General features: G+C 55.6%; 224 protein-coding genes, 2 tRNA genes, 2 pseudogenes and 1 riboswitch (2 of these 229 running past the window's edge). Of the genes and pseudogenes, 101 read left to right on the plus strand and 127 right to left on the minus strand.

Features of this window, described 5'->3' with window-relative positions:
- Window positions 1–15: the 5' portion of a low temperature requirement protein A gene (locus tag QVZ43_RS10420; RefSeq protein ID WP_302909883.1), read on the minus strand. It extends 1,176 nt beyond the left edge of the window; 15 of the gene's 1,191 nt are visible here — the first part of the coding sequence; its start codon is at window positions 13–15; the stop codon falls past the left edge of the window.
- Between the two features lie 164 nt (window positions 16–179).
- On the opposite strand from QVZ43_RS10420, the gene QVZ43_RS10425 reads away from it, so the two are divergent.
- Together QVZ43_RS10425 and QVZ43_RS10430 are read left to right on the plus strand one after the other, a co-directional pair.
- Window positions 180–1,721, plus strand: coding sequence for a glutamate synthase-related protein (locus QVZ43_RS10425; RefSeq protein ID WP_302909884.1), 1,542 nt, complete (start codon window positions 180–182; stop codon window positions 1,719–1,721).
- A 198-nt stretch (window positions 1,722–1,919) separates the two neighbouring features.
- Window positions 1,920–2,219: a helix-turn-helix domain-containing protein gene (locus QVZ43_RS10430; RefSeq protein WP_302909885.1), complete on the plus strand. Its 300-nt coding sequence runs from the start codon at window positions 1,920–1,922 to the stop codon at window positions 2,217–2,219.
- Window positions 2,220–2,573: 354 nt separating this feature from the next.
- On the opposite strand, the gene QVZ43_RS10435 is transcribed toward QVZ43_RS10430, so the two are convergent.
- Complete coding sequence (locus QVZ43_RS10435; protein WP_302909886.1) at window positions 2,574–3,473, minus strand: LysR family transcriptional regulator; 900 nt, start codon at window positions 3,471–3,473, stop codon at window positions 2,574–2,576.
- A gap of 170 nt (window positions 3,474–3,643) precedes the next feature.
- Between QVZ43_RS10435 and QVZ43_RS10440 the strand changes: the two genes are divergently transcribed.
- The 7 genes from QVZ43_RS10440 to QVZ43_RS10470 all read left to right on the plus strand — a co-directional run bounded on the left by QVZ43_RS10440 (window position 3,644) and on the right by QVZ43_RS10470 (window position 10,085).
- Window positions 3,644–4,120, plus strand: coding sequence for a DoxX family protein (locus QVZ43_RS10440; RefSeq protein WP_302909887.1), 477 nt, complete (start codon window positions 3,644–3,646; stop codon window positions 4,118–4,120).
- Window positions 4,121–4,213: 93 nt separating this feature from the next.
- Complete coding sequence (locus QVZ43_RS10445; RefSeq protein ID WP_302909888.1) at window positions 4,214–5,071, plus strand: DODA-type extradiol aromatic ring-opening family dioxygenase; 858 nt, start codon at window positions 4,214–4,216, stop codon at window positions 5,069–5,071.
- Between the two features lie 433 nt (window positions 5,072–5,504).
- Window positions 5,505–7,442 carry a PA domain-containing protein gene (locus QVZ43_RS10450; RefSeq protein WP_302909889.1) on the plus strand — a complete coding sequence of 646 codons (1,938 nt, stop codon included), beginning with the start codon at window positions 5,505–5,507 and terminating at the stop codon, window positions 7,440–7,442.
- Window positions 7,443–7,600: 158 nt separating this feature from the next.
- Window positions 7,601–8,281, plus strand: coding sequence for a prolyl hydroxylase family protein (locus QVZ43_RS10455; protein WP_302909890.1), 681 nt, complete (start codon window positions 7,601–7,603; stop codon window positions 8,279–8,281).
- Between the two features lie 507 nt (window positions 8,282–8,788).
- Entirely contained in the window at window positions 8,789–9,073 is a 285-nt protein-coding gene (locus QVZ43_RS10460; protein WP_302909891.1) for a hypothetical protein, read from the plus strand.
- Window positions 9,074–9,191: 118 nt separating this feature from the next.
- On the plus strand, window positions 9,192–9,647 hold the full coding sequence (locus tag QVZ43_RS10465; protein ID WP_302909892.1) for a PaaI family thioesterase: 456 nt from the start codon (window positions 9,192–9,194) through the stop codon (window positions 9,645–9,647).
- Window positions 9,648–9,758: 111 nt separating this feature from the next.
- A complete protein-coding gene (locus tag QVZ43_RS10470; RefSeq protein ID WP_302909893.1) occupies window positions 9,759–10,085 on the plus strand; it encodes a hypothetical protein in 327 nt (108 codons plus the stop codon).
- 614 nt (window positions 10,086–10,699) lie between these two features.
- On the opposite strand, the gene QVZ43_RS10475 is transcribed toward QVZ43_RS10470, so the two are convergent.
- From QVZ43_RS10475 to QVZ43_RS10525, 11 genes and pseudogenes are all read right to left on the minus strand, one after another.
- A complete protein-coding gene (locus QVZ43_RS10475; RefSeq protein WP_302909894.1) occupies window positions 10,700–11,932 on the minus strand; it encodes a sensor histidine kinase in 1,233 nt (410 codons plus the stop codon).
- Window positions 11,932–12,609 (minus strand): response regulator transcription factor, encoded by a 678-nt coding sequence (locus QVZ43_RS10480; RefSeq protein ID WP_302910649.1) that lies wholly within the window; start codon window positions 12,607–12,609, stop codon window positions 11,932–11,934. The genes QVZ43_RS10475 and QVZ43_RS10480 overlap by 1 nt, the downstream gene beginning before the upstream one ends.
- A 54-nt stretch (window positions 12,610–12,663) precedes the next feature.
- Window positions 12,664–13,941, minus strand: coding sequence for a tetratricopeptide repeat protein (locus tag QVZ43_RS10485; RefSeq protein ID WP_302909895.1), 1,278 nt, complete (start codon window positions 13,939–13,941; stop codon window positions 12,664–12,666).
- Window positions 13,942–13,976: 35 nt separating this feature from the next.
- Window positions 13,977–14,591 carry an energy transducer TonB gene (locus QVZ43_RS10490; protein ID WP_302909896.1) on the minus strand — a complete coding sequence of 205 codons (615 nt, stop codon included), beginning with the start codon at window positions 14,589–14,591 and terminating at the stop codon, window positions 13,977–13,979.
- A 15-nt stretch (window positions 14,592–14,606) separates the two neighbouring features.
- Window positions 14,607–15,017 carry an ExbD/TolR family protein gene (locus tag QVZ43_RS10495; protein WP_302909897.1) on the minus strand — a complete coding sequence of 137 codons (411 nt, stop codon included), beginning with the start codon at window positions 15,015–15,017 and terminating at the stop codon, window positions 14,607–14,609.
- Window positions 15,018–15,039: 22 nt separating this feature from the next.
- Window positions 15,040–15,564: a MotA/TolQ/ExbB proton channel family protein gene (locus QVZ43_RS10500; protein WP_302909898.1), complete on the minus strand. Its 525-nt coding sequence runs from the start codon at window positions 15,562–15,564 to the stop codon at window positions 15,040–15,042.
- The gene (locus QVZ43_RS10505) at window positions 15,548–16,930 is read right to left on the minus strand and encodes a MotA/TolQ/ExbB proton channel family protein (protein WP_302909899.1); all 1,383 of its coding nucleotides are present in this window, start codon (window positions 16,928–16,930) and stop codon (window positions 15,548–15,550) included. The genes QVZ43_RS10500 and QVZ43_RS10505 overlap by 17 nt, the downstream gene beginning before the upstream one ends.
- Window positions 16,927–17,718, minus strand: coding sequence for a DUF3450 domain-containing protein (locus QVZ43_RS10510; RefSeq protein ID WP_302909900.1), 792 nt, complete (start codon window positions 17,716–17,718; stop codon window positions 16,927–16,929). Before QVZ43_RS10510 ends, QVZ43_RS10505 begins: the two co-directional genes overlap by 4 nt.
- Before the next feature lie 12 nt (window positions 17,719–17,730).
- On the minus strand, window positions 17,731–20,115 hold the full coding sequence (locus tag QVZ43_RS10515) for a TonB-dependent receptor (RefSeq protein ID WP_302909901.1): 2,385 nt from the start codon (window positions 20,113–20,115) through the stop codon (window positions 17,731–17,733).
- 190 nt (window positions 20,116–20,305) lie between these two features.
- Window positions 20,306–20,554: pseudogene (locus QVZ43_RS10520) on the minus strand (IS30 family transposase); the annotation flags it as partial.
- 953 nt (window positions 20,555–21,507) lie between these two features.
- The gene (locus QVZ43_RS10525) at window positions 21,508–22,116 is read right to left on the minus strand and encodes a hypothetical protein (protein WP_302909902.1); all 609 of its coding nucleotides are present in this window, start codon (window positions 22,114–22,116) and stop codon (window positions 21,508–21,510) included.
- A gap of 617 nt (window positions 22,117–22,733) precedes the next feature.
- Here QVZ43_RS10525 and QVZ43_RS10530 point away from each other — a divergent pair.
- Complete coding sequence (locus tag QVZ43_RS10530; RefSeq protein WP_302909903.1) at window positions 22,734–23,396, plus strand: PEP-CTERM sorting domain-containing protein; 663 nt, start codon at window positions 22,734–22,736, stop codon at window positions 23,394–23,396.
- Between the two features lie 64 nt (window positions 23,397–23,460).
- Here the strand turns inward: QVZ43_RS10530 and QVZ43_RS10535 are convergent, their stop codons facing one another.
- The 4 genes from QVZ43_RS10535 to QVZ43_RS10550 all read right to left on the minus strand — a co-directional run bounded on the left by QVZ43_RS10535 (window position 23,461) and on the right by QVZ43_RS10550 (window position 27,965).
- Window positions 23,461–23,610: a hypothetical protein gene (locus tag QVZ43_RS10535; RefSeq protein WP_302909904.1), complete on the minus strand. Its 150-nt coding sequence runs from the start codon at window positions 23,608–23,610 to the stop codon at window positions 23,461–23,463.
- Window positions 23,611–24,293: 683 nt separating this feature from the next.
- Window positions 24,294–26,120 (minus strand): IS1/IS1595 family N-terminal zinc-binding domain-containing protein, encoded by a 1,827-nt coding sequence (locus QVZ43_RS10540; protein WP_302909905.1) that lies wholly within the window; start codon window positions 26,118–26,120, stop codon window positions 24,294–24,296.
- A gap of 161 nt (window positions 26,121–26,281) precedes the next feature.
- Window positions 26,282–26,806 carry a hypothetical protein gene (locus tag QVZ43_RS10545; RefSeq protein ID WP_302909906.1) on the minus strand — a complete coding sequence of 175 codons (525 nt, stop codon included), beginning with the start codon at window positions 26,804–26,806 and terminating at the stop codon, window positions 26,282–26,284.
- Between the two features lie 310 nt (window positions 26,807–27,116).
- Complete coding sequence (locus QVZ43_RS10550; RefSeq protein ID WP_420890926.1) at window positions 27,117–27,965, minus strand: choice-of-anchor L domain-containing protein; 849 nt, start codon at window positions 27,963–27,965, stop codon at window positions 27,117–27,119.
- A gap of 326 nt (window positions 27,966–28,291) precedes the next feature.
- On the opposite strand from QVZ43_RS10550, the gene QVZ43_RS10555 reads away from it, so the two are divergent.
- On the plus strand, window positions 28,292–29,521 hold the full coding sequence (locus QVZ43_RS10555) for a helix-turn-helix transcriptional regulator (RefSeq protein WP_302909908.1): 1,230 nt from the start codon (window positions 28,292–28,294) through the stop codon (window positions 29,519–29,521).
- A gap of 51 nt (window positions 29,522–29,572) precedes the next feature.
- Here QVZ43_RS10555 and QVZ43_RS10560 read toward each other — a convergent pair whose 3' ends face one another.
- The 3 genes from QVZ43_RS10560 to QVZ43_RS10570 are packed head-to-tail and all read right to left on the minus strand — an operon-like array spanning window position 29,573 to window position 32,592.
- A complete protein-coding gene (locus tag QVZ43_RS10560; RefSeq protein ID WP_302909909.1) occupies window positions 29,573–30,322 on the minus strand; it encodes a copper resistance protein B in 750 nt (249 codons plus the stop codon).
- Entirely contained in the window at window positions 30,319–32,013 is a 1,695-nt protein-coding gene (locus QVZ43_RS10565; RefSeq protein WP_302909910.1) for a copper resistance system multicopper oxidase, read from the minus strand. The genes QVZ43_RS10560 and QVZ43_RS10565 overlap by 4 nt, the downstream gene beginning before the upstream one ends.
- A gap of 33 nt (window positions 32,014–32,046) precedes the next feature.
- On the minus strand, window positions 32,047–32,592 hold the full coding sequence (locus QVZ43_RS10570; protein WP_302909911.1) for a cupredoxin domain-containing protein: 546 nt from the start codon (window positions 32,590–32,592) through the stop codon (window positions 32,047–32,049).
- Between the two features lie 199 nt (window positions 32,593–32,791).
- Here QVZ43_RS10570 and QVZ43_RS10575 point away from each other — a divergent pair, with 199 nt between their 5' ends.
- The 3 genes from QVZ43_RS10575 (at window position 32,792) to hutC (ending at window position 35,641) form a co-directional block, all read left to right on the plus strand.
- Window positions 32,792–33,457: a response regulator transcription factor gene (locus tag QVZ43_RS10575; RefSeq protein WP_223793586.1), complete on the plus strand. Its 666-nt coding sequence runs from the start codon at window positions 32,792–32,794 to the stop codon at window positions 33,455–33,457.
- On the plus strand, window positions 33,444–34,778 hold the full coding sequence (locus tag QVZ43_RS10580; RefSeq protein ID WP_223793585.1) for an ATP-binding protein: 1,335 nt from the start codon (window positions 33,444–33,446) through the stop codon (window positions 34,776–34,778). Before QVZ43_RS10575 ends, QVZ43_RS10580 begins: the two co-directional genes overlap by 14 nt.
- A gap of 152 nt (window positions 34,779–34,930) precedes the next feature.
- Window positions 34,931–35,641: a histidine utilization repressor gene (gene hutC / locus QVZ43_RS10585; RefSeq protein WP_302909912.1), complete on the plus strand. Its 711-nt coding sequence runs from the start codon at window positions 34,931–34,933 to the stop codon at window positions 35,639–35,641.
- A gap of 156 nt (window positions 35,642–35,797) precedes the next feature.
- Here hutC and QVZ43_RS10590 read toward each other — a convergent pair whose 3' ends face one another.
- The 10 genes from QVZ43_RS10590 to QVZ43_RS10635 form a co-directional block, all read right to left on the minus strand.
- A complete protein-coding gene (locus tag QVZ43_RS10590; protein WP_223793732.1) occupies window positions 35,798–37,120 on the minus strand; it encodes a Na+/H+ antiporter family protein in 1,323 nt (440 codons plus the stop codon).
- Window positions 37,121–37,390: 270 nt separating this feature from the next.
- Window positions 37,391–38,929 (minus strand): histidine ammonia-lyase, encoded by a 1,539-nt coding sequence (gene hutH, locus QVZ43_RS10595; RefSeq protein WP_302909913.1) that lies wholly within the window; start codon window positions 38,927–38,929, stop codon window positions 37,391–37,393.
- A gap of 83 nt (window positions 38,930–39,012) precedes the next feature.
- Entirely contained in the window at window positions 39,013–40,686 is a 1,674-nt protein-coding gene (hutU, locus tag QVZ43_RS10600; protein ID WP_302909914.1) for a urocanate hydratase, read from the minus strand.
- 11 nt (window positions 40,687–40,697) lie between these two features.
- Window positions 40,698–41,639 (minus strand): formimidoylglutamase, encoded by a 942-nt coding sequence (hutG, locus tag QVZ43_RS10605; RefSeq protein WP_302909915.1) that lies wholly within the window; start codon window positions 41,637–41,639, stop codon window positions 40,698–40,700.
- A complete protein-coding gene (gene hutI / locus QVZ43_RS10610) occupies window positions 41,632–42,861 on the minus strand; it encodes an imidazolonepropionase (RefSeq protein WP_302909916.1) in 1,230 nt (409 codons plus the stop codon). Before hutI ends, hutG begins: the two co-directional genes overlap by 8 nt.
- A 154-nt stretch (window positions 42,862–43,015) precedes the next feature.
- Window positions 43,016–43,744, minus strand: a complete 729-nt coding sequence (locus QVZ43_RS10615) for a DNA/RNA non-specific endonuclease (RefSeq protein WP_302909917.1) — start codon at window positions 43,742–43,744, stop codon at window positions 43,016–43,018.
- A 226-nt stretch (window positions 43,745–43,970) separates the two neighbouring features.
- The gene (locus QVZ43_RS10620) at window positions 43,971–44,276 is read right to left on the minus strand and encodes a hypothetical protein (RefSeq protein WP_302909918.1); all 306 of its coding nucleotides are present in this window, start codon (window positions 44,274–44,276) and stop codon (window positions 43,971–43,973) included.
- A gap of 229 nt (window positions 44,277–44,505) precedes the next feature.
- The gene (locus tag QVZ43_RS10625) at window positions 44,506–44,925 is read right to left on the minus strand and encodes a type 2 periplasmic-binding domain-containing protein (RefSeq protein WP_302909919.1); all 420 of its coding nucleotides are present in this window, start codon (window positions 44,923–44,925) and stop codon (window positions 44,506–44,508) included.
- A 10-nt stretch (window positions 44,926–44,935) separates the two neighbouring features.
- Window positions 44,936–46,207 (minus strand): porin, encoded by a 1,272-nt coding sequence (locus QVZ43_RS10630; protein WP_302909920.1) that lies wholly within the window; start codon window positions 46,205–46,207, stop codon window positions 44,936–44,938.
- A gap of 13 nt (window positions 46,208–46,220) precedes the next feature.
- Window positions 46,221–47,810, minus strand: coding sequence for a sensor domain-containing diguanylate cyclase (locus QVZ43_RS10635; protein WP_302909921.1), 1,590 nt, complete (start codon window positions 47,808–47,810; stop codon window positions 46,221–46,223).
- 243 nt (window positions 47,811–48,053) lie between these two features.
- Here QVZ43_RS10635 and QVZ43_RS10640 point away from each other — a divergent pair, with 243 nt between their 5' ends.
- Window positions 48,054–48,968, plus strand: a complete 915-nt coding sequence (locus QVZ43_RS10640; RefSeq protein ID WP_302909922.1) for a DUF2914 domain-containing protein — start codon at window positions 48,054–48,056, stop codon at window positions 48,966–48,968.
- 64 nt (window positions 48,969–49,032) lie between these two features.
- On the opposite strand, the gene QVZ43_RS10645 is transcribed toward QVZ43_RS10640, so the two are convergent.
- The 12 genes from QVZ43_RS10645 to soxC form a co-directional block, all read right to left on the minus strand.
- Window positions 49,033–49,971 carry an MBL fold metallo-hydrolase gene (locus QVZ43_RS10645; protein WP_302909923.1) on the minus strand — a complete coding sequence of 313 codons (939 nt, stop codon included), beginning with the start codon at window positions 49,969–49,971 and terminating at the stop codon, window positions 49,033–49,035.
- A 2-nt stretch (window positions 49,972–49,973) separates the two neighbouring features.
- Complete coding sequence (gene dsbG, locus QVZ43_RS10650; RefSeq protein ID WP_302909924.1) at window positions 49,974–50,756, minus strand: thiol:disulfide interchange protein DsbG; 783 nt, start codon at window positions 50,754–50,756, stop codon at window positions 49,974–49,976.
- Between the two features lie 17 nt (window positions 50,757–50,773).
- Window positions 50,774–51,289: a GlcG/HbpS family heme-binding protein gene (locus tag QVZ43_RS10655; RefSeq protein ID WP_302909925.1), complete on the minus strand. Its 516-nt coding sequence runs from the start codon at window positions 51,287–51,289 to the stop codon at window positions 50,774–50,776.
- Window positions 51,290–51,316: 27 nt separating this feature from the next.
- Complete coding sequence (locus tag QVZ43_RS10660) at window positions 51,317–51,778, minus strand: DsrE family protein (protein WP_302909926.1); 462 nt, start codon at window positions 51,776–51,778, stop codon at window positions 51,317–51,319.
- The gene (soxB, locus tag QVZ43_RS10665; protein ID WP_302909927.1) at window positions 51,768–53,525 is read right to left on the minus strand and encodes a thiosulfohydrolase SoxB; all 1,758 of its coding nucleotides are present in this window, start codon (window positions 53,523–53,525) and stop codon (window positions 51,768–51,770) included. The genes QVZ43_RS10660 and soxB overlap by 11 nt, the downstream gene beginning before the upstream one ends.
- Before the next feature lie 70 nt (window positions 53,526–53,595).
- Window positions 53,596–53,901, minus strand: a complete 306-nt coding sequence (locus tag QVZ43_RS10670) for a hypothetical protein (RefSeq protein WP_223793567.1) — start codon at window positions 53,899–53,901, stop codon at window positions 53,596–53,598.
- Between the two features lie 26 nt (window positions 53,902–53,927).
- Complete coding sequence (gene soxA, locus QVZ43_RS10675) at window positions 53,928–54,764, minus strand: sulfur oxidation c-type cytochrome SoxA (protein WP_223793566.1); 837 nt, start codon at window positions 54,762–54,764, stop codon at window positions 53,928–53,930.
- Window positions 54,765–54,812: 48 nt separating this feature from the next.
- Entirely contained in the window at window positions 54,813–55,124 is a 312-nt protein-coding gene (soxZ, locus tag QVZ43_RS10680) for a thiosulfate oxidation carrier complex protein SoxZ (RefSeq protein ID WP_223793565.1), read from the minus strand.
- 25 nt (window positions 55,125–55,149) lie between these two features.
- On the minus strand, window positions 55,150–55,632 hold the full coding sequence (gene soxY / locus QVZ43_RS10685) for a thiosulfate oxidation carrier protein SoxY (RefSeq protein WP_223793564.1): 483 nt from the start codon (window positions 55,630–55,632) through the stop codon (window positions 55,150–55,152).
- Window positions 55,633–55,652: 20 nt separating this feature from the next.
- Complete coding sequence (gene soxX, locus QVZ43_RS10690; protein ID WP_302909928.1) at window positions 55,653–56,006, minus strand: sulfur oxidation c-type cytochrome SoxX; 354 nt, start codon at window positions 56,004–56,006, stop codon at window positions 55,653–55,655.
- 57 nt (window positions 56,007–56,063) lie between these two features.
- Window positions 56,064–56,684, minus strand: coding sequence for a c-type cytochrome (locus tag QVZ43_RS10695; RefSeq protein WP_223793562.1), 621 nt, complete (start codon window positions 56,682–56,684; stop codon window positions 56,064–56,066).
- A 40-nt stretch (window positions 56,685–56,724) separates the two neighbouring features.
- The gene (soxC, locus tag QVZ43_RS10700; protein WP_302909929.1) at window positions 56,725–58,056 is read right to left on the minus strand and encodes a sulfite dehydrogenase; all 1,332 of its coding nucleotides are present in this window, start codon (window positions 58,054–58,056) and stop codon (window positions 56,725–56,727) included.
- Between the two features lie 215 nt (window positions 58,057–58,271).
- Between soxC and QVZ43_RS10705 the strand changes: the two genes are divergently transcribed.
- The 3 genes from QVZ43_RS10705 to QVZ43_RS10715 all read left to right on the plus strand — a co-directional run bounded on the left by QVZ43_RS10705 (window position 58,272) and on the right by QVZ43_RS10715 (window position 63,883).
- Window positions 58,272–59,276, plus strand: a complete 1,005-nt coding sequence (locus QVZ43_RS10705) for an MBL fold metallo-hydrolase (RefSeq protein WP_302909930.1) — start codon at window positions 58,272–58,274, stop codon at window positions 59,274–59,276.
- 172 nt (window positions 59,277–59,448) lie between these two features.
- Window positions 59,449–62,196 (plus strand): mechanosensitive ion channel domain-containing protein, encoded by a 2,748-nt coding sequence (locus QVZ43_RS10710; RefSeq protein WP_302909931.1) that lies wholly within the window; start codon window positions 59,449–59,451, stop codon window positions 62,194–62,196.
- 172 nt (window positions 62,197–62,368) lie between these two features.
- Window positions 62,369–63,883, plus strand: a complete 1,515-nt coding sequence (locus tag QVZ43_RS10715) for a DUF3336 domain-containing protein (protein WP_302909932.1) — start codon at window positions 62,369–62,371, stop codon at window positions 63,881–63,883.
- Between the two features lie 4 nt (window positions 63,884–63,887).
- On the opposite strand, the gene QVZ43_RS10720 is transcribed toward QVZ43_RS10715, so the two are convergent.
- Genes QVZ43_RS10720 through QVZ43_RS10730 form a run of 3 tightly spaced genes read right to left on the minus strand, consistent with a single transcriptional unit; the run spans window position 63,888 to window position 65,640 of the window.
- Entirely contained in the window at window positions 63,888–64,454 is a 567-nt protein-coding gene (locus tag QVZ43_RS10720) for an ATP-dependent zinc protease family protein (RefSeq protein WP_411722656.1), read from the minus strand.
- A gap of 44 nt (window positions 64,455–64,498) precedes the next feature.
- Window positions 64,499–65,074: an acyl carrier protein phosphodiesterase gene (locus QVZ43_RS10725; RefSeq protein ID WP_302909933.1), complete on the minus strand. Its 576-nt coding sequence runs from the start codon at window positions 65,072–65,074 to the stop codon at window positions 64,499–64,501.
- Window positions 65,075–65,100: 26 nt separating this feature from the next.
- Window positions 65,101–65,640 (minus strand): outer membrane beta-barrel protein, encoded by a 540-nt coding sequence (locus QVZ43_RS10730; protein ID WP_302909934.1) that lies wholly within the window; start codon window positions 65,638–65,640, stop codon window positions 65,101–65,103.
- 249 nt (window positions 65,641–65,889) lie between these two features.
- Here QVZ43_RS10730 and QVZ43_RS10735 point away from each other — a divergent pair, with 249 nt between their 5' ends.
- Entirely contained in the window at window positions 65,890–67,302 is a 1,413-nt protein-coding gene (locus tag QVZ43_RS10735) for a TrkH family potassium uptake protein (protein ID WP_223793731.1), read from the plus strand.
- 38 nt (window positions 67,303–67,340) lie between these two features.
- Here the strand turns inward: QVZ43_RS10735 and QVZ43_RS10740 are convergent, their stop codons facing one another.
- From QVZ43_RS10740 to QVZ43_RS10750, 3 genes are all read right to left on the minus strand, one after another.
- The gene (locus QVZ43_RS10740; RefSeq protein WP_302909935.1) at window positions 67,341–67,703 is read right to left on the minus strand and encodes a PilZ domain-containing protein; all 363 of its coding nucleotides are present in this window, start codon (window positions 67,701–67,703) and stop codon (window positions 67,341–67,343) included.
- Between the two features lie 198 nt (window positions 67,704–67,901).
- Entirely contained in the window at window positions 67,902–68,567 is a 666-nt protein-coding gene (locus QVZ43_RS10745) for an alpha/beta hydrolase (RefSeq protein ID WP_223793553.1), read from the minus strand.
- Between the two features lie 32 nt (window positions 68,568–68,599).
- On the minus strand, window positions 68,600–69,793 hold the full coding sequence (locus QVZ43_RS10750; RefSeq protein WP_302909936.1) for a lysophospholipid acyltransferase family protein: 1,194 nt from the start codon (window positions 69,791–69,793) through the stop codon (window positions 68,600–68,602).
- Window positions 69,794–70,024: 231 nt separating this feature from the next.
- Between QVZ43_RS10750 and recQ the strand changes: the two genes are divergently transcribed.
- Entirely contained in the window at window positions 70,025–71,890 is a 1,866-nt protein-coding gene (recQ, locus tag QVZ43_RS10755; RefSeq protein WP_302910650.1) for a DNA helicase RecQ, read from the plus strand.
- An 18-nt stretch (window positions 71,891–71,908) separates the two neighbouring features.
- Here recQ and QVZ43_RS10760 read toward each other — a convergent pair whose 3' ends face one another.
- Window positions 71,909–72,463 carry a PaaI family thioesterase gene (locus QVZ43_RS10760; RefSeq protein WP_223793550.1) on the minus strand — a complete coding sequence of 185 codons (555 nt, stop codon included), beginning with the start codon at window positions 72,461–72,463 and terminating at the stop codon, window positions 71,909–71,911.
- A gap of 267 nt (window positions 72,464–72,730) precedes the next feature.
- Between QVZ43_RS10760 and QVZ43_RS10765 the strand changes: the two genes are divergently transcribed.
- The 4 genes from QVZ43_RS10765 (at window position 72,731) to selD (ending at window position 77,783) form a co-directional block, all read left to right on the plus strand.
- A complete protein-coding gene (locus QVZ43_RS10765) occupies window positions 72,731–74,251 on the plus strand; it encodes a bifunctional GNAT family N-acetyltransferase/carbon-nitrogen hydrolase family protein (RefSeq protein ID WP_223793549.1) in 1,521 nt (506 codons plus the stop codon).
- A 172-nt stretch (window positions 74,252–74,423) separates the two neighbouring features.
- A complete protein-coding gene (locus QVZ43_RS10770; RefSeq protein WP_223793548.1) occupies window positions 74,424–74,822 on the plus strand; it encodes a hypothetical protein in 399 nt (132 codons plus the stop codon).
- Window positions 74,823–74,865: 43 nt separating this feature from the next.
- Window positions 74,866–75,507, plus strand: coding sequence for a helix-hairpin-helix domain-containing protein (locus QVZ43_RS10775; protein WP_302909937.1), 642 nt, complete (start codon window positions 74,866–74,868; stop codon window positions 75,505–75,507).
- On the plus strand, window positions 75,507–77,783 hold the full coding sequence (gene selD / locus QVZ43_RS10780) for a selenide, water dikinase SelD (protein ID WP_302909938.1): 2,277 nt from the start codon (window positions 75,507–75,509) through the stop codon (window positions 77,781–77,783). The genes QVZ43_RS10775 and selD overlap by 1 nt, the downstream gene beginning before the upstream one ends.
- Window positions 77,784–77,800: 17 nt before the next feature.
- Here the strand turns inward: selD and senB are convergent, their stop codons facing one another.
- Window positions 77,801–78,781 carry a selenoneine biosynthesis selenosugar synthase SenB gene (gene senB, locus QVZ43_RS10785; RefSeq protein WP_302909939.1) on the minus strand — a complete coding sequence of 327 codons (981 nt, stop codon included), beginning with the start codon at window positions 78,779–78,781 and terminating at the stop codon, window positions 77,801–77,803.
- 176 nt (window positions 78,782–78,957) lie between these two features.
- Between senB and QVZ43_RS10790 the strand changes: the two genes are divergently transcribed.
- From QVZ43_RS10790 to QVZ43_RS10800, 3 genes are read left to right on the plus strand one after another with little or no spacing between them, the layout of a single operon-like run.
- The gene (locus QVZ43_RS10790) at window positions 78,958–79,824 is read left to right on the plus strand and encodes a putative selenate ABC transporter substrate-binding protein (RefSeq protein ID WP_302909940.1); all 867 of its coding nucleotides are present in this window, start codon (window positions 78,958–78,960) and stop codon (window positions 79,822–79,824) included.
- Entirely contained in the window at window positions 79,824–80,474 is a 651-nt protein-coding gene (locus QVZ43_RS10795; protein ID WP_302909941.1) for an ATP-binding cassette domain-containing protein, read from the plus strand. The genes QVZ43_RS10790 and QVZ43_RS10795 overlap by 1 nt, the downstream gene beginning before the upstream one ends.
- A gap of 13 nt (window positions 80,475–80,487) precedes the next feature.
- The gene (locus QVZ43_RS10800; RefSeq protein ID WP_302909942.1) at window positions 80,488–81,954 is read left to right on the plus strand and encodes a PhnE/PtxC family ABC transporter permease; all 1,467 of its coding nucleotides are present in this window, start codon (window positions 80,488–80,490) and stop codon (window positions 81,952–81,954) included.
- Between the two features lie 54 nt (window positions 81,955–82,008).
- On the opposite strand, the gene QVZ43_RS10805 is transcribed toward QVZ43_RS10800, so the two are convergent.
- Window positions 82,009–82,677 (minus strand): PEP-CTERM sorting domain-containing protein, encoded by a 669-nt coding sequence (locus QVZ43_RS10805; protein ID WP_302909943.1) that lies wholly within the window; start codon window positions 82,675–82,677, stop codon window positions 82,009–82,011.
- 31 nt (window positions 82,678–82,708) lie between these two features.
- A riboswitch (cyclic di-GMP riboswitch) is annotated at window positions 82,709–82,783 on the minus strand.
- Between the two features lie 315 nt (window positions 82,784–83,098).
- Here QVZ43_RS10805 and QVZ43_RS10810 point away from each other — a divergent pair.
- Window positions 83,099–83,692: a hypothetical protein gene (locus QVZ43_RS10810; RefSeq protein ID WP_302909944.1), complete on the plus strand. Its 594-nt coding sequence runs from the start codon at window positions 83,099–83,101 to the stop codon at window positions 83,690–83,692.
- Here the strand turns inward: QVZ43_RS10810 and QVZ43_RS10815 are convergent.
- Both QVZ43_RS10815 and QVZ43_RS10820 read right to left on the minus strand, forming a co-directional pair.
- The gene (locus QVZ43_RS10815) at window positions 83,689–83,997 is read right to left on the minus strand and encodes a hypothetical protein (protein ID WP_302909945.1); all 309 of its coding nucleotides are present in this window, start codon (window positions 83,995–83,997) and stop codon (window positions 83,689–83,691) included. The genes QVZ43_RS10810 and QVZ43_RS10815 overlap by 4 nt on opposite strands.
- 86 nt (window positions 83,998–84,083) lie before the next feature.
- Window positions 84,084–84,491 carry a hypothetical protein gene (locus tag QVZ43_RS10820; protein ID WP_302909946.1) on the minus strand — a complete coding sequence of 136 codons (408 nt, stop codon included), beginning with the start codon at window positions 84,489–84,491 and terminating at the stop codon, window positions 84,084–84,086.
- Between the two features lie 183 nt (window positions 84,492–84,674).
- Between QVZ43_RS10820 and QVZ43_RS10825 the strand changes: the two genes are divergently transcribed.
- The 6 genes from QVZ43_RS10825 to QVZ43_RS10850 all read left to right on the plus strand — a co-directional run bounded on the left by QVZ43_RS10825 (window position 84,675) and on the right by QVZ43_RS10850 (window position 88,931).
- Entirely contained in the window at window positions 84,675–85,595 is a 921-nt protein-coding gene (locus QVZ43_RS10825; RefSeq protein ID WP_302909947.1) for an ABC transporter ATP-binding protein, read from the plus strand.
- Between the two features lie 35 nt (window positions 85,596–85,630).
- Window positions 85,631–86,392 (plus strand): ABC transporter permease, encoded by a 762-nt coding sequence (locus tag QVZ43_RS10830; protein ID WP_223793537.1) that lies wholly within the window; start codon window positions 85,631–85,633, stop codon window positions 86,390–86,392.
- The gene (locus tag QVZ43_RS10835; RefSeq protein ID WP_302909948.1) at window positions 86,389–86,901 is read left to right on the plus strand and encodes a DUF192 domain-containing protein; all 513 of its coding nucleotides are present in this window, start codon (window positions 86,389–86,391) and stop codon (window positions 86,899–86,901) included. The genes QVZ43_RS10830 and QVZ43_RS10835 overlap by 4 nt, the downstream gene beginning before the upstream one ends.
- Window positions 86,902–86,917: 16 nt before the next feature.
- Window positions 86,918–87,469 (plus strand): nucleoside 2-deoxyribosyltransferase, encoded by a 552-nt coding sequence (locus QVZ43_RS10840; protein WP_302909949.1) that lies wholly within the window; start codon window positions 86,918–86,920, stop codon window positions 87,467–87,469.
- Window positions 87,470–87,510: 41 nt separating this feature from the next.
- Complete coding sequence (locus QVZ43_RS10845) at window positions 87,511–88,383, plus strand: DMT family transporter (RefSeq protein WP_302909950.1); 873 nt, start codon at window positions 87,511–87,513, stop codon at window positions 88,381–88,383.
- A gap of 272 nt (window positions 88,384–88,655) precedes the next feature.
- A complete protein-coding gene (locus tag QVZ43_RS10850) occupies window positions 88,656–88,931 on the plus strand; it encodes a hypothetical protein (RefSeq protein ID WP_223793533.1) in 276 nt (91 codons plus the stop codon).
- Between the two features lie 113 nt (window positions 88,932–89,044).
- On the opposite strand, the gene QVZ43_RS10855 is transcribed toward QVZ43_RS10850, so the two are convergent.
- A complete protein-coding gene (locus tag QVZ43_RS10855; protein ID WP_223793532.1) occupies window positions 89,045–89,452 on the minus strand; it encodes a GFA family protein in 408 nt (135 codons plus the stop codon).
- 141 nt (window positions 89,453–89,593) lie between these two features.
- The gene (locus QVZ43_RS10860; protein WP_302909951.1) at window positions 89,594–90,130 is read right to left on the minus strand and encodes a GNAT family N-acetyltransferase; all 537 of its coding nucleotides are present in this window, start codon (window positions 90,128–90,130) and stop codon (window positions 89,594–89,596) included.
- A gap of 327 nt (window positions 90,131–90,457) precedes the next feature.
- Between QVZ43_RS10860 and QVZ43_RS10865 the strand changes: the two genes are divergently transcribed.
- The 3 genes from QVZ43_RS10865 to QVZ43_RS10875 are packed head-to-tail and all read left to right on the plus strand — an operon-like array spanning window position 90,458 to window position 92,975.
- Complete coding sequence (locus QVZ43_RS10865; protein ID WP_302909952.1) at window positions 90,458–91,717, plus strand: tyrosine-type recombinase/integrase; 1,260 nt, start codon at window positions 90,458–90,460, stop codon at window positions 91,715–91,717.
- Window positions 91,714–92,085 (plus strand): hypothetical protein, encoded by a 372-nt coding sequence (locus tag QVZ43_RS10870; RefSeq protein WP_302909953.1) that lies wholly within the window; start codon window positions 91,714–91,716, stop codon window positions 92,083–92,085. The genes QVZ43_RS10865 and QVZ43_RS10870 overlap by 4 nt, the downstream gene beginning before the upstream one ends.
- A 17-nt stretch (window positions 92,086–92,102) precedes the next feature.
- Window positions 92,103–92,975 (plus strand): DNA-methyltransferase, encoded by an 873-nt coding sequence (locus QVZ43_RS10875; protein ID WP_478219526.1) that lies wholly within the window; start codon window positions 92,103–92,105, stop codon window positions 92,973–92,975.
- On the opposite strand, the gene QVZ43_RS10880 is transcribed toward QVZ43_RS10875, so the two are convergent.
- The 3 genes from QVZ43_RS10880 to QVZ43_RS10890 form a co-directional block, all read right to left on the minus strand.
- Window positions 92,962–93,717: a hypothetical protein gene (locus tag QVZ43_RS10880; RefSeq protein WP_302909954.1), complete on the minus strand. Its 756-nt coding sequence runs from the start codon at window positions 93,715–93,717 to the stop codon at window positions 92,962–92,964. The genes QVZ43_RS10875 and QVZ43_RS10880 overlap by 14 nt on opposite strands.
- A 549-nt stretch (window positions 93,718–94,266) precedes the next feature.
- Window positions 94,267–96,720 (minus strand): DUF5906 domain-containing protein, encoded by a 2,454-nt coding sequence (locus tag QVZ43_RS10885; protein WP_302909955.1) that lies wholly within the window; start codon window positions 96,718–96,720, stop codon window positions 94,267–94,269.
- A 191-nt stretch (window positions 96,721–96,911) separates the two neighbouring features.
- Window positions 96,912–97,196 carry a helix-turn-helix transcriptional regulator gene (locus QVZ43_RS10890; RefSeq protein WP_302909956.1) on the minus strand — a complete coding sequence of 95 codons (285 nt, stop codon included), beginning with the start codon at window positions 97,194–97,196 and terminating at the stop codon, window positions 96,912–96,914.
- A gap of 385 nt (window positions 97,197–97,581) precedes the next feature.
- On the opposite strand from QVZ43_RS10890, the gene QVZ43_RS10895 reads away from it, so the two are divergent.
- The 8 genes from QVZ43_RS10895 (at window position 97,582) to QVZ43_RS10930 (ending at window position 104,074) form a co-directional block, all read left to right on the plus strand.
- Window positions 97,582–98,130: a hypothetical protein gene (locus tag QVZ43_RS10895; protein ID WP_302909957.1), complete on the plus strand. Its 549-nt coding sequence runs from the start codon at window positions 97,582–97,584 to the stop codon at window positions 98,128–98,130.
- 162 nt (window positions 98,131–98,292) lie between these two features.
- Window positions 98,293–98,916, plus strand: a complete 624-nt coding sequence (locus tag QVZ43_RS10900; protein ID WP_302909958.1) for a thioredoxin domain-containing protein — start codon at window positions 98,293–98,295, stop codon at window positions 98,914–98,916.
- Window positions 98,917–99,277: 361 nt separating this feature from the next.
- On the plus strand, window positions 99,278–100,081 hold the full coding sequence (locus tag QVZ43_RS10905; RefSeq protein ID WP_302909959.1) for a hypothetical protein: 804 nt from the start codon (window positions 99,278–99,280) through the stop codon (window positions 100,079–100,081).
- The gene (locus tag QVZ43_RS10910) at window positions 100,068–100,421 is read left to right on the plus strand and encodes a hypothetical protein (RefSeq protein WP_302909960.1); all 354 of its coding nucleotides are present in this window, start codon (window positions 100,068–100,070) and stop codon (window positions 100,419–100,421) included. The genes QVZ43_RS10905 and QVZ43_RS10910 overlap by 14 nt, the downstream gene beginning before the upstream one ends.
- A gap of 12 nt (window positions 100,422–100,433) precedes the next feature.
- Entirely contained in the window at window positions 100,434–100,718 is a 285-nt protein-coding gene (locus tag QVZ43_RS10915; RefSeq protein WP_302909961.1) for a hypothetical protein, read from the plus strand.
- Between the two features lie 327 nt (window positions 100,719–101,045).
- On the plus strand, window positions 101,046–102,059 hold the full coding sequence (locus tag QVZ43_RS10920; RefSeq protein ID WP_302909962.1) for an HIT domain-containing protein: 1,014 nt from the start codon (window positions 101,046–101,048) through the stop codon (window positions 102,057–102,059).
- Window positions 102,060–102,069: 10 nt separating this feature from the next.
- Entirely contained in the window at window positions 102,070–103,278 is a 1,209-nt protein-coding gene (locus QVZ43_RS10925) for a tyrosine-type recombinase/integrase (protein ID WP_302909963.1), read from the plus strand.
- Window positions 103,265–104,074 (plus strand): carbohydrate kinase family protein, encoded by an 810-nt coding sequence (locus QVZ43_RS10930; RefSeq protein ID WP_302909964.1) that lies wholly within the window; start codon window positions 103,265–103,267, stop codon window positions 104,072–104,074. Before QVZ43_RS10925 ends, QVZ43_RS10930 begins: the two co-directional genes overlap by 14 nt.
- Before the next feature lie 57 nt (window positions 104,075–104,131).
- On the opposite strand, the gene QVZ43_RS10935 is transcribed toward QVZ43_RS10930, so the two are convergent.
- Both QVZ43_RS10935 and QVZ43_RS10940 read right to left on the minus strand, forming a co-directional pair.
- Window positions 104,132–104,596, minus strand: a complete 465-nt coding sequence (locus tag QVZ43_RS10935) for a DUF4124 domain-containing protein (RefSeq protein ID WP_302909965.1) — start codon at window positions 104,594–104,596, stop codon at window positions 104,132–104,134.
- A 24-nt stretch (window positions 104,597–104,620) separates the two neighbouring features.
- On the minus strand, window positions 104,621–104,992 hold the full coding sequence (locus QVZ43_RS10940; RefSeq protein WP_302909966.1) for a hypothetical protein: 372 nt from the start codon (window positions 104,990–104,992) through the stop codon (window positions 104,621–104,623).
- A gap of 275 nt (window positions 104,993–105,267) precedes the next feature.
- Here QVZ43_RS10940 and QVZ43_RS10945 point away from each other — a divergent pair, with 275 nt between their 5' ends.
- Window positions 105,268–105,465 carry a helix-turn-helix transcriptional regulator gene (locus QVZ43_RS10945; protein ID WP_302909967.1) on the plus strand — a complete coding sequence of 66 codons (198 nt, stop codon included), beginning with the start codon at window positions 105,268–105,270 and terminating at the stop codon, window positions 105,463–105,465.
- 337 nt (window positions 105,466–105,802) lie between these two features.
- Complete coding sequence (locus tag QVZ43_RS10950; protein ID WP_302909968.1) at window positions 105,803–107,488, plus strand: replication endonuclease; 1,686 nt, start codon at window positions 105,803–105,805, stop codon at window positions 107,486–107,488.
- 1,232 nt (window positions 107,489–108,720) lie between these two features.
- Here QVZ43_RS10950 and QVZ43_RS10955 read toward each other — a convergent pair.
- The 6 genes from QVZ43_RS10955 to QVZ43_RS10980 all read right to left on the minus strand — a co-directional run bounded on the left by QVZ43_RS10955 (window position 108,721) and on the right by QVZ43_RS10980 (window position 114,128).
- Window positions 108,721–109,536 carry a TIR domain-containing protein gene (locus tag QVZ43_RS10955; RefSeq protein WP_302909969.1) on the minus strand — a complete coding sequence of 272 codons (816 nt, stop codon included), beginning with the start codon at window positions 109,534–109,536 and terminating at the stop codon, window positions 108,721–108,723.
- Window positions 109,537–109,795: 259 nt separating this feature from the next.
- Window positions 109,796–110,923, minus strand: coding sequence for a PIN domain-containing protein (locus tag QVZ43_RS10960; protein ID WP_302909970.1), 1,128 nt, complete (start codon window positions 110,921–110,923; stop codon window positions 109,796–109,798).
- A 696-nt stretch (window positions 110,924–111,619) separates the two neighbouring features.
- Window positions 111,620–111,706: transfer RNA gene (locus QVZ43_RS10965), tRNA-Leu, on the minus strand.
- A 77-nt stretch (window positions 111,707–111,783) separates the two neighbouring features.
- On the minus strand, window positions 111,784–112,404 hold the full coding sequence (locus QVZ43_RS10970) for a class I SAM-dependent methyltransferase (RefSeq protein WP_223793524.1): 621 nt from the start codon (window positions 112,402–112,404) through the stop codon (window positions 111,784–111,786).
- Window positions 112,405–112,434: 30 nt separating this feature from the next.
- The gene (locus tag QVZ43_RS10975) at window positions 112,435–113,676 is read right to left on the minus strand and encodes a saccharopine dehydrogenase family protein (protein ID WP_302909971.1); all 1,242 of its coding nucleotides are present in this window, start codon (window positions 113,674–113,676) and stop codon (window positions 112,435–112,437) included.
- 32 nt (window positions 113,677–113,708) lie between these two features.
- Window positions 113,709–114,128: a hypothetical protein gene (locus QVZ43_RS10980; protein ID WP_223793522.1), complete on the minus strand. Its 420-nt coding sequence runs from the start codon at window positions 114,126–114,128 to the stop codon at window positions 113,709–113,711.
- 201 nt (window positions 114,129–114,329) lie between these two features.
- On the opposite strand from QVZ43_RS10980, the gene QVZ43_RS10985 reads away from it, so the two are divergent.
- From QVZ43_RS10985 to QVZ43_RS11020, 8 genes are all read left to right on the plus strand, one after another.
- Window positions 114,330–114,659: a hypothetical protein gene (locus QVZ43_RS10985; protein WP_302909972.1), complete on the plus strand. Its 330-nt coding sequence runs from the start codon at window positions 114,330–114,332 to the stop codon at window positions 114,657–114,659.
- Window positions 114,660–114,670: 11 nt separating this feature from the next.
- Window positions 114,671–115,159 carry a hypothetical protein gene (locus tag QVZ43_RS10990; protein ID WP_302909973.1) on the plus strand — a complete coding sequence of 163 codons (489 nt, stop codon included), beginning with the start codon at window positions 114,671–114,673 and terminating at the stop codon, window positions 115,157–115,159.
- A 223-nt stretch (window positions 115,160–115,382) separates the two neighbouring features.
- Complete coding sequence (napE, locus tag QVZ43_RS10995; protein WP_223793519.1) at window positions 115,383–115,547, plus strand: periplasmic nitrate reductase, NapE protein; 165 nt, start codon at window positions 115,383–115,385, stop codon at window positions 115,545–115,547.
- 24 nt (window positions 115,548–115,571) lie between these two features.
- On the plus strand, window positions 115,572–116,069 hold the full coding sequence (napF, locus tag QVZ43_RS11000; RefSeq protein ID WP_302909974.1) for a ferredoxin-type protein NapF: 498 nt from the start codon (window positions 115,572–115,574) through the stop codon (window positions 116,067–116,069).
- Window positions 116,059–116,310 (plus strand): chaperone NapD, encoded by a 252-nt coding sequence (locus QVZ43_RS11005; protein WP_302909975.1) that lies wholly within the window; start codon window positions 116,059–116,061, stop codon window positions 116,308–116,310. Before napF ends, QVZ43_RS11005 begins: the two co-directional genes overlap by 11 nt.
- Before the next feature lie 9 nt (window positions 116,311–116,319).
- On the plus strand, window positions 116,320–118,815 hold the full coding sequence (gene napA / locus QVZ43_RS11010; RefSeq protein WP_302909976.1) for a periplasmic nitrate reductase subunit alpha: 2,496 nt from the start codon (window positions 116,320–116,322) through the stop codon (window positions 118,813–118,815).
- An 8-nt stretch (window positions 118,816–118,823) separates the two neighbouring features.
- The gene (locus QVZ43_RS11015) at window positions 118,824–119,315 is read left to right on the plus strand and encodes a nitrate reductase cytochrome c-type subunit (protein ID WP_302909977.1); all 492 of its coding nucleotides are present in this window, start codon (window positions 118,824–118,826) and stop codon (window positions 119,313–119,315) included.
- A 9-nt stretch (window positions 119,316–119,324) separates the two neighbouring features.
- The gene (locus tag QVZ43_RS11020; RefSeq protein ID WP_223793514.1) at window positions 119,325–119,912 is read left to right on the plus strand and encodes a cytochrome c3 family protein; all 588 of its coding nucleotides are present in this window, start codon (window positions 119,325–119,327) and stop codon (window positions 119,910–119,912) included.
- 74 nt (window positions 119,913–119,986) lie between these two features.
- Here the strand turns inward: QVZ43_RS11020 and QVZ43_RS11025 are convergent, their stop codons facing one another.
- From QVZ43_RS11025 to QVZ43_RS11035, 3 genes are all read right to left on the minus strand, one after another.
- Window positions 119,987–120,853 (minus strand): putative RNA methyltransferase, encoded by an 867-nt coding sequence (locus QVZ43_RS11025; RefSeq protein ID WP_302909978.1) that lies wholly within the window; start codon window positions 120,851–120,853, stop codon window positions 119,987–119,989.
- 108 nt (window positions 120,854–120,961) lie between these two features.
- Entirely contained in the window at window positions 120,962–121,903 is a 942-nt protein-coding gene (locus tag QVZ43_RS11030; RefSeq protein WP_302909979.1) for an electron transfer flavoprotein subunit alpha/FixB family protein, read from the minus strand.
- Window positions 121,904–122,653: an electron transfer flavoprotein subunit beta/FixA family protein gene (locus tag QVZ43_RS11035; protein ID WP_223793511.1), complete on the minus strand. Its 750-nt coding sequence runs from the start codon at window positions 122,651–122,653 to the stop codon at window positions 121,904–121,906.
- 517 nt (window positions 122,654–123,170) lie between these two features.
- Here QVZ43_RS11035 and QVZ43_RS11040 point away from each other — a divergent pair.
- Window positions 123,171–124,823: an electron transfer flavoprotein-ubiquinone oxidoreductase gene (locus QVZ43_RS11040; protein ID WP_302909980.1), complete on the plus strand. Its 1,653-nt coding sequence runs from the start codon at window positions 123,171–123,173 to the stop codon at window positions 124,821–124,823.
- Window positions 124,824–124,964: 141 nt separating this feature from the next.
- Here QVZ43_RS11040 and QVZ43_RS11045 read toward each other — a convergent pair whose 3' ends face one another.
- From QVZ43_RS11045 to QVZ43_RS11075, 7 genes are all read right to left on the minus strand, one after another.
- Window positions 124,965–125,426 (minus strand): FKBP-type peptidyl-prolyl cis-trans isomerase, encoded by a 462-nt coding sequence (locus tag QVZ43_RS11045; protein WP_223793509.1) that lies wholly within the window; start codon window positions 125,424–125,426, stop codon window positions 124,965–124,967.
- 196 nt (window positions 125,427–125,622) lie between these two features.
- The gene (locus tag QVZ43_RS11050) at window positions 125,623–126,189 is read right to left on the minus strand and encodes a DUF1285 domain-containing protein (protein WP_302909981.1); all 567 of its coding nucleotides are present in this window, start codon (window positions 126,187–126,189) and stop codon (window positions 125,623–125,625) included.
- Between the two features lie 21 nt (window positions 126,190–126,210).
- Window positions 126,211–127,107, minus strand: a complete 897-nt coding sequence (locus QVZ43_RS11055) for a radical SAM protein (protein WP_302909982.1) — start codon at window positions 127,105–127,107, stop codon at window positions 126,211–126,213.
- Between the two features lie 40 nt (window positions 127,108–127,147).
- On the minus strand, window positions 127,148–127,597 hold the full coding sequence (gene sixA / locus QVZ43_RS11060; protein ID WP_223793506.1) for a phosphohistidine phosphatase SixA: 450 nt from the start codon (window positions 127,595–127,597) through the stop codon (window positions 127,148–127,150).
- A gap of 18 nt (window positions 127,598–127,615) precedes the next feature.
- Complete coding sequence (locus tag QVZ43_RS11065; protein ID WP_302909983.1) at window positions 127,616–128,686, minus strand: NAD(P)H-dependent glycerol-3-phosphate dehydrogenase; 1,071 nt, start codon at window positions 128,684–128,686, stop codon at window positions 127,616–127,618.
- Between the two features lie 66 nt (window positions 128,687–128,752).
- A complete protein-coding gene (locus QVZ43_RS11070) occupies window positions 128,753–129,244 on the minus strand; it encodes an STAS domain-containing protein (RefSeq protein ID WP_223793504.1) in 492 nt (163 codons plus the stop codon).
- A gap of 22 nt (window positions 129,245–129,266) precedes the next feature.
- The gene (locus QVZ43_RS11075) at window positions 129,267–130,469 is read right to left on the minus strand and encodes a PP2C family protein-serine/threonine phosphatase (protein ID WP_302909984.1); all 1,203 of its coding nucleotides are present in this window, start codon (window positions 130,467–130,469) and stop codon (window positions 129,267–129,269) included.
- Window positions 130,470–130,583: 114 nt separating this feature from the next.
- Here QVZ43_RS11075 and QVZ43_RS11080 point away from each other — a divergent pair, with 114 nt between their 5' ends.
- The gene (locus QVZ43_RS11080) at window positions 130,584–132,071 is read left to right on the plus strand and encodes an HD domain-containing protein (RefSeq protein ID WP_302909985.1); all 1,488 of its coding nucleotides are present in this window, start codon (window positions 130,584–130,586) and stop codon (window positions 132,069–132,071) included.
- 11 nt (window positions 132,072–132,082) lie between these two features.
- Here QVZ43_RS11080 and QVZ43_RS11085 read toward each other — a convergent pair whose 3' ends face one another.
- A complete protein-coding gene (locus tag QVZ43_RS11085) occupies window positions 132,083–133,102 on the minus strand; it encodes an NAD(P)/FAD-dependent oxidoreductase (protein WP_302909986.1) in 1,020 nt (339 codons plus the stop codon).
- A 118-nt stretch (window positions 133,103–133,220) separates the two neighbouring features.
- Between QVZ43_RS11085 and QVZ43_RS11090 the strand changes: the two genes are divergently transcribed.
- The 10 genes from QVZ43_RS11090 (at window position 133,221) to QVZ43_RS11135 (ending at window position 141,658) form a co-directional block, all read left to right on the plus strand.
- Complete coding sequence (locus QVZ43_RS11090) at window positions 133,221–134,177, plus strand: acyl-CoA desaturase (RefSeq protein WP_302909987.1); 957 nt, start codon at window positions 133,221–133,223, stop codon at window positions 134,175–134,177.
- Complete coding sequence (locus QVZ43_RS11095; RefSeq protein ID WP_223793499.1) at window positions 134,174–134,641, plus strand: nuclear transport factor 2 family protein; 468 nt, start codon at window positions 134,174–134,176, stop codon at window positions 134,639–134,641. Before QVZ43_RS11090 ends, QVZ43_RS11095 begins: the two co-directional genes overlap by 4 nt.
- Window positions 134,638–135,417 (plus strand): SDR family NAD(P)-dependent oxidoreductase, encoded by a 780-nt coding sequence (locus tag QVZ43_RS11100; RefSeq protein ID WP_302909988.1) that lies wholly within the window; start codon window positions 134,638–134,640, stop codon window positions 135,415–135,417. The genes QVZ43_RS11095 and QVZ43_RS11100 overlap by 4 nt, the downstream gene beginning before the upstream one ends.
- Window positions 135,418–135,434: 17 nt before the next feature.
- On the plus strand, window positions 135,435–136,709 hold the full coding sequence (locus tag QVZ43_RS11105) for an NAD(P)/FAD-dependent oxidoreductase (RefSeq protein ID WP_302909989.1): 1,275 nt from the start codon (window positions 135,435–135,437) through the stop codon (window positions 136,707–136,709).
- Window positions 136,706–137,590, plus strand: coding sequence for a DUF1365 domain-containing protein (locus QVZ43_RS11110; protein ID WP_302909990.1), 885 nt, complete (start codon window positions 136,706–136,708; stop codon window positions 137,588–137,590). Before QVZ43_RS11105 ends, QVZ43_RS11110 begins: the two co-directional genes overlap by 4 nt.
- Window positions 137,578–138,852 (plus strand): class I SAM-dependent methyltransferase, encoded by a 1,275-nt coding sequence (locus tag QVZ43_RS11115; RefSeq protein ID WP_420890911.1) that lies wholly within the window; start codon window positions 137,578–137,580, stop codon window positions 138,850–138,852. Before QVZ43_RS11110 ends, QVZ43_RS11115 begins: the two co-directional genes overlap by 13 nt.
- The gene (locus tag QVZ43_RS11120; protein ID WP_302909991.1) at window positions 138,849–139,370 is read left to right on the plus strand and encodes a DUF2878 domain-containing protein; all 522 of its coding nucleotides are present in this window, start codon (window positions 138,849–138,851) and stop codon (window positions 139,368–139,370) included. The genes QVZ43_RS11115 and QVZ43_RS11120 overlap by 4 nt, the downstream gene beginning before the upstream one ends.
- A complete protein-coding gene (locus tag QVZ43_RS11125) occupies window positions 139,367–140,110 on the plus strand; it encodes a hypothetical protein (RefSeq protein WP_302909992.1) in 744 nt (247 codons plus the stop codon). The genes QVZ43_RS11120 and QVZ43_RS11125 overlap by 4 nt, the downstream gene beginning before the upstream one ends.
- A gap of 87 nt (window positions 140,111–140,197) precedes the next feature.
- Entirely contained in the window at window positions 140,198–141,010 is an 813-nt protein-coding gene (gene xthA / locus QVZ43_RS11130; RefSeq protein WP_302909993.1) for an exodeoxyribonuclease III, read from the plus strand.
- Between the two features lie 18 nt (window positions 141,011–141,028).
- Window positions 141,029–141,658, plus strand: a complete 630-nt coding sequence (locus tag QVZ43_RS11135; RefSeq protein WP_302909994.1) for a TetR/AcrR family transcriptional regulator — start codon at window positions 141,029–141,031, stop codon at window positions 141,656–141,658.
- A 4-nt stretch (window positions 141,659–141,662) separates the two neighbouring features.
- On the opposite strand, the gene QVZ43_RS11140 is transcribed toward QVZ43_RS11135, so the two are convergent.
- Window positions 141,663–142,079: a phasin family protein gene (locus QVZ43_RS11140; protein WP_302909995.1), complete on the minus strand. Its 417-nt coding sequence runs from the start codon at window positions 142,077–142,079 to the stop codon at window positions 141,663–141,665.
- Between the two features lie 681 nt (window positions 142,080–142,760).
- Here QVZ43_RS11140 and QVZ43_RS11145 point away from each other — a divergent pair.
- From QVZ43_RS11145 to QVZ43_RS11190, 10 genes are all read left to right on the plus strand, one after another.
- On the plus strand, window positions 142,761–145,064 hold the full coding sequence (locus tag QVZ43_RS11145) for a hypothetical protein (protein ID WP_302909996.1): 2,304 nt from the start codon (window positions 142,761–142,763) through the stop codon (window positions 145,062–145,064).
- On the plus strand, window positions 145,042–146,334 hold the full coding sequence (locus QVZ43_RS11150; protein WP_302909997.1) for a glycosyltransferase: 1,293 nt from the start codon (window positions 145,042–145,044) through the stop codon (window positions 146,332–146,334). The genes QVZ43_RS11145 and QVZ43_RS11150 overlap by 23 nt, the downstream gene beginning before the upstream one ends.
- Entirely contained in the window at window positions 146,334–147,023 is a 690-nt protein-coding gene (locus QVZ43_RS11155) for a TVP38/TMEM64 family protein (RefSeq protein WP_302909998.1), read from the plus strand. The genes QVZ43_RS11150 and QVZ43_RS11155 overlap by 1 nt, the downstream gene beginning before the upstream one ends.
- Before the next feature lie 115 nt (window positions 147,024–147,138).
- Window positions 147,139–147,573, plus strand: coding sequence for a YeeE/YedE family protein (locus tag QVZ43_RS11160; protein WP_223793486.1), 435 nt, complete (start codon window positions 147,139–147,141; stop codon window positions 147,571–147,573).
- Between the two features lie 4 nt (window positions 147,574–147,577).
- Entirely contained in the window at window positions 147,578–148,003 is a 426-nt protein-coding gene (locus QVZ43_RS11165) for a YeeE/YedE family protein (RefSeq protein WP_302909999.1), read from the plus strand.
- A gap of 93 nt (window positions 148,004–148,096) precedes the next feature.
- Window positions 148,097–148,528, plus strand: a complete 432-nt coding sequence (locus tag QVZ43_RS11170) for a protein tyrosine phosphatase family protein (RefSeq protein ID WP_302910000.1) — start codon at window positions 148,097–148,099, stop codon at window positions 148,526–148,528.
- A gap of 34 nt (window positions 148,529–148,562) precedes the next feature.
- Window positions 148,563–149,672 (plus strand): ferrochelatase, encoded by a 1,110-nt coding sequence (hemH, locus tag QVZ43_RS11175; protein ID WP_302910001.1) that lies wholly within the window; start codon window positions 148,563–148,565, stop codon window positions 149,670–149,672.
- A 2-nt stretch (window positions 149,673–149,674) separates the two neighbouring features.
- Entirely contained in the window at window positions 149,675–150,415 is a 741-nt protein-coding gene (locus QVZ43_RS11180) for a 5-oxoprolinase subunit PxpA (protein WP_302910002.1), read from the plus strand.
- Window positions 150,412–151,098: a 5-oxoprolinase subunit PxpB gene (pxpB, locus tag QVZ43_RS11185; RefSeq protein WP_302910003.1), complete on the plus strand. Its 687-nt coding sequence runs from the start codon at window positions 150,412–150,414 to the stop codon at window positions 151,096–151,098. Before QVZ43_RS11180 ends, pxpB begins: the two co-directional genes overlap by 4 nt.
- A complete protein-coding gene (locus tag QVZ43_RS11190; protein WP_302910004.1) occupies window positions 151,095–152,042 on the plus strand; it encodes a 5-oxoprolinase subunit C family protein in 948 nt (315 codons plus the stop codon). The genes pxpB and QVZ43_RS11190 overlap by 4 nt, the downstream gene beginning before the upstream one ends.
- A 15-nt stretch (window positions 152,043–152,057) precedes the next feature.
- Here QVZ43_RS11190 and QVZ43_RS11195 read toward each other — a convergent pair whose 3' ends face one another.
- The 3 genes from QVZ43_RS11195 to QVZ43_RS11200 form a co-directional block, all read right to left on the minus strand.
- Complete coding sequence (locus QVZ43_RS11195) at window positions 152,058–152,252, minus strand: hypothetical protein (RefSeq protein ID WP_302910005.1); 195 nt, start codon at window positions 152,250–152,252, stop codon at window positions 152,058–152,060.
- Between the two features lie 219 nt (window positions 152,253–152,471).
- On the minus strand, window positions 152,472–152,933 hold the full coding sequence (locus tag QVZ43_RS16490) for a GFA family protein (RefSeq protein ID WP_420890912.1): 462 nt from the start codon (window positions 152,931–152,933) through the stop codon (window positions 152,472–152,474).
- Window positions 152,934–153,151: 218 nt separating this feature from the next.
- Window positions 153,152–153,242 (minus strand) — tRNA-Ser (locus tag QVZ43_RS11200).
- Between the two features lie 213 nt (window positions 153,243–153,455).
- Between QVZ43_RS11200 and QVZ43_RS11205 the strand changes: the two genes are divergently transcribed.
- The 5 genes from QVZ43_RS11205 (at window position 153,456) to QVZ43_RS11225 (ending at window position 155,659) form a co-directional block, all read left to right on the plus strand.
- On the plus strand, window positions 153,456–154,169 hold the full coding sequence (locus tag QVZ43_RS11205) for a Bax inhibitor-1/YccA family protein (RefSeq protein ID WP_223793477.1): 714 nt from the start codon (window positions 153,456–153,458) through the stop codon (window positions 154,167–154,169).
- A gap of 83 nt (window positions 154,170–154,252) precedes the next feature.
- Window positions 154,253–154,669: a sulfurtransferase complex subunit TusD gene (tusD, locus tag QVZ43_RS11210; protein WP_302910006.1), complete on the plus strand. Its 417-nt coding sequence runs from the start codon at window positions 154,253–154,255 to the stop codon at window positions 154,667–154,669.
- A gap of 3 nt (window positions 154,670–154,672) precedes the next feature.
- Window positions 154,673–155,023, plus strand: a complete 351-nt coding sequence (locus tag QVZ43_RS11215) for a DsrE family protein (protein ID WP_302910007.1) — start codon at window positions 154,673–154,675, stop codon at window positions 155,021–155,023.
- Between the two features lie 20 nt (window positions 155,024–155,043).
- Window positions 155,044–155,325 carry a sulfurtransferase complex subunit TusB gene (gene tusB, locus QVZ43_RS11220; protein WP_302910008.1) on the plus strand — a complete coding sequence of 94 codons (282 nt, stop codon included), beginning with the start codon at window positions 155,044–155,046 and terminating at the stop codon, window positions 155,323–155,325.
- A gap of 7 nt (window positions 155,326–155,332) precedes the next feature.
- Window positions 155,333–155,659: a TusE/DsrC/DsvC family sulfur relay protein gene (locus QVZ43_RS11225; protein WP_302910009.1), complete on the plus strand. Its 327-nt coding sequence runs from the start codon at window positions 155,333–155,335 to the stop codon at window positions 155,657–155,659.
- Here the strand turns inward: QVZ43_RS11225 and QVZ43_RS11230 are convergent.
- From QVZ43_RS11230 to nfuA, 3 genes are all read right to left on the minus strand, one after another.
- A complete protein-coding gene (locus QVZ43_RS11230; RefSeq protein ID WP_302910010.1) occupies window positions 155,656–156,015 on the minus strand; it encodes a hypothetical protein in 360 nt (119 codons plus the stop codon). The two genes, QVZ43_RS11225 and QVZ43_RS11230, sit on opposite strands and share 4 nt — an antisense overlap.
- 24 nt (window positions 156,016–156,039) lie before the next feature.
- Window positions 156,040–157,161, minus strand: a complete 1,122-nt coding sequence (locus tag QVZ43_RS11235) for a DUF445 domain-containing protein (protein ID WP_223793471.1) — start codon at window positions 157,159–157,161, stop codon at window positions 156,040–156,042.
- Window positions 157,162–157,464: 303 nt separating this feature from the next.
- Complete coding sequence (gene nfuA, locus QVZ43_RS11240) at window positions 157,465–158,052, minus strand: Fe-S biogenesis protein NfuA (RefSeq protein WP_223793470.1); 588 nt, start codon at window positions 158,050–158,052, stop codon at window positions 157,465–157,467.
- A gap of 242 nt (window positions 158,053–158,294) precedes the next feature.
- Between nfuA and metH the strand changes: the two genes are divergently transcribed.
- The 4 genes from metH (at window position 158,295) to QVZ43_RS11260 (ending at window position 164,806) form a co-directional block, all read left to right on the plus strand.
- A complete protein-coding gene (gene metH, locus QVZ43_RS11245) occupies window positions 158,295–161,993 on the plus strand; it encodes a methionine synthase (protein ID WP_302910011.1) in 3,699 nt (1,232 codons plus the stop codon).
- 42 nt (window positions 161,994–162,035) lie between these two features.
- Window positions 162,036–162,272, plus strand: coding sequence for a DUF2970 domain-containing protein (locus tag QVZ43_RS11250; protein ID WP_302910012.1), 237 nt, complete (start codon window positions 162,036–162,038; stop codon window positions 162,270–162,272).
- A 385-nt stretch (window positions 162,273–162,657) separates the two neighbouring features.
- Complete coding sequence (locus QVZ43_RS11255) at window positions 162,658–164,310, plus strand: nitrite/sulfite reductase (RefSeq protein WP_223793467.1); 1,653 nt, start codon at window positions 162,658–162,660, stop codon at window positions 164,308–164,310.
- Entirely contained in the window at window positions 164,303–164,806 is a 504-nt protein-coding gene (locus QVZ43_RS11260; protein ID WP_302910013.1) for a DUF934 domain-containing protein, read from the plus strand. The genes QVZ43_RS11255 and QVZ43_RS11260 overlap by 8 nt, the downstream gene beginning before the upstream one ends.
- 62 nt (window positions 164,807–164,868) lie before the next feature.
- Here QVZ43_RS11260 and QVZ43_RS11265 read toward each other — a convergent pair whose 3' ends face one another.
- On the minus strand, window positions 164,869–165,861 hold the full coding sequence (locus QVZ43_RS11265) for a YhdH/YhfP family quinone oxidoreductase (protein WP_302910014.1): 993 nt from the start codon (window positions 165,859–165,861) through the stop codon (window positions 164,869–164,871).
- 28 nt (window positions 165,862–165,889) lie between these two features.
- Window positions 165,890–166,954: a protease SohB gene (gene sohB / locus QVZ43_RS11270; protein ID WP_302910015.1), complete on the minus strand. Its 1,065-nt coding sequence runs from the start codon at window positions 166,952–166,954 to the stop codon at window positions 165,890–165,892.
- A 230-nt stretch (window positions 166,955–167,184) separates the two neighbouring features.
- Here sohB and QVZ43_RS11275 point away from each other — a divergent pair, with 230 nt between their 5' ends.
- Entirely contained in the window at window positions 167,185–167,499 is a 315-nt protein-coding gene (locus tag QVZ43_RS11275) for an SCP2 sterol-binding domain-containing protein (RefSeq protein WP_223793463.1), read from the plus strand.
- Window positions 167,500–167,571: 72 nt separating this feature from the next.
- Here QVZ43_RS11275 and QVZ43_RS11280 read toward each other — a convergent pair whose 3' ends face one another.
- From QVZ43_RS11280 to QVZ43_RS11300, 5 genes are all read right to left on the minus strand, one after another.
- Window positions 167,572–168,213 carry a multidrug transporter gene (locus tag QVZ43_RS11280; RefSeq protein ID WP_302910016.1) on the minus strand — a complete coding sequence of 214 codons (642 nt, stop codon included), beginning with the start codon at window positions 168,211–168,213 and terminating at the stop codon, window positions 167,572–167,574.
- Window positions 168,214–168,218: 5 nt separating this feature from the next.
- Window positions 168,219–169,925 carry a FimL-related protein gene (locus QVZ43_RS11285; protein ID WP_302910017.1) on the minus strand — a complete coding sequence of 569 codons (1,707 nt, stop codon included), beginning with the start codon at window positions 169,923–169,925 and terminating at the stop codon, window positions 168,219–168,221.
- 229 nt (window positions 169,926–170,154) lie between these two features.
- Entirely contained in the window at window positions 170,155–170,856 is a 702-nt protein-coding gene (dnaQ, locus tag QVZ43_RS11290) for a DNA polymerase III subunit epsilon (RefSeq protein ID WP_223793460.1), read from the minus strand.
- 29 nt (window positions 170,857–170,885) lie between these two features.
- Window positions 170,886–171,329 carry a ribonuclease HI gene (rnhA, locus tag QVZ43_RS11295; protein ID WP_223793459.1) on the minus strand — a complete coding sequence of 148 codons (444 nt, stop codon included), beginning with the start codon at window positions 171,327–171,329 and terminating at the stop codon, window positions 170,886–170,888.
- Window positions 171,330–171,344: 15 nt separating this feature from the next.
- Window positions 171,345–172,148, minus strand: coding sequence for a class I SAM-dependent methyltransferase (locus QVZ43_RS11300; RefSeq protein WP_302910018.1), 804 nt, complete (start codon window positions 172,146–172,148; stop codon window positions 171,345–171,347).
- An 89-nt stretch (window positions 172,149–172,237) separates the two neighbouring features.
- Between QVZ43_RS11300 and gloB the strand changes: the two genes are divergently transcribed.
- The 8 genes from gloB (at window position 172,238) to QVZ43_RS11340 (ending at window position 183,108) form a co-directional block, all read left to right on the plus strand.
- Window positions 172,238–173,032, plus strand: coding sequence for a hydroxyacylglutathione hydrolase (gene gloB / locus QVZ43_RS11305; protein WP_302910019.1), 795 nt, complete (start codon window positions 172,238–172,240; stop codon window positions 173,030–173,032).
- 154 nt (window positions 173,033–173,186) lie between these two features.
- A complete protein-coding gene (locus tag QVZ43_RS11310; RefSeq protein WP_302910020.1) occupies window positions 173,187–174,896 on the plus strand; it encodes a LysM peptidoglycan-binding domain-containing protein in 1,710 nt (569 codons plus the stop codon).
- 135 nt (window positions 174,897–175,031) lie between these two features.
- On the plus strand, window positions 175,032–176,855 hold the full coding sequence (locus tag QVZ43_RS11315) for an extracellular solute-binding protein (protein WP_302910021.1): 1,824 nt from the start codon (window positions 175,032–175,034) through the stop codon (window positions 176,853–176,855).
- Window positions 176,856–176,901: 46 nt separating this feature from the next.
- The gene (locus QVZ43_RS11320) at window positions 176,902–177,987 is read left to right on the plus strand and encodes a microcin C ABC transporter permease YejB (protein ID WP_302910022.1); all 1,086 of its coding nucleotides are present in this window, start codon (window positions 176,902–176,904) and stop codon (window positions 177,985–177,987) included.
- Between the two features lie 2 nt (window positions 177,988–177,989).
- Window positions 177,990–179,012: an ABC transporter permease gene (locus QVZ43_RS11325; RefSeq protein WP_302910023.1), complete on the plus strand. Its 1,023-nt coding sequence runs from the start codon at window positions 177,990–177,992 to the stop codon at window positions 179,010–179,012.
- Between the two features lies 1 nt (window position 179,013).
- Window positions 179,014–180,618, plus strand: coding sequence for an ABC transporter ATP-binding protein (locus QVZ43_RS11330; RefSeq protein WP_302910024.1), 1,605 nt, complete (start codon window positions 179,014–179,016; stop codon window positions 180,616–180,618).
- Window positions 180,619–180,684: 66 nt separating this feature from the next.
- Window positions 180,685–181,470 carry an enoyl-ACP reductase FabI gene (locus tag QVZ43_RS11335; protein ID WP_302910025.1) on the plus strand — a complete coding sequence of 262 codons (786 nt, stop codon included), beginning with the start codon at window positions 180,685–180,687 and terminating at the stop codon, window positions 181,468–181,470.
- Between the two features lie 561 nt (window positions 181,471–182,031).
- Window positions 182,032–183,108, plus strand: coding sequence for a 3-deoxy-7-phosphoheptulonate synthase (locus QVZ43_RS11340; protein WP_223793450.1), 1,077 nt, complete (start codon window positions 182,032–182,034; stop codon window positions 183,106–183,108).
- Window positions 183,109–183,216: 108 nt separating this feature from the next.
- Here the strand turns inward: QVZ43_RS11340 and cobA are convergent, their stop codons facing one another.
- The 21 genes and pseudogenes from cobA to leuC form a co-directional block, all read right to left on the minus strand.
- Window positions 183,217–184,050: a uroporphyrinogen-III C-methyltransferase gene (cobA, locus tag QVZ43_RS11345; RefSeq protein ID WP_302910026.1), complete on the minus strand. Its 834-nt coding sequence runs from the start codon at window positions 184,048–184,050 to the stop codon at window positions 183,217–183,219.
- Window positions 184,051–184,082: 32 nt separating this feature from the next.
- On the minus strand, window positions 184,083–185,357 hold the full coding sequence (serS, locus tag QVZ43_RS11350) for a serine--tRNA ligase (protein WP_302910027.1): 1,275 nt from the start codon (window positions 185,355–185,357) through the stop codon (window positions 184,083–184,085).
- An 83-nt stretch (window positions 185,358–185,440) separates the two neighbouring features.
- Window positions 185,441–186,778 carry a replication-associated recombination protein A gene (locus QVZ43_RS11355; protein WP_302910028.1) on the minus strand — a complete coding sequence of 446 codons (1,338 nt, stop codon included), beginning with the start codon at window positions 186,776–186,778 and terminating at the stop codon, window positions 185,441–185,443.
- Window positions 186,778–187,437 (minus strand): outer membrane lipoprotein periplasmic chaperone LolA, encoded by a 660-nt coding sequence (gene lolA / locus QVZ43_RS11360; protein WP_478219527.1) that lies wholly within the window; start codon window positions 187,435–187,437, stop codon window positions 186,778–186,780. The genes QVZ43_RS11355 and lolA overlap by 1 nt, the downstream gene beginning before the upstream one ends.
- A gap of 11 nt (window positions 187,438–187,448) precedes the next feature.
- Window positions 187,449–187,727, minus strand: a complete 279-nt coding sequence (locus tag QVZ43_RS16495) for a DNA translocase FtsK (protein WP_411722654.1) — start codon at window positions 187,725–187,727, stop codon at window positions 187,449–187,451.
- Window positions 187,727–190,118 (minus strand): annotated as a pseudogene (locus tag QVZ43_RS11365) (DNA translocase FtsK); the annotation flags it as partial. The gene QVZ43_RS16495 and the pseudogene QVZ43_RS11365, both read right to left, overlap by 1 nt.
- 19 nt (window positions 190,119–190,137) lie before the next feature.
- Window positions 190,138–191,364, minus strand: a complete 1,227-nt coding sequence (locus QVZ43_RS11370) for an O-succinylhomoserine sulfhydrylase (protein WP_302910030.1) — start codon at window positions 191,362–191,364, stop codon at window positions 190,138–190,140.
- Window positions 191,365–191,400: 36 nt separating this feature from the next.
- Complete coding sequence (purF, locus tag QVZ43_RS11375) at window positions 191,401–192,927, minus strand: amidophosphoribosyltransferase (protein WP_223793444.1); 1,527 nt, start codon at window positions 192,925–192,927, stop codon at window positions 191,401–191,403.
- Window positions 192,928–192,962: 35 nt separating this feature from the next.
- On the minus strand, window positions 192,963–193,532 hold the full coding sequence (locus QVZ43_RS11380; protein ID WP_302910031.1) for a CvpA family protein: 570 nt from the start codon (window positions 193,530–193,532) through the stop codon (window positions 192,963–192,965).
- Window positions 193,533–193,618: 86 nt separating this feature from the next.
- Window positions 193,619–194,293 (minus strand): SPOR domain-containing protein, encoded by a 675-nt coding sequence (locus tag QVZ43_RS11385; RefSeq protein ID WP_223793442.1) that lies wholly within the window; start codon window positions 194,291–194,293, stop codon window positions 193,619–193,621.
- Window positions 194,294–194,428: 135 nt separating this feature from the next.
- A complete protein-coding gene (folC, locus tag QVZ43_RS16440; RefSeq protein WP_338140894.1) occupies window positions 194,429–196,474 on the minus strand; it encodes a bifunctional tetrahydrofolate synthase/dihydrofolate synthase in 2,046 nt (681 codons plus the stop codon).
- Window positions 196,425–197,351 carry an acetyl-CoA carboxylase, carboxyltransferase subunit beta gene (accD, locus tag QVZ43_RS11400; protein WP_302910032.1) on the minus strand — a complete coding sequence of 309 codons (927 nt, stop codon included), beginning with the start codon at window positions 197,349–197,351 and terminating at the stop codon, window positions 196,425–196,427. Before accD ends, folC begins: the two co-directional genes overlap by 50 nt.
- Window positions 197,352–197,397: 46 nt before the next feature.
- Window positions 197,398–198,210, minus strand: a complete 813-nt coding sequence (gene trpA, locus QVZ43_RS11405; protein ID WP_223793440.1) for a tryptophan synthase subunit alpha — start codon at window positions 198,208–198,210, stop codon at window positions 197,398–197,400.
- Window positions 198,211–198,234: 24 nt separating this feature from the next.
- Window positions 198,235–199,443, minus strand: a complete 1,209-nt coding sequence (gene trpB, locus QVZ43_RS11410; protein ID WP_411722653.1) for a tryptophan synthase subunit beta — start codon at window positions 199,441–199,443, stop codon at window positions 198,235–198,237.
- Window positions 199,436–200,065 carry a phosphoribosylanthranilate isomerase gene (locus QVZ43_RS11415; protein WP_302910033.1) on the minus strand — a complete coding sequence of 210 codons (630 nt, stop codon included), beginning with the start codon at window positions 200,063–200,065 and terminating at the stop codon, window positions 199,436–199,438. The genes trpB and QVZ43_RS11415 overlap by 8 nt, the downstream gene beginning before the upstream one ends.
- Window positions 200,062–200,967 carry a tRNA pseudouridine(38-40) synthase TruA gene (gene truA, locus QVZ43_RS11420; RefSeq protein ID WP_302910034.1) on the minus strand — a complete coding sequence of 302 codons (906 nt, stop codon included), beginning with the start codon at window positions 200,965–200,967 and terminating at the stop codon, window positions 200,062–200,064. Before truA ends, QVZ43_RS11415 begins: the two co-directional genes overlap by 4 nt.
- A gap of 102 nt (window positions 200,968–201,069) precedes the next feature.
- Window positions 201,070–204,384, minus strand: a complete 3,315-nt coding sequence (locus QVZ43_RS11425) for a motility hub landmark protein FimV (RefSeq protein ID WP_302910035.1) — start codon at window positions 204,382–204,384, stop codon at window positions 201,070–201,072.
- A 312-nt stretch (window positions 204,385–204,696) separates the two neighbouring features.
- Window positions 204,697–205,812, minus strand: a complete 1,116-nt coding sequence (asd, locus tag QVZ43_RS11430; RefSeq protein WP_302910036.1) for an aspartate-semialdehyde dehydrogenase — start codon at window positions 205,810–205,812, stop codon at window positions 204,697–204,699.
- Between the two features lie 122 nt (window positions 205,813–205,934).
- Window positions 205,935–207,008 carry a 3-isopropylmalate dehydrogenase gene (gene leuB / locus QVZ43_RS11435; RefSeq protein WP_302910037.1) on the minus strand — a complete coding sequence of 358 codons (1,074 nt, stop codon included), beginning with the start codon at window positions 207,006–207,008 and terminating at the stop codon, window positions 205,935–205,937.
- Window positions 207,009–207,047: 39 nt separating this feature from the next.
- The gene (gene leuD / locus QVZ43_RS11440; RefSeq protein WP_302910038.1) at window positions 207,048–207,695 is read right to left on the minus strand and encodes a 3-isopropylmalate dehydratase small subunit; all 648 of its coding nucleotides are present in this window, start codon (window positions 207,693–207,695) and stop codon (window positions 207,048–207,050) included.
- A 15-nt stretch (window positions 207,696–207,710) separates the two neighbouring features.
- Complete coding sequence (leuC, locus tag QVZ43_RS11445) at window positions 207,711–209,129, minus strand: 3-isopropylmalate dehydratase large subunit (protein ID WP_302910039.1); 1,419 nt, start codon at window positions 209,127–209,129, stop codon at window positions 207,711–207,713.
- Window positions 209,130–209,299: 170 nt separating this feature from the next.
- Between leuC and QVZ43_RS11450 the strand changes: the two genes are divergently transcribed.
- Together QVZ43_RS11450 and QVZ43_RS11455 are read left to right on the plus strand one after the other, a co-directional pair.
- Window positions 209,300–210,175 carry a LysR family transcriptional regulator gene (locus QVZ43_RS11450; protein ID WP_302910040.1) on the plus strand — a complete coding sequence of 292 codons (876 nt, stop codon included), beginning with the start codon at window positions 209,300–209,302 and terminating at the stop codon, window positions 210,173–210,175.
- A 29-nt stretch (window positions 210,176–210,204) separates the two neighbouring features.
- The gene (locus QVZ43_RS11455; RefSeq protein ID WP_302910041.1) at window positions 210,205–211,362 is read left to right on the plus strand and encodes a PilT/PilU family type 4a pilus ATPase; all 1,158 of its coding nucleotides are present in this window, start codon (window positions 210,205–210,207) and stop codon (window positions 211,360–211,362) included.
- Here QVZ43_RS11455 and QVZ43_RS11460 read toward each other — a convergent pair whose 3' ends face one another.
- The 10 genes from QVZ43_RS11460 to QVZ43_RS11505 all read right to left on the minus strand — a co-directional run bounded on the left by QVZ43_RS11460 (window position 211,363) and on the right by QVZ43_RS11505 (window position 222,381).
- A complete protein-coding gene (locus tag QVZ43_RS11460) occupies window positions 211,363–212,520 on the minus strand; it encodes an MFS transporter (RefSeq protein ID WP_302910042.1) in 1,158 nt (385 codons plus the stop codon).
- 83 nt (window positions 212,521–212,603) lie between these two features.
- A complete protein-coding gene (aroC, locus tag QVZ43_RS11465; RefSeq protein ID WP_302910043.1) occupies window positions 212,604–213,698 on the minus strand; it encodes a chorismate synthase in 1,095 nt (364 codons plus the stop codon).
- A gap of 35 nt (window positions 213,699–213,733) precedes the next feature.
- Window positions 213,734–214,636: a 50S ribosomal protein L3 N(5)-glutamine methyltransferase gene (prmB, locus tag QVZ43_RS11470; protein WP_223793427.1), complete on the minus strand. Its 903-nt coding sequence runs from the start codon at window positions 214,634–214,636 to the stop codon at window positions 213,734–213,736.
- Window positions 214,637–214,732: 96 nt separating this feature from the next.
- A complete protein-coding gene (locus tag QVZ43_RS11475) occupies window positions 214,733–215,842 on the minus strand; it encodes a patatin-like phospholipase family protein (RefSeq protein ID WP_302910653.1) in 1,110 nt (369 codons plus the stop codon).
- A gap of 112 nt (window positions 215,843–215,954) precedes the next feature.
- Window positions 215,955–216,791: a DUF4892 domain-containing protein gene (locus tag QVZ43_RS11480; protein WP_302910044.1), complete on the minus strand. Its 837-nt coding sequence runs from the start codon at window positions 216,789–216,791 to the stop codon at window positions 215,955–215,957.
- Window positions 216,792–216,858: 67 nt separating this feature from the next.
- Complete coding sequence (locus QVZ43_RS11485; RefSeq protein ID WP_302910045.1) at window positions 216,859–217,782, minus strand: alpha/beta fold hydrolase; 924 nt, start codon at window positions 217,780–217,782, stop codon at window positions 216,859–216,861.
- Between the two features lie 13 nt (window positions 217,783–217,795).
- The gene (locus QVZ43_RS11490; protein ID WP_206642959.1) at window positions 217,796–218,146 is read right to left on the minus strand and encodes a PilZ domain-containing protein; all 351 of its coding nucleotides are present in this window, start codon (window positions 218,144–218,146) and stop codon (window positions 217,796–217,798) included.
- Between the two features lie 115 nt (window positions 218,147–218,261).
- A complete protein-coding gene (holB, locus tag QVZ43_RS11495) occupies window positions 218,262–219,272 on the minus strand; it encodes a DNA polymerase III subunit delta' (RefSeq protein WP_420890927.1) in 1,011 nt (336 codons plus the stop codon).
- Window positions 219,273–219,289: 17 nt separating this feature from the next.
- Window positions 219,290–221,359, minus strand: a complete 2,070-nt coding sequence (locus tag QVZ43_RS11500) for a transglutaminase TgpA family protein (protein ID WP_302910047.1) — start codon at window positions 221,357–221,359, stop codon at window positions 219,290–219,292.
- Window positions 221,356–222,381, minus strand: coding sequence for a DUF58 domain-containing protein (locus QVZ43_RS11505; protein ID WP_302910048.1), 1,026 nt, complete (start codon window positions 222,379–222,381; stop codon window positions 221,356–221,358). Before QVZ43_RS11505 ends, QVZ43_RS11500 begins: the two co-directional genes overlap by 4 nt.
- Window positions 222,382–222,625: 244 nt before the next feature.
- Between QVZ43_RS11505 and QVZ43_RS11510 the strand changes: the two genes are divergently transcribed.
- On the plus strand, window positions 222,626–223,252 hold the full coding sequence (locus tag QVZ43_RS11510; RefSeq protein WP_302910049.1) for a hypothetical protein: 627 nt from the start codon (window positions 222,626–222,628) through the stop codon (window positions 223,250–223,252).
- Window positions 223,253–223,389: 137 nt separating this feature from the next.
- On the opposite strand, the gene QVZ43_RS11515 is transcribed toward QVZ43_RS11510, so the two are convergent.
- The 3 genes from QVZ43_RS11515 to QVZ43_RS11525 form a co-directional block, all read right to left on the minus strand.
- Window positions 223,390–224,283 (minus strand): DUF6160 family protein, encoded by an 894-nt coding sequence (locus QVZ43_RS11515; protein WP_302910050.1) that lies wholly within the window; start codon window positions 224,281–224,283, stop codon window positions 223,390–223,392.
- Window positions 224,284–224,376: 93 nt separating this feature from the next.
- Entirely contained in the window at window positions 224,377–225,381 is a 1,005-nt protein-coding gene (locus QVZ43_RS11520; protein ID WP_302910051.1) for a DUF6160 family protein, read from the minus strand.
- A 189-nt stretch (window positions 225,382–225,570) separates the two neighbouring features.
- Window positions 225,571–226,128, minus strand: coding sequence for a hypothetical protein (locus QVZ43_RS11525; protein ID WP_302910052.1), 558 nt, complete (start codon window positions 226,126–226,128; stop codon window positions 225,571–225,573).
- 518 nt (window positions 226,129–226,646) lie between these two features.
- Between QVZ43_RS11525 and pabB the strand changes: the two genes are divergently transcribed.
- Complete coding sequence (gene pabB / locus QVZ43_RS11530; RefSeq protein WP_302910654.1) at window positions 226,647–227,717, plus strand: aminodeoxychorismate synthase component I; 1,071 nt, start codon at window positions 226,647–226,649, stop codon at window positions 227,715–227,717.
- A gap of 80 nt (window positions 227,718–227,797) precedes the next feature.
- Here pabB and thrH read toward each other — a convergent pair whose 3' ends face one another.
- On the minus strand, window positions 227,798–228,412 hold the full coding sequence (thrH, locus tag QVZ43_RS11535) for a bifunctional phosphoserine phosphatase/homoserine phosphotransferase ThrH (RefSeq protein WP_302910053.1): 615 nt from the start codon (window positions 228,410–228,412) through the stop codon (window positions 227,798–227,800).
- A 236-nt stretch (window positions 228,413–228,648) separates the two neighbouring features.
- On the opposite strand from thrH, the gene QVZ43_RS11540 reads away from it, so the two are divergent.
- Window positions 228,649–229,380 carry a phosphoadenylyl-sulfate reductase gene (locus QVZ43_RS11540; protein ID WP_302910054.1) on the plus strand — a complete coding sequence of 244 codons (732 nt, stop codon included), beginning with the start codon at window positions 228,649–228,651 and terminating at the stop codon, window positions 229,378–229,380.
- A 38-nt stretch (window positions 229,381–229,418) separates the two neighbouring features.
- Here the strand turns inward: QVZ43_RS11540 and cysB are convergent, their stop codons facing one another.
- Window positions 229,419–230,396 carry an HTH-type transcriptional regulator CysB gene (gene cysB, locus QVZ43_RS11545; protein ID WP_302910055.1) on the minus strand — a complete coding sequence of 326 codons (978 nt, stop codon included), beginning with the start codon at window positions 230,394–230,396 and terminating at the stop codon, window positions 229,419–229,421.
- 244 nt (window positions 230,397–230,640) lie between these two features.
- Between cysB and QVZ43_RS11550 the strand changes: the two genes are divergently transcribed.
- A protein-coding gene (locus tag QVZ43_RS11550; protein WP_302910056.1) for a winged helix-turn-helix domain-containing protein crosses the window boundary here: on the plus strand, window positions 230,641–230,686 show its beginning. 2,690 nt of this gene lie beyond the right edge of the window; 46 of the gene's 2,736 nt are visible here — the first part of the coding sequence; the start codon lies at window positions 230,641–230,643; the stop codon falls past the right edge of the window.

Below are 230,686 nucleotides of genomic sequence, written 5' to 3' on the forward strand. Positions count from 1 at the left end.
GTCATGCAATGCCATAAAGCCGCTCATTTTCAGGTCGTTGTATTAAGGTTTGGGAGCCCGAAATCAATTACTCAGGTGACTTAAAGTTAAACCCGGTAGCGGGTCGGGGCTAGTCTAAGCTGAGAACAACCATTAAAGATGGACTCGTTTTCGCGAAGCATGGGGGAGGCTTTTTACCAATGAAACCGGTCATTGCCGACATCAAACCGGCGAAAGTCAGCTTAAAGAAAGGTGAAGATTACTATTTCTGCGCCTGCGGTCGGTCGTCAAACCAGCCTTTTTGCGACGGTTCGCACGCAGGCACTGACTTCAAGCCTCAGAAGTTCTCGCCGGACGACGACGGAGATGCGTTCCTGTGTCAGTGCAAACACTCCTCTTCAACACCCTATTGCGATGGCACTCACAAGAAATTCAGCGAATCTGAAAAGGGACAGCAGGGCCCCGGGATTGAAGAACCAAAATCTGGAGCGCCTTCCGCAAAGGCCACACAGGAGGAGCCCACGGTAGAGTTTATTCATGAACTGGCGCGGGAAGGGTTGTCGAAGATGGGGCACCACGGTCCAATGACAGCCATGGGCGTTCCACGTCATGAATTACCACACTGGGACGACCTTCAGCTCCTGACCGCCCAGATGGCAACCAAACCGCTAATGGAGGATGTTGAGGTCGCAACGGAAGTAGTGATTGGTCCCAATGCCCGAAAACCACTCAAGCTCAAAATCCCTCTGTTCGTTTCCGACATGAGCTTTGGCGCACTGAGCGAAGAAGCCAAGCTGGCCCTTGCCAAGGGGGCTGAAATGGCCGGAACCGGGATCTGCTCCGGCGAAGGCGGCATGCTGCCTGATGAGCAGCAGGCAAATTCACGGTATTTCTATGAATTAGCCAGCGCCCGGTTCGGTTACGACGAGTCACAGATTTGCAAGGTGCAGGCCTTTCATTTCAAAGGCGGGCAGGGTGCCAAAACCGGCACCGGGGGACACTTGCCAGGCAATAAAAACGTCGGCCGGATATCGGAAGTTCGAGGTATTCCGGAGGGTGAGCCGGCCATTTCACCCCCGACCTTTACAGAGCTCCGCACCACCACGGATTTCAAGGAGTTCGCTGACCGAGTTCGGGAGTTAACCGACGGAATACCCATCGGATTCAAGCTGAGCGCGAACCATATTGAGGAGGACATCCAGTTTGCGCTGGATGCGAGCGCCGATTACATCATCCTGGATGGCCGAGGCGGTGGCACCGGTGCTGCACCAGAAATATTCCGCGACCACATCAGCGTGCCAACCATTCCCGCGCTGGCCAGAGCACGAAAGTATCTGGACGAGAACGATCCCACCGGCAAGGTATCACTTATTATCACCGGTGGCCTCCGGGTGCCCACCGATTTCGTGAAGGCGCTTGCCCTCGGGGCTGATGCGGTAGCCATAGCAAACAGTGCGATGCAGTCCATTGGCTGCGTTGCTGCAAGAATCTGCAACACCAATAACTGTCCCGCAGGCATAGCGACGCAGAAAGCCGATTTGCGACAGCGCCTGAACGTCGATCGTTCCTCTGTACAGCTCAGAAATTTCCTGGAGGCCTCGACTGCATTGATGAAAGTTCTTGCCAGAGCCTGCGGCCACGATTCGCTGGAGAAGTTCACGAGATCCGACCTGACCACATGGAAACGGGATATGGCATTTTTATCCGGTGTCCGTTTCGCGGGGGTGGTAGCACCAGATTAATCCAGAGCTTTTAAGAAAGAGGGGGCCTGTATTGCGTGTTAATCTGGCACCCGGCAGTTTGATGGCGAATGTTGGCGGATATGTGCGACCGTAGCCACCCGGCGCCATTGCTATTGTGCAGGCGTTCTGGTGAAACTCATTACCGGGCAGCCCACAAACGTGCCCCAAACAAATTTCAAAAGGACAGGACGCTCGACCGTGAATGAAAGCCCCTCAAAAACCAAAACCAGTTTTTACAGGCGCCTGTATATTTCCTGGTTGATCAGCTCGGGAACCAACAGCGTTCCTGCGATTATTGAGGCCACGGGCATGCCTCGCCGAACGGCACAGGACACGATTAACGCGCTTCATGAAATCGATGTCCATATAGAGCACGTGGGGTCCACGAAGGCCGGGCACTATGAAGTGAAAGATTGGGGGGCCATAAATCCGGAGTGGCTCGCGACCAACGTCGAGCGCCTGCGGGAAACGCTGGGTTATCCGCCGCTGGCCAGCTAACTCTGCCAGAATGGCATTACCGACGAACAGTGTCCGCCTATACCCCCGGATTTATGGTAATAGGATCGTGCGAAGTTACTCGTACGTCGCTCTGAATCTTACTTATCGGCGAGCTTGCCAAAGGCGAAACGCAGCGCGAGCGCTAAAGCAAAAAATCCAGTCAGACCACCGAACAAGGTAACAACCGGAATCAGGTTTGCCATGAGTTTGTAAGCCTCCATTGATTAAGTGTGAGCAGCATCCACTCAAGTGATTAGCGTGCAACATGTGAATAACCTAATTTTACTGAAAAATGCACAAAAATGAGTATGAGATAACCAGTACGCGCCGAACTAACTCTTCATCTCCGCCTATCTAAAATTCATCCCAATACGGCGGATCGCCAAAATAACCATCGATGAAATCTATAAAACTCCGAACCTTGCTGGCCAGCAGCTGACGGTGCGCATAAATCGCGTAGAGCGCCATGGGTTCGGGCTCATAGTCTGGCAGAACCACCTGTAGCTGTGCTTTTCGTATGGCAGCACCCGCGATAAACGTTGGCTGCAGAGCAATGCCTGCGCCAGAGATGGCTGCAGCCACGAGCACATCACCGTTATTACTGACCATGCTCAAAGGCTGCCGGTTACGCTGCAAGCACTTGAGGGCAGAGCCGCCAAGACCGGGATCCATGTAGCTGTAGTGAAGATAATGATGGTCGATCAGATCCATGGGTTGCTCCGGCGAGCCATGACGTTGCAGGTAGTCCGGAGAGGCGCACAACACGACTCGCACAGGTGCAATGCGTTTGGCGATGAGCGACGAGCTTCTCAAGTGCCCTATGCGCAGAGCAATGTCGAACCCTTCCTCAACGATATCCACTTTTCGATCGTTTAATTGCAGATCTACCTTAACCCCGGGATGGGCTTGCTGAAACGCACTCAACAGGGGAGCCATATGGTGAATGGCAAAGGAAACCGGCGCGCTGATCCTGAGGGTGCCCCGGGCATCTGCCTGCAGGTCACCGAGCTGGCTCTCCATATCCTCAATATCGGCGAGCACCTGCTGGGCGCTCTGGTAATAGCCTTCGCCAGCTTCAGTGAGGTTGACGCGGCGGGTCGTGCGGTTCAGCAACCGAACACCCAGTCGCTGCTCCAACTGGGAAACGTATTTGCTAACCAGCTGAGGCGAAGTGTCCAGCCGGTTCGCCGCCTGGGTAAAGCTGCCTTCCTGCACAACCTGCACGAACGCCCGCATGGCGTCGATCCGATCCATAACGGCTTACTCCTTGGTGAACTCGACTGCACCATTAACATCGTTATGTTGATAATAACTCAACAGAGGAGATCTTATTCTTTGTTTTTAATGACAGTAAAGTGGGTACATCAATCGGGAACAAGTCCCGGCGACAAGAAACTGGAATAACCTGATACGAGGTGACCACGATGAACGCAACATTTTTTAAAGCACTCCTTCAATCCAATGCGGGGCTTGCGGGCCTTATCCTTCGAGTACCGGTCGGTGTCATTCTGGCCGCGCACGGGGCACAGAAACTGTTCGGATGGTTCGGCGGTTATGGCCTGGAGGGCACTGGCCAGTGGATGGCCAGTATTGGCCTGGAACCCGGCTACCTGATGGCGCTGCTCGCCGGCGGCGCGGAATTCTTTGGCGGACTCGCTCTTGCCCTGGGCTTCCTGACTCGGCCAGCGGCCCTTGCGAATGCCGTCGCGATGCTCGTCGCCATCTTCGCGGTACACATCGATAACGGCCTGTTCATGTCGAACAACGGCTATGAGTACGCTCTGACGCTGTTTGTTGTCAGTGTTGCCGTACTGATTCAGGGCGGGGGTCGCTTTGCCATCGACAACACCTTGCTCACCAGCCTTGGCGGAGGCAGCGGGCGCCGGACAGCACTTGCCTGAGCCCCATCGTTATCGGCACTGATCACATCCGCGCACAGCCACTCCATGCATTGCGGGGTGGCTGTTTCCTCGTCAGATTGACAGGGAGCATCCATGCCAAGACACATCGACACTCTGTTTATTTCCCACGGGGGAGGGCCGTTGCCACTTCTGGGCGACCCGGAACACCATGAGCTGGTCGAGCAGCTCACAGCTCTTGGCAAGTCGCTAAACCCACCTTCAGCGATACTGGTGCTCAGCGCTCATTGGGAAGCACCCGTTGCAACCATCACTGCGGGCGCCAATCCCTCATTGATCTACGATTATTACGGTTTTCCAGCGGAATCCTACGCCATTGAATACCCGTGCCCCGGTGCACCGAACCTTGCACGACAGGTGCATGACGCGCTCAAAAAGGCAGGTTTGCCGACGTCGCTGGACGAAGAAAGAGGGTTTGATCACGGACTTTTTGTACCTCTGAAACTGATGTTTCCGCAGGCAGACATCCCGTGCATTCAGCTGTCTCTCATGAATCCCCTGGATGCCGGCACTCACATAGAGATTGGACGAGCTCTACAGACCCTCGACGTTGACCGCCTCCTCGTGATTGGCTCAGGCTTTTCGTTCCACAACATGCGGGAGTTCTTCAACCACTCTGACCCGGAATCAAATATCCGCAATGAGGCCTTCGAAAAATGGCTGGAGGATACCGTCTGCAACCCGGACCTGACCGAGGCTGACCGCACGAAGCGTCTGATTTATTGGGACCAGGCACCCAGCGCGAGATTCTGCCATCCGAGAGAGGAACATCTGGTGCCACTGTTCGTGTGCTACGGACTCAATGAGCGACCGGGCACTCAACACCTGTCGGCAAGGATTCTGGGCAAGAAAACGGGAACGTTCATCTGGAGCGGCAGCAAAGGAATGCTGAATCTCAACGCCCACACCTCCCGGTGTCGCATGCCGGAATAAACCTTTTGCTCAGATGCAGTGATCAATCGGCGCCATGCTTTCCGGATCGCTTGCAATGCTCTGGCCCATTTCTCGAATGCCTCAAGCAGTGACTTGCCAAATTGTTCGTGATGCTCATTGAGCACAAAGGTCCTGCTGCCATTCAACGAACTCCACGACATAGGGAAATGACGGTGGCGAACAAATGAACGGGAACTTGTCGCTGTTGCATGCCCGGCACAGTAGGACACGTCAATGCGTCAGAATCCTTTACATATAGCGCCACCGACCACATCACCGGCTTTTGCAACCCCATAAAGTTAATCCGTTATTTTTTCATGGCATGCATATGGCTTATTTTTACGCTGGTCAAAAAGGCCACGCAACTCAGGTCCGAGGGAATTATGTAGTCGTCGAGACAATGATAAAAAAATAAAGAAAGGGAAGACGCACTATGAAGCAACCAAAAGCGTTCACGCCTGGTTTGGCAATCATTTCAACCTTTATGGCATTCTCGGTTTTAGCAACACCACCACCGCTGGTTAGCGACGACCCCCACGAAGAAACCCACGACGAATCTCAACCTCTACTCGGCATTTCTGACGGCCACGTTCGTTCCGATCCGAGCGCCCCTCTCATGGAACACGATGCCGCAGTAGCCGGCATCATCAGTGATGCGCCGTTCGCCAAGGTTACCAAGAACCTGGCCGAAGCCGGTCGCGGCGAACGGCTTTCTCCAAACTCTACAACCGACGTTTGGGCGCTGGGCAACTATGCGTACACCGGAACTTTTAATAGTCCGTGTGGCGGCGACCCGGAGGCGGGCATCTGGATATGGGATGTGCGCAACAAAACCAATCCAGAACGTGTCGGGATCATTCAGTCTCCAACCGGCAGCCGCACTAACGATGTCAGGGTCGCATCGATGGGTTCCGGGGACATCCTGGTGCATTCGAACGAATCGTGCGCTGGAGGACCTGGCGGCTACGAGATTTATAACGTCGACGACCCCTCAAATCCCGTCCACTTGGCGAGCGTACAGACCGACGACGTCAACCTGTTTCTGCGTGACAACTTTGGCTTTACCGATTTCGGCGTGCACAACCTGTGGCTTTTTACCCAGGGCGCCAAGGACTATGTCGCCGCAACGGTTGAGTCCGAGATAGGCAACTTCCAGATATTCGACATTACCGATCCGACTAACCCCACCCTGGTGGGTTTCTGGGGCGCAGAGCAACTGCATCTTCCCGACATAACTGATTGGGTTAATTTAAGTGACTTTGGCGTCATTCTAGATGCGGATGCTTATCTGTTCAGTGGCTTCGGCGCTTCGCAAAACCGTTTTCTACATGACGTCACCATCACCGCCGACGGCACCAGAGCTTATCTTGCCAATTGGGATGCGGGCCTGGTTTTGCTGGACATCAGCGATCCGGCTAATCCCCAGGTCGTTTCGGTCGCCCTGGATCCAGCCAATGGCTCACTCGATGGCGAGGTCAACAGCCACTCAGTCTGGCCTAGTGAGGACGGCACGATCGTGGTCGAAGGTGAGGAGGACTTCAGCGCCTGGGAGGCCACGATTGCCCCTGGCAATGTGACGTTCGGCAACGGCAACCCCATTCCGGGTGTAATCGCGGCAACCTCGACAGGTGATGCATTTGAAGCAAGCCAGACAGGTAACGCCGGATTCATAACGGCATCCAGCGTGGAAGTCACAAGTGGGCCGCTGACCGACTCGGTCTTCGGGGCCAATGAATTCAGCGGAAACAACTTCCCGCTTGGTGCAGGCTCGTACTCAGGTAACTTCGTTTGGATAGGCCAGGCTTGTAATGGCGACCCGATTCTCAATCCGCTCGGGGCCGGTGATATTGCTGTCGTTCGCCGCGGTGCCTGCACATTTTCGGAGAAGTCTGTGAACGCGTCAAACGCAGGAGCTGGCGCAATCGTCGTGACCAACAACAATTCAAACTCGACACCTTGGAGCGGACTTCGTATCTGGAACTATTCTGACCCTGCCAATCCCATACTGGCCTCGATTTTCGACACCGAGTGTTCAGCCTCGACTGCACCTGGTGGCAATTGCGACGCCCGGGGAACCTATTCGAGCCACAATGTCCTGGTTGAGACCAGTGATGGAAGGGTGAAAGCGTATATTTCCTGGTATAGCGATGGCGTAGTGGTATTGGATGTCACCAATCCGTACGATCCTGTTGAAGTTGCTCGATACCATCGCGCCGGCACTGAGTTCGAAGCTGAAAACGGCGGCATCCAGGATATCTGGGGAATTTACAAGGTTCCCAATGAGCCATGGATTTATGCATCTGACCGTAACGGAGGACTTTATATTCTGAAGGAGTACGGCTCGGGCTCTGCCAAGAACGGCAGAGACTAACCAACCAACAGGTGACATTCGGTAACGGAGGCGGTGCCAGGCACCGCCTCTTTCTTTAGTACTTCCCGTGGGTGTCCATCTCAGGAGCCGGTTTTTCCCAAATCTGGCTGGGACTAATGCGAGGGGAAGGCTTTGAATCAGGGAGGCTCGTTTCTACCATGGATATTCGCCTTGGAGATTTCTACGAAACCGGAAAGCGGGTGAACGAAGACCCCCTGATTGTGGTCTTCGAGGACTTTCTCAAGCCCAGGGAAGTCGAACAGCTGGTCAGCGCCGCACAATCCAAAATGAAGCAGGCCCTGGTCAGTGCTGCAGAATCCGGAGTTGAAAGCTCTGGACGGACCGGCAGTAATTGCTGGATACCCCATGGCTACAACGCAATTGTCGAGAGTCTGGCCCAGCGTGTTGCCGATGTCGTTGGCTTGCCGCTTCAGCACGCTGAATCCCTGCAAGTCGTTCACTATGATGAAGGTCAGCAGTACGCGCCTCATTATGATGCATGGGATGCAGGCACTGAACGTGGCCAGCGTTGCATGGCCCGGGGTGGCCAACGCCTGATTACCTGCCTGATGTACCTCAATAATCCGCAGCAGGGTGGTGGTACTTCCTTTCCCAATCTGGACATGGAAATCAGGGCCCGAAAAGGCCGCATGGTCCTGTTTCACAATTGTCAGCGGGGCAGCAATGTCCGCCATCCCGACAGTCTGCATGGCGGCATGCCGGTACTGAGCGGGGAAAAATGGGCCTGTAATTTCTGGTTTCGTGAGCGGCCTTATCAAACAGCACCGAGCATGTCGCGCAAATCCACACCAACTCCGAAATTCAAGCGTGTTATCTAGGAGCGTATGGCAGCAGGCGTGCGCGGGAAATTTAGTACTTTGTGGTCTCGTTTTTTGGTCCGTTTTCGCTCACTCCGGGGTACCTCATGAGTCCTGTTTTGATCGTAGGCTGCCAGCCAAAAACCACCCAAAAATGGTGTTTTGACACTGCCACCGACACCCTCCAAAAAGCTGTTCATTAACACAGCTATAATGAAAAACACTCGAATTAAGCTCGATTCCTGCCGCTTTATTTTCAGGCCGTGCAAGCTTTTTCCCAGAGCGCTTTCTGTATCCCTATGTTTTTACCTGATGAAAATTCCGAGTGCTCGATTTGAACTTGCACGAGCTTGCACGATTAGCTCGATGCACATTTTTCGCAGGAAAGAGCGCCGAAAATTCCGTGTTGATGCCCCCCTGTCTGTATGAATTAGATTGGGAATTGGTGGTGTGATCTCGGTTTGGACGGGAGGCTGCGATTGAGGTTTAATGCGAATTCAAACTAATAAGCTGTTATGTGGTAGTGCTATGAATCGTCGTTACGATGTCTTCGATTTTATTATGGTGGTCGGTTTTGTTCTGATCGTCGTGGCGATCGGAATAGCTTTGCTAATTCAGGCTGCTGATAACTCTGAAGCTTTGGCCATCGCGGGAGTGTGGGTTATTGCCTCGTTTTGTTTATCGGTTTATTTGCACGGCATCCTGCAAGGAGTTTCGAGGCTTGAGATCAAGGTACCCAAAAGGCTTGCGGTGCTGGCCTTCGGCATCAGTGGGATCCTATTCGTTTCGGCCTGGATGGTTAACGGCACATAACCAGGCGCTTAAATACGTTACGGCCACAAAGGGCGTGGCCTCCACCGGACAGCCACTGCTTCGCAGTGCCTGCCGTTTAGCTTGGCGTTATGCGCACAGTTAGTTTGGAGTTTTGGCCGTGAGTAAAGTGAAGATATCACAAACATTGTCTCAGTCTATTGAAGCTGGTGATTGGCAGGAAATAGAAAGGTATTTTAACGACTCAGATTTTGCCAAGGCTCTAGGAATCATTGTCAATTTGGATGATCCGGCCAATCCTCGATGTGAAGTGAATGAGATAAAAGATTTACATATTGGAGGTGTTGGTCAGTCGTATATAAACGGTGCTGTAATTTCAGCGATATTTGATCTGGTGATTGGTTTGTCAGCCCTCGGATATGCATCTGAGGGAAATTTCGCTACATCAAATGTGAATATACGGTTTGTAAAGCCGGTTGAAAGAAATAGGTTTTATGCAACTTCAAAAGTCCTAAGAAAGATCGGCAATATTATATTTTCCGAGGCTACACTGTTCAATTTTCATGGAGAACCCTGTGGGCAAGCGCATGGTGAAATACGTGTTGGCATTAAGTGAAACGCATAGCAAGGCGCATCACCATCGCCCACTGTGTGGGCTGGACCTCGCTACGCGAGGCCGGTGTGCTTGGCGTTTGGTTCTTGTTCCACAATACGCGGACCTTTCCAAATGAAAAAAGAAGCGCTTATTGTCAGGCTGTTTTTTGCCAAAATGAAGCCAGCGTTTTTCCAGCTTTCTGAGGAAGAACAAAGACAGTTTATGGCCAGGGATAGAGCTAATCTTGACGCATTGGGTATGAAGGCAATTTCCATGATCGATTGCACCCAAAGCGATGACGAATGGGAATATATCGGCGTAGAAAGCTGGCCCTCAATGGAGGCTGTGAAGGAAAGGGAAAAATTTGAAAATGAGGAGCTAAAGATCTCCCGGTATGTTGAATATAAAGTTCATCTGGGTGTTGAGAAGTCCTTCGAGGAATACGGCCAACCCCAGTGAACATAACAAGTGAATCTAGCAGACCGTTTTGCGCTGGCGCGGTAAACGGAGGCTTATTCAGGGGGTTAAGGGTTTTTATATTACCTGCTCTAATAGCGCGTTCGGCGGCCCTGGAGCCCGACCATCAGGATCGCCACAGGCATATAACAGGTGAGTCCTTCGATAAATTCAGGCTTATGGTGCAGGTTTTAAGCCTGCAAAGGTGTACCCGGCCGAAAGCGGAAAGGGACAACTAAACAGCACGCCACTCGTTACCTGGCGCTCCGAATGCCTTACCGGTCGGAGCGCCAAACAAACCTTGCCCCTCCCAGCTCCACACCTTCAAATTTCAGTCAAATTACTAAACAAACTTAAAGTAGATCCTAGAATAGGGCGCTCATTCCGATTTCCACACAAAGTACCAAATCTGTCGTCCGATTACGGGATCGATACTTCCACGCTCAGAACGAGGAAGTCATAGGATGCGGGGGGCTCAATTTGCAGGGCACCTATCTAAACAAAAGCGAACATTCAGTTCATTGGCTCAGCGCCATCTAAAGAGCCCATTCAGACGTGGCGGCACGACCGACAAACTGAATGAGAAAGGGAAAGAGCTCAACTTGGTTCCCCTGCTATCACCAGGAAAGACGAGCGACTACATGTTTCTCATCGGCGAGTAGAGAAAACGACCAGCCGTTGCGCTCACACAGACGCTGCACAATGCCCAAACCTAAACCATACCCATGAGACTGCGATTCCATAGCCGGTGTTTGCCGCTCATGAGCATCACCATTCACCTGATTGGTGACCAAGAGCTCATGCTCTTTGATGCGAATTGTGATCGATCCCTGCGCGTTGAGCGTGTGTTCAAATGCATTGCGCACCAGGTTATTCACCGCAATGAAAAAGGCCTGCGGATGTCCTTTGACGTTTGGTTTCGCGAGTTCTTCGATCTCGACGTCGAGGGATTTTCGGCTCAGAAGATAGCGCTGCTGATCAATAGCCTTGCTCACCAGTGGCATCACTGAAAACTCTTCGTCATACAATCCATCGTCGGTTTCGCGAGCGAGGCACAGGAACATTTCAATCGTGGTTCTCATATCGAGGGTCGCGCGCTTCACTCGATTAAGCGCCTTCACATCGGTTGCTGGCAGATCGCTTTGTTCCAGCAGCTCAAGTGCGCCTGTTATCACGGTGATTGGTGTCCGCAACTCATGACTGGCAGAACTGGTAAAGTAACGTTCCCTCTCAACAAATGCGCTGATACGCTCAAAGGTCTTCTCGATGGTCCGGGCAAGCACGCCAACCTCATCATCGCCAAACCGTTTGGCCTCAATGCGCTTATGATCTTCGGCTGTAAGTTGTTCTGGGTTGATGTCAGCGACGGCGCTGGCGAGTTGCACCACGGGGGCGACAGCTTTGCGCATAACAATAATGCCCAACCCGAAACCAAGAGCAGCGAGCGCCGCTACAGCACCGGCGATAAAGAGTAGCCACCACCAGTCCTCTGACGACGCAGCTTCAATCCCGGCCACATCGAAAACCACAAAGCCACGTCGCTGCTCATTGTCGGTAGGTACCACCGCCACATGCAGTTCTTTTTCCTCGAATTCGTACAATCCTTCACTCGGGTTTGTTTGGGCCAATCCCCTCAGTGATTCAGGCAAGCTACCGATATCATCGTATCCACGAAGGTCCATCGGCATAGAGGGATAGCTCTTTGCCGCACGCTGGAGCTGCTGCTGCAGCACACGGTCTTCAGTTAACTTGATCGCACCGAAGAAGGCGAATCCCCAGGCCACGCTGAGCACCGCAACGCACATTGCAAAGGCAATCGCGACACGCGTGCGTAAACTGTGCCGATACATTACTGAGCATCCTCTGCAATTCGGTATCCAATGCGATGTACGGTATGAATCAGCGGTCTATCGAACGGCCGATCGATAGCCTGACGTAGCTTGTACAAATGCGAACGGAGGGCATCCCCATCGGGCCGCTCGTCAGCCCATAACAGGGTTTCGAGGTCATCCCGAGAGACAACGGATGGCGCCGCCTCCATTAGTCGTTGTAGCAGTTTCATGCAAGCGGGGGTGAGATCGACACGCCGTCCTGCACGATGCACTTGCAGTGTGGACCTGTTCATCGTCAGATCACCAACCGTTAACAGATCGTCGGTTTTCCCGTGACTACGTCGATACAACGCCTGCAATCGCGCATGGAGTTCCTGCAAGGCGAATGGCTTGACGAGATAGTCATCAGCTCCCGCCTCGAAACCTTTGAGTTTATCGTCAAGCGTGTCTCTCGCCGTAAGCATAAGCACGGGGGTTTCTGCTTTAGCGTCAGCTCGAAGCTTCTTGCAAAAGCTCAGACCATCCATTCCAGGAAGCATCAGGTCCAAAACAATAACGTCGATTGGATTGGTCAACGCCAGGTACATCGCGCTGATGCCGTCATAGGCAAAGTCCAGAACATAGTTATGCTTTCCAAGGTACGCAGCGATGTTCTCGCATATGTCGCGGTTGTCCTCGACGATCAACACTCTCATCGGCGCCACACCAAGCACGTTTTCCATCTGCTGCTCTCCGTTATCAGGGGTAAATCAGTTGCGGGCCAGTTGTTCGCGTCGTTGTTTCTCCTTCTCAAGATACTGAATCCAACGACGCGCTTCATCTATACTGTCATCGTAATTCGCTGCCTGACGGAAGCTATCTATGGCCTCATTCAGCCGGTCCAGATTGTAGAAGGACAGCCCCAACAACAGGTAAGCGTTGTCGGCCTGACCCAGCTCACCTTTTTCCAGACCCTTTCGAATGAAAGCGACAGCCTGCTCCCACTGATCCAATTGAAAATAGGTTTGGCCGAGGCGCACTTCCAATTCTCCGGTGTTTGACAGATTGGCCGCCCTGATCAGCGCAGGCAAAGATTTCTCGGCTTCCTGGGCCATGGACCAGGCGCTGGAAAGCAGCAGTAGGTTGTCCTCGTTCTCGCTGATGCTGCCGTTTTTCATTCCTTTTTCCAGAACTCTGGCGGCTTTGTAGGGTACGCCTGCCCGCAGGAGCAACTGGGCCAGCTTGATCAGCTCCTTTTCCTCACTCAACAGATTCTGACGGTAGGCGATCTCCAGGGCACTGAGTCGCTTGTCTGCCTGTTTAAGCTCACCGTAAACGTCGGACAGTTGCATCCAATAGCTTTTCTTCGGGTAGTGTTTCACCAACTTTTCCAACACCCTGGCCATGGCGGTGTAATCATTCAGTTCGAAGTGAACCGCGCGCAGCAGCATATACCAGTCTTCTCTGGGCACCTCGCCCTGATTTTCCAAAACCGCCACGGCCTCCCGAGCTGGCTTCAGGGCTTTGCCAAACTCCTCAATTTGATAGTAGGCCTGCGCAAGGAAAACGTAAGCCTTCGGAGCAGGGTTGGTCACCTTTTTGAACCAGCGTTCAAACAGCTCGATCGCGCTCTTGTAATCCTCGCGCACAAAATACAGCTGCCCCAGGCTGTAGAGGGCCTCGGTTTCCAGGGCTTCGGGCAAGTCGCGTTGATCTAGCAGGTTCTGGTACGCCTGAATGGCGCCATCGTAATTGTCCTGGGAAAAATAGAGTGAGGCGTAGGATTTCCACATCATAGCGACTTCGTAGCTGTTCAGGCCGCCCCGATCTTGCAGTCGATCCAGGGTCGTGATGGCCTCGGAGGTCAGATTCTCTTCGGCTTTTTTCTGGGCTTGGGACAAAACACTGTAAACCCTTTCCCGCATCGTGGGCGTGGTGACGGTTTTCCGCTCGGCGCTGTCTTGGGCAGTCTGCGCGTGCACCACCTCAGGTAATTGCAGCAGCGCGCTTACTACGCCGAAGCCGGCGGTGAAAGCCAGCGTTTTCATTAGCGACATCGGGGTTGGTTTCGCTCTGCCTGTTTTCATTGTTCTAGCCGAAAGGTAATTCGATTCTGGACGCCCGCCACATCCACGGCTTCCCCGTTGACGACTTTGGGTTTGTATTTGAACTTCAGCGCCGCACGGACGGCGGCATCGTCAAACACGTTTGGCGGATCAGACTCGATGATCACCGGGTCCTTGACCGCCCCGGTTCGGGTCACGGTGAACTCCAGAAGGACATAACCCTCAATGCCCCGAGACAAAGCCCGACGCGGGTAGACCGGCTGAACTTTCACAATGGGCAAGTAGTCGCCGTCGGAAGCGCTCAAACCGAAACCGGTGGCAATGTCGAGGCCGGACTCCAGGGCCAGGGGAGGGCCGGATAAATTAGATGGCGTTTCATCCATTCGAGGGCTTTCAAACTTGGGTGTCGCTGGTTCTGGAGGCGGTTGCTCTGGCTCCGGGGGCTTTTCCGGTTTGCGTTCCCGGGGCTGCAAGGTCTCTTCTTGCTGAAGACGAACAAAGTCCACCAGGTAGCGTTCGTTGTCATCCTTCAGTTCGTTGTTGGCCGTGCTGATAACGGTAACCATGGCCACGAACAAACCCAGGGTCACCAGACCTGCGGGAACAATAGCGACGATCAATCTTGGAAACATTGGTATTAATAGCCGTCAGCGTTCATTGGCGGCAATGGCCACGTTATAGACCCCAGCCGCCCTGGCCGCGTCCATCACTTGCACCAATCGTTCATTTTTGGAGTCCTTGTCGGCCTGGATAACCACGGTACCCTGGGGATTTTCCGCGTGCAGTCGTTCGATGTTGGCGCGCACGGAGCGGGGGTCCACCTGCCGTTTGTCGATCCAGATCTGGTTACGCGAATCAATGGCGACAAGAATATTAGCCCGTTCCTTCATGACGGCCGTGGTGGCTTCGGGCTTATTGACATCAATGCCCGCTTCCTTCACGAAGGACGCAGTAACAATGAAGAAAATCAACATGATGAACACCACGTCCAGCATGGGTGTGAGATCAATGTCCGATTCATCTTCCTCTGTCTGGAGTTTGCCCAAGGCTCGGCGCATGAATGGTTCCTCTCGCAGTGCATTAATCGATGGTCAGGCGATCTTCGATAAGCTCGCTTTCCCGTTGGGCGAAACGTTTTAGATAGGTGATCGCGAACAACCCGGACAGGGCACCCACCATGCCGGCCATCGTAGGGATGGTGGCCTTGGAGACGCCCGATGCCATCACCCGCGCATTGCCGGTGCCGACCAAAGAGATGGATGAAAACACTTCGATCATCCCGGTCACCGTGCCCAGCAGGCCGAGTAGGGGACAGATGGCAACCAGCGCTTGAATCAGCGGCAGGGTGGCGGTCAACGACTGCTTGCACCTGGAAATCAGTGCTTGCCTGATTCGTAGCGCGCACCAGGATTTGCGGTCGGCTCGTCCCTGCCAATGCGCCAGCGTTCGGCGCCGATTCGCACGGTATTGAGTCTGAAAGAACCAGACCCGTTCGAGAATCAGCGTCCACATAACAAGGATGGTGACGCCGATGATCGTCAGGACGTCGCCACCAGTTTCCAGAAAGATCAGAATGGCTTCATAGGCATCAAGCAGTGTGGCCATGTTCCTGCTGCTCCATCCGTTCTGCGATCAATCCCGCGCTTTGCTCCTCCAGAGTATGAACCACGCCCTTTGCCATGGTGCTCGCGATGCTGTGCATGAACACCGTGGGAATAGCCACCAGCAGACCCAGCACCGTGGTCACCAGGGCCTGGGATATGCCGCCCGCCATGAGCTTGGGATCGCCGGTGCCAAACAGGGTTATGGCCTGGAAGGTCAGAATCATGCCGATTACCGTACCCAGCAGCCCCATCAGCGGCGCTGCGACGGCAATGATCTTCAGTAGGGGAATAAACCGCTCCAGGCGCGGTCTCTCTCGGATAATGGCTTCCGCCAGTTTCAGTTCGAGCGTATCCGGGTCCACGGCGCGGTTTTCCTTGTGAACCGCCAACACCCGTCCCAAAGGGTTGTTGTTTTTCACTTCCGAGGACTTCATCTGGGATTTAATTTTGCTGCGCGTCAGGGAAAGCGTGATGATGCGTTCGAGCGCCAACAGCAAGGCCAGGATGCCAACCGCAATAATGATATAACCGACGATGCCACCCGACTCGACCCGCTCCCGCAGGTTCGGTTCCTTGATCAGCGCTTCCAGCAGTGCGCCTCGCGTGGGGTCGATGCCGAATGGAACCAACGCTCCGGGGTTGGCTGAGGCCAGATCACGGGTGGTTTCGGTAAAACGGCTGGAAGGTTGACGCACCAGTTCCGCGACCTTGTTGGTGCTGTGGTTATAACGGAGGTATTTGCCATCGGACACCAGATTAAAAGCGCCCACACGGATGACGTCGCCTTGCTGTTCCAGACCGGTCTGATCCACCACCGTGGTGGCAAACCTGACCACCTTTCCGGACTCCGTCATCTCCCGCTGCAACTCGAACCACAGGCGTTCCATTTCCTCAATGGAGGCGAGCTGCGAACTGGTCCCCATCTTTTGTGCCAGAGCCGAGAGGAAATCGCCCCGGCCTTTGAACTGCGCACTGATAATGGAATTCTCAAAATTGCTGGCCGTGTCACCGGCTACCTGCTGCAGCACGCCGAACAACTCTTTCAGTGAACCCAGCCGCTCATCAAGCGATGCCTGCAGTTCCGCCAGATTCTGTTCATTCTCTTCGAAAGCCTTTTCCAACTCGGTACTTTGGGTTTCTTCCTGTTCGCGGGTGGCCCTGGCTTCAGCCAGGAGCACCGCCTGGTCATCTCGGGCGGCCTTGAAGCGGGCTTCCCGGGCCTGGTTTTCCTTGTCTTCCGCCAGTTTTCCCTGTTTCACCAGTTCCAGCAGCGAATCCAGATCTTGAACCGGGGTAGCCGCGCCGGCATTGAAAGCCAGCAGTAAGGAACAAATCACCGGCAGATAGGCGCGCTTAATAGGATTCATTCCGCCGCCTCCGGTCCGGGTACGGGTAATTTCAACAGGTTTGGCGCCACTTCCTTGCGGGCAATGCGCAAACCTTCCTTGATCGGCGATCGATACTGATCGGGCAGTGAGACCCATTGGCGTTCAGTTTGATCCCAGAGGCCGCTGTGCTGTGCGTTCTCCGTTTGGTATATGAGCGACACCCGGCCAATGCGCAGAAAATCGACTTCGCGGGGAGTGCCGTCAAGGTCAAGGGTGCCCGAGTAGGCTTCGATGGTGCGCCCGTACTCGTTTTCAATTTGATAGGCTTCCAGTACCTTTCGAAACTTCTCTGCGACCGAAACATCCGCACGGTCCATGAGCGATTCAAGATTCTCAAGCCGCTCCTGACGTTCCTGCTCTAGGAACGGCACGTCCAGTTCCACGAATTGGCGCAGGCCATCCACCATCCGCAACATCAAGGGAATGACCTGACGCTCGATCACCGTTACGCGGTCGATAGAGTCACGCAGCGACTCCAATTCGCTCATCTGACTGGCGATCTGCTTTTTCAGTTGCCCGTTGTAAACCCGCAGGCCATCGATCTCTTTGATGACCATCCGGTATTCACTGAGCAGCTTGTCCGTTTGTTCCGCCACGCTGTCGATTCGCTGTTGCGAGGCCTTTGCGGCCTCGTTTGCAGCGTTGTTGGTGCCGGTGACCTGCTCCAGGTCTGCAGCCAGCGCAGAACAGGGCAGCGATACGGCGCTCCAACCGCACCATAGAAGCAGTGACAAGCAGCGTTTCATGGGCTTACTTCGGGTTCTCATGGTCTCTGTCCCTTACCAGGCATAGTCCAGCCGCAGGCCAATCAAGGGTTCCGCCTCAGCGTCGTCCTTCACTTCAACGCCCCGGCGATAGTCAAACTCGGTGTCGTCGCTCGACGACGTTGCCGTCACGTTGATGACATCGAGAAACGCCGTCAGATCGACGGGGCCAAAGGCGCGCCGGTAGTCCACGCGAGCGTTCAATGAACCAGAACCGCTCTTGCGGCCAACACTGGTCTCAGTGATCTCTTTCGAGTAGCGCAGGGGTTCGCCTGGTCCCAACACGTCCTCGTAAATCACAAACCGGTCGTCTGGCCGGCCAGACAGGTATTTGTAGCGCGCGGCGACCTTCCAGCGGTCGTTAATTTCCCAGGTGAGGCCGAGGGTAGCGACGTGCTTGCGGCTAAATTCAGCGGCGACATCGCCCCGTCCGTCTTTCCGGTCGACCACGGCGTCGTTGTAGGAATAGGTGGCAGTAGCGTACAAGCCTTCGGTGATCGTCCCGTTCACCACGAAATCAACACCGTAGGACGTGCCTTCACCGATGTTGTCAAACGTACCGTCTGCCCGGTCTTGATCCACAACAAGGTCGTCGAGGATTTGGTAGTAGGCCTCCGTTAAAATCGACCAGTTGTAGTTGGGGAAGTACTCGACACCAATACTGCTGTGGGTGATTTTTTCGTTTTTGAGGTCGTTTGACTCGTCGGCGGCAAGCTCTAAATACCGGGGCGACTGATAGAAGAGCCCTGCGGTCGCGAAATACCTGACAGCGTTGTTCGGGCGCCAGTTGACGCTGAACCGGGGCGACGCAAGGTTTTCATCGGTAAAACCGTCACGTTCAAGGCGCAGCCCCGTGCCAAAGTCCCAATCCCCGACTTCAAAAACCTGCTCGACATAACCGGCATAGCTCGTCTCTTTGCGATTGAGGGAGGAGTTGATGTTCTCTGGCGTCAGCACGATGTAGCGCTGGTTGGGGTCTGGCCTGAAATCATTCTGGTCATAGACAAATCGGATCCAATCGCCGTCCAGAACCGTGTTGTAGTCCAGCTCTACCTGCGTCACCTGAAGGCCGCCGTTGAAAACACCCCATTGATTCAATGTCTCGAAGTCACTTCGCCAGCCGATCTCTGTTTCTTCTTCACCGACGGTGATGATGTCTTCCCGTACTGGATAATCGGAAGGAGACGCCCCTTCAGGTGCTTGCTCGGGAAAGGCCTCGCCCTCTGAACTGATCTTGTCGCTGGAGCGGTAATAAACTTTGTTGGTCAGAACGGCCGTATCACCAACCAACGATCGGAGTGTCAGGCCGTACAGGTCGCTGTCTTGTTCAGCGTCCTGAAGCGCCGTGTCCTCGAAGTTGGGAGATTCGGCCACGTTGAACACGTCGCGGGTGTAGTCTTCGTGGGTGTCGATCAGCAGAACTTCGACCGTGTTGTAGTCGTTAATGGGGTTCACCGACTTTACGATGACGTCTCTTATAACGGGGTCACCAATGTCGAGCTCTTCGATGGTTTCGAACAGCTGACCGAAATCCAGGCGCCGGGCGGATACAAGCAGCGTAGAGTCGTCGGTGATCCCGGTAGGGCCGTCGTAGCCCACTTCATAGCCCGCCAGGTCGAGGCGCAAACTTGCCGACGGACTGGGGTTGCCATCTGCGACGTCCAGTTTCAGGAGCGATGCCGCACGGCCACCATAAGCTGGGCCCCAGCCACCCGGAGAGAACTCCGCACCACTGATGACATTCGGTGCGAAAATCGAGAAGCGGCCGCCACCGCCGACATCCTCTTCTTCACCCAGGGTCGCATCAAAGTGCACCGCTTTATCAAAGGGAAACTCATCAACGAACAACAAGTTGTCCCTTGGGCCACGACCGCGGACACTGAAACTAGCAAACTCATTTGCAGATGCCAGTCCAGGTAAGCCGTCCAGAGAGAGCAGGGGATCTGCGCCACCGCCTACGGCACCTCGTAATGCTTCTCGATCAAGGAAGGTGCTGCTCGGTGATGCCAGTACTTCCGCTTGCTGGCCTAAAACCACCACTTCCTCAATTGGCTGCTCCCTCAGCTCGAACTCAATCTTGATATTCTTGCGAGTAACCACGCGAACGCTTGGCTCAAAGGCGGAGGCGAACCCGCTTTTGGCCAGGTTCACCGAGTAGAGGCCCGGGTCCAGCTGATCAACGACAACACGACCTTCTGAATCAGTTTCTAGAGACTGAGTGACCCCGGTCTCCCGCTCTGTGAGCGAAATCTGCACGGTTGAGAGGGGCCGATCCGTATTCTGGTTTTTGACAATGATGGTCAGCGCACCGGGCGCCTCTTGCGCGTGGGTAAAAAGTGGAAAGCCAATCAAGAGCGCCCACAGAGTCCACCACGATACCTCTCTCAAGTGCCAGCTCATTTGCTTTCCTCCCAGGAATCGGCCGAATTTATGTGACGAAACGCTGGGAGGATAACAACGCGAATGTGACTAAAACGTCGCTGAAATGTGGTAGTTACATCAGGTTGGAATGCTGGGGCTGGGGCGAACGGAAAAGCGGAACCTCTCTCAATGAACCACTTAGGGGCCGATGAGAGACACCGCCTGAAACTCAGCAATGATTGTTTTCTGAACGTTCGCTCTGCGAGGTGAATTCAATCGGTCGATGCAACCGAGCCTGTGAGTGTACTGACAGGTCGGTGCCTTTGGGCAAGTTATGCCTGAGCAGCCGGTTGGTGTTTTCATTTGAGCCTCTTTGCCAGGGACTCCTGGGATCACAGAAGTACACCTGGATGTCAGTGGCCAACGTGAAGTTGGCGTGTGTGACCATCTCCGTGCCACGATCCCACGTTAGAGTTTTTTCCGGGACGTCTACCAAAGCTTGCCCGCACCCCCGATCAATACCACTCATAGGTGCGCATAATGTATATTATGTTAAATGGTATATATTCTGCCCATACCAATAACACTCTGTTTAACAACGCCCGCTTCACACACACCGCCCCTTGCGGGCAAACGAAAAAGGCAGCCATCAGCTCAAGCCATTTACCTTAAGTGTGGCTAAGCTTTGCCAGCGTTAAGGATATAGATAAAAACGGCGACCATTGGTCGCCGTTTTTTCGGTCGAAAAAACTGAACAGAGTGGCTCCGGAGTCCTTGTGTTTCGCCCTTACTTTTTCACCACAGATAAGTGGCATTGAAACCATTATGTGACAGCTCGGGTCGCAAAGCGGACATTCAGATCAAAGTCCGAATGGCTTCTTTTCAGGGGTTTGGTGCCATCCGTATCGGGGCAAGTCAATTGGCAGCGCCTGGCTGAATATAGGGGTGTCGGGGCCTTACAGTGGTCTGGAATCTCTGCTAAAAACACAGCAGTTAAGAAGCTCTTTCACTAATCGCCTTTATCAAAGTATCTAAATCTGTGTCTCGTAGATCGAGTTTACTGGCTTTTTCTGCGACAAGGCAAAGTTCTCGAAGGTTGAGCCTTCTATTGATAACCATCTCCATGAGACTATCAACAGGTCTTGCCCCGAAAGGTAACTCGGCCTCCAGCTGCAACAAATCAATGAGGCGCTTGCCGTCTCGACGATTTTTTGGGTTGTCGCAATTAGTTTCTGGCACTCCCTCTTTCTGCCTCTGCTCCCGTACGCGCTCATTAGAGTTGCGGCAGCATGCATTGTTTCCAGTGACAAGACCGTCCACGCGATCAAAGAGCCTGATCCACGGCTGCAAGACTAAAGGGACGAATCGCCCTTCAAGTATGAGTGCTATCTGACGAACTTTCAGGCCACGCAATGCCAGTTTTTAGGGGGTTTAACGGGGCCCTTTCTTCCGGCTCAAACTCCGGCGATACACCAATATTCCCAGCCCCAAGGCGTACAGGCTAAGTGTCGAGGGCTCGGAGACTTTTACCCACCGATCAGCCTTTCCCGCCATGCCATCAAAATAAAGATTATGCACACCTGAAAAGCTTCCTTCGTTAAAAGTAAAACTGTCGAATTGATCCATCCAGTTTCCCATCCCAGTAAACCTAACCTCATCCTCTGCCCACCAGCTTATGCTATAGGGAGTTGCTTGATCACTGGCGCTATCATACGACAGCCACAAATTTCCTAGCTTAATCCGAAATTCGACTAGTCCGCCGCAAATATCATGTATCCAGCAGGGATCATATTTGTTTAGGGAATCTCCGGGATCGCTGTAAATCAATGTATCCAAATCGTAAGTAATAAACCCTTGATACCGATCTCCGACCTCGGGCCACCAATCATAGGCGTCTGGATTTGCTTGACCAGCTTCCAGATTGGCTTGAAATCGGCTATCGGAGACATTCGTAATAGAGCCACCAAACACGTAGGTGATAGGCCTTGCACAGAGGGTAGTGCTTACGAGCATGGAAACAGCGATAGCAAGTAGCTTCATACCGAAAATCCTTTTGCCTTTTCTTGTTAGAATTTTGCTCCTAGCTCTATCAATCAATATCTATTCCAATGATTTGAACTTGCTGTTTTTATGGGCATGAATTCTTTTGATCAAAACGAAAAACGCATGAAATGTAAATAAACCCGACATCCAAAACGGTTTGGCCAATTCCCTGAAAACGGAAAATCAGGTCGCATAGCGGACATTCAGAATGGCCGATCAAGGCCTCCAGAAATGCCTCCGTTTGAGGCTCCAGGTTGTAGTGCTATCTGGGGATAATCCAATCATAGGCCTGGAGTGTCTAGTGTACCGGGGTAAGTCCAAAGCGTTTATCAGACGTTATCGTAAACGCAATTAATACCTGGCTGGCCTTGCTGATTCGCTCCTACTGTTTTGGAAAAGCGAACAACCCGGAATCCCTTGAAACCCATGGGTTGAAGTACACACCAAGACATGTCGAAAATATTTACATAAAAATTGATCATTCTTGTTAGATTTTTACAAGATACTGTTTTAACTAGCAATGTAATTCCGGCACACTTATTGCTTTAAATAATATAATAAAGCGCTATTAATATCATCCGGTGACACAGCTATTCTCTTGTTGGGGGGATCAAATGAAGGTAAAAGGAACAATCACACTATTAATATACTTCTTACTTTTTTCCTCAGTATCACATGCAGTTATAATTTCCGGAGAGTTTTATACTGAAGGAGGTAAGCCTGTAGCGCTTCAAGGGCTAGAGTGGTTATCTATAAACACAACAGCTGGATATTCTAGGACGGATATAGAGAACGGTTATGGGGGATTCATTGATGACGGATGGAGGTATGCCACTCGCCTCGAAACAGCCACCCTCCTAAACTCTCTATGGGGCGGCACCTATTCAGGAGGACACGAGAGTAACGGTGACGGTGCAGATTGGTTTTTTAGACACTTAGGTCGCGGTCCCCTATGGAATGGCATGACTGAGTTAAGAAGTTTCTTTTATGGATCAGAAGATGAGTGCTCTTCTGATCCATCTCTTAGTTGTAAAGGATTTTACGGAGTAGCCTATTCGAATGTTGGATATCCTCCCACCGGTTGGTTTTACCTCGAATATGGACTCGATGCCACAATGATCAATCCAGGGACCGTTAATACTGATCTCAATGATCGCAATTATGGTAGCTTGCTTGTTCGAGGAGACGCTGCCCCCGTTCCCGAGCCCAGCACCCTCGGCCTCCTGGGCGTTGGCTTCTTGGGGCTGAAATTGATGAGGCGAAGGCGAGCACGCTGACTGCTTAGAGGCCCGCACTTGTTGTGGTGCTGGTTGATGGGCACCTGCGTTACTTGTCGGGCGGTCAAGCAGCGCTCAACCTTCCGAATTGCAACTGGCGCAAAGCAACGCCCAACGCCAACATAGCATTGGATATATAGTGTTTGACAAGGAACCCTTCATGGAACGAGAAAACCGCCTGCGGAATCAGGTTGGCGCTGTCATTTGCTTTCATCAAATGAAGCACCCTCGTGACATAGGGCAGACCGTATATTTTTAGTAGCCGGACCTCTTGCACTCACCTAGAAATGACTGCATCCACTTTGTTTCCTGACCTCTTGGTTTGAGGTCAAATATCTTCACAATACGCTGATATCTGGCCACGTCCCCACACTGACCCGAGGGTGGCAGGCAGCCACTGGCCTGAGCACCTTTGCTTCGATTAGATAGCGATCTAGGGCTGACAAGCGTACAGAGATACATTTTTCCGAAAATCCTCTACGAACTCAGTGTAAAGGTCCTTTCTCAAAATCGCGATTATTGTAGGCTGGTGTAGTAGCCCCCATTTAAACCGGACACCTTGGTAGAAGCAAAGGCCTAGGCATAGACCTAGTGCAAAGGAGTACCCAAGGTGGAGAGAATCGAAGTCATAACCGGAGTATAGTGCCGTCTCAGGTAATATCATTCGCCTAAGGCCAAAACGGATGTCCGCTTTTGTCGAGGAAGGTGGGGTAACAGAGGGACTGTCCAAAAAACGGACGAATGGCACTCTGGTGTAACCGGCCTGGTCGATATGCTGACACCGGCGACCAGCCGTTTGCTCTTGCGCAGAAACCTTCTGAATATCGTCAGATAGCTTGGCATGCTCGTATTTCGGCGCTGGTAGCGAAGTAGTTTGAGAACTGGGAACAGCTTCTATCAATAATTTTTGTAGTAGAGGATTTTCTCCTCTGTCACCGGTCCTTTCGCCAAGCCGAGTTTCATAGCCGGCGTCACCTTCCTGTTCTTGCGAGTGCAGTAGTTGTAGTGAACCCTGAAGATGTCACCAATGATGGTGTACATCTCGGGATTGTAGGCTGAGTAACCATGCCATATCCGCCCCATCCCTGTGCCTGACTGAAATGGTCGTTCGAAGTACATCGACATCCTTCTAATATTCATGAAAAAATGGTCGACCGGTGCCAGCGTCACCATCCGGTATAGGTTTGCCTGGTGCATGATTTCGTATTTTGAAAGGTCGGTAAGAGGCGCAACCATTTTCTCGGGCTCTGCTTTTGAAACCCACGGGTGTTCTATCCAGGATTCAGGAGAATTCTTGATCTTAATGGGCTTCTTGAGTCGTTCAGCAATGATCTTGTTCGTGACCTCTTTGAGATCTTGAAAGGTCAGCACAGGGGCCGGAATGCCTGTTAAAACCGAAACCCTTTTTCGGAACGCGGCCACAAGTTTTTCTTTCTCATCATTGGTTTTATTCTTTGACGTTCGAACAAGAAAACCATCTGAACGCCCCTCTGCGATCTCTTCTCTGAATGCGGAGATATACGCGGACTTCATTCCGCTATCCAAATCAAGGAAAAAGCGGGTTTTACCGGTGCTGGCGAAGAAACGCTTCAACAAGAAAAAGTGAGCTAGCATCGTGTACTCGTTGTGTACCAGAGCCCCTCGAAGGGGGAGCTGCTTGGTGGCATCGATGTTTTCGGAAGCCTCTGCGGTATTGAACCGTTGGTCGATCATCGTTTTGATTTTAATCTCATCCCTCAAGCTTCCAGGCACAGGCAGCTTGTCTCTTGAGGGGCGGCTCTTCACTGCATCATCAAATTCCCGGCTTAACCAAATTCTAGCGTGCGCTCTGTGGTGCTTTGCTATCTCATAATCACCGTTATCGATAGCCTGCTGCTCGGCCTCATAAGCGTCTACAGCGCCGTCATAGTTGAAGTTAAACGCAAAGACGTAGCCTGTGTTCAAACAAGCCGTAGCGATTCCATAAAGATCACTATTTCGTTTGTCATCACGGCGAACCCAGTTCGTCATCAAGACCTGACGATCCGTTGAGAGATACATCCTCTCAAAGCCGATTTTCTCCAGTTTCTTTTCTCTGCTAGCAGCGAATTCAAGGCATTTTCGATGGATGAATCGAATTTTGTCGTACACAGTTTTTTCAGAGATATCCAAAACCTCTGCAATCCGATTTATAGGCTCCTTATTAACGAGCAGCTTGAACAGAGTTTTATTCAGGTGTGGTTTGTCGTGGTGACGCCTGGCCTTGGGTTTTTCTGCGAAACTCTTCCCGCAATGAAGGCACTGGTAACGTTGATTGCCAGCGGATGTTTTGCCATTTTTCTTGACGGATTTTGGCTTTTTCCCTATGTTGCTATCACAAGCTGGATTTGGGCAGAGCAGTGGGTTCGGGTCTAAGTGCTTGGATATTCGGGAGAGCTCTTCATGAACAGCGCGATTGCTTTTCAAAGAGCTTGAAACAACCGTCATATCTTTGCCTTGCTGTTTTCTCTCCGAACAAATGCCACAAATCAGAGAGGCCGTACCTTTACCAGTTCCTGAAATTCGATAGGAGCCTCCTCCACGTCTGTACGCCTCCGGAAGGTCCTCTTCGGGTCCATCAAAATTTTTGATCGGACTGAGCGTCAAAAAGTTTTCACAGGTCGGATTTCGGCACCCATTAACCTGGATACCTTCGTGAGGAAGGGGAATTCTAGGAAGTCGTTTCTGGAAAGATTTCTTTCCCATTTAGGAAGCGCCTAATCTGCCGAGTTACCAGCATTATAGGCGCTTCCAGCGGGTTTGCCATCAGGCCAGCCACACTTAAGGTAAATGGCTTGGCCATCAGCTGCCCCTTTTCAAATCACATGATTTCTGCCTCGCGCAACATCCGATTGCGTATCGGCCAATCAATCTTTGCCGCCAATTCCATGGCAGGCTTCGCTCCCGCTTGCCCACTGCTGGATTGCATCGTATACCGGCCGGTAATTGGTCCCGGTATAGACATCGATCCGCGTCTGCTCCTCGTCATCTCGGGTGATATTGGCCGCCAGGATATAGACTCCGCCGTCGGGCTGCCCCCAGTATGCGTTATTGAACTGCTGCAATGTCAGCTCCGCGCGTTCGTCGCTTACTTTGTTGAACTGCACGTTATTGCGTTCCAGCGTTGTAGAACCGGCGGTGAAATGGGCGCCGACCCTAACTTCTTCCAGATCCGTCGAAATGCAGCTGCCGACTTGGGATTCAAGATTCGCCACGGCATCTTCAAACGGCGTTGCTACCGACGTCGACTCGATGAGCGCCAAAGACTTGAACATGCCATCATAATTGGCAACTTCATCAATGTAGGCGTCACGGGACTGTGGGTACATCGCGGCACAACCAGAAAGAGTGACTGCCGCTCCTAGCGCGATTACAGACTGCTTTTTAATCATTATTTTCCCTGTACATTCCTTTATCCGAATTAACCTTGCTTCGCAAGACCACTGAAAACATTAACAAAATCGGAGAAAGAAAGACGCGGAAAGCAGCCGGGACATTGTAGGCATTTGTAACCAGGGGAATCAGCAAGCCCGCGCCGCACCGGCGAGCCAACCAAAAACAAAGACAGTTAAACCACATACTACTGAGACTCTGAAGGAACACGAAATCCCTGAACCTTTATGCCAGTCCCTCAATTTCGCGCCGCCAAACGTCCAGGTCTCACCTCAACCAGATCGAGCTACATCGAGCCACTTTACGTTTTTAGGTTCTGGACCTGCGCCTAAATCCAAGTGCAGCGAGACCCAGGCCAAGCAGAACCAGCGTTGCAGGCTCAGGGACAGTCGTCGAGGGACGCTTAACCGATCCAGCCTGGATAAACACGCCGGAATCCCAAACTGCGTCCCCTATATCCGCAATCGCCAGCTTCATTTTATGGGTGCCGGCACTTAGTCCCACAATCGATGCGGTTAAGACACCAGTGAATGCATTGTACTCAACGTCAAATGTACCCGGATTGTTTTTAACCAACGCGCAATGATTATCAGCGCTACCAAATGGATTCCCGCAATTAACGGTGTTAATTGAAATGGGATCGCCACCAATCGTCGCAACGTTAACGCCATTTATAAAGAAACCAAAAACATCATTGAACGTGCTGCCCACATAGTCGTTGTACTCTTCCGAGCCAAATACATAGCTGAACAAGAGGTCGCCACCATCTGATGAAAAATCAAACGCCAATACATTAGCGTCATTAGCTATTCCGCCTGCCAATGCCGCCAGATCACCGTCACCAGGAGTCCCCAGCGAAAGACCTGCTGAGCCACTTATATTGGGGCCTTCAGCCAATGCGGCCTGTCCGGTGGTAAGCAAAATGCCGCTTTCAATGCCGAGCCCCGACGCCAAGCCACCAAAAAACAAGCCGGCCTGCCCGGACGCGCCGATGTACGAAATACTACCGGCATCAATGGCTATTCCAGATCCTGCGATAGCATTACCCAGCTCCTCTCCATTTGAGGTTGCTGTTACGGTAATCGCGGCGGCATTTGCACTGACAAACAATGCGCTGGCAGCCAGTAACGCTCCTGAGTGAGTTCTATTTATCATCATCACGGTCTTCTTTTTTCTGTTCTTATGGAATCTCGAAGACATCTCCATTCGTTCCATAATCATCCAGCAACGCGCCGGATTTCAGAATCCCCCGTACGGGGGGAATATCATGTCGGATGGGCATGTTAATGTTGCTGATGTGAAAAATAGATATAGGGCGCCGCACCCTTCCCTGTTTTCTTCAACATCGGCATATGGCATTGTTAAGCGGCAGTCTTGCGGTCCCATGTAACTTTCAGGCTTACAAAACACTGTAGCCTGAAGACACCCCGTCCCAAGTTTGCCTTTTCAGGATGGATCCGTTTTTCCAGCAAGGAGAAGCCGTTTTGTCCAATGAAGCCGCTCCATTTAATTACTCGCCCGATTATCACGACCTGGTGGGCCTTATTTACGATGCCATCAGTCACTCAAAGGGTTTTTTCCCCTTCATTCATAGATTTACTCGCGTTTTTAATGGTGACAGCGCGTGCTTTGGCATATATGACCTTAGCACCGGCTCTGTCGTGGGTGCGTGGGCCGTCAACATAGCGGACGAGGCCCTTAAATTTTATGCGGAACACATAGCGGATTCGGATCCGCTATTGAAGGCGGCCCTGGAAGCCGATGAGGAAGGAAATCCAAGTTTTGTCGCAAGCAATTTGGATATCGAAAACGTAGATGCAATTCGGTCCCAAACGCCCATAGGAGAATTTATGGGTCTTCTCCATGCGCATGACGCAGCGGGCGCTATTGTTTACCGTGATAAAAGTTACGTCGTCTTTTTCGCGATGCAAAGATCGAGCAATCGCCCCTCATTTCAAAAGGAGGAATTGGCCGAGTTCAACGTTTTTCTGCCTCACATGAGTCGCGCTGCGCGCCTGTACACCAAACTATCCAGCCTGGTCGACACCGCCCCACCTGCCGAACGGGCAGTCTTACAGGATCTAAATCGCGGAATATTGATAGTTGATGCAAGCTTTCGGGTTGTTTTTAGAAACGCCCATGCAGGCACCATAATTGCCAACACCGCCAATATTGAAATAAATAACCAGGGTCTGGTTTCATTCAGTTCCGGAGCGTTGGCAAGATCAGTAATGGTCTCGCTCTCGAATGCCATCCGCGCCTCCGCCGAAGGCCGCGAGATGCCCGACACCATATTGTCCGTGCCGGACATAGACCGCACCATAACAGTTACTATTTCCCCACTGCTCACTTCGAGGATTGAGCCTTCCGAAGGCGACCACGATCATAAGGCAGGAGCCATTGTAGGCCTGTATGATTGGTCTATCAGACCTCGCATTGATCCAGATATCCTCGAGACGGTTTTTAACCTGACGCCCTGTGAGGCAAAGGTGGCGGCAATGCTTGCTAACGGTGGCACCCTATCGGACATCGCCTCTAAGACTTATCGCACAAAGGAAACCGTTAAATCACACCTTAAATCGGTATTTCGAAAGACCAATACCTGTCGGCAGGCGGAGTTGGTAGCCATACTGGCCGCGAGCAGCGAGCTGGCCCAAATTACGCCATCCAGTCCGCATGACATGCCAGCACGGCAACCAAGAAAACATATTTAGGAAAGGGCTGACGAGCCAGGCAACATGCCATGACTCGCCAGAAATTCAGAGTCAGAACGCGATTCGCGCACCGACGACCGCAAACCAGTCTTCGGTGCTACCACCTTCGGCTCTGGCCAGGTCGGCGGTATCACCGTACTTGCGCTCATGAACCACACCAACGTACGGGGATAGGGAGCGATCCAAGAGGTCATAGCTCAGCCTGAGCCCCGTTTCGGTAGAAACGAGCCCTTTTCCGACACCAATTTCCTCGTCCTCACTGAAGGCGACCGTTGCATCGAAAGCAGCGGCCAGAATCCAATAGTTGGTCAACAGCAACTCATACTCGGCGTCGAGCTCCGCTGAGGTATCGCCTTCGTCACTCACGTAGAAATTGGCATCAATTTCAAACCACTGTGGCGCCAGGCCCGTCACACCCAAAACCCCATAGGTGCGGTTCGGCCCTTCCGGCGTATCAAAGCGAACCCCTGCCTTGGCGTCGAAGAAGGTTGAGACTGGAATCTGCCCCACCAGCTGGTTTTCAAGCGTTTCGTAGGCCTTTTCCTCGATGGAGTACTCTCCTTTCGTCAGCCACCGGAGCTTGAACTCGTCCGTGCCGTAAAAGAAGTCGCCACTCCAGACGCCTAGTTCCTCATCGTCATCGCTGTAGCGATATTCGAGCTCTTCGAACTGCACGCCCCACAGCGTCAGAGGTTTTTTGCGATCCGTGGTGTCGACCATCATCTCTTCCGCCGCGACAGCGGCCGGCGCCAGCAGTGAGCCCAGTACGCCTGCCGACACAAGAGACCGGATATAACTCATGCATCACCTCCTGCGTTGGCCGCGATATCCTGGTTCGCCTTCGTTGAATCCGGGCCTCCCTCAACAATCACCTTACGGAACATCCCTGCAGCTGCGTGGTAGGACAGGTGACAATGGAAAGCCCACTGCCCCGGCTCATCCACTTCGGTCTCCATGTAGACCGTCGTTCCCGGCTGAACACTCACCGTGTGCTTGATCGGGTTCCACTGCCCCGCTCCCACGTCCAGAATCGACCACATGCCGTGCAGGTGCATGGGGTGTGTCATCATGGTTTCATTCACGAATTTGAAACGAACCCGCTCGCCATATTTGAGACGGATAGGATCAGCATCTTCGTATTTAACACCGTTAATGCTCCAGCTGTAGCGCTCCATGTTGCCGGTCAGGCGGAGTTCAATTTCCCGGGTAGGTTCACGGAGTTCGTACAACGGATCCTGGGCCTTCAGGTCAGCGTAGGACAGGAACTTGCCACCATTCGCCGCCACCGGCATCAGTCCACTACCTGCGGCATAGAACGGATCACTGGAGTCACCCATGGCCATGGCGCTGTGATCCATGCCTTCCATAGAAGAGTGATCCATGCCAGCCATATCGTCGGATTCACCCATATCCATATCACCGTGGTCCATGTCGCCATGATCCATACCGTGCATGCCACCCATGTCGGCCATGGTCAGACGGGACGCTTCCCGCATCTCGGGCACCTCGGCTTCCATCCCTTCTTCCGGTGCCAGGGTGGCCCGGGCATAGCCTGAACGCCCCATCGATTCAGCAAAAATCGTGTAGGCCTTTTCATCCCGGGGCCGAACGATCACGTCATAGGTCTCAGCGACGCCGATACGGAATTCATCAACTGTTACCGGCTGAACGTTATTGCCATCCGCCTGCACCACCGTCATTTCCAGACCGGGAATGCGGATATCGAAGTAGGTCATAGCGGATGAGTTGATGAAACGAAGCCGGATGCGCTCACCGGGTTCGAAGATGCCGGTCCAGTTCTGCTCTGGCCCTTTACCATTGATCAGGCCAGTAAAGCCCTGAACATCCTCGACGTCCGCCTTCATCATGCGCATATCACCCCAGGCCATCCGGTCCTTGAGGGTGTCCATGAAGCCGTGCTCCGATGAATCCGAGAAAAATTCACCGACAGTTTGCTGCTGACGGTTGTAATAGTCCGGCATCATTTTCAGATTTCGCATGATGCGATCACCGGAATGCGGGTGTTTATCAGTCAGCTGAACCACGTATTCCCGGTTGTAGCGGAAGGGCTCACGCTTTTCCGGCTCGATCACGATAGCACCATAGGCTCCATCAGGCTCCTGGAAACCGGAGTGGCTGTGAAACCAGTAGGTTCCTGCCTGCTGAACAGGAAACTCGTAGGTGAAGGTTTCACCCGGCTGGATACCTGGAAAACTGATTCCGGGCACACCGTCCTGCTGGAAAGGCAATATCAGCCCATGCCAGTGGATGGACGTCATTTCGTCCAGATTATTGGTCACATTGATAGTGACGGTTTCGCCTTCCTTGAAGCGCAATACCGGCCCGGGTGACGCCCCGTTGTAGCCGATGCCTTCCTTCACAAAATCGCCGGTATCAATCATGACCCGATCGACCGTCAGGTTGTATTCGCCAGCCATACCAAGCGCTGGCATCAAGAGGCCCAGCAGCCCCGCAACCATAGGTGTTTTCATGAACCACTACTCCTGCTTTAAGGCCGGGCCGTTTTACTGCTCAGCCAACCCCCTGGTGAAATTTACGTCGCCGTACATGCCGGCCTGGTAATGCCCAGGCACATTGCAGGCAAACTCGATATTGGACTGCTCGGTAAACTTCCAGACGATTTCCTTACTTTCGCCGGGCTCCAGCAACACGCTGTTGGGATCATCATGCTTCATGGAGTGGCCGTCACCCATGTCCATCTCCATCATGGCCCGATTCAACTTTCCACCTTGAATAACGCCATGCTCAACCATCATCTTCATTTCGTCCTGGTGAGCCTCATGCATGCCGGGCGTGCCAATGTTGAATTCGTGGACGAGATTGCCTTTATTCTCTACAACAAACCGAACAGTCTCACCCGGCTCAACGTCGATTTCCTCCGGCTCATAGTAATTGTCGAACATTTCTACATTGACGGTTCGGCTGGCCTCGGAAGCGTTGCCCGGTTCGCCACTACTTGCATCATGACTGCCACCATGTGTGCCTGCGGAAAATGCCGTTGACGAAACCGACATTGCTGCTGCCAGAACCAAAACCTTTGATCCATTCATTCGATCTTCTCCTATGGAATAATTTTCAATCAGACGTCAGTCAGTACATTCGGGATGCTAGGCATTCCAAGAAATCGGTTGATACCATCGCGCATTAACCTGAATTCTTTCTGAAAATACGTAACTAATTCCCGTTCAGGTTGGATTCAGGTTCGTCGGTAACACTGTACGCGGCGAATATTCCAGAAGGAACAAGTCCATGCGCCTACTACTCGTTGAAGATGACCGGTTACTAGCTGACGGGCTGACTCGCCAGCTTGAAAAGGCCGGATTCAGCATCGATGTAACCCATACTGCCCGGGAAGCCAGCCTCCTGGGCGAGCAGGAAGAGTACCGAGCGGTTGTGCTGGACCTGGGATTACCTGACGGAAATGGCCTGGACGTACTCAGGAAATGGCGAGCCAGCCGTGTCAGCTGGCCCGTACTTATCCTGACCGCCAGAGGCGACTGGCAGGACAAGGTGAATGGCCTGAAGGCAGGCGCAGACGATTACCTCGCCAAACCATTCCAGACGGAGGAGTTGATTGCCCGCCTGCAGGCCATCGTTCGCCGAACCGATGGCAGAATTCATGCGGTGTTGAAAGCCGGGCGTTTCGAACTGGACGAAAATCGCCAGTGCCTCACCCTGGATGACGGAACTGAGCGCAGCCTGACCGGCACAGAGTTTCGCTTGCTCCGATGCCTGATGAGCCGGCCCGGCCATGTTTTCTCCAAGGAGCAGCTGATGGAACAGCTCTATAACCTGAACGACACCCCAAGCGACAACATCATCGAAGCCTATATCCGGCGTCTGAGAAAACTCGTGGGCAACGAAACCATCTCCACACGCCGCGGCCAGGGCTATCTGTTCAATGACGCTGATTAACCGCCCTGCGTCCGTCAAAGGCACCCTCCTTGCAGTGTTGCTGCCTGCCGGCATCGCACTGATGGCTGTCGCGTGGCTGATCCACGGCCTGCTGCTCGATCGAATGTCACGGGATTTCGTGGAAAGTCGATTGCAGGACGAAGTCGCCTTTCTGGAACACCAGATCCGGGAAGCCGGCGGCCGAGTCGAGGCCCTTCATACTGGCGATTATTTTGAAGACGTCTTTCATCATGCCTTTGCGATACATACACCAGAGAAAACCATCATTTCCCCCGAGTCATGGACCCCACTGCTCACGCCCCTGATCCAGTCCGGCCAGGATGGAACGCTTCAGGTTCGTGACGACAGCGCACCCGACGCCCCGGAAGAAATTCTCGCCTACCGCAATTCCTTTATTGTCGATGACACACCTGTGATTGCGATTGTTGCGGAAGACCTCGGAGCGCTTAAGGGAAGCCAGGCGGAACTGCACGCCTGGACCGCGATCGTTTCCGCACTATTGATCTTGCTATTGGTCGGCGTCATCTGGATGGGCATCACACTCTCCATGCGGCCTATGGTGTCCCTGAAATTGGCATTGAAACGCCTCCAGGAAGGCGAAATCTCCAGAATTGACGTGCAGTCGCCGGAGGAGTTCAAGCCGCTCGTTCAGCAACTCAACCATCTGCTCGATTCCCTGGATCAGCGCCTTGAACGGTCAAGAGACGCTCTGGCCAATCTATCCCACAGTGTCAAAACCCCGATCGCCGCCGTCCGGCAGGTTCTCGAGGATGAAAGTCGCTCACTCGACAGTGACATGAGACGCCAGATGGCAACCCGGCTCGATGACATCGACAAACAACTGGAAGCGGAAATGCGGCGCAGTCGATTTGCCGGCCCCCAGGTCGGGAAAAGCGCTTACCCCATGAAACAGGCCCGAGATCTATTGTGGATGCTGGGGCGCCTGTACCCGGACAAATCTTTTGAACTGTCCACCGAGTTGACCGAAGAATCCCGGTGGCCCGTTGAAGAGCAGGATTTGAATGAAATCTTGGGAAATCTGCTCGATAACGCCGGTAAATGGTCAAAAAACTTCGTTGAACTTCAACTAAACCAGACTAGCCATTCCGCAAGAATCGTCGTGACCGATGACGGCCCGGGCGTCGGTGAGAGCGAGCTGGGAAATCTGGGGCAGCGCGGGCTGCGCCTTGACGAGCAAACGCCAGGCCACGGCCTGGGGCTGGCGATCGTCGGCGACATCATTGAGCGCTACGCCGGTCAACTGACTTTCAGCGCCGCCTCCAGCGGGGGGTTGCAGGTCACGATCGACATTCCTAATTGACTATACATTCGCGAGAAAAGCGGCTGGTGCTACACCGAACAAACTGTACCTATGGTTTTTTAGACCGAATTTCATGAGCTAAGCAGCGTTGAGGGCGAGATGAATGATCTATACAATCAAAGCATCTGGCCACATACATCTGGAGCTCCAGTTTGCCCCCCAAGCCCCGCTACCAACAGATCAAAAGTTTTATTCTCGACGGCATTGAACAGGGGGAATTTGAGCCTGGCAGCCGAATTCCCTCTGAACATCAGCTTGCCGATCAGTTCAGCGTGAGTCGTATGACGGTCAACAAAGCGATACGGGATCTGGTGCAGGAAAACCGACTGGTTCGATACCCCGGCCTCGGAACCTTTATTACCGACGCCAAGGCAGAGTCTCCGCTCGGTGAGATCCGGAATATTGCGGACGAAGTCCGGCAAAGAGGCCACACCTACAGCTGTCAGGTTATACATCTGGAACAAGCGTCTGCCAATGAAACCGTAGCCATGCAGATGGGCTCGCCTATTGGGACCCAGGTGTATCACTCTGTGATTGTCCACCTGGAGAACGATCACGCCATTCAGCTCGAAGACCGCTATGTATCAGCCGATCTTGTTCCGGATTACATCAATCAGAACTTCGGGCAGATTACCCCGAACGAATATTTGTCCAAGAATTGCCCGATTTCGAGCGTGGAGCACGTCGTTGAAGCGGTGTTGCCAACGGAGCGCCAGCAGGAATTGCTGAGCATCAGTGGACACACGCCATGCATTCAGGTCACCCGGCGCACCTGGTCGGACGGCCGACTGGCCTCCTTTGCCACCCTGACCCACCCAGGATCACGCTATAAGCTGCGCTCCATCACCAACCTCCAGGGCTGATTGTCCAGCCACATCGAATCTGATACTTCCCCTGCCCCGGATTTAAGATCTGCACCACCTCCGCTAAAACGAAAAAGGCTCCGACACTCCTCCCCCAAATCCGGGCAGGAGCGACGGAGCCTCAGCCAGTTTCTTGGCTTTAGCGAACGCGACCGATTACAGAATCACGGCAGCAGCCCAGCCAAAGACCAGCAACGGCAGGTTGTAGTGCAGGAAGGTCGGAACAACCGTATCCCACATGTGGTTGTGCTGACCGTCAACGTTCAGACCAGCAGTGGGCCCAAGCGTGGTGTCAGACGCCGGGGAGCCTGCGTCACCGAGCGCACCGGCTGTACCAACCAGCGCAACAATCGCCATCGGGGAGAACCCAAGCTGATCCGCAAGCGGAACGAAGATGGCCGCAATAATGGGAACGGTAGAGAAGGAAGAGCCAATACCCATAGTGATCAGCAGGCCAACCACCAGCATGGCGAAGGCAGCCAGGGCACGGTTGCCTTCAACCGCCTGAGCAGCAACGGTAACCAGCGAGTTGATATCACCGGTTTCGCGGAGAACTTCAGCGAACCCGCTGGCCGCGATCATGATGAAACCCACCATAGCCATCAGCTTCATGCCCTGGGTGAAAACGTCTTCGTCTTCATCCCACTTCAGGATGCCGGACAACATGAACACCAGGAAGCCAACCAGACCACCAAAGATCATGGAGCCGGTGTAAAGCTGGGTGGCAAACGCCAGAACCAGAGCAGTCACCGCCATGATCAGGGTGCGCGGAGAGTATTTGGCGTCGTTGTTTTCAACGCGTGCAATACGCTCCTTGTCGTAGGTACGCTTGCCACGATAGGTAAAGAAAACAGCGATCAGCAGACCAACCAGCATGCCCAGCGCGGGAATAATCATCGCCTTGAACGGGCTCAGGCCAGCAGTCTCCACACCACTTTTTTGAATGCTGCCGAGCAGAATGTCGTTCAGGTAGATGGCCCCGAAACCCACCGGGAACAGCATGTAGGTGTTCACCAGACCAAACGCCAGCACACACGCCACCAGACGACGGTCCAGCTGCAGCTCAGCCATCACATACAGCAGAGGCGGAATCAGCAGCGGAATAAACGCGATGTGAATCGGTACGATGTTCTGGGAAGAGACGGCTGCCGCGATCAGTGCTGCGATCAGGCCGTACTTGATCATGCCAACCTGACGTTCGTCATGCTGACGATTGATCATCGATGCGACCTTATCAGCCAGCATGTGCGGAATGCCAGATTTGGAAATCGCAACCGCAAAAGCGCCCAGCAGCGCGTAGCTCAGGGCAATCTTGGCGCCACCCTGCAAGCCATTATTGAAGGAGTTGATTGTGTCCTCGATGGACAACCCGCTCATGGAACCGGCCAGCAAAGCGGCGGTAATGAGGGAAATAACCACATGGACACGCATCAGGCTCAGCCCGATCATGACCAGTACACTCACCAGTACAGAGTTCAGTCCCAGTGATACTGAAGTGAACGTCTTCATCAGCAGGTATGCCGCAATCACCAAAAAGGAGATCAGGACAAACTTCGATACGGTGGACTCCTCGGAACCACCAGCCGTTATTTCTTTACTCATGGAAGATCTCGCCTAGCTTTTTATAGTTGTTCGAGTACTTTCCTTGCACTTCCCCTCCCTGAACTGACTAACAGAACAGGGAGGCGAGAAAGTGCAAGCCTCGTGCGGGCTTCCTGCCCCTTTTCTTCTCCCGAATAAGGTTGTCGCTTAGCGCGACACGCTCGGCAGCATTCCGGCCGGCATGTGCGCATTAAAGGCTGCCGACTGAATCAATGCTTGAGCTTTTTCGATATCAGGCGCGAAGTACCGGTCCTTGTCATAGAAAGGAACGATCTCACGCAACTGAGCCTTGCAGGTTTCCACACGATCCGACGCCTTCAACGGGGCACGGAAATCCAGGCCCTGACAGCCGGCCAGAAGCTCAACAGCCAGAACACCCGAGGTGTTTTCAGCCATATCCCGAAGGCGACGGGACGCGAAAGTCGCCATGGACACGTGGTCTTCCTGGTTCGCGGAGGTGGGCATACTATCCACTGAGCCAGGATGTGCAAGGGTTTTGTTCTCGGACGCCAGTGCCGCCGCAGTAACCTGAGCAATCATGAAGCCCGAGTTAACCCCGCCATTGTTCACCAGGAACGGCGGCAGCTTGCTCAGGTTGGTGTCAATCAACAGCGCCATACGACGCTCGGACAGCGCGCCAATTTCAGCAATGGCAAGTGCCAGGTTGTCGGCAGCCATCGCCACCGGCTCGGCGTGGAAGTTGCCACCGGAGATGAAGTCGTTTTCGTCTGCAAATACCAGCGGGTTATCGGAAACCGCGTTCGCCTCGACCAGCAGAACCTCGGCGGCCTGACGGATTTGCTGCAAGCACGCCCCCATAACCTGAGGCTGGCAACGCAGGGAATATGGATCCTGAACCTTTTCGCAATCCTCGTGGGACTGGCCGATTTCAGACGTCTCACCCAGCAGGTGACGGTAAGCCGCAGCTGCATCGATCTGGCCAATCTGGCCACGAACGGCGTGAACGCGCGGATCGAACGGACGACGGCTACCCAGAGCCGCTTCCACGGAAACAGCTCCGGCCACGGTGGCCGCAGCGTATACGTCTTCGGCCGCGAACAGGCCCTGCAGAGCAAATGCGGTAGAAGCCTGAGTACCGTTCAGCAGCGCCAGACCTTCTTTCGGCGCCAGGGTGATCGGCTCAAGACCCGCAATGCGCAGACCTTCAGCGCCGGACATGCGCTCTCCCTTGTAGGTGACTTCGCCTTCGCCCAGCAGCACAGTGCTCATGTGAGCCAGGGGGGCCAGGTCGCCAGAAGCACCGACAGACCCTTTTTCAGGCACGCACGGGTAAACCTCGGCGTTAACCAGCTGGATCAGCGCTTCGATCACGGACAAGCGAATACCGGAGAATCCGCGCGCCAGGGAGTTGATCTTCAGCACCATCATCAGGCGGACAGTGTGATCGCTCATCATCTGGCCAATACCGGCAGCGTGAGACAGAACGATGCTGCGCTGCAGCAATTCCAGGTCTTCCGGTGCAATACGGGTGTTGGCGAGCAGACCAAAGCCGGTGTTGATGCCGTAAACCACTCGACCTTCGTCGATGGCTCCCTTCACCGCCGCACTGCTCTTGTGAATTGCCTCGTGGCTGGCAGGATCAAGATCCAGCTTTACTGGAGCATTGTTTACCTGGCGAAGTTCCGCGAGAGTCATCTCTCCCGGACGAATAGTCAGATTAGTCATCTGTGATGTACCGCGTTATTCAAAGAGTGGGAAACCGACCCGCACCTTATACAGCGGGTCGGCGCCTTTACCTAGCCGGGGAATTACTGATCCAGCATCGGCAGATCGAGGCCCTGTTCCTTGGCACACTTGATAGCAATGTCGTAACCAGCATCCGCATGGCGCATAACACCCATCGCCGGGTCGTTACGCAGAACGCGACCCAAGCGCTTGTCAGCCGCTTCGGTGCCGTCCGCGACGATAACCACACCGGCGTGCTGACTGAAGCCCATACCTACGCCACCACCGTGGTGCAGGGACACCCAGGTTGCACCGCCTGCAGTGTTCACCAGGGCATTCAGCAGGGACCAGTCAGATACGGCGTCTGAACCGTCCTTCATGGCTTCGGTTTCGCGGTTCGGGCTGGTGACGGAACCGGAATCCAGGTGGTCACGACCGATAACAATCGGGCCCTTCAGCTCGCCGTTGCGAACCATTTCGTTGAACGCCTGACCCAGACGGGCACGATCCTTCAGACCCACCCAGCAGATACGGGCCGGCAGACCCTGGAACGCGATGCGCTCGCGGGCCATGTCCAGCCAGTTGTGCAGCTTGGGATCGTCCGGGATCAGTTCTTTAACTTTCTGGTCGGTTTTGTAGATGTCTTCCGGATCGCCAGACAGGGCAACCCAGCGGAAGGGACCAATGCCTTCACAGAACAGCGGGCGGATGTAGGCAGGAACGAAGCCCGGGAAATCGAAGGCATTCTCAACGCCCTTCTCTTTCGCCATCTGGCGGATGTTGTTGCCGTAGTCAGTTGTCGCAGCTCCACGCTTCTGGAGTTCGAGCATGGCGCGAACCTGAATGGCCATGGACTCTTTTGCAGCATCAACCACCGCAGCTTCGTCCTTCAGGCGCATCTCTGCGGCATCCTTCAGGGTCCAGCCCTTCGGCAGGTAGCCGTTCAGAGGGTCATGGGCGGACGTCTGGTCAGTTACAACATCCGGCACAATTCCGCGCTCAACGATTTCAGGGAAGATATCGGCGCAGTTGCCCAGCAGGCCAACAGAAACCGGCTTACCTTCAGCCTTGGCCTCTTCGATCATGCCCAGCGCTTCGTCCAGGGTGTAGGCCTTCTTGTCAACGTAGCGGGTACGCAGACGGAAATCGATACGAGTCTCATCGCACTCAACCGTGAGACAGGAGAAGCCGGCCATGGTAGCAGCCAGTGGCTGAGCACCACCCATGCCGCCAAGACCACCGGTCAGAACCCAACGGCCAGACGCATCACCACCGAAGTGCTGCTGAGCCATCGCGGCGAAGGTCTCATAAGTGCCCTGAACGATGCCCTGGGAACCGATGTAGATCCAGGATCCGGCCGTCATCTGGCCGTACATCATCAGGCCTTTCTTATCCAGCTCGTTGAAATGCTCCCAGTTGGCCCAGTTCGGCACCAGGTTGGAGTTGGCAATCAGGACACGCGGCGAGTCCGGGTGGGTCTTGAAAACGCCGACCGGCTTACCGGACTGAACCAGCAGGGTTTCGTCGTCTTCCAGACGCTCCAGAACTTCAATGATCTTGTCGTAGCATTCCCAGTTACGGGCGGCGCGGCCGATCCCGCCGTAAACCACGAGGTCTTCCGGGCGTTCAGCAACATCCGGGTGCAGGTTGTTCATCAGCATGCGCTTGACCGCTTCGGTCAGCCAGCTCTTGCAGGTTTTCTCAGAACCAGTCGGAGCCTTGATAACGCGGCTCGGATCGTGACGAGTGTTAGACATTGTTTTAGGCCTCACTTAACAATTGAGTAGACGAGACGCGCCGCAGCACGGGCAGTCCAGTTATCGATATCGTATTCAGGGTTGTATTCAGCGATGTCAGCCACCTTGAGCTTGCCGTCCTGCCGAATCAGCGAGATCAGCGGCTCCAGGACATCAAGCCCTACACCACGCGGGGCCGGCGCACTCACGCCAGGGGCCACGGAAGCGGGCAGCACATCAAGATCAATGGTCAGATACAGAACGTCGCAGCCATCTATGAACTGCTGGAGCTGATCCTTAATTTCATTGAGTTGGTGAAGATTCATGTCGGCGTCTTTGCGATACAAAACGCCCAGCTCATCGGCACGCTTAAACAACGCCGGCGTATTGGACAGTTCGCTGACGCCCAGGCAGCAATACTTGAACTCGGCGCCTTTTTCTTCGCAGCGCCTGGCGATCTGATAGAACGGCGTGCCGGAGCTGCACCCGTTGGTATCAAGGCGCAGATCAAAGTGGGCATCAAAGTTGATAATGCCGATACGAGTATTGTCGCCGACCGAATCCAGATAATTGTCCAGCCCCAGCCAGGTGCCGAATGCCACTTCATGGCCGCCACCCAATACCAGGGGAAAATGACCCGCTGAGAGGCAGGCCTTTACGCGGTCTGCCAAGGCACGATGAGCGGCTTCAAGCTCCCGGCCTTCACACGTCACATTGCCGGCATCGTAGGCATGACGATCAAAGGGCCATGGAAGGTTTGCCAACGCGCGGCGCAGCAAATCCGGAGCCTGACGAGCACCGATCCGGCCCTGATTGCGACGAACACCTTCATCACTGCAAAAGCCGATCAGTGCCGTACCAGCAGCACCGTCTTCCAACGGTTTAATTACCTGATGAAGACGGCTCGCCAGATCAGCCTGCTCTTCCGGATCAACACGACCCTGCCAGATTTGTTTGAAGTCCAGCTCAGACATTCGCCACCTCCCCACCAACGATGCGCTGACGAATCGGATTGACACCGAACTGATAGGCCAGTTCCGCCGGGCTCTCGATGTCCCACAGCAGCAGGTCGGCCTTCATGCCCGGGCGAATCTGACCAAGCTCCTCACCCTGCCCCAGCGCCATCGCGCCGTGACGGGTAACGCCAGCAAGAACCTCTTCAGGCGTCATCCGGAAGAAGGTGCACGCCATATTCAGTGCCAGACGCAGGGACGCCAGAGGTGAAGAACCCGGATTGAGATCGGTTGCCACGGCCATAGGCACCTTGTGTTTGCGCAGCAATTCAATCGGCGGCAGCTTGGTTTCACGCAGGAAGTAGAAGGCACCGGGCAGCAAGGTCGCGACCGTGCCCGCTTTCGCCATGGCCTCTACACCCTCTTCATCAAGCCATTCGATATGATCGACGGACCAGGCATCGTAACGGGCAGCCAGTGCTGCACCGTGTTGGTTGGATAGTTGCTCAACGTGAGCCCGGATGCCCAGGCCATGCTCCTTCGCAGCTTTAAACACCCGCTCACACTGATTGGCGGAAAAGGCGATGGTCTCGCAGAACACATCGACGGCGTCAGCCAGCCCTTCTTCTGCGGCAGCGGGGATGATCTCGCTGCAAACCAGATCGATGTAGGCGTCCGAATCGTCTTTGTACTCAGGCGGAATAGCATGAGCGGCCAGCAGAGAGGTGGACACTCGAACCGGGTAACGACGCCCCAGCTCGCGTGCAGCGCGGAGCATGTTCAACTCTGCTTCCGGGTTCAGGCCATAACCGGATTTGATTTCGACGCTGGTCACACCTTCACGCATCAACGCTTCAAGGCGAGGCACGGCCAGCTCAACAAGTTCATCAACCGTTGCAGCACGAGTGGCCTTGACGGTTGACAGAATACCGCCACCTTCCTGGGCGATCTGCTGGTAGCTGGCGCCTTCAAGACGAAGCTCAAACTCACGCGCACGGTTGCCGGCGAACACGAGGTGGGTATGGGCATCAATCATGCCCGGGGTCATCCACCCGCCGCGACCGTCAATCACCTCGGCGCTGGCCGGCAAGTTGTCCAACTGTTCCATTGCCTTGATATCAACGATCAGATCGCCACGGACAAAGACCGCCTGATTGAGGCGGGCGCCGTAGGGGGCGGCCTCACTCCGGTCGAAGGTGGCCAGATTGACATTAATCCAGATGCGTTCGACAGATTCGCTCACGAAAAACTCCGGCTAAACTAAATGTATATACAACCATATACCAGTTTATTTCCGGAGCGCAACGAATTCACCCAAACATGTGTAGTGGTTTTCCGTTATTGCCATGCATGCAGTCAGGGATTTCGCCGGGGCGAAACCGCCAATCAAGATCCACCTACCACATCGAGCGCGAGTTCTTTTTCTGCTCATGCAAATCTTCGGCGCTGACCCGATCCCAGAACCGCCCGCCGATCATCTGCTCCGCGTCATAGGTGCTCACCAGGTAATTGGCGAGCTCACCCTGGAGCGACTCATTCTTCATTTCAAAGGTCCAGAGCGAGAGTCTTCCCCGCCGGTCCTCGGCAAGAATGCTTTTAATAAAGCCGTGCGGTACAGGAATATAGATGCCGTAGTCGTCGTCAGCAGACCCGATGGTCTCAATGGGGACACCAAAATAAAACACCGGCGCGGTGAGAACGTAGGTTTCAAGAATGTCGTCCCGATCATTCAGCTCCCGAATGGCAAACTCAAGGCGTCGCCACATGTGGCGATTAAAGCCTGGCTGCTGGGGCGACATATTCGACAGCAAGAAAGTCTCGCTGTTCTGAATCTCCTGAATATCCTGATTGGCACTGGCCACCAGATGCCCGCGATCGTACCCGCTCCCTTTGTATGCACCCAGCCCGGCCCTGAAGCGCGTCGGCACCCGGGTATCTGCCCGAAAATTGTTGGACCGCTCTGCTTCGGTCAACAGGTGCTCGTTTCTATTAATGATTTCCAGAGTCCACTTGGCTTGCCGAAAGTAATACGAGTAGCCAATAGTGAAGTGCCTGCCGGTCAGGACCTCATCACAAACAGGCGCGCCGTACCGCAATTCCGGCTGCATTTGAAACGGATCGTTCATGACGAAACCTCCCGCGCGAAGAAGCCTTAAAAGTACGGAGGGGAGCTTTTACTTTAGCGGGTTTTCTGCCGGTAACCTGCGCGGCCAGAGAAGGCGAAGGGCAGCGCAAAGCGCCAGAAGAAGATGGCAGATAAAAAGGCAGCAGCCCTGACTATAAAACGCCAGAGCTGGCTAAAAATGACATTCAACCGAAAATGCGAGAAAAAAAGAGCCGGAAGGATACGAATCAAAGCGCCTGATACAACAAATCCAACTGGGAATCATCCACCAGCGTCCGCTCTCGCTCAAACTGCAACCAGGTGCGCACCCTGCTCTCAATCATCAACCTGTTTCGACAGGCCCAGACATACTGTCCAGCCGAATTTAGCTGGCATTCCATCTGCGCACCATGTTTTCGGGCCGTCGCCATATGTCGCTTGAAGGTTCTGTCCGGCATATCGCCAAAGCTCTTGCGAAGCTCTTCCGACGTGAGATTTCGGGTGTCGAGGACAGCGGAGATGATTTCGAGGGTGGTTTTAAAATCGCGGTACATAACTACTGCTGATGCCAGGCTATGGCGCGCCATTATAGCGATGCCAGCTTCCGGCACAAGCCTTACCCTGCGCCAGATTTTGGCGCACCGCCTTCGGGGGCCGAATTTCCGGACAAAGCAGCCATACAGCCTCGCCTGAAAGGTGGCGAAGCCAGTTTCTGGCACCAGCAATTCCCGATGCCAAAAACTGGCACCCGTCTTCCGGGGCACCAATTATATTCGCAGAGTTTTACTCTGAAACCAGGTAGATAACCTTAAGGCCGGGATGATCCGGGGGCACGCCGAGATAGCTGATAGCGCTCTTGTCTTCCGCAACCACCTCCTTCAACTCCTGATCACCCTCAACTTTTTCCAGTGGAAGCATTCGTCCTGCAAAGACCAGGCGAGCCCAGAACGCATCTACCTGGCTCAATCCCATTCCGGCGACGTGCTGATAGAACTGTGAGCGGAGATCAGCGTTTCCCTTTCGATCGTAAATCGAGGCAAACTCACCGTTGGGCAACGCTCTCGCCCGACCGAGATAGAGATCTCTCAAAGCCTCCTTCGAGATCGTCTCAATCGGACTGTCCGCGTGCGTCACGACATAGATATCCGCCACAGAAAGACTGCTCAGCCAAATTAGTAAGACGCCACTCAGTATTTGTTTCATTCCCACCACCTCAGAATATGAAGTTCAGTGAGAGGGACAGAACGTCGACCGTGGAGCCGCGCTCTTCACGATCATTGTCATAAGCCCATAAACCGTAGGAATCAGCCTCCACCGTCGAGCGATCCCATTGACCCTTCAATGCCAGGCGATCACCAAAATCCCAGCGCACACCGAGCGAGGTTGTATATTGGTTAACAAAGGAATTGTTCAAAATGTCCAGGGCGACTCCTTTAACCACTTCCCCCTGGGGCAGAGCCGACCAATCGGCCGAACTGGTAATGATCTCCTTGTCTGGATCAAATCCAGAGTAGACGACGTAAGGAGTGAATGCATTTATGCGGTAACCCAGACTCACGTATCCGGCATTTCCTGTTGGCAGAACGCACGATATTGACGTCAGCCGGGCAATCTCAGCGTCAAACACCAGGGCGCCGTCGTCGTAACCCAGCCCTAGTTGATAGTATTCAACGTCCGCATTGGATGTGTGACTGAGGCGGTGGTAAAGGTGTCGCGCATCATTGCCAATAGGGCCGGGAATTTGCCCTATGGCCTGAATGGCATCAAACAGTTCCCGGGTCCGACCCTCGACGGTGGCGGTAGAAAACTGGGCATAGCTCAGTCGAGCCGACCAGAAATCGTATTCTCCGGTTAAGGACACAACGAAGAGGTCATTGAATTCCGTCTGGAACTCCTGCTCTCCATCAGGCGACTGTATTTTGGGGTTGGTTGCCCCGTATTGGAGCTTGGCTCGCAAAAAAGCTGGGCCGATAGCAAAGGATTTTGCGACATCCGCGCCATCCAGAGCATAAGGAATGATCCAGCCGTACAACTCGCTTGGCGGGCGAACCCAGAGAGAGGCATAGTCAATGCGGCGAACCTCGGAAAGACGAAACAGGTCTGCAGCAACCCGGCCGGCACGCAGATCAAGCCCGGGGGCGGGCGTGTAACCGACAAATGCCCACTCGGTTATGGCATCCAGATCGTAATCTGGCTTATCCGCGAGAACAAACTGGGCCGTTGCATGAAATCTTGACTCAAAGCTGTAGGAAAGCTGAACCCCAAGTTGCGAATCCGGCTTAAGAGACCAGTCTTGATCGGGGCGCTTGTTCTGGGTGTTCTCCCGGAAAAAACCAAGGTCCTCCTCTCCTTCATAGCTCAGGCCAAGGGTCCCGTAACCGGAAACCCGAAAGTCGTGATCGGCCCTTGCCCCCAGAGACGCCACCAACAACAACCCGAACACGAGACACTTCGCTGTTCCAGAACTCCGGACACAATACTTCATGGAAAAGAACCACCTACAGCGCGAAATTGTAATTATTTTTCCCGGCCATTTTGACCTTATACATAGCCTGGTCAGCGGCATCCAATGCTGCCTCGAAGTTTTCCGACTGCCCCGAATAGGCAATACCAATACTGACCCCGACGGACACCGACACGTTTTCGCCAAACACGACTGGCCGGGACACTTCGCCTATGATCTTATTGGCAATGCGAGCCATATCCTCTTTGCTGCTGCGCCCTGACTCGATCACGACAACAAATTCATCACCACCAAGCCGGCCAACCAGATCAATATTGGAGCGAACGCAGGCCTGAAGGCGCTCTGCGATAACCTGCAAGATGTGATCGCCGGCTGCATGTCCCAGGGAGTCGTTGATGGGCTTGAAACCGTCGAGATCCAGAAGCATCACTGCCAGCTCGGGCACCCAGCCAACCTGCTCCTTTTTGCGATCAAAATATTGCTGGCATCCGCGCCGGTTTTTCAGCCCGGTAAGCGGATCTTCCTCGGCCATTTTCTGCACCTGAGCGCTGGCCTGCACACGGGAGGTGACATCATAGACAACGGCCTCGATGAGTCGCTCCTGGCCCTGCCCCCTGCCCGCGCCGGAGATAAGGCAATGAACCCAGACCGGCGATTCACCGGATAACCCCAGCTCGAAATCGGCGCTTACGGTGTCACCATGCTTTCGAGCCCTTGCTACCAGACTCCAGGCAGAATCCGGATTCCTGAACGCCACTTCAAAAAAGCTCTCGCTCAGCAATCGTTTTCGCTCACTCTCAGTGACACGAATAATTCTTTCCAGCAACACGGGGTTGCTGTGAAGCAGCACACCATTCTCGTCCAGCACCATGATGCCGACGTTCGTAGAGGCAAAAATATTCTGATAGTGGCGGTCCAGCCTTTCGATCTGGCGCCGAAGGCTGCGCTCTGTCTCAAGGGCTTCTCGCGTGACATTCAAAAAGTTATTGACGCTTCTGGCCACCAGCCCTATTTCGTCCCCCTGATTGGCCTTATCAACCTCAATCTCCAGCTCAGATCCTGGCTCGCTTATGGAGACCTGCCGGGCCAACTCCCTTAGCGGAAAACCCACAAGTTTGTTGGCGGTATGAATGGAAACCAGCGTAAACAAAAGCGACATAATGATAAGCCAGGCCAGATTTTCCTTTACTGAGCCAATGGCCCGCTCGGTAATCAAGCCGTCATTTGACCAGACAAGCAGGCTTCCAATCTGGTCTGAGTCATCAATCGGGGAATAAAGCGGGTAATCTGTTGGCTTGTCGGTCGTGATCCGTTCATCGGTGATTGAAACGCCGGACTCAACCTCAAAGCGTTCCACGCCTTCGAGTCGGACGTGCAGGATTTCGTCATCCAGCAGAAGCCCGCTAATCACATCATCGGCGATCTCCCGGTTCTTGACGTAAGCGGAGATGGAGGCGGATGACGTAACCGCACCCACAAGCCGGGATTGCTGCTTGCTGGCGCTGTCTTTGTGCTGGATGTAACTGAAGTAGCCGGTGATGGGTGCGGAAATGAGAAGAAAGCAGAAGGCCGATATCGCCATGATAGCGACCAGTTTCGACCTGATGCTCCGGGTGACTTCCATAACGCCGTACTGCCCTTAGTCTCCCGATACCATCTAGCGCGAATTCTCGCGTTATGGACGGTAATCCCTGGGAAATTCGTTGTTATTCATCTGATCCTATCGCCTTTTACTACACCCTTCTGTAACAAATTGTTGGGTTCCACTGTGCCTTTTGTTCATTGCAGCAACACGCCAGCAGTCAGTATTTGCTATTCTTTTGGCTTACATTAGCTCTCCATTACCATCATCAAGGAAGATACAGGCGTGGCTGGCTCAAACTCTCCGCACAATCGTCAACAGATTCCGATAAACCCAGACACCCTTTCGGATGCCGAACCCGCTGAAGAAGTGGTGGTGTACTATTGGGGGCGCATCTTTTCTGCCCTCGCCATTCTGGCTTTGCTGGCCGGCAGCATTGCCTGGGGAGCCATGGTACTCCTGGGGCCGGATGAACCGGCGCCAGTGAGTAATGCTGGCCAATTGTCGGATGAACTGGCATCAGTTCAGCGCTCGAATGACGGCGATCAACAGGATTCGCCAGACCGGCGGGAACCTATCTTTGCCGATGAGCTTGAAGGTGGCGACGAACCCGGCGCCGCCCAGATGTCTGCAACTAACTCCATAACTCTTCCGACAACAGCAGCCCAGCCGAACGACCTGCCTGATGAGCCCACCGCGGCGGGTCCGACAGTCGAAATCAATCAAGAACCTGAAGAATCATTATCCGATATCGGTGGGGATTCAGCCGCAGCGCCTCTGGAAACCGCATCGGGCACGACCACCAGCCCCGAATCAGCGCCTGCAATCGATACCGGCACCGCTTCGGGCTCTTCCCCCGTCCGGATACTGTCCGAGCATTTAACGAGGGCGCAGTTGAGTTCGGGACTTGAGGACAAAGAACCCATTGATCAGCTGTCGGATACCCTCGCGATGGAGGAGGACGGGCTCATCCGCGTGTTCCTGTTTACGGAAATTCAGGGCATGCAGGACGAAACCCACTACCACGACTGGTATCTGGAAGATGAGAGAGTGGCGCGAGTCTCCATCACACCGTTCGTAGACCCGATGCGGGCGTCTTCGGCCAAGTTTATCGACCGCCATATGCTGGGTGAATGGAGAGTTGAGGTCGTAACAGCCGAGGGAGAGCCGCTGGCGGTTGGCGAATTCACCGTGCAATAGGAATGCAATCAGCTCCCGGCTTTGGCGCGATTCCAGGGCGGACACATGCACCGGGGGTCGCGAATCAGAAGAAATCGAACTCCAGATCCTGGTAGACCCGTCCAGCGTTTTTCGCCGCCAGCTCTTCAAAGGTATCCAGATAAGACCACTGGGATTGGTCCAGGGCATAGGCGTCATCCAACCCGCCGCCGCGCTCAAGGATCTCGATCACCGAATCTCGCAAAAACACCAGATAGCCTTTGGTTTCCTTTTCCACCACGTCTATGGTCGTGGGTTCGCCATGACCCGGTATCACGATGACAGGGTCCAGTTGCTCCGTCATCTTGTCGAAAGAGTCAATCCAGGCGCCAACCGCTGTGTCCTCGAACACAGCCAGCAAGCGCTGGTGGAAACCAAGGTCACCCGTGATCAGCAACTTTTCTTCGGGCACCCACAGCGCAATGTCGCCGGGTGCGTGGCCCGCACCAAAATACAGTAACTCAACGGCCAGGCCCCCAAGGTCCAGCTCATACCTGTCGGTAAAGCTGATATCGGGAACGGCCACATAAGTGCCCTCACCCTTATCCTTATTGCGGGCCTTCATCCGGGCCAGCTTTGCCTCCCCGTGGTGGGCGAACTCGTCCACGGCAAAGTCCTGGGCAATGATCGGCACCCCCTGATCCCGCCAGTAGCTGTTGCCCAGCATCGAATGCCCCTGGGCGTTTTCATTGGCCACGTACTTTACCGGCTTGTCGGTAATGCTTTTGATGGCGTTATGAAAGGACTGTGCAAGCTTGTAATTATCGCCCCCGTTAAAAACGACCACACCCTCCTCCCCGACAATAAAACTCAGGTTGTTGTTGTGACCGTGGTTATCGTAGGTGCCGGGGGCGGTGGCACCGATGGCGGAATACACCCGGTCGGTTACCTTCACCAGCTCCAGTTTTTCAGGAATGGGCTCAGCTGATACCGGCAATACCAACAGTGTCAGCGCAAGCACGGCGACAAGTCTGCTCAAGCTCATGGTTAATCCTCCGCTCCATTGGCACGAAAAACCGATTCAGCCAGCGCCGAGTCATCCGGCAAGCCATCGATTCTTTGAACTGCACCGCTTCTGTCACGATAGAACACCGTCGGCGTCACAGACGCACCCAATTCCTGCATTAGCTTGTGATTGGCGAGGATTTGCCCCCGCACGTCGCCGGGAATATTGTCGTTCGACACCAGCCAGGCATCCGGAAACTCGGTCTCGTGAAAATCCAACTGACTTACGGGATCCGAGGCGCTGATTACCCCCGCTGACTTGGCGAGGCTGGAGGGTTGAATGATGCCCACCATTATGTGGCGAAGCTGGATACCCTCTTGCAGAAACTCCTGTGCTTTGCGGCGCAGAACCAGGCAGTAGCCACAGTTCGGGTCGGTAAAGGCATAGACGATACGATCTGCGTCAGAAGGACCTTCAGCCACCCAGGTCGCGTTTTCGAGCTTTACCCAGGCCTCTGTCAGGTCGGTTGCCGGTAACCAGGTGCGAATATGCTCCGCGCTCAGATTTCGGCCGAACCCATCGACCATCTCGCCGATGATCACATGCTCCCCATCGGCCAGCAGATACAGGGTAACGGCCTGACCATCCTTGCGCCCAACAAAGCCCTTGACGCCAGCGGGCGCATCAAAGCTGGCCTCAGGTTTGAGACCTTGATCGATGAATACCTGCAGTGCATCCGGATATTGCGCGCCCGCAAATGACGACCAGAACAAGCCAATAAAAATAAGGCAAAGAACGCCTCGTAACCTGATGTTTCGTTGCACTTTTATTGCCCCGCCAATCAGAAGGGCGCCATCTCAAGATCCATTTCCACGGCGGCCACACCCGCCTGGGCGCAACTTTCATCTATTTGTCCTGAGGGAGCGCCACTGACACCAACGCCACCAATGGTTTCACCGCTTGCCTGCACCGGCAGGCCACCGGCCGACAACAGCACCTTGTCGAGCTTTCCGACCGAGAAGGGCCCGGTGAACCGATCCTCCAGGGCAGATGTGGCACTGGTAAAGGTCATTGCGGTGTACGCTTTGCGATAGCTCACATCCAGCGCCAGATCCATGGCCAGCACGTCCCGCAACGCCACTTGCGGATGACCGCCCCGATCCACAACCGTTACCGCAACCTGAACCCCCTGCTCCCGGCAGTGATCAATCGCCGTCTTGGCAATGGTCAGCGCAACATCCATCGACATTCGCCGGATCTCAACCAGCAACGGCTGATCCGATTCCTGGGCTGTCGCAAACGGTGTGAGCGCCATCGACGCGGAAAGCAGGATGGCTTTGAGTCCTTTGTTCTTCATGCTGATCTCCATTCCGACATCGCCTGTCTATGGGCGAACGAGTACATAGCCTTTTTCAACCTGATCCAGAATGTGGGCCACGCCCACCTGAACCCGATTGCTGTCCGGGTGCAGCTCCGGCGCACTGCCGGTATTGCGCTCGATCGTATCTATGGTGTTCATGCACACACTGAAGCGAACGCCCTGCGCCATCAGGCTGTCGATCAGCTCGGTGCGACTATTACCCTTTACCAGCAACTCAACACCCGGACCAAACGTGGTGATTTCAATGTCAATGCTGTCTGGGCCGTAGTGTTGAAGCAGGTTGGCGGCAACGCTCAACACCATATTCTGCTTTTCCGGCTGGTCGTCACTCAGCTGCAGCAGCAGGAATTTCTCTGCAAACGGTTTTTCCTCGTTCAGGGGCTCACCCAGTCCAGTGATGCTCCAGCCGGCCAGCAAGATTGCCAGGGTAAGGATACGGCCAAGCCCCCGCCAACTAGCCGGCATAGTCTTCAAGTCCCGGGTTGCCTGCAACATTCTTCAGCTTCGGGGTGTTGAACTTGTCGATCTTCACGGTTTTTTCAGATCTCAGATAGTCCGCAACCACATCCCAGATCGGTTTGCCTGGCGCACGGGAATTAACGGTTGCCCAGCCCGCGACCTTGTACACCTTGTTCGCCTCAATGGGGTCGCCGTTATCCAGTCGCATATCGCTAATCCGTCCGTTCATGCTGCCGGTCGGATCGCAGGTGTAGTCCATGCCGCCAACCCGAACCATATCCCCACCCTGCTGGTAGTAAGGATCTTTGTTGAACAGGTTATCCGCGACATCTTCCATGATCAGCTTGAGATCCGCGCCGGACATCTCGCGCACGTAGGTTTCCGGATAGGTGATCGCTGTGGCGTTCATCACATCATCCATGGTGATGGCTTCACCCGGCAGGATACTGGTGCCCCAGCGAAAACCCGGCGACAGGGAGATCTGCGCATCGAGCACCTTGCGCTGGGCATCGCAGATCAGCTGGTCGAGGGTGCCATTGAAATTTCCCCTCCGGTACAGGAGCTCGTCCGTCACCGCCAGCTCCTCTGCCAGCTTGTCGGCGTACGGGGCGCGAACCGTCTCAATGAAATCCACCATAGCGGCATCCGCCGGGATCAGGTCGGAAAACACGGGTAGCAATTTGTATTCATAGTCACGGAGCCCGTTATCACCGATATCCAGGTCCAGAACGGCCACATACTTGCCATTGGTGCCTGCATTACTCACCAGGGTTTTGCCACCCGGGTTTGTGACGACGGTTGGTTGCGGAACTGCATCGTGGGTATGCCCCCCCAGAATGGCGTCAATGCCGGTAACCCGGCTGGCCATTTTCAGGTCGACATCCATACCGTTGTGGGACAGCACCACTACGGCGTGAACCTGTTCGTTCTCACGAATCTCGTTGACCAGTTGCTGCATTTCCGATTCGCGAATGCCGAAGCGCCAGTCCGGAATAAAGTAGGACGGGTTCGCGATCGGCGTATACGGGAATGCCTGACCGATGACCGCGACACGCTTGCCGCCCAGCTCCCGGACTGTATAGGGTTTGAACACGCGGCCACTGAATTCATCAAAGGCCTCAGCACCCATAAACATGGCTTCCTCTGACAGGAACACATTCTGCGCCAGGAACTCTCCGTTGAAACCTTCAATGTTTTTCCGGATTTGAGCCTCAGGATAAGTGAACTCCCAGTGGCCGGTCATAATGTCGATCCCCAGCAGATTGCTGGCCTCGACCATATCCTCGCCCTGAGTCCAGAAAGCCGTCCCCGACCCCTGCCAGAGATCACCCCCGTCCAGCAGAAGAGAATTGCCCGCGCCGGCCTGATCCCGGAGCTGACTGATCAGTGTTTTAAGGTGAGCGAAACCACCCATGCGACCATACTCTTGCGCCGCTTCGGTGTAGTTCAGATAAGTAAAAGCGTGGGCCCGGGGCGAGCCCGAAGCGACGCCGAAGTGATCCAGAAAGTGCTTTCCCACTACATGAGGCACTTTGCCGTTGCTGGGACCAATCCCGAGATTAACGTTCGGTTCCCTGAAATGAACCGGTTGAAGCTGGGCATGGATATCGGTCAGGTGGAGCAGGCGGACATTCCCGAATGCAGGCGCGTCGTAAAGCTTCTCACCACTCTTTGCCAGTGCCAGGCGTGGCGCGAGCCCTGCCATCGCGGCTGCCTGCATGGCAAACAGGAAATCTCTGCGGGAAATCGACACGGGTTTCTCCTATCCGTTATATCTGGAAGGCATCGGCCCCCTGTTTCGGGGGCCGTTTGGTTGGAGGTCTTTAGTTGCCAATGGCAACAGCGGGCCATTTTTCTTGTTGCTGTTTTCGCTGTTCAAGCGATTGCTCAGCGTACTTCAACGCCTGCTCGGCCATCTCCAGCGCCTTTTCATAGTCGCCACTGTCGGCGGCTTCCTTGGCGGCTTTTAACTGATTGGCCGTGGTCGTCCACTGGTAAGTTCCAGCCTGATTATGGGTACTTTCAACTTTCGAATAGACTTCGTTGAAGTCTTCCTTTGCCCCGGCCTGCGACAGAGCAGGCAATGACAGGGCTAGCGAGGCAGTAAGGATCAATAATGGCTTGTACACGACAATTCCCCCTTATCCCTGATCGGTTATGGCCGGGTAGCCGGGCCGACGACCGGAAGTCCGTTGTTCAAGTAAGTCATGAAATACTCGAGATTCCGGTATTCCTCGCCCTGAGCCTCCAGCGGCACTGCCCGCACGTTTCTGTTGCAACCTGTGAATCGGCGGTGAAGCGTACCCATTTCCCCCCACTTGGCCCGATGGACCGGGAAGTTGGCGACCTGCCCCAGCATCGGCGACAGCAGATCCGCCCGAATCCAGTTGCCAGGATTCTGAACGTGGCAGCTTGCGCATGAGAAATTCAGTTGCCCCCGGCGGGTGTAATAGAACTCTTTGCCAGCCTGGTAGGCGGCAAGCGCGTCGTCATTGGGAACCTCGATGTCGAACTTTTTGCCCGCTGAAGTAGACGCCATGTATGCGGAAATCGAGGCAATCGGACCTTTTTTCCATTTAAGGGGCTCTTCGCCGTTGGCTTCCCGGCAACGGTTGATCGCCAATTCGAGGGTAATCACCTCTTTCTTTTCAGTGTCAAAGTACGGGTAGTTCTGACGCACCCCGATACCATCATTTTCGAAACAGCTCGCGTAGGTTTTGCCATTAGCGAACGGCGTTTCGAACATTTCCTGGCCTTCTGCAACAGCAAACTCAAACGGCGGGAAGTCACTCATCGACTCCCACTGTTTGCGGCGGTCTTCATCCAGTGCATATTGCCCATTCACGAACTCTTCCAGTGGAACGTCCGGGAATTTCTGCTGGAAATACTCCACCGTTTCCTTACGGTCCTCCTCCGGGGTGTCACCGGCCAGCGCCAGTGGCGCCGTCAGTGTGGCCCCGACTGCGACCAGAATGACCTTTGCTATACGCATGTCTTATCCTCCTGTGCGCCGGGGCGCTCGCCCCGTCTCGCCCAACCTCTAGCCGATTTTTGCTGTTGTTGAGTCGCTTTTGCCTTTGTTGTCGACCCAGCTGATCGTGACCTCATCTCCTTTCTTGGCGCCCTTGAAGCGGCATTCAAGGAACGGATCCTTGGAGACAGCCGGACCCCAGTGCGCGACGAATACTTCCTTGCCCTGATGGGTGATGGTCAGCAGCTGGATAAAATAAGCTGGGATCACATTGCCTGAGGAATCCTTCGCGAAGCCGGAATCCATCGGGTGCCGGACCAAGGCCTTGAGGGAGGTGATGCCACCGCTTTCAACGGCTCGAACTCTAATGCTGGATGCCATGATGATTCTCCTGTCCGGTCAAAAATCAGCCGCCGCAGCCGCCAACGGTAACTTTCACGTTCTGGGTTGCCTTGTAGGCCTTTCCGTCTGAAATCACCACTGCCACCACATCGGTGGTTTCAGCCATCTTCAGGCGGTTAGACACGAACGGTACCGTTCCTTCAGGGATATCGAACGCCGCCGCCAGAGCATTTGGATTCTTGGCAACCAGAAGAGCGATGGCGGTGACATTCGGCAACGCGGTTTCCACGCTCACCGGCACAACGGCGCCATTCTGGGCGATGGTGGGAAGGTCCAATGAGATCTGGTCGGACTCGCTTGCTTCCATCCCGTAAAGTTCGGCGATGGTTTCGTCGACGCCCGGAGTCTTGAAGGCCTTTTCCGGCCAATCAGCCACATCGGTGGCTGCCTGTGCCCGCAGCGGAATCAGTCCGGAGCCAACAGTCAGGCCAACAACACTGGCCCCCAATACACCTTTCAGGAATCCTCTACGCCTTTGGTCAATCACGGTTATTCCTCCTCGGCCTCTTACAGCGTGTACAGGTAATCGATGATTCGATTGATTTGTTCTTCGTTCAGGATCATGTTCCTTCCAAATGGCGGCATCACCGTCACCGGATTGAATTGGGTTTCATCCCATATCCGCTTGAAAAGAATCTCCCGATCCGGGTAGCGGCTCTTCATGTCCGACAGTGCAGGACCAACCGTACCGGTCAGCTTACCGTCATCAATTTTGTGGCAGGCCAGGCAATTACCGTCCTTCCGACTGAAGGCCAGCTCCTTGCCCCGATCGATATCCGCCTGCGTGGGTTCGGCATACACCGGCGGCATGGCCGTCAGCGCAAGTGTGGTCAAGCACACTGAAACCAGTCCCTTTCGCATTTCACAATCCTCCTGGGCTGTGTTTAAGCAACGAAGCGCGTGTTTCGATGCCGTTTATTATTCGACTAGCCCTTCATCAAGCGGGCCCGTGGTTCTGGGGGTAAGGTTTTTTCCTTCCGAGGAATCGGCTACGTTCACCTCATCCTTGCAGTCGGACATGCAGCGTTCGTTCTCAACGTCCGGCCGAGGATCTTCCCAGACAAAATTGCCGCTGTTGGGCATTTCCACCTTGGGTAGCGTTTCCTTGTTGGCGACAAAGTCACCGTCGACGATGTAGTTCAGGTTCAGAACGTAGGCAGTAACCGCGTAGACCTGGTCATCGGTCAGGGACTGGGGCGCAAAGAACGGCATGGCCCGGTGAATGTAGTCCCAAAGAGTGGACGCATAAGGCCAGTAGCTGCCAACGGTCTTTTCAGGGCGGTCTTCGGCCAGGGTGCCCTCACCTCCGCTCAGCTTCGGATAGCGCCCCATTCCTTCACCGAAGGCACCGTGACAGGAAGCGCAGTAGGTTTCATAAACTGCCATGCCCTCATCCACACTGCCGCTGCCCTCTGGCAGGCCGGTACCATCGGGACGGATATCGATATCCCACGCGGCGATCTGTTCTTCCGTGGGGGTCTCGCCGACTCCGTAATAGCCTGCTGATTCAGCAACGGCGCTTGACGCCAGCGGAAGCATGAGGGCTCCGGAGCACACCAGGGCTAGTTTTAGGGAGCACTTACGAAAGCTGAACATTGACCACACTCCCGTCTGCGTTGACTTTCCAGGTCTGGATGGCGTTCTTGTGATAGATCGAATTCGTGCCACGGGCTTCGCGCAGCTGTCCCAAAGTTGGCTGCACGTAACCGGTCTCATCAATGACTCGTGATTGCAGGAGCGCGGGATTGCCGTCCCACTTCCACTCCAGAACAAACCGGGTCAGCGACTTGGACAAAACCGGCTCCCTGAGCTGTGCCTGCTGCCAGTTCATGCCGCCATCGACGGACACGTCCACCGCTTTGACCTTGCCTTTACCGCTCCAGGCCAGGCCTTCAATTTGATAAACACCCTTTTCCTTGAGCGGCATTTCCGGACAAGGGGAAGTAATGACCGACTTGGCCTCCATCACCCAGGTAAAGCCACGGGCGGTGCCATCACCCAACAGGTCGGTGTACTTGGAGGTTTCCTCGCGCTGCATCCAGGGCTTGTCGCCCACTTCAAGACGACGCAACCACTTCACATGGGTGTTGCCTTCCCAGCCTGGCACGACCAGCCGGATCGGGTACCCCTGTTCCCTACGCAACGCCTCACCATTCTGGGCGTAGGCGACGATCACATCGTCCAGCGCCTTCTCCATCGGGATGCTTCGGGTCATGGCAGCGCCATCCGCGCCCTCGGCCAGCACCCACTTACCTTCCAGCTTCATGCCGACTTCCTGGAGCAAGGTCGACAGCCGCACACCGGTCCACTCGGCGCAGCTCACCATACCGTGCAGAAACTGAAGTGAATTGAGTTGCGCGCCCCGCCATTCCATGCCGCCGTTGGCCGGACACTCAATAAAGTTAATCTGTGACACGCTGGGCAAACGCTGAAGGTCCTCCATCGAAAGAATGATGGGGCGATCGACCAACCCATGAATCATCAGGCGATGTTGCTGGGGATCAACCTCCGGGCGGCCCGCGTGGTGGCGTTCGAAGAACAGCCCATTTGGAGTGATGATGCCCTTCAGGTGCTGCAGCGGGGTAAAACTGATGGACGACACCTTGTCGGCAGTAAGCCACGGCACATTCCGGCGAATCACCTCTTTTTCAAACGGTGACGGCATCCCATAAGGATCGGCAACAACGCCGGGGCCGAGGGACAGTGTCCAGGATGGATTTTCGGGAGGGTATTGGGTTTTCGCGAGTGCCCCTGGGGCCAGGCCGGCAAATGCGCCGCCAACCATCGCGCCGCCGGCAGTGAAAAGACCATTCCTTAGAAAGTGTCGGCGCTCCGACGATGGTAACTTCTGGGATTCTTCAAGTGCCGTTTTCGACACATCGAGACTGAGCCGGCGAAGCTTGCCGAACATGCGTTGTCCTCCTTCGATGCCTAAGGCAGTCGGCCGCAATCAGTTCAGGACTGAATGTCGGTCTTGTTGTAAAAGTTATAAGGATACTCCTAATTTATAGACAACATTTCAGAGACTGCAAAAATTTTCTGAATGAATGTTCACTTTTTTCGTCAGGGAGCTGGATTGCCCACTACCCTGTAGGCATATGGCGCCTGGGATTTTAAGGAGGAAATATGGCCAGACGAGAAAAGCACACAGTGGCGAAAGGTGTTGTCAGATTGATTGCCGGGATGATGCTTGGCTCTCAATCGATAGTAACCCTTGCCGAAAGCTTTCCTGACATCTCTATTCCGTTTGAGGCCGAGCCAGTGGGTGGGGCCGGTGTCTATTACTTCCAGGGGATTTCTGGTGTGCCTGATAGCCAGAACGAGGGATTTACAGCGAATGCCGGTTTCGTCGTAACCGGGGAAAGCGTTGTGGTGTTCGATGCGCTTGGCACCCCGAGCCTTGGTGCGGCGATGATCAAGGCCATTCAGGACAAAACCGACTTGCCCATTTCCCATGTGATCATCAGCCATTACCATGCTGACCACGTCTACGGGCTGCAGGCATTCAAAACAATGTCGGATGCCCAGATTCTGGCGCACGAAAGCGGAGCTGGGTACGTAGACAGCCTGGCCGCCCAACAGCGTTTGAGTCAGCGTCGAGAGGCCCTTTCACCCTGGGTGAATGAAGACACGCGCTTAATTGCTCCGGACAAAACCTTCGAATCCGACGTCTCCCTGGAATTGGGCGATTACCGCTTCAGCATTGTGCACGCCGGCCCGGCCCATGCTCCGGACGACACGCTGATGATGGTTGAGCCGGCCGGGGTATTGTTCTCGGGCGACATTATCCAGAGTGGCCGTATTCCCTACCTTGCCAGCTCTACAGTGAATTCCGAGAACTGGATGGAGGCCATCGAACAGGTCCGAGAGTTATCGCCCCGGTATTTGGTTCCCGGCCATGGCGCTGCGTCTGAAAATGCGATGGAGGCGCTGAATTTCACCTTTAACTACTTGTCTTACGTTCGAGAAGCAATGGGGGAAGCCGTGGAAAGCTGGCTACCGTTCGAGGAAGCTTACTCCCAGACGGATTGGTCCCGCTATGAAGGGCTTCCCGCCTTTGACGCGTCAAACAGGGCCAACGCCTATCGGGTGTTCCTCGAGATGGAGCAGGCAGCGCTGGGCGGATCCTGAGCCTGCCCGCCCCCTAAACTCTCTGCTCTTCAGCCCTGGGCAGCCAATTACAATGCTGTCAGATACCCACGCACGCGCTTCCAGGCACCCTTTTCTGGCTAAACTTAGGGGTTCCAGCGTGAGGGCTTTATCCGTGAAGAAGTGGCACCACCTCTTTCTGACATGTTTTGCCATGGTCCTTTGGGCCGGGATCGTCCATGCCGATGACGTGGTGGCGGCACTGGATGATCTGCTCCCTCCGGTTCAGACGGAAACAGAGCAGTTCCTGCCGGCTGAAGAAAGCGAGGAAGAGACCGAGGACAGTGGCCAAAAGGCTGAAAACACCGGAGAGGACAAAGAGGACAAAGATGCCAAGGAGGCTGACGAAGAAGAGGTAGATGAAGAGGAAGAACCCGAACCAGAACCTGAGCCGGTTAAACCTGAAATAGAGGCACCAGACGAGCCCCTCGTCAGTACCCTGCCGACCCCGCAAACTGCCGACATTCAACAACAGATTCAGAAGCTTCGTGAGGCGCTCGACAATCGCCAGCACGTACTTGATCTGAGTGAACAGCGGCTGGCCTTTGCCGAGTCACTGCTGGCTCGACTGGATAACGAATACGAGAGTTTCGAGCTCAGGCTGGAAAAAGCAGGTCTGAACCTGACCGACGATTACGCAAACCTGCTTCGGCAGCGCCTGGACCGGCTGCGCAGCCAGACCATTGCGTCCGGCCTTACCCAGGGAATCAGCGCCCAGCTCTCCGCCGCCCGGGAGGAACAGCTTCGTCTGGAGGAATTCGAGGCAGTTATCGAACCGGATGACGAAGCGCTGGGCAGAATGGAAGCTAAGCGGACCCAGCTGCTTCGCCAGCTGCACACCACGGTCACAAAACACATTGAAGTGCTCAATGAATACTACAGCGTGGTCATCAAGCTCCTGCGCCGACTGGAGCAATACCAGGAGTTGCTTCAGCAGCGCCTTTTCTGGCTGCCCAGCACAGAAGCGGTGGATTCAAGTCACCTGGGTGACCTGTATCGCGGCGCCACCTGGTTTATTTCCTCCCTGAAATGGAAGTCCATCAAGCGGGCTGTCGAGCGCTCCATGGAGGAGCGCTGGCCGCTGATTTTTCTCTTCATCATTATCCTGGGCTGGCTGTGGGTGCGGCGCCGCAAAATCCGGGGCGCCCTCATTGCCTCGGGGCATCCGGTTGGCAATGTTCGACAAGACCGGTGGCAACTCACTTTCTGGGCTCTGCTTCTGAGTCTGCTGCTGGCACTTCCCGGTGTGATATTACTTGGCCTCGCTCACCTGTTACTGGAAAGTGGAAACAGCTTCCTGAATGCGCTGTCTCGTGGTTTTTTCAATGCGGCCATCTCGGCTTTGCTTCTGCGGGGAGTCTACACGGTCGCTTACAGCAAGGGGCTCGGAGAGCGTCACTTCCAGTGGAACAAAAACACCCTCACCGCCCTGCGCAAGTACATTCCTGTGCTGCTTGCCGTACTGATCCCGATTCTCATCATTATGCCGACCATGAACACCACCAAGGGCTCTCCGTATAGCGACAGTTTGGGGCGACTCCTGTTCGCCATTGCCTCCATTGCGCTTGCCTATTTCGCTCAAAAGTTCATGTCAGCCGTGCGCAAAGACCAGCCAGGTAGCCGAACGCTGATGCTGGTTCACATCGCGTCGGTGGCAACGCCGCTGATCCTCACCGTCGTGTCACTGTGGGGATACCACTACACGGCAGTACAGTTTGAGGGCCTGATTTTTATCAGCATTTGCTGGGTTGCCCTGGTCATCCTCGTTCATTACCTGGGATTGCGGGGGCTGGCGGTTCGCGAACGGCGCATTGCCCTGAAGCAGGCGATTGAGCAGCGGGAGGCCGAGCGCAAGCACGCCGAACACAGGGAGGCGGCAGAAATATCGGGTGACGCCCTCCCGCCGATGCTGGAGTCGCCACGGCGCGACATTCACGACATCAGCCAGCAGAGTGAAGCCCTGCTGAAGATCGTCTCCGTGATCCTCGCGGGCGTTGGGCTCTTTATGCTGTGGGAAAACATTTTCCCTGCCCTCAAGATCTTTGATGAGGTCACCCTCTGGACCATTCAAACCGGTGCCGAGGGTGAGCCCCCGATCCCCATCAATCTCTGGGACGTGATGCTGGCGCTGGGAATTGGCGTGGGCACTTTCCTGGCGGCACGAAACCTTCCCGGAACCCTTGAAGTTACCATGTTGAGCCGGATGAACCTTGAGCCAGGGGTGGGATACGCCATCACCACCCTGGCCACCTACATCATCGTCTTCATCGGCATTGCCGCATCCCTGGCGGGACTCGGTTTTCAGTGGTCGAAACTCCAGTGGCTGGTGGCGGCCCTTGGTGTGGGGCTGGGTTTTGGTTTGCAGGAAATCGTGGCCAATTTTGTGTCAGGCATCATCTTGCTATTCGAGCGCCCTATACGGGTGGGCGATACGGTCTCAATCGGCGGAATTACCGGCACCGTCTCGCGAATTCGAATCCGTGCCACCACGCTCGTCGACTGGGACCGAAAGGAACAAATCATTCCCAACAAAACCTTTGTTACCCAGGACCTGACCAACTGGACCCTTTCCGATCCCATCACCCGTCTTATTGTCCGGGTCGGTGTTGCCTATGGTTCGGATGTGGACAAGGTGCAGGACCTTTTGCAGCAGGTGGCCGTTGAGAATGAGCGGGTGGTAGACGACCCTGCACCCGCCGTATTTTGCGTGCAGCTGGGCGAAAGCAGCATTGATTTTGAAATACGGGCGTTTGTTCGTGACATCCTTGATCTGATGCCCCTGTCACACGAGCTGCATTCTGCGATTACCAGGATCCTTCGGGCAAATGACATCGAAATCCCGTTTCCACAACGAGACATTCATATCCGCAGCGAATTCGCACCTCGAGGCCCGGCTGAATAGCAGTTCCAACCAACGGTTCCCCGCAGCCGGGCGGGAACTGGCAGGAATGCTGATCCACTGACATACTCAATGGGCGAACAAGGCCCGTGGCGTACAGTAAGAACCACGCAACCAGACAGCCTCACTGTGGATACTGCTGTCCCGCTGATGAGGGATCACTCGGGACGCGCCCATGATCTCCCTGAGAATGCCAAGCGGTTTCTACCGGCAGGAATTACAGCGCACCATTCAGGCGGCCACCAGCTATGAGCAATGGCATGAAGCGGCCGTTTCGATCGATAAGCTTTCCGGCGCAGAAAGATGGCGCCAGAAAGACGAATCCGAGTACTACGACTACTGCGATATTCGCGCCCGCTACGAACAGCTGCGAACCCTCCTGAACGAGAATAACCACGAAGAGCTGCTGTACGTCCTCAATGAAGGCATCCATGGCAATATGAGCGGGATGGGTCGCCCGATCCTCTACAATTATGCGCTGACCGGCACCAAGCAGGTCATCGATGATTATGTCAGTGCCATTGCTGAAGCATTGCGGGTTTTGGCAAACGCGCCCGCCCGTAAGATCTCAATCCAGCAAAAGGTCGACTTCTTCCGTCGGGCCAGTCATTGCTACGGCCGGTCCTCCCTGATGCTGAGTGGCGGAGCCGGCCTGATTTATTTTCATCACGGTGTTGTCCAGACACTCATCGATCACGACCTTCTGCCTCATGTCATTTCGGGCGCCAGTGCCGGTGCCTGGGTATCGGCACTTCTGACCAAGTACACCGATGAAGAATTGAAATCCGGGATACTCGAGCGCTATCGCTATGAGATGCCAGTGCTGCTGAACCCGTTGAAAGTACTGGCGGGCATGGAGCCGGGAGTGACACCGCTGACCGTAAAGCAGAGTGCGATGGATGGCATTGATAATGATATGACCTTTCAGGAAGCATACGAGCACACCGGGCGCTACATCAATATCTCCATCGCGCCAGCGGAAAAGCATCAGAATTCGAGGCTGATGAACGCCATTACCTCGCCTAACGTCTATATCCGCTCCGCCATTGATGCTTCAGGGAGCATTCCCGGCGTCGTGCCTCCCGTCACGCTGTATGCCAAGGGTGCAAACGGCCGACCCAAACCCTATTTGCCAACCCGCAAATGGGTGGATGGTTCGTTTGCAGAAGATCTACCAGCCAAGCGATTGTCCCGGCTGTTTGGTGTGAATCACTACGTGGTTAGTATGATCAACCCCATAGCTGTGCCGTTCGTCAGCGATCCCAAAATCCGGTCGCCGTCCGCGCTGCGCGCCCTCGCGGGCGGGCTGATGGTCGACGGTGCCGCTGACTTGCTGGCCCAACTGGAAAAATATCTCACCCGTTTCGGGGCATCTTTTATCAGTCCTGCCGTCCTGCTCGCCCACGGCGTTCTTACACAGACCTATACCGGCGATGTAAACATCATCCTGGACAAGAAGCATTTCCTATGGCGCAACGTGTTGTTCAGTTATCACACCGATGAGGAGATTGAGCGCCTTATTCTGGCGGGAAAGCGCAGCACGTGGCCACGACTCGCCATGATTCGTAACGCGGCCCTGATTGGGAGGGAATTGGACGATATCCTGGAAATGCTGGATGCCCGGGAATTTGGAGAAACGGACACCGGACGGCCTCGCCGGCATTTGACGTTGCCATCCGTGTCCTTCTAGCGTTTTACTGCACTTTGACTTCGGCTTCCTCGATGTCCAGCTTCGCTATCTCTTCAAGCGTGCTGTATTCGCACTCTTTCTGTGCGATGAAGCTATTGGCGGAATCCGTCAGGATATTGTCATCCCGCATGAAACGACGACCCAGCAGCACCGGGTAGGAAAAGTTGCCCCTGTCGGTCAACGAAAACTGGGTTTCATGAATGGTTCCTGCAATGCAGAAGTCCATCCGAACGACATGGCGCCGCTGAGATTCTGCGCCCTTGCGCTTGATTCGAATGGTTCGGTGAATCGGCCGCTCGAATTCAAGCACCACTTCATCATGCTCGATTTTTCCCTTGGTTGGCTGATCTTCATGATCTCCAAGGGGTAGCTGAAAGCGAACCCACTTTTCGTCGTTGCGGGTGAATTCCTCTACATTGGTGGCGTGGAGGGAGGAGGTCTTGGCGCCCGTGTCCAGGCGGGCCTTCAGCCGCACGCCTGTATCATTCATGACCACCCACTCGACGAAACCGAGGGTTTCGGGGATGCGCTCTGGAGACTGCTTGCTTTCCTCGGCGTGCACATACGCCATCGGGGCAGTGCCCAGAAGCAATGATGACAGAATAGCCAGAACTTTCATTCAAATTCTCCTGCAATACGTTGTAATTCAGGGAAAAAAATGAGAAATCGTGACTCAAGCTCCGTCTCGTTTGCCTTGATTTCTTCAATCACTCCACTGAAACGGTTCGGGAAACGTATACGCTCCGAAATCCGATCCAGTGCATAACCTATGCGATCCAGATCCCGATACGCACCGAACCAATCCTGTCTGACCATTCGTTCGGTAACGGCGCGCATGGACGCTGGCATCACTTCCCCGTGAGATTCCAGCTCACGATACACGCGGGCAATAAAGCTATCAGGATCGTCCTCACTGAAACATTGCCAGTGTCTTAACAGAAAGTGATCGTACAGCACGTCCAGAGCAATGCCGGCGAACCGTCGTCGCATTGGCGAAAAGCAGCGTTTGCTCGCCCGCACTTCGGTATGCTGGTCCGTATAGGCGTCCACCCTCAGATGGTGGCGAACGCCCCGGTGGACCTCGTCCGGCAGCCCCGCCAGATCGATGCCCTGAGCAAAATCACCGAGAATGCTACCGACCCGCGCCTCCGGCGAGTCCGGGGCCAAAAACAAGTGGGCCAGATGGTTCACGCTCGCTCCAGACGGACGAACCGGCCTCAGAAACTGAACTGAAATCCAAGCCCCAATCCGTCCACGGTTACATCGTTATCGTCATAATAACGCATATACTCCAGGTTTCCGGATAAGTAAGAGGCGAAATCCACATTGAGCCCGACACCGTAGGATACGTCGCTTTCATCTTCGGTCGAGGTGCCCAGCGGCCCATCCGCCTCTATTTCCACCCGCGTAAAGCCGATGGCGGCATAAGGCGTTAATGGCGATTCGTTGGCCATCTGGAAGGTGCCATAGGCACCGTAGAAGTTGTCGAGGGAATAATCGAACAGCCCAACCCGATCGTCATCCACCCCGAAACCGGCCCGGGCCTCAAAGCCAATAAAAGGGGTAAGCATTGCACCGGCCTTGCCTGACAAGGTGCCCACATCGGCATCGGCAGAGCCAACATCCAGACCCACAAAGGTGTAGTTGAGCCCGGCAAAAACACTTCCACCTCCGGACTTGTATATGTCCTGAGCGTTTGCCTGGCTGGCCAGAAGGCCGCCGACCAAGGCGATAACGAAAAACCGAGAACCGTTCATGGCGTGATCTCCGCTGAAGAGGATTTACTGCCACAATGTACGTTGCACCAAGCCAGGATGGAATTCCAGCCTTGTTTGCCGGGCTGGCGATGAAATTTTGCTCATCTAATGAGAGGTTTATCTCCCGATTCCGGGAGCGGCTTCCTTGCGGATCCACGCACCCACAGGTATTCTGACGCCGTCTCTCGTTGCGGCTGGCTTGAGCGTTCCTTGAAAAACCTGAATCCCGTCATTTTTATACTTAGCGTCATGTTCGTGCTGCTCAGCATTTTCATGACCTTGCCCGTATTCCTGCTGCTTGGCTCGGGAGCCCCGAACTCTCTGGCTTTCGTCGAATCTGCGGCCATCGTTTGTGGGTTGGGTGTCCTCGGCATCGTCAGCACCTATCGCCAGTCGAGGGACCTCAAGCCCAGATACATGTTCGTACTGACGGTCTCCAGCTGGTTCATTATCGCCCTGTTTTCCTCCCTGCCGTTCTACCTCAGCGACGCCGGAATATCCGCAGCCGATGCGTTTTTCGAAGGTACGTCCGGTATCACAACCACCGGGGCCACAGTGCTGAGCGGGCTGGACTCCATGGACCGGGATCTACTTCTCTGGCGCTCAATCCTGCAGTGGATCGGAGGTATCGGGATCATCGGCATGTTCGTTGCCGTGCTGCCACTGTTGCGGGTGGGAGGTATGCGACTCTTCGCCACCGAATCCTCGGAGTGGACGGACAAGGCCCTTCCACGAATGAAAACCCTCAGCCGGGGCCTTCTTTTCGTCTACGTTCTGTTTTCCGTGATAGCGGTGGTTACCTACTGGCTCTCTGGCATGACCCTGTTTGATGCGTTCAACCACGGACTTACCAGTATCGCCACCGGGGGCTTCTCCACGTCTGACCAGTCAATGGGGAAATTCAGTGATTTGATCCTCATGGAAGCCACGCTCTTCATGGTGATAGGTAGCCTGCCATTCTTCCTGTTCGTACGGGAAATGCATGGCCAGCGCGGGGTCCTGTTCCGGGATCAGCAGGTACGACTATTCCTGACGATTCTTATGGTGGTACCGGCAGCCATGACACTTTACCGGTGGGCTGTCTCGCCGGTACCGTTTGACCCTCTGCACAACTACGCAGCCACCCTGTTCAACATCACATCGATTGTGACCACCACAGGTTACGCGTCCGAGGATTATTCGGCCTGGGGCCCATTGGCGTTCGTTATGTTCTTCTTCCTGATGTTTGTCGGAGGATGTTCCGGCTCCACCGCCGGTGGCATGAAGATTTTTCGCTTCCAGTTGTCGCTGATTGTTCTGCGCGAGCAGTTCATGCGCCTGCTTCACCCGCGCGCGGTTTTGACGCGCAACTACAACGGCCGAACGGTCAGCGATGAAATCATCTCGTCCATGATCGCCTACACGTTCATCTTCCTGTTGTGTCTGCTGCTGATCACCGTCGCGCTCGCCGCCATGCAGCTGGACTTTGTGACCGCATTGTCCGGCGCACTGTCTTCGCTAACGAACGTGGGTCCGGGACTGGGTGACATCATTGGCCCCGCCGGCAACTTCGGCCCCCTGCCCGATGCAGCCAAATGGGTGCTGTCCGTTGGTATGCTGATGGGGCGACTGGAAATACTGAGCGTAATTATCGTGCTTTCACCCACATTCTGGCGTAGCTAGATAGGCACAGTATCCTCCGGCAAAGGCAGGTCCGAAGGTCAGTTGAAATGCTGGCGCAGGACGGAAAAGTAGGCGCTGGGTAAGTGGTGCTGCTGGAGCCATTTGAGCAGGTAGGAAATGGTAAAAGTGTCGTTGCCGGCACTCTCAAATTCTACACCAAGTCCCTTGTCTGTTTTTCGCACCACCCGGGCCACAAGGCGCCGAAAAGACCGCTCGTCCCGCTTGGGAAACCTGAATTCCAGCTCGACGGTTTCATCAATATCGGCTCCAGCGTACTCCGTAGCCAGGAAAAGGCCACTTCTGGAGGCATCCCGAATCTGCCCAGTTGCCACGGGCATTCCCCGCTTATACAACAGTGATCCGAGCCTGCCCGGTACGCGCTTGCTGAGCCGGTGCTCCATGTGTTCCCCCTGTGTACTGACAAGTAACGCTTATACCGCTATTTTTGTCGGCAGTCGTTGCCTGCCTCTTTATCGCACAGCCCGATACTGATCAAAAAACACACTCTCGTCATCTTAATCTTCGTTAAAGTGGCTGCCAAGCCTTTTGATGCCCGGCTGGAGTGTCGGGGAATTCTGCAAATTGCTGCGGCGGAGGACTTACGCGAGCAGTGCATGACTCCGGATAAATCGTCCAATATCCTGCACTTCCTCAAGGCACACACTGTGCTCCATGGGATAGGTTTTGTATTCCGGCTCGAACCCCATCGCCTTAAACGTCTCTACCGCCTTAACGCCAAGTGACTCAGGGACCACCGGGTCAAAGGTGCCGTGATAGACGTTGATCGGGATATTGCAGTTCGCGTCAGACGGCTGGATGCTTTTCGCGGTGGCAAAATAGGTGGAAAGGCCCAGAACACCTGCCAGCCGCTCCGGGAATGTCAGTGCGACCTGATAGGCCACCGCCCCACCCTGGGAAAATCCGGCAATCACAATCTTGCTGGCGGGAATGCCCCGATCAATTTCACGATTCACCAGTTCGCCAACCGCTTCTGCCGAAGCGAGTAATTGCTCGGTGTCGATAACCCGGTCGATATCCATGGCCTTGATATCGTACCAGGCGGGCATCACCATTCCGCCATTCACGGTCACCGGAATAGCTGGTGCATGGGGAAAAATAAACCGAACAGCCGCCCCGTCCGGCAATCCCAGCTCCGGAATCACAGGCTCAAAGTCGTGCCCGCTTGCACCCAGCCCATGAAGCCAGATGACCGAAACGGTAGGCTCCGGAGCCGTTTCGATTTCAAGATACTCAAGTGCTGACATCAAACGTCTCCAAAATCGGGTTTCAAGTGCGTTTAACTGGTCTCGTGTATCCCGGCCGCTGCGACCAGCGCCTTGCTTACCGGGTTGGCATACATGTCCAGGAGATAGGGCTGAATGGCCGGGTCCGCAGCCTCGATCCGACGCTCCATTTCCGCTTGGGCGGCCTCCATATCGGCCGGGGACCACGCGTCTGCCGTTACCACCTCCTCGCTGACCTTGCCCGGCGTTTCGTGTGTCTGCGGATGAATTCCCCGCTTCTGGTACGCCACCAGATTGGACGGATGCAGGTGGTAATTGGCGTGCATTTCACGATCGATGCGTGCGGCAAGTTCCTTCGGCGTGTCCGGCGAATCCTGGATGGGGCTGCCAAAATGCACATGCACGTGCCCCTTGTAACCGGTGAGCCCTTTCATAATCTGTTCGGTGTCTTCCCCTTCAGCTTTGGTATAGCTGCCGGTTCTCGCCCGGATTTCCAGAGTGCGCGCCTTATCTGCATCGCACGGATCGTATTCATAGGCAATGGAAACAGGAACAATGTGAAGACGGTTCATGGCGTCAGCAAAAGACTGCCCGCTTTTCTTTTTGCTCATGTAGAACATCTTGATAATGGCCGGATCCGTAAGATCCAGCCCATCCTTGGCCCGTCCTTCTCTCTGGGCAATCCAGATGCTGTGATTGGTATCAATGCTGTGGTTGATAAAGCCAGAGAGTGTCAGGTAGGCGTCCCGCATCTCCCGCGGGCTGCTGACGCCACGGCGGACCACAAAGCTCTTGTTCAGTCGCATCATTTCCGCAAACACGCGGTTGGACAGCAGGTTGTCGCCAATGGCGATACGAGTGGTGTGAAAGCCGTTTTGATAAAGAAGGTAGTTGACCACCATCGGGTCAAACACAATATCCCGGTGGTTGGAAATGAACAAATGCGCAGAATTCTTGCTGAGATTCTCCAGGCCGCTTACGGTCACGCGGCTGGTGGTTCCATGGACCAGCTCGTCCACGTATTTCGCAAGAGCCACCTGAAGGTCGTCAACCCGTCTGAAATGACCGAAATGACTGGACAGCCAGCGACGGGTAAAAATCCTCAATACCGCTGGCGCCAAGCGTGCAAATGTCGGTGCCTTGAATCGTCCGATCATGTCCAGGAAGCCGGAATCACTGATCAGGCGCTGGATGGCGGGCCCCGCCTCCTCGTCAGAATAGGGGCGGATGGCGTCAAATTCCTGCATGCAAACCCTGTTATTGTTAGTCGCTTACCGAAAAAGCACTCGCGCGTCGCTCAGTTGCCACGCGCAAAATGGCCCGTATTGTAGCCTTTCCCGGGCATTTTTGTCTCTCCGTGAAGATGCTCCGTAAGTCGGTAGTGGTCAATTCTGGTATGATTCGTCGCCGTCGCACCCGCGATGGCTCACAGCAGAGATTATCCACGCCCGGAAACTGGCCGCACCCTTGGTTACCATATGCAATATCACACGCCCTTTGAACAGCTTTCTGATCAGCGTCCTTCACCACTGAGGTCTGATCCGGAAAAAGTGCTCAGGGATGTGTTTGGTTATGAGGCATTTCGCCCACTACAGGGCGACATCATAGCCGAGGTCGTAGCCGGCAGGGATGCTCTGGTGCTGATGCCCACCGGCGGCGGAAAATCCCTCTGCTACCAGGTCCCGGCGCTCGTCCGGCCCGGCACGGCGATCGTCATCTCTCCGTTGATTGCGCTGATGCAGGATCAGGTGGCTGCCCTGGAAGAGCTTGGCGTGAAGGCCGCCTTCCTCAACTCCACCATGGACTTTGAACAGGCACGCGCCACTGAACAGGCGCTACTGACCGGCGAACTGGATTTGCTTTACTGCGCTCCGGAGCGGCTGACCCAGCCCCGGACACTGGATTTGTTGCACAAGGCCACGCTCTCCCTGTTTGCGATCGACGAGGCCCACTGTGTGTCCCAGTGGGGGCATGATTTCCGGTCAGACTACCTTCAGCTCGGCCTGCTGGCCGAAGAGTTCCCGGATGTCCCACGCATTGCCCTGACAGCGACCGCAGACGAACGAACCCGAACGGAAATTGCAGAGCGCCTGTCGCTGAACGAAGCCCGGCACTTCGTGAGCGGATTCGATCGCCCGAACATTCAGTACCGGATTACCGCAAAAACAAACGCCAACAAACAGTTATTGGACTTCATCAAAGCGGAACATGAAGGCGACTGCGGCATTGTCTACTGCCTATCCCGCAACAAAGTGGAGGCAACCGCGCGCCTGCTTACCGATCAGGGGTTTACCGCGCTGCCCTACCACGCCGGCCTGTCGCCAGAAGATCGCGCGCACCATCAAGACCGGTTTCTGCGGGAAGACGGCATCATCATCGTGGCGACCATTGCCTTCGGCATGGGTATCGACAAGCCCGATGTACGGTTTGTCGCCCACCTTGATCTACCGAAAAGCCTTGAAGCCTACTACCAGGAAACCGGTCGCGCAGGACGTGATGGCAAACCCTCCACCGCGTGGATGGTTTACGGATTGCAGGACGTCATCAAGCTCCGGCAGATGCTCGAGGCCTCACAGGGCAATGATCATTTCAAGCGGGTTGAGCGCCAGAAACTGGATGCGATGCTGGGTCTCTGCGAGGTCACGAAGTGCCGCCGACAGGTTCTGCTGAGTTATTTTGGCGACCAACTGGAAGAGCCCTGCGGCAACTGCGATACCTGCCTGACCCCTCCCGAAACCTGGGATGGTACCGTCGCGGTACAAAAGGCCCTGTCATGCGTGTACCGCACCGGCCAGCGATACGGTGTCACCTACCTGATCGATGTACTGCGCGGTTCAGACAACGAACGCCTTCGACAGTCGGGCCATCACGCCATTTCCACCTTCGGAATCGGTACCGACTTGTCCGCCAACGACTGGAAATCGGTCTTCCGCCAACTGGTAGCCAACGGTTTCCTGAGGGCCGACCCGGAAGGCTTCGGCTCCCTCCAGCTGACCGAGCAATGCCGACCGCTTCTCAAAGGCGAGCAGGCCATCAGGCTGCGCAAAGATCCGGTGTTGAAAAAAGTCCGTTACCGGGCGGCCTCCTCCCGTCGTTCCGCGGCCCTGGATTCAATCTCCGACCAAACAGGCTGGGAAGCGCTGCGGGCGTGCCGGAAATCACTTGCCGAGCAGCAAGGGGTGCCGCCCTACGTCATCTTCCACGACGCCACCTTGCTGGAAATGCTGGAACGGAAGCCAAGCTCACTGGAGGCAATGGCGGACGTCCAGGGTGTCGGGGCTGCCAAGCTTGAAAAGTACGGAGCAGCATTCCTAGAAGCCCTGAAAGAGACTCAATCCAGCTGAGTCTGGTGAGGCCTACTCTCAATCCGCCGGACTGAAGCCTTTCTTTTTGACCCGATAGTGAGCCACCGAGGTGGCCACGTGGTTGCCCTGCTCATCGTGCATGTGCCCTTCCAGCGTAAATTTGGCCCTGCCCGTCGCATCGGCGTCGGACAGGATGGACTGCAAGGTCTCGGGTGGCAGGGAGAACTCCACCGTCACATCGGAATTGGCGGGCTTCAGAAACTGAAGAGTCATTTCCTTGAGAATGGGTGTGTAGGCAGGACCAAGATCGAAAAGGGTAAGCACGCCTCCCGGTATTTCCGCCACCACGAAGTAGGCACCGGCGTACAGGCTGCCAAAATGGTTTTTGTTGCCTTTGAGACGGATCTTCGCTCGAACATAGCCCGGTCCCAACTCCTCCACGCTGAAGCGGTTACGGGTAGCAAACGGGATAAGTGTGCCGATCAGTTTGTTAACCGCAGCATAGCTGCCGGTCTTTCGCACCCAGGCTAAGGGGCTCGCGAGGGTTGCACTGGCATCGGTTTTTACAATCCACTTGCCAGTGGTTTCAATAAAAGAGTCAATCATGGCCATCACGTTATTCCCGTCTATCGATCTTATGTGCTCAGCTGGAGCTGTGGCGTGTGGGCAGAATAAGGTCATTTGAAAAAGGCGGCAACCGTGTGTTCCTCGCGTACAGTGCCACACGATAACCTTTACGATACGCCTTTTAGTGCTTACGCCCAGGCTCCTGTTTCTCAATCGGGCGAAGTCTCCAGGCTTGTCTGTTAGACTTTTCTGGCCTATGAGAAAAGTAGCTTTCAACCATCCACCCAAAAGCGGACACGGGAGCTGTAACGAATGGCGCATGAAGAGCTTCACCTCAACTTACGCAACCTTGCCGTAGAGGACTACGACCAGCTTCGGGCACTGATGGACAGCATCTACGATGACATCGGTGGTGCCTGGCCGAAGGACACGATAAAAGCACTGGTTGAACAGTTCCCCGATGGCCAGATCTGCATTGAAGACAGCGGGCAGCTCATTGCGGTAGCCCTGACGGTGTGCGTCAAATACGAGCGTTTCAGTAACCCCCACACCTACGATGACCTCATCCTGCGCAACGAGAAAATCCTGCATAACCCGAAAGGCGATTCCCTGTACGGACTGGATGTCTTTATCCATCCCAAATACCGGGGCTATCGTCTCGGGCGAAGGCTTTACGAGGCTCGGAAGGAATTGTGTCGCTCAATGAATCTGCGGGCGATTCTGGCTGGTGGGAGAATCCCGAATTACTACAAGTACTCGGATCAATATACGCCAGCCGAATACATCCAACGGGTCGATCGGAAGGAAATCTACGATCCTATCCTGACATTCCAGCTCTCAAACGATTTCCAGGTTACCCGGCTCATGCACAAGTATCTGCCGGAGGATAAGAAATCCCTTGGCTACGCCACACTGTTGGAATGGCGGAATATACTTTACACCCCACCATCGGCGGTACTGGACACCAAAAAAACACAGGTGCGATTGGGCGCTGTTCAGTGGCAAATGCGTGAATTCAGCTCGGTCGAAGAAGTGCTTAAGCAGGTCGAGTACTTCGTGGACGCACTTTCCGACTACAAGAGCGACTTCGCCCTGTTTCCGGAATTCTTCAACGCGCCGCTCATGGGGCTGACGGACCAGATGGACCAGACCCGCGCCATTCGCTTCCTCGCTGGTTTCACCGATCAGTTCCGGGAGCAAATGTCCGAAATGGCGGTGAGTCACAACATCAATATCATCACCGGCTCCATGCCCCTGCTGGAGGACGAGCGTCTCTACAACGTCTCCTATCTCTGCCATCGGGATGGCCGGGTTGATGAGCAACGCAAGATCCACATCACGCCCCATGAACGCCGGGACTGGGTTATCGAGGGTGGTAACGACTTCCAGGTATTCGAAAGCGACGCAGGCCGGGTGGCGATCATGATTTGCTACGACATCGAGTTTCCCGAACTGGGGCGCATCGCAGCCAGCCAGGGTGTCGACATCATCATGGTGCCCTTCTGGACAGACACTAAAAACGGTTACCTTCGTGTCCGTCAGTGCGCCCAGGCCCGGGCCATCGAAAACGAGTGCTATGTGGTCATTACCGGCAGCGTGGGCAACCTGCCCAAGGTAGAAAATCTGGATGTTCAGTACGCCCAGTCCTCCGTTTTCTCGCCCTCGGACTTCGCCTTCCCCCACGATGCAGTCATGGCAGAAACGACCCCGAACACGGAAATGATTATGTTCTCTGACATGGATCTGGAGAAGCTCAAACTGGTCCGGGCCGAAGGCTCAGTAACCAACCTCAAGGACCGGCGGGTTGATCTGTACGAACTGCTGAAGAAATAAGTCAGTCACCAGGCACCGGCGCCCTCAGGTAACAAATCGCCTGAGGGCGCCGCGCTAGGCTACTGAAGAAATTGCCAAACATGTCTTCAATGGCTATTGTTTAGGCAAGCTCGCCCGAATGCCCCCGGCGTTAGGCTGTAGTCGATAGGGATATCACCAGAGATCAATATTCATGAGCGAACCTCTACCAGACCTCATCGCACGATTCCAGATAAAGCAAGGCTTCTTCCGTAAGGAACTGGTGGAGGCCGGCGTGTATAGCCTAGATTCGTATGGATGCGTGATGAAAACAGACAAGATATTCAATCCGGGCGATACCCTTGTGCTTGATCTGGTCATGGATATGCCGTTTGACGAGATTCGTGCAGAAGGCATCACGGGCCTGATCACCGAAAAAAGAAAGCACTGTAGCAATTTCTTCTATTCAATTGATTTTTCAGGACCTGTTACGGACGATAGCTCGCCGACCTCCGAAAAGCTCCGCCGTATTCGCGACGTACTTTCCAAGAAGCAATCTCTTAAATCCAGGCGTTCGCCCGGATCGGTGTCGGGTGTGCGTCAATCAGCCTGAACCTCTCTTAATCATAACTTTCTCATGTGCAAGGAGACTCTGAATGGGCAAGAAAGCCAAGCCGAGCGTCGACAAGGTCGTTAACAAGGTCAACAAGGAATTCGAGAAAGCCTCATCCCAGATCGAGGACCTGTTTAATGACGCCCTCAAGCAATTTGATACCCTGCAACAGCAAGTGCAGGAGCCAGTGCGCAAACTGCTGAAAGAAGCGGAAGAACTTCGTGAACGGGAAATGAAGCGGGTCTACGAAGAATTCGACCGGCGCCTGAATGAGTTCCGGGAGATGCAGGACGCGATCATGGAACGCTTCGGTGTCGCCTCGAAAAAGGCAGAGAAGAAAGCCAAAGCCGGGAAAAAGGAACTTGAGTCCGCAGCGAAGAAGGCCACCAAGCAGGCCAAGGGTAAGCCGGCAGCTTCGCCGAAGAAACCTGCCCCCGCCAAGAAGCCTGCGCGGAGTAAAGCACCAGCCAAGCCAGCGGCCGCCAAGTCCAAACCAGTCAACAAGAGCGATCTGACGGCCATCAAGGGGATTGGCCCTGCCACCGCCAAGAAAATGAAGGATGCAGGTATCACCTCCATTGAGCAGATTGCGAATCCGAGCGCGGCAGATCAGGAAAAACTTCAGGCATTTTCCAGCGTAAAAGGTTTTGACCAGTTCGGTGCTGAAGCCAAGAAACTGCTCTGATGCGTACAGCCGACCAACCTGTCCTGCGGGATATTGTCCTGGTAGGCGGTGGGCACAGTCACGTCGGTGTTCTGAAGCGGTTCGCCATGAACCCGGTTCCCGGCGTGCGTCTCACCCTCATCTGCCGGGACACCCATACGCCCTATTCCGGAATGTTGCCCGGCTACGTGGCGGGCCATTACACATACGATGACGTTCATATTGATCTGAGCCGGCTTGCGGAATACGCCGGCGCTCGCTTTTACCGGGATGAAGCCATTGGTATCGACCGGGACCAACAGCTGGTCATCTGCAAAAACCGGCCGGACGTCCCCTACGACATCCTTTCGATCAACATCGGTTCGTCGCCCCGGGTTCAGGATGTTGAGGGCGCTTCGGAGCATGCAGTTCCCGTGAAGCCCATCACCGGCTTTAACAACCGGTGGCTGAGCCTCCTGTCCCGAATCGAAAATCACGACGGGCCGCTGACCGTGGCGGTTGTGGGCGCAGGCGCCGGAGGGGTGGAGCTGACTCTGGCGATGCAGTTCCGGCTGAGGCAGGAACTGCGTCAAAGGGGCAAGGATCCGGCCGAATTGCACTTCCACCTCTTCGACGCCAACCAGGAAATATTACCCACCCACAATCCGAAAGTACGTGCGGTGTTTGAGCGAACACTGTCAGAACGTGGGATAAAAACCCATCTCGGGTCCCCGGTTGAACGCCTGTCGGAGGGCGTACTGGTAACCGGTTCCGGCGAAACACTGCAGGTGGATGAGGTGCTCTGGGTAACCCGTGCCTCTGGCCCGCATTGGCTCGAGAGCACCGGCCTTGCTCTGGATGAAGGTCTGTTTATCCGGGTCCGCGATACCCTTCAGACTGAAAACGATGACAACATCTTTGCGGTGGGTGACATTGCCAATGTCATTAACCACCCCCGAGAAAAGGCCGGTGTTTTCGCCGTACGCCAGGGCCCTCCTTTGGCCGAAAATCTCAAGCGACTGGCGCTGGGTAAAGCACCCAAGCCATTCAGGCCCCAGAAAAAATGGCTCGCGTTGATCAGTACGGGCGATAAGTTCGCGGTTGCCTCCCGGGGGGACACCGAGTTGCACGGACGCTTGGTATGGCGCTGGAAGGACTCGATCGATCGCCGGTTCATGAAGAAGTTCAACGATCTCCCCAGGATGGCGGAAGACACTGCCTTGCCCGACACCTCGGCTGCCCAGAACCCCGAAGAAGCCTCCCAGGCCATCTCGGCCGTGGCCATGCGTTGTGGCGGTTGCGGCGCCAAGGTCGGGAGTACCGTGCTCTCGCAAGCCCTCGGTGAGCTTCGTCCCATCGAACGGGACGATATCCTCGTTGGGCTTCATGCGCCGGATGATGCCGCCGTTCTGAACGTCCCGCCCGGCAAGGCCGTTGTGCACACCGTCGATTTTTTCAGGGCTTTTATCGACGACCCTTATGTCTTTGGTCGCGTGGCAGCCAATCACAGTCTTGGCGACGTATTCGCCATGGGGGCTGAGGCCCAGAGCGCGACGGCCGTGGCAACCGTACCTTACGGCATAGAATCAAAAGTGAAGGACGTGGTTTTTCAGATGATGTCCGGCGCGGTGGAGGTTCTTAACGAAGCCGGCTGTGCGCTGGTTGGCGGCCATACCGGTGAAGGCAAGGAGCTGGCTCTGGGCTTTGCCGTCAACGGCCTGATCGACCCGGAAAAGGTCATGAGCAAGGGCGGACTTCAGGCCGGGGATGCACTGATACTCACCAAACCGCTCGGAACCGGTACCCTGTTTGCAGCCCACATGCGGCTGGCCGCCAAAGGCCGCTGGATCGACAGTGCGCTTGCCTCCATGATGCACTCCAACAAGGCGGCCGCAGAATGCCTTCAGCGTTATGGGTCTCGGGCGTGTACCGACGTAACCGGGTTTGGACTGTTGGGACACCTGATTGAAATGACCCGGCCGTCTGGAGTGGATGCGGAACTGAACCTGTCATCCCTGCCCATCCTTCCGGGCGCAGAGGAAACCGCTGCTGCAGGCATTCTCAGCTCCCTTCAGCCTGCCAATATCCGGCTGCGCCGGGGTATCCGGGATCAGGAGAAATGGGTGAAACACCCCCGCTATCCACTGGTTTTCGACCCGCAAACAGCAGGCGGACTTCTGGCCAGTGTAGCGGCGGATCAGGCGGAGGCTTGTGTGCGGGAACTGCGGGCCTTGGGCTACCCCCACACCGCCATTATCGGCCGCGTTCTCCCCCAGGACCCGGAAGGTCCTCTCGAGCCGATTACCCTCCGGGAATAAATCGAACTGCAGTGGGTTTACTCGCCGAGGGCTTTGCGGCGCCGGACAGCGACGTCCAGCGCCTGCAGCAAGCCTGCCTGTTCTCGCTCGGGGGTAAATGTTGGGGACACCTGCGCCACCTGCTCGGTCAGCCGCTGCAGGTACGCGGGGTCGTTTTCCGCGCGCTCTAGAAGCTGTGCCAGAGCACGTTCATCCTTCGGAGCAAAGTAGCCCTCATAGCCGTCCCCGAGCAGGCCCCGGTTGCCAGGGATATCAGAGGCGAGGATCGGCAAGCCAGCGCGACACGCCTCCGACACCACATTGGCACCACCTTCCATCACGGAACTGATGACCATGATATCTGCGGTCCTTAACAGGTCTGCCGTTTCGTTTCGTCCCAGCTCCCCAAGCCAGCGAAAGCGCGGATTCGCTTGCATCTCGCCTTCGGCGTCGGCCTGCCATGCTTTGTTGTGGGGTTTCCCGGCACACAGAATCTGAACCTGGGATGCCGAAGGTAACAACCTTGCGGCCTTCGCAGCCCTCAGCGAATCCTTTTCGTCCCGGAGGTGTCCGAGGACGCAGGCTGTGAAGTGCCCGTTCGTAACTGGCGCTTTCGATCGTTCAATTTTGTCTGCAGACTGGTAGACAGTGACCAGCTTCGACCTGAATGGTTCGGGGATGTCCTGGTAAACGAGATGATGCAGGCCAATAAGTACGTCCGAGGCTGCCATCGATGCCCTTGAGGGAATCGGAAATTCGTGCTGATGGTGATAAATGTCGGTTCCGGTCAGGGCCAGAATCAGCGGCACTTCGGGCCTCATGCGCCGGAGGACTTGTATCGCGTCGTGGCTCCGCCAGGCATGCAGGGCGATACACACATCACAGCGCTCCCCGTTGTAATCAGTGGCTATCCTCACGTTGTGGCCTGCGCATTGAAGGAGCCGGGTCCAGCGTTCAGCCGTGGCCCGATTACCCGCCCGCGAGCCAGGCGGCGCTGGCGTGATCACGATGATGTCCATCAAACCCTCATCTCACAGTTCAATGCAAATCTCTGAAATGGCTGGGGTTGAGCCAATGGCAGACGAGCCCCGTATAGCTGTTCAGAGTCGTATTTAATCAAGGTATCCTATGCGGGCCGGGATGTCTTGCGCTATGGTTGTTTTTGATCCATCCACACCTAACACAGGGAATTCAAATGACTTTTAAGCCAATAAGGACGTTGCTTTCGTCGGTCGCCCTCACCCTTGCCTTCAACACCGCCTCCGCTGAAACGTTTGTTTTTACAGCCATTCCGGATGAGGATGAAACCAAACTGGTCGAACGCTTCGAGGGTATTGCGAACTACCTGTCCGAGGAGCTCGATGCCGACGTCAGGTACATCCCGGTCAAATCCTATGCCGCAGCCGTTTCGGCGTTCCGTAACAATCAGGTCCAACTGGCGTGGTTCGGTGGCTTGTCGGGAGTTCAGGCGAGATCACTCGTACCCGGTTCGCAGGCAATCGCGCAAGGTACTGAAGACCAGGCCTTTTATGTCTATTTTGTTGCCCATTCGAGCACTGGCCTGGAGCGTGAAGACAGCCTGCCAGAAGACGTTCGAGGCAAGACCTTCACCTTCGGATCAAAAGGCTCGACGTCTGGCCGATTGATTCCTGAGTACCATATCCGGGAAACCTTTGGAGAGGCACCCGAGGAGGTCTTTTCCCGGGTCGGCTACAGCGGCAACCATACTCGCACCCTTCGCCTGGTCGAGTCCGGTACCTATGAAGTGGGCGCAATGAACTTCGCGGTCTGGGAAAAAGAGCTCGAGGATGGAAACATTGATACCGACGCGGTGAAGGTCATCTGGAAAACACCTGGTTTCCCCAATTACCAGTGGAGCATCCGTGGCGACGTGGATGAAAACTACGGCGAAGGATTTACCGACCGGGTCCGTGAGGCCCTTCTTGCACTCGATGACCCTGAGTTGCTTGAGAGCTTCCCACGCTCTGCCTTTATTCCCGCTTCAAACGATGACTATGAGCCGATTCGCAGCGTAGCAAAAGAAATCGGAATCATTGATTGATGGCAGGCTTTGATCTCTCAGGCCTGACGGCCTCTTTTGGGGGTGAGCGGGTTATCGGCCCCCTCACCCTCAACGTTAAGGAAGGAGATCAGGTCGCTCTCGTTGGAAAAAGCGGGGCAGGAAAATCCACGTTGATCCGGCTCATCCACCAGAGGGTGGATCGGGAGTCGTCTCTGGTACCCCAGGACCTGGGCCTGGTGAATGCGCTTCCGGTTTTCCATAACGTGTTTATGGGCCAGCTGGACAAGCATGCCACCTGGTACAACACCGTCACGCTTGTAAGACCGTTCAAACAGGATCGAAAACAGGTTCTGGAACTGCTGGACGCTCTGAGAATGTCAGAGAAACTCTGGATACCCACAGCATCGTTATCTGGCGGACAGCGCCAACGTGTGGCCATCGCCAGAGCCCTGTATCGCAACGCCCCCGTTTTACTTGCTGATGAGCCCATTTCTGCACTGGACGGCCCCATGGCACATCTTGTCATGCAATTGCTGACAGACCGCTTCAACACCAGTGTTATCGCCATGCACGATGTAAACATGGCAATGAAGTACTGCAACCGGATAGTTGGCATCCAGGATGGGCAGGTTGCCCTAGACGAGCCTGCGGACCAGTTGGTTGCTTCAGACATTATGTCGCTGTACTAGGACTCATTCCGCGATGCTCTCGTACCCTACGGTTCGCACCAGCCTTATTTTTCTCGCGATCGCGCTTGTAGGACTCCTGTTTGCGGATATTGCGATCACTGCAAACAACCCGTGGAGGGATCTCGGCAACTTTTTCCTGGGCGTACTCACGCCGAACTTTTTCAGCAGCGAAGGGCTTCTTACCGCATTGTTGCGAACCGTGGCCTTTGCCTTTGTCGGGGTGACGGTTGGGGGTATCTGCGGATTTCTTCTGGCCCTGATCTACCGTTTTCTGCCGGTGCGAATTTTTTGCGCGTTCATCAGGGCAATTCACGAGCTATTCTGGGCCCTCATTTTTCTGCAGTTTTTCGGCTTCCACCCGCTGACGGGTGTGCTTGCGATCGCGATACCCTATTCCGGCATCTTCGCCAAGGTGTACTCCGAGATTCTCGAGGAAGCCGATCCGGAACCAGGCCGGCTCCTACCGCCGGGCACCAGAACCATCGCGGCATTCCTGTACACCAAAATCCCTGATTGCTGGGCTCAGTTAAGAACCTATACCGCTTATCGTCTTGAATGCGGGCTTCGCTCGAGCGCTATTCTTGGCTTCGTAGGTTTGCCTACTCTGGGGTTCTATCTTGAAACGTCTTTTTCGCAGGGTATGTACTCCGATGCCGGTGCGATGCTTATCCTGTTTTATGTGTTGATCGCCACGATCCCTCTCTGGGTCCGGCCAAAACTCCTGCCCATCTACGTGCTGGGCGCACCGTTCTTCCTTGGCGATGGTCTGCCCATTGTCTGGGGCAATGTAGAACGCTTCTTTACCGAGGACATCATTCCCAGCCCTATTCGCGATGGAGAGGGTTTGGCTGGCCTTATGCCCTGGCTCGGCGACCTCTTTGCCAATGAAGCTCTGCCGGGAATATGGAATACCATTGTCCTCACGCAGATCGCATTGGTTGCCACGGGCATCCTCGCGCTTCTCTCCTTTCCACTGATATCCAACCATTTTGGCGGACCGATACGGCGGACCGCTGGGCACGTCTTCCTCGTTATTGCCCGTTCGACGCCGGAATACATCCTGGCCTACATTCTTCTCCAGCTCTGGGGGCCATCCATGCTTCCTGCGGCGGTAGCCCTGGCACTCCACAATGGAGCGATCATCGGCCATTTGATTGGCCGACAAACCAACACCATTACCCTGCGCTCAGACGCCGTAACGGGGTTCAAGCGTTACACATGGGAACTGGTACCAAGGGTCTACCGGTCTTTTCTCGCGTTTCTGTTCTACCGCTGGGAAATCATCATGCGGGAAACAGCAATACTGGGGATTCTGGGGATCTATACCCTGGGATTTTATGTCGACAGTGCGATACAGCACATTCAGTTTGATCGGGCTATGGTCCTGATTCTGATCACCGCTTTACTGAATATTGGTGTAGACGCGCTTGGCCGTTTCATCCGCCGGAAACTGGCGTTACAAACCATGCCGACGTGCTGATCGGGCACAAAAAAGCCGGGAAAAGTCCCGGCTTTTTTCGTGCTGGCAGAAGTATTACTTCTGACGACGAGCTCGTGAGGCGCCGAAGCCCAACAACCCAACTCCCAGGAGTGCGAGGGTTGAGGGTTCCGGAACGGAAACCTCAAATTGCTGATACACTCTTCCCGCCTGATCTTCCAGTACCAGAACGTTGGTCGTGTTATATTCACTACCGAGGTAGATTCCAGTAGACGGTACGCCGGGGTCATCAATAATACCGTCAAGCCCAGCAAACAAGCTGGATCCCAGAGAAAACTGGAGCAACTCAATGCCACCGGCGAGCGTGAAGTCGAAACCATCCACGCCGCCAGTGTTATTCGTAGCAGCTACCCAAGTCAGCGACTGGAACAGATCCCACGGGTTCTCAGGATAGAGGTTGTCCTCGTGAGGTCCTGAACTCTCAAACAAATACTCGCTGTAGGAGTCGCGGGTGCTGTTTGAGAATTGAAGGGAACCAAACCAATCAATTCCATCTTCGCCAGGCGCGTACGCAGTGCCGGGTGCTGTCCAGCGAACGGACCAGCTGCTGGTATCATTCTCATCATTCCAGATGTAATAGCCTGCCCCCATATTGAGGTCAAGCTCCCCAACTGCAGTAGTGTCACCAGTATACTGAGGCGTTGCGAAAGCAGCGCTTGCTGAAGCTGCAAACACAAACCCAAGTGCCGTTTTCTTCAAGTTCATCCGTGTTTCTCCATGAAGGCGATAATGCTTCCTTTGCAACCCGGCTATCTCCCAGAGACCCGCGGCTTTCCGTCCCATCCTCTCGGATGGTTTGGCTACTACGATGGCGTCCAACACCATCTCCGTTTTATCATGCTATTACCATGCCACCTGGTCCAAAGCCGCTCGTGCAGGGGGTCTCGCATCTTTATAGAAATGCGGTGTAAACATTTTCGACGCATTATGTATTTTATTTGATGCAACCCGTTAAAAATCCCGGCATCTTTATTGGCTCGGCCCTTGCGGCTTCGCTAAAAAATACTCGCTTCCCCTATTCCTTTGACTGGCATCACAGAAAAATCAATCCGATCAATAATTTGGCTCAAACTGCTAAATTTCATGACCGGCATGAAATTACATTTAGCTACAATTGGCGCGTGCTATGAATCAACTTGAGGAAGTCAACGGAATGACTGGTAGCGTAATTGTTGTAACCGAAATAGCGCTGGTAGCACTGCTACTGCTGATGGCCTTTCGCATGCTTGCCCTGGTACGTTCAGCCCCAGTCGCAGAGTCGGCCTGGACCAACGAGATTTTCCACAACGCTCCCTACTCTTCGCCGCTCATTAAGCAGCCTTTGATGGCGGCTGACCGTGCCAATCTTACCTCCAAGCTGCACGTACTGGCGGCCCTGCAGAATCGTGATAGCAGAATCAAAGCGTTATCAATAAAGGATGCACCGGCCATGGTCCGAGGCTTCGCTGCCTCGTGGCTATACGGCGCAGCGATTTCACTCTGTGAGCCAAGGGTACGTTATTCGGATGAACTGATTGATCTGGTGGCCCACATTGGAGAGCTGAAATTTGGAATTGAGGAGCAGGAGACCTACACGGCAGTGGCAACGCTGACCGAAAACGGTACTGCCCTCGCCGGCTATCGTGGAGGGCTGGAAGGAGCAAAGTTCTGGCAACGCCATCATTACGTCTCGCCAGAATTCAGCCTTTACGGAGTATTGACGAACAACGCGTTCATCTAAGCGGGCTGGGAGGATTTGGCTTCCAGAATCCATTCGACGCCGAGTGAAACCGGCTGTACGCTGTCTGGGGTTTCTGCGGGGGCGCCCGTGATCACCGGCTTGGTGAATCCCCCGTCCTCTGAATGCTTCATGGTGTCCACATCACCTGAGCGCACCACGTAGGTCTTATCACCGCAAGCGACCCGCACCCGATGGGTCAGACCGAACACAAAGCGGCAGTAATCCAGTTTCAACTGGAGTAAATCCTGCTCTGCCTTGTAGATCTTTCTTAACAGAACCTGCTGAACGCTCTTCCCATAGTCCATAGTGTCTTCCTTGGCTGAGTAAATGCTCAGCAAATCTTACAGAATCAAGACGTGATGTCAGCCTGACAGTACACAAATCCCGCAACTCAGGTGTTTTCGTCCTGAAACACCATTTTCGGAATCTGAATTTCTTCCGGGGCGGTGCTTGCCCGAAGCGCCAATCGCCATCGCATGCGATCGCCGGTGCTGCAGAATGGGGGGGTAAAGATCGCCTCGTAGCGGCCACTCCCTCTGCCTTCGAGGGGAACGGGGTACTCGCCCATGTACATGCTCTCGCCGGTCAAGGTGGCCAGCAAGTCTCCGGATCCTTCCGGTGCCTGGACCGTCAACTGATAAGCATCTGGGTGATTGCTATCTTGTACGGGCTTCAATTCCACAGCCCACTGTCCGGACGCGCCATCCCATTGGCAGACCGATTCGATCAATTCACACTCGGGCAAATTCACGGCAGACTCACCACTGCCCTCGGTCTTGAGGGCCCTTGGGCCGAACACGAGCACAACCAATAGAGCTAGAATTAAACCTGCAACGAACAATGCCCGTACCATGATCACCCCTTAAGCCGAATGGGCGGCATTATGACGGTTATCCCCACACCGTCCAAGCGTTCTCATTGAACCCGAGTCGTGACAGAATACGCGGCTTCCAAGCACTTGATCATTAAGGCGGGACGGACTGTGCAAACGGACATTTCCGTTAGACACCTCTACAAAACATACGGTGATGGTTTCCAGGCCCTGAAAGACATCAACCTGGAGATCTACCGTGGTGAAATCTTCGCCCTCCTCGGTCCCAACGGGGCGGGCAAGACCACGCTCATCAGCATTATCTGCGGCATCGTTAATCTCTCCGATGGCGAGGTTGAAGCCGCTGGTTATGACATCAAGAGGCAATACCGGCAGGCCCGGCAGGCCATCGGCCTCGTGCCCCAGGAGCTGAACACCGACTCCTTCGAGACCGTATGGAATGCGGTATCCTTCAGTCGCGGCCTGTTTGGCAAAGCCCCCAACCCCGATCACATCGAAAAAGTACTGAAGGCGCTTTCGTTGTGGGACAAGCGCAACAATCGAATCATGTCGCTGTCGGGCGGCATGAAGCGCCGGGTCATGATTGCCAAAGCCCTGTCTCATGAACCGCAAATATTGTTCCTGGATGAGCCCACCGCCGGCGTGGATGTGGACCTTCGCAGGGACATGTGGGAGATGGTCCGCCAACTGCGGGAAAGCGGCGTAACCATCATTCTGACCACCCACTATATTGAAGAGGCCGAGGAAATGGCCGACCGCATCGGCGTGATCCGTCAGGGGGAGATTATCCTCGTCGAGGAAAAGGACCAGTTGATGAGCAAGCTGGGTAAAAAGGAATTGCGTCTGCAGCTCCAGCACACACTGGAGAAGCTCCCTGGCGAGTTGACGCTCGAACCGATTGAGCTGTCCGAAGACGGTCACGAACTCATCTACACCTTTGACTCCCAGCAGGAACAGGCAGGCGTTGCACGGCTGCTTCGCACGCTTGGTGATCTTGGTATTGAATACCGGGACATTCAGACCCGGGAGAGCTCCCTCGAAGACATCTTTGTCGGCCTGGTTCACGAATAACACGAATAACACGAATCCGTTAACGAGACTTCAACATGAACTTCTACGGCGTTCGCGCGATTTATAATTTCGAGATGGCCCGCATGAAGCGCACACTCATGCAAAGTGTGCTGTCACCGGTAATCTCCACCTGCCTGTATTTCGTGGTGTTCGGCTCTGCCATTGGTACGCGCATGGGCGACATCGATGGCATTGATTATGGCGCCTACATCATTCCTGGCCTGGTGATGCTGTCGCTGCTGATGCAAAGCATCTCCAACGCGGCTTTTGGCATTTATATGCCGAAGTTCTCCGGCACCATCTACGAGGTGCTCTCCGCGCCCGTCTCCTACTTCGAAGTGGTGCTCGGATACGTGGGTGCGGCCGCCAGTAAATCGGTGATTCTCGGGCTCATCATCCTAGCCACGGCTCGCCTGTTCGTTGACTACACCGTACTACACCCCTTCTGGATGCTGTCGTTTCTGGTGCTGACGTCCGTCACGTTCAGCCTGTTCGGGTTCATCATCGGCATATGGGCAGACGGCTTCGAAAAGCTTCAGATTGTACCCATGATGATCGTCACCCCCCTGGTTTTCCTGGGCGGCACCTTTTACTCCATCGATATGCTGCCGCCGATCTGGCAAACCATCAGCCTGTTCAACCCCGTGGTGTACCTGATCAGCGGATTCCGCTGGGCATTTTACGGCGTATCCGATGTTCATATTGCCATCAGTATTGGGATGACGCTGGTCTTTCTGATCGCCTGCATGGTGACCATCTGGTACATCTTCCGCACCGGCTACCGGCTGCGTTCATGACGTTTCGTTTTCGCCTTCCTGTCATGGGTTTCCTGCTGTTCGCCTCGGTCTCCGGGTGTGCGGCCAATTCGGGGATTCCCCAGCCGGAGTTGCCCACCAAGCAGGCCTGCTTTGTCGGTGCCGGGGAGTCGGTGCCAGTCATGCTGGAGGTTGCACGCAAACCAGAGCACCGGCAGAAAGGGTTGATGGGCAGGCAAGAACTTCCTGAAAACCACGGCATGCTCTTTGTGTACCCGGAACTTCAGAAACCAGAGCGCGGCTTCTGGATGCGCAACACCCTTCTAACACTGGACATTGCCTACATCAGCAAAGCAGGCGTCATTGGCTCGATACGTCGAATGGAGCCCTGCAGTGCTCATGATGCCGCCAGTTGCCCCACCTATCCCGCCGGCGTGCCCTTCACCTACGCCATTGAAATGAACGCGGGGTTCTTTGAGGAAAACGGCCTGAAGGTCGGTGACAAGTTGATGGTCGGTGAAGAACAGTGCGGCCCACAACAAACGCTCTAACAAGAGTTCGTCAATCATGAGCACCCCCAAACGGATCTATCTGGCTGGCCCCGAGGTGTTCCTGCCACAAACGGAACACGCAAGTATATTGAAACAGAAACTCACCCTGCTTCAGCAGGCGGGATTTGAAGGTGCGGACCCTCTGGATACCAAGCTTGAATTTGGTGCCAGCGAAGCGCCCAGGGAGCGCGGATTTCGAATCTACCGGGCAAACCAGCACCTGATGGACAGCTGCGACGCAATCATCGCCAACCTGACTCCATTCCGGGGTATCAGCGCAGATCCGGGTACGGTCTTCGAAGTGGGTTACATGATCGGGCAAGGCAAACCTGCCTGTGGTTTTACCGGCGATGCGCGCCGTTACTACCAGCGAGCGGGCTCTACCGACTATGACCAACACGGCCATGCCATTGAAAACTTTGACCTGGAAGACAATCTCATGATTTCATGCGGCATCGTCGAAGCCGGGGGTGTGGTGGCCATTGGAAATTCCGCCCCGGAGCACCCTTTCTTCTGCTCCCAGGCATTCACACAATGCCTTGAAACGCTCAGGAAACAGTTCCGGTAAACATCGCTTCCAGTTCACCTATTTTTACGTGAGACGGCCCGTTGGACACCACCCGCATTAAAGGACTAACGATTGCCGCGCTTGGGGTTCTGTTCATCACCCCGGACGCACTGTTGGTGAAAATCACCTCCGTCAATCCCATTGTGTTTTTGTTTTGGCGTGGACTCTTTCTCGCGGTCAGTTTTCTCGTTATCAGTTGGGGGCGGTACCGAGCCAATCTCTGGCAGGAAGTTCACCGTTGCGGCTGGAAGGGATGGTTCTGCGCTTTCGCCTTTTCGCTGAGCACGCTGGGGTTTGTGGTCGGGATGAAAAACACCGCTGCCGGCAATGTTCTCGTGATACTGAATACTGCCCCGATGATCGCCGCCCTGATCGCCTGGACCGTCTGGAAAGAAAGCTTGCCGCTGAGGACCTGGGCCATGATTGCGGTGTGCGTCAGCGGAGCAAGCCTGATGGCGATCAGCGAAATGGGACGCGGTGAGCCAATAGGCTTGCTGATGGCAGCCCTGGCAGCAACGGCGCTCGCATCCAATCTGAACGTCGCCCGTTCCCGCCCGGAAGCTGATATGAGCGTGATGCTGATGTTCGGCGCTGCCCTGGTGGCCATCGTTGCCGCGCTGTTCGGCGGCGCTCAGCTTCCCAGCCTGAGGGACACCCTGTTCATTGCCCTGCTCGGCCTGTTTTTTCTTCCAATCGCCAGCGTGCTTATCCAGATCGGCCCCCGCTATATACCAGCCGCCGAGGTAAGCCTCATGCTGCTGCTCGAAACGGTCATTGGCTCCTTCCTGGTGTGGCTGTTTCTGGATGAAGTTCCTTCTTTGTTGAGTATGTGCGGCGGCGCCATTGTTCTGTGCGCCCTGGTCACTCATGGCTGGATCGAGGTCCGCCGCTATCGGCGAGCAACAGGAGGCTGAGCGCCGAGCCAGCCTTTCGGTACAACATGGCGTTGTACGACCGATCAGCAGCCCTCGCAGTCCTCTGGTTTTGGTCTAAACTTTTGCTCGTCCTCGACGATGCGAGGGCTTTGAGCCATCACCGCTGTGTGCCTGTCCTTTTGCACGCGCGAAACGAACAAGGAACGACCTTCCGTAGTTTGGTGCCGCAACGCCCCTTCAAGGCTCAGTTCAGATGCCGATGGGCCCAACCGTCGAAGAGCCGAAAACAAGACCAAGCGGAGGAATACGCCGTGAAAAAACTACTGATGGTTTCATTGCTGTTGTTTTCATTTGGAGTGGCTGCCGACGAAGTCATCGTCACCTTCAAGGGGGGAACACTCACTTGTAACTGGGGTGAACTAACTGCAGATGATGCGGATACCATGGGCGAACATGCATCGGATCCGTCCGGCGATGGTAAAGGCCCTAATGATTCAGATCAGCCACGGGCTGGCCTGGCGAATGTGGTTGATAAAGGAAATCTGGAGGCGACCTGCGCCTTTATTCGCAGCTTATTGGGCGGATAAAACCGAGAGACCTCTCAAGGTTCAGCCGGCTGGGCACGGCCGGCTGATTTTTCAGGTTTGTGGTGTTTAAGCGTAATACCGCATCTCATCCAGCCTTGGTGCTAAAACAGTCCTCAGGGCGTTTGCTGTTCCATGGACGTCCAGTGCTCGGGAAACTCAACCCACGAGTGTTTCGATCGAGTCCAGACAGCCATGGTCGGCTCAGGAATGTCGGGGCTGGGAAAGCATCCTGCGGCTACCCCGGTCATTCCTTTAAACGCTTCAGCCTTGAAAAACACCGTCGAGCCACACTCCGGGCAGAAATGTGTGGTATTGGTTCTTCCCGAATCGCTCTGGAACTGGAATTTCTTAAACTCACCCTTTTGCTCCAGCACCTGATCATCCTTGAAATAGGCCAGGGTTCCGAACGACGATCCTGTTCTTCTCTGGCAATTGATGCAGTTACAAGCGATAGAAAACGACGGATTCCCGCTAACCCAGATGGTTAGCGAGCCACAAAGGCATCTGGCTTCTCTCTCCACGTTATTCTCCCTGCGCGAGTTTTCAAACCAACGAGACCCTGAAAAATCGTGAGCCACCCGAGCGCTCTTGGAGCGCACTTTAAACTTAGCATTCGCTCCCAGGGCCGCCACCCGCAGCGAAGTTACCAAAACGGATCAGGCTTACCAGTAACGGGCATCGTTGAAGGGTTCAACGCAACGGACGTTTCCCAAGGGAAGGTCTAGTCGGCCGCCATTGAGGGGCTGAGCCAGCCAGCCCTCCGGATGAGAGAGCTCAAAAGGTGCCCGGACAACCTGTTGCGAGATTTGCTGGAAGCCGACTTTCGAGTAATAGTTCGGATCACCGTACGTCAAGACCAGTTCTACCCCCAGCTCCTCCAGATGCCGGATGCCCTGGTTAATCAGTTCCTGGCCAACGCCTGTACCCTGGTAATCGGGAGAAACCGCGACCGGCGACAGCATGAAAGCGTTAGCCGGGGAGTCGAAGGACAAGCGCGTGAACAGGATGCAGCCAAGGATTTCCTCGTGTTCAGTCGCCACAAAACCCAGCAGCGATTCGGACGGCACCCGTTCCAGTATTTCATGAACCAACGCGCCAATACGCGCTCCTTCGGACTGCCCTTCTGAATTCGAGAAGGTGTGGGTATACAGTGCTTCTATGGCCTGGCGATCGAACCGGCCATACGACTCGAGTTTCATTCATCCTTCCCTCTATCTGGTCACAGCTTTTGGAAAGAATGATTGTAGCCGCCCCTACGATCTCAGTAACGAGAGGAAGACAGGCATATGAAATTGATTTTATTGGTGCCCGGAGCCGGAATCGAACCGGCACGACCGTGAGGTCGAGAGATTTTAAGTTGAAAGGGAAAGTCCGTTGGCAGGCGTTGCAAGGCGTTGTTTCCCACCTAAGTGCATGATCGTGATTGTCTTTTGCTGCTAGATGCGAATGATTGGCGTTGTACGGCGTTACCAGTCCCCAGCCCGGACGGTTCGCATACGGTTCGCTAACAGTTCGAGGAGCTAGCAATGGCAAAACGGCAACCAACCCGCCTAACACTAAAGACAATCGACGCCCTCCCTTGGGCCGAGCGTGACGCCACTGGAAGGGTGCAATCCTACACCGTTCGGGACACCGACGTGAAGGGCCTTCTGGTGGTGGTGAATGCCGAGACGAAGGTGTTTAAGGTCCAGCGCGACCTTTACAGCGCCGACAAAGGCCCAGACGGCAAGCGCCGCAAGCTGGGCACCCGCCGCGTGGCCTTGGGCGACGTGCGCGACTTCGGCACCGTGGACGACGCCCGCGAGGCCGCCCGTAAGGTCATCGCAGACATGCGCAACGGCATCGACCCCAACCGGCCCCCGGAGGAGCCCAAGCGCCACGACTACACCCTGCAAATGGCCTTTGACGGGTTTGTGGACAGCCGGGAGCGCAAGGATCGCCGCCCCAGCACCATAAACGGCTACCACAACCTTTTCCGCCGCTACCTCACCGACTGGGCCACCTGCCCGCTGAAGGAGATCGGCGACGATACCTTGGGCGTGGACGACCTGCACCGCCGCATTACCAAGAAGAATGGCCCCGTGGCTGCCAACCAGACCATGCGCCTGCTTCGGGCCGTGTACAACTATGCCCGCCGCAAGCAGCGCGACCTGCCGCCTAACCCGGTGGAGGCCGTGGATTTTAACCACGAGCGCAAGCGCACCGAGGTTATTACCGACTGGCCCGCATGGCACGAGCAGGTAACGGGCCTGCGCAACCCCATCACCCGCGACTGGTATCTGTTCCTGGCCTTTACCGGAATGCGTAAGGGGGCCGCTTCGGAGGCTCGCGTGGAGCACTTCGACGCCAAGGCCGGGTTCCTACACGTGCCCGACCCCAAAGGTGGGCCGAAACGGGCCTTCGACCTGCCTCTGTCCGGGTATCTGGTGAAGTTGCTGGAAGCCCGTATCGCCGAAAACCGGCAGATATTCGGCCCCAACTGCCCGTGGGTGTTCCCGTCGCACTTCTCGGACAAGGGCCACGTCACCGAGTGCAGCCTTCGGGAGCTGCCCAGCCCCCACGTGCACCGTCACAGCTTCGCCACCGCCGCCCAAGCCGCTGGGCTGCCAGACTTCGACATTAAGCTGCTGCTGAACCATAAGCTGTCGGACGTGACCGGGGGCTACATCCACGGCACCGCCCTGGGCGACCACCTGCGGGAGTGCCAGGAGCGCATAACCGCGTACCTGCTGGGCCGCATCCACGAGGGCGAGAACGTCGTCCCGCTTAGGAGGGTTTCGGCATGATCTTTACGCTAGAAAATGCGAGAATACCGGCCATTTGCACCCGTGCGGATATCGAGCAGCTACCCACCGAGGAGCTGCTTGCCCTGTACAACGAGCTGACCGGGAAGGCCACCAAGCGGTTCGCCAACCGGGACAAGGGCCTAGAGCAAGTCTGGAAGGCGCTAGAGGCCGCTGGGCGTGCAGCCCAGCCCTCCGGTTCCCCGGTGGACGGCTTGTTGGCTCTGCTGGCGGAGAGGCCGCAGACCGTGGCGGAAATCCGCGAGCTGCTGCACCTGCCTTCCGACAAGAAGGCCCGGAACGTAATAGACAGGGCACGCCGCGAAGGGCATGCCGTTAAGAATGTTGGCCCCTGCACCTTTGGGCTTTAATACGAGACACCAGACAGATGAAGTTAGTGAACCAAGACCTATTTGAAACCGACGAGATTAGCGTTGAGACGCGTAAACAACACAACTCCCGTGGGCAGTTAATCGTCGGGGATGCTCTGACCCGTTTGCGCGAAATGCCCGATAACTCGGTGCGGTGCTGTATTACATCGCCGCCATATTGGGGCCTCCGAGACTACGGTATCGAAAACCAAATCGGTGCAGAGATGGAGCTAAACGACTTCCTCGACAAGCTCGTTGAAGTGTTCCGCGAGGTCCGCCGGGTTCTGACCGATGACGGCACATTCTGGCTTAACATCGGCGATAGCTTTACCAGTGGGGGCCGCACCTGGCGGCAAACGGACAAGAAGAATGCCGCCCGTGGTATGGATTACCGTCCGCCCACTCCGGAAGGTTTGAAGCCCAAAGACCTTATTGGGGTGCCTTGGAAGCTCGCCTTCAAACTTCAAGAGGATGGCTGGTATCTCCGCACGGATATCGTCTGGCACAAGCCCAATGGGCAGCCTGAGTCTGTGAAAGACCGGCCTACGAGAACGCATGAGTTCGTGTTTATGTTCTCGAAGAACGAGCGTTACTTTTACGGGGTTGATGCTGTAAAAGAGCCTACAGCGGACGGTAAAGGCCGTCGCCGCCGTTCTGTTTGGTCCATTAACACCCGGCCCTTTAGAGGAGCGCACTTCGCCGTGTTCCCGCCTGAGTTGGTCCAGGTGTGCATGCTGGGCGGCTCTGAGGAAGGTGACGTGGTGCTGGACCCGTTCTTCGGTTCTGGCACCGTGGGCCTTGTGGCTAATGAGCTGGGCCGCAATTGGATTGGTATTGAGTTGAACGAGGAGTACGCGGACATTGCCCGCGAACGCCTCAATCTTTCTTAAATGTCCAGCTTGCCCTGACGTGGCACAGGGCCTTCTTCAGATGCTTTATCTGTAGCTTTCGCTCTGTGCCGCCGTCGAAGTAGAGCTGGAACTTTTGGCTTCTGTCTCTATCGTATACCCGGCAGTAGCCCGGCTTCGGGTTCTGCTTGCTGTCCATCTTCATTTCTAGCTCGCCGTTCTCGGCTTCCAGCAGCAGTGCCTTCGGAATTTCCACAAGCTCGTAGTAGCGGTTCTCTCCGACGATTTTGTGGCGCAGGGAGAATATGCGGTCGTAGTTCGCCACATGGTCGAACATCCGCTGTCTTAGGCCGGTTAACGAAGTCTCGTTGGTCCACTCGCCTTTGCCCATTTCCATGAACTTGGAGATATGGAGAGCGTCCAGCTTTAGCGCTTGATCTGCCTGGGTCTTGAGTGACCACTTCTCGGCCCCTACTGTGAGGTCGTGTCCCGGATTTCCCCTGGGCGACAGGTGTGCATCCAAGTCGCTTTCGTTAAGCACCCGCACCATCGCATGCTCGAACTTGTCCTTAGTGAACGGTTCCTCGGACAGGGCATGGTGCACGAGCAGCACCCCCGCGAAGTGCCGGGCAAACTCTTCGGTGAAAGGTCCGTGCCCGTCGGCGGTTACATCTACTTCCCGCTGGAGTATCTCGGCAAAATCGGTAAGCAGCCGCAGATAGCCCGTGTCCAGTGCAGGCAGTTCCCGTGTTATTTCGTTGATTAGCTTCTGTTTCTCGGTCATAGCCGAGCATTACAGCAAAAGGTTGTGGCCCCGTCCAGCGTTTACCCTGCGTTAAGCATCCCGAGTAGTCTCGCGGGTGCGCGATCACACACGTGTAACGAGGAGTTGCCCAAGGGGGCTGGCGCTGGTGGGCCTAGCGGGTGCCTGCTGGGCTTCCGGACCGCATCCGGACCGTCCGGGCCGGGGGTGCCCAGGGTGGCGTAGAACCTTTACCCCCAAAGGTTCCGGGCCTGCGGAATCCACAAAACCCTGTAAGCACTAGGGCTAGACACCCAAAGGTTCCGGGGTTCCGTAAAATTAAATAGTAGAGAGGTAATAGGGGTAGCTGGTTGGTCCCCTGCCTGCTTGGGCGATTACCTCCCGCCCCGGTGGTTAAGGCCAAAAATCCGGAACCCCGGAACCTTTGCCTCGCTAGGCCCCGCCGTTGATGGGTTTCCGGGTTCCGTGGGGCCGGAACCTTCCGGAACCAAAGGCTAAAAGGTTCCGGTTACAGGGTTCCGGCGAACAAAAGAAAGCCCGGCGCAGGGGCCGGGCTTATTGGTGACTGGCTTACTCCGTGAGCTGGGAAGCCATGGCGACGAGCTGCTGGAGCTTGTCGGGCGGCAGGGCCTTAGCGACCTCCAGCAGCTCGTACAGCTCCGCCGTAAGGTCTTCGGGTTCCGCATCCGCCAGCGGCTCGTCCGCATCGTAGGTTTGCCAGTCAGTGTAGTCCGGCGACCACGACACCGGCTGACCACTGTAGTTGTCCCACGCCGACCGGGCTGCTGCCAGGTCTGGCGGAAGGACGACACGCCGAGGCCCGGTCTTCGTGGCCTTCTGGGGGATACAAGCTAAGGTCTCGGTGAAAGTGTCCACCACCTCCTGCCGAGTTACACCGACACGAGTCCGGAGACGCCGCGAGATATATTCGGCCAGCTTATCCGGGTGCAGGCTGTACTCGCCCGAGCGAGAACGATGCAGCAACTTGTCGCCAGCATTACCAGCCTGGGCCTCGCCCGGAAGCCAGGTGGGTGGCAGCATGCCGTCGTGCAGCATAGCCCGGACGAACTGCTTAACCGGAGGAAGGCCCAGCGCCTTCTGCTCGTCCAGTCCGACCGTATTGGGCACGTTACGCACCTCGAACTCGGAAAGGTCGTAGGTCTGCAGGTAGTGCAGCAGATTAGCTTGGGCCTCGGGCCGCTCCAGGGCCTTAACCAGCTGCGCGAAGTACCCAGTGTCCTGCTTGTAGGTATCGCTTACATCCAACACGAAGAAACGGCGCTCGTCTTCCCCAGCCGGAACCACCCACTTCTCGTTAGAGGCCATCACAAGGTGGATGTAGTTGGGGGAAAGCTCTGCATCCACCCCCTTGCCCTCGATAACCAAGTGCTCCTCGGTAATAAGGGTTTTGAGAATGGATTCGTGCTTGCGGTCGCCAGCGTAGAAGGCTTCGTCTGCAAACAGCAGGACCGCATCCCGGAGGTGCTTGTTAAAGCTACCGACCAAATGCTTAGGGTCCGATACCGGGAAGTAATGGGTGCCGAATAGCCGTCCGAAGATTTTGGCGAACAGCGATTTACCCGTACCCCTGCCACCGCGCAGAACCACGGCTACTTCACCGGGGCTGTCCGGGTACTGAATAGCCCGCGCCATCCAGCCAAGAAGGTAACGATAGTGGTCGTCGTTACCAGCACAGATAACCTCCCGGACGTGGGCCAGGAATTGCTCGTGGGCGTCCCCGGCTACAGGCTCCACCGCATACCCTTGCCAGAGGTTAAGCACGTTTTCCGGCAACTCCCGGCCTGGAGAAAACTCCAGACGGTCGTATTCCCGCCGCTGCGGGTGGTCTGTCCACCAAGTACCCAGAGCCTTCTCCATGGGCTTGCCGTCCTTGGTTTCGCCCACCACCACCTTGCGATTGCGGTAGCGGTTACGGAAGTCCTCGAATGACTGCTTTACGAAGGCCCGCCGACGGTGGGAGCCGAAGCTCTCCCAGACTTCTTCCACAACCCTGCATTTGCCGCCCAAATTGCCGATAACAGCGTGCTTGGCGTTAAGCTCCTCTAACTCCGGGTATGGCTGGTTGGCAAGCTGGTGCGCCCGTTCTACCTGCCGGGTAGCGTAATACACGGGTTTTGGCTTCTCCAGAATGGCCTCGCTGATGCCGAAGTCTGGGTCCGTGAGCACCGCCACAGCCACGTCGTCCGGCACTTCGGAGCGCACCAGACCGCAGGCACAAGCGAAGTAGGCTTCGGAGCGGGACCGGTATTTTTTCGGGTCGTCCGGGTCGTGGCCCTGCACGATGAGCACCTTGAGCCAGTCCGGCACCGCCCACTTATCCAGGTCGTCCACCGAGTCCAACCGTGGCACGTCATCGGGTACCATAACCGCTGTAGCCTGCCTGCTGGGCTTGTCGTTATCCCCGCCAGCAACCGCGACTATGGGCGCTGGCGTGAACCCCTCCAGCGGATGGGCGGTGTCGTTGAACTTGACCACCTGCGCCAGCCGTGGCACCCGGCCCTTCTTACGCTTCTTGTCGTTAGGGACGTTTATAGTGCCCGGCAATCGCATAATGCGGTCGACGTTGTGGCAGTGGTCTGCCGAGAAGGCCGATTCCAGCTGGCGCGTGTACCGCTCGACCTCTTGGGCTTTGGCTTCGTCACCGTCCACGTGCACCGGAGCATCCAGGCGCCAGAGAGATTGGTAACCACCCCCAGAGTCCACGATGACGGTAGGAGCTGGCACTCCCTGGGGCAGGTTGTCGGAAAGCAGCGAGAAAGCGCGAGAACGCTCCTCCTGGAGGTCTTCCCCAGCCCGTGGGTCGATATCCACGTGCAACCACTCCACCGCCGTAATATCGCCTTTCTTGGCCTTACTGCGGAGTCCAGCCGCCGTAGGGTTTAGGTGGTAATACAGGTTCCGCTGTCCCTGATGCTGGTCCAGCCATGCGGCAAGCCCGCCCAGATCGTTCGGGCCAAAACCACGACACACCGGGGCACCACCCTCCGGTGCTATAGCAGCCAAGAGCCAGGGTCCACCCGGACGAAGCCGCTGAAGAAACGCCAATGCAGCCGAAGTGTCAGGAGTAAGGGCGTCCGTGATTGTCTTCTGCTCAGCAGAGACGGATGATTCCCTTGCAAGCTCCTCTTCGTTTGCATGTTGGTGTGGTGAGGCCCCTGTTGGTACGGCAGGGGCATTTTCTTTGCCTGCCATACTTACCGCCCTCCCTTCGCCGGATGGGAGAGAATGTAAGCATCCAAGTCCTGAACGTCGTACAGAACGATCCCCCCAACCTTACGCCACTGCGGGCCGCGCCCCTTTTCCCGGAGCTTCTGGAGGTGGTCGTAAGAAATACCGACATAGGCCGACGCCTGCTTTGCACGGAGCCAGCGGGGTTCGATTTCTTCCTTAACGTGGAAGCCAAAGGTGCGATTCTTGGTAGGCTTTTCGTCTGCTGCCGCACCACGCGCAACAGACGGAGCCAATGTCTCGTGGGACATAGGACAACTCCATCAGTTACGCCGAGATATGCAGCAGCCGGTTTTATAGTGCGGCATGAAACACTAGCGGATGACGTTCGGACTCGACTGTTAACGCGAACGCCGCTGGTCGGGATGCGGACTTTAACCGCCTGGGTCTGGTGTCTGCGGACAACCCGCAAATCGCTTACGCTTACCGACCCCGACAGTCTGCCAAGACTGAGGCCGGAGGGCAACGGAGGGAAACGCTTCTCCACGTTTTCGGGGCAAGTTGATGATAAACGGGTAACCCCGAGTTAGTCGTGACGCGGCCTGGGGACAGGTGTCTCCATCTTTTGGGTGCAGCCCGAACCGTCCAGCGAACCGCGTAACCCTTCCCTGAGATAAATCTCGCCGAGAATGCGGAATGATTCGGGCTATGGAAATGACGCCCGAACGTAAAGAAATCTTCCTCCGAGAGCTGCGCCGCCACGGCATCGTACTGGCCGCCGCTCGCGCTGCCAGTCCGGCCACAGATAGCCGGACTGCCTGCGTGTCTTCGTTCTACTGGACGCGCAACCGAGACCCCGAATTTGCCGCCGAATGGGACACCGCCCTTGCTGAGGCTTCCGCCGACGTAGAGCTGGAAATCCACCGCCGTGCCGTCGAGGGCTACGAGGAGCCGGTTTACCAGAAGGGCGAGCTCGTGGGCACCATCACCCGCTACAGCGACCGCCTGCTGGAACTCCGGGCGAAGGGCCTGATGCCGGACCGCTATGCGGTGGAGCGGAAAGATGTGCGGGTACAGGGCAAGATCGAACACGACCACCAGCACAGGGCTGTGCTTCTGGAGCTGCGCCCGGAAGACGTGATCCTGCTGCCGGAGGGCAAACGGGAAACCCTGATTGGGTTGCTGGAAGAAATCGCGGAGGCCAAAGGTGAGCAACCAGTACCGCACCTTCTTGAACGAGGTTAACGAGGTGACGGCCTTCGCCGCTGAGTACGGCTACCCACCACGCCGCACCCCTATGGGCTTCTGGGTGCCCGCTTACCCGCAGACACCGGAAGGCATCGACGAATGGGAGCGCCGGTCTGCCGAAGAGTGCGGCACCCAGACAACAAAGTCGGGGGCCAACCTATGAGCGCACCGAACTACGCCTGGGACGGGTACGCCGACAGCCAGGGGGTGCCCAACTGCTACATAGAGCCGACCTTCGACAACCCCCGCCGCATCCATACACCAACAGACGACCGTGGGCCACGGCCAACGAATTCCCCACCCGCACGCAGTCCAGAGCAGGCACTGGCCGCAGAGGTGCTTCTGAAGGCTTGGAACGATGCCTATGGCCGGGGTTATGTCCACGATAGTGCGAAGGTCGCCAAAGCCCTTCGGACCGAGGCTTGGGCGTTTCTGACCGCCGAAATGCCTGACCCCAGGGCCGCCCGCCGCCAGCTGTTTACCGCACTGCTGGGCTTGAATGACGACAACTTCCGGGCCGCCGCAGTGCGCAAGCTGGGCCAGTGCTCCCCACTGCGTCCGGAATTCGACCCACTGAGCGCCAAGAAAGGCCAATTGATGTGGGTGCCTCCGGCTGTTGTAGTGACGGAGCCACGCACGAAGCCCAAGCAGGAGCGTCCCCCTGCACCTACAAGGAAGCCGACGCCGCCCACCCGGTACAAATTCTACCAGTCACTCCTTGGGCCGCTGCTCGCTGAGGCCCGGCAGCGGAGAGACACGAAACGCCCCCCCGATACCGATTGATAACACCGTATTGCGGCACGTCGGAGACCGCCAAAACGAGCTGCCACCCACCGACCCACACCCTTGCGCTGATGGAACCCGCGTTGCCCAGGTACTTGGGCTACTAGAGGCGCACCCGGACGGACTGACGATCTCGGAGTTACACGAGCGGCTGCCGACCTTCTCCAAAACGCGCATTACCAACTCGGTTTTCTACCTGCGCCGGAGCCTGTGCCAGCCGATTGTGATGAAGCACAACCGTTACCGACTTCTGCCGCGTGCCGAGTGGGTTGCTGAGACGAATTCCCCCTAAAGCTGCGACATGATCTTCTCGTAGCTTCGGCAATGGTGCCGGGGCACCTCAACAGCGAGGACATCTCCTATGCCAAAGACCATTCCTGTGGTGCGCCAGCTGACGCTGGGCCAACTTCGCGAACTCGCCAAAGAAGTAACCTCGCGCCACAAAGCCGTAACCGACCTGTCTGGCCGTGTCGCCAAAGCCCTTGGGACCGCCCCAGATGAGGTAGACGCCAAACACGGCCACCTACGCCAGCTTTCCCCGGCTGCCCGCCGTGAGGCCCGCTCTGCCCTTATCCGGGAGCAGATCGGCAACGTGTACAAGCCTGCCCGCGAGACCGTGGGCCTTAACGTGAAGGAGCTTTCCCGCACTAAGGCCCTGCTGGAGGAACATGGCGCTTCCCTGAGCAACCCCCGCGCTGCCCTGGATATTGCCACGCTGGCAGAATCCGGAGCGGCTCAAATGCGGAGCACCTACGCTGCCAGCTTGCAGGGCCTTGGACCCCAAGCACTGCGCAACCTGGCTGGACACGCCCTGACCGAACAGAACGGGGTACTGCTGGCCGCCATCCTGTCTCATGTGGAAGCCCAAAAGCCCAGCGACCGGGCGCTGAGCCCGAACGAACTGCTGGCGGAAATGGGACCGGATGCCCCGGTGGAAGAAGGTGGTTTCCCCATCTTCGACAACTACCGCGAGTTTAAGCAGGTCTCGGAGCAGCTGGACGAAGCCCTGACCATCGGCCAGCGCCTGTTGAAGGGGCCGGAGCAGCGCGACCCTCTGGGCAAGATCACGAAGGGCCTGGAGCAATCGGGCCGCCTGCCCAAGCAGCCGACACACGCCGCCTTTGAATCCGACGACGAGGAGGGCGAAGGCGATGCAGATGCATGAGCTGACCAACGAACAACTCCTGCAGGCGTTCGTTGATTCCCTGCCAGAGGAGGAAAAAGCCACCCTGATTGCGATTGCAGCCCACACCAGCGCCCATGGCAAGGGGCGTCCGGACATGTCCACCGTGGCCCGCTTTGCCAAGACGTTTGGGGTTGAGGTTGGCCGGGTAGCACCGTTCTTCGGATACGTGCCCCGGCGCAATCGCAAGCGGTGGGTGGATGTGGCTGAGGGGGCGCAGGCCCCTTCGGACATATCTGCTGTGCACCGTTCATACCTACCGGGCCTTTTCACGTATCGCCTGCTCGGCGGTCGTATGGCCTTCACCGATACGATCCACTGAGGAGGAAACACCATGGCAACCTTTCTGGTATACGCCGACAAACCCAACAAACGCCGTCCAGACGGGCTGAATGCTCTGGTGGTGGAAGCTGCCGACGCGGCCAGCGCACCGGCTGCCGCCCGTGGGCTGCTGAAAAGCGGAGGCACCCCCAGCGACTTTGAAAGCTTCGCTGTGGTGGAGGTCGTCGCCGGAGTGCAGTTCGCCTGCCAGGGTGACGGGGTGGTGGCCCAGCCGGGTAACGCCGCTGGCCTGCCGACCATCGACCGGGGCGGGAATACCCCGTTGGCTGCTGTTTAAGCCGATTCTGTTGCGGAAGCCGTTAGCCCAGCCTGAGTGCTGGGCTTTTTTCTGCCCAACCCAGACGGTTCGCTACACGGTTCGTGAGGAGTGGTACCGGGAGCGGGACTTGAACCCGCACGACCTATCGGTCTCAAGATTTTAAGTTATTTGCGTGCTTGTTTGATGGATTTTGACGATCTTTGAATAGCCATTATAAAACAGCCTATTACATGCCTTTTCTCGAAAACGTCGTTTGCCGTTGTTTGATGAAATCCGCTAGAATTTGACCGATTTTGTCTACATAGTGTCTACATGGGGACACAAGAGACTCACAGGGAGACTTCCGTGGATCGGTCCGAAACGACGTACACCCGCCTTCAGAAGTTCATCGACAAGGACATGTCGATGTCACACATCTACCAGCCGGTAATTTTGGCTTACCTGCTCGAGCACCAGGGCGAAGCCTCCGCCGAAGACCTCGCGGAAGCCATCCTTTTGCACGACGATTCCCAGCTCCGATATTACCGAGGCATCGTCATGGGCAAGCCTAAAAGCGTGCTCTCAAAACACGGAGTCATAGAAACAGGTCCTCGCGGCTCCAGCCGTTTTTTCCTTAAAGGCTATGACGAACTCTCTCCTTCCGAACGGAAACGGCTGCAATTACAGTGCGAAATTCAGCTCGCCGAATACATCGAAAAGCGCGGAAAAGAAGCCATCTTTGCTCATCGGAACCATTCGCGCGAAGAGGTTTCCGGCAGCATTCGGCATCAAGTTCTCGTAGGCGCGGAGTACCGCTGCCAGCTTTGTGGTATTCCCGCTTCCGAGAAGGCACTAGAAGTCGACCACATTATTCCTGTGAATCACGGCGGCACCAACGATCTGAATAACCTTCAGGCGCTTTGCTACTCCTGCAATGCCATGAAGCGGGACCGGGACGACACGGATTATCGTAACTGGCCAGCACAATACGAGAAACGGGAGGCCGATTGTCTTTTCTGCCATCCAGCCGAGAATCAAATTGAGGTTCTTCTGGAGAATGAACTCGCCCTCCTGCTCAAAGACAACTTCCCGGTCTCGCCCGGTCACTGCCTCGCCATCCCGAAACGCCACGTCGAAACCTATTTCGACCTGAACCCGGCGGAACTCAACGCGATCAACGCCCTGCTCCACGAACGCCGCGCTGTTCTAATGGAAGAAGATCCCTCGATTACCGGCTTCAACATGGGCACCAATGCCGGTGCCAGTGCCGGACAGTCGGTCTTTCACGCGCACATCCATCTGATTCCCCGCCGGGACGGCGACCAGGACAATCCGCGCGGCGGTGTCCGCAAGGTGTTCCCGGACAAAGCGGATTACTGAGAGGCCGGACATGCGAATCACCAAGAGCTTTGTCGATAAGGTCGAGATCCCAAAGGCCAAGCCGGACGGATCGGCCGCCCAGACGTTTTACCGGGATTCGGCCATCGCCGGGTTTGGCCTGCGCGTCACCAGTGGCGGCGCCAAGTCCTTCATCGTTGAGAAGCGCGTGGATGGGCGGGTTAAACGAAAGACGCTCGGCCGTTACGGAAACCTGACGGTGGAACAGGCGCGCAAAGAGGCGATGAAGTTTTTGGGTAAGGTTGCCTCGGGCGTGGACCCGATTCGGGAAATTCAGGAACAACGCGCCCAGCGCGTCACGCTCAAGGACGCCTTCGAGGATTATCTGGCCACCCGGAAGAACCTGAAGCCGAACACCCTCAATGACTATCACCGCTCCATGCGGGAGATGTTCAAGGACTGGCAGACCAAGCCGCTAAAAGACATTTCCCGCGATATGGTCCTCAATCGCCATGCCGAGTACGGGCAACGGAGCCATGCCCGCGCCGACAACGGGATGCGAATACTCCGGGCAGTATTCAACCACGCCCTCGAGCGCTATCAGGACGCATCCGGAAAACCTTTCCTCGTCGCTAACCCGGTCAATGTCCTCAGTCATCAGCGCGCCTGGTACAAAGTCAAAAAACGCCAGAACCGGATCAAGGACCATGAATTGAAGGCCTGGTATGACGCCACCATGCAGCTGAACAATCAGACCACGCGGGACTACCTGCATCTGGTGCTGCTCACCGGGCTCCGTCGCACCGAAGCGGCTACCCTCACCTGGGATCGGATCGACTTTCAGGAGAAAACACTGACCATTACGGAAACCAAGAACGGCGAAGTTCACCGGCTGCCGTTCAGTGATGCCATTGAAGCCCTACTCTCTCGGCGTTTTGCAGAACAGTCCAGCCCGTATGTGTTTCCGAGCGACGCCGAGCGGGGCCACCTGTCCGAACCGCGAACGGCCATCCAGCGCGTGACCAAACTATCGGGCGTCGAATTTACCCTTCACGATCTCCGGCGAACGTTCATTACCGTGGCTGAACGACTGGATATCCCCGCCTACGCGCTCAAGCGCCTGATGAATCACAAAGACCCGAACGATGTGACCGGGGGCTACATCATCTTTGACGTTGAGCGCTTGCGGCTGCCCATGCAGAAAATCACCGACTTTTTTACAACCCAGTTTGCCAAGGAGCCCGAGAATGTCGTTGCTTGATCCTGAGTTATTTGTGCGGCGCGACCCGTTCGAGCATTACGGGCTCAGTCTGGAGGAACCGCTCAAGGCCCAGCATAAAGAACTGACCCTCTCTTTCGGCTTCATTATCTGGAGCTGCCAGGAGCAACTTGCCGGGCGATCCACGGAAGAGCTCCAATACGCGGTAGAATTTTTAAACTGGCTCATGGGCGAGGCTCAGGAGCGTCACAAAACGGAATCTTGGAAGCAAATCAAACAAGGAAAAGAAACCGTCTTTCAAACCGAACCCCGGCAACTACTGACGCTGTTCGAGGACTACGACCTCGATGATCAGGAAGAGTTTCCCAACGCAGCACCGGAAGACTATTTCGCGGCTTTGGCGATGGCCAAATGTTACGAGGCCATGGAGACCCACGAACGGTTAACGCCTTACGAGAAGGGTGAGACCTCCTTTGTAGTCGAGGGCTATCCCGAGGATTTACAACTTTCCCTCTACCATAACGCCATTCGTGCGCGCGATAGCTTGCTATCGGAGGCTCGCGACCTCGTCGCCTTCATTGACGGGATTCGATTCGCCCAACTGCGCACCAGGAACGATGGGAAGCGGGGCGCAAAAGCCAAGAACACCAGGTTCGCCCGACTGAATCGGCGCTTGATGGACGTTTATGACGAGAGATACCAGCACCTGACCAACCGTCATGCAGCCAGTCGACTCTACGAGGAGTTCCGCGACGAGGTCGAGGGTGTCTTGAGAACCGACGATCCCATTCAGCGGATCAGCATTTGGATCGGTCGACACAGGAAAACGGCAAAATAGCCGCGGCAATGAGCCCCGGCTATCTCAAGCCAAACATGGCGGCTATGGGTGGTGTGATCAGTAATTTCGAACGTACGAGCTGAAGTTAGACACACACCCGTCTTTGAAATAAACGTAGTTGGAGTTCCCGGTCGGCCAATGATAGGCCCACTGAACACTTCCTGAAGAGGTATTAATGGACGTGGGCGCGCCCCATGACTTCCTGACGTGCTCAGGCTTCATACCTGTTTTCAATCTCTCCTTAATAATCAACGTCTTGAGCTCTGTCGAGTTGATGTAAGCACACGACGTAGGCTTCGATTCCTTTTTACGTAACTTGGACGGCTGATAGGTTTCAATATCGGTCCCCGTATCCAGCCGCATCCCTGATTTCGGGGGAGCGTCAACCTGGACGCGCTCGGCCGCATCACCGCAAGGTTCATCTGTAAAGGACACCTTGCCACCAACCTCACACTTGTAAATCGCGGCCGACGTGGCAGCCGGAAACAGGAGCGCCAGTAGCAAAAAGAAAGGCTTTTTCATTGTTAATCCTCAGTGGTAACCGGCTTATTGGCGGAGTGTAACCAGCTCACCCTCTACCTCGATGCAGTTATGGGGGGAAGGTAAACCAAGGAATCCGGGTTTGTTCTTTTGAACTTGATCTATCCGAACGTTCACAAGCAAGTCACCCTTTACGCCATCGTCCTGACCATTTTTGATCGCATCGTCCATGGCTCGCTGAAGCCTCGAATTGTTGGGCATGGCTCCAACCTTGTGGCAGTCCTCTCCCACTACCCGAACGGCAGTGCCCGAGTCATACTCGAGATTGCGCACGTTATAGCTGGAAGCTGCGGTAAATTGACCGAGCCGGTATTCCGGAGTCTGTGCACAGCCAACAAGAAAAAAGCTCACGAACGCAACCAAAAATATCCTATTCATTACAAATCCTTAGCGTTTTTTTTCAAACTAATATTTAGCAAAACAACTATCCGGTTTTGTGTGCCCGTAAGCAACGAAATCTGACAGGTTTTGCATTCGTTTATATTTCAGTTGCGAATGCTCAATCAAGCCACCCTCCTCTTACGCTCCGAGCCTTCGAGTCAGCCAAGCGCTTATTCCTACCCCCCAGAAATATATTCCTAGCCCCCAAACGACTTCTAAACGGAGCCATAAACCCAGAACCTGCTCCTATCGAGAAGCAACGGAGCATAACCATGACCAAACAACTCTTAACAACCAAAGAAGCCGCAGACTATCTGGGGGTCAGCAAAGCATTTCTGGAACGGGACCGCTGGGCCGGTGCCCGCATTCCCTTTATCAAAATCGGGAGTCGTTCCGTTCGGTATCGTCTAAACGACTTAACCGATTACATCGAGAAGCAGATTCGTACTTCAACCTCTCAGGTCGCGTGATGCACCCGAAGGCCGTTAGGTTAACTGTCACAAGGACTGTTAACGGACCCAAAGCCGGGCCGAGCAGACCGAACTCCGTTAACGATTTCCGAACCGTTCGGAATTCGTTAATGGAAGCCGCACCCCAATACGGGGGCCGGTCCACTTCGTTAACCAAGTCGAACCAACCCCTAAAGGTTCGAATGCCCCGACTGTACCCCGGTAATCACGGGGTTTGTGCCGGGTACAGACCTTATAGGTCGGGGTACACCAGCCCTTCCTCTTCGGTTTTGGATCGCGCGCGCTTTGCTCTATCGATCATCGGCGATATTTGGTTTGCCCTGTTCGAGGGAAGACGATGAGCGCATCACTTCCACTCGGTCCCTTTAATTGGTTAAAGGGAGAAGGTCGTCCCTATGCACTCGGTGATGTTCGGTCCCGAAAAATGTTGCGGACCGTCGAAGAAAAACATCCCTATCTCAAAAAACGGGCCTTTAATCGTTATCTTCGGATCGCAGACAGTTCGACCTACCATCAGGCGGACATGTGGCTTGAAGATGTGCTGAATCGCCTGAATCTGCATGACGATTTCGGCGGACTAAAAGCCGACTCCCCTTTTGAGCTTTTTCGTTCATTTTCAGAAAACGTTTCCCAGCGTCTTGAGCGCGAATTCACCGGGCACGCGGTCGCTGTTGATGGAAAAGAAGCGCTCCATCTCTTGATCCGGGAAACCAACAAAGCAGGAATGCCATTTCCAGTGGATCAGAAAGATCTCACCGACAAGGAGAAAGTCATCCCAGGCATGGCGCGAGTCTTTGATCCCGCCTGGTGGCGCCGAAAGCTGAGGAACAAGGCCTACCAAAATTCCGAGAGTGTGTACCGGGAGCTCGGGCTGGTTTCCAAAGCCAAGAACCTCTATGTGAGCGAATACAACTTCCGACGTTACCTTGCCGCCCAAGCCAGCAATGCCGAACTCTTAGAGCTACTCACAGCAGAAAACCAATTCGGCTACACCGCAACCCTGGCCTCCTTAAAGGAAAGGTCCGTCAGCAACCCTAGAAATCGTCGCAACGAGACGATGATGAGGATTGGAGGGCTGGAAGACTATGCGAATGAAAATGGGCACGTTGGGGTGTTTTATACCCTGACCTGTCCGTCGAAGTATCACGCCACCCACCAAAACGGGCACATGAACGGCAAGTTCGATGGCGCCTCACCTCTCGACGCCCAAAAATACCTCAATAAAGTTTGGGGCCGCGTACGTGCTGCGTTCAAACGAAAAGGAATCGAGATATACGGAATCCGAACTGTCGAGCCTCACCACGATGGTACTCCGCATTGGCATCTCCTTTTGTTTTTGGATCGAGAATTCCTTCCGGAAGCTAACCGGATATTTCACGCGCATGCCCTCGAAGAAGATGGTGACGAAAGCGGTGCAGCGGAAAACCGATTTGTCATTGAAGAGATTGACCCGGAGAAAGGTAGGGCCACTGGCTATGTCGCCAAGTATGTATCCAAGTGCATCGACGGGCATGAAGTCGGCGAGGACTCGTACGGCAATGATGCAGTTGAGTCAGCCGCTCGCATTAGGGCCTGGGCAAGTATTTGGGGTATCCGCCAATTTCAATTCACGGGCGACCCCGGCGTAACGGTTTATAGGGAGCTCAGGCGCCTTAAGAACATTGAGGGGAACCGTGAAGGCCTACTTCAGGAGCTCGAGATTGCGGCAGATAACGGGGATTGGAAACGCTACGTCGAGCTTATGGGCGGAACTTGTACCCACCTAAAAGATCGGCCACTTCGGGCTCTTATGGTGCCCAAACCTACTCCTTCCAAATACCACGAAACTGTTGAGAAGCTGAAAGGTTTAGTTGGCTCTGCAGGTCAAATCATTACCAGGATTTACGACTGGACGATCAGCCGAACCCGACCAACGGGCGATGATCTTCAGTGTTCCGATTCGTGCGAGGTTGCAGTAAGAGGCGCGAACGCGCCTCCTTGGAGTTCTGTCAATAACTGTACGCGAAGACCCTATGGAATATAGCTCTTTTGCCATCCACGCAGCACAGGGATCTGCCAAGACGCGAAGTGCCTTGGCATCGCAGATATCTGATTGCTCTTTAGCTTCTAGCGGTCGAAAAGCTGGAGTATTGACTCGTATTCAACTTCGATCCAAGAATTCTCCTTCACAGTCTTCTTGGTTGAGTAGTTCTGAGGAGGGCCTACCCTGTCTTTCTCATCAATACCACTTGCCAAAAGAATTGCTGCAAACACAGCGTTGATTTTTTCGTCGTTGTGAGGCCAATCATCTGCCACCGCAAGAATCATCGAACCCCAGGGGGCACCGCTAGCCGGATTAGCTCCCTCATGTATAAGCCTTCCCGCAATCAGTGGGCAGTTGTTAACGTATGCAGCATATAGCCCATTCCACTGTGCCCACGATAATAATCTCCGGCGTCTGGTCGACGGTAATCTATGGCTTTATCCAGGTCCTCACAGCTTTTTCAGCTTTGAAAATCCGTAGATAAACATTCGGAAGCCAGAGTAACTGGCGATGTGAGCATTACAGAAAAAAAAGCAAATAGCTTCGCCACAAGGACATAAAATGAATCCTATTCGAGCAATTTTTTAGATCTTGAACCATAAAACAAGCAAGCCAGCAATAGTCGGTCCGCTGACTAATCAACATCAGTCAAGCCTACCGCTACCGCGGTTTTCTTTTACTTTTTGCATTGCTTCTTGGAGGGCCGCTTTGCAGCGCGGGATACCCATTTATTGCTGAACAACCTCACTGAGTTCGTATTTGTTGTGTGAAATATCCTTCACGAGCTCATTAATTGTGCAATAAAAAATCCCGCTAGAGATGCTTTCGAAAACCGGTACCATCGAAATTGCCTCTGACCGAAGTTCCGACTCCGATTTTCCAGCTTTAACACCGGCTCCTATATAATCTTGGGCATTTGGATAAATTATGGATTGTTTTCACCAATCCACTTCTTCATAAAAGTTTTGATAGTCCCAGCCTTTTTCGTATCCGAAAGCGGAATGAGTGATGGCAATCAAGAATAGGAATGAATACTTCGATAACTTCATACAGCTCCTTTCAAATTTTAAGTGCTATCGGGACTCTCAATGATCAGAGCACGATTCGCGCAAATAGAAATCACAGGTCTTTGGGTGGCGAAGTGAAAAAGGTCAGCAGGTGTGCCTGCATATTATGGTTCAAGAATAAATCCCTCTAAGCGACCCTAGCCGAAGATGGCAGCAAATTTGATATTACATATGAATCTCGAAACCAGCCGCCTTGAGTTCTTTTATAATTGAGTAGGCTTGCGTATCGATAGAATCGCCAACCTTTTTGTAAATGAGTCCGCTCAGATCGCTAGGGACGACCACCTCCCCCTTGTGCAGGCAACAAACCCGATTTCGCCCAAGCATAGCCACGAAGTATCCGAACTCGAAAATCACGTTTGGGCGTGCTCGAAACTCAGTCATTCTTTGGGACTCATCAACCCCGATTTGATCAACCGTGTAGCTCACTTCATCCGGAGTTAACAAAATGAACGCGAAGCCGACGTCACTATGTTTCTCGAACTTTTCTATGATTGTGGCGCCTTCGTCGGCTTCTCTATGAAGAACTACAGGAATTAATCCAACTTCGCGAAGGAATCGCTCAACATCCGTTTTTAGACCCTGGTCATGACCGTGAACCACGAAAACCTTATTGGAGAGGGCTGGCGAATTCGAAAAGCTATTGTGTGTTTTTAGCTCACCAAATGTATCGTTCTTAAGGGTCTCAACCAACATTTGAAGTGCTTTAATGAAATTGCTTTTCACAATTTCGAATTTATCCCGCCCATTGTTCTGTGTTCGGATTCCCGCCCCCTTGTGGGCTAGCGCTACGGCCGGCGAGTTTTGCGACAAATGCTTGGAAACCAGATTGAGGGCTCTTATTTTGAAGGTCTTCCATTCCGGCGTATCTGCGCCTGCAAATTCGCCCGGATGTGATGAGTGCGGGAAGCAAAAATTCTGGAAATCAAAATTTTCACCTTCTTCAATGAGTGCTTCGACGAGTACAATTTGACTTTCCATTTAAATCATCTTTCAATTTGACCGATCAAATTAGGGTGCACCCAAAGAACCGATGGGTTTTTGTTGCCCGTTGTCCTGCAAAAGCCCCGAATTCCCTCGTTGATATGTCCTTCGGCTTTCAAAAAGGCATCATTTTCCAGTGCTTTGATCATTTTCAGCTCGAAATAAGCCTCCCTGTTTTTCTACAGTATTCGCGCCAGCCGTTACCGAGGCCCTGAAATGGGCCTGCGATCAAAATACAAACAGACGTAAGGCTTTACTATACTGTCTGGTCTTCACTCCACCAGTCAGGCTCGATTTCGCCAAAATCAACTTCTGTTGGGTACGAGAGGAGCTCAAATCCAGTCAGCTCCACTCCTTCTTCTCCCTGAGAAAAGTCACCCTCGAAGGTCAACAAAACTTCTGATTCGAACTCAATCGTCTCAGAGGCAGAGGCATGACCAATAATGACATAGTCCTTATCGATAGAATCTCGAACAGACAGCGATAAAGAAGCCGCAGCCTCGGCTATGACGTTAATTTTTGCCTCTACAACCAGTAGCTCACCCCGACCTTGGACCGGCTGCAACAGAGCATTCCCTGCTTTGTCCAAGACGAAGTCGAAATCAACCAGCGAAACATCCACATATTCCGGATCATAGTAAAACTGCGATGTCGCTTCAGGGTACAGTACGAGGTTCTCAACCGCCCCTTCCAAGTAGCCACTCAGCAGATCATACAGCTCCTCGGGGCGCCCTTGGGGAAGAGTAGTAGAGATCCGTGAACAGAACTGAATGGCATCCGATGGGGGCTGAAATTTCGATATAGCTTCTGCGAGATCTTCAATTACTTCGATATATTCAGAGTCGTCAGCAAACCGTTTCCAGTCATTGTCCTTAGCTACAGCTAAAATCTTGCACCCGTTTTTTTTCCCCCAAGACTCAAGGGAAAGCAGTGCAATTGCATCCGGGAACTCATTCTTTTTGTTCCCAGTAGCAGCGAATGGTGGCGCCGACTCGAAATATCTTTTAATGATCTGGTCTAAGTCGACTTGACCCACTGCGGGAATAATCTCTGCCCCGGTGGACGCCACAAATGCCGCCAACCTGCGTTTGGCCACCTCCCCATCCTCTACGTCCGGAACAAGGGCCTCCTTCGCTAACTCCACCTCACCTTCAGAAGCGGAAAGATGCTTTTTGCTATCGCGAAGGGCTTTAAGAACCTGCTCACGTGCGTCACCTGCCTTCTTTTTGAGGTGGCCGTGAACTTCTCGCACAACCATCTCTGATAGAACTAGGTGCAATGGACGTCCCTTGAATTGCTCAAGGGTCTTGAGAATACCAGACTCGAGTGCCAATCCTTTCTCGTCGAAAATTGAGGTATCTATTGTTATTGCGCCGTAATCCATTATTTGGCTCGATCTCTCTATGTGGGTCTAACGCTCGGCTAGAACCTTGTTAGGCATTTTGATCTGACGAATGAACTCAAAGTCATTTATCGACTCACTGAGTTTTAGTACATTTTGAAAGTTGGTCAAAAGGCAATCGTGAAGCCCTCCTATAGCGAGTCCTGTGACGGAGTCGTCCATTTGCTGCAGTATCTCGCGCTAGCTCTTCATGGTTCCATGCACGTCCATAGACCTTAAACAGTTTTTCAGCATGGTTGCCTTCGATTAACAAGACGTTGAAATCGGTAACTGCTTCAAATTCACACAAGAATGGAACACATCCACGGGCAAGGACATCCTCAGCTCCCCAGGTTACGTAGCGCGCTGCAGACATCTGAGAATTTGTGAATTGGCCGCTCACTCCTCAAGATCCCTACTCTCCGTACTGACTACAACGAAAAAAACTTATAAAACATAAATTTACCTAACTGGAAGCTTCCGTTCCAAGTATCATCTGAAAGTTGTAAGCAAAAGACGCCCAATACCTTCACATCAGGCCACAACCTCAAGGGCAAGGGCAAGGGCAAGGGCAAGGGCAAGGGCAAGGGCAATTCGATTGTCGGCAAAAAGACGGGGGCACAGTGTCTACATTGCGTCTACACAAAAAAAACCAAAGGCGCGAGACGCTCGAAGAAAATCTTAACTAATTGATTTATATGGTGCCCGGAGCCGGAATCGAACCGGCACGACCGTGAGGTCGAGAGATTTTAAGTCTCTTGTGTCTACCAATTTCACCATCCGGGCATCGGAAGGGAGGCATTGTATAAGCGCTGGTTCGGTAACGCAATTCGGTCTGGGTCTGCCGGCCGGATAAGGTCGTTTCAGGCTATGACGGCCCGCCCTTTGTAGATATAACCGGCAATTTTCGGCGTTTTCGGGAGGTAGAGGTTTTCCATCTCCTGAATCCGGAAGCCACTCCCCTTGATCAGTTCCGCGATGGGCCTATCCAGATGGCAGCCGCCGGCGAACTTCTTCCAGGTTGGCGTGATTCGGTGCTGCCATTTGCAGACGCTGGCATCCGCCGATTCGCCGTGCTCCAGAAAAAGCAATTCCCCCTCTGGCTTCAGCACGCGCTTCATTTGCTGGAGCGCCGCCGACCAGTCCGGGATGGTGCACAGCGTGAAGGTCAGCAATACCGTATCCACGCTGTTATCGGCCAGGGGGATCTGTTCCCCGGGCAACCCCAACCACTCCACGGGTACCGGTGACCGCTCAAGATTGCCCTGCGCCTTGCGCCGCATGCCTTCTGATGGCTCCAGCCCGTACACCAGATCAACCGTTTCGGGATCATAAAACTCCAGATTAATGGCAGATCCCATGCCAACCTCAAGCACCGTGCCTTTGGCATGGGGGACAACCTGGCTGCGAAGTTTCATCACATGCCCTTCGGAGCAGGCCCAGTTAATCACATGCGGTAGAATGCGTTCTTCGTAAAAGCTCACTGGACCTCCTCCATTTCGGGCGTGTTGACCTTACCGGGTTTCGACAACCTCGAAGGTAAGACCGGCTTTACTGGTCAGTCGTTCCAGCAGGTCGCCATCGAGCAAGGTGGATGGGGTCCAGAAACCGCCTTCCTTTTCCTTGGGTATGTCGAACGCCAGGCACATGCCGGCCTCTCCCAGCATTTTACCGGTGGAGCCGTAACCCGGGTCCCGGTCGCCAGTCACTTTGGTGATCATGGTTTTGCCATCGGGCGTCCGCCCCACGAAACGCAGGTCGTAAAACCCGTTTTCCTGCTCTTCCGGGCTGGGCCCTTCCCCCGGCTGGGGTACAAACTTGTTCACCAGCCAGCTGGTTGGCTTGAAGGCCGAGGCGGTAAAGAAACTCGCAAGGGCTGCGGTCATGCCATAGGCAGTGAACCGGCCCTTATTGCCTTTACCCGTGATCATCGCCTCATCGTAGGTAAACTCCTTGCCATACCGCGCCGACTGCAGGGCGTTGGAGCGATGCACGATTCGGGTGTTGATGGCGCCCATAACAAACGGGGCCAGCCAGGCGTTGAAGGTCTTGTCGAACTCGGCGCCCTTCAGACTCGGCTGCCGAGTTTCCGAGCGGTGTTCGGGCGGGCACAGGGAGAACGGGTTGGCCAGCTCCTTGCGCAGTTTGGGGTCCGCTGCGGCTTCCCGGGCGATGTTCATCATGGAAGCGACGGTCCCACCGGACATACCGCCTTTTGCGGCTTTCACGCGCATGCGAACATCCTGGCAGGGCACGCCGAAGGTTTCTTCCGCCTTGCTCTGCAGGAACCATACGCCCATATCGGACGGGATTGAGTCAAACCCGCAGCAGTGGACAATGCGTGCGCCCGAGGCTTTGGCCTGCTCCTCGTAGGTCTGGATCATGCGGCGAATCCACTGAACCTCACCGGTCAGGTCACAGTAATCGGTGCCGGTTTCAACACAGGCTTTTACCAGTGGCTCGCCATAGAGCGCATAGGGGCCAACAGTGGAGATCACCACGCGGGTCTGCTCGCACAGGTTACGAAGAGCCGCCTCATCCGAAGCGTCAGCAACGATGACCGGCAGGTTCTCGCCGTCCTTGCCCAGGTCCGATTTCAGGCTCTTGAGCTTGCTTTCCGAGCGCCCCGCCAGAGCCCATTTGACATCCTTTCCTTCGCCGTAGTTGTCCAGCAGGTATTTAGTGAGAATCTGGCCGACGAAACTGGTCGCACCAAAGACTACGAGGTCATAAGTCGCGTTCTTTGAAGTTGTCATTGTCTGTCCTTTGTTTTTCGCGCGAATGGAATTTAGTCAGAACTCTGCAGCGATTGCCCGCCGCCCGTCATTTTCATGAAAATGGCCACACCAAGGCCCCAGAATCCGTTGAGCAAAAGCCCACCGACCCAAGTGGTCGAGGTGACATCCAGCCCCTTCATCGGGAACACCACCAGCATCGCCACGGCCGTTGGCCCCAGTGCCCCGATCACGATGTGGCCGATCCAGTAACTGGCTGAAGCCAGTCGCCCGGCCAGAAACCAGATGACGATGCCCCACAATCCGCCAAAGAAACTGAGGGAAATCACAGAGGGAACGCCCAGTGGAGGCACCGGCGCGAGATTGTAGGGTGGAACGGGCGTCATACCTGCCAGATGCAGCAGTGCAAACAGTCCCTGATGGAATATCAGCGTCGACAGAAAACCGGCGATAAAAGCCTTGAGCCAGATCATGATCGGGTCCCTCGATCCTTAGGGTTATTTAACTAATTGATTTTGCATGCTGAAGGCGACGAGTGCAATTCATCGTAACAGGTACCCCATCCGGCTTTCTTTCACCCTTGCGCTGATATCAGTGTCTTCAAGGCCAATCGATTGTCATAATTGATGCGGCAAACTGTCAGGGATTACTCCAAGCTGCCAAGGAGGCTTTAATTGGCTACCTTTCTCATCATTCTCACCCTGTTGCTCGTTCTGTTCAGCGCGTTCCTGTGCTGGCAACTGATCATGCAGCAGCAATTGATTACCCGCATGCTGAAGAACAATGACCTCACCGGGTCCACGCAGGAGCCTGAGCTGGTCCTGACCCTGCGGGTGATTGATCCGATCGGCCTGGCAAAACGTGAATCCAAATCCGCCCGCGTTCTTGCCGACAAGCTGCCCATCATGGTGCGCAAAATGGTCTATCAGGAAGTGATGAAGGAACTCGAGCAGGAAATGTCGGAACGAAACATTCCGGTTCAAATGCACATTGAGTACCGGTAGGAGGCAGACTCATGCCCCCATATGCCATTGCCACACTCGCTCTCCAGCTCCTGGCGCTTTGCGGCCTGGTCTACGTATTCTCTGGCATCCGACGAACCAAAAAACAGCTACGCCTGTTAAACAGTCATCAGATTTCAGCCCAGAGCGCTATCCAGAAAGCCCGGCTTGATATGCTGGAACTGCGCAATCGCACCCGGTTGCTCGAAGACGCCGTCACTGGCGGGACAACGGCCGTGGAAAAGGTACACAAGGCCATTTCCAACACCACCTTCGGGCTGATTGATCTGTTCTCCAAAGACGAAGACTTCAAGGTCAGTGCCCGCCAGGCCAAGAGCAGCCACGATGAAACCAGCGAAAGCTTTTACAACACGGTGCGAACCACTAACCGTGCGCTGCGGAGCCTGGCCGATGTGATCATCGTGAACAAAAGTGAAAAAAAGATATCCGCCGGGAAAGACTCGCCGAAAAAAATGTCCAGCAAGGATTCCTCGGACCACTGATCAAACCTTCTCGCCTTATCAGAGGGTTAGCACGCTACCCTCGCCCTACCCCGGGTTTCTGAAATCCGCCGCCCCAGCCGTTTCTGGCGCGGCCGGCGAGTTCTACTACACTCTTTGAAGTCCCTAATCTGCCAAACGCGCCCGCATCAACGACCACCGCAGCGCCGATGAACGCTTTTTTCCTTTGGGTCGTGTCTGCCGCGCCATTCTGATGAGACCCGCCATGACCCAGCAAACAGACCCGCAAAGCGAGAAACGAGCAGAGCGCAACACCTTCATTTTCCTGGCGGTGTTTCTCGCGCCCATCCTGACGGTGGCGATTGTCGGCACCTATGGCTTCATCATCTGGTTCAGTCAGCTGATCTTTGGCCCTCCCGGAGTCAGTTAATCGATGGCAGGAGCAAAACCTGTCGTGGACAGGTCAAGACGCAACCTCCTGTTGGGCAAACCCCTGCAAGTGGCTCCGCCACTCCGGTTGCCCTGGCTCGTCAGTGAAGCCGTTTTCGCGGAAGGGTGTACTCAGTGCGGTGACTGCCTGTCGGCGTGCCCGGAGGACATTCTGGTACGGGGTGAGGATGGCAGCATTCGCGTGGACTTCAGCGGTGGCGAGTGTACGTTCTGCCACAGATGCGTTGATGCCTGCGCCGAGCCCCTGTTTCGGGCCGCGGACGAGCCGGCCTGGTTGGCCGCCCTGCACATCAAGGACAACTGTCTGGCCAAAAACAGTATCTACTGCCAGAGCTGCAAGGATGTTTGCGATGCCCAGGCCATCGAATTCCGCTACGACAGTGCCATTCCCACACCCCGCATCCGGCAGTCACTCTGCACCCAGTGCGGGGCGTGTGTTGGCACCTGCCCCAGTCAATCCCTTGAACTGATCCCGTTGTTGGAGCCCGACTATGCCCAATAGCAAAGAATACCATGTGGCCAGTTTTATCAGCCTGATTGATGTAAGCCGGAAGGATGCCGTATTGGACTCTATTCGAGCGACACCCGGCGCAGAAGTGCACGTCACCAACGAGCAGGGAAAGGTCGTTTTCACCATTGAAGCTGAGCAGCAAGGCGTGATTGGTCAACGTGCCGACCAGCTCAAGCTCATTCCCGGCATGTTAAGCCTGTCGCCGGTTTATCACCAATATATTGAAGAATAGGACGCGACCATGAACATGAACCGTCGTGAGTTTATTAAAGCAAATGCTGTAGCGGTAGCGGCAGCCACTGCGGGGGTCGCACTACCTGCCGGCGCATCCAACCTGATCACCAGTTCCGATATCACCAAACTGAAATGGGACAAAGCGCCCTGCCGGTTTTGCGGTACCGGGTGCAGCGTCAACGTCGCAACGCTGGATGGTAAAGTCGTTGCCACCCACGGCGACATCAAGTCACCGGTGAACCGAGGCCTGAACTGCGTCAAAGGCTATTTCCTGTCGAAGATTATGTACGGCGAAGACCGTCTGACCCAGCCGCTGCTGCGCATGAAAGATGGCCAGTACGACAAGGATGGTGATTTCACGCCCATTGAATGGGATGAGGCGTTCGACCTTATGGCGGAAAAGGCCAAGGCCGCCCTGGAGAAACACGGCCCGAATGGCGTCGGGATGTTTGGTTCCGGCCAGTGGACCATCATGGAGGGCTACGCGGCGTCAAAGCTGTACAAGGCTGGCTTCCGATCCAACAATATTGATCCGAACGCCCGCCACTGTATGGCGTCGGCGGTTGTCGGGTTCATGCGCACCTTTGGTATCGACGAGCCCATGGGCTGTTACGACGACATCGAAAATGCCGATGCGTTTGTGCTCTGGGGCTCCAATATGGCGGAGATGCACCCGATCCTTTGGACACGGGTTACCGACCGCCGCCTGAGCGCGCCCCATGTCAAGGTGGCGGTGCTATCAACCTTCGAACATCGCAGTTTTGAACTTGCGGATAACGGGATCGTTTTCACGCCCCAAACCGACCTCGCGATCCTCAATTACATTGCCAATTACATCATCGAGAATGATCGGGTTAACAAGGACTTCGTCGACAAGCACACCAACTTCAAGCTCGGCAACACCGACATCGGCTACGGTTTGCGGCCCGAACACCCGCTTCAGAAAAAGGCCAAGCATGCGGACGACGCAGGTGCGGCCAGCCCGATTACGTTTGAGGAGTATGCAGACTTTGTCAGCGAGTACACCGCCGACTATGTGTCAGAACTGTCCGGTGTTTCAAAGGAAAAGCTCGAGCAGCTAGCGGAGCTATATGCCGATCCGGACACCAAAGTCATGTCCTTCTGGACCATGGGCTTCAATCAGCACACCCGGGGAGTATGGGCCAACAATCTGGTCTATAACATCCATCTGCTGACCGGGAAAATTGCCACCCCGGGCAACAGCCCATTTTCGCTGACCGGCCAGCCCTCCGCCTGCGGAACCGCCCGTGAAGTGGGCACCTTTGCCCACCGTTTGCCCGCCGATATGGTGGTGATGAACCCGGACCATCGCAAGAAGGCGGAAAAAATCTGGAAACTCCCTGACGGTACCATCAACCCCGAACAGGGATACCACGCCGTGCTACAAAACCGCATGCTAAAGGATGGCAAGACCAACTTTTACTGGGTTCAGGTGAATAACAACATGCAGGCGGCCGCCAACGTGAACGAGGAGGGCTTTCCGGGCTATCGCAATCCGGATAACTTCATCGTCGTCTCGGACGCCTACCCCACGGTAACGGCCCAGGCCGCCGATTTGATTCTGCCTGCGGCCATGTGGGTCGAGAAAGAAGGCGGTTACGGAAACGCCGAACGCCGGACGCAGCTCTGGTACCAGCAGGTTTCAGCGCCGGAAGGTGCTTATTCCGACTTGTGGCAACTGGTCGAGTTTTCGAAGCGCTTCAAGGTCAGCGAAGTGTGGCCCCAGGAACTCATCGACAAAGCCCCCGAGTACAAGGACAAAACCCTTTATGAGGTGCTGTTTACCAACGGCCAGGTGGACCAGTTCTCCCTCGATGAAATTCCGGAGGATCGCCTCAATCAGGAAGCCCGTCATTTTGGCTTTTACATCCAGAAAGGCCTATTTGAGGAATACGCCGCGTTTGGTCGCGGAAAAGCCCATGACCTGGCCCCCTTTGACAGGTACCACGAGGTGCGTGGATTGCGGTGGCCGGTCGTGGACGGCGCAGAGACCTTGTGGCGTTTCCGGGAGGGCAGCGATCCCTACGTTGAGGAAGGCACCGGCTTCCAGTTTTACGGCCACGAGGACAACCGGGCGGTCATTTTCGCCCTCCCCTATGAACCACCAGCCGAGTCCCCCGATGAAGAATACGACCTGTGGTTGTCGACCGGGCGCGTTCTGGAACACTGGCATTCGGGGTCGATGACCCAGCGGGTTCCTGAGCTCTACAAGTCCATTCCCGATGCGGTTGTCTACATGCATCCGGATGACGCGAGGAGCCGGGACCTTCGCCGGGGCGATCTCGTCAAAATCGTTTCAAGACGAGGCGAGGTGCAGACCAGGGTGGAAACCCGGGGGCGAAACAAACCTCCCGTTGGCCTGGTGTTTATGGCGTGGTTTGACGCAAGCCGGTTAGTGAACAAGGTAACCCTGGACGCAACCGACCCCATGTCAAAACAAACCGACTTCAAAAAATGTGCTGTACGCATAGAGAAGGCTTAGGGGGCAGCATGAAACTTTCCATAGTACCTCTCCTCGTAGCAAGCACCTTACTCGGGATCGTTTCGCTGGTGGTGTCTGCCGATGACATCGCCACCTTGCGCAATGCAACGGCTATCGACACCCAGAAGGAGCCCGAAGCCATCCCGAAAGTGAATAACGATGACGTCAGGCGCAGCCGGGCCTATCCCATGCAGCCGCCGCTGATTCCGCACAAGATCGACAACTATCAGGTCGATCTGAATGCCAACAAATGCATGTCCTGCCATTCCAGGGAACGTATTGAAGAGTCGCAGGCTCCGATGGTCAGCGTCACCCACTACATGGACAGGGACGGTAATTTCCTGGCAGAAATATCCCCTCGCCGCTATTTCTGCAACCAGTGTCATGTGGTTCAGCACGACGCCAAGGAGCTCGTCTCAAACCAGTTTGTGGACATGTACCAACTCATGAATCAAAAACAACAAGAATCCGGAAATCAGCCTGCTGAAAGCAGTGACTGAGGAGGTGCTATGAAAAATACCATCAAGCGTATTTGGCACACTCTCAGGCGCCCGAGTGTCCATTACAGTCTGGGAACGCTGGTGATTGGAGGCTTCGTTGCCGGCATCATCTTCTGGGGCGGTTTTAACACTGCCCTGGAGGTCACCAATACGGAAGCTTTCTGCACCGGCTGCCATGAAATGCGGGACAACGTGTTCGAGGAGCTTAAAACCACCATTCACTACACCAATCGATCGGGCGTCCGCGCGACCTGCCCGGACTGCCATGTCCCCCATGACTGGACGGACAAGATCGCCCGGAAAATGCAGGCCTCCAAGGAAGTCTGGGGGAAGATATTTGGCACCATCAATACGCGGGAAAAATTCCTCGCCAAGCGCCGCGAGCTAGCAGAGCATGAGTGGGCTCGCCTGAAGGCGAACGATTCCCTCGAGTGTCGCAACTGTCATAACTTCGAATACATGGACTACACCGCCCAGAGCGGGCGCGCGGCCCAGCAGCATTCAACGAACCTGGCCAGCGGCGAAAAAACCTGCATTGATTGTCACAAGGGGATCGCCCACGAATTACCGGATATGTCCGGCATTGAGGGGTGGTGATGACATTAGGTTGATGGGGCAGGCAGTGGCTCTGACGTCGATGGCCACTGCTGGGACCCAGATAACTTGCTCCATCAGCCTACGGCTTGCATCTTCGGTTCCTTTTTCCTGAAGGCCTGGATTACGGCGTCGACCGTCACAGTCAACGAGTCCAGCGCTTCCGCCCTCGCCTTTCCATCAGCCCTCGCCCGATACAGGTGCGGCGTCATGGCCAGCAGATCCTGAATATCTTCCCGGTTATCCAGGGTCATCTGATAGGTCACCCGGATTTCATCCAGGCTTTCAAAGCCGGCAGGGACCGCCCGTTTATCGGCTGGCGGCTTCAACTCGGGGTAAATAATCTCGCGCAGTTCCCGCAAGTGATCAGGCCCGGCATCCACCTGAACCAGTAAACCACCTTCCTTCAGAACCCGGTAAAACTCGCTGTAAACCGGAAAGCCAAACAGACTCAGCACACAGTCGAGGGTGTCCGACTCGACGGGCAGATTCGCGTTGCTGGCAACCACCCAACGAACAGCGCGCCGATCCTGCTGAGCAGCCTTCAAGACGGCCCATTTGGAAATATCGTTGCCGATCAGTTCGCAATCACGATCATCCGGTAGCGTTTGTGCCAGTTGGCGGAGGTAATAGCCCTCTCCACACCCGGCGTCGAGGCAGCGGAATGGGTTGGCGCTCTCAATTCCAGTGCGAACCGCCTCGCTTATCCCTTCTGAAATAGGCCTGTAGAACCCTTTCTGCAAAAATCGTTGCCGGGCAGCAACCATCTCCTTACTGTCGCCGGGGTCCCGGGATTTCTTTTTCTGAACCGGCAGCAGGTGAATATAGCCCTGTCGCGCAACATCGAAGCTGTGGCCGTTGGCGCACCGCCAGGATGATTCCTGCTGGTTCAGGGGTTCGCCATCAAGAGGGCAAGTCAGTGCAGTAAAGGGAATGGAAGGCACAGGTGTCAGAATCCAGGTTGGAGAGAAGAAACCACTGAGACAGTTTAGGACCCATAAACGAAAAAAGGCACCCGCGTGGGATGCCTTTTTTCTGAGCGGAACCGAAAGTTACAGAACTTTCTTCAGCTCTTCTTCCAGCTGCGGCACCGCTTCGAACAGGTCGGCAACCAGTCCATAGTCAGCCACCTGGAAGATCGGCGCTTCTTCGTCCTTGTTGATCGCAACGATCACCTTGGAGTCAGACATACCGGCCAGGTGCTGGATGGCACCGGAGATGCCGACGGCAATGTACAGCTGCGGAGCAACGATCTTACCGGTCTGGCCGACCTGCATGTCGTTGGGAACGAAGCCGGCATCAACCGCTGCACGGGATGCACCAACCGCTGCGCCCAGCAGGTCAGCAACGCTTTCCAGCATCTTGAAGTTGTCGCCGTTCTGCATACCGCGACCGCCGGAAACAACGATGCCGGCGCTACCCAGATCAGGACGATCGGATTCTGCCAGCTCTTCGCTGACGAATACGGACAAGCCTGCATCCTTAACAACGTCCAGCTGCTCAACCGCGGCGGAGCCACCTTCTGCGGCTACGGGATCAAACGCGGTCGGACGAACAGTGATCACCTTGATGCTGTCGCTGGACTTAACCGTCGCGATGGCATTACCTGCGTAGATCGGACGAACGAAGGTGTCGTCAGACTCAACGCGGATGATGTCGGATACCTGGGCAACGTCCAGCAGCGCAGCAACGCGCGGCATGAAATCTTTACCTGTAGTACCGGCAGCGGCCAGGATGTGGCTATAGCCTTTACCAGCTTCGGCAACCAGCTCACCGAGGTTTTCGGCCAGGAAGTGCCCGTAAGCGGCGTTGTCGGCAACCAGTACCTTGTTTACGCCTTCTGCCTTGGCAGCAGACTCAGCGACGGCACCGCAGTTTTCACCGGCAACCAGAACGTCAACGTCACCACCGATGGCTTTGGCAGCCGCTACCACATTCAGGGTAGCCTGCTTCAGGCTGCTGTTGTCGTGTTCAGCAATTACCAGGATGCTCATTTAGATCACCTTCGCTTCGTTCTTCAGTTTATCGACCAGCTCAGCTACGTCAGCCACCTTAACACCAGCCTGGCGAGAGGCAGGCGCTTCTACTTTCAGGGTGGATAGGCGCGGTGAAATATCGACACCCAGATCTGCCGGAGAGGTCGCATCCAGCGGCTTCTTCTTGGCCTTCATGATGTTCGGCAGAGAAGCGTAACGCGGCTCGTTCAGACGTAGGTCGGTGGTAACAACCGCAGGCAGATTCAGGCCAACAGTGATCAGACCACCGTCAACTTCACGGGTCACGTTAACCTTGTCGCCATCAACAACCACTTCGGAAGCAAACGTGCCCTGACCCATACCGGTCAGCGCGGCCAGCATCTGGCCAGTCTGGTTGTTGTCGGAGTCGATGGACTGCTTACCGAGGATAACCAGCTTGGGTTCTTCTTTCTCGACAACGGCCTTCAGCAACTTGGCAGCTTCGAGGGACTGAACCTCTTCGTCGGTCTCGACGTGGATACCGCGGTCAGCGCCCAGCGCCAGAGCGGTACGGATTTGCTCCTGGGCAGTCTTCGGGCCAATGGAAACCACAACGATTTCACTGGCAACCCCCTTCTCTTTCAGGCGAACCGCTTCTTCAACTGCGATTTCGCAGAACGGGTTCATTGCCATCTTCACGTTGGCGAGATCAACACCGGTGTTGTCCGGCTTGACGCGGACCTTTACGTTGTAGTCGATTACTCGTTTTACAGCGACCAGAACCTTCATAGATTCCTCGTTCTTCTACGATGGGTTTAAAGACGTCATCAGGAAAAATCGTTAGTCGGCCGGTTTGGCGGCCAATGAAGCGATCCTGATGCCTGTCAGATCAGCGTGAAACCGAAATTATGGGTATCCACACCAAAGGTTACAAACAGCTAGCTGGGCGGCCCTGCTGTCATGGCGGACTAATACTGCAGTCAAAGTAAAGGCGGGTCAATAGGCCCGACTTACCGACTTCCCGCGTTACCAGAGCCAACCCGGCCTTAAGTCTCAACGCTCGCAAACCGGTTGATCCGGTAACTACCCGGTTTCGAGAGTATTTCGGAGAGTACGTACCATGCCAAAGACTTGGCAGAATTTCAAACAAACGTTTGTTTGATTCACCAAATGCGATATCCTCGGGAAACGAAAACTCGGGGCAAACCGCGATGGCCGGTCGTCTGTAAGCAGTTTTACCGGTATGATATCGCCCTTTCATTAGCCTGCGGGCACACTATCCATTAAAGAAGTTGAGGAGACCAACGTGGAACGCGAATCGATGGAATTTGATGTTCTTATCGTCGGCGGTGGCCCTGCGGGCCTGTCGGCAGCCTGCCGTGTCATGCAGTTGGCGCAGGAAGCTGGCGAGGAACTTACCGTATGTGTGGTTGAAAAAGGGTCTGAAATCGGCGCTCACATTTTGGCCGGCACCGTTTTCGAACCAACAGCCCTCAATGAATTGTTCCCGGACTGGAAAGAGAAAGGCGCTCCCCTGAACACGCCGGTCACACGGGACGACATTTTCCTGCTGAAGAACCAGGAAACAGCCACCAAGATTCCGAATGGTTTTGTGCCCAAGAACATGCACAACCACGGCAACTACATCATCAGCCTGGGCAACCTGTGCCGCTGGCTGGCCGAGCAGGCCGAACAGTTGGGCGTAGAAGTCTACCCCGGCTTTGCGGCAGCCGAGACCATCATTGAAGACGGCCAGGTAAAAGGCATCATTACCGGTGACATGGGTGTTGCCCGTGATGGCTCTGAGAAAGACGGCTTCATGCCCGGCATGGAACTGCGCGCCAAGTACACCCTGTTCACCGAGGGTTGTCGCGGACACCTGGGCAAACGCCTGATCAAGGAATACAAGCTTGATGAAGGCAAGGATCCGCAGCATTACGGCATCGGCATCAAGGAACTGTGGGACATCGACCCGGCCAAACACGAGCCTGGCCTGGTTGTGCACACCACTGGCTGGCCTCTGAACGAGAGCGGCTCCACCGGCGGCTCCTTCCTCTATCATCTGGAAAACGGCCAGGTATACGTGGGCCTGATCACCGATCTGAGCTACAGCAACCCCCACCTGAGCCCGTTCGAGGAATTCCAGCGCCTGAAGCTGCACCCGGAAATCCGCAAATACCTGGAAGGCGGCAAGCGCGTATCCTACGGTGCCCGTGCCATTGCCAAGGGCGGTTACAACGCGCTGCCGAAGATGAGCTTCCCGGGCGGCCTGCTGCTGGGCTGCGATGCCGGCACCCTGAACAGCTCCAAGATCAAAGGTTCCCACACGGCCATGAAGTCCGGCCTGCTCGGAGCCGAAGCGGTGTTCGAAGCGCTGAAAGACGGCAAGGCGGGTGAAGAAATCGCCAGCTTCCAGAAGCGCTTTGAAGACAGCTGGTTGTACAAGGAGCTTTACGCCGAGCGTAACTTTGGCCCCGCCATGCACAAGTTCGGTAACGTTGTTGGTGGCGCAATTGCCTTCTTCGAGCAGAACATTCTGCGTGGCAGCCTGCCGATCACCTTTCATGACACCACTCCGGACTACGCCACTCTGAAGCCAGCGTCGGAGGCCAAGAAGATCGATTACCCGAAGCCGGATAACACGCTGACGTTCGATCGCCTGTCATCGGTGTTTATTTCCAACACCAACCACGAGGAAGACCAGCCGGTTCACCTGAAGCTGACCGATCCGGACATTCCGCTCAAGGAGAACCTGCCGAAGTTCAACGAACCTGCCCAGCGCTACTGCCCGGCCGGCGTATACGAAGTGGTTGACAGCGACGACGGCAGCGGCCAGCGCTTCCAGATCAATGCCCAGAACTGTGTTCACTGCAAGACCTGCGACATCAAGGATCCTGCTCAGAACATTACCTGGGTTACTCCGGAAGGCGGCGGTGGCCCCAACTACCCGAACATGTAACCGGGTGTTCACCTGAGGAAAAAGCGGCCCTCATCGGGCCGTTTTTTATTGCCAATAATAGTCATCTGAGCATCAGCCTTTTCAGGGCACAAAAAAACGGCTCCCGAGGGAGCCGTTTCAGCGAAAGCTATTCAGAAAAGCTTAGTGCACGTGACCGTGCTCTTGCTCTTCGTCAGTTGCTTCACGGGCTTCAACGATTTCTACGTCGAAGTGCAGAGTCTGACCAGCCAGCGGATGGTTGGCGTCGATGGTCACAGTCTCTTCAGCCACTTCAACGACACGAACAACCTGAGGACCGCCCGGAGTCTGCGCCTGGAACTGCATGCCCGGCTCGATGGTGTCTACGCCTTCAAAAGCGGAGCGCGGTACAGGCTGAATGAGCTCTTCGTTCACCTCGCCGTAGCCTTCTGCCGGCTCTACGGATACTTTCAGCTGCTCGCCAGCCTGCTTTTCCTGCAGCGCGTTCTCGAGTCCGCCGATGATGTTTTGTGCACCTTCCAGGTACGACAGAGGCTCACGACCTTCTACACGGGAGGAATCAAGTTGCTCTCCCTCATCGTTGGTGAGCGTGTAATGGATGGTGACAACACGAGGTTGGGCCATGGGATCTCCTTGCGGGTCGTAATGACTGTTTAAGTATGTTTGGGTAATCGAATCGGATCTTGAACAGCCTCACTGAACAGAGGACCTAACGACCACCAGGCCTCGTTATAAAATCTCATAACAAGTTAGAAAGCACAGTGTAGCAATGGACACTTCGCATTTTCTACCGTTTACCATGGGGGCTCGGTAAGGGTTTTCAACCACCGCGGGCAATTTCGAAGAAGACGCCATCACTCAACACCCCGAGCACCTCACCGCTTACCTTTTTCCGCTCAACGACATAACCCGCCAGATCATAGAACGCCGAAGTGACCAGTCGCGCCTCAACTCCGTGACGGACAGTCACTACCGGTCGAGGTTCGTCGGAATCACCGTAAGTGCCGACGACGAGAGTATGAGCGGAACCCAGGGTAAGGGTTTCGCCAGTATTGGTCTCTACAGTAAGGACTTGTTCTTCACCCTCACCTTTCGCTCTCAGCGAATGAGCCAGCAAAGGGGTGTCTTCCACCTGAATGCGCCACTTTTCAACGGGCGTGACCAGATAAAATTCCCCATCGTCCTCACGACGAAGAATGCTCGCAAAGAGCCTCACGATGGACTCTCGTTTGATGGGCTCCCCCTTGTAAACCCACTCACCATTGCGGGCGATGCGCATGTCCATCTCGCCAGAGAGCGGAGGATGCCACTTCTCCAGCGGTGGGCGCCCCGGGTCGCGGATGGCGTCTTTAACCCGTTCTGCCAGATCATTGGAGTGTTTGCTCATAGCCGCTCTGCCGCCTTGCCGTTACAGACCACGCATCCATTCAGCCCGTAACGGCACCGCGCCCGGGCTATTGATTGCCAGGTCCACCTGATCGAGCATCGTTTGCTTGTCACGCCCCAGCACGCCCTTGAGGACAAGGTAGTTGGACGCGTGATCGCTCCGGAAGATCGTATTCTCCAGTTCCAGGTGCTCAAGGAACAGTTTTATCTCCTCAAACAAACCGGATTGAGACAAAGGCTCGAAGTCATCGCCGAACCCCTCCCGGAAGCGCTCCTCCCCTTGGGGGAAGCTGACAACCAGTGTTGAGAGATAGTCCGGCTGGGTTTCGTTGCACAAAGTGGCGGTATTGATGGCGTGTTGCCGGGATAGAGCTTGCCCACCCAGCCCGTTGAGCACCATCACTGAGCTGGTGAGTCCGGCTTCACGAATCTTCTCCAGTGCCGAGCGGGTTGACTCCCAGGTTTCGCCCTTGTTGACCCGGCGCAACACTTCGTCGTCACCAGACTCCATGCCCACGTAAAGAATTTCCAGGCCGGCTTGCCTTAGTTGAGCCAGTTCGTCCACGGTCTTCTTTGCCAGATTCCGGGGCAGGCAGTAACTGGACACCCGCTCCAGTTCCGGAAAAGCAGACCGAAGATCGGCAAGAATTTCCAGAAGCCGGCGCGTCGGCAGCACCATGGCATCACCGTCTGCCAGAAACACTCGTCTTACACCATTCAGGGAACGGGCCGCCTTGCCGATGTCAGCCCGAATGTCTTCGGGTTTGCGAGCGCGGAACTTCTTTTGCGGCTGAGTATACATTTCGCAGAAAGTGCATTTATTCCACGAGCAACCGTTGGTTACCGGCAAAATAAGTGACTTGGCCTCACTCGGCGGACGAAACACCGGCTCAATGTAATCAATGGGGAAACTGTACATAGGGCTGCAACGTTGTTAGCTGAGTGTTATCCCTTAAACGTCAGGGTAGAAATTGGTCTTTCAAGTCAGCACATCCCGGCCCGACGACCGGCACATCCAAAAGAACCGCCTGGGAGGTCATAAACGGTATGCCGTGTCTGTGGCCATCGACCAGAAGGGTTGAGAGGCTGCCAACAAAGGGCATGTGAGACACCAGCATCAGGGGCCATTCCTGCGCCTCGAGCAGCGCGTCCAGGCACGCCCCCGGATCGTCGTCCGGAGTCAGGAATTCCCGTTCATCAACCGGGCAATTCAGAATTTCAGACACGATCGCGGCCGTCTGGCGGGCCCGTACGTAGGGGCTGCACCAGATAAGCTCCGGACGCCATTCGGACTCGGCAACCTGGGCCGCCACCGCGGCCACCTGGTGCCGCCCGATTTCAGTCAGCTCCCGCTGCTGATCGATGGTGTTCCAGCCAGCCTCTCCGTGACGCATGACAAACAGATGCATTAGGCCTCCACAAGCCGCTCAGTGGGCAATGGTGCGCGGCAGGATGAACTCCACATCAGAATTCTGAACCGCCATCATCAGGCTGTTAATCACCGCACTGATGGAAGCGGAGCCATAGAGGATTTCAAACAGGCCCCGCACCAGCGGCATGTAGATACCAACCCCTTCAGCTTTCTCCTTGACCAACTCGAGGGTATAGATACCTTCTGCCACCTGGCCAAGCTCGCTGACAGCCTCATCCAGTGTCTTGCCCTTGCCTACCGCGTAACCTACCCGGAAATTCCGGCTCTTGGAGGAGGTGCAGGTCACGATAAGGTCGCCAACACCCGCCAGCCCCATGAACGTCATGGGATTGGCCCCGAGGCTGACTGCAAATCGGCTCATTTCGGCCAGCCCTCGGGTCATCAGCATGGCACGGGCGTTTTCCCCCATCTCGAGCGCATCCGCCAGGCCTGCAACGATGGCGTAGATGTTCTTCAGCGCCCCGGCCAGCTCAACGCCGTACACATCCACATTGGCATAGACCCGGAAATACGAACATCCAAGCAGATCCTGGACAGTCCGGCGCACGTCCGGATCCTTGGCGGCAATCACGGTTGCAGTGAGATCCCGGGCGGCAATCTCGCTCGCCAGGTTTGGACCGCTCAGTACCCCAATCCGGCACCGGGGAATTTCCTCCTGGAGCACTTCGGACATCAGTTTGAAGCCGTCACGCTCAATACCTTTGGTCAGGCTGATAACGATCTGGCCATCCCTGAACTCGGACCTGTGCTGGCTGATCACTGAGCGAAACGCTTTGCTGGGAATAGCGACAAACACGATCTCAGCGTTTGCGATAGCGCTCGCCATGTCTGTGGTCGGCTGAATATCGCCAGTGAGCTCTACTCCAGGCATGTAGCGACTATTTACGCGGGTATTTTCGATCTCTGCGGCCTGGTCCGGGTCGCGCATCCAGAAATGAACCGTGTGACCGTTTTCGCCAAGCACTTTTGCCATGGCAGTACCGAAGCTACCACCACCCAATACGGCAACATCGTGTGCCGCTTCGCTTGACCCAGTTTTTTTCTGGGACGTGTTTGTTTCCGGCATAGCTGATCCGTGTTTTTTATGATTTCGGAGGACACCCGGCCCGGGTCAGGTAGCGATCGCCGCCAATCAACCTGGCTCTTCGCACTCCAGCGCCTGCACCAGATTCTTGAACTCTTCTCTGTTACGGCTATTGAGCCCCATCAGGACCTTGTGGGCGTCCAGTACCTTGTCGCGAACCTGTTGTTCGCTGGCTTTCAGAACGGGAATTTCCTCAAGCTCTTCGATTCGGGAAGCAGGCTCCCGAACAATAATGAAGATCTTATCGAAACCCATCGAGGTGATGATACGGGTAATATCAGGATTGGTGGAGATCAGGGTGGGCAGAAAGTGACTTTGTTGCTGAGCGGCCATGGCGATTTTGGCAAGCAGGCCAAGGGTCGTACTGTCGATAACCTCGGTTTCGGTCAGATCGATCACCACGGTCTTGAATTCCGGATCCCGGGTGATGGACTCAACCAGATTGTCCAGCGTTGAACAGAGGTTCAGCCGGATTTCCCCGATAAACTTCAGGACATAAATGCCCTGTTTTTCAGCCTGCAGGATTTTATAACCAGCCATCATGCTTCACACGGTTACTCGTTTAACGACGGGAATCTGACTCACTGGCCGTGTCCGTTACCGACACAATAGCTATATCGTCAGGTAATTCCGTGATGTCGTCGAGATTAAGGGCCTCGCTCAAGGAGGCGATAGTGTGCCGCCCACTGGATACGAGTTCAAGTAACGTCTTTTCCTTATCATCAAGGCTTTTGGCCCGGATGACCTCCAGAATGCCATCGGAAAACAGTATCAGTCGGAAGGGTTTGTCCAGCGAAGCTTCGTACACATCCCATTCAGGGTCCTCGAACAAGCCTACCGGAAGACCTCTGCCCTCGAGAAAAGCTGTTGAACCTTCTTCAAACGACAGAATTGGCATCGGGAAATGGGCGCCAACGGCGTACCGTAATTTACGTTCGCTCAGCGTGATGATGCCAACGAAGACAGTAACGTGCTTGCCTAACCCGGTGTCCAGTAATTCCGAATTGATCCTTTGCAAGAACCGTTCGGGATACAGAATGTCGTCGCTGGACCCGCGGCGCAGGTTGCGCTGAAGCCGGTTCGTCAGGTTTTTGAGCAAAACGGTGACGAAAGCCGAACTGGCGCCATGCCCCGAAACATCCGCGATATAGACCAACACCTGGTTCTCAGTGATCGGGAAATAATCCAGAAAATCGCCGCTCAGGTAAAGCGAGGGCTTGATCAGGTGCTCGACGTGTAAGCCTTCAATATCCTGCTCCCGATCTGGCAGCATCTTGAGCTGTACCTTGCGCCCTGCCCTCTGGTCTGCCCGCAACTCAGCTATACCGTTGCGTAATTCCCGGTTGGCCTCTTCCAGTTCTTGCCGGTAGAGCTGATTCAGGCGATTGACTCTGACCCGGTCAAACAGTTTCTCGATGACATCATCCAGCGCAGCTTTGTCATCATTACAGGGCTTGAGCAGAAAATCCGCGGCACCGGCCCTGAGAGCCGCCACGACATCCGCGCTGGAGCTGCTCTCCGAGCAGCATACGATGGGCGTGAGGCTTTCCGACTCTTCAATTATTCTGGCCAACTCACGAATCGTGGCCGGAGGAACATCGACAAAAATAACGTCTGGAATGCCTTCACTGAACACCGTCTGAGCTGCGCCGAAATCGGCGCATCCAGTGACATAGAAGCCACGGGCCTCCAGATAGCGGGCAAGTTCCGTCCGGGCATGTTGGTCGGCGTCGATAATCAGGATGCGCTCAGTGCGCGAGGTCATGGCGGTTGCCCTAAACTACCAGCGATAAACGAGAAATTGGCGATACTAAGCCTATTCTGGCACGCCTCTGTGATATAACAAGGGCAGTTTCGCCAAATTGGGAGATTCAGCGATATGAGACGTGCAGTGAACGACTTGCTCGGCGCGTATGACAAACTGATCATGGACCCGGTTCATGGCGGCATCCCACTCTACCGACATGAAATTCAGGTGATTGACCATCCCCTGTTCCAGCGACTCCGGAATATTTGTCAGAACGACATCCTCAGCCTGGTTTTTCCCGGCGCTACCCACTCCCGGTTTCTCCACAGCATCGGTGTTCTGCATGTCGGCACGCGCATGTTCCGCTCGATGATCGATGCCTACCTCCGGGAACGAAAGCTGAGCGAATGCACTGACCTGAGCCTCAGCCAGTTGGATGCCATCGATTACCTGGCGAAGATCATTCGCCTGGGGTGCCTGCTTCACGACAGTGGCCACTCCAGTTTCTCTCACCAGTTTACCAAGGCCCGCCGGATACGGGAGTTGATGTCACGCCCCGGACGATTCGCCGATCTCTGGGCGGGTATGGATTTCTCCGACTATCACAGCGAAGAGCCCGAAGAACTTGAGCACGAGCATTATTCCGTTCGGGTTGCTCACGAGGTCCTTTCGGCTGTCGACCTGGAGGACGCCGGGATCTGTGCCCGGGACGTCATCGGCATTATGGAAACCACGGAAACAGCGCCCAGCGAGACCTTCCGCCAGCATGCCCATACGTTCTGGGAGTTCATCGCTGGTTCCGAAGCGCGCTCAAGTGCCATGAGCGGAACCGACATACCACGCCTGGTGCGGGACCTGCTGAAATCGGTGGTATCCGGGGAAATCGATGCTGACCGCGCAGACTACATGCTGCGGGACGGCTTCCATTCCTCCGTCACCATCGGCGGCTTCAACCTGGACCATCTGCTGAGCAACCTGAGATTCGGCTGGGATGTGTCTGAACCGTGGCTGGGCCTTGCCATCACCCAGAAAGGCCTCGGGGCCCTCGAGGATTTCGTGTACAGCCGCCACCAGATGTACCGCAAGGTCTATGCCCATAAAACCGCCCTGGGTTTCGACTGGCTACTCCGGGAGGCCATTAACGAAGTTCTGGAAGATCCGGACAACTTTGCATGGGTGGATACCTGCCTGAGTAATATGGAGTACTTCGCCGAGCTTACGGACAATTTCTTCTGGGAGGCGTTCCGCAAGGAAGCCCGGCGCAACCCGGCCAGTTACTCCCGCTGTATTGTCAATCGCGTCAAACTGAATCATCTGGATACCCGCGAGGACCTCACGGACGAACAGGTCAGGCAGCACAGCACCTGGCTTGGCCAGGAACTGGACCTCGACCCCGACAGCGTGGTCACCTGTTCCATGAGGGCGCGGTTCTCCAAAATCCAGGAGAATTTCGATGGCATCAAGGTGCTGATTCGCGACCCGATCGACCGCTCCCGCTCACTCAAACAAATCACCGAAGTCAGTGCCTTCTTCAGTAAATTCCGGGATGGAACCATCACCCATTTCTATACCCCGCCGGACAAGCCAACGAAGCAGATCACTGCGCCGCTGATTGAGTGATGCGGCCCGATTCAGGCGCCGGAAGGCATGGCCTGGACCAGTTGGCTCGCACTGTCGAACGCCCCTTCCACACGCCCACCGCTTAGCCAGTCACCAGCCAGGCCGATTTGCTGCTCGTCGAACCACAGGTGCCCCGGCTGTGCGTCGCAGGCAGAGCGGGCGTACAGCCATCGGTGCGCAATCACCTCGCCAGGATCCTCCGCAAAGCCCACCAGATCCCGAAACGCCTCGACCAACAGAGCCGCAACCTGCTCCGGTGGCGTATCGACGTGGGACTGACTCCACGCAGGATCGGCGTGTAATACCCACCACTCTCCCTCATCTTTCCGATCAGGCTTGCTGGAGTTATTGGCAAGCCAGTACAGGACCGGGTGTTCCACACGCATACCCTGGTGGTGCTCCCACGGTGTTTCATTGAAGTGCGCAGCCACTGCCCAGCATGGCAGTATGCCAGCGACATAGTCCTCGAGCATTACGGCTTCCGCTTCAAGTCCACTGTCCATCAGTAAGTCGCGACTCTGGGCGGGCGGTGCGGTCAGAATGATCTGGTCGAAGCTGCCGAGTGAACTATCCTCAGTATCATAAAGAGTCCACTGCTCCCCATGCCGGCTGAACCGCTTAACCCGGGTTTCCGGCACCACATCGAGGTGATGGGACAGAGCTCTCGTGATCGCGGTCATCCGTGGTGTGCCCACGTAACGGTGCTCCTCAGGGAAGGGGCTCCACTGGCCAGTCACGCTCCTGAAGCCGAATTCGCCCTGCCAGGGGGCAAAGGTGGAGTCACCAGCGTAATGACGGAGAAAGGGAAGGAAATCCGGGTTACGAGCCGTGAAATACTGCGCACCGATATCGGCGGAGCCCCCCGGTACCCGCTTGGCAGCCAACCTGCCCCCCGGCCCCCGACTCTTCTCGAATACGACCACTTTGTGTCCCTGCTGTTGCAACAGGATTGCTGCAGTAAGACCTGACAGGCCTGAACCAACAATGGCAATACGGCGTACCGGCAGTGAAACTGATTTTTCGTTCGGCATTTAAATAAGTGCATCCAAAATGAAGGGATTAAACGTACAACCATCTAAACAGGCAACCAGACGCTGTTCCAGTAACGCTCTGGCGACAAAGAATTTTTCAGAGGAAGGCAAATCGGGTATGTCCCCCACGAATAACTGGCGCTTGAACATTCTGAGGTGGTTCGATTCCGAAGCCGGTTCAGATCACATAGATACCACCTCCAAGCACTTCAACGTTCTCCGTGTGGTGCCTTTTCTGCTGCTCCATCTGGCGTGCTTCCTGGCCTTTTTCACCGGAGTCAGCACCTTTGCGGTGGTGTTTGCGCTGGCGTTTTTTCTGGTCCGGATGTTTGCCATTACAGGGTTTTACCATCGGTATTTTGCCCACAAAACGTTCAAGACCAGCCGGCCCGCCCAGTTTGCCTTTGCCGTTTTGGGCGCGAGCGCTGCCCAGCGGGGGCCGCTCTGGTGGGCGGCCCACCATCGACATCACCATCAACACTCCGACCAGGAACAGGATCTGCATTCTCCCCAACAGCGCGGATTCTGGTGGTCCCACATTGGCTGGTTCACCTGCGATGCGGGCTTCGCCACCGATGAGCGCCGGGTTCGGGACTGGGCAAAATATCCGGAACTGCGCTGGTTGAACCGGTTCGACGCTGCCATTCCCGCCATCGCTGCCGTAGTCATATTCGGCATCGGCGAGACACTTGCAGCTTGGGCGCCTCATCTGGGTACCGACGGCTTCCAGTTACTGGTTTGGGGCTTCTTTATCTCAACCGTCGCGCTGTTTCATTCCACCGTAACCATCAACTCCCTTTGCCATGTTTGGGGCAAGCGCCGTTTTGACACCTCTGATGACAGCCGCAACAACTTCTGGCTGGCACTGGTAACGCTGGGCGAAGGTTGGCACAACAATCACCACCGCTGGCCCCAGTCCGTTCGCCAGGGATTCCGCTGGTACGAAATCGATATGACCTGGTATGGACTCTGGCTGCTTGCGCGCCTCGGTATCATCTGGGATCTGAACCCTATACCGGAACATATTCAAGAGGAAACCCGGAAACTGGATAACATGAGGAGGAGCCGCTCATGAAAGCCGCCCCAGCAGTCGAGGTTGGAGCGCCGGACGCTGCCGTTCCCGCGACCCTCGACAAGTTCAAGAGCCTCTTTAATGAGCTGGACAAAGGCAATCTGAATCGTCTGGCAGAGCTCTACAGCGAAGACATTTATTTCCAGGACCCGCTCAGTTCGGCGCAGGGCCTGGACGACCTGACGCACTACTTTGCCAGTGCATACGCGAACGCCATCAGCTGTCGGTTTGAGTTTTCTCACCCGGTGGTGGACGAGAACAGGATCGCCATTCCGTGGGTCATGCACCTCCGGCACAAGCGGATCAACAAAGGCGGGTTAATTCAGGTTCAGGGAATAAGTCACCTTGCCGTTCGCAAGGGCAAGGTGTATTACCACCGAGATTATTTCGACGCAGGTCAGTTGCTGTACGAAAACCTTCCGGTGATGGGCAAAGTCATTCGCTGGGTGAAGGGATACGCGGGATGAGTCATCGCCTTGAGTCACCGTCCAACATCTGGATAACCGGAGCAGGGAGTGGTATCGGCGAGGCCCTGACCCGGGCATTGGTCCGGGGTAACCATCGTCTGATATTGACCGGCAGGCGTTCAGAGCCACTGGAGGAACTGTGCCGGGTGGCGCCAGAGAAAATGCTCAGTGCGCCGGGTGACACGACCAACCAGGAAGATCTCAGGCAAATTGCCCAGGTACTCGAAGACCAGGGCGACCTTCATATGGTCATTCTTAACGCCGGTACCTGCCAGTATCTTGATGTGGCCGAATACGACAGCCGGATCATCGAACAGAACGTCCACACCAACGTGATCGGTACTGCCCGCTGTCTTGATATCGCCCTACCCGCACTGCGACGCACCCGGGCCAAAGGTCTGCCGGCAACGCTGGTCATCGTCAGCTCGTCGGCATGGTGGTTTCCGTTTGGCCGGGCGGAAGGCTACGGCGCCTCAAAAGCGGCGCTGACCTACTTCGCCCACTCGCTGCGCGCCGACCTCGCCCACGAAGGCATTGATGTGGTGGTGGTCTCGCCAGGATTCGTAAAGACGCCCCTGACTGACCGCAATGACTTTCCCATGCCCTTCCTCGTCACCGCGGAAGACGCCGCAGAGCGCATCGTAAGCGGGCTGGCCAAGGGCAAGAACGAGATTGACTTCCCCAAACGATTCACCTGGACGCTGAGACTCCTTGGCGCCCTTCCCCAGGGGCTGGTTGACCGGATGGCCGCCAATATGGCGCGTAAAGGCACCTAACAACAGGACTTCATTGGATGAGTGACCATCGTCAGCGTATTGCTGTCATTGGGGCCGGCGTTTCCGGCCTGACCGCCGCATGGCTGTTAGCGAAACATTACGACGTAGAGCTGTTCGAAGCCGCCGACTATGCCGGCGGCCACACCAACACCGAGCATGTCGAAGCCGGTGGCCGTACCTGGCCGGTAAACACGGGATTCATTGTGTTCAATGACTGGACCTACCCGAACTTCATGCGGCTAATGGACCTGCTTGGCGTTCCATCCGAAGTCAGCGATATGAGCTTCAGTGTGGAGTGCAGTCACAGTGGACTCCAGTACAACGGCACCAACCTCAACAAGCTGTTCGCCCAGCGCCGCAATCTTCTCCGCCCATCGTTTCTTCGGATGATCCACGAGATCCTAAGATTCAACCGTGAAACCCGGAAAGCGCTGGAAAATAACTCCATCGACGACACCGAAACCCTCGGGCATTATCTCAACCGGAACGGCTACTCCCGATACTTCCGGAATTACTACATCGTGCCTATGGGTGCCGCGATCTGGTCCGCCCCGGAAATCGTTCTGGAGCAGTTTCCCATCCGCTTCTTCCTTCAGTTTTTCAACAACCACGGGATGCTGTCCGTCGATGATCGGCCCACCTGGCGCGTCATCTCCGGAGGATCGTCCCAGTACGTGTCCAGAATGATGGACCGCCTCGGACCTCATACTCATTTAAATACTCCCATCGACCGCGTCAAACGGGATGAACAGGGCGTGAGCCTTTGGATCCATGGAGAGGAACAACGGTTCGATCAGGTGATCTTCGCCTGTCACAGCGACCAGACACTGTCGATTCTGGGTGATGACGCAACTGCTCAGGAACGCGAAATTCTTGGCGCTATCGGTTTTCAGGACAACGAGGTGGTCCTGCACACCGACAGCCACATGCTTCCCAGTACACAGCTCGCCTGGGCGGCATGGAATTACTTCATTCCGCAGCACAGCACCGAACCGGTGTCCGTCACCTACAACATGAACATTCTGCAGAACTTTCACGATGCCCCTGAAACCTTCTGCGTAACCCTCAACCGCAGTCAGGACATCGATCCGACGAGGGTCATCAAGACATTCCGGTACTCCCACCCTGTATTCACTCTGGATGCGGTGGCAGCCCAGAAACGTTATGAAGAAATCGGAAACCGGAACCGCAGTCACTTCTGTGGCGCCTACTGGTTCAATGGCTTTCATGAGGACGGCGTTCGGAGTGCCCTGCGCGTCACTGGTGACCTGGGCGTGGAACTCAAGGCATGAACAGCCAGTGGCTTGAGGGCTCCGTTCGGCACCGGCGAATGGCCCCCACCCGGCATCGGTTCGAGTACAGCACCGGCATGCTGGCTGTGGACCTGGATGAGTGGGATTCGGTCACGGATATCAGCCCGCTCTTTTCTCTGGAACGTTTCAACTGGCTGTCTCTTCGGCGGGCCGATTATTTCAAGCCGGATCATGGCCCTCTGGCTGACGCCATCCGCCAGCACGTGGAGCAGGCCACAGGCTGGCGGCCAGAGGGCCGCATTGAGCTGATATCCCATCCTCGATACATCGGATACGTGTTTAACCCGGTGAGCTTTTATTTCTGCTATGCCGGGTCAGACGATCCCATGGAAGGCGCTGTTCCAAAGGTGATCGTCGCCCAGATCACCAACACGCCCTGGCACGAACGTCATACCTATTGTCTCGAAACCACCGGATCGCCACCGAGCCCAGCTGGCTGGCGCAGCGAACGGTTTGGGTTTGAGAAACGATTCCACGTATCACCGTTCAACGGCATGGAACAGTCCTACCAGTGGACGTTCAGCTTCCGAGGCCCGGAACTGCGCATTCATATGAACGTGAACGAAAACGACAGCAAACACTTTGACGCCACGCTGGTAGTCCAACGGGCACCCCTGACACGTAAAGTACTGCATAGAAGCCTGCGCAGATTTCCGCTGGAAGCATTCAAGGTGACCGCGGGGATTTACTGGCACGCGTTTAAGCTGAAGCTCAAGGGTGCGCCTTTTTACACCCACCCGGACAAGCTACCAGCAGACGACCCTGCCTTTGAGCGTGGTGTGCAGGATGCGGGGCTGGACGTGTCGTCAACGGTCAATCACAACCAACATCGCGGAAGGGTTAGCTCATGGAGAACCTGAACACACCGGCAACCACGCCAGACCAGGCTGTGGCACCAAATCCCTGGGCGGATCGGATGGCCCGTAAGCTGGTGGTCCAGCAGTTTGAACGGCTGGCGCACGGACGCCTTCTGGTAAAGGATGTCGATGGCGAAAACCTGACCTTTGGCGACGGCGACAGCCGCTATCCGGCCGCGGAACTCCTGGTCCACGACAGTTCCACCTGGAGAGATCTGCTCACCGGAGGCAGTGTGGGAGCTGCAGAAGCCTTCGTAGCGGGCGACTGGTCGTCCCCGGACCTGGTCGCCCTACTGCGTTTTTTCACCCGCAACATTGACCGGATGAACGCCTTTGAAGACCGCTACAGCTGGGTGACCAAGCCTGCTCTGAAAGGTTTGCACTGGCTGAACCGGAACACCAAAGAAGGCTCCCGCAAGAACATCAGTGCCCATTACGATCTCGGTAACGACCTGTTCGAAATGTTCCTTGACCCATCCATGATGTATTCGTCGGCAATCTACCCCAACGACGAATCCAGCCTGGATGAAGCCGCCACCCACAAGCTGGACACCATTTGCCGGAAACTCGACCTGAAGCCTACCGATCACGTGATCGAAATTGGCACCGGCTGGGGCGGATTTGCTATTCACGCCGCCAAACATTATGGCTGCCACGTGACCACAACCACCATTTCGAGTGAACAACTGGAACTCGCCCGGACCAGAGTGAAAGAAGAAGGCCTTGAGGAGCAGATTACCCTGCTGTTCGACGATTATCGCGACCTTGAAGGCAAATTCGACAAACTGGTCTCCATAGAGATGATCGAAGCCGTCGGCCCGCAGTTTCTCGACAGCTACATCAGCCAGATCAACCAGCTCCTTAAACCTGACGGGCTTGCCCTGATTCAGGCCATCACCATGCCAGAGCAACGCTACCAGCGGGCGCTTAAGAACGTGGATTTTATTCAGAGGTGTATTTTTCCGGGCAGTTTCATTCCGTCGTTTGGTGCCATTCTCGATTCTGTTCGGTCACGCAGCAATCTGGTCATGACCCACGCCGAGGACATTGGATTCCACTACGCCAGAACGCTCAGCGACTGGTGCAAACGGTTTATGGCGCAGGGCGATAAAGTAGAGAAACTGGGCTACGACCTGGCTTTCAGGCGCCTGTGGCAATTTTACTTCGCGTACTGCGAAGCGGGATTCAGCGAACGTGCCATCGGGGTTTCACAACTCCTGCTGGCCAAGCCTGAAAACAAGCGCGCCAATCTGCTGAGCCTATGATCACTTCGGAAACCGCCCGCAATGTTATTAACTTCCTGCTGTTTCAGGCGGGGTGGCTGATCTGCGTGCTATTTCCCGGCAAGCCCGCAGCCGCTATCGTCCTGGGATTTCTGGTGCTTCACTTTATTCTCGTAAGCCAAAAGCGCAAGAGTGAGCTCCAGTTTATTGGCCTGGGGACCTTGGTTGGTGCCACGCTCGATCTGCTGTGGTTCCGGACCGGTGTTCTTGGATTGGACAGCCAGGAAGTGTTGCTGACGCCATCATGGCTGGTGGCCATCTGGGCGATTTTTATGACAACCCTGTGCCACTCGCTGGATTGGATCAGCCGAAGGGCCTGGTTGCCCTTTGTGCTGGCGCCCGTTGCCGGCCCCTTTGCTTACTGGTCCGCCAGCAAACTCGGTGCAATCACCCTTCCCGACCTGGCCCCGTCACTGGTGGCCATGGCCATTGGCTGGCTGGTGGTCTTCCCCCTGCTACTCTTTATCCGCAAATCCCTGTATCCGGAATTGCAGGCATGAACACTAAACGTCTCCTGACACTGGCCTCGGCCCTGTTGCTGACCTGCTCACCGGCCATCGGCGGTGAGATGCGCTTTACCGGCACCGCCAAGACGTTTTCGGGAGGAATCCTCTATACCGAGGATCACGATATATCCGGAAGCTGTCGGGACGGCAGTTTTCGGCCAGACGCTCATCAAGTGAGTTACCGGTGGCCCGGTCAGGCGCAACCATTTGCCCGGAAAGACCTGGTTTACGGTGAATCCCTTATTCGGCCAACCGTTGATTTTCGCCAACCTCAATTCAACGAATCCATAGCCATTAACTACACCGGCGAATTCAAGCTGGAAGTGAACTGGCAGGCACCCAAGGGCGAAACAAAGACCTTCGATATCTCGTTCCCCGAAAACCTCGTGGTGGATGCCGGTTTCGATAATTTTGTCCGCCGGCACTGGGAGCAGGTGCTCAGTGGCGAGTCCGTATATTTCCATGTTCTTGCACCCACACGGGGAGAGCATTTTGCGTTCGTGCTGGAACCTGCCGAAAACCCTGACATCACAGCAGATCACGTATTCCAGATTCGCCCCACCGGCTTCGTTCTGCGCTTCCTCGTCAAACCGATCCAGCTCGGGTACGACGCCAATGGCGCACTCACCGACTACTATGGTCTGACCAACATTCGGAAGAACAAAGATTCCAACTACACGGCCCATATCCGGTACCGCATGACAGACTGGCCAGACTGTGAACTGATCCGCTGAAGCCGCCTCCCCCGCCCACGCCGAACCCCCAGGGCAATGTGTTACACTGCTCTCGCCCTAGTTCTTCAGAGTCCAGAGTTCGCACCCATGATGTTCGTTTCGTTCAACGTCAACAGTATTCGTACCCGTATTCATCAGCTCCAGGCGGTCATTGATCAGCTCAACCCGGATTTCATCGGCCTTCAGGAAACCAAGGTACGGGATGAAGAGTTTCCCGAGGATGAAATCCGTAGCATGGGCTATCACGTCAGTTTTCATGGCCAGAAAACCCATTACGGCGTAGCCCTGCTGTCAAAGCAGGAGCCCGATAAGATCATCAAGGGATACCCCTGGGACGGCGAAGATTCCCAGCGCCGACTGATCACCGGCGAGTTCACCGTAGACGGGCAGAAGCTGACCGTAATAAACGGCTATTTTCCTCAGGGTGAAAGCCGGGACCACCCGGTCAAGTTTCCCGCCAAGGAAAAGTTTTATGCCGACCTGATGAAATACCTGGATGAACTGGCAAACGCCGGGGGTCATGTTGTGGTCATGGGCGACATGAACATCTCGCCCACCGATCGGGATATTGGCATCGGGCCGGACAACGCCAAGCGATGGTTACGCACCGGCAAATGCAGTTTCCTGCCAGAAGAGCGGGAATGGCTTGGCCAGGTTGAGTCCCGTGGTTACACCGACGTGTTCCGACACCTGCACCCGGAGGAATCAGACACTTTCAGCTGGTTCGATTACCGCAGCAAAGGGTTTGAGCGCGAGCCCAAGCGCGGCCTCCGAATCGACCTGATCATGGCCAGCAGCAGCCTGCTGCCGAAAGCCATTGAAGCCGGGGTGTCCTACGACATCCGGGGCATGGAACGTCCATCAGATCATTGCCCCGTATGGGCGAAAATTGAACTGTAGGGGCAAGCTCGTTATTGCATGAAAAAAATTAAAACCAGGGATCGGATCCTCAATACCAGCCTCGCCCTGTTCAACAGCCTGGGCGAGCCCAACGTCACCACGCTGCTGATATCCGACGAAATGGATATCAGCCCGGGTAATCTCTATTACCACTATAAAAGCAAAGGCGACATTGTGGATGAGCTCTTCAAGCTCTACGAAGAGGAAATGGTGGATCTGCTGGCCGTTCCGGCGGACGCCGATATTTCCCTGGACCAGAAAGGCTTCTTCCTTCACCTGTTGTTCGAGGCGGTTGCCCGGTATCGATTTATCTATCAGGACCTAGTGAACATACTGTCCCGTTACGACCACCTTCAAAGCCGCTTCAAGCGCCTCAAAGGCAAAAAGACCGAAGCGTTCCGCGTGATCTGCCGGAGCTTTCAGCGCCAGGGTATGATGGAAATTGACGAAGAACAACTTGAAGCAGTTTGCGAACAGCTTACTCTAACAGCCTGTTATTGGAGTAGTTTCGATACGCTCTCACACTTACGCGACCGGGAATCGGTGGATCCCGGCCGGGGGGTTTACCAGATGTTTCATCAGGTCATCCCCTACCTGACCCCCTCCGAGCGGGAGCAAGCCAGGCTTATGAGCCGGGATTACCTCTAGTTTATTACTCTTCCTCGTCAGCGGCTCGCTTGCCCCGAAGACGCTTAAGCTCATCCTCGAGCGCTTCGATTCGGTGCTCCAGCGCTTCAATTTCTTCCCGGCGATGAATGCCAAGGCGACGTAACGCTCCGGACACACGCTCATCGAACAGGTGCTCCAGCTTATCCCAGGTGCCCGTTGCTTTCTGACGGACGTCATCCACCCGGGTTTCGACCGACTTGATCTGCTTCTCAACAACACCTCGGGTCTTGTTCTCCAGTTGTTCGCCTTCCTGAACCAGGCGCTCAAAAAACTTCCCGGTATCTTCTTCAGCCTTGTTGTACGCCCCAAGGCCGGCCAACCAGATCTGACGCGCAGATTCTTTCACTTTTGCCGCGAGCTGCGGATCGTTCTCCGGCTTTTTATCGCTTTCTTCAGACATGCAACAACCTCAGGGAAAGGAATTAGGACTGGACGACCATTGTATTACACCACCAGCACAATTTCAGTGCGCCTGTAGGCCGCTCTGGATAAGGCTTCAGTATAAGCAGGCTACAGATATGAAAAAATGTTTTGAACAGATGAGGGGAAGAACTTGCGGTGCTCAAAATATATACAATACTTCCTAATACCGGTGTCCCTGCTGATGCCGGTTTGTCTGGAAGTCTTTCATGGATACTACTCGCACGCCTCTGCCCGGCACCCTCTGCCGGGCTTTTTTTTGAACCACCGCGCCGCTCACTCACCTTGAGCCCCCGCGCTCAGTGCTCTGGACGCTCATCCCTCCTTGATGTCCCCGTCGGTGCTGGCATTTGGGATAGTCCCGACTACGCTCGAATGCCCAGGTTGTCGGGGTCATCCTCAAACTCCCGCCCTTACGAAACCGGCCCCGAATGTTAACTCCCCGGGCGAACGGGGCGCACTCCTCGATACCTTTAGATGCCTGGCGTTCAATTCAGCCCAAACCGTTCAGGCGTCCGCTTTATCGAGGGTTTCCATACTTTCCTTAAGGTTGTGCTGGTTGAAAACCTGGTTATCAGCCCAAGGACTTCTATTGCAGGGTCAAAAGAATTCTGCCGCAAAGGTCAGCTCGTCATTCAATGAATGCAAAAAGGACCCAACTATGCTTTCGAAACTGTTGCCGTGGAAATACCTGATGCAACGTGCGGCCCATCATTACGGCTTTATCGACCCGGTTTCCTTTCTCGCTCGTCTGAGAAAGTTTTCCCAGCCATCCGAAGTCGCCGAACCGATAGAGCTACTGCGGGCAGGTGTCACCTTTCATTCCCGCGGGCTTATCAATACCAAAGCAATCCAGACCAACCTGGACTGGGTCTGGCCTTACTGGGTTGAAAAGCAATTCAAGCCCGGCGATCCCAGCTTCGTTCCACGGGCATTCAGTTTCAGCCATGTAAACCTGACCCACCGAGACTGGTCTGCGGTCGGTTTACCGGATATGTCGCTGTATCCGATTGTCGATCCCAGGGGTTTGGTCACCCCACTCTACGATGGCTGGTCGCTTGATTTCTGGTTGCAGTCGGCGGATGGGCAACTGCACGTACCCAGCCGCGCCGCCGACTTTCAACAACAGCTGCATACGGACGACCGACTGCAAGTCGAATCCGTTTTCAATACCGGGGCAGGCTCCCTGACAGCAGTCACTGAACTGGTACTCAATGCACAAGATCACCCGGAGCTAAAAATCCAGCTCCACGGCCACCTGCCCAAGGGCGGGCGTATATTGGTAACCGCACGTCCTTACAATCCCGAAGGCATTCAATTTATCGAGGACATTTCAGTGGCCTCCCCCCAAACGCTGACCGTGAACAGCAATACGACCGTTTCATTCGACCACGCCGCAGACCAGCGTTTTCTGTCAAACTACAGCCACGGGGATGTCGCCTCGGATATCCAGCGCCAGCAAACGACCGAAGATACCCACATCCACTGTCGTGCAGGGATGGCAACAGCTGCGCTCGGGTTTGACGTTCCCGCCGAACAGGGCCAGCGCTCGGTCGCGATGACCATCGATCTGAGCCGGGAAATGAATCGGGAAAGCCGGAGCATAAACTTCTCCACCACCTGGCCAGACGCTCTTGCATCAGCCGCGACGCTGCAGGTACCAGATAAACGCTTACAGCAGCTTTACGACACCAACCTGAAAACACTGACATTGCTCAGCGCCGAGGATGTGGTACCCGGCCCCTACACGTACAAACGTTTCTGGTTCCGCGATGCCTGCCTGATGATGAACGCCCTGTTGGCTGTCAACCTGCCGGACCGCGTTGGACGAGCCCTGCCCGGGTTCCGAAAACAGCAGAAACGCGATGGCTATTTCCAGTCACAGGAAGGTGAATGGGACTCCAACGGACAGGTCCTGTGGATCTTTGATCGGTACGAAAAACTCTCCGGTAAGATGCTGGACGACAATCTGATCGACGCCGCCCGCAAGGCCGTCACCTGGATTGACAAGAAACGGGTTAATGCGCCCGGAACACGACATCACGGTCTGTTCCCCGCAGGTTTCAGTGCCGAGCATTTCGGTCCGAACGACCATTACTACTGGGATGACTTCTGGGCCATTGGTGGCCTTCGCGGTATCGCCGATCTGTTCCGGCGTCATGGGCTACACGAGGACGCCGAAAGAGCCGACCGCGTCCGCCAGGTTTTCGAGCACGATGTTCAACAATCGATCGACAGTATCGAAACACATCGCAGTCTCGGAGGCATTCCGGCCTCGCCCTACCGGCGAATGGATTCGGGTGCCATAGGCTCGATGGTGGCCGATTACCCATTGCAGCTAACAACCGACAATGACCCGGCTATGGCTGCGACTGCGAACTATCTGATTGACCACAGTTTTTACAAAGGCGCCTTTTTTCAGAACATGATTCACTCGGGTCAGAATATCTACCTGACCCTTGCGGTCGCGCAGACCCTGCTTCGCCAGGGTGATGACCGCCATCAGGCGTTACTGCGAACGGTGATGGACGCTGCCTCACCGACCGGGCACTGGCCGGAAGCCATTCACCCCAGCTCAGGGGGTGGCTGCATGGGCGACGGTCAACATGGCTGGGCAGCGGCTGAGTTTCTGATGATGGTCCGAAATTTGTTTGTGCGTGAAGAGCAGGATCGCCTGGTCATTGGTTCCGGGCTACCCAGGGAGTGGATCGAAAGTGACGAAGACCTGCACTTCGGGCCAACACTGACCCCCTGGGGGAACGTCAGTGTTACCCTCGAGGGAGCCGGAACCGAACGACGCATTAAGGTGAATGCGGACTGGCACCATAGTGGCCGGATGCCGGATATCGACGTTGCGATTCCCGGTTATGAGGCCTTTCAGTATCGTGGCGGCTCCGGCCCTGTTGCACTAAAACCCGCCCGGCAGACAAAGGAGAGCGTGAATGAACATTCTGATGTTCACTAACACCTACCTGCCTCATGTCGGCGGGGTCGCCAATTCGGTTTCACAAACGGCCCAGGTGTTAAGGACCAAGGGGCACCGGGTTATCGTAGTCGCACCCGAGTTTGACGACAGTGAGGAACCGCTGTTTGAACTGCAAGATGATGTCATCCGGGTGCCGGCCATCCAGAACTACAATGGCAGCGATTTCTCGGTTCGCCTGCCGGTTCCCTTTGCGCTGACCAACCTGCTCGACGAGTTGCCGTTCGATCTGATTCACAGTCATCACCCCTTCCTGCTGGGTGATACGGCCGTGCGCATGGCGCGTCGCTATCAGGTGCCTCTGGTGTTCACTCACCACACCCGTTACGAACAATACACCCATTACGTCAGTGAGCAGTCTGCACTGATGCCTCAGTTTGCGGCGGAGCTTGCCACCGAATACGCCAACCTCTGTGATGCGGTTGTGGCACCGAGTACCAGCATTCGGACACTGATCCGCAAACGCGGTGTCGAAACCGCTGTGGAGGTGATTCCGACCGGTGTCGTCATGGAGCGCTTCAACCAGGTCGATCAGGCGCAGGCCCGTCCGCGCCTTGGGCTGACCGCTGATAGCAAGATCATCGGCCATGTCGGTCGGCTGGCAAAAGAAAAGAATCTGGATTATCTATGCGATGCCGTCATCAGCGTACTGCGACAGGACCCTGCTGTGCACTGGATTATTGCCGGTTCCGGCCCCAGCGAACGCGATATGCGCGCCGCTGCTGAAGAAGCGGGGGTTGCGGAACAAATCGTCTGGCTCGGACAACTCAGCGGTCAGGATCTGGTTGACGCTTACGCCGCCATGGATCTTTTTGTGTTTTCCTCACAGTCGGAAACTCAGGGAATGGTGGTCACCGAGGCCATGGCGGCAGGTACACCGGTAGTCGCCCTGTCAGCTCCTGGAGTTGATGATGTTGTTGACAACGACAATGGCCGGTTGCTGCCGGACAATACACCCGCCGACGCGTTTGCAGACGAATGTCAGAGCCTGCTCAATGCCCCGGACAAACGACAGGAAAAGCGGAAAGCAGCACTTGAAACGGCGAAACGCTTTTCCGATCAGTACAGCGCCGAGCGACTGCTTCGGTGGTACCGCCAGACACTGGACTGGTTTGAACCGGAGCTGAGCCGAAACGAGGAATTTCCAGTGCTGGATAACCTTACGGCGAAACTGCAGGCGGAATGGCAGTTACTGCAACAGAAACTGACCGCCGTCGGACAGACCCTGACCGAAGATCAGGGCGCTTCCTGATGAACACGAACCGCAGAAAACGACGCCAGGCGACTCTCTGGCTGGGGCTAACCCTGGCTGCCATGGTGGTGATCGCGATGGTGCTCACCTTTGCAACCGATATCGGGCAGGTTCTTGTTCAGCTCAAAGACTTTTTGCTGAAGCCAAATGCCGCCACGGAGTGGTATCTAGTCGCGCTGATCTTTCTGCCGCTTCTGGGCGTGCCCCTGAGCATGTTCTGCATCATGGCCGGGGTTAAATTCGGCTTCACCTGGGGAATGGCGGTCATTGGCGCAGCCATGTTCGGCCAGATGCTGATCTGCTATGCCGCCATGCATTCGTACATCAAGCCCGTCGTAAAGCGCTTTCTGGACCAGCGCGGCTATAACACGCCCAGGTTAGGCAAATCATCGCAGGTTAACTGGGCGATCGCGCTTGTTGCGGTACCGGTTCTGCCATACATGGTGAAAAACGTTCTTCTCGCCAGCGGTACATTGCCTCTGCGGACCTACATGCTCATCAACTGGCCCCTGCAGATGCTCCAGGCCGTGCCGTACGTCATGTTTTCTGGTGCGGTGAAAAGCCAGAACGCAACGCTTATGTGGGTGGCTATCGGTATTTTCCTGGTTTTCTGGATTGGTGCCCGCAAGCTGCAAAAACGACACAAGAACCGCACCCATGCATCCGATCAGGCACCCCCAAAATATTAAGCCCCTACGCTGCAGGACACTTAACGCACACCCGCGATGAACCTTTTTTTTGGTAAGATCGCCCCAACTATTTGTCCATTCAATCTTTTCGGTTTCTAAATCGGAGTCATCAACAATGACCATAGCCTGGAGTGATTTCACCCCATGGGCCGCGCTCAGTGGCGGCATACTCATCGGGGTTGCGGCAGCCATCTTCCTACTGTTCAACGGCCGGATTGCCGGCATAAGCGGCATATTGGGCGGTTTGCTCACCCCCTCTCAGGGAGGAGCTTCATGGCGCATTGCGTTCGTCGGCGGCCTGATCGCAGCTCCCCTGCTGTGGCTGGCCTTTGGCGCCTTGCCACCGATTGAGATTAACGCCGGCTATCCCGCGCTCATTGTTGCCGGCCTTCTGGTTGGCCTGGGCACCCGTTACGGGTCCGGGTGTACGAGCGGGCACGGTGTCTGCGGATTGTCCCGACTGTCGGTTCGTTCCCTCGTCGCCACGCTTTCCTTCATGGCGGCAGGGTTTGTCACCGTGTTCGTCATCCGCCACATTCTGGGAGTCTGAGTCCATGAAACAAACCCTTGCTGCATTAATTGCCGGGCTGGTATTTGGCATCGGCCTGATTGTTTCCGGCATGGCCAACCCCGAAAAAGTACTTGGTTTTCTGGATCTCGCTGGTCTCTGGGACCCGTCGCTGGCCTTCGTGATGGGCGGCGCCATCATCGTCGGACTTGTGGCTTTTTCGGTTGCACGCCGACGCACCCTGTCGTTTCTGGGGCTTAAAATGAACATTCCTCAGTCCAACCAGATCGACAAGCGCCTGGTGGTTGGCAGCCTGGTGTTCGGTATTGGCTGGGGCATCGCCGGCTTCTGCCCTGGGCCCGGTCTCGTCGCCCTGGGGGCAGGCGAAGGCAAAGCTGCGGTTTTCGTTGCCTCAATGATTGGCGGCATGATCCTGTTCGACCTCCTCGAGCGCAGAAAAAAGGTGGCCTGAATCCCGCCAGGACGTCGCCAGCCACCTTACAGCCGGTCCAGGCATGTGAGATGATGGCGACCATCCATTTTTCGTTTTTTAAGGCAAAAGCTAATGGATATCAGAAAGATCGATGACACTATTTCAGTAGCGCCCCAGATATCTGTCGAAGACGTTGCGGAAATCGCTCGTCTTGGCTATCGGACCCTGGTAGCCAATCGCCCCGACCAGGAGGAGTTCGGCCAACCCCTGATGAGCGACATCGAAGCCGCTGCCCGGCAGCAGGGGCTGAACTGGGTCTACATGCCCGTCGAATCCGGCAACATTACCGATCACGATGTGGATCAGTTTGCGCCCATGATCCGTGACGCAGACAAGCCCGTACTGGCTTTCTGCCGATCAGGAACCCGTTGCACCGTATTGTGGGCATTGAGCGCAGCCAGAAATTCCGGTGCAGAAGAGATCTTCACCAAAGCGCGAAACGCCGGTTACGACATTACCCCACTGGCACCACGGCTCGCTCAGCAGGCGCAGCACCGGGACTGAAAACGGACCTCATTCACCAGCTTCAGGATGATTTATGCGCTTCAAAGGTTCAGAGAGCTTCAGCCACCGGCAGCCGGACAAACTCGGTGTGCTTGTCACCAATCTTGGAACACCGGATGCACCAACCCCCTCTGCCCTGCGCAGATACCTTGCTGAATTTCTCTCGGACCCCCGCGTGGTTGAAGTACCACGTCCGATCTGGTGGCTGATTCTTCACGGCATCATCCTCAGAATTCGTCCCCGCCGCAGCGCCAAGGCCTATTCCGGCGTCTGGCAGCCTGAGGGGTCCCCGCTCCTGATCCACACGGCCAAGCAAGCGGAGCTCATCCGTGACAGCCTGAGGGAAAAATACGGGCACAACATCGTGGTTGGCTTTGCCATGCGCTATGGCAACCCCTCTATTTCACGGGTTCTGGATGAAATGCAGGAGCAAGGCGTGCGCAAGCTGCTGGTTGTGCCTCTTTACCCTCAGTACTCAGCCTCAACGTCAGCGTCGACGTTTGACGCCATCGCCAAGGATTTCATGGGGCGGCGCTGGCTTCCTGATTTCCGTTTCGTGAGCCACTACCCGGACTACCCGCCCTACATCGAAGCCATGGCCCGTCATATTGAAGCGCACTGGGCGAATCATGGCCGTAACGACAAGCTGATTCTGTCCTATCACGGCGTTCCCCTGAAGTATTTGCAGAAAGGCGACCCCTATCACTGCGAATGCCACAAAACGTCGCGACTTCTGGCCGAACGCCTTGGTCTCTCGGGCGATGATTATCTGACGACCTTCCAGTCCCGCTTCGGACGGGAAGAGTGGCTGAAACCCTATACGGACCACACGCTCAAAGCTCTGCCTGGTCAAGGCGTCAAGTCAATCGATGTATTCTGCCCCGGATTCTCTGCGGACTGCCTTGAGACCATCGAAGAAATCAACGAAGAGAACCGTGAGTACTTCATGGAGGCGGGTGGCCAGGCCTTCAGCTATATCCCTGCGCTTAACGCGACGCCGGGCCACATTGAAGCTCTCGTGAAGCTGATCAACGAGAACCTTCAGGGCTGGACGCTGCCTAACAATCAAGCTGAGGCACTGGATGCCCGCCAGCAGCGCGCGGATGAACGCCGGGAAGCCACCTATCCTGGCAGGACGGTATGACCATGAAACTGAACTGCGATCTGGGGGAAAGTTACGGTGCCTGGACCATGGGCCAGGATGAAGCCGTCATGCCCCTGATCGATATGGCCAATGTCGCCTGCGGTTTCCACGCAGCCGACCCCGTGGTGATGCGTAAAACCGTGGCCCTGGCCCTGAAACACGGTGTGGAAATTGGGGCCCATCCGTCCTACCACGACCTTGCCGGTTTTGGTCGCCGGTCCATATCCCACTCCCCCGAGGAGATACACGCCCTGCTGCTCTACCAGCTTGGCGCACTGGACGGCATGTGTCGCGCTGAAGGCGCTGAAATCCAGTATGTAAAGCCCCATGGCGCCCTCAATAACGACATGATGCAGGATGATGACCTGCTGCGCACCGTCGCCCGGGCCTTAGCCAGTTATCGGTCGGATCTGCCCCTGATGATCCCGGCCACCCGCCGGCATCGGGAACAACGCTCCATCATCGAGTCCATGGGCGTGCCCGTCCTTCTTGAAGCCTTTGCCGATCGGGCTTACACCGACGAAGGCCAGCTGGTCCCCCGATCTCAGCCCGGTGCCGTCCACACCGACCCGGAAACCATCGTGGCTCAGGCGACGTCATTCGCCCATGAGCAAGGTGTATCCAGCCACACGGGGCAATGGCTGGATCTGCCAGCGGACAGTCTGTGTGTCCACGGGGACAATGAAGCCGCCCTGCAGGCCATTGTGGCGATCCGGGAGGCACTGGCGAAGTCTCGTCCATGATCCAGAGCGTGTCAGACGACAGCATCCTGATCACTCTGGGCGATCATATTGACCCGACCCTGACACCACGCATTGCGCAAGTCTGCTCAATCATTGAGGCAACCTGCACCCCCTGGCTGGTAGACATCATCCCCTCCTATACCACCATCCTCGTGGTTTACGATCCTCTGCAGGTCGATTTTCGACGGGCGGAATCAACGCTCTCGAAACTGGTCCGCGCAACAACGCCATTCACATCCGACGATTCACCGGCGCCCTACGCCCCGAAAACCCATGACATTCCCGTCTATTACAGTGATGAATCGGGCCCGGACCTTCAGCGCATTGCAGACATGCATAACCTCCGTGTGCAGGAGGTTATCGACCGACATTGTGGCAGCACCTATCAGGTCTATGCCCTTGGCTTTATGCCGGGATTTGGGTTCCTCGGTTCGGTTGACGAGCAAATTGCCACCCCACGATTGGAAACACCCAGAAGCCGTGTTCCTTCCGGCAGCGTCGGGATTGCCAACCAGCAGACCGCAATCTACCCCGCGGTGTCACCCGGTGGCTGGAACCTGATAGGCCGAAGCCCAACCAGAATGTTTGACCCGGAAACGCTCTCGCTTCTGAAGGTTGGTGACCGGGTGACGTTCCACTCCGTATCACGTGCGGAATACCTGGCTCTGGGAGGCGAACTGTGAAACTTTTTCGAGTCTTGCAGCCGGGCCCACGGACCACCATTCAGGACAGTGGCCGCCAGCATTACCAGCGGCACGGTTTGGCCCAGGGCGGCGCCGCTGATCGCTTTGCTTTCCTGTCGTGCAATAAATTGCTGGATAACGACCTTAATGATGCCTGCCTTGAAATGACGCTCGGGGGGCTTAGCATGGAAGCACTGGCAAATGTCTCAATAGCGATTGCTGGTGCCGACTGTCAGGCCACCATCAACGGCGTGTTTGCGCCGGCTTGGCAAAGCTATGCACTGCGTGCCGGGGACCGCCTCAGCTTTTCTACGCCAGGCACCGGGCGCCATACGTATCTCGCCGTAAAAGGAGGCCTTCGCAGTGCACATAAGTTTGATAGTCAATCGGTCGTGGTCCGGGAACAGATTGCAGGGCTCAGCGCGCTCGAAGAAGGCGATTCATTGGTCGGAGTCTCGCAACAGCCGAGACTGGCCCGATACGTTCCGGAAGAGCTGATACCCGCCTACGACGCGCCCCTGACAATGGGAGTTGTACCCGGTTACCAGTTTGAGCGGTTTTCTAGCACTGACCGTGCACGCTTTGTCACATCGACCTATCAACTCAGCTCCCAATCCGACCGCATGGGTTACCGGCTGGAAAATGGCACACTGGGGTCGCCACCAGAGGGGATCGTGTCCGAGGGTATTGCGTTTGGTGCCGTCCAGGTGCCGGGGGATGGCAACCCGGTGATTCTGCTGCAGGACCGGCAAACCATCGGTGGCTACCCCAAATTGGGAAGCCTCTGCGCTGTGGACTGCTACCGACTAGCTCAGGCCAGGCCAGGTCAATCCATTGGGTTTCGATGGATAGATATCTCTGAGGCTCAGTCGGCACGAGTGTTGTTTGAGGAACGATTCAGGCGGTCTCGCTGGACCTCACAAGGAGATTTGGTCTGGAGTTAACCGGAAGAAAATCCTTCAATCCTCATCCGCGCTCGGGGATTCCGACCGGGTAACCGGCTTAACTTCGCAGAAAGTGCATTCCTCCAGATCAACACCAGCACCCCCCGTTTCGACATAACGCACACGATGCTTGGCGCTTGAGCGATTAGCCGACACCGAAAATTTCCGGTCAGTCTCACGGTCAGCAGGGACTTTTTTTCGGGATGCCATAACCTTCTCCTCAAACGCTCAGGCGAATTCGAGCTGATTTGACCTATTAATTAGGAACGGATACGGGATAATTCAATGCTGAGAGGAAAAAGAAAATTATCTGCCCCACACAAATAATCGCAATGTCCCTACTTTTCGAGAAGCATCCCATTATCTATGCCATCAGTATCGGGAACACCAGGTATCTTGATGTCATCATCGATGAACCAACGAGCGATATTAACGGCTCCTATCCAGAAAATTCGAAACAAGAATGCTGCGCACTGGCTCAGGAGGCCCCTTGAGAGACGTAACGGCCGTTGAAGGAATCTCTACATTAGAAACTTTTTCACTGGTCCAAATATGAGTACTCGACTCATCCAAAGGAGAAGAGAGCCGGCTCGCTATGACGACACAAGCACCCTTGAGGGCACCCACCGTTGCGTAGACGGCAGCCCCACATTCCGGACAGGCAAAATAGGTTTTCTCGATTCCCGAACCACCCTTCATCGTCGTCGGACGACTTTCTCCTAGAGCTTTACATCCGTCGGGCTCAAAGAAAGCGATATCTACGTAAGGCAACCCAGTCATACCCCTGCAATCAGAGCAATGACAAACCACCTGAGTCACGACCGGTGTTGTTATATCCAGTACCAGTTGACCGCAATCACAACTCGCAGAGATTTTTTTGCTTTCGGTCATACTTTCCCTCGCTCGTTTAATTAGCGCAGCCTGCCGGAAAAAGAGATGATATGGCGTCAGTCACTGCGATGATTGTATCAGTGATTCCGGAATACCAATGAAGTTGGCGCGTCTTTCCCAAATCATCTTATACAGCTGCATAAGACCGATTTAAACCAGGCTTTGGTGGATCGAGAGGAACTGGGGATATACGTGAGGAGTTAATGCTGAGGGAAAAATGGCGGTGGGCCAGGGATTCGAACCCCGGGAAGGCTATTAACCTTCGGCGGTTTTCAAGACCGCTGCATTCAGCCACTCTGCCAGCCCACCGTTTTTCCATTGCTGCCGTGCGACAGCGGTGTGCATGATACCGGATTTGCCTGTGCTGTCAACGCCCCGAAAATCCGTCGAGGACATTTTCGAGCATTACCAGCATTTAATGGAATCCATCTACCGGTTTACGGTCGTAAATGATTGAAAGTTACGTGTACGGCATTATTATGTGTACATAGAACTTAGAATCATCACTCAGTGGAGATGAGAATGGAGAACAGACACATCAACAGTCAGCAGGGCACTTACGCAGCGCCCCACACACAAACGTCGACCGGTATCAGCGCCGACACTACCAAAGTGCTGCGCAACACCTACACACTGCTTGCCATGACACTGGCCTTCAGCGCAGTAATGGCTGGCGTTTCAATGGCTGTTGGTTTGGGCCGCGGCGCGAGCCTGCTGTGCAGCCTGGGTGCCTTGGCTTTGATCTGGTTGGTGCTACCACGCACCGCCAACAGCTCTAAGGGTATCGCCGTTGTTTTCGCATTTACCGGCCTTCTCGGCCTGTCCCTCGGCCCTATCCTGAACTACTACCTGTCCCTGTCCAACGGCGGTAGCATTGTGATGCAGGCCCTGGGTGGCACCGCGCTGGTGTTTTTCTCACTGTCCGCTTATGTGCTGACCACCAAGAAAGACTTCAGCTTCATGGGCGGTTTCCTGTTTGCCGGCCTGATGGTCGTGATCTTCGGCATGCTGGGCATGTTCGTGGCCTCTATGTTTGGCGTCGAAGTCAGCGCCTTCAGCCTGGCACTGAGTGCAGCGATCGTTCTCCTGATGTCTGGCCTGATCCTGTTCGACACCAGCCGCATCGTAAACGGTGGCGAGACAAACTACGTCATGGCAACCACAGCGCTGTACCTGAACATTTACAACCTGTTCACCAGCCTTCTGCACCTGATCGGCGCCTTTAACGACGAGTAAGACGTCGTTGGCAACCGACCGAAAAAGCCTCGGCTCCGGCCGGGGCTTTTGCTTTTTGACCGGTTTGATATAAAACACTCCCTATGAGCGAAAACACACACCACTCCTTCACCCTGGTGATTACCGGCGCCCCATACACCACTCAGGCACCGCAGACTGCGCTGGCCTTTGCCCGGGCCGCGATAGCCAAAGGCCACACCATTGACCGGATCTTCCTGTACGGTGATGGCGTTCACCTTGCATCCTCGTTAACGACCCCACCGTCGGACGAAACCCATTGGCCGAATGCCTGGGCCACTTTTCTGAGTGCCAACCGGGTGCCCGGGGTCGCCTGTGTTGCTTCTGCACTTCGTCGTGGCCTGGTGGACGAGAACGAACAGAAACGACATGAGCTGACCTCAAGCAACCTGCTTGCCCCCTTTGAGATCGCAGGACTTGGCGAATGGGTTGAAGGTAATATCAAGTCATCCAAAACCCTGTATTTCCACGGCGGACACTGAGTCATGACGACGCTCATCGTGATAGACCAAGCTCCCTACGGACTCTGGGCAGGCCGCGAGGCACTGGATATGGCCTTCTCACTGGCAACCTTTGATCAGCCAGTAAGCCTCCTGTTTACCGGTGCCGGCGTGAACTGGCTGCGCAAGGGGCAGACACCGGACGCCATTGAGCAGAAATCGGTTGAGAGGAATCTGTCTGCCGCTCCTGTTTTCGGGATTAAGCAGCTGCTGGCCGATGAGGCATCCTGCCAGCGCTATGGGCTGTCACCAGATGAACTTATTGACGGTGCAAATATGGCTCGGAGCAGCTCTGGCTTGTTAGCCAGCTACACCAACGTTATTTTTTCCAACTGAGTCTCAGCAAGAAGCTTCCTATGAGCCAGATTCACACCTTACACATCCTGAACAAGACTCCGGAACACCCCCGCTTCAATGAGTGTTTGGCCATGATGGGGCCAGACGATGCATTGGTTCTGACTGAAAATGGCGTCACCGCCCTGTGGAGCACGAGCAAAGCAGCTCTCCCCAAGGTTTTCGCTACAAAAGCAGATCTGCAGGCTCGCGGCCTTGTAGCAGAGGCAAATGGCGCGACGTCGGTGGACTACCCTGAACTGGTAGATCTTACGGTTCAGGCAAAACGGGTTATCAGCTGGTAATCGGAAAATGAACGAGCAGGCACTTCCGCGACGAAATAACGAGGGGTTCCTGGTGTCTGCCAGTGAGTGGACCCAGGCCGTGGCTCAGGTAATTGCCTCTGAGGACGGCATTAAACTGTCTGAAAAGCACTGGGAAATCATTGAGTTCTTGCGGGAATTTTACGAAAAACACGAGATAGCACCGCCCTCTAACCGGCTTTTCGTAAAAGCCGTCAGGGAGGCGTTTGGACAAGATAAGGGTAACAGCATCTACCTGATGCAGCTTTTCCCGGGCACACCGGCAAAGACCGCGTGTCGGATTGCCGGCCTGCCCCGGCCGACCAACTGCCTTTAGTCCTTGTCTCTGGCGCGAGAGGAATCCGGGCTGCGACGTTCAAGATCGTCCGCATTACCAATAAAGCTGCTAAGTCCGTTCTCAAACAGCCCCGAACCAAATTTCAGAAACTGCCGGGTGGATTCCTTCAGGCTTCCGTCCAACGCCGTTTCTGGCAGCTCTCGAAAGGCTTCACGCACACCTCGTTTAACACCCTGTGAGACTTTGGGCTCGACCTCCCGGGAGGCATCAATCAGTTGCTGAACCTTGCGGTCCAGATGCGGGCGAACCACAAAAAACCAGACGACCAGCAGCACCAGCGTCACGGTTAATCCGGTTATTACTGCCACCAACGCAATCAGTGTCCAGTCCGTCATAACGATCTCCCTGTGATCAAGGTGCTATAAAGCAAGGTACGTGAGCGAAACAAACTGGGCCGCACCGGCCGCCGCACCGAAAATTCCCCCGATCAGCATCAGCAACAGTTCTTCTTCGCGAAACGCTGGCCGCAATATGTCCTGAAATTCCGTTGGCCCCAGAGCCTTCAACTGACTCGACAAGACCTCAGCAACCACGGGGGCGCGCTCCCGATTGAATTCCGGGTCACTGAATACGTCCCTGGTCGCCACAACCGCTTTCTGGTTCATGACTTTTTTCAGTTCGGTGTAGCCCGCCATCCCCACGCTCACTTGCGCCGTTAGTTTCATGATAACGGAGTCATCGAGCAACGGACGTAAATGCTTCTGGATAATGGCGCGGGTTCGGTGACCGTAACGCCCATTGAGCATGGCGTCAGCCACCTTCTCAACAGTAATCAACTCCTCCGCAACAAGCCGTGCCCAGACTTCGGAAATTTCGGGCTGGCGACGCAGGAAAAGCCCCTGAAATTTCCAGAACAGAATACGGCGAGGCCGAACCGGCGCAAAAATAAAGTTGATCGCAAGCCAGTTGGTAATGAATCCTATGAAGAACCCGCCAACAGGCAACATCCAGGGTTCCGGGAATCGAATCCAGAGGGGAACCAGCGCAGCCCCCAGCACACCACCGATGATGGCGCCGCAGTTAACCACGGAGCGCAACTCCACCGAACCGGCCTGCTGAAAGATTCGATTCATCAAGTCAGGATGATTTTGAAGCTCCCGGCTCAGAAGCGCCTTAAGATCGACCAGATCATCGAGATCATCACCGAAATCCTCGACCAGCTCCTCAATCCGGTTTGGCAGCTGCTCCCTCGCCCACTGGTAAATCCGACGCTTCACGAACATGGGCAGATTGTCCCAGAGCACAGGCTGAATCTCATACATGACTTCGTCGATGTATTCATCCAGACGCGGCGTCACCTGGGAAATGATCCGCTCAACAATTCGCTCGGGTTCCAGCTTTTCGTAGACGGCGTTTAGATCGCCAAACTGCTGCATGGTGCGATCCACGCATATATGCGCCATTTTCTCCGACTTCCGTGGAATAACACCCTGCCACCCGATGGCACCCAGCCCGATAAACCGAACAGGATAAAACGACATCTGAATAGCCAGCCAATTGGTCACCCAACCGACCAGGCCCGCCGTTAAGGGCAGCATAAAAAGTGTAACGTCGAACAAATGAAACCCCGGAGTGAAAATAACTTGCCAGAGATATTAGAGGAGACCACCAGACATTGCCGATGGCGAAACCACTCGGCCCATACGGAGATAATGGCGTAAAGGCCCAGGAGCATCATTGGCCGTGCAGCCAGCCGAACAGCGGTACTGCGGCAGGCAGGTACAAAAAAGCGCCACCCGCTGACTGCGACTGGCGCCCTTTTTACAGGAGCAACACCTTACTGCTTACTGGTAGTAAGCGTTCTCGGTATTGGTATGGTCCGTGATGTCGCGAACGCCGGTAATTTCAGGGATCCGCTCTTTCAGAGTCGTTTCCACCCCCTGCTTGAGTGTCAGACTCACTGCGGAGCACCCCTGACAACCGCCTCCAAACCGAAGAACTGCCACGGATTCATCTACGATTTCCACCAGTGAAACCTCGCCACCGTGTGCCGCCAGATTCGGGTTGATCTCGGATGCCAGGATATAGTTCACCCGATCAGGCAACGGCGCATCGTCAGACACGTTCGGTACTTTTGCGTTCGGCGCCTTGATGGTCAGCTGACCACCCATCTGATCCTTGGAGTAATCGACGAACGCCTCTTCAAGAAAAGGTACCGAGCTGTGGTCGAGATACAGTGTGAACTTGCCCAGATCCAACTGTTCGTCCGTCGGCACAATTTCATTGGGCGGGCAATAAGCCAGGCAGGTTTCGGCGTTTTTTGTGCCGGGCTGGGTGACGAACATGCGAACGCCCATGCCCTCTACGTCCTGCTTGTCGATCAGTTGTGCGAGATAATCCCGGGCGGGATCTGTCACAGTTACCAATGCCATTTTAAGAACCTGTCTGAATGTTTCCGGATATTCTAAGGGACTCACTCGGAACATGAAAGACCAAGTAAAATACTCGGTCTTTTAAAGGGTACTCATTTCTACGTATAGTTGAGCAACCTGAAATTCAACCGGGCAATACGATAAAAAGCGTGGCGGCTCTACGACGGCCCCGCGCATTTTTGCTATGATTCCGCGCCATTACTGACAATACGACGCAACAACAGACTCTCGGAAGTACACCTATGACCGATCGCAAAACCCGCCTCGAGCAGCTTAAGAACGCATTGAAAGAACGAATTGTCGTTCTCGATGGTGGTATGGGCACGATGATCCAGAGCCGCAAACTGGACGAGCAGGCGTTCCGCGGCGATCGGTTTGCAGATTACGACCGCGAGGTTAAAGGCAATAACGACCTGCTGAACCTGACCCAGCAGGAAATCCTCAAGGAAATCCATGCAGAATACCTGGAGGCAGGCGCGGATATCATTGAGACCAATACCTTTAACTCCACACGCCTGTCCCAGGCGGATTATGGTCTTGAATCCATTGCCCGCGAGCTGAACGTCGCTGCCGCCAAGCTGGCCAGGGAGATCGCCGATGAGTTCACCAGCCAGACCCCTGACAAGCCCCGTTTCGTAGCCGGTGCCGTTGGCCCAACCTCCCGGACCGCCTCTATCTCGCCCGACGTGAACAACCCGGGTTTCCGAAACATCGATTTTCAGACCCTGGTCGACAACTATTATGAGGCAGTCGAGGGTTTGGTCGAGGGTGGCTGTGACCTGATCCTGATTGAAACCATTTTCGACACCCTGAACGCCAAGGCCGCGATTTACGCGACACAGCAGTATTTCGAAGACAGTGGCATTGAGCTGCCGATCATGATTTCGGGCACCATCACCGATGCCTCTGGCCGTACCCTGTCGGGCCAGACCACCGAGGCTTTCTGGAACTCCGTCACCCACGCCAAGCCACTGTCCGTAGGACTCAATTGCGCCCTGGGCGCCGATGCGCTGCGCTCTTACGTCGAAGAACTCGCCACCAAAGCGATAACCTACGTCAGCGCGCACCCCAACGCAGGACTCCCCAATGAATTTGGTGAATACGACCAGACTCCCGAGGAAATGGCGGAAATCATCGAAGGTTTCGCCCGCGACGGGTTCCTGAACATTATTGGTGGTTGCTGTGGCTCGCGCCCCGATCACATCGCCGCCGTGGCCAACGCGGTGGCGAAATACCCGCCCAGAAAGATTCCGGATATCAAGCCGGCCCTCCGCTTGTCCGGTCTCGAGCCGTTTACCGGCGACGAGAACACCCTGTTCATCAACGTGGGTGAGCGCACCAACGTTACTGGCTCCCGGCGTTTCCTGCGCCTGATCAAGGAAGAACAATACGAAGAGGCCCTGAGCGTGGCCCGGGACCAGGTCGAGAATGGCGCCCAGATCATCGACATCAACATGGACGAAGGCATGCTGGAGTCCAGGGACGTCATGGAGACCTATCTCAAGCTGGTCGCTTCTGAGCCAGACATTTCCCGCGTTCCCATCATGGTCGACTCATCCAAATGGGACGTTATCGAAGCGGGCCTCCGCTGCATCCAGGGTAAGGCCGTGGTGAACTCGATCAGCCTGAAGGAAGGCGAAGAAGAGTTTATCAAGCGTGCCCGGGATTGCATGAAGTACGGTGCGGCCGTGGTCGTCATGGCATTCGACGAACAGGGTCAGGCCGACACCTACGAACGCAAGACCGAAATCTGCAAGCGTTCCTACGATGTGCTGACTGGTATCGGCTTCAACCCGGCCGATATCATCTTCGACCCCAACATCTTCGCCATTGCCACAGGCATCGAGGAACACAACAACTACGCCGTCGATTTCATCGAGGCAACGCGCTGGATCAAGGAAAACCTTCCCCACGCCTCCATTTCCGGCGGTGTCAGTAACGTCTCCTTCTCCTTCCGGGGAAATGATGTGGTGCGCGAGGCCATCCACTCGGTATTCCTCTACCACGCCATCAAGGCCGGCATGAACATGGGGATCGTGAACCCGGGCCAGTTGGTGATTTACGACGAGATTGACCCCGAACTGAAGGAGCGGGTCGAGGATGTGGTGCTGAACCGTCGGGACGATGGTACCGATCGCCTGCTGGAAATCGCCGAGCGCTTCAAGGGGCAAAGCGGCAAAACCCAGGAAGAAGATCTTGCCTGGCGAGAATGGCCAGTCGAAAAGCGCCTGGAACACGCTCTGGTCAAGGGCATCACCACGTACATTGTTGACGACACCGAGACCTGTCGCCAGAACGCCGACCATCCAATCGAGGTGATTGAGGGCCCGCTGATGGACGGTATGAACGTGGTGGGCGACCTGTTCGGCGACGGCAAGATGTTCCTTCCCCAGGTGGTGAAAAGCGCCCGGGTAATGAAGCAGGCGGTGGCACACCTGATTCCCTTTATCGAGGCCGAGAAAACCGCCGACCAGAAAGCCAAGGGCAAGATCCTGATGGCCACGGTAAAAGGCGACGTTCACGACATCGGCAAGAACATCGTTGGCGTGGTTCTCCAGTGCAACAACTACGAAGTGATTGATCTCGGGGTGATGGTGCCCTGCGAGAAGATCCTGGAGGTTGCCCGAAAAGAAAACGTGGACATTATCGGTCTGAGCGGGCTGATTACCCCGTCGCTTGATGAAATGGTCCACGTGGCCAAGGAAATGCAGCGACTGGATTTCAATATCCCGTTGATGATTGGTGGCGCCACCACGTCCAAGGCCCACACCGCCGTCAAAATCGAGCCGGAATACCGGAACGATATCAGCCTGTACGTATCGGACGCCTCCCGCTGCGTGAATGTCGCCTCCCAATTGCTGAGCGAGACGGCCAAAGACCCAATGGTCACCGCTACCCGTAAGGAATACGACCAGATCCGGGAACGCCGGAAGTCCCGGGGCGACCGCACCAAATTGGTGAGTCTGAAAGAGGCCCGCGATCGGGCCCCTGAAATCTCGATGGATGACTACGAGCCGCCGAAGCCAGCATTCACCGGGATCCGGGAGTTCAAGGACTATGACCTCAACGAACTGGTCGAGTACATCGACTGGACACCATTTTTCATTTCCTGGGATATCAGCGGAAAATACCCCGCCATACTGGAAGATCCGAAACGGGGTGAGGCCGCACGGAGTCTGTTCAACGACGCCCAGAGTATTCTGCGCCAGATGATCGATGAAAAGCGTATTACGGCCCGGGCCGTTATCGGATTCTGGCCAGCGAACCGCCGCGGAGATGACATTGTGGTCTATCGCGACGAATCGCGTACCGAAGAGCTGACCACCCTGCACCACCTCCGCCAGCAGGACGAGAAAGCCCCGGGTCAGGCAATGCGGGCGCTATCAGACTTCGTCGCACCTGAAGGCTCCGGATGCTGTGACTACGTGGGTGGCTTTGCTGTGACCGCCGGGATTGGTGCTGATGAGTTCGCCGATGAATTCAAGGCACAGCACGATGACTACAGCGCCATTATGGTGAAGGCCTTGGCCGACCGCCTGGCAGAAGCCTTTGCCGAGCGCCTGCACGAGCGGGTCCGGAAGGAATTCTGGGGCTACGCCAGCGGAGAAAGCCTGGATAATGACGCCCTGATCAAGGAACGCTACCAGGGCATTCGCCCTGCCCCCGGTTACCCGGCCTGCCCGGACCATACGGAGAAAGCGACCCTGTTTAATCTGCTCAACGCACCGGAAACCGCGGGCATTGAGCTCACCGAACACTTCGCCATGTTCCCCGCAGCCGCTGTCTCCGGGTGGTACTTTGCTCACCCGGAATCCAAGTATTTCGCGGTAGGGAAAATTGGCGCCGATCAGGTTGAGGACTACGCTGAGCGTAAGGGCATCACCAAAGCCGAGGCAGAGCGCTGGCTGGCACCAAGCCTGTCCTACGACCCTGCGGAGTGACCCCTAGGGCCATACAGACATCCCAGCACTAAAGGATGCAGGATGAACAGTGGGAATGATGGAGAAAGCAAAACGAAGCCAACCCCGGAATCGCCCGGGGTTCTGAAAATCATTCAGAGCATTCTGGCCGGTGCCTTCGGTGTCCAGTCGGACAAGCGCCGGCAGGAGGATTTCGCCAGTAGCAGCCCCTGGCCCTATATTATTGCCGGAATTCTTTTTACTGCTGGCTTCGTCGTTTTGCTTATCCTGATTGTCAAGATGGTCCTTGCGGGCAGTTAGACTACTGCCCGGATACCCACATCACCGCGAAGGCCACCACCAACAACACCAGAAGAACCGAAGCAATCGCATCCACCTGGCTGTCTGAACTCGCTGTCTTTTTCATCGCACAACCCTCTTATTAATCTGCGTCTTTTGCACTTATTTTTGTCAGAAACTGAAGGACTTAGCCCTTACAAAGATTAGTTAAGACAGCAAATGGCGATTCGTCCAGTTTCCGCCTTTCTATATCACCTGAATCGATAAACATATTTGGAAATAATCATTTTAGAAATATATACGCGGTGATATCCTGCCATGCAGCTATAAGACCCGGCCCTTATCCTCCCTCTTTGGGGTCCCGAGCCGGGCATACAACTGATGAGTTTGAGCAGGATCTCGCATTATGTACGTATACGACGAGCACGATCGGCAGATAGCCGCCGAACGGGTAGCCCAATTCCGAGACCAGACCGACCGGGCCCTCGCAGGAGAGTTGGCAGAGGAAGAGTTCCTTCCACTGCGCCTGCAGAATGGTCTCTACGTTCAGCGCCTGGCGCCCATGCTCCGTATCGCGGTGCCCTATGGCATGATGCGCTCGAACCAGGTACGTCGTCTTGCGCGAATCAGCCGTGACTACGACAAGGGCTACGCCCACTTCACCACGCGCCAGAATGTTCAGCTGAACTGGCCGAACCTTGAAGATGTACCGGACATTCTTGCCGAACTGGCGGAAGTCGAAATGCACGCCAACCAGACCAGCGGCAACTGCATCCGGAATACCACCACCGACCAGTTCGCGGGTGTGCAGGAAGACGAAATTACCGACCCGCGTCCCTACTGCGAAATCATTCGTCAATGGTCCACATTCCACCCGGAGTTTGCCTTCCTGCCGAGGAAGTTCAAGGTAGCCGTAAACGCCTCCGAAAAGACCGACCGGGCCGCCATTCAAGTTCACGATATCGGTCTGCAGATTGTTCGTAACGAATCAGGCGAGCTTGGCTTTCGGGTTCATGTGGGCGGCGGCCTCGGCCGCACACCGATGGTCGCACCGGTGATCAGGGAGTTCCTGCCAGAACTGGATCTGCTGACGTACATGGAAGCCGTACTGCGCGTCTACAACCGCTATGGTCGTCGGGATAACAAGTTCAAGGCCCGGATCAAGATTCTGGTCAAAGCCCTGACACCTGAAGGCTTCGCGGAAAAAGTCGAGGCCGAATGGGCGCACATCAAGGACTCCCCCACCAAGCTCACTCGCGAAGCGATTGACCGCATCAAGGGATATTTTACCGAGCCGGACTACGAAAGCCTCGAGAACGCGTCAGATCTGCTTGCCAGGCAGCGATTCGAAAACCGCGCCTTCGATCAGTGGCTCACCCACAACGTGGATACCCACAAAAAAACGGGTTACGCCATAGTGAACCTGACCATCAAGGAAACCGGCACGCCTCCGGGGGACGTTACCGACCGTCAGATGGAACAGATTGCTGACCTGGCCGACGAGTACAGCTTCGGTGAGATTCGAGTGACCCACCAGCAGAACGTCGTGCTGGCTGACGTCCGGCAGGATCGCCTGTTCGAACTCTGGCAGGCCATTGTTCCCATGGGCTTCGGCACGGCCAACCTGAACACACTGACTGACGTGATCTGCTGCCCGGGCGGTGATTATTGCGCCCTGGCGAATGCCAAGTCCATCCCGGTTGCGGAAGCGATTCAGCGCCGGTTCGATGACCTGGATTATCTCTACGACCTGGGCAACATCGACCTCAACATCTCTGGCTGCATGAACGCCTGTGGTCATCACCATGTGGGCAATATCGGTGTGCTGGGCGTGGACAAGAAAGGCGAGGAGTTCTATCAGATCAGCCTGGGCGGCTCCTCGCACCACGATGCCTCGATTGGCAAGATCCTTGGTCCGTCTTTCGCCAGGGAAGCCATGCCGGATGTAATTTCCACCATCATCAATGTGTACGTTGACAAGCGTACCGAGGAAGAGACTTTCCTGGACACCTATCGTCGCATTGGAATTGACCCGTTCAAGGAGCGCGTTTATGCCTGATATCGTATTGCAGGACGGCAGCATCAAACAGGATGAATGGGTTGTGGTTTCGCGCCCCGAGGACGGAGACTCGCTCAACCCTCCCAACCAGAAAGCACTCATTCCGGTTGATCTCTGGCTGGCAGGCTACGAGCGGTACGCGGGCCGTGAGGACATCGGTGTGTGGTTCGACAGCCATCAGGAACCCGAAACCCTGGGAGACAAGGTCAACGAACTCACCGTCATAGCGGTTAACTTCCCAAAATTCACCGATGGCCGTGGCTACAGCATTGGCCGGCTTCTTCGGGAACGCATGGGCTATCAGAACGAACTCCGGGCCATTGGCGATGTTCTGCTTGACCAGCTGCAGTTCATGAAGCGCTGCGGGTTTGATACCTACGCCCTGCGTCCGGACAAGGATATCCAGAAAGCCGCCCGATGCCTGGGCTTCTTCAGCCAGGGTTATCAGGCTGCAACGGATACCGATACCCCACTGTTCCGACGTCGCGCCGGATAACAGTGCACTCGAAACGAAAAAAGCCTGTCAACTGACAGGCTTTTTGTGCTTGTTCTCCCGGTTTACTTGCTGTGGTCAAGCACGATCTTACCGGCGGATTCACCCTTCAGGAACGCCTTGAGCGCTCCATCAAGTTCGGCCCGGCCAATATCCCGGGCCGAAGCCTCGGTTTTCGGACAGGCCCACTCTCCCGCGAACTTCTCCCAAACTGATACCTTATCCGCCAGCGGTATTTCCACCGAATCGACACCCAGCAGATTGACGCCCCGAAGAATAAACGGCAGCACCGTCGTCTCAAGCTGAGGACCGGCGACCAGGCCGCAGCAGGAAACCGAACCTCCTGGCTTCACCTGCTTGAGCATCTCCGCCAGAGGCGTCCCGCCCACGGTATCCACGGCATTCGCAAAAACAGGCTTGAGCAGGGGTTTCTTTTCCTGGCTCAGAGCGTCCCGGCCAACCACGTCTTTCGCTCCCAGCGCTTTCAGGTCTTCTGCGTGGTCCGCTTTACCACTGATCGCCACCACGTCAAATCCCAACCCTGAAAGCAGTTCCACCGCGACGCTACCTACTGCACCACTGGCGCCGGACACCGCCACAGCGCCTTGCTCCGGCGCAGCCCCCATCTTCAGCAACTTTTGCACGCACAGACCAGCGGTCAGACCGGCTGTGCCGTAAATCATGGCGGTGCGGGCATTCCAACCTGCAGGCATTGGAACGCACCAAGCTGCCGGCACCCGGATGTATTCGCCAAATCCACCATCGGTGTTCATGCCCAGATCGTAGCCGGTGACAATCACCGAAGCACCGGCAGTGATGGAGTCCGAGGAAGACTCGACCACCTCGCCCGCCGCATCGATACCTGGAGTGTGGGGGAAGTTGCGAGTCACGCCTTTGTTGCCGGAGGCCGACAACGCATCCTTGTAGTTCAGGGAAGAATGAGACACTCGGATCAGTACTTCGCCTTCGGGCAGATCCCCTGTATTCAGGATCTTCTCGGAGCCTACGTAATCGCCACCTTGCTCTTCTACCCGCCAAGCCTTGTAGTCAGTACTCATCGTCACAATCCCCTCTCCGTTATTTGGGCTATTGGATGTTTTGTTTCCGCAATGCGCTCAGCAGCCGCCAGACCGAATGCTCCAGGGCTGCGCTCGTGGCAAGCCCCAGCTTCTCGGCCAGTGACCGTTTACGCTGATAAGATACTGAGACTACGTCGGCCCGGTCGCATGCTTCAATCAGATATTCGTCGGAGGTCTTGATCTCGTCAATCAGCTTCACCTCAAGGGCCCGAGTGCCAAACCAGATATCGCCATTGGCCACCTCGGCAATATCAACCTCTGGCCGACGCTCGCTCACGTACTCCTTGAACAACACGTGGGTGTCTTCCAGATCGGCAAGGAATTTCTCGCGTCCCTTTTCGGTATTTTCTCCGAACATGGTCAGTGTCCGCTTGTGCTCACCGGCTGTCAGCACCTCGACGTCGACGTCGTTCTTCTTCAAAAGTCGATGAAAATTCGGAAGCTGTGCCACCACCCCGATGGAGCCCAGCACGGCAAAGGGCGACGCCACGATACGATCGGCAACACAGGCCATCATGTATCCACCGCTGGCAGCGACTTTGTCTACGCACGCGGTCAAACGAATACCCTTGCCCCGGATGCGATCCAGCTGAGCCGCAGCCAGACCATAGGCGTGCACCAGACCGCCTCCGCTTTCGAGACGGATAACCACTTCGTCCTTCTCTGGATCGGCAATGCTCAACACCGCAGTAATGGAGCGGCGCAACTGGTCGTTGTCACTGGCCTTGATATCGCCGTCAAAGTCGAGCACGAACACGCGGGCCGACTCTTCTTTAACCGGTTCACTCTGCTTGCCCTTTGCCTTCTCTGCTTTTTTTCTGGCCTTTTCTTCCTTTTTGCGCGCCTTGGCAGCTGCCTTTCGCTCACCATCGGACATCAGCCGGGCCTGAATCGACTCACGCAACTTGGTATAGCTGTCATTCAGCTTCCGGATTTTTAGCTCGCCATCTCCTCCGTGATCGTCCCGATCTTTATGGGCGGCGGAAACAATCACCGAGATAATCACCAGAGCTGCCACCACAAACGTGACAACCTTGGCGAGGAATAAACCGTACTCTGTCAAAAACTCCAAAGCGCTTCTCCGTAACCTAGTCAGGGCGTAACAGTGTAACTTACCGAATTTACGCTGATAAGGTGAGCGAAATTATTTAAACAAGCGTTCGATCGAGCTTGACACCACTAGACACTAACCATAAAGTCGAATGCGAGGTCGGCTATGCAAGAGCGCCCGTTCAGGCTCACCTGCCAGGGGGCATCCAGGCCGTCGCCAACACCAGACAACCAGTTAAAAAGGGAAAGATAATGTCTGTAGCTCAGGTATTCGAACAACTCGAACAGAACTTCAACGCTGACGCAGCGCAAGGCCTGGACTTGGTATTCCAGTTCGACGTTGAAGACGACAAGACCTACCACATTGTGATCAACGATGGCTCCTGCAACGTCCAGGAAGGCGAGCACGACGATCCTTCCGTGACCCTGATCATGAGCTCCGAAACCCTGCACGGCATCGTCTCTGGCGAAACCGACGGCATGCAGGCATTCATGGCTGGCCAACTGCGCGCTGAAGGCGACATGATGCTGGCCACCAAGCTGGGCGAGCTGTTCAAGATGGGCTGATTGCTGCCCTCTTAACGAAAAAAGCCTGCGCTATGCGCAGGCTTTTTTGTATCTGTTCAGGTCGCCTGGGCATTACCAGTACTGAACCGCCTTGTGTGCTTCTTCATTCGCCGGCACCGCAACCAGACCGGAACCGGAGAGCCGGACATCGAAAACCGCACCATCTCTCATGGGCATGAAGGTGGCGTTACCATAAACCCCCTCCACGAAGGGTAAGTCGAACTGCCGATCCAGTTCCCAGAGATCTACCCATACGGCATCGTTCAGGCCAATCACCGACCTTGGATTGCTGCGCTCCTGCTCCAGCGAGGTATAGCGCCCTCCCAGCCGCTCCAGACGATAGGCCGGCCCGATACCCAGCCAGCGCAGCGGGCCAGTGAAGCGGATGATCCGGGCATCAACTTGCCACTGATCCCCCCGAAGTGATGCCACCACCGGTTCCTGCCCAACCAACTCGAAGGCTACGCCCCAGCGCTGATCGCCCTGCTCCTGAGTGGAAACGCTGGCGACGGTCTGCATGCCGGAGAGGGACTGATAGTCGTAGAGGTTTAACGCGATAACCAGCAGGTAGGCACCTATGGCCATGATTCCGAAAACGGCCATGCCCTTGAGCCAGCCCAGCAACCAGCTCGGTCGCAGGAAAAACAGCAGGCCACCAACAAACAGAACCGCACCCACGGCGGCGAGCAGAATGGTCGAAAACTCCTGGGACATAAACTCTAGAAACCTACATCGTCCAGCGAGCTGGTAGCCAGCTTGAGGAGATCCTGATTCTTGTCTTCACGCTGACCAATGCTTTCGATGTAATATTCCATCGACGTCAGCGCATCGGCCAATGCTTCCAGAACCTGGGAGGAAGGCGCTTCACGTCCTTCAAGCAGTTGATCCTTGATCGAGCCAGCTACCCGTTGCAGAACATTTGCTGCGGCCGGGTCATCCACCATCTGCAGGCCGCCCCAAATACTATGCAAGGTGCCCGGCAGGTTGGCGAGGTGAAGCTTGTCGTAATCAGATTCAACAAACGCGGTAATCGCTCGCTTTGCCAGCGTAAGCGCGCTTCGTGCTTCATCAGCCACAACAAACAGCGCTTCGCGCAGATAAACCGATTCATCCTGGCTCTTCTTCGCTGCAGCCAGAGCATCAGTTTCAGAGGTGATGCCCCGACTGACGATCTGTGCGACCGCGTCCTCAATACTCAGTACGGAACTGGCCAGGCGATAGAGTTCGTCATCCTCCGGCAGCTTGGAGTCTGCCTCCCATTTGCGCAGACGGGTGGCCTCCTCCCGGGCAACACCTGCCAACTTGTTCAGGTCCAGCATGACCAGCGTGTTGGCGAGGCGATCAAGCGCTTCGGCAATGGACGACAGTTCCGCCAGATCAGGCTCGATACCACGCTCGATGATATCGAGTTTGTCCTTCAACTGATTCAGCTCGTCCTGAAGCGCCTCCGAGAGCGATTTGAGAACATCACTGCCCGGGCCGTACAACCGACGGGCATGGCTGTCCAACAGGGAATCGGTGAAGTCGGCAGGCGCCAGACGGTACGATGACAAAACACGGGTTACTTCCGGATTACCCGACCCGCTGCGGTACAGCAGGTAAATCAGGTCCCGAATCAACGAGTCCGGAGCCTGCTTGGCGGTTGCCACCTTACCTACGTACACCACCTCACGGGCGTATTTTTCGATACGCATGAGCATGCGTTTGCGGGCCTTGTTGAACCCCATGGCCCGATCCAGCATGGTATCGGCCACCACAGACACAAGACACCACATCTGCCCCATGGGCGCACCGGAACACAAGCGAGCAAACCCGCGGGCCGACCGGCCAATCAGCTTCTTGCTGACAACCTCGTTACGTTCTTTCAGTATGCCAAGCAGCGCCACCTGAAACGTAAGGCGCATGCGACGGGCCATGATTTCGTATTCTGACTCGCTGCCGCTAAACGGATCGATGGGCATGCCCGAGCAAAAATCAGGCTGGTTTTTGACGTCCACGTCAAAGAAAACGGATTCGGGATAGGGCTTTTCCCGCCGGGCTTCACGGAGGTCGTTGATCACAGGCAAAAGCAGCTCAGGATGATCCGCCCGCTGCTGGTGGTAGTACTCCACATACCGGCGAAGAATAAACAGAGCGCTGTTCAGGGTAGTCAGGAGGATGTTCTTGTCGTCGTTTGCACCAACGGGAACATCATTGGCCATGGACACGGCTTCCTGGCAAAGCAAAGCCCCGCCCCGCAGCTCCACCAGAACGAAAATCCCCCTCAGCTGATTGATAAAATCAACGCAGTTCTGGAGATCTTCCCCGCTTTCGCGGTTCTCCTGGAAGCGTTCCAAACTGGATTCTGCCTGCTTGATGGTCTGCTCTATTTCACTTTTGACCAGATCAAACGACTGGGATTTCGTCGCTAAAGACGACTGAACCATAAACGCTTCCTGTTATTATTAGCGGAGACTACCGCGACCTCATGGTAACCACTGCCGGCCTTATACATTGACGCAGCTCATGTTGTTATCGCGTAATGTCCAAGCTTTCAGTCATTGCTTTTATACTGAAAACTGACTAACTGGTCATTACTTATATCATAAAACTCAAGCACCTCAAGAAAGGCGGAATGTAACATTTGGTATAGTTCCGCCCCGGTTCTCATTTGAGTTAATGCAGTTTACTCCACACGGTCTCGCCGGCCTGTTTTTCCATCATGCCCATAAACTCCTCGTGCGCCTGGCGCTCGTCTTCGCTGGCACTGACAACGGCCAGAGGTGCTCGATCGGATGGAAGACGCCGGATTCCGCCTACACTTCCGCCCTCTTCGGAACCGCTGTCGAGAGAGAGTGCGGTCTGACCACCGGTTAACAACAGATAAACATCGGCCAGAATCTCGGCGTCGAGCAAGGCTCCGTGAAGTTCCCGGTTGCTGTTATCAACACCGTAGCGCTTACAAAGCGCGTCGAGGTTATTCTTCTGGCCCGGGTGCTTCTTCCTTGCTATCGCCAGCGAGTCGACAACGCCGCAGTGGTCGCCGGTTTTTCGCACCGGCTTCAAGCGGGCGAACTCGGCATCCATAAAGCCAACGTCGAACGCTGCGTTGTGAATAACCAGCTCAGCCCCGTCGATAAAGGCAAAGAATTCGTCGGCGATTTCCGCAAATTTCGGCTTATCCGCCAGAAATTCATTGGTGATGCCGTGCACAGAAATCGCTTCGGCTTCGACTTCCCGCTCGGGATTGATATAGACGTGGTAGGTTCGGCCTGTCAGCTTACGCTCCATCAACTCCACACAACCGATCTCGATGATTCGATGGCCGGAAGACGGATCAATACCCGTGGTTTCGGTATCCAGTACAATTTGTCTCATAAACTCACAAAAAATCTGCGTTGTTGTATTCAGGCACCGCTCAGCTCGGAGACACCACGATTGGCCAGTTCATCGGCCAGCTCGTTATCCGGGTCCCCCGAGTGACCTTTTACCCAGTGCCAATTGATACGGTGGCGAGCAACCTCTTCATCCAGTGCCCGCCAGAGATCTTCATTCTTGACCGGCTTCTTGGCTGCGGTTTTCCAGCCGTTTCGCTTCCAGCCTTTCATCCATTCGGTGATGCCTTTCCGAACGTACTGGGAATCGGTATACAGCTCCACTTCGCAGGCGCGCTTGAGAGCGGAAAGCCCCCGAATGGCTGCCATTAGTTCCATACGGTTATTGGTGGTCTGCGCTTCGCCGCCATGGAGCGTTTTGCACGCGTCGCCATACCGCAACACCACACCCCAGCCCCCGGGCCCGGGATTCCCCTTACACGCACCGTCGGTGTACAAAACTACCTTGGCGGACATATTGCTCCTGGTTTTTCAGTCAAAGTCCTCGGACATGGTCTTTTCGGCGTGGGCACCCCGCGATGCACCAATGACTCGCGTACCCGACAAGGAAATCACCTTCGCCGTCCGCCAGGCTGGCCGCTTGGGCAACCCCGCATAAACCCGCTTGCGGGCCATGATGCAGTAGTAGGCCCCAAGCGGCAGAATTCTATTGCCCGCCCTTCTGGAATCCAACCAGCTTTCACGATCTCGTCCACTTCTTTGCAGAGGTAGCCTGAAAAATCTGGTGGAGGAGGCTTCTATATTGAACCCAAGCAGATGCAACCAGTCCTCCATGCGCCTGCGGAACAGAAAACGGCCGCCCCATGGGCCTTCCCGGTGCCGCGATACGGCTCGCCGGAGCCCCCACAGGCTGAGCGGATTCAAGCCGATCAGCGCGATGGTCCCTTCGCCGCGCAAAACACGAGCAGCCTCCCGAATTACTTCATGGGGGGACCGGCTAAAGTCAGCACTGTGGTGAAGAACCACAAGATCCATGGAGTCCGAAGGGAAAGGTAACTCGTGCGAATCGCAAACGACCACGCCTTCGGAAATTTCCGGTGACCATACCGGAGTGGTCATGATGCGCTGGGTAAAATCCGTACCCGTGGCCAGCGGCAAACGGTGACTGATCCCCACTTGCAACTGGCGCGCGCCCGTCAGCGGCGCAAGATCCGCATCAAGGAGCCTGCGTTGATCCGCCAGCAACGCCCTCCCCAGGGCCGACTGAAACCACCGTTCGAAGCTTTCGTGGCGCACGGCATAATCAATCGTTTCTGATGTTTTTACAAGGTTCACGGGGTCACCTCGCTGTGGGCCCGGTTTCAGGCCAACCCGGTATTGTTCTATCATATCAGTCACACTTCGTTTTCACAGGTGCGACTTGCATGTTGAACGTGTCCCCCATACGCGCATTCAGTGACAACTACATCTGGTGCCTTTCAAACTCTGAAACCCGCAAGGCCCTGGTGGTGGACCCCGGACAGGCCAGCCCGGTATTGGAGCACCTGTCGTCCAACGACTTGTATCTCGACACCATTCTCATCACCCATCACCATCCAGACCACGTTGGTGGCGTACCGGAATTGCGTAAGGCAGCACCTGAGTGCCGGGTAGTCGGCCCGGCGGGTTCCCCCTTCAAGGGCGTCACCGAGTCGGTCGAGCCCGGCCAGCACCTCCGCTGGGGCGACATGGAGTTTTCGGTGATTGGCGTTCCTGGCCACACCCTCGACCACATCGCCTACTTCTCGGAAACAGCGGTTAACGATCGGCCAGTGTTGTTTTGCGGCGACACTCTGTTTGTGTGCGGCTGTGGCCGCCTGTTCGAAGGATCCGCCGCACAGATGCGCGAATCTCTGCAGGCGTTACGCTCCCTTCCGGAGAACGCCGCCGTCTACTGCGCCCATGAGTACACTCTCGCGAATTTGCGCTTCGCCCGCAGTTGGTTGCCCAACGACGAAGGTTTGAGAACCTTCGAAGCCCAATGCATGGAACAACGGGAACATAACCAGCCAACCGTGCCTTCCACTCTGGCCAGGGAAAAGGCTCTGAACCCCTTTCTGCGCTGGGATGATCCGGCGGTAGTGGACGCCGCCCGAGCCTATTGTGAACAGAATAACCTGCCTTCGGATTCCGCCGATGCCATATTCGCCGCGGTAAGACACGGCAAGGACCATTTTTAAGTCGTTAACAAATCCTCTCACGGACGTAACGAGAGGCTCCTTGACCCTTTTCAGGGCGCTTTCATAGAATCGTTCCACCTTTTTGTCGCAACCCATTAAATCTGCCGGATTTTCAGATACACGATCCGGCCCCAACGTGAGCCGGAATTTTTCTATGTCGGTCAAACGATTGTCGCTGCTCTTCTTTACCGGTGCGCTGGCCAGTGGATGCAGCGTATTGAGTTCTTCCAACAATAACGAGCAGGCAAATGACGAAGCGCTTCTCAACTCCGAGCAGGTCACGGTCGCAGCCGGCGACGAGGACCTGAAACAAGCCGTCGCCGCCGGAAATGGCGAGAACGCAACCAAAGGGGCAGCGCTCGACGACGCCATCGCACCGTCACTCAGAGCGGCGGCACAGGACGCCCGAGAGAAGCTCGACGCGCCGGAGCAACAGGCAACAACCGAAACACAGGACCTCTGGCAGCGCCTTCGGGCCGGCTTTGCCCTGAATCATGACGTCGACAGCGATCGGGTTCGTGACCAGCTTAACTGGTACATAAAGCATCCAAGCTACATCAAGCGCGTTGCAGATCGTGGTAGCCGCTACCTGCACTACATCCTGAACCAGACCGAAGAAAGAAAGCTGCCGAACGAACTTGCACTTCTTCCCATCGTTGAAAGTGCTTTCGATCCGTTTGCCTACTCCCACGGACGAGCTGCGGGTCTCTGGCAGTTCATTCCCTCTACTGGCAAGTACTTCGGTCTGACACAAAGCTGGTGGCACGATGACCGCCGCGACCTGATTGAAGCCACCGACGCTGCCCTGACCTACCTGGACCGCCTCGCCAACCGTTTCGACGGCGACTACACCCTCGCCCTTGCCGCTTACAACAGTGGTGGCGGTACCGTGTCAAGTGCCATGCGCAAGAACCGGAAGCGGAACAAGCCCCAGGACTACTGGTCCCTGGACCTGCCCCGGGAAACTCGCCATTACGTACCCAAGTTGATTGCCCTGGCTAAAATTTTCGATAACCCGGAAAAATACGGCATCGAACTGCCGCCCCTGAAAGACGAAGCCTACTTCGAAGTGGTTGAAACGGGCTCCCAGCTTGATCTGGCCCAGGCGGCGCAACTGGCCAATGTTGACGTTGATGAAATCTACTTGCTGAACCCCAGCTACAACCGCTGGGCCACCAATCCCGATGGCCCCCATCGTCTGCTGGTTCCCAAGGAAAACGCCGAAGCCTTCCGTGCTGCCCTGGACAACCTGCCAGTGGAAAAGCGCGTCTCCTGGCGTAACTACAAAGTAGAGTCCGGTGACAGCCTGATTTCTATCGCCCGCAAATTCACCACCACCCCTTCCGTGATCAAACAAGTGAACAAGCTGGATTCCGATCTGATCCGTATTGGCCAGCGCCTGCTGATTCCTTCGGCACTCGAGGGCTCGGATACCTATGCCCTGAGCGCGTCCGAGCGACTGGAGCGCAAACAGGACCGGAAACGTGACGGCAATAAGGTTCGTTACACGGTTCGTCGCGGTGATACCTTCTGGGATATTGCCCGGGAGCATCGGGTATCGGTTCGTGAAGTTGCTGGCTGGAACGGCATGGCCCCCGGCGACCCACTGATTCCCGGAAAGCAACTGGTGATCTGGTCCAAGGCCGCCAAACCTACCCAGGTGGCATCGACCAGTGCCCGCGGCAACTCCATGGTTCGCAAAGTCGGTTACCGCGTACGTGAAGGCGACTCCCTCTGGACTATTGCCAGCCGTTTCTCGGTGGATGTGCGCGATATCGCTAGCTGGAATGACCTGAACACCAAGCGCTATCTTCAACCGGGACAAAGTCTGGTACTCTACGTTGACATACGGAACAGTCCCTGACCCCCATCGGTCCGGACTATCCGGTAACTTATAAGAATCAGATGGGTCATGATGACCCGGAGCGTGCCGCCCCTTTTCGCTGTTAAATAAGAGGGGCGTCAACTCTTAACTGACATTCCGGAACGCGCGAGACCTATGACCAGCAAACGGACAGCTTCATACCTGACGACGCTTCTAACCTCCATTACCTTGATGACCGGTGCAACCACCGGATTCGCGGAGGAGGCTCCGGCAGCCGAACCACGACATGGCATCGCCATGCACGGGGAAACCAGGTATCCCGCCAGCTTCGAGCACTTTGACTACGTAAATCCGGACGCTCCGAAGGGCGGAACAGTCAAGATGGCGGTCGTTGCCAACGGGTACGACTCCTTCAACCCGTTCGACATTCGCGGTATCGCTGCAGCAGGTATCAACACCTATCTGTATGACACCCTGATGGAATCGTCGGACGACGAGCCTTTTTCAGCCTACGGACTGATTGCAGAGTCCATCGAAACACCGGAAGACCGAAGCTATGTCACGTTTAACCTGCGCGACGAAGCCCGCTTCCACGATGGCCATCCAATTACGGCCGAGGACGTAAAGTTCTCTTTCGATATCCTGACCACCAAAGGCCATCCCTTCTTCCGCAATTACTACGCGGATGTGTCAAAAGTAACGGTTGAGAGCCCGGCACGCGTCCGGTTCGATTTCAGCGATACCACCAACCGGGAACTGCCTTTGATTCTCGGCCAGATGCCAATCCTCCCCGCCCACTACTGGGCCGATAGGGAATTTGGAAAAAACGGTCTGAATCCGCCCCTGGGTAGCGGCCCTTATCGAATTGGGGAATTCGAGGCCGGACGCTCCATTACCTATGAGCGGGTGGAAGACTACTGGGCCAAAGACCTGGGAGTTCGAAAGGGCCGTTTCAACTTTGACCAGGTTCAGTACGACTACTACACGGACGATACTGTTGCCCTGGAGGCCTTCAAGGCAGGAAACTTCGATTACCGCATCGAAACCTCCGCCAAGAACTGGGCCACCGCCTATAGCGGCCCGAAGTTTACCGATGGCCAGATCATAGCCGAAGCCATCGAACATCACCGCCCCACCGGCATGCAGGCATTCGTCTTCAACACCCGAAAGAAAATGTTCAGTGACTCCCGGGTACGTCAGGCGCTTGCCTATGGCTTCGACTTCGAATGGGCCAACAAGAACCTCTTCTACGGCCAGTACACCCGTACCGACAGTTATTTCGAGAACAGCGACCTGGCGTCATCCGGCCTGCCGGAAGGGCGGGAGCTGGAAATCCTCAACCAGTTCCGGGAACAGCTACCGGAAGAGGTGTTCACGGAAGCCTACGCTCCACCTGAAACCGATGGCCAGCAGGGGTTGAGAAAGAACCTCCGCACGGCAATGGAACTGCTCAAGTCTGCCGGTTACGAGATCAAGAACCGTAAAATGGTCAATGTGGAGACTGGCGAACCACTGGCCTTTGAAATACTGCTCTTCCAGAAGAGCTTTGAGCGAGTCGTGCTGCCATTCAAGAACAATCTGCAGAAGCTGGGCATCGATGTGACTGTCCGGCTCGTGGACAGCAACCAGTACATTCAACGGGTGCGTGAGTTCGACTTCGACATGATTACCCAGGTTATGCCTCAGTCGGACTCGCCCGGAAATGAACAACGGGAGTACTGGCACTCCTCCAACGTGGATGCAAACGGCTCCCGAAACTATATGGGCATTGCTGACCCTGTGGTGGACAGCCTGGTGAACATGGTCATTCAGGCACCCGACCGCGAGGAACTGGTTCAACGGGTGCACGCCCTCGACCGGGTTCTGCTCCACGGCCACTACGTTATTCCCCACTGGCACCTGGCTCAGGACCGGGTGGCGTACTGGAGCCATTTGCAACGACCTGAAGAAACACCGAAAAACGGGTCAGACCTGAATAACTGGTGGATTAGTCGCTGAGCCACTTACCTTGACCCAAGCTGTAACGTAAGGAACGCGCCGCCAGATGGGCATCTACATACTCCGACGGCTTGCTTTGATTATCCCGACGCTGATCGGGATCATGCTGCTGAACTTCGTAATTGTTCAGGCCGCCCCCGGCGGTCCTGTTGAGCAGTTGATTGCTGAAATGGAGGGGCATGGTGGCAGTGCCCTCGCCCGGGCTTCCGGCGGTGATGGCGGCGGGGAAGTCTCCAGTGGATCAAGCGACAGCCGGGGTGCACGGGGCATTCCCGATGAGTTGCTCAGGGAAATCGAAACCATGTACGGTTTCGACAAGCCCGCCCACGAGCGTTTTTTCAAGATGCTCGGAGATTACGCCACCTTTGATTTCGGTGATTCCTTTTTTCGCGAGAAAAGCGTCATTGATCTGATCATCGACAAGATGCCCGTGTCCATTTCCCTAGGTCTCTGGTCCACCCTGATTATCTACCTGATCTCCATACCCCTGGGCATCCGCAAGGCCGTCACCGACGGTTCCCGCTTTGATGTCTGGACCAGTTCTGCGATTGTGATCGGGTACGCGATCCCCGGCTTCCTGTTTGCGATTCTCCTGATCGTCCTGTTTGCCGGTGGCAGCTATTTCGACTGGTTCCCGCTGCGGGGCCTCACCTCCTCCAACTTTGATGAAATGACCTGGTATGAACAGGTGGCCGACTATTTCTGGCACCTGGCCCTGCCCGTCACCGCCAACGTCATAGGCGGTTTCGCGACCCTGACCCTGCTCACCAAGAACTCGTTTCTCGACGAAATCAGCAAGCAATATGTGGTGACAGCGCGGGCCAAGGGTCTGGACGACAAGCAGGTACTCTACGGTCACGTGTTCCGTAACGCCATGTTGATTGTGATTGCCAGTCTGCCGGGTGTGCTGGTGTCCCTGTTCTTCACCGGCTCTCTCCTTATAGAGGTCATTTTCTCGCTGGACGGGCTTGGCCTGCTGGGCTTTGAGGCGGCGCTGAATCGGGACTACCCGGTTATTTTCGGCACTCTCTACATTTTCACCCTGATGGGGCTGGTGCTGAAGCTGATCAGCGACATCACGTACGTGCTGGTGGACCCCCGCATCGACTTTGAAAGCCGAGAGAGCGCATAACCATGGCGTCACTCTCCCCCATCCAGCAGCGGCGCCTGCGGAACTTCAAAGCCAATCGGCGGGGTTACTGGTCTCTCTGGGTGTTTCTCGCTCTCTTCGGCTTATCCCTGTGTGCGGAGCTGATTGCCAATGACTCCCCGCTCGTGGTGTCTTACAACGGAGACTGGTATTTCCCGGTGATCGAAACCGTTCCCGAAGAAACCTTTGGCGGTTTCCTGCCGACCGAAGCGGATTATCGGGATCCCTTCATCGCGGATGAAATCAAGGCCAATGGCTGGATGATCTGGCCGCCCATTCGTTTCAGTTACAACACCATCAACTATGATCTTGAGGTGCCCTCGCCAGCGCCCCCGAGCGGGGAAAACTGGCTGGGAACCGACGATCAGGGACGGGACGTCGCCGCCCGCGTCATCTATGGATTCCGCATTTCCGTCCTGTTCGGCCTGACGCTGACCATCGCCAGCACCCTTGTCGGTGTGGCCGTTGGCGCAATTCAGGGCTACTACGGCGGTAAAATCGACTTGCTGGGCCAGCGGTTCATCGAAATCTGGTCGGGCCTGCCCGTGCTTTACCTTCTGATCATCCTTTCCAGTATTGTGCAGCCGAATTTCTGGTGGCTGCTCGGCATCATGCTGCTGTTCAGCTGGATGGGACTGGTAGACGTGGTTCGTGCCGAGTTCCTGCGAGCACGGAATTTTGAGTACGTGAAAGCCGCCCGCGCCTTAGGCCTTGATAACCGGATGATCATGTTCCGGCATATCCTGCCCAATGCCATGGTAGCGACGTTGACCTTCCTGCCATTTATCCTCACCGGCGCCATCACCGGGCTGACATCCCTGGATTTTCTCGGCTTCGGTTTGCCATCAGGCTCCCCTTCCCTTGGCGAGCTGATTGCTCAGGGCAAGGCGAATCTCCACGCTCCGTGGCTTGGCATTTCCGCGTTCGTGTCTCTGTCCGTGATGCTGACCTTGCTGGTGTTTGTCGGCGAAGCCGTCCGGGATGCCTTTGATCCGAGAAAGAGCTGATATGAGCAATCTGCTGGAAATTTCCGATCTCTCAATCTGTTTCGATAACGGGCCTCGTGTAGTTGACTCCCTGTCACTCGACATCCGTCGAGGCGAAACTGTTGCTCTTGTAGGCGAAAGTGGCTCCGGCAAATCCATCTCTGCCCTGTCCGTACTTCGACTGCTGGACGAACGCCATGCCAGCTACCCCACCGGAACCATCCATTACCGGGGCGAAGACATGCTCAAAGCCTCGGATAAGCGTCTTCGCCAGATCCGGGGCCGCCAAATCAGCATGATCTTCCAGGAGCCCATGACCTCGCTAAATCCACTGCACACGGTGGAAAGACAGATTGGCGAGATTCTGGAACTTCACAAAGGGCTAAGAAACTCTCAGGCCCGAAAGCGAACGCTGGAACTCCTGAATCTGGTCGGTATCCATGATCCGGAGAGCCGCTTGGGAAGTTATCCTCACCAGCTGTCAGGAGGCCAGAAGCAACGGGTTATGATCGCGATGGCATTGGCCAACGAGCCGGAATTGCTCATCGCGGACGAACCAACCACTGCCTTGGATGTCACGGTTCAAAAACAAGTGCTGGAGTTGCTCAGGGATTTGCAGCAGAAGCTGGGCATGGCGATTCTGCTGATTACCCACGATCTCACCATTGTGCACCGCTATGCCGACCGCGTAGCTGTCATGGAACGCGGGAAGCTGGTGGAAGAAGCAGAGACTGAAACCCTGTTTGCCAGTCCCCAGCACCCTTATACCCAAATGCTGCTCAACGCCGAGCCGCCCACCGAACCGCCAAAAAAATCCGCTCCGGGTGGCGAGTTGCTGGATGTGCACCAACTGGATGTGCGTTTCCCCACCAAGAAATCCCTGCTAGGCAAGGTGAAGGCCTACTTCCACGCCGTGCAAAGTGCCAACTTCAGTCTCGAGCGCGGGGAAACACTGGGCATTGTGGGTGAAAGTGGCAGCGGCAAAACCACGATTGGCCATGCCCTGCTCAAGCTCATCAACAGCACCGGAGAGATTCGTCTGGATGGCAAGCAACTTGGTCCCTTATCCCAAAGTGAGTTCCGTCCCTGGCGAAAACGTATTCAGATCGTGTTTCAGGATCCGTTCGGTAGCCTGAGCCCTCGCATGTCGATCGCTGAAATTGTCGGTGAAGGCCTGGAAATCCATGATCCGGACAATAAGGCCGACCACGAGGCGCGGGTTATTCGAGCTCTCCAGGACGTGGGGCTCGACCCCGATGCCCGCCATCGCTATCCCCACGAGTTCTCCGGCGGGCAGCGTCAACGCATCGCCATTGCCCGGGCCCTGGTTCTGCAACCAGACCTGATTATCCTCGACGAGCCTACCTCCGCTCTTGACCGAACGGTGCAGAAACAGGTGGTTGAACTGCTCAGGGATATTCAGGGTCGCTATGGTCTAAGCTATATATTCATCAGTCACGACCTTGCAGTCGTTCGTGCGCTCAGCCACAAGTTGTTGGTGTTAAAGCACGGCGAAATCGTCGAGTACGGCAGTGCCCACGACATTTTCGAGTCACCGAAGCAAGCCTATACCCGGGAACTGCTGAACGCCGCGTTCTTCTACCAGACGCCTTCTACGACCAATTGAGCGTTACCCCGTCTTCACAGGTTCGGGGATAATGCAGCAAATTCAGTCATGCATGGAGATTTACCCATGGGAATACTCAGCGGCAAACGCGCCCTGATCGTCGGCGTTGCCAGCAAGCTTTCCATCGCCTACGGCATTGCCGAAGCCTTCGCCCGCGAGGGCGCCGAGCTGGCCTTTACCTATCAGAACGACAAGCTTAAGCCACGGGTGGAGAAATTCGCCGAGCAATGGGGAAGCCAGCTTACCTTCCCGTGCGACGTTGCCTCCGACGAAGAGATTGAGCAGGTGTTTGCAGAGCTTGGCAAGCACTGGGACAACGTAGACATCATCGTTCACGCGGTTGGTTTTGCCCCTGCCCATGAACTGGATGGCAACTACGTGGACGTAACTACACGGGAAGGCTTCCAGATTGCCCACGACATCAGCTCCTACAGTTTCGTTGCCCTGGCCAAGGCAGCTCGACCGATGCTGCACGAAGGCAGTGCCCTGCTCACCCTGAGCTACCTGGGTGCCGAACGGGTGCTACAGAACTACAACGTCATGGGGCTGGCCAAGGCATCACTGGAAGCCAACGTGCGCTATATGGCTGCCAGTCTGGGCAAGGACGGCATCCGTGTGAATGGTATTTCCGCCGGCCCGATCAAGACCCTGGCCGCGTCCGGTATTCGGAGCTTCCGCAAAATGCTGGCGGAAAACGCCAAGCGCGCGCCCCTTCGCCGTAACGTGACCACCGAAGAAGTGGGCAATGCAGCCGCCTTCCTGTCCTCGGACATGTCCAGCGGTATCACTGGTGAAATCATGTATGTCGACGCGGGATTCAATATTACCGGCATGGGTGAGCTCGACGAATAGCCTGTCGCGTTCGTCCGCCGTCAAAAAAAGCCGGGTATTAACCCGGCTTTTTTACTTCGCCACTCAACTGGCCCGCTCTCACAGGGCCCGCGGACTAATTTGGGGTTGTTTTGTACTGTGTCCGCATAGTGAGACGTGTCCCGGCGCCGCCTCCAGCAAATCACTTCTGTTCAAGCCCCGCTTGAGCTTGGCTTACAGGCGCCCGACCAGTTTCAACAAAACAGGTTTGGCAGATCAACAGCGATGACCGTCAGTCATTGATACCACCGGTCCCAGACGTACCCGCGGTCTATAGACTGCGAGTAAGGTGCCAACCAGAGAGCATCTTCGGTCAAGCGCCCAATAGGATTAATACACCTAGGACCGGCGTAATCTCTTTGTTTTGCGCCACTCAGCCCTTCGGTCAGGAAGCGTTGAAAAGCCCCATAAAATAACGCAGTATAACCATCACTTCGGTCGTTACCTCAGACAAAGACCGCGGACAATTGTGACAATCGGCAACCCAGTAAATCTGTGTTTTCAATCGGGTTGCAATGATCGGAATCGGGGATAACAAACAAGATGTCAGGCAAGAAACTGGAAAACCTGAATGTGGCCAGCCAGGAACCGCTGATTACTCCGGAAGCTCTGAAAAAGGAACTGCCACTTTCAGAAAAAGCCGCGGAAAACGTAGCCAAGGGCCGTCAGGCGATTTACGACATTATGGACGGCAAAGACCACCGCCTGTTTCTCGTGGTTGGCCCCTGCTCCATTCACGACGTTGAAGCGGCGATGGATTACGCTCGCCGCCTGAAAAAACTCGCGGACGAGGTCAGCGATACCCTGCTCATCGTTATGCGCGTCTACTTTGAAAAGCCACGAACCACTGTTGGCTGGAAGGGGCTCATCAACGACCCGCATCTGAATGACACCTTCGATATCGAACAGGGTCTTCATATCGGTCGTCGCCTGCTGATCGACATCAACGAACTTGGCCTGCCGGTAGCTACCGAAGCTCTGGATCCGATTTCCCCGCAGTATCTGCAAGACACCGTTGCCTGGTCTGCCATTGGTGCCCGGACCACCGAATCCCAGACGCACCGTGAAATGAGCAGCGGCCTGTCCATGGCTATTGGCTTCAAGAACGGTACAGACGGAAGCCTCGATGTCGCAGTGAATGCCATGAAGTCGGTGTCTCATCCCCATAGTTTCCTGGGCATTGACCAGCAGGGCAAAGCCTCCATTGTGCGCACCAAGGGCAACAACTATGGCCATGTGGTTTTGCGTGGCGGTGGTGGCAAACCCAACTACGATTCCGTCAGTGTTGCCCTGTGTGAGCAGGCTCTGGACAAAGCCGGCTTGCGTAAATCCATTATGGTCGACTGCAGCCACGCGAACTCGAATAAGGACCCGGCGCTGCAACCACTGGTTATGCAGGACGTCAGCCATCAGATTCTGGAGGGCAACAACTCCATTCAGAGCCTGATGATTGAAAGCAACATCAACTGGGGCAACCAGTCGATTCCTGAAAACCTGGCTGACCTGAAGTACGGTGTCTCGGTGACCGACGCCTGCATTGATTGGCCGACGACCGAGAAAGCGGTTCACGATATGCGTGACAAGCTTAAGGACGCTCTTCCCAAGCGCAACATCGGCTGAGCAATCCGGCCAGCCTGGCTAACAGGCGAAGGGAGAGACTGAACAAAAAAGAGAGCCATCTGGCTCTCTTTTTTCATATTTTTTCACTGCCTTGAGCCTGCCCCGCCCTTAACCCGGTTTCGATTCCGAGAGCTCTGGCATAGCGCCAACCCAATCCAGCTTGCTTCGCAGTGACACCACGTTGCCGATAATCACCAGCGTCGGCGGCTGAACCTGATGCGCTTTGACCCGCTCGACAATCGTATCCAGCGTCCCGGTAACCACCACCTGGTCCGGGTTGGTGCCCTTGGAGACAAGGGCAACGGGCATGTCTGGCGCCATCCCGTGCCCCATCAGCTGCTTGCAGATAATCGGCAACCCCACCAACCCCATGTAAAACACCAGGGTCTGGTTGTTCTGAACAAAATCTTTCCAGGGCAGATCGCAGGTATCGTTTTTCAGGTGACCGGTGACGAACCGAACTGACTGTGCATGGTCCCGGTGGGTCAACGGAATGCCCGCATAGGCCGCACAACCTGATGCAGCGGTGATACCCGGCACCACTTGAAAGCGCACGCCAGCCGCCGCCAGCGTTTCAATTTCCTCGCCGCCACGACCAAAGATAAAAGGATCCCCGCCCTTCAGGCGAACGACCTTCAGTCCTTCCCGAGCGAGATCCACCAGGCGTTGATTGATTTGATCCTGAGGAAGCGCGTGGTTAGCGCGCTGCTTGCCAACATGGACCCGCCTGGCCGTCTCAGGGATCAGAGCGAGGATTTCCGGAGACACCAGGCGATCATAGAGCACCACCTCGGCCGAGGTTATCAGCCGCCAGGCCTTGATGGTCAGGAGGTCGGGATCTCCCGGTCCTGCCCCAACGAGCGCCACCTCACCGGCGGAACTGTTGGGGTTATCCGTAACCGGGTTGCTACGATAACGCGCGGGCCCTGGCGCTACGCCCATAGTCTTCCTTGGTACAAATCCCTGCCGATCGTTCATTGAATTCGGTCCATGCCTCCCATGTACGGCTTCAGTACCTCGGGAACGATAATGCTGCCATCGTTCTGCTGATAGTTTTCCATGACCGCAATCAATGCTCGACCCACCGCCAGGCCGGAACCATTCAGGGTATGCACGGGTTCGGGCTTTCCGGTTTCCGGGTTACGCCAACGCGCATGCATCCGGCGCGCCTGAAAATCACGGGTATTGGAGCACGAGGAGATCTCCCGATACTTGCCCTGGCCCGGCAGCCACACTTCAAGGTCGTAGGTTTTGGCCGCTGAGAAGCCCATATCGCCACCACACAAAGTGACCACCCGATATGGGAGTTCAAGGAGCTGAAGCACTTTTTCTGCGTGGCCGGTCAGAGCTTCCAGGGCAGCCTCGGATTCCTCGGGGCGAACCACATGAATCAGCTCGACCTTGTCAAACTGGTGCTGGCGAATCATGCCTCGGGTATCCCGGCCGTATGACCCCGCCTCACTGCGAAAACATGGGGTGTGGCAGACCATCTGCAGCGGTAGCTCTTTGGCATCCAGAATCGTGTTGGACACCAGGTTGGTTGCCGGTACCTCGGCCGTGGGTATCAGATAGAGAGGATTTTCACCCTCCATCTTGAACAGATCTTCCTCGAATTTCGGCAGCTGGCCGGTGCCATACAGGGTTTCGGCATTCACCAGATACGGAACGTAGGCCTCCATATAGCCATGCTCGCTGGTATGCAGGTCGAGCATGAACTGGGCCAGTGCACGATGCAAACGGGCAACTCCGCCCCGCATCACCGCAAAGCGGGAGTGCGCCAGTCGGCTTGCGGTTTCAAAATCCAGGCCTTTGAGTTCTTCGCCCAGTGCAACGTGATCCTTGGGCTCGAAATCAAAGGTCTTCGGAGTGCCCCAGGTGCGGATCTCGACGTTGTCGTCCTCGCTGTCGCCTTCAGGAACGTCCTCATCCGGCAGGTTCGGAATGCCCGCCAGGAAAGCATTGAGTTCTTCCTGCAACCCTCGCAGTTCATCTTCAGCTTCCGAACGCTGTTTCTTCAGGCTCTCCACTTCGTCCAGCAACGGCTGGATATCCTCGCCTGCCGCCTTCGCCTTACCAATCGACTTACTGCGCTTGTTCTGCTCGCTCTGCAAAGTTTCGGTGCGCACCTGAAGGGCACGGCGGCGTTCTTCAAGCTGCTCGAAGGCGGCGGTATCAAAAGCGTAGTTTTTGACAGCCAACCGACGGGCGATCTCTTCAGTCTGGGTACGGACACGTTTTGGATCGAGCATGGTTATCCTGAATCTTAACGTTTGCGTTGTAGGAAAAATGACAGGCCATTATACCTGCACTGAAACTGGTGGCTACCGCGAGGTCAGGGGTAGCGTTTACGAGGACTATCACTGTTCCATCGATCGAGCCGCTGGCGCTTTTCCGCCAGCTTGATTTCCAGGCCACGGGGAACGGGCTCGTAATAACGACGCTGGTGAATGGCTTCCGGCAAATAGGACTCACCGGCTGCGAATGCTTCCGGCTCATCGTGAGCGTACCGATAGTCATCACCATGACCCATCGACTTGAGCAGTTTGGTAGGCGCATTTCTTAGATGAACAGGCACTTCGTAGTCGGGATCCTTGCGGATATCGGCCATGCATTGGTTATAGGCTGAATAGACCGCGTTACTCTTGGGCGATAACGCCAGATACGTTACCGCCTGGGCCAGAGCCAACTCGCCTTCGGGAGAGCCAAGGCGCTCCTGGGCATCCCAGGCATCCATGGCAATACGAAGGGCGCGAGGGTCCGCATTGCCGATGTCTTCACTGGCAATACGCACCAGACGACGAGCGACATACAGAGGATCGCAGCCGCCGTCGAGCATCCGGCACAGCCAGTACAGGGAACCGTCCGGATCCGAGCCCCTTACAGATTTGTGAAGGGCCGAAATCTGGTCATAGAAAACATCGCCGCCTTTATCAAAACGGCGGAGACTGGTCTGCAGAACCTGTTCCAGATGAGCCGCCGTGATTCGGTCCTGCCCCTCTTCGTCAGGCTCCGCCAGATCCGCAGCCACCTCCAGGATATTCAGAGCCCTGCGGGCATCCCCCCCTGAGGCGGCCGCCATCAAACTCCGGACATCAGCCGCGACTGCCAAGCGACCGTTGAAACCCTGTTCTGCACTCAACGCCCGGTCGAGCAGATCAACAACATCATTTTCTTCGAGATTCTTGAGGACATAGACCCGCGTTCGTGACAGCAGTGCGCTGTTCAGTTCAAAGGAAGGATTCTCGGTGGTTGCGCCAACGAAGATAAAGGTGCCGTCTTCAATATGGGGAAGGAATGCATCTTGCTGGCTCTTGTTAAAGCGATGGACCTCGTCAACAAAAAGCAGCGTGTCACGACCCTGCCCCTGTTTTCGGTCCCGTGCCCGTTCAACGGCCGCACGAATGTCCTTGACACCACTCAGGACCGCCGAAATCGTTTCGAAGCTGAGGTCACTCAGGTTCGCCAGAAGTTTGGCAAAGGTGGTTTTACCGACTCCAGGTGGGCCCCAGAGAATCATCGAATGAAGCTGACCCTGCTCCACCGCACGGCGCAGTGGTTTGCCCGGGCCCACCAGATGTTTCTGGCCGACGTAATCTTCCAGCCGGGTTGGACGCATCCGGTCCGCCAGCGGACGGAACCCGGAGGATTCCGCGAACAGGCTGTCCTGCATCAGGCGCCATCCCGGATTACGTCAACGTCCTCCGGATAAGTCAGGGAGAATGCGCTGTTATCGATGTCTTCATTCAGACGAATATCGTCAAAGCTCAGTATGCTGACCTGGGCCAGCGAATCCAGCATGCGCATCTCCCTGAGTTCGCCGTCAACGAACGACAGACGAAGGGAAACGAACAGGGAATCCGGATTGCGGGGTTCCAGCATATATTCCTGCCGGCTTTCCCCAACGGCACGATGGGAAACCGTGTAGGTTTGCTCAAGGTCATCCACTTCACCACTCAGCAGCAGCGCCGGTGTGGTCTGGACCCGCTCATCGAGGTTATGAATGGTCACCTGCTCAAGATCAGGGTCGTACACCTCTACGGTTTCGCCATTGCTGACAATAAACTGCGACAAGGGGGCACTGGTTTCCCAGTAGAATAGCCCCGGCCGCTTGGCCTTGAGCTTGCCACGAGTTTCCTGAACGGCATTGCCATACTCATCCGCCACAATCTGGATAAAGCTGGCCTGGTAGGATTCGTATCCCTTGAGCAACGCGGCCAGATCTTCGGCCGCTTCGGCGTTTTGGACGGAGCTTTCTTCTGCCCCGGCAACGAAGGTCTGCATGGCGAGGGCCGCAACCATCACCCATTTGAACCATCGATTCTGTGCCATATGCAATGCTCCTAGTCTCTGGGTGGTGGGGGTGCCAGAACTTCGCGCCCGCCATTGTGGCCAGCTGCGCTTACGACACCCGATGCCTCCATGGCCTCTACCAGGTTCGCGGCCCGGTTGTAGCCAATCTTGAACTTCCGCTGAACGGAGGAGATGGAAACCCTGCGGCTTTCGGTTACAAACGCCACGGCCTCGTCGTACAGGGAATCACCTTCGTTGTCTCCGCCCTCGGTAAGCGTGGGAACACCTGGCAGGTTTTCACCTTCAGCCCCGTTGAGTACCTCGTCCACATAAATCGGTTCGCCCCGCGCTTTCCAGGCACTCACAACCCGGTGAACTTCATCATCATCGACGAAGGCACCGTGTACCCGCACCGGAAGACCGGTACCCGGCGGCAGGTACAGCATGTCACCGTGACCAAGGAGTTGCTCCGCCCCACCCTGATCCAGAACGGTACGGGAATCAATCTTGGACGACACCTGGAACGACATCCGGGTCGGAATGTTGGCCTTTATCAGACCGGTAATGACGTCCACGGACGGGCGCTGTGTCGCCAGCACCAGGTGGATACCTGCTGCACGTGCCTTTTGAGCAATACGAGCGATCAGTTCTTCAACCTTCTTGCCGACGATCATCATCATGTCGGCGAACTCATCAATCACCACCACGATGAACGGCAGGGTTTCCAGTTCCGGACGCTCCTGTTCATCGTTCGCCAGATACTCATCGGGTTTCCAGAGCGGATCCAGAAGCGGCTCACCGGCGGCGATCGCATCCTTAACCTTGCGGTTGTAACCGGCGATGTTGCGGACGCCGAGATTGGCCATCAACCGGTAGCGTCGTTCCATCTCTGCCACACACCAGCGAAGCGCGTTGGCCGCTTCCTTCATGTCAGTCACAACCGGTGCAAGCAGGTGTGGGATACCGTCGTAGATGCTCAGTTCCAGCATCTTGGGATCCACCATGATGAAACGAACTTCTTCCGGGGTCGCCTTGAGCAGCATACTCAACAGCATGGCGTTAACCCCAACGGACTTACCGGAGCCCGTGGTACCGGCCACCAGAAGGTGTGGCATCTTGGCGAGGTTCGCGACCATGGGGTTACCGCCGATGTCGTTACCCAGTGCCAGAGTCAACGGTGAGGAAGACTCTTCGAATACCGGGGCGCCCAGCACTTCACTCAGGCGCACAATTTCCCGCTCCTCGTTGGGTATCTCGATACCGACGACGGATTTACCAGGAATAACTTCCACAACCCGCACGCTCAACACCGCCAGCGAGCGGGCAAGGTCCTTCGCCAGGTTGGAAATCTTGCTGACCTTCACGCCGGCAGCCGGTTTGATTTCAAACCGGGTAATCACCGGGCCGGGATTGACCTCGACCACTTCCACGGAAACCCCGAAGTCCGCCAGTTTTTCTTCCAGCAGACGGGACATGTGCTCCAGTGACTCTTCCGAATAGCCCTTTTCCTGATGCTCCTCAGGGGGATCCAACAAGGAAATTGGCGGCACGGGGCTTTCGATATCTTCAAGCAGGGAACCCTGCTGGTTGTTATCGGCGCCACCCTGCGCTCCCTTGGGCACCTGTTCTTCTTTCTTGAACGGCGAGATTTTCACCGAACGGGCTGGCGTGTGAGCGGGAACTGGCTCTGCCTCAACCGCTTTTTGCTTAGCCTTGGAATGCTTTTCTGGCGCCGGTTCGCCTCTAGAGCTGAAACTCTCGAACTCAACCGGTTCGACACTCAGCCCCGGAGGAATGCCCTCAAACCCGGGTTCTTTGCGTTCGATAACCTTATCTGCACGCCTGTCTCGGGTCTTTTTGCCACCGCCGGTTAGCTTCTGCCACCATCCGGTCTTACCTTCGCCAGTCCCCCCTTCGGAGTCGATACCCTCAGCTGTACTGGAGACTACTCGATCCTGAACGACAGGAGGCTCCGGTGTTTTAAGAGCCTTTTTCGCCTGTTTCGCCTGCTTTTTCTCGTCGGCTCTCCGCTGCTTCGCTTCGGCCTTCTCCTTCGCCGCCGCTTTCTTCTCCGGATCAGAAGCGAAGGCGGATTTCAGGGAATCAAACAACCGGATCATCAGCCCGCCAATCTGATCCATAAGCCTGAACCAGGACAAACCGGTCGTTACGGTAAGTGCGAACAGGAAAATGGCAATCAGTAGCAGTGTGGTCGCCGGCAAATTGAAGAAGCGGACCATGGCTTCCGATACTGTGGTGCCCAGAACGCCGCCCGAGGAAGCTCCCAGGCCGAACACGGAATACAGGGACAGCAAACTGGCCGCCGACAGCAAGATAAGGAGGAATCCGCCAAACTGCATCATCACCAGAGGCCAGTGAAGCTCCAACGGCTCGTTCCTTCTGCGGATAAGGATCACTGCGTAACCCGCGATCATAACAGGGAACAGGAACGCCACCTGGCCAAAGAAATCGATGAACAGACTGGCCAGCCAGGCTCCAGTTCGGCCGGCATGATTGGTCACTGACGTATCATGGCCGATGCTGGCCCAGCCAGGGTCGGTCGGACTGTAGGTAACCAGAGCCATGGCCAGGTAGATGGCCAGCGCAATAAGGGCGATTACCGCACCCTCCCGGGCCCCCTGGGTAACCAGGCGCCGGAAACGCTGCTGTTTATCGGTCAATTCCTTTGGGGCGCGCTTTGCTTTTACGGATTCGGCCATGCAATTCTGCTATTTTTATTTATTGGTTCTGAAGGGCCTGAAACCCCCGGGCAAGGTCGGTCTTCAGGTCTTCGACTGCTTCCACACCCACTGAGATCCTTATCAGGTTTTCAGTGATGCCCGCGGCGCTTTTGTCTTCAGGAGACAAGCGTCCGTGGGTCGTTGTGGCCGGGTGAGTAATCGTCGTTTTGACATCGCCCAGATTGGCGGTGATTGAGACCATTCGGGTGGCGTCGATGAAGCTCCAGGCTTCCTCCCGGCCACCTTCTACCCGGAACGACAGAACCCCCCCAAACCCACTCTGCTGGCGCTTTGCCAGTTCATGCTGCGGATGCTCAGGCAAACCGGCATAGAATACCGTCTCTACCTCAGGTTGTTGTTGCAGCCATTGAGCCAACTCTAATGCATTCTCACAGTGGGCTCGCATACGGATTGGTAAGGTTTCCAGGCCTTTATGGAACACCCAGGCGTTAAACGGGCTAAGGGTCGGCCCTGCGGAACGCAGGAAACCATAGACTTCCTCCATCAGTTTCTCGGGGCCAACGACCACGCCGCCAACGCACCGTCCCTGACCATCCAGGTACTTGGTCGCGGAATGAATAACCACATCGGCGCCGTGTTCCAGCGGCCTTTGCAACACCGGCGTACAAAAGCAGTTGTCAACGACCAGCAAAGCCTCGTGTGAATGCGCCAGGTCGGCCAGTGCACGAATATCCGCCACTTCGCAGAGCGGGTTGGAAGGTGTTTCAATAAACAGCATGCGGGTGTTCTCACCCACCGCACTTCGCCAGCCCTCGTCATCCGTCAGGCTCACAAACGACGTTTCCACTCCGAACTTGGCCAGGTATTTCTGGAACAGCACGTTGGTCGTACCAAACACTCCCCGGGAGCAAACCACATGGTCGCCGCTCTTGAGCAACGCCATACAGGTGCTCAGGATGGCCGCCATGCCCGATGCAGTGGCGACCGCACGCTCGCCACCTTCCATCGCGGCCATTCGTCGCTCAAATGACTGCACAGTGGGGTTGGTAAACCGGGAATAGATGTTTCCGGGCTCATCACCACCGAAACGGGCGGCCGCCTGAGCGGCGCTACCGTAGACAAAGCTGGATGTCGGGTAAATCGGGTCACTGTGCTCCAGTTCCCCGGTACGCATCTGCCCTGCCCTCACCGCGAGGGTATCGACGGACATACCCTCAAGATCCGATTCCGGGATCCAGACAGTTTCTTCGCGGCGAAAGGTCATGAACTGCTCCTGCTTATGTCTTATGTGTCTTGCGGTCTAGTCTTCGTCGTTATGTAGATCAATGATGCCGTTGTCAGCGGGATTGCCGCCTCCGGTACCTGATCGCTTGGTATCGTTGCGGGCGGCGTCGAGCTTGTCCAGATAAGCCTGATCAATATCGCCGGTCACGTAGTTGCCGGTGAATACCGAGCATTCCCAGCCTTCGATGTCGTCGTTCACATCACTGACACAGGTCACCAGATCCTCAAGATCCTGGTACAGCAGCCAGTCAGCGCCGATCATTTCACCCACCTCTTCGACCGTGCGGTCGTGCGCAATGAGTTCGTTGGCCGAGGGCATATCAATACCATACACGTTCGGATAGCGAACGGGGGGCGCGGCGGAAGCAAAGTACACTTTCCGGGCACCGGCATCCCGGGCCATCTGTACGATCTCCTTGCAGGTGGTGCCGCGAACTATGGAATCGTCCACCAGCATGACGTTCTTGTCCCGGAACTCGAGGTCGATCGGATTCAGTTTCTGACGCACCGACTTCTTGCGCATCTTCTGACCGGGCATGATGAACGTCCGGCCAATGTAGCGGTTCTTGATAAACCCTTCGCGGAACTTGACCCCAAGCCGGTGAGCCATCTGCATCGCAGAGGTACGGCTGGTATCCGGGATTGGCATGACCACATCAATGTCGTGATCCGGGAATTCGCGCAATACTTTATCAGCCAGGGTCTCGCCCATGCGCAGGCGCGCCTTGTAGACCGATACGCCATCCAGGATCGTATCCGGCCGGGCAAAGTACACATGCTCGAAAATACAGGGGTACAGGTGTGGATCCTGAGCGCACTGTTGGGTGTAGAGCGTGCCATCGGTCTCGATATACACCGCCTCACCAGGGGCAATGTCACGAACCAGGGTAAAGCCAGCAGCGTTCAGGGCCACACTCTCGGACGCGATCATGTATTCCTTGCGGCCATCCTCACTCTCCCGGACGCCATAACAGGCCGGACGAATTCCGTTCGGGTCGCGGAAACCGACAATGCCATAGCCCGTAATCATAGCAATCACCGCGTAAGCGCCCCGACAACGCTTATGAACAGCCTTGACCGCGGCAAAGATTTCATCCTTTGTCGGCGTCAGCTTGCCCAGTTTCTGCAATTCGTGAGCAAATACGTTGAGCAGAACTTCGGAGTCCGAATTGGTATTGATATGACGGAGGTCCGTACGGAAAAGGTCCTGGCTCAACTCGTCTGCGTTGGTGAGATTACCGTTATGGGCCAGGGTAATCCCGTAGGGGCTGTTCACATAAAACGGTTGGGCTTCTGCGGAGCTGGAGCTGCCGGCTGTCGGGTAGCGGACATGGCCGATACCAACATTACCAACCAGCCGGCGCATGTGTCGCGTATGGAACACATCGCGCACCAGACCATTGTCCTTACGCAGATGAAAGCGCTCATTCTGGAAGGTCACGATTCCCGCGGCATCCTGGCCCCGATGCTGAAGTACGGTCAGCGCATCATAAAGCGTCTGGTTGACGTTGGATGTACTGACGATGCCGACGATGCCACACATGGGTCAAACTGTCTCCGAGGGTTAAATTCTGAATATTAACTGGATGCAGATACAGGCTCTACACCTGTCTGCTCCTGAATGGAAGTTCCCGCATCCGTGCTATCTGGCGCGGGCCCCAGGAATCGCGCGAACTCGTCGCCCAGAGTCCGCCTGGACCAGTCCTCGACCACCGCCAGATGATTGATCATCACCGATTCCCGCCACCAGGTATCCTGCGCCAAGGGGGTGTAACGGGTAAATGCGATACCCACGATGACAACCACCACACCCCGGAGAAGCCCAAAGCCCATACCCAGCACCCGATCTGTTGCAGACAGGCCGGTCGCGCGAATCAGGTGGCCAATCATGTTGTTGATAATAGCGCCGACAATCAACGTACCAAAAAACAGAATGGCGAAGGCGGCGATCAGACGCACCAGTGGGGTTTCAACCGTGCTTTCAAGCAACATCTGCATCTGGGGATGAAAAGAGCGTGCCAGGATAAACGCACCCACCCAGGTAACCAGCGACAAGGCTTCCCGGACGAAACCTCGTTTGAGGCTAAACAGAGTGGATACTGCGATCAGGGTGATAATCACCCAATCAATCCAGATCAGAGTTTCCATGAACTACCCAATGGAACGAGAGGAAGCGCGAATTCTATCAGGAAACCGACCTTCGCCAAACCGCCAGCGCCGCCAAACCAACCGGTTTATTTGTCGCTGGTTGTAACCAGACTATTAAGGCTGAAGGACTCATCCAGGACGCGCTTTGCGGCCTCGGCACTGGCGCGGTCCGGGAAAGGACCACTGAACACCCGCGTCAGGGTGGCATCGCCGCGTTTGACCGCCTGTAGCTGGGAACCGTAACCCTTATCCCGAACCTGCTCGCTCAGGCGACGGGCGTTGTCTGCGTTGCCGAAACTGCCAAGCTGGACGACCCAGTCACCCGCTTCAATGTCTCGACCGGCATCGGGAGACGTTTCAGTGATTTCAGGCTCGACCTCGGCATCTTCGGGCGCTTGGCTTGATACCTCAGGAGCACTTTCTACCCTGGATTCGGCGACCGGCTCCGACTCCTGATCGACCTCAGGAACGCCCTCAAAGGGAGCCTGCTCCGTTTCGACAATTCGGTAATCCGGTTCAGGCTCATCATCGCTGGCAGCACTTGCACCACCGTCACCCTCAACACCGGTTGGCCCATCGACAGGCGCAACAATCGCATCGTCCTCCGGAACGGTCACTTCGGGAAACGGGGGTTCCTCAGGAATCTGAATGGAATTAGAAGTACGCTCCGAGTGCGGCTCATCAAATATCATGGGAACAAAGATGACCGCCAGGGACACCAGCACCAGTGCACCGACAATTCTTTGTTTCAGTCCATCCACAATCCCACACTCCTGTCTGAAAACCATTCTGCGTTTTTTATCGCAAAAGATACTAACCGCGATACTGACATAACACAAAGGCTGAAAGTTCGGGAGAACCACTCCCGGGCTTAAAGCCCAACTCTGCCCCAGGGTTCAGCCTTCGCTGACCTCACCAGACGACGCCGCAGACCCGAACTTCCCCAGCAAGCGCCCAATGGAGGTGCGCATATCCAGGCGATCAACCACCATGTCCACCGCACCATGACTCAGGAGCTGCTCGGCATCCCTCAGCTGTGCGTCTCCGTCCAGGGCCCCCTGCTCCATAAGCGCCAATGGCGCCATACTGACCCGTACTCCGGATTCGGCAATGTTGATATCACCAAGAACCGCAAGACTGGCCCAAACCTCTCCGGACACATGGTTGGCAAGAACGGAAATGTAGGGAACACCCTCCTGGTGGAGCTTCTCTATCGATGCAGCCGTCTTCGCCATCTGCATGAGGGAGCCCATACCCTCTTCTATCCTTGCCCCCTCGCTGGCCGTAAAACAGACGAGGGGAACCCGCATCTCCAGCGCGTAACGCGCTGCACGCGCAAACACCTCACCCGCTACCGCACCAAGTGTGCCACCCAAAAAACCATGCTCGAAAGCACAAGCGACCACCGGGTTACCAAGACAGGTTCCGCTCATGGCAAGTAAGGACTCCTGCTCGCCCGTCCTATCCTGGGCCAGGGCATGGTCATCGACATAGGAGCCCGGAAAGGCCACACAGCTCGAGGTCCCTTGTTGATCGAAAACGCTCAACTCGGAACGACCGTCCGGATCAAGAAACTCATCCAGCCGCTGCCGCGCTGTCGGGTGGGCAAGCAAGGCGCGAGCCTCGGCAACCGTAAAAAACGAGCCAAAAACAATAATGATGTCGTTGCTGCACGCCTCATCAAGAGCCGCACGTATTGCGTCGGATACCGTCTCGACCTTCTCAACACCGGTGAGCCCACATTGATGGGCCTGATCAAACAACTCGGCCGAAGACATCCCGCGGGGCACATCCAGGCCGGCCACCCACCACCTATCGGCCGCCGGCGCCATGGCGGCAAACACGCCTGCCACATCTTTGTCCGCCAGAGCAGCATATACCGCCAACACTCTGCATCCAGAATACTTACGGGCCAGCAACCGGCCCGCCAGCCAGCGCGCTGCATGGGGGTTGTGGCCAACATCAGCAAACACTGCGGGCCGCTCCCCCAACTGCTCGAAACGGCCGGGAACCTTCAGGCCAGCCAGAGTGCTTTCAACCATGCGCTCGCTGATGTCCGGCTCAAGGCGGCGCACCGCCACCACGGCCGCCGCCACACTTGACACGGGTAACGGACCATTTGGCAACGAAACTTGCCACCCCTTCTCGTCCAGCAAAATCTGCGGCGACAAATTGCCGGTAATCCCGCGGTCCTCATACAAGCAGTAATCACGGCCCACTAACGCCAGATCGACCTTCTGGGCCTCGGCTTGCTGCAGAATCGACTGGGGCGGATTGTCATCCGCGCACACGGCGAGGATACCCGGGCGAAGAATACCGGCCTTTTCGAAGCCGATGACCTCCCGGTTATCGCCAAGGAAGGCAACGTGGTCGATATCCACGGAAGTGATAACGGCAAGATCAGCGTCGAGCACGTTGACGGCATCCAGGCGCCCGCCAAGACCCACCTCAAGAATCCAGTCTTCAACACCTGCGGCGTCGAACACTACGAATGCCGCGAGGGTACCGAATTCGAAGTAACTCAGGGAAACGTTTCGACGAGCCTCTTCAACACGCTCGAATGCTGCAATCAGGCGACGATCTTCAACGTCACGTCCGTTAAGGCGGACCCGCTCGTTGTAGACCTGCAAATGGGGAGAGGTGTAGGCACCAACCTTACGACCACAGGAAAGGAGCAGCCGCTCTATGGATGCAACCGTGCTGCCCTTGCCATTAGTACCTGCCACCGTGATGATTCGTGCATCTGGCTTCCGCGGGAATAGTCGGCGCAACACCAGTAAAACACGGTCGAGGCCAAGATCTATCTCTTTGGGATGGATAGCTTCCAGATAGGTAAGCCACCGGTCGACAGTGGCGCCAGCCCCGGGCGGTTCCGGAGAGCTGGCATCACGCTCATTCCACCGCGCCATCAGATCCCGGCATTTCGCTGACTTCGAATTCAATTGGCTCTTCCGTGCCCGGTCGTTCTGCCGCGGTAAATTTGGCCAATAGATGCGCAATGCGCTCGCGCATCTGATGGCGGTGCAGAATCATATCGATGGCACCGTGCTCTACCAGAAACTCACTGCGCTGGAAGCCTTCCGGAAGCTTCTCTCTCACCGTCTGCTCAATCACCCGTGGACCAGCAAAGCCGATCAAAGAATTCGGCTCGGCAATATTGAGGTCACCAAGCATGGCAAGACTGGCGGATACGCCACCAAATACCGGGTCAGTCATCACCGACACGTATGGGATACCTTCCTGTTTCATGCGTTCCAACACAGCCGCCGTTTTCGACATCTGCATAAGAGACAGGATGGCTTCCTGCATGCGAGCGCCACCACTGGCAGAGAAACACACCAGGGGAATCCGCTCTTCCAGCGCAACGTTGGCAGCCTGGACGAATTTTTCGCCAACCACCTGCCCCATGGAACCACCCAGGAAGTTAAACTCAAAGGCACAGGCAACCAGTGGAACACCCATAGTCGCACCCTTCATCACCACAAGCGCGTCTTTTTCCCCGGTGGCCTTCTGTGCCTGGGACAACCGATCCTTGTAGCGCTTGCTGTCTTTGAATTTTAGGCGATCCCAGGGCTCCAGATCCGCTGCGATTTCCACACGGTCACCGGGATCGAGGAAAATATCGAGACGACGCCGCGCAGCGACCCTCAGGTGATGGTTACACTTGGGACAAACATCAAGGTTTTTCTCCAGCTCCGGCTTATAGAGAAAGGCGCCGCACTTGGGGCACTTTTTCCATAGCCCCTCCGGCACACCGGTTCGTTGCTTGGAGTCCGAGCGGATTTTGCTCGGCATGATTTTGTCCAGCCAGTTACTCATGATTTCATCCTGTCCTGTGATGCCGTCCAGCCTGAAGCACCAGGGCTCAGGAACTCAGGCTGTCCAGTGCTTCTCGCATCGGTTGCAGCAGATCTGTCAACGCGCGTTTAAGTTGCGCGGTATCTGCCTGATTTCTGGCAATTGTATCGACTAGGACGCTTCCAACAATTACACCATCGGATACCTGCCCTACCGCAGCGGCGGTTTCGGCGTCACGAATACCAAACCCAACACCCACAGGCAGGGCTGTCAGCTCGTGAATATGGCTTACACGCGACGCTACTTCCTCCACATTCAGTTTGGCAGCTCCTGTCACCCCCTTGAATGAAACATAGTACACATAGCCGGAAGAATACTCGCTGATGGCGCGGATCCGATCATCTGTCGTGGTCGGGGACAAAAGGAAAATGGCGTCCAGCCCGCGGTCAGTGAACAGTGGCGCAACCTCGTCTGCCTCCTCTGGAGGCAGGTCTACCGTCAAGACACCATCAACGCCCGCGTCGCGCGCGGCGTCTGCAAACGCCTCGTAACCCATTGCTTCCATGGGGTTGAGATACCCCATTAACACGATGGGCGTTTCAGAATCCCGGGATCGGAACGCCTTGACCATACCAAGAACCTGACGCAAAGAGGTGCCATGCTTGAGTGCCCGCTCGCAGGCCAGCTGAATGACCGGTCCGTCAGCCATGGGGTCGGAGAAAGGCACACCCAGTTCAATAATGTCAGCGCCAGCTTCAACCAGCGTGTGCATCAGTTCAACGGTTGTATCAGGGTGAGGATCACCCGCGGTGATATAGGGAATCAACGCCTTTCGACCTTGCCCCTTGAGCGTCTTCAGAACTCCTTCAATTCGGCTCATGCCAATGCTGCTCCTGTTACAACCTTAGATCTCGATGCCTTCCAATCGGGCAACCGTGTTGATGTCTTTGTCGCCCCGCCCCGATACATTGATCACAACGGTTTGATCCTTATCCATGGTGGCAGCTAGCTTGATGGCATAGGCAACCGCGTGAGCGGTTTCCAGGGCCGGCATGATGCCTTCAACTCGGGTCAGCTTTCGGAAGCCTTCCATTGCTTCATCATCGGTCACCGACACGTAGTTGGCACGACCGATATCCTTCAGCCAGCTGTGCTCCGGACCGACGCCAGGATAATCAAGGCCAGCGCTCACGGAATGGGTGCCCGCTATCTGGCCATTTTCGTCTTCCATCAGATAGGTGCGATTGCCGTGCAGAACGCCCGGGCGACCGGCACACAATGGCGCAGCGTGCTTGCCCGTCTCAATGCCAAGTCCCCCCGCTTCGACGCCGTACAACTCTACCGACTCATCAGCGAGGAATGGGTAGAACATACCGATGGCGTTCGAGCCACCGCCCACACACGCCACGAGCGCATCCGGGAGCTTGCCGGTTTTCTCCAGTGCCTGACGACGGGTTTCCCGGCCGATCACGGACTGGAAATCGCGAACCAGCAGAGGATATGGATGGGGCCCTGCCACAGTGCCAATGATGTAGAAAGTATCGTCCACATTGGTAACCCAGTCGCGCATGGCGTCGTTCATGGCATCTTTCAGGGTCTTGGTCCCACTCTCTACCGGATGCACCGTTGCACCCAGCAGCTTCATCCGGAACACGTTGAGCGATTGCCGCTGAACGTCTTCCGCACCCATAAACACATGACACTCAAGGCCCAACCGAGCACAGACAGTCGCGGTGGCAACACCATGCTGGCCTGCGCCGGTTTCGGCAATCACCCGTTTTTTACCGAGGAAACTCGCCAGCAGGGCCTGGCCAATCGTGTTGTTAACCTTGTGAGCACCGGTATGACAGAGGTCTTCCCGCTTCAGCCAGATCTGGGCGCCACCGGTTTCACGACTGAGGCGCTCGGCAAAATAAAGCGGCGTGGGCCGACCGACGTAATCCGCCAATTCCTTGTCGAATTGGGCCTGGAAATCAGGATCCTTTTTCAAGCGCTGGTACTCGTCTTCCAGCGTCATCAGCGAATCCATCAGTGTTTCGGAAACAAAGCGGCCACCAAAGGGTCCGAAGTGCCCCCTTGCATCCGGCAATGCACTCAGCATTTCTTCAGTCAGTTTTACAGACACGGCGAACCTCTTTCATGAAATTAAACATTTTGCTTCTGTCCTTGACGCCTTTTTGCTCCTCAACGCCGCCACTCACATCCACTGCCCACGGCTGGACCTGCTCAATGGCGCGAAATACGTTATCAGATGACAAACCGCCGGCCAATATCAACGGCATAGGACGCTTTTCAGGGATAAGTTGCCAGTTAAAGGACTGCCCTGTACCACCGTAACGGTCAGGGTCCCAGGCGTCTACCAGTAATCCACAGGCTTTTCGGTATTCCGTAAAAGCCCTTTCAATTTGCCCGAACTCACGGACACGAATAGCTTTGATCCACCGGCGACCAAACTGGTTACAGAACTCCGGGCTTTCATCCCCGTGAAACTGCAGAACATCCAACGGAACCCTATCCAGAACCGTTCGGACGAACCTGTCACTCGGATTCACGAACAGACCAACCAGCGTAACGAAGGCCGGCACTTCGGCGGCCAGCTCCGCCCCCCACTCGACGCTCACGGCTCTCGGACTGGGCTCGTAAAACACCAGGCCCAGCGCGTCCGCGCCGCTTGCCACGGCATCCCGTACATCCTCAGCCCGGGTCAAACCGCAAATTTTTGCCCTTGTCGTCATACGTCCTGTCTTTGCTTACGATGGATATGTGTTGGCTCGATGGGCCTGTTTTCCTCAGGCGTAAACCACGGCCGCAGAAAAGCCGGTCCACAGTCCGCCTCGGGGATTCCGCATTCGGCTGGGTAGCCCACATCAACCAGATACAACCCTTGCGCCGGGCCGGTGACACCCGCTTTCTTTCGGTCCCGGGTTGCCAGAACATCCGCTATCCAGTTAGCTGACTGCTCACCCGTACCAACCGCCATAAGAGCCCCTGCGATGTTTCTGACCATATGATGCAGGAAAGCGTTCGCCTGTACATCAATCACAACGAACTCGGCCTTGCGGGAGACGGAGATACGCTCGAGAAACCGTATCGGTGAGCGGGATTGACAGCCAGCTGCACGGAAAGCGGAAAAATCGTGCTCACCGACCAGAGCCTGAGCCGCCTGATGCATTTTGTGTTCATCCAGAGGGCGAAAGTTCCAGCTCACCTGGCCCCGGAGTATGCCTGGTCGAACCGCGTGGTTATAAATGACATAGCGGTAGCGGCGATACGTGGCAGAAAACCTCGCGTGAAAATCGGCTGCCCCGTTTCCCGCCCAATGCACGGCGATGTCGCTGGGCAAAGCGGTGTTGATCCCCATCACCCAGGAGCGCCGGTTCCGAATCGACGAGGTTTCGAAATGCACGATTTGGTGGCTGGCATGAACGCCCGCATCGGTTCGACCTGCGCACACCAGATCGACCGGGTGATTGGCAACTTTGGCCACCGCCTTGGCCAGTTCACCCTCAACGGAGCGAACTCCGGATTTCTGGAACTGCCAGCCATGGAAGTCACGACCATCGTATTCAAACGCGATGGCCACCCGACCATTGCCAATTGCATTATCCGTCGTGAGAGGTTGTGGTTCGAGAAACAAGCGCCATCCCGATTCTTTCTACTGACAAAAGAAAACGCCGGCTCACTCGGGAACAGTTCCCGGTGGCCGGCGCTCGTTACCTGATGTTTCGATTATAACGAATCAGGCCAGATTTTTAAGGAGATCCTGCGCTTCGGCTTTCTGCTCCTCATCTCCTTCCAGAGAGACCTCTTCGAGAATATCGCGAGCACCATCGGCATCGCCCATCTCGATATAGGCTCTGGCCAGATCCAGCTTGGTGGCTGCTTCATCCGTGCCTGCCAGGAAGTCAAAATCATCGTCCTCACCCAGATCGCCTTCGTCGATATCAACAGGCGCAGAGGGTTTTGACGCAGATTCGCCTTCAAGCACTTCAGACGTAACCGGAATTTCAGACTCCGCTGGCTCTTCAAGAGTGTCTAATGACCCCAGGTCCCCGAACTCCTCTACGGCCGCCACTTCTTCCTCTGGGCTACCAGTCTTCGAGGCGCCTTCCGGCTCCAGGGTATCCTCGAGACTCAGGTCTTCGCCCAGAGCTGGCGCGCCTGGTTCGTCGTCGTTGGCTGCGTCAGTAGTCTCTGAGAACTCCTCCATCAGGGCGAGATCTTCATCGGAAACGTCCAACTCCAGCTCGTCCAGACCGCCGTCTTCGGAAACCGATTCACCAGCTTCATCTTCTCCGGCTACTTTGTCGAGCTCCGCGTCGAGTTCATCAAGAAATGACTCATCGAGAGAATCCAGGTTGTCGACACCCTTCTCCTCGGAAGTTCTATTATCCCCCTCGACGACCTCTTCCTGAGCCTCTTCGAGATCAAAGTCGAGACTGTCCTCGAACGTTTCCAGCTCGGCCCCGGATTCATCCGATTCAGCCAGACCAGACTCTGGTTTCTCAGTGGTGTCACTCAGCGACTCTTCAAGATCGAAATCCAGAGAACCGGCATCTTCGTCGATTTCCAAAGACAGGGAATCAAGATCATCCTTCTCTTTTACCGGCTCCGACGGCTCTTTGGATTCCAGTGAGACGTCCGACAGATCAAATTCGATAGCATCATCTGCACGACTCTGATTTTCGCCCTCAGTCTCAAGCGTTGATGCTTCTTCAACATCACTCTTCGATTCTTCCGGCTCGTTCAGTTCAAAGTCGGCAAAATCGGTGTCGAATTCCGCAAACTCGTCTTCAACCTTTTCTTCTTTCTGCGCATCGTATTGATCGGCCAGCAGCTCATCAGAGAGGGTCGCATCGCTTTCGTTGTCCGATGCAAAGGAAAAGTCATGCTCTACTTGAGGTTCGGCTGTGCTGAAAGAATCAGAGCGCAGCTGAGATTCCAGATCGTCAATACTCGGTATCGACTCGGCGTCTTCCAATTTAGCGCGCAACTCGTTAGCGGTTGCCAGCGCCTGCTCGTCGTCGAGTGACTCGATTTCCGAGTATTGCTTATCAAACGACACCTGATTCTGGGTTTCTGCATAGATACCCAGCAACTTCAGCCGCAGATCGGTCCGGCTAGGCTCACGGGAAATTGCCTCCTCGAGAGTCTGGGCCGCCTGCTCATGGCGACCGAACGCGATGTAGTTATCGGCTTCAGCAATGGCGCTGTCCTTGTCGGACTCGAACGATTCGTCATCATCCAGAGTCAGTTCAAGATCATCACCCTCAGATTCGGACTCTTGATTCAACTGCTCGTAGAAAGCTTTCTCGCGGTTAGCGTTCCGACGCGCAACCACCAGAAGCAGAAGCAGCAACAGGATCAAACCACCACCGAGGGCCACCTGATACAAGAGGTTGCTACGGATGGTATCAATGATACCCGCAATCACCCCCTGCTCTGCGGCGGGCTGAGCGTCTGGTTGAGCAGGCTCAACATTCGCAGTAGCGGGGTGGAACTCTGGAGCGGCTTCTTCAGGCTGCGGCTGTTCAGTCGCCTGGACGCCCGCATTCTCAGCAACCTCGGAAGCATCAGAGCCTTCAACAACCTCAGGCTGTTCCACCTCAGTTTCACTACCGGCTTCAGTCATCACCGGATCAGCCTCAGCCGCTTCATCAGTTTGCTCAGCAGCCAGATCGACTTCAGAACCTTCCTGCTCAGCCAGCTCACCGGTAACAGGCTCAGAGGCTTCTTCGCTCTCGACCGCTGTTCCGCCAGCAATCGCGGAACCCTCTACGGCTGCTTCTGCTTCCGCATCGACCTCAGCATCAACACCTGCATCCGCAGCGGCTTCGCCATTAACGTCAGCTTCAGCGTCGGCTTCGCCCTCGCCAGACTCAGCGACGCCCTCTTCGCCGGAAGTTTGCACAGGTGAAGGCTCTTCACCTTCCTGGGCCATGCCCTGAATATCAGCCAACTGACTGTTTTTCAGCTCCAGCAAACGCTGCAGGGTTTCGATCTGACCTTCCAGATCCTGAACCCGACCAGAGAGCTCTTCGTTTTCGCGACGGGCGCTTTCAAGCTCTTCCATCGCTACAGCTGCACCCGCGTCTACGCCTCCTGGCAACTGACCATCGCCACCGGCAGACCCTCCCTCACTGGTTTCTCGGGAATCTGCGTCAGCAACCAGCAGCTTCAGTTCGTCGCCGCTAGCCTGGGCCTGAGTACCGGAAGCCTGGGCTACCTGCGTATCTGTTGCATCAACCGTACGCTGAGGAGACTGGAACTCACGATTCTGCTGGGCAACGATCCGCGTAGCTTCGGCACGAGAGCGGCTTTGGATCTGCTCAAGGGTCGGGACTCGCAGAACCTCGCCACGTTTCAGGCGATTAATATTTGCACCAATGAATGCATCCGGATTCAGATCCTGGATGGCAATCATCACTTGCTGAGTGGTCACGCTGTTGTCAGGACGGACCCGGGAAGCAATCGTCCAGAGCGTGTCGGAGGAATCGGTCGGACCCAGGGTATTACCCTGGTAACCGCGCTGCACCGAGGCTTCAGCCTGCGCCTGGCGACGGACGGATTCCGGATCACGTGTCTGGGAAGGCTGGGAGGTGCTGGTAGCCGCAGACGGCGCGGTCACACTTTCCTGAACCCCGGAATCTTCTGCGTATACAGGGGGATCAACCAGAACAGCGTATTCACGCATCAACCGGCCGCTTGGCCAGGTCAATTCAAGAAGGAAGTTAAGGTACGGTTCACGCAACGGTTCCCGCGAGGAAACCTGAACCACCAACGAACCATCGCTTTCTGTTACAACCTGGAACCGGAGCTTGCTCAGGAACTGGTCACGATCCAGACCCACGGTCTCATAGGCCGACTCTGGGGCTATGTTTACGTATACATCGCTGGGATCCACACCGCGGCTTTGGGGAAGACGAATCTCCGCATCCAAAGGTTCATTCAGATAGGACTGAAGTTCAATTTCTCCCAGCCCCAAGGCTTGTGCGACGCCGGACCCGAGCCCTCCCGCCAGCGCCAGGGCAACCGCAAGCTTGCGTACCTTCATGCTTTTTCCTTTCCAGTCTCCGTTATTCTCTACTGCTTGTTAAAACAGAATCGGACGAGGTTGGATGACTTCCGTCTGGATAGTTCTAGTTATTATGTCGAATGTTTAATTTTCGTCGGGCCAGTATTGTTGATAACGCCCTTTGAATCAATCAATCACCGGTGAAATTTGTACCGTTTTTTTACAAACCACGTGGAACTTGTTAGTTCGCCACAAAATAACAGGGGCGAAGGCTGTCGTCAGCCTCCGCCCCCAGCCGGCTTTACCAAAACCGGACGCAGTTGGCACTACTCAGCCCCTGCGTAACATTTCTTAACGTTCTTGCAGGATACGGAGCATGCGCCGCAAGGGCTCCGCAGCACCCCACAGCAACTGATCGCCTACGGTGAACGCGGAAATGTATTCCGGGCCCATTGCCAGTTTCCGGATACGGCCGATTGGAATGCTCAGGGTTCCAGTCACCTTGGCCGGCGTCAGCTCTTCCATGGTGGCGTCACGATCATTGGGAATGACTTTCACCCAATCGTTGGCCCCGGCAAGAATGCCCTCGATTTCCGAAACCGAGAGATCCTTCTTGAGCTTGATGGTCAGCGCCTGACTGTGAGAGCGCATGGCACCAATACGAACACAGATGCCATCGATGGGAATCGGGTTGTCGCTGCGACCAAGAATTTTGTTGGTCTCAACGCCCGCCTTCCACTCTTCCTTGCTCATCCCGTTATCGAGCTGCTTGTCGATGAACGGAATCAGACTACCCGCCAGCGGCACACCGAAATGCTCAGTGGGGAAATCGCCTCCACGCATGGTGTCCGTGACCTTGCGATCGATGTCCAGAATCGCCGAGGACGGATCCGCCAGCTCATCAGCCACGCTGTCTTTCAAAGCACCCATCTGGTTGAGCAACTCACGCATGTTTTGCGCGCCGGAACCGGAGGCCGCCTGGTAAGTCATGGGTGAAACCCACTCAATCAGATCCTGCTCCAGCAGCCCACCCAGGGCGAGCATCATCAGGCTCACGGTACAGTTACCGCCGATGAAGTCTTTTACACCCTTTCCGAGCGCGTCATCAATAACGTTTCTGTTAACAGGATCCAGTACGATCACGGAATGATCAGCCATCCGTAACGTGGATGCCGCATCAATCCAGTACCCTTCCCAGCCTGCATCACGCAGCGGCTGAAAAACCTTGGAGGTATAGTCCCCACCCTGACAGGTGACGATCACGTCCATGGTTTTCAGGGTGTCAATGTCGAAGGCGTCCTGCAGAGTGGGAACGCCGGCTTTGCCTACGTCCGGTGCTGGTTTCCCGGTCTGGGAAGTGGAAAAGAATACCGGATCGATATCGGCAAAATCATTTTCTTCGCGCATGCGCTGCATCAGGACAGAGCCCACCATGCCGCGCCAGCCTACAAGTCCAACTCGCTTCATTTGCGACCTTTGAATCTCGTATTGTGCCCGCCCCTTGCCGTTATCGCTGGCAGGGACCGGATGGATGATTCCGCGGCAACAGCATGTTGTTGCCGTCGGATCTCGGGTTCACCAGGGCTGGTTTACAGCGCGGCCAGAACGGCGTCGCCCATTTCTCTCGTAGAGACCTGGCGACCACCCTCGGCCATGATATCGGCTGTACGAAGGCCCTGGTCGAGCACCTTGCTGACAGCGGTTTCGATCGCCTGAGCAGCCTTTTCCTCGTTCAGACTGTATCTCAGCATCATTGCCGCGCTCAGAATCGTGGCCAGCGGGTTGGCAATGCCTTTACCCGCAATATCCGGCGCTGAACCGTGACAGGGCTCGTACATCCCCTGCTTTTGGGAGTTCAGTGACGCGGACGGCAACATACCGATGGAACCGGTCAGCATGGCAGCTTCGTCCGAAAGGATATCACCAAACATATTGCCAGTCACAATCACGTCAAATTGCTTGGGTGCCTTGACCAACTGCATCGCCGCGTTATCCACATACATGTGAGAGAGTTCCACATCGGGGTATTCCCGCTGCAGATCATTCATGATTTCCCGCCACAGAACAGTCACTTCCAGCACGTTTGCCTTGTCCACCGAGCACAGCTTCTTACCGCGCTGCTGGGCAGCTTCGAAAGCGACACGGCCAATACGACGGATTTCGGATTCCGTGTAGGCGTACGTGTTGTAACCCTGGCGCTCACCGCTCTCCAGCTGACGAACGCCTCGGGGCTGACCAAAGTAAATTCCACCGGTCAACTCCCGAACAATCATAATATCCAAACCGGAGACAACCTCCGGCTTCAGAGAGGACGCTGACGCCAGTTGCGGATACAGAATGGCAGGACGAAGGTTCGCGAACAGTTCAAGGTTGGAGCGCAAGCCGAGCAACCCTTTCTCAGGCCGCTTGGCCATTGGCAGTGCATCCCACTTCGGGCCGCCAACAGCGCCAAGCAAGATGGCATCGGCGCGTCGGGCCTTGTCGAGGGTTTCCTGCGGAAGCGGGCTGTCGGATTCATCAATGGCGGCACCACCCACCAGCGCATCGTCAAACTCGATTCCGAGCCCAAACTGCTCATTTACTTTCCTGAGAACCTTGTCGGCCTCAGCCACAATCTCGGGACCAATGCCATCGCCCGGCAACATCAATACAGTTCTGGACATAATCAATTCCTGTTTTAAATCACTTCAATCTGTAAACAATCAGTTTCCGAAGCCGAACAACCAGGGCGCGGTCTGCCGACGCTCTTCTTCATAGCTACGGATCGCATCCGCATCTTCGAGAGTGACGCCGATATCATCCAGGCCGTTCAGCAGGCAATGGCGACGGAAATCATCCACTTCAAAATCGAACGTCTCGCCGGACGGGGTCGTCACAGCTTTCTTGACCAGGTCAATCTCAAGGGAATAGCCCGGACTGGCCTCAGCTTCCCGGAACAGCCGATCAACAATTTCCTCTTCTAAAACAATGGGCAAGAGACCATTCTTGAAGCAGTTGTTGTAGAAAATATCGGCAAAGCTCGGTGCGATTACGACCCGAAAACCGTAGTCTTCCAGGGCCCAGGGGGCGTGCTCCCGGCTTGAACCGCAGCCAAAATTCGCCCGGGCGAGCAACACACCTGCACCCTGGTACCGATCCTGGTTGAGCACAAAATCCGGATTCAACGGCCGGGACGAGCAATCCTGATCCGGTTTTCCTTCATCGAGGTAACGCAGCTCGTCAAACAGGTTCTGACCGAAACCGGTCCGCTTGATGGACTTCAGGAACTGCTTGGGAATGATCATGTCCGTGTCCACGTTGGCACGGTCCATCGGGGCAACCAGCCCTTCGTATTGAGTAAAAGCGCGCATGGTGTCTCCTATGGATCAGTTCAGCAAGTCGCGGACATCAACAAAATGACCTGTCACTGCCGCAGCAGCGGCCATGGCAGGGCTGACGAGATGGGTTCTGCCACCAAATCCCTGCCGGCCTTCAAAGTTCCGGTTGGAAGTTGACGCACAGTGCTCACCCTGCCCCAGCTTATCGGCGTTCATGGCCAGACACATGGAACAACCCGGATCACGCCATTCCAGGCCAGCCTCAACAAAAATCTTGTCCAGACCTTCCTGCTCGGCTTGCGCCTTGACCAGTCCGGAGCCCGGAACCACCAGGGCCTGCTTCAGGGTCGGCGCAACCTTACGTCCCTTCACGACCACCGCAGCTTCCCGAAGGTCTTCGATTCGACTGTTGGTGCAGGATCCAATGAACACGCGGTCGAGCTGAATATCAGTGATGGCCATATTCGGCTCCAGCCCCATGTACTTGAGAGCACGAACAATGCCTTCACGCTTGATGGGATCTTCTTCGCGAGCCGGATCCGGCACCAGGCCATCCACATCGGCCACCATTTCCGGCGAGGTCCCCCAGCTGACCTGCGGCTTGATGGACGCGCCGTCCAACACCACGACTTTGTCGAACTCCGCATCTTCATCGCTGTGCAGGGTTTTCCAGTAAGCAACGGCGGCATCCCAGGTGTCACCAGCCGGTGCAAACGGACGACCGCGAACGTAATCGATGGTGACATCATCAGCCGCCACCATACCGACACGAGCACCCGCCTCTATGGCCATGTTGCAAATGGTCATCCGGCCTTCCATGCTCAGGCCACGAATCGCCTCACCACCAAACTCGATCGCGTAGCCGGTTCCACCCGCCGTGCCGATCTTGCCGATGATGGCCAGAATCACGTCCTTACCGGTAACCCCAGCCCCCAGCTGGCCGTCCACGCGCACCAGCATGTTTTTCATCTTCTTCTGGACCAGACATTGGGTGGCCAGAACATGCTCAACTTCAGAGGTGCCAATACCGTGAGCAAGACAGGCGAAAGCGCCGTGGGTGGACGTGTGGGAATCACCGCAGACGATGCTCATGCCCGGTAGCGTAGCGCCCTGCTCCGGCCCAATCACATGCACGATACCCTGGCGCTGATCCTTGATCTTGAATTCCTGAATACCAAACTCGTCGCAGTTGCGGTCCAGGGTTTCCACCTGGGTACGGGAGACCGGATCAACGATGCCGTCGATGCCCTTTTCCCGGTCCGTGGTTGGCACGTTGTGATCGGGTGTAGCGAGGTTCGCATCGATGCGCCACGGCTTGCGCCCCGCAATACGCAGGCCTTCAAACGCCTGCGGTGACGTCACTTCGTGCAGCAGTTGACGATCGATGTAGATAAGCGCGGAACCATCGTCCCGCTGTTTTACCAAATGGTCATCCCACAACTTGTCGTATAAGGTCTTGCCCGCCATAACTGATCTCTCACTATCAAATCATTGCTGTTATTAACAACGCTGGCCGAATGATACTCACCATCCACGCATAACCGCAATTCATGTTTTTTATTTGGCCCATTCCCAAATGGAATGCTAAATTGATTCGCCCTATTGCGCGGTCGACCTTCTTTCAGCGAGCACATCTTATGGATTCCAATGCATTAAAAGCGTTCCTGGCCATTGTTGATCAGGGCTCCTTTTCCGAAGCAGCAGAATCACTTCATTTAACACAGCCTGCGATCAGTAAGCGGCTCGCCGCCCTGGAAAGCCAGTTGGACACCATCCTGATTGATCGCAGCCAGCGGAGCATCGGGCTGACTGACGCCGGCAAACGCCTGATCCCCCACGCCCGCCGAATCCTCGATGAGATCCATAACGCCACAACCATGCTCTCTTCCGGCGATGGACTGGTTTCCGGCGAGCTTCAGATCATCGCCAGTCATCACATCGGTCTCCACCACCTGCCGAACTGGCTCAGAAAGTTCACGCGCGAGCATCCCAGGGTGTCGCTGAATCTGCAGTTCATGGAGTCGGATACGGCCTACATCCAGATGCGAAAAAGACAGGCGGAACTCGCCTTTGTCACACTTAGTGACAGTATGGAAAGCGACTTCGTGGTATACGAACAATGGCCAGATCCTATGGCGTTTGTCGTGGGACCCGATCATGAGCTTGCCGCCCGTGCTCACATCGAACTGAAGGATCTGGCCGAGTATCCGGCGATCCTGCCAGATACAACAACAGCGACCTATCGGGTGGTCAGCCGACTGTTTTTGGAGGCCAACCTGCCGCTTCGGCAACAAATACCGACCAACTACCTGGAAACCATCAAGATGATGACCGGTGTGGGTATCGGCTGGAGCGTATTACCGATCAGCATGGTCGATTCAAGCATCCGGACGCTGGACATCGGGTTTCCGGTTGCAAGGGTATTAGGCGCTGTCGGCCTGAACGGCAGACAGCTCAGTCATGCGGCCCGCGCCCTGCTGGAAACGGTTCAGAGGGAGGGGTCTGGAAAGTAACGATAAACAACAATGTTTTAGGAGATTTCATGGGGTTCGACGATTACCTGAAGATTCTGGCCAAACACGATGGCTCTGATCTTTACCTGAGCACCGGTGCCCCGCCCTGTGCGAAATTCCACGGCACCCTGAAGCCCATTGACCGAACTCCGCTCGGGCCCGGCGCGATCAAGGACATCGCTTACGAGATCATGGACAGCGAGCAAGTGGCCGAGTTCGAACAGGAACTCGAGATGAACCTGGCGTACAGCATCCGCAACGTCGGCCGTTTCCGGATCAACATCTTCCGCCAGCGAAACGAAATCTCCATCGTTGCACGAAACATTGTCACTGAAATCCCCAATGCCGACGACCTGGGCCTACCGCAGGTTCTGAAAGAAGTCGTTATGGCCAAGCGTGGTCTGGTTCTGTTTGTTGGCGCCACCGGTTCCGGCAAGTCCACTTCCCTGGCGGCTCTGATTGATTACCGGAATTCCAACTCCGCGGGCCACATCATCACGATTGAAGACCCGGTGGAATACATCCACCGTCACAAGAAGTGCATCGTGAACCAACGGGAAGTGGGCGTCGATACCCGCAGTTTCCACCAGGCGCTGAAGAACACCCTGCGCCAGGCCCCGGACGTTATCCTGATCGGTGAGATCCGTGACCGTGAAACCATGGAACACGCTCTGGCCTTTGCCGAAACCGGCCACCTCTGTATTTCGACCCTGCATGCGAACAACGCCAACCAGGCTCTGGACCGCATCATCAACTTCTTCCCGGAAGAGCGGCGCCCTCAGCTGCTGATGGACCTGGCCATGAACCTTCGTGCGTTCGTGTCACAACGACTGGTACCAACCGTCGACAAAAAACGCTGCGCCGCGATCGAAATTCTGCTGGGAACGCCAACCATCAGTGAACTGATCCTGCGTGGCGAAATCGACGGCATCAAGGAAATCATGGAGAAGTCCGCCAACATTGGCATGCAGACATTCGATCTGGCCCTCTTCAACCTGTGGAAAGACGGCAGGATTTCCGAAGAGGAAGCGCTCAAAAACGCCGATTCCGCCAACAACCTGCGCCTGAAGATCAAACTGCACGGCCAGGGTGGTGAGTCCGCTGCCGCGGCACCAAAGGCGGCAAGCACCATGGGCAGTGGATTGTCGCTTCAGATTGAGGAAGACGAAGAAGACACCGAAGTCTGATTAACCAGGTTCCGGCGACGATGGCGGGAGTCTGAGGCCCCGCCAGGTTACCAAAACAGCAACCGAAATCACGGCAGCGCTGCCCCAGAAGGCCAGGGAGGTGCTGCCGCCTTCTACCAGAAAGCCTGATAGCCAGGCACCCAGCGCTCCCCCGGCGCCAAAGGTCAAACCGCTATACAGCGCCTGCCCCTGCCCGTGATGATCCTTGCCGAATGCGTTCTGGATAAAGCCAACCGACACCGCATGAAGGGCGCCATACGACGCTGCGTGAAGACACTGAGCAAAAATCAGCACAGGAACCACGTCGGTGACTTCTGCAATCAACACCCAGCGAACCAGGGTCAGCAACAGTGCACCTATGACAATCTGACGCACACTGAAGCGCCGGAACAGACGATGCATCACCAGGAACAGGACGATCTCGGCAATGACCCCCAGTGACCAGAGCAAGCCAATCGACAGTTTTCCGTAGCCATGCTGCTCCAGATGAATGCTGAAAAAGGTGTAGTAAGCCCCGTGAGATACCTGGAGCAGGAAGTTCATCAGGAAGAACGCAAGCACCCCGGGGTGAGCGAGGATGGCTCGCAGACTGTCGGTGGCTTCAGCTGGTTTTCGCTCACCTCGCTCGGACGGCACGAGAAACGCCGACACCCCGATGCCAATAAACACCGGCAGTAAAAGAAACGGCAATGACTGAATCGGCACAAACTCCAGCACGGCGCCTACCAGACCGACCGCGCCAATAAAGCCCACAGATCCCCACAGACGCACTTTGCCGTATTTTTCTTTGTGGGTGCCCAGGGCTCGAAGAGTAATAACCTCGTACAGCGGAAGAATGGCGTTCCAGAAAAAGGTAAACGCCAGCATAACCATCAACAAACCGTAGTAGCCGGGCTCCATGAACACACCGGCGAAGAACAGCGAACCGAAGATGGCGCCGAAGCGAACCAGCCGGACCCGCTGCCCCGTACGGTCGCCCAGATAGCCCCAGACGCTGGGGGCGATAATCTTGGTGAACTGAATGGTCGCCATCAATGTGGCGATCTGAAGATAGGTGTAGCCCTGCCCCTCAAGGTAAAGCGACCAGTAGGGCAGCAAACCTCCGAGCAGCGCAAAGAACCAGAAGTAGAGGTTAGATAAACGCCAGTAGATACGCACGCTCCCTAGCGAACAAAGCCCGGCAATCCGGGCTTGGCTGAATCCGGTTCAGCCAAGCCTGAGAACACCGACCTTAGAGTGGATCAGAGTTGGCCAAGTACCGGCGTATCCACCTGCACGTCGCCATTCTGACCACGATGACGCAGGTAGTGATCCATCAGCACGATGGCCATCATTGCCTCTGCAATCGGCGTCGCGCGGATGCCAACACAGGGATCGTGTCGACCGGTGGTGATCACTTCCACGGGATTGCCGTGAACATCAATGCCCCTGCCCGGCAGGCGAAGGCTGGACGTGGGCTTGAGCGCGATGCTGGCAACGATCGGCTGGCCAGAGGAAATGCCGCCAAGCACGCCGCCCGCGTGGTTCGATAAAAAGCCCTCGGGCGTCATCTCGTCACGATGCTCCGTGCCCTTTTGTTCAATGCAGCCAAAACCAGCCCCAATTTCAACGCCCTTGACCGCATTGATACTCATCAGGGCGTGGGCAAGGTCGGCATCCAGACGATCGAAAATCGGCTCACCAAGACCCGGAGGCACACCTTCGGCAACCACATTGATCCGGGCACCGATGGAATCCCCTTCTTTACGCAGGGCATCCATGTAGGCCTCCATCTCTCCCACCTTGCTGTCATCCGGACAGAAGAACGGATTCTGGTCGACCTGATCCCAATCGAGCTTTTCAGCCTTGATGGGGCCGAGCTGGGACAGGTAGCCGCGCACGCGGATGCCAAGGCGCTGCTCAAGAAACTTCTTGGCCACCGCGCCGGCCGCAACCCGCATGGCCGTTTCCCGCGCCGAGGAACGTCCACCACCCCGGTAGTCTCGAACGCCGTATTTATGCATGTAGGTGTAATCGGCGTGGGCCGGGCGGAACTGCTCGGAAATTTTGGAGTAATCCTTGGAGCGCTGATCGGTGTTTTCTATCAGCAAACCAATGGGCGTTCCGGTGGTTTTGCCCTCGAATACCCCGGACAGTATACGAACTTCGTCCGCCTCGCGGCGCTGTGTAGTATGGCGGGAGGTGCCGGGCTTGCGACGGTCAAGATCTCGCTGCAAATCCTCTTCTGACAGTTCCAGCCCTGGAGGACAACCATCGACGATGCAGCCCAGTGCCGTACCGTGGCTTTCCCCAAAGGAGGTAACCGTGAACAATTTACCGAAGGTATTTCCCGACATATCTGCTACTTCTTCCGTTTTTATGGGACAGGGGCTTACGCCTTGTTATGCCACTGGCGCAATGCGTCTTCCGTGAGTAAAAACACACCGTTACCGCCATTTTCAAAATCCAGCCATGTTAATGGCAGATCCGGATAGGCTTCGTCAAGCGCTACCCAGCTATTTCCTACCTCCACGATCAGCAGACCACCCGGCGTCAGGTGGTCCAGGGCCTGGGCAATGATGCGGTGCGCAATATCCAGCCCATCTTCGCCCGCAGCAAGGCCAAGCTCCGGTTCGTGCTGGTACTCCTCCGGCATCGAGGCAAGATCGCCGGCATCCACGTACGGCGGGTTACTGAGAATCACATCGTAGCGGCCTTCGATATTGTCGAACACATCGGATTGCACAAGATGGACGCGATCCCGGACCCCGTGGAAATCAATATTGGAACCGGCAACCTCAAGCGCATCCGCAGAAATATCGGACAAATCCACTTCCGCATCTTCAAACACGCTGGCCGCTCCGATTCCAATGCAACCGCTTCCGGTGCACAGATCGAGAACCCGCTCCACGTGCTTTTCGGCAAGCCAGGGCTGAAGGCCGTTTTCCAGAAGTTCGCCAATGGGCGAACGCGGCACAAGCACGCGTTCATCTACATGGAACGGCATGCCCATGAACCACGCTTCACCCAACAAGTAGGCTACGGGGATACGTTCCTTGATGCGTCGTTCGATGCGTTCCAGGATGCGCTGTCGCTCTTCCCGGGTCAGCCTTGCGTCCAGGAACAGCGTGTTGTTTTCCAGCGGAAGGCTCACCGAGCGAAGAACCAGCTGGACGGCCTCGTCCCAGACGTTGTCGGTGCCGTGACCGAAATACAACTCGGATGCCGCAAATCGGGAGCTGGCATAGCGCAGGTAATCACGGATGGTTTGAAGATCGTCGATCGGACTGGTCAAAGCTTGAATCCTGTTGGGAGTAATTTCAGCGCGGCATTATACGCTCTTTGTTCACTGCCCTGCAGCCCGGGAAAACAAGCGTTGCCATAGAGCCATTCAAATCGCCAACGGACCTGAACTGTTGCGATTGCGTTCATACCGATCGAGCGCGGCGGTCATTTTCTCCCGGCCCAACTGAATCAACTCGGGAGCCTTGTGGTAGTCGTAGCTCCGGCACGCATTCTTGGGCAGGTTGACCAGCAAATCCGGTGGATAACCGGCTATTTTGTATTGAACCAGAGCGCTCTGCATGGTTTCTATGGTCAGGTTCATCACATCAAACTTGCCGATGCCCAACTTGTCCCAGTCGATTTTTTCCTTTTCTTCCGCCTTTTTCGAATCCGAGGACGCCTTCTCAACGCTGTTTTCACTGGCGGTTTCAGGCGGCTGGAGAGGCTGTTCTTCAAGTTCCTGCCCACCGCCCGAAGACTCGCCTTTTTTGACCGCCAGCGACTTCAGGTTGTCCCAATCAAACCAGCGAGACGCTTTGTCTCGAATGGAATCGACCCACTCTTCCAGATCGCTCCCCTCATCCGCCTGCAAAAACGCGGCATCCTCAACGGTCTGACCCTGCTGCCGCTCTTCTTCACCCGCCAGGTTCACCGCAACAATCAGGTCCGCGTGGGCAGAGATCGTAGGGATGATGGGCAGGGGATTCAGCAAGGCACCGTCGACATAGGCGCGTCTGTTGAGCACCAGAGGTGTCACCAGTCCGGGAATAGCCACCGACGCCCGAATGGCCTGTTCCAGGGGCCCCTCCTGAAACCATACTTCCTTGTGAGACAGGAGGTCTGTCGCCACGGCTGTATAAGCCAGGGGCAAATCCTCAATGCGGATGCCGCCCAGCATTTCACGAACCACAGAGAATATTTTTTCGCCTCGAATGGCACCGATGGCGTTGAAGGTGACATCCAGCAGCTTGAGCACATCGAATTGGCCCAGCCCGGTGACCCAGTCCTTATACTCCTGTAGCTTACCCGCCGCATAGACCCCGCCGATCAGGGCGCCCATGGAACAGCCGGAAATCGCCACAATGTCATACCCGCGCTCATTCAGCACTTCTATGGCGCCGATGTGCGCGTACCCTCTGGCACCGCCGCTCCCGAGGGTCAACGCGACGGTTTTCCTGGGACTGGATGTCTGGGATGGAACAGCCTCTGTTTTCACGTCGGGGGAGACGTCAGAGCCATTCTTGCGCTGTTTTTCAGGGGCCTTACCGGAGTCCTGATTCGCTTTCTGAGCTTTCAGATCCTTTTTACTCACCACTCACCCCGAGTCCCTACTGAGTTATGACGGTGATCTCGACCCGGTTGCCTTGCCGGTCAGGATCGCCAATCGGTATGGCAGGACCAACCACCAGGGTTCTCTGCTGCTCTTCAGACACGCCCGTTTTCGCCAGAACATCGGCCAGCGAAGCGACAGCCCGTTCAGCCCTCTCCAGGGCCTCCTCCAGCCCTTCGCCGGCGTTCAACGAGGAAAAACCGGTTAACACCACAATGGCTGATTCAGCGCGGGCCCAGTCGGCTATTTTCCGCCGGTCGTTGGCCGACCAGTCAAAACGATGGGTCAGGCCGCCCGTCCAAGGCACGATAATCGGACCCCGAATACGACTGTCTGCACCACCCAGCCCGGGGATTGCCACCGAAGCTGTGACCTCCAGGTGCTCCACCCAGATATACTCCCGCAGGTTACCCCGTGTCACGGTGTACACCAGCGTCAACCAGCGGCGACCGTCCTCGGTAGTCGTTCCCGCAACCAGATAGTCCTGATTAACGTCCCTGCCATACAGTTTGCGCTGGCCGAAGATCTGGTTGGCCCAGACGTTGCTGCGTCCGCAGGATACCCCCTCGCAATCGAAAAGAATCTGACTGCCACTGGCCTGCAACAAGCGAAGGTAATGATCCCTGGCCTTTTCCCGGTCAGAATCCCGCTCTATTTCGTACAGGCGCCCTTCACCCGAGACGGGAAGACGCGCCATGGTTTCGGACCGGATTTCGTCCCGTACCTCCCGAACCGGGCTGAACAGCACCAGGTGTCCGGAGGACTCAATGCCTGTCGTTTCCTCCAGTTCCGCCTGGGGGAATGGGTCAGGTGCGGTTTCTGGGAATGCGGCCATGGCCGCGAGCGGGAACCCCGCGAGAAGCCAGAAAACCAGAGAATCAAACGTTTGCCGCGCTGTTTTTTTAGTCATCGCTCAGAAAGGTTTTGATGGATTGAGAGACAGGGCGAATATCCCCGTCTAAATGGCAGTGGTGCCCACCTGGAACGCGAACCGTTTTCAGATGCGCAACAGCCGCCTCCCGGTTTTCAAGCCCCTTTCGCGTTGCAAGCAACCCTTGCTCTGCCTTGATAAACAAAGTCGGGCACTGGATGGCACGTAAGGTCTCCTGTACCTGTTTTTCGGTCATCATCAACGGTGACGGATGGCGTAGCCTCGAATCCGTTCGCCACACGAAACCGCCATCACGGGGTTTCAGGTTTCGTTCGGTCAGGATCTCGGCACTTTGCTGACTCAGAGGGATAAACCCACCCGAACGAACCCGCGCAGCGGTCTTGATATCAGCATACACCGTAGGCTTGCGGGAACCGCCCAGGCGCTTATCAATGGCTTTTCTCAGTTGGGAAGCCGTTTGGTCGCTTGGCCGGCTCAGGGCACCAAGACTGTCAATCATCACAAGTTTCCGGACCCGCTCCGGAACCGCAGCCGCATAGAGCGCGCATATGGCGCCTCCGAGCGAGTGCCCGACCAGATCGATAGACTGCCCGGCTCCCGAGACGATATGGGACTCGAGCATTTCTGCCAGGTCGACCACGTAATCCATAAGCAGGTAACTCTGACCCGATGGCCGGCTACCCGACAAACCGTGCCCTGCCAGGTCAACACCGTGGAGCGTTCGGTTGACGGACAGCTCCGGTGCCAACCGGGAAAAACTCAGACAGTTATCCAGCCACCCATGGACCATCACCACAGGAATAGAGGAAAGATCACAGTTGGATCTAGCCGGCCAGGTTTTGCCCGCCAGAGTAATAGATTGAAGAGGCCAGCGGTCTTCGAAAGCCCCCGCTTCCGTTGCGACAATGTCGGGCGATGTTTCGATCGCGTTCATGGGCCCCTTAAAGTTACATGGTGTGAGTTGGGCGATCCGAGCTTAGGGACCCGGCAAGATAAGACTCAATTTTAGTCCGGGCTGATTCATCGTCGCCGGTGAACTGCACACCGATTCCGGCAGCACGGTTGCCCTGCGCACCCTTGGGCGTTATCCAGATGACCTTTCCTGCGACCGGAATTTTCTCAGGCTCGTCCATCAGGTTCAGAAGCAGAAACACCTCGTCACCCAGTTGGTATTGCTTTTGAGTGGGAATAAACAGGCCACCCTGACGGATGTAGGGCATGTACGCCGCGTAAAGCACTGCCTTGTCTTTGATGGTCAGGGTTAGAATGCCACTGCGTGCGCCAAATCCGGGCCCCATAACTGACACCTTTTCTCTTTTCTATTTCGTTGTTGTTTCAGGGACAAAGCCCCGGTCATCCCGGCATCATACCAGTAGTTTGCATCACAGGTGCAAGGCCCGGCCAGATCCCTGTTCAGGCATTACGACGCCGCCTCGGCATCAGCTTCTTCCACTCGATGAGAAGCTGCGCGGCTTCCAGTTCAGGATTGGCATTGTATACGGCAGCCTCCCGAGCTTCGTTCACCTTGTCCTGAAGCTCGTGTGCACGCCAGCCGGGATTGGTGCGCGCGAGGAAACCAAGCATTTCCGCGGCCTCTGAATCCATGGCCTGCCCGCCCGCGCTCAGCCGGGCCAGATCCACTGCCCAACCTTCGAACAGGGTTAACGCGCCCTCCAGGCCCAGCGCCTTGAAGGCACGGGCGGCCTGTGTCACCGGCACCTGACCTTTCATGAACTGACGAAACTGCTCGAACGCCTCGTCCCGCAAGCCAATAAAATCACCGGTCGCGTATTCCAGCGCCAGTCTTGGCGCATTGCCAGCCAGCATCAACGCCTTGTTGAGAGTTTGCTCCGATGGCCGGTCAGCCTCGTCCATTTGCTCAATCCGGGTACTCAACCAGTCTTGAGCCTGCTCGATGCCCGGAGCAGGAATCGTCAAAACCTGGCAACGTGAACGTATGGTCGGCAGTACAGGCCGTCCGCTTTCCTGCAGCAGCAATAAGCTGACATCCGGCTGGGGTTCTTCAAGCGTTTTGAGCAATGCGTTGGCGGCGTTGATATTCAGCTGATCTGCCCGATCAACAATGGCCACTTTCCGCTGGCCCACCTGAGGTGAAGCAACGGTAAACGCAGACAGCGCCCTCACCTGGTCCACCTTGATGACTTTCGATTTTTCTGGGGAGTAGGCCCGCACATCAGGATGACTGGCCGCCTGGAACAGTGCGCACTGCTTGCAGTGACCACAGGCCGTGGGAAGGCCCTCGGCATTGTTCGCGGGTTGGTCACAGAGTAGCAGTTCAGAAACAGCGTCCGCCCAGGCACGTTTTCCCACCCCATGTTCTCCGGCAATGATCAGGGCATGAGGCAGGCGGTCCTCTTTCAGGCCGTTTTGCACAACCTTCCAGGCCTTGGAAAGCCAGGGCATTTCACCAGCGATGTTATTCACGAACGGTTCCTGTTTGAGCGGGAATGACGAAGCTGCTTTTTCATGGTCGCAAGCAGCCGGCGAAGCCGGGCGAGTTCCACGCTGCCGCCCTCGGCGCCGGCCTTATAGTAATGACTGTTCACGCCCTGGGCAAAAAGCCGAGCTGTATCGGATACTTCCGGTGCGGCGGAGGCCAGTTTTGAGGCCAGATCGATGGGTGTATCACCTGCCCGCACCGGCACCCCGGTACGATTGCACAGACGGTGCCATGCCACGATTAACCGGCCAAAGTCGTCCTTTCGTTCAAGCTGCTTTAACCGCAGAGCAGAAAACAATGCTGCGATTAACAGCCCGACACCCACGATACCGGCTGAAATATAGCCCAGTTCCTTCAAGCCGAAACTTCCGGGCAAACGCGACAGCAGGTCCATCTGGCTTTCCCCCTGATAGCCCACCACCCAGCGCTGCCAGTTGTAATTAATGCGGTCAAGCTGATGGCTGAACCAACGGACCACTTTGATATCACTGTAGCGCTCGGGCGACGCCCAGTTATCTTCGAGAAAGGACCCCTCCTCTGCCACGGCATCTCGCAGTCCCGATTCAATCCTAGAGGGTGCGATCGCGGCCGTCGGATCCACCCGCACCCAGCCCTGCCCATCAAGCCAGACTTCTACCCAGGCATGGGCATCGTATTGGCGAACAATCAGGTAGTCATTGTTGGCAACCGGCTCGCCACCCTGATAACCGACCACTACCCTGGCGGGAACACCCGCCGCACGCAGGACAAACGTCGTGGCGCCTGCATAGTGGGCACAGAAGCCCCGACGAACGTCGAACAACAAAGTGTCGATGCCATCTTCAGCCATCCGGGGTGGCCGAAGCGTGTAGTAATAAGGCTGGTCACGAAACCGGCTTAACAAGGCTTCGACCATACCCGCATCATTCAGCCTTTCCTTAAACGACGCAGCCAGCTCACGGGCCCGCGGATTTCCGGCATCCGGTAACTGGAGGTAGCGCTGACGTTCCTCCACGGACAATTGTGGGGAGGAGGCCTGAGTTTCCTGCTCGAACGCCAGCCGATACCGAACCGTGGTATCGGCCGGACGGCGGAAACGAAACAGGTCCTCGGATTCCTCAACCACGTTTCGGGAAGCAACACGGGATCCGGCCAGGGCAAACGCCCAACGCTGATCCGTGGGTTCGAGGAGCACCTCGTATTCATCAGATTGAAGCTCACCGACACCACCATCATTGGCCACTCGGCCAGGCCGGCGATACCCGTCGCTACGAGACTGCCGCCAGGTTTCCCCATCCAGATAATCCAGAATCAGCCCCCGCCAGTAGCGATCACGATGCGCTGGAGTTTCGCCACCGAAAGTCACACGAAAAGCACGCTCGTCATTTTTGGCCAGGTTGGAGATATCGCCGGGTTTCATGGTTTCGGAAATGCCCGACCACGCCTCACTGGAAACCAGCGGCACACTCCAGAGCGGTGCCATTCGGGGAAAAAAGATAAACAGAAGCACCACAATCGGGAGCGTTTTGAACATCAACCCGCCCAGGCGACGCCACCCGGAGGCCACACCGTGGGGCAAATCAGGTGCATTGAGCAGCTGAAGGCCAATCAACAGGCCCGCGAGAGCGACAAAGTTCACCAGGGCCCAGTAAATTTCCTGGCGAAACAGGAAATTGACGCCACCGAGATAGACGAGAATAAAGAACAGGACGTAATAGTCCCTGGTCGAACGACACTCCAGCCATTTGAGACTGACGGCCAACACAAAAAATGAAGCGGCGGTATCGACCGAGAAGCTCCCCTTCACGGTCGCTACATACGCCGCCACCAGTGTGATAATCACCGCCAGTCTGGCCGCTCTGCCGGGCAGCCTGACCCGGCTGGACTGGGCAAGCCAGCGCCACCCCGCCAGCACGGCACAGGAAGCCACTAACCAAAGTGGAAGACGGTCAACCTGCGGCATTACCAGGATGCCGAAACTGGCGAGCAGCCAGAGCAAGGCACTGGAGGGCAACGGTTGCTGCTGCGTGTCTGCCCGCTCGTTACTATCAGTCGTCGGGAAAAGCTTCACGACCGGGCCTCCGAACGAGAACTTGCCCGGGGAACCCCCAGCGGGTTTATGGCTTCACCATCCGGTACGTCCGTTCCCTCAAGCCCCCACACCGCGAGAGCGCGCAAACATCTCTGGCCATGGGCAGTGCCCTGAACCGGCTCAATGGTGACGCCCGGGAGAAGCAATCCAAAGGGCTGATCGGCTTTGGTACGCTCCCGGACCAACCAGGCAAGGTATCTCAGCCGAACCTCCGGATCGATGCCCTGAAAGCTGTCGAAATCGAGCCAGTGGGGGCTACCACCCTCACCTTCCCAGTCTGCGACCACCATCTGCCTATTTCTGGCGTAACGCTTCCACATGACTCGCTGACTCAGATCACCTTCGCGCCAGGGTCGTAACTCGGCGTGATCGGTGTCGTCGATGGGGCTTGCGCTGGCGTCATCGCACTCGTCCGGAACGGCTCCCGCACTCTCAGGAGCTGCCAGAGGCGACGGATAGATCACTCCGGACGTCGCAGGCCGAATCCATGACCAGGCCCTGAGCAAACCGAAAGGAAAACGGGTTTCAACCCGAATTCGTTCTGGCCGGAAATAACCACGATAAGTCGTTGGGATCAGGAGATTGACATCGCGAGTCTGGCCAGCCGGGATGTGAACGGGCGCAACTTTGTGTCCGCGCCAAGAGAGCCAAATCGCTACCACATCCGCGCCACTCGCTTTCGCCCTGAAGCGGAATCCGATTTCCTCGCCGGAAAAGGCCTCGCCGGCTTTTAACAGGGATAGCTCAAGCCCGGAAAGGTTTCGATGGGTCTGATGCATTGCACCAATGAAGACCGTACCAAGAACAAAGGTCATCAGATAAATGAGACTGTTCTGATAGTTAATTCCGGTAATCAGCATGATCACCAGCAGGAGACCGAAGACAAAGCCTGCTCGGGTGGGAAGAATGAAAATATTTTTTTGATCGAAATGCTGCACATCCGACCTGGGAATTCGCCGATGGATCCATCGCTGCCAACGGTCTGTAAAAAAATGGCCCATCAGTCCCACTGCGATTGAATACGCTTGTTATTGAATATTCTGAAACTGTATCGGAGTAAGCATCCAGTGACCACACAAAATGAAGCTCCAGCCCGGAACCGCTGGCCACTTTAACGATCCCTATCACAAACCCCGGGCTCTTATCTTGAAAAGATTCTGTGTTAACCGAATACTGCTCATCAGCGTTCGACTATCCCCATTGTCTGCAGCGCTGGGCATTACTCGTCTACACAAGGGCCACGCCATGAAGAAGCACTCACAGCTACTTGCCGTATCCATCGCGGGGGCGAGCGTTTGTTTATCGGCAACGGCCGGGGTCCGAACACTCACCTCCGATGAGATGGTTGAGACCTACGTAAAGGACTCGGCGGTGATTATTGTGCCGACGGATCGCCCTAAAAAATCAGAGGCCGACCGGCGTCGAATTATCAGAGCCCTGACCATAGCGCCGGGTGAACCGGAACTTTCCGAGGCCGAAGAAGAAGCTTACAGGCAGGAATTGCAGCGCCTTACCGAAGAAGGTAAATCCGATGCGCTGGTCAGTGCGGAGGAAGAATTCGTCCGGCGAGCCATTCTTTTGCCTCAGCAGGAGCTGGCGAACGCACAGCCGGGGGTCGTGGACTTTTCGCCCAATATACCCCCGATTATCTTTGGCGAGCAGCTCGTCATTCCTGAAGGATCGTTCGAGCAGACGTTCCTCAATGACCAGCTGGGACTCAGCTTTGATGGACAGGCTCTTAACTTCTCCATTGGCTCACCCGCGGGGATTGACCAGATTCAGATTCCAAACGCAATCAACGAGGGCCCGATCAACCTGACACCAAGGCCCGGCGGTGGCTTCGATCTGTCCATTCAGGTGCCCGATCAATAACCGCAGCTATTCAATAAAAGCTAAAGATTGGGGTAAGGCTGAGGGTCAGCTCCCAGCCGTAAAACAAGGAAAGAAGTCCCCTGAACCTGCGTTACCTTCTACGGGAACTCGAATACGCAGAGAAACTCAAAGAAAAATCAGGGAGTAAACGTCAGGACTGTATCGTGGACCTGAACGTTGTCCAGCCGCATACCGCCCAGGTCGACCTGGCCTACGGAAAGACTGGTCATGCCGATATCGGCGGCAAATCCGTGGACTTCAATCGCTACCGTTTCAACACCTGTTGGAGAGTCAGCCGCACTCACCTGGCGATAGGTGTATTCCATGGCCGCGAAGCCATCGGTGATGTCGGATAGAGGCGAACTGAACCCTGCTGCCCCATCGTTTGCCCACCGGGAAAATTCACTGGTCAGTGTTGCGCCGCCAATCGCCTGCCCCCCCGATTCTGTACCTCGTACGTAGGCACCGTTAAGGCCAATGGTATCTGCCGCTGTAGCGGTAGACAGGTCTTCAACCGTAAACGCCGCGTACATATTCGAACCCAGCGGCAACCCATTAGCTCCGGCAGTTGGTTCCACCCGTCGATACGCCCGTCGTAAATAACCCCAAGCTTCGACACCAGACAGCAGACTGACCTGTTGCGCTTTGGAGGAAATCAATGACACCTCGTCCGCCCGGAAACCCCAGTCAATGGCAGAACCAGACCCCGGGTCCCAGCGCACATCGAGGGTGCCGTCCGGCCCAATGTCGATGGTGGCGATCGCATCATCAAAGTAAGCGCCCAGCCCCTGCGCAGAACCGTCGGCGGTGACGCCCGCACCACCCATAGTGATGCCATCAACCTGGTAAGAACCCAATTGTTCAAACCGAAACTGACCAAGGGTTGTACGACCGGAATAGGCAACAGTCAATCCGCTCTGGCCGGTGACATTCGACAATTCGTTATCAGTTATCGGGGCCAAGTCACCGTAAGCGACGGAGGCAGAGAGCGAGATGAAGATCAAAACAATCTGCTTTTTGCTGTTAACCATTTGTCTGCACCGGCACTGTCCGAATACAAGAAATAAAAACGCCCCGGAAGAACCGGAGCGTTTTCAGTCATGACATTACTAAATGTCAGCTCATTAGTGACCGTAAATAGTCATCTGAGCATTGACCTTAAGGTCCGTCATGTACAGGCTTCCGATGGAAGGATTGGCAGCATCACCCATACGGATGTTGGTCAGATCCAGGTCACCGGAGAAGTTGTTGACGTTAAACGCCAGAGCTTCGGCGGGCGCGCCAAGTGCGGCTGGGGTTCCAAGACCGATATCCACTTGAGCGTGTGCATAGCTGGTGTCAATGGTGCCATCCTTTGTGAGATTGTTGCTGTCAGCACCGCGACGGTTGTGGAGTTCAAAGTCCAGGTAAGTGCCGACAAAATCAGCCTTCAACGTACCGCTTGCATTGAAGTAGGCGTTGATATTCATCTCGTTCGAGTTTTCCTGGATAACCACGTCAACCGGTCCCAGAAGACCGCTGATTTTCAGGTCAGAGATCAGAGTGGTACCTGTGGTTCCGCCGAGGTTACCGAGACCGGCACCACCTGTGGAGGTATCCCCCTCATCACTGCTTGCCAGCTTGACGGAGTCAATACCAATACCATAATTGACCGGATCACCACTGATAGACCGCAGACCAATAACCAGATCGCCATCCTCAACAGCTGGCATAGTCACATCATTGTTACCGGTGTCACTCCATGCTGCAGTACCACCCGCCGCAGTGTACTGAGCTACCGCACCAGCGATGTAGGTGCTACCAATTGCCAGCGCACCAGTATCACCAATACCGCCACCACCGACTACATCAATGTACAGCTTGACATCAGACAGAGCGCTTTGCTGAGAGGCTGTAGCACCTGCGGCCCAGTCGCCTGCACCAACGCTTACGCCACTCATTGCCAGGTAACCTTCGTCCTGATAGGTCACTTCGGCGATATCAACTTTGGCGGCCAGTTCGATGGTCACACCGGCCTGACCGGTGACGTTACCCATGGAAGTATCGTCCAGCGCCTTGAGTTCGGCGTTGGCGGCGAAAGGTGCTGCGGCAATCGCTGTTGCCAGAGTAAGTTTTTTCAGGCCTTTCATCTTATTCTCCTAGACATTCACTGTTGTTTTTTTACAGCATATTTCCTTTGCTGCCCTTGCAGTGTTACAGAGTCTCGGAAAGCTTTCTGAGAGCTGACGCACAAGAACCAAACATTTGGTTACACGACTTAACAATCAACTTCCATTTGGGGTTCATTTCGCTCGGGCGAAACTCGTCGAGTTCTTAAATTATCCCTCTTCGCCGGAGACAAAGACGCGCGGTTCATAAGGTGTGAAAGCACCCTCTGTGTATTGGTAGCCATCTTCAGTCAGTTCATAGTGAGTGCCCAGTACTCGCGCAAACCCGGAGAGATATTCCAGCTCAATATTGATTTGATTGGCCTGCTGTTCGGCATTGGGCGCAAAGCGATAGATTACCGCTGAACCTAAGATCCGCCCATTATCGGCCTGAGTCTTTAGTGCAGTACGCACCGCGTTCAGAACCAACACCGGGTTAATACCTTCCGTGCTCTCGCCCGGCTTAATGGCCCAAACATATTTCACTGAACCATCAGGCATAAGGCCGGCCCCGAAAGGCGCAAAGTCACCATACGCTTCCAGCAACGCTTTCGCCTTTAACAGAGATTTTCCGCTAAGAAACTGAACGTTATGCCGAATCTCTGTTGCGAGTTGCTCTCCGGTCACAACTTTCTGTTTCGGAGCACTTTCTTCCGCAGAAACGACATTGCCCATGCTTGCGAGCACCAGAGCCGCCGCTAGGGCTAACGGAGTTTTGATTGTTTTCATCGCGTGCATCCTGCTGTTTTTTTTGTTTTACGAGTAACTGGGCCTCCTCAAGAAGGAGACCAATAAATTTTTTCATCTTGAGGCCGAAGATTCAGTGCACTGTTTCGCACCTCAATAACTGACATCGAGCGAACGCTTTCCTTTTGATGTCCATACCCATTTCAAGGCTTTACCAAAAACCATAAAATAAGAGTGCTTACTTTCCCTCCGTTCGACTCATTGGATCCGACGTGTCTCCTGGCTTAACTGAACTAAGACAATCTGAATACGAGCAACTTCTTGGGCACGCGTGCCATCAGTCTGATTTCGTTCATATCGGGAGCGTCGGAACAGATGGCAATCGTGGGGACCTATCAGGGTTCAGCGCAATTGCCTCCCGGCACCTGAACATTAAGTCAGAGAAGAAAAGCCTGGCCTTTAGTAGCGACAAGGTTGCCACTGATATGGCGACACTGTTACAAAACCACCAAAACGCCCAGTTTGGCGATAGCGACGCATCGTTCCTTTCGGGGGGATGGATGGGTTTTTTGTGCTATGAGTGGGGCTTTCAAACCGAAACCCGATTTCATGGCAGAAGCGCCCCTATCCCGCTGCCGTCCTTGGCTGCCGGCTTCTATTTGTGGACCGCAAGCCACTGCCGTCGGACTCGCCGATATATGCTGTGGATTCACCCGGATTGTCCGCCAGAAACTCGAAACACTCTGGCCCAATGGCGCAAAACCCCTGCGCTCGATCCAATACAACCATGGCGAATGAGCGGGAAGTTTTTGGCAACTCAAGCGAAAGACGAGTTCCTTGCAAACGTCAGATCCATAAAGCAATACATCCAGGCCGGGGATGTCTATCAAGCAAACCTGTCCCAGGAATTTCAGGGTTATTTCGAAGGCGACCCGTGGCTGGCGTTCAAGGCCCTCACCAATAAACACCCCACCCCCTTCAGTGCATTTATTCGTCACGAGGGCGCATCAATACTGTCTGTCTCACCTGAACGCTTCATCGAAATCCAGAACGGGAAAATGTTTACCAGCCCGATCAAGGGGACGCGCCCCAGAGGCAGGACCCTTGATGAGGATTTTGCACTAGCGAACGAACTCGAATGCTCAGAAAAGGATCGGGCCGAGAACTTGATGATTGTCGATCTCCTGCGAAATGACCTCAGTGTCAATGCCGCAACCGGAAGCGTAAAAGTCGACAAACTGTTTTCGCTGGAGTCTTACCAGAACGTCCACCATCTGGTCAGCCACATTCGCGCGGATCTTCGGGAAGGTGTTTCACCCATCAAGGCCCTGATGGATGCCTTCCCCGGAGGGTCCATCACAGGAGCTCCCAAGATTCGTTCCATGGAGATCATCAACGAACTGGAGCCCCACTGGCGCGGTCCCTACTGCGGTTCGGTGTTTTACTGGGGACTGAACGGCAGGCTGGACAGCAACATCGCCATTCGGACGTTACTGTGCGAAGAGGATGGCACCATCCGCTGCTGGGGCGGTGGCGGCATCGTGGCGGATTCCGATCCGGAGAGCGAGTACCAGGAGACGCTTACCAAGGTGAAGCCACTGATGGACTTTCTGGAGAGCCTCCAGCCATGAGTGTCTGGAAAATTGAGCAGTATTAAGCCGCAAGAGCAATAAAAAAGGGGCGCTGTCGCCCCTTCTCTGCTTTTGCCTATTCAGCTGTTATGAACGACGCTAGCTTTTAGGAACTCAGCCCGCAGATCGTCATAGGTGTGCACCGCCGGATACTGCGGAAATTCGTCAATCACGTTCTGCGGCGCATGGAACAGAATGCCCGCTTCAGCCTGCCCCAGCATGGTGGTGTCGTTATAGGAATCACCGGTGGCAATCACCCGGTAGTTCAATAGCTGGAAGGCCCGCACCGACTGTCGTTTCGGATCGCGTTGGCGCAGCAGATAATCCGTAATCTGACCGTTTTCGGCCACTTCCAGCTTGTGGCACAGCAACGCGGGATGCCCAAGCTTGGCCATCAGCGGCATGGCAAATTCGTAGAAGGTGTCTGACAGAATCACCACCTGAAACCGTTCACGCAGCCAGTCGATGAATTCGCGGGCGCCGGGCAGCGGATCCAGCTCTCCGATAACCGCCTGAATTTCAGGCAAGCCGTAACCATGTTGATCGAGCAGTTTCAGACGCTGACGCATCAGCACATCGTAGTCCGGAATATCCCGGGTGGTCGCCTTGAGCTCCTCAATGCCGGTTTTTTCGGCAAAGGCTATCCAGATTTCCGGGATCAATACTCCCTCAAGGTCAAGGCATGCGAGTTCCACGATGTTCTCCTGGTTGTTGATTTACAGAGTTAAGAGGCAGGGCTTATACCGGGTGCCAATGATGGACCGTATGATAGGCAAATCACCTGCCCCATGCATAGAATTAAGATCCAGCACCACCGACGCCAGTGTATATGAATTTGGGAATAAACATATAGATTGTCATTCCTTCCAGCTATGTATGAGTTAGTGTTAGCCTCTGTGCTGACCAGTTCCGATCAGCAATGGGTAAACCTATGAATGATATCAATCAGCTACAAGCCGAACTGCAAGGTCAGAGCCCAAGAAGCATTCTGAAGGCCGCCTTTCAGCGCTATGAAAATATCGCTATCTCGTTCAGCGGTGCGGAAGACGTAGTACTGATTGAAATGGCTCACCGGCTGACGGACAACCTGAAAGTTTTCACCATCGACACCGGTCGGCTGCACCCGGAAACCTATCAATTCCTGGAACAGGTTCGAAAACACTACGATCTGGATATCGAAGTGCTTTTTCCGGATTCACAGGAAGTGCAGCAACTGGTGCGGGATAAGGGATTGTTCAGTTTTTACGAAGATGGACACTCGGAGTGCTGCGGCATCCGCAAGGTCAACCCGCTGCGTAAGAAGCTCGCCCAGGTAGATGCCTGGATTACCGGCCAGCGAAAGGATCAGAGCCCGGGCACCCGTAACGACGTTCCGACGGTTCAGCTAGACTCCGCGTTCTCGACACCAGCGCACCCTCTGGTGAAGTTCAACCCGCTGGCAAACTGGAGTTCCCAGGAGGTCTGGGACTACATCCGTATTTCGGAAGCACCCTACAACAAGCTTCATGAAAAAGGATTTGTCAGCATTGGCTGCCAGCCCTGCACCCGCCCCGTTTTGCCGGGACAGCATGAAAGAGAAGGCAGATGGTGGTGGGAAGAGGCCACGAAAAAAGAATGCGGCCTGCACGCGGATAATCTGATCGCCAGTACACAGTCACACTGAGCGTCAGCGATGGTTTACCTCAAACCACCGCTCGGCCATCAGCAGGTGGGCAAATCCACATCCTTGAACAACTCTTCGATTTCCGTACGACTGCCCTGATGAGCGACCGCCTCATCGACCTTTTCGCGGGTCAAATGCGGCGCGAATCTCGAGATGAAATCGTACATATAACCTCGGAGAAAGGTTCCCTTGCGGAACCCAATCCGTGTCACGCTGGGCCGGAATAGTTTGCTGGCATCCAGCGCTACCAGGTCACCGTCTGTTTGCGGGTCATACGCCATACTCGCGATGATACCGACCCCCAAGCCAAGTCGAACGTACGTCTTGATCACATCCGCATCCGCAGCCGTGAACACCACTTTCGGGGTCAGGCCCTGAGACTGGAATGCCTCATCCAGTTTTGATCGGCCGGTGAAACCGAAAACGTAAGTCACCAATGGGTATTCAGCCAGCTTGGGAAGCGTCAGTTCATCGAGTTTCGCCAGGGGATGATCCTTGGGCACAATGACACTGCGATTCCACTTGTAACAGGGCATCATGATCAGGTCATTGAAGAGCTCCATGGCTTCCGTAGCGATGGCAAAATCGACAGCACCATTGGCCGCCATCTCTGAAATCTGCATGGGGGTACCCTGATGCATGTGCAGCGACACTTCGGGGTAGGATTCGATGAACCCACGAATGATGGGAGGCAGCGCATAGCGGGCCTGGGTATGAGTGGTGGCAATACTCAGCTCACCCTGTTTCTGGTTGCTGAACTCCTGGGCGATTTTCTTGATACCTTCAACCCGCCGCAGGATTTCGCCCGCCTCGCGAATAATAATTTCGCCACCAGGTGTAATGCGAGTCAAATGCTTGCCGCTGCGGGCAAACACCTCCAGGCCCAATTCATCTTCGAGCAAGCGAATCTGCTTGGAAATACCGGGCTGGGAGGTAAAAAGACTTTGGGCAGTCGCCGAGACATTCAGATCGTGGTGGGCAACTTCCCATATGTAGCGCAACTGTTGTAATTTCATCGAGTCTGCTGCTCCTGACTTCCCGGCCACTCAGGGGAGAGATCCTGCCCCTGACACTTTCTGGCCAGTTTACGCATAAGATTTTTGTTTTTCATTCCTTTTTAATATACGCAAGACCTAAAGCTAAGTTTAGACCAAAATTGAATTTACGAGGCCGAAAACCAAACAACAGGTCTTTAAAGCCCTTGACTTGCCTGTCACAAAGCACACAATCCCATACTAATCGCTGGCAAATCAGGTAAGTATGCTACTCACCACCAAGTTTCTTCGTCCTTCCGCAGATTCACGGG

Origin of the sequence: Marinobacter suaedae, assembly GCF_030519635.1 — a bacterium.
GTDB lineage: Bacteria > Pseudomonadota > Gammaproteobacteria > Pseudomonadales > Oleiphilaceae > Marinobacter > Marinobacter suaedae.

Coding starts and splice junctions, on each gene's coding strand:
- QVZ43_RS10990 (WP_302909973.1), top strand. CDS start 114,671: ATGCCCCCATATGCCATTGCCACACTCGCTCTCCAGCTCCTGGCGCTT.
- leuD (WP_302910038.1), bottom strand. CDS start 207,695: ATGCGCGCTTTTACTCAATACGAAGGGCTGGTTGCCCCGATGGACCGT.
- QVZ43_RS11115 (WP_420890911.1), top strand. CDS start 137,578: ATGGAGAACCTGAACACACCGGCAACCACGCCAGACCAGGCTGTGGCA.
- QVZ43_RS11225 (WP_302910009.1), top strand. CDS start 155,333: ATGAACGAGCAGGCACTTCCGCGACGAAATAACGAGGGGTTCCTGGTG.
- QVZ43_RS11380 (WP_302910031.1), bottom strand. CDS start 193,532: ATGGAAACTCTGATCTGGATTGATTGGGTGATTATCACCCTGATCGCA.
- QVZ43_RS10630 (WP_302909920.1), bottom strand. CDS start 46,207: ATGAAGTATTGTGTCCGGAGTTCTGGAACAGCGAAGTGTCTCGTGTTC.
- QVZ43_RS10480 (WP_302910649.1), bottom strand. CDS start 12,609: ATGAGAGTGTTGATCGTCGAGGACAACCGCGACATATGCGAGAACATC.
- QVZ43_RS11205 (WP_223793477.1), top strand. CDS start 153,456: ATGGAGAACAGACACATCAACAGTCAGCAGGGCACTTACGCAGCGCCC.
- QVZ43_RS10550 (WP_420890926.1), bottom strand. CDS start 27,965: ATGATGATAAATAGAACTCACTCAGGAGCGTTACTGGCTGCCAGCGCA.
- QVZ43_RS10615 (WP_302909917.1), bottom strand. CDS start 43,744: ATGAACGATCCGTTTCAAATGCAGCCGGAATTGCGGTACGGCGCGCCT.
- QVZ43_RS11215 (WP_302910007.1), top strand. CDS start 154,673: ATGACGACGCTCATCGTGATAGACCAAGCTCCCTACGGACTCTGGGCA.
- QVZ43_RS10425 (WP_302909884.1), top strand. CDS start 180: ATGAAACCGGTCATTGCCGACATCAAACCGGCGAAAGTCAGCTTAAAG.
- QVZ43_RS11150 (WP_302909997.1), top strand. CDS start 145,042: ATGAACATTCTGATGTTCACTAACACCTACCTGCCTCATGTCGGCGGG.
- QVZ43_RS10495 (WP_302909897.1), bottom strand. CDS start 15,017: ATGCGCCGAGCCTTGGGCAAACTCCAGACAGAGGAAGATGAATCGGAC.
- QVZ43_RS11050 (WP_302909981.1), bottom strand. CDS start 126,189: ATGAGCAAACACTCCAATGATCTGGCAGAACGGGTTAAAGACGCCATC.
- accD (WP_302910032.1), bottom strand. CDS start 197,351: ATGAGTAACTGGCTGGACAAAATCATGCCGAGCAAAATCCGCTCGGAC.
- QVZ43_RS11275 (WP_223793463.1), top strand. CDS start 167,185: ATGTCTGTAGCTCAGGTATTCGAACAACTCGAACAGAACTTCAACGCT.
- QVZ43_RS11250 (WP_302910012.1), top strand. CDS start 162,036: ATGAACAGTGGGAATGATGGAGAAAGCAAAACGAAGCCAACCCCGGAA.
- QVZ43_RS10870 (WP_302909953.1), top strand. CDS start 91,714: ATGATCTTTACGCTAGAAAATGCGAGAATACCGGCCATTTGCACCCGT.
- QVZ43_RS10765 (WP_223793549.1), top strand. CDS start 72,731: ATGGCGCATGAAGAGCTTCACCTCAACTTACGCAACCTTGCCGTAGAG.
- QVZ43_RS11320 (WP_302910022.1), top strand. CDS start 176,902: ATGGGCATCTACATACTCCGACGGCTTGCTTTGATTATCCCGACGCTG.
- QVZ43_RS11325 (WP_302910023.1), top strand. CDS start 177,990: ATGGCGTCACTCTCCCCCATCCAGCAGCGGCGCCTGCGGAACTTCAAA.
- QVZ43_RS10730 (WP_302909934.1), bottom strand. CDS start 65,640: ATGAACGGTTCTCGGTTTTTCGTTATCGCCTTGGTCGGCGGCCTTCTG.
- soxC (WP_302909929.1), bottom strand. CDS start 58,056: ATGTTCGGCAAGCTTCGCCGGCTCAGTCTCGATGTGTCGAAAACGGCA.
- QVZ43_RS10575 (WP_223793586.1), top strand. CDS start 32,792: ATGCGCCTACTACTCGTTGAAGATGACCGGTTACTAGCTGACGGGCTG.
- QVZ43_RS11170 (WP_302910000.1), top strand. CDS start 148,097: ATGGATATCAGAAAGATCGATGACACTATTTCAGTAGCGCCCCAGATA.
- QVZ43_RS11230 (WP_302910010.1), bottom strand. CDS start 156,015: ATGACGGACTGGACACTGATTGCGTTGGTGGCAGTAATAACCGGATTA.
- QVZ43_RS11015 (WP_302909977.1), top strand. CDS start 118,824: ATGAAACTTTCCATAGTACCTCTCCTCGTAGCAAGCACCTTACTCGGG.
- QVZ43_RS11285 (WP_302910017.1), bottom strand. CDS start 169,925: ATGGTTCAGTCGTCTTTAGCGACGAAATCCCAGTCGTTTGATCTGGTC.
- QVZ43_RS10440 (WP_302909887.1), top strand. CDS start 3,644: ATGAACGCAACATTTTTTAAAGCACTCCTTCAATCCAATGCGGGGCTT.
- QVZ43_RS11145 (WP_302909996.1), top strand. CDS start 142,761: ATGCTTTCGAAACTGTTGCCGTGGAAATACCTGATGCAACGTGCGGCC.
- trpA (WP_223793440.1), bottom strand. CDS start 198,210: ATGAGCCGAATTGAAGGAGTTCTGAAGACGCTCAAGGGGCAAGGTCGA.
- QVZ43_RS10800 (WP_302909942.1), top strand. CDS start 80,488: ATGCTCTCGTACCCTACGGTTCGCACCAGCCTTATTTTTCTCGCGATC.
- hutU (WP_302909914.1), bottom strand. CDS start 40,686: ATGTCTAACACTCGTCACGATCCGAGCCGCGTTATCAAGGCTCCGACT.
- QVZ43_RS10900 (WP_302909958.1), top strand. CDS start 98,293: ATGAGCGCACCGAACTACGCCTGGGACGGGTACGCCGACAGCCAGGGG.
- QVZ43_RS10905 (WP_302909959.1), top strand. CDS start 99,278: ATGCCAAAGACCATTCCTGTGGTGCGCCAGCTGACGCTGGGCCAACTT.
- QVZ43_RS10505 (WP_302909899.1), bottom strand. CDS start 16,930: ATGAATCCTATTAAGCGCGCCTATCTGCCGGTGATTTGTTCCTTACTG.
- QVZ43_RS11195 (WP_302910005.1), bottom strand. CDS start 152,252: ATGGCATCCCGAAAAAAAGTCCCTGCTGACCGTGAGACTGACCGGAAA.
- QVZ43_RS10620 (WP_302909918.1), bottom strand. CDS start 44,276: ATGTACCGCGATTTTAAAACCACCCTCGAAATCATCTCCGCTGTCCTC.
- QVZ43_RS10950 (WP_302909968.1), top strand. CDS start 105,803: ATGAGCGCATCACTTCCACTCGGTCCCTTTAATTGGTTAAAGGGAGAA.
- QVZ43_RS11065 (WP_302909983.1), bottom strand. CDS start 128,686: ATGCCGGAAACAAACACGTCCCAGAAAAAAACTGGGTCAAGCGAAGCG.
- pxpB (WP_302910003.1), top strand. CDS start 150,412: ATGATCCAGAGCGTGTCAGACGACAGCATCCTGATCACTCTGGGCGAT.
- QVZ43_RS10710 (WP_302909931.1), top strand. CDS start 59,449: ATGGTCCTTTGGGCCGGGATCGTCCATGCCGATGACGTGGTGGCGGCA.
- QVZ43_RS11455 (WP_302910041.1), top strand. CDS start 210,205: ATGGGGTTCGACGATTACCTGAAGATTCTGGCCAAACACGATGGCTCT.
- QVZ43_RS10935 (WP_302909965.1), bottom strand. CDS start 104,596: ATGAAAAAGCCTTTCTTTTTGCTACTGGCGCTCCTGTTTCCGGCTGCC.
- QVZ43_RS10565 (WP_302909910.1), bottom strand. CDS start 32,013: ATGAAAACACCTATGGTTGCGGGGCTGCTGGGCCTCTTGATGCCAGCG.
- QVZ43_RS10955 (WP_302909969.1), bottom strand. CDS start 109,536: ATGGAAAGTCAAATTGTACTCGTCGAAGCACTCATTGAAGAAGGTGAA.
- QVZ43_RS10975 (WP_302909971.1), bottom strand. CDS start 113,676: ATGACAACTTCAAAGAACGCGACTTATGACCTCGTAGTCTTTGGTGCG.
- QVZ43_RS10735 (WP_223793731.1), top strand. CDS start 65,890: ATGTTCGTGCTGCTCAGCATTTTCATGACCTTGCCCGTATTCCTGCTG.
- QVZ43_RS11030 (WP_302909979.1), bottom strand. CDS start 121,903: ATGAGCATCCTGGTAATTGCTGAACACGACAACAGCAGCCTGAAGCAG.
- QVZ43_RS11005 (WP_302909975.1), top strand. CDS start 116,059: ATGCCCAATAGCAAAGAATACCATGTGGCCAGTTTTATCAGCCTGATT.
- QVZ43_RS11110 (WP_302909990.1), top strand. CDS start 136,706: ATGAACAGCCAGTGGCTTGAGGGCTCCGTTCGGCACCGGCGAATGGCC.
- QVZ43_RS10860 (WP_302909951.1), bottom strand. CDS start 90,130: ATGAAACTCGAGTCGTATGGCCGGTTCGATCGCCAGGCCATAGAAGCA.
- QVZ43_RS16490 (WP_420890912.1), bottom strand. CDS start 152,933: ATGACCGAAAGCAAAAAAATCTCTGCGAGTTGTGATTGCGGTCAACTG.
- QVZ43_RS10715 (WP_302909932.1), top strand. CDS start 62,369: ATGATCTCCCTGAGAATGCCAAGCGGTTTCTACCGGCAGGAATTACAG.
- soxA (WP_223793566.1), bottom strand. CDS start 54,764: ATGCGTATAGCAAAGGTCATTCTGGTCGCAGTCGGGGCCACACTGACG.
- QVZ43_RS11035 (WP_223793511.1), bottom strand. CDS start 122,653: ATGAAGGTTCTGGTCGCTGTAAAACGAGTAATCGACTACAACGTAAAG.
- pabB (WP_302910654.1), top strand. CDS start 226,647: ATGGGTTTTTTGTGCTATGAGTGGGGCTTTCAAACCGAAACCCGATTT.
- recQ (WP_302910650.1), top strand. CDS start 70,025: ATGCAATATCACACGCCCTTTGAACAGCTTTCTGATCAGCGTCCTTCA.
- QVZ43_RS11525 (WP_302910052.1), bottom strand. CDS start 226,128: ATGAAAACAATCAAAACTCCGTTAGCCCTAGCGGCGGCTCTGGTGCTC.
- QVZ43_RS11135 (WP_302909994.1), top strand. CDS start 141,029: ATGAAAAAAATTAAAACCAGGGATCGGATCCTCAATACCAGCCTCGCC.
- QVZ43_RS11480 (WP_302910044.1), bottom strand. CDS start 216,791: ATGGCCGCATTCCCAGAAACCGCACCTGACCCATTCCCCCAGGCGGAA.
- QVZ43_RS10835 (WP_302909948.1), top strand. CDS start 86,389: ATGACGTTTCGTTTTCGCCTTCCTGTCATGGGTTTCCTGCTGTTCGCC.
- QVZ43_RS10745 (WP_223793553.1), bottom strand. CDS start 68,567: ATGTCAGCACTTGAGTATCTTGAAATCGAAACGGCTCCGGAGCCTACC.
- QVZ43_RS10500 (WP_302909898.1), bottom strand. CDS start 15,564: ATGGCCACACTGCTTGATGCCTATGAAGCCATTCTGATCTTTCTGGAA.
- QVZ43_RS11490 (WP_206642959.1), bottom strand. CDS start 218,146: ATGGGGCCCGGATTTGGCGCACGCAGTGGCATTCTAACCCTGACCATC.
- QVZ43_RS10875 (WP_478219526.1), top strand. CDS start 92,103: ATGAAGTTAGTGAACCAAGACCTATTTGAAACCGACGAGATTAGCGTT.
- QVZ43_RS11260 (WP_302910013.1), top strand. CDS start 164,303: ATGCCTGATATCGTATTGCAGGACGGCAGCATCAAACAGGATGAATGG.
- aroC (WP_302910043.1), bottom strand. CDS start 213,698: ATGTCGGGAAATACCTTCGGTAAATTGTTCACGGTTACCTCCTTTGGG.
- QVZ43_RS10450 (WP_302909889.1), top strand. CDS start 5,505: ATGAAGCAACCAAAAGCGTTCACGCCTGGTTTGGCAATCATTTCAACC.
- QVZ43_RS11140 (WP_302909995.1), bottom strand. CDS start 142,079: ATGTCTGAAGAAAGCGATAAAAAGCCGGAGAACGATCCGCAGCTCGCG.
- QVZ43_RS10435 (WP_302909886.1), bottom strand. CDS start 3,473: ATGGATCGGATCGACGCCATGCGGGCGTTCGTGCAGGTTGTGCAGGAA.
- QVZ43_RS10510 (WP_302909900.1), bottom strand. CDS start 17,718: ATGAGAACCCGAAGTAAGCCCATGAAACGCTGCTTGTCACTGCTTCTA.
- QVZ43_RS10815 (WP_302909945.1), bottom strand. CDS start 83,997: ATGGACTATGGGAAGAGCGTTCAGCAGGTTCTGTTAAGAAAGATCTAC.
- QVZ43_RS11075 (WP_302909984.1), bottom strand. CDS start 130,469: ATGACCTCGCGCACTGAGCGCATCCTGATTATCGACGCCGACCAACAT.
- QVZ43_RS10560 (WP_302909909.1), bottom strand. CDS start 30,322: ATGAGTTATATCCGGTCTCTTGTGTCGGCAGGCGTACTGGGCTCACTG.
- QVZ43_RS11165 (WP_302909999.1), top strand. CDS start 147,578: ATGAAACAAACCCTTGCTGCATTAATTGCCGGGCTGGTATTTGGCATC.
- leuB (WP_302910037.1), bottom strand. CDS start 207,008: ATGTCCAGAACTGTATTGATGTTGCCGGGCGATGGCATTGGTCCCGAG.
- QVZ43_RS11055 (WP_302909982.1), bottom strand. CDS start 127,107: ATGTACAGTTTCCCCATTGATTACATTGAGCCGGTGTTTCGTCCGCCG.
- xthA (WP_302909993.1), top strand. CDS start 140,198: ATGATGTTCGTTTCGTTCAACGTCAACAGTATTCGTACCCGTATTCAT.
- gloB (WP_302910019.1), top strand. CDS start 172,238: ATGTTGAACGTGTCCCCCATACGCGCATTCAGTGACAACTACATCTGG.
- QVZ43_RS10795 (WP_302909941.1), top strand. CDS start 79,824: ATGGCAGGCTTTGATCTCTCAGGCCTGACGGCCTCTTTTGGGGGTGAG.
- QVZ43_RS10880 (WP_302909954.1), bottom strand. CDS start 93,717: ATGACCGAGAAACAGAAGCTAATCAACGAAATAACACGGGAACTGCCT.
- QVZ43_RS11310 (WP_302910020.1), top strand. CDS start 173,187: ATGTCGGTCAAACGATTGTCGCTGCTCTTCTTTACCGGTGCGCTGGCC.
- holB (WP_420890927.1), bottom strand. CDS start 219,272: ATGCCCTGGCTTTCCAAGGCCTGGAAGGTTGTGCAAAACGGCCTGAAA.
- QVZ43_RS10695 (WP_223793562.1), bottom strand. CDS start 56,684: ATGCTTCCGCTGGCGTCAAGCGCCGTTGCTGAATCAGCAGGCTATTAC.
- QVZ43_RS11105 (WP_302909989.1), top strand. CDS start 135,435: ATGAGTGACCATCGTCAGCGTATTGCTGTCATTGGGGCCGGCGTTTCC.
- QVZ43_RS10660 (WP_302909926.1), bottom strand. CDS start 51,778: ATGCCGGCTAGTTGGCGGGGGCTTGGCCGTATCCTTACCCTGGCAATC.
- tusD (WP_302910006.1), top strand. CDS start 154,253: ATGAGCGAAAACACACACCACTCCTTCACCCTGGTGATTACCGGCGCC.
- QVZ43_RS10455 (WP_302909890.1), top strand. CDS start 7,601: ATGGATATTCGCCTTGGAGATTTCTACGAAACCGGAAAGCGGGTGAAC.
- QVZ43_RS11510 (WP_302910049.1), top strand. CDS start 222,626: ATGAAGAAGCACTCACAGCTACTTGCCGTATCCATCGCGGGGGCGAGC.
- QVZ43_RS11425 (WP_302910035.1), bottom strand. CDS start 204,384: ATGAAGGTACGCAAGCTTGCGGTTGCCCTGGCGCTGGCGGGAGGGCTC.
- QVZ43_RS11160 (WP_223793486.1), top strand. CDS start 147,139: ATGACCATAGCCTGGAGTGATTTCACCCCATGGGCCGCGCTCAGTGGC.
- QVZ43_RS10580 (WP_223793585.1), top strand. CDS start 33,444: ATGACGCTGATTAACCGCCCTGCGTCCGTCAAAGGCACCCTCCTTGCA.
- QVZ43_RS10915 (WP_302909961.1), top strand. CDS start 100,434: ATGGCAACCTTTCTGGTATACGCCGACAAACCCAACAAACGCCGTCCA.
- QVZ43_RS11085 (WP_302909986.1), bottom strand. CDS start 133,102: ATGCCGAACGAAAAATCAGTTTCACTGCCGGTACGCCGTATTGCCATT.
- QVZ43_RS10740 (WP_302909935.1), bottom strand. CDS start 67,703: ATGGAGCACCGGCTCAGCAAGCGCGTACCGGGCAGGCTCGGATCACTG.
- QVZ43_RS10720 (WP_411722656.1), bottom strand. CDS start 64,454: ATGGCGTATGTGCACGCCGAGGAAAGCAAGCAGTCTCCAGAGCGCATC.
- QVZ43_RS10895 (WP_302909957.1), top strand. CDS start 97,582: ATGATTCGGGCTATGGAAATGACGCCCGAACGTAAAGAAATCTTCCTC.
- QVZ43_RS10750 (WP_302909936.1), bottom strand. CDS start 69,793: ATGCAGGAATTTGACGCCATCCGCCCCTATTCTGACGAGGAGGCGGGG.
- QVZ43_RS11045 (WP_223793509.1), bottom strand. CDS start 125,426: ATGGCCCAACCTCGTGTTGTCACCATCCATTACACGCTCACCAACGAT.
- senB (WP_302909939.1), bottom strand. CDS start 78,781: ATGGACATCATCGTGATCACGCCAGCGCCGCCTGGCTCGCGGGCGGGT.
- QVZ43_RS10790 (WP_302909940.1), top strand. CDS start 78,958: ATGACTTTTAAGCCAATAAGGACGTTGCTTTCGTCGGTCGCCCTCACC.
- QVZ43_RS10525 (WP_302909902.1), bottom strand. CDS start 22,116: ATGAAGCTACTTGCTATCGCTGTTTCCATGCTCGTAAGCACTACCCTC.
- QVZ43_RS11280 (WP_302910016.1), bottom strand. CDS start 168,213: ATGTCCCAGGAGTTTTCGACCATTCTGCTCGCCGCCGTGGGTGCGGTT.
- QVZ43_RS10705 (WP_302909930.1), top strand. CDS start 58,272: ATGGCCAGACGAGAAAAGCACACAGTGGCGAAAGGTGTTGTCAGATTG.
- asd (WP_302910036.1), bottom strand. CDS start 205,812: ATGAAGCGAGTTGGACTTGTAGGCTGGCGCGGCATGGTGGGCTCTGTC.
- QVZ43_RS10490 (WP_302909896.1), bottom strand. CDS start 14,591: ATGTTTCCAAGATTGATCGTCGCTATTGTTCCCGCAGGTCTGGTGACC.
- QVZ43_RS10910 (WP_302909960.1), top strand. CDS start 100,068: ATGCAGATGCATGAGCTGACCAACGAACAACTCCTGCAGGCGTTCGTT.
- QVZ43_RS11180 (WP_302910002.1), top strand. CDS start 149,675: ATGAAACTGAACTGCGATCTGGGGGAAAGTTACGGTGCCTGGACCATG.
- QVZ43_RS10445 (WP_302909888.1), top strand. CDS start 4,214: ATGCCAAGACACATCGACACTCTGTTTATTTCCCACGGGGGAGGGCCG.
- sixA (WP_223793506.1), bottom strand. CDS start 127,597: ATGCATCTGTTTGTCATGCGTCACGGAGAGGCTGGCTGGAACACCATC.
- QVZ43_RS10625 (WP_302909919.1), bottom strand. CDS start 44,925: ATGAAACAAATACTGAGTGGCGTCTTACTAATTTGGCTGAGCAGTCTT.
- purF (WP_223793444.1), bottom strand. CDS start 192,927: ATGTGTGGCATCGTCGGCATCGTCAGTACATCCAACGTCAACCAGACG.
- napE (WP_223793519.1), top strand. CDS start 115,383: ATGACCCAGCAAACAGACCCGCAAAGCGAGAAACGAGCAGAGCGCAAC.
- hutG (WP_302909915.1), bottom strand. CDS start 41,639: ATGTCTGAGCTGGACTTCAAACAAATCTGGCAGGGTCGTGTTGATCCG.
- QVZ43_RS10890 (WP_302909956.1), bottom strand. CDS start 97,196: ATGTCCCACGAGACATTGGCTCCGTCTGTTGCGCGTGGTGCGGCAGCA.
- QVZ43_RS10535 (WP_302909904.1), bottom strand. CDS start 23,610: ATGAAAGCAAATGACAGCGCCAACCTGATTCCGCAGGCGGTTTTCTCG.
- QVZ43_RS11265 (WP_302910014.1), bottom strand. CDS start 165,861: ATGAGTACTGACTACAAGGCTTGGCGGGTAGAAGAGCAAGGTGGCGAT.
- QVZ43_RS10545 (WP_302909906.1), bottom strand. CDS start 26,806: ATGATTAAAAAGCAGTCTGTAATCGCGCTAGGAGCGGCAGTCACTCTT.
- QVZ43_RS11370 (WP_302910030.1), bottom strand. CDS start 191,364: ATGACCTTTCGCCGCGAAGAAACTGTCTGGATCCCGGAATCGGATCTT.
- QVZ43_RS10475 (WP_302909894.1), bottom strand. CDS start 11,932: ATGTATCGGCACAGTTTACGCACGCGTGTCGCGATTGCCTTTGCAATG.
- QVZ43_RS10830 (WP_223793537.1), top strand. CDS start 85,631: ATGAACTTCTACGGCGTTCGCGCGATTTATAATTTCGAGATGGCCCGC.
- QVZ43_RS11090 (WP_302909987.1), top strand. CDS start 133,221: ATGTCCCCCACGAATAACTGGCGCTTGAACATTCTGAGGTGGTTCGAT.
- QVZ43_RS10810 (WP_302909944.1), top strand. CDS start 83,099: ATGAATCAACTTGAGGAAGTCAACGGAATGACTGGTAGCGTAATTGTT.
- QVZ43_RS11355 (WP_302910028.1), bottom strand. CDS start 186,778: ATGCAGGACAGCCTGTTCGCGGAATCCTCCGGGTTCCGTCCGCTGGCG.
- QVZ43_RS11520 (WP_302910051.1), bottom strand. CDS start 225,381: ATGAAAGGCCTGAAAAAACTTACTCTGGCAACAGCGATTGCCGCAGCA.
- QVZ43_RS10775 (WP_302909937.1), top strand. CDS start 74,866: ATGGGCAAGAAAGCCAAGCCGAGCGTCGACAAGGTCGTTAACAAGGTC.
- QVZ43_RS11485 (WP_302910045.1), bottom strand. CDS start 217,782: ATGAACGCGATCGAAACATCGCCCGACATTGTCGCAACGGAAGCGGGG.
- metH (WP_302910011.1), top strand. CDS start 158,295: ATGACCGATCGCAAAACCCGCCTCGAGCAGCTTAAGAACGCATTGAAA.
- QVZ43_RS10540 (WP_302909905.1), bottom strand. CDS start 26,120: ATGGGAAAGAAATCTTTCCAGAAACGACTTCCTAGAATTCCCCTTCCT.
- QVZ43_RS11255 (WP_223793467.1), top strand. CDS start 162,658: ATGTACGTATACGACGAGCACGATCGGCAGATAGCCGCCGAACGGGTA.
- selD (WP_302909938.1), top strand. CDS start 75,507: ATGCGTACAGCCGACCAACCTGTCCTGCGGGATATTGTCCTGGTAGGC.
- lolA (WP_478219527.1), bottom strand. CDS start 187,437: ATGGCACAGAATCGATGGTTCAAATGGGTGATGGTTGCGGCCCTCGCC.
- QVZ43_RS10865 (WP_302909952.1), top strand. CDS start 90,458: ATGGCAAAACGGCAACCAACCCGCCTAACACTAAAGACAATCGACGCC.
- soxX (WP_302909928.1), bottom strand. CDS start 56,006: ATGCGAAAGGGACTGGTTTCAGTGTGCTTGACCACACTTGCGCTGACG.
- QVZ43_RS11020 (WP_223793514.1), top strand. CDS start 119,325: ATGAAAAATACCATCAAGCGTATTTGGCACACTCTCAGGCGCCCGAGT.
- QVZ43_RS11120 (WP_302909991.1), top strand. CDS start 138,849: ATGATCACTTCGGAAACCGCCCGCAATGTTATTAACTTCCTGCTGTTT.
- QVZ43_RS11155 (WP_302909998.1), top strand. CDS start 146,334: ATGAACACGAACCGCAGAAAACGACGCCAGGCGACTCTCTGGCTGGGG.
- hemH (WP_302910001.1), top strand. CDS start 148,563: ATGCGCTTCAAAGGTTCAGAGAGCTTCAGCCACCGGCAGCCGGACAAA.
- QVZ43_RS11515 (WP_302910050.1), bottom strand. CDS start 224,283: ATGGTTAACAGCAAAAAGCAGATTGTTTTGATCTTCATCTCGCTCTCT.
- QVZ43_RS10530 (WP_302909903.1), top strand. CDS start 22,734: ATGAAGGTAAAAGGAACAATCACACTATTAATATACTTCTTACTTTTT.
- QVZ43_RS11505 (WP_302910048.1), bottom strand. CDS start 222,381: ATGGGCCATTTTTTTACAGACCGTTGGCAGCGATGGATCCATCGGCGA.
- nfuA (WP_223793470.1), bottom strand. CDS start 158,052: ATGGCATTGGTAACTGTGACAGATCCCGCCCGGGATTATCTCGCACAA.
- napA (WP_302909976.1), top strand. CDS start 116,320: ATGAACATGAACCGTCGTGAGTTTATTAAAGCAAATGCTGTAGCGGTA.
- rnhA (WP_223793459.1), bottom strand. CDS start 171,329: ATGTCCGCCAAGGTAGTTTTGTACACCGACGGTGCGTGTAAGGGGAAT.
- QVZ43_RS10805 (WP_302909943.1), bottom strand. CDS start 82,677: ATGAACTTGAAGAAAACGGCACTTGGGTTTGTGTTTGCAGCTTCAGCA.
- QVZ43_RS10515 (WP_302909901.1), bottom strand. CDS start 20,115: ATGAGCTGGCACTTGAGAGAGGTATCGTGGTGGACTCTGTGGGCGCTC.
- QVZ43_RS10925 (WP_302909963.1), top strand. CDS start 102,070: ATGCGAATCACCAAGAGCTTTGTCGATAAGGTCGAGATCCCAAAGGCC.
- QVZ43_RS11330 (WP_302910024.1), top strand. CDS start 179,014: ATGAGCAATCTGCTGGAAATTTCCGATCTCTCAATCTGTTTCGATAAC.
- soxZ (WP_223793565.1), bottom strand. CDS start 55,124: ATGGCATCCAGCATTAGAGTTCGAGCCGTTGAAAGCGGTGGCATCACC.
- QVZ43_RS11340 (WP_223793450.1), top strand. CDS start 182,032: ATGTCAGGCAAGAAACTGGAAAACCTGAATGTGGCCAGCCAGGAACCG.
- QVZ43_RS10760 (WP_223793550.1), bottom strand. CDS start 72,463: ATGGCCATGATTGACTCTTTTATTGAAACCACTGGCAAGTGGATTGTA.
- dnaQ (WP_223793460.1), bottom strand. CDS start 170,856: ATGAGACAAATTGTACTGGATACCGAAACCACGGGTATTGATCCGTCT.
- QVZ43_RS10945 (WP_302909967.1), top strand. CDS start 105,268: ATGACCAAACAACTCTTAACAACCAAAGAAGCCGCAGACTATCTGGGG.
- QVZ43_RS10960 (WP_302909970.1), bottom strand. CDS start 110,923: ATGGATTACGGCGCAATAACAATAGATACCTCAATTTTCGACGAGAAA.
- QVZ43_RS11080 (WP_302909985.1), top strand. CDS start 130,584: ATGAGACGTGCAGTGAACGACTTGCTCGGCGCGTATGACAAACTGATC.
- QVZ43_RS10770 (WP_223793548.1), top strand. CDS start 74,424: ATGAGCGAACCTCTACCAGACCTCATCGCACGATTCCAGATAAAGCAA.
- QVZ43_RS11415 (WP_302910033.1), bottom strand. CDS start 200,065: ATGACGACAAGGGCAAAAATTTGCGGTTTGACCCGGGCTGAGGATGTA.
- QVZ43_RS10485 (WP_302909895.1), bottom strand. CDS start 13,941: ATGAAAACGCTGGCTTTCACCGCCGGCTTCGGCGTAGTAAGCGCGCTG.
- QVZ43_RS11070 (WP_223793504.1), bottom strand. CDS start 129,244: ATGGCTGGTTATAAAATCCTGCAGGCTGAAAAACAGGGCATTTATGTC.
- QVZ43_RS11450 (WP_302910040.1), top strand. CDS start 209,300: ATGGATTCCAATGCATTAAAAGCGTTCCTGGCCATTGTTGATCAGGGC.
- QVZ43_RS10460 (WP_302909891.1), top strand. CDS start 8,789: ATGAATCGTCGTTACGATGTCTTCGATTTTATTATGGTGGTCGGTTTT.
- cysB (WP_302910055.1), bottom strand. CDS start 230,396: ATGAAATTACAACAGTTGCGCTACATATGGGAAGTTGCCCACCACGAT.
- QVZ43_RS11235 (WP_223793471.1), bottom strand. CDS start 157,161: ATGTCGTTTTATCCTGTTCGGTTTATCGGGCTGGGTGCCATCGGGTGG.
- QVZ43_RS11100 (WP_302909988.1), top strand. CDS start 134,638: ATGAGTCATCGCCTTGAGTCACCGTCCAACATCTGGATAACCGGAGCA.
- serS (WP_302910027.1), bottom strand. CDS start 185,357: ATGCTCGATCCAAAACGTGTCCGTACCCAGACTGAAGAGATCGCCCGT.
- QVZ43_RS10645 (WP_302909923.1), bottom strand. CDS start 49,971: ATGAGCTTGAGCAGACTTGTCGCCGTGCTTGCGCTGACACTGTTGGTA.
- QVZ43_RS11335 (WP_302910025.1), top strand. CDS start 180,685: ATGGGAATACTCAGCGGCAAACGCGCCCTGATCGTCGGCGTTGCCAGC.
- QVZ43_RS11315 (WP_302910021.1), top strand. CDS start 175,032: ATGACCAGCAAACGGACAGCTTCATACCTGACGACGCTTCTAACCTCC.
- QVZ43_RS10940 (WP_302909966.1), bottom strand. CDS start 104,992: ATGAATAGGATATTTTTGGTTGCGTTCGTGAGCTTTTTTCTTGTTGGC.
- QVZ43_RS10930 (WP_302909964.1), top strand. CDS start 103,265: ATGTCGTTGCTTGATCCTGAGTTATTTGTGCGGCGCGACCCGTTCGAG.
- QVZ43_RS10635 (WP_302909921.1), bottom strand. CDS start 47,810: ATGGAAGTCACCCGGAGCATCAGGTCGAAACTGGTCGCTATCATGGCG.
- QVZ43_RS10840 (WP_302909949.1), top strand. CDS start 86,918: ATGAGCACCCCCAAACGGATCTATCTGGCTGGCCCCGAGGTGTTCCTG.
- QVZ43_RS10470 (WP_302909893.1), top strand. CDS start 9,759: ATGAAAAAAGAAGCGCTTATTGTCAGGCTGTTTTTTGCCAAAATGAAG.
- QVZ43_RS10980 (WP_223793522.1), bottom strand. CDS start 114,128: ATGATCTGGCTCAAGGCTTTTATCGCCGGTTTTCTGTCGACGCTGATA.
- QVZ43_RS11095 (WP_223793499.1), top strand. CDS start 134,174: ATGAAAGCCGCCCCAGCAGTCGAGGTTGGAGCGCCGGACGCTGCCGTT.
- QVZ43_RS10570 (WP_302909911.1), bottom strand. CDS start 32,592: ATGAATGGATCAAAGGTTTTGGTTCTGGCAGCAGCAATGTCGGTTTCG.
- leuC (WP_302910039.1), bottom strand. CDS start 209,129: ATGGCGGGCAAGACCTTATACGACAAGTTGTGGGATGACCATTTGGTA.
- QVZ43_RS11125 (WP_302909992.1), top strand. CDS start 139,367: ATGAACACTAAACGTCTCCTGACACTGGCCTCGGCCCTGTTGCTGACC.
- hutH (WP_302909913.1), bottom strand. CDS start 38,929: ATGACTAATCTGACTATTCGTCCGGGAGAGATGACTCTCGCGGAACTT.
- cobA (WP_302910026.1), bottom strand. CDS start 184,050: ATGGGCGTAGCGCCAGGGCCCGCGCGTTATCGTAGCAACCCGGTTACG.
- QVZ43_RS11540 (WP_302910054.1), top strand. CDS start 228,649: ATGAATGATATCAATCAGCTACAAGCCGAACTGCAAGGTCAGAGCCCA.
- tusB (WP_302910008.1), top strand. CDS start 155,044: ATGAGCCAGATTCACACCTTACACATCCTGAACAAGACTCCGGAACAC.
- QVZ43_RS10655 (WP_302909925.1), bottom strand. CDS start 51,289: ATGAAGAACAAAGGACTCAAAGCCATCCTGCTTTCCGCGTCGATGGCG.